Raw genomic sequence first — 226,066 nt, forward strand, 5'->3', positions numbered from 1 at the left:
TCGTGCGAGCAATTTGCCAACGGTTGTGCAGAAGTGGCCTTCGTGTGAGTCCGTTTGTGGGAGAGCCGACGGAGGCCCGACGCTTTTATGCAGACGCCCGAAGCGCACAGCCTATCCACCTGCGGTTTCCCGTAAGGCATATACATTGGATTATTGATATCTCGCCCAGGCGGCGAGAACGGGCTCACACGAAGGCCACTTCTGCACACCGCGACCCAAAGGACTCACACGAAGGGCAGTTCCGCACACAACCCTACGAGAACTTCACGCGATCGACGGCGGTCACGCGGTTGAGCGGGACGTTGCCATCCTTGAAGGCGATGATGTTGTCCACCACCATGTCTCCCATGCGGCGGTTGGCTTCAAAAGTTGCCGATCCAATGTGAGGCGTGGTCAGGACGTTGGGCAGGTCAAAGAACTTGGAGAGCGTCGGCGGCTCGCGCTCGTAGACGTCAACCGCATAGCCCCCGAGCTTGCCCGACAGCAGCGCCTTCTCCAGCGCCGCCTCGCGCACAATGCCGGCGCGCGCGGTATTGACCAGCAGTGCGCCATCCTTCATGTGCCTGAGCTCACGAGCACCCAGGAGGTTCTGCGTGGCGGAGGTAAGCGGCGCATGGATGGTCACAATGTCCGACTTTGCCAGCAGGTCGTTCAAGCTGGTATAGAGCAGGCCATAGCGCGCGGCCTCGTCGCGCTGAACAATGTCGTTGCCCAGGATGTCCATGCCAAAGCCCATCGCGCGCCTGGCCACGGCCATGCCAATGGACCCGACGCCAATGATGCCAATGATCTTGCCATAGAGGCTGCGACCAGGAATCTTGTTCCAGACGCCGCCTTTGAGCTGATTTACGGACTGCGTGACCATGCGAGCCAGGTCCAGGATGAGGGCAAACGTGAGGTCGGCCGTCTCTTCCCTGTTGGCGCCCGGCGTGTTGGTAATCACAATGCCGCGCGTCGTGAGCTCGGCAAAGTCGATGTTGTCAAAGCCTGCGCCGTGGCGGGCCACCATGCGCAGCTCGGGCAGGGCGCTGATGGTGGTGGCGTCAAGATGGTCGTTGCCCAGAACGAGCACCTGGGCACCCTCGCCATGACGGATTATCTCCGCGGGCGTGAGCGGTCTGCCGTACGGGTTGATGCGGACCTCGCAACCCGCTGCCCTCAGGCGCTCGACGGGTTCTTGCTCAAAGATGCCAAAGGTCGCGGCGCACGAGGCAACGACGAACTTGCTTGACACGCCGTGACTCCTCTCAATTAGATATCTTATCGTGTTATTTTACGCCCTCGGGACACCGCGCGCCCTCAAAAGGCGAGAAGGCCGGGCACCGCCTCCCCCGACGGCACCCGGCCCTCCGCGGCAGGTCAACGCCGGCCGCTTACCTCGTCTTTCCTACTGGATGACCGCACCGGTCTTGGCAGAGCCAACCTGCTTGGCGTAGCGGGCCAGCAGGTGACCGCCGTTCTCGTGGATGACAGGCTTCCAGTCCTGCTTGCGGCGTGCAAGCTCGTCATCGGAGACCTCGATCTCGATGAGGTTCTTGTTGAGGTCAACGTGGATGACGTCGCCATCCTGGATAAGGGCGATGGGGGCACCGTCAAGCGCCTCGGGGCAGAGGTAGCCCACGGAGAGGCCGCCGGAAGCGCCCGAGAAGCGGCCGTCAGTGATGACGGCGGAGTTGGGAATGCCCTTCATGATCTCCGTCACGCGGTGGAGCTCCTTCATGCCGGGACCACCCTTGGGGCCCTCGTAGCGCACCACGACGCCAGTGCCAGGCTTGATGGCGTTGGCGTTGTAGGCGGCAAAGGCCTCCTCCTCGGAGTTGAAGACCATGGCCGGACCGCTCCAGACGTGCTGGTCGGCCGGCACGGCGCTGGTCTTGACCAGGGCGCCCTCGGGAGCCAGGTTGCCATAGAGCACCTGGATGCCGTTGGCAACGGAGGCCGGGTCGTCCTGGGTGCGGATGACCGAGCGGTCGATGTGGATGTCGCCGGCGAGGTTCTGGGCCAGGGTCTTGCCCGTGACCGTCATGACGGAGCCGTCAAGGTCGCCCTCGATGGTCTTGAGGACGGCGGGCACGCCGCCGGCCTTGTAGAGGTTGACGCAGGAGATGTCTCCGTTGGGCACCACGTTGCAGACCACGGGCGTGTGCGAGGTGGTCTCCGCAACCTGGGTCCAGGTGCACTCGAGGCCAAGCTCGTGGGCCAGGGCCGGCAGGTGGATAAGGGCGTTGAGCGAGCCGCCGATGGAAGCAAGGAGCTTCACGGTGTTGTCGATGGCACCCTGCGTCATGATGTCGCTCGGCTTGATGCCGCGACGCACGAGCTCGACCACGGCGGCACCCGTCTGACGCGCGGAGAAGCGACGCTGGCTCGTGGAGCTGGGCCAAAGCGCGCCGTTGGGAAGCATCATGCCGAGACCCTCGGTGAGGCAGCCCATGGTGTTGGCGGTGCCCAGGAACGGGCAGATGCCCGGGCCGGTGTAGTACTTGAGGGTGCCCTCGATGACCTCGCGCTCCGTGGCCTCGCCACGCAGGAAGCGGGCGCGCAGGGCCTTGGACTCGGACGGCTTGATCTCGTCGTAGCACGGGCCGGCGGTCACCAGGGCGGCGGGCAGGTTGATGCGGGCCGCGGCCATGAGCATGGCCGGAACGATCTTGTCGCAGCTGCCCATGTAGACGACGCCGTCAAAGCAGCCCTCGCCGACGATCATGGCCTCGCAGGAGTCGGCGATGATCTCGCGGTGCGGCAGGCAGTAGCGCATGCCCGCGTGGCCCTGGGCCACGCCGTCGCACATGCCGATAGTGTTGAACTCGATGGGCTCGCCGCCGGCCTCGAGGATGCCCTTCTTGACCTCGGCAGCAAGCTGGCGGAGCGGCTCATGGCCCGGGCAGACCTCATTCCAGCTGTTGGCGATGGCAATGAGGGGCTTATCGGGGTTCTCCAGGGAGTCAATGGACACGCCGGCGGAGGCCAGGTGCGCCTTGGAGATTGCTCGCTGGAAGGGCTCGAGCTTGTCAATAGCACGCTGCATTGCGCGTAGTTCCTCTCACTTAAGTGCTTGGTAGCAGTCGGGCGGGCGCCGGGCCTGCCGGCACCCGCCCCGGTTGAATCAGAAGACGCTCGCGGCGAGAACTACATCTCGTCGTACTCGGCGGCGTAGGCCTCGATCTTCTCCATGCCGATCTTCTTCTCGACGAGGAACCAGACGGCGGCGAAGATCACGATGACCACGGGGACCACGATGACGGCGTTCTGGGAGATGCAGCTCCAGAAGACGATGGCGGTCTGGGTCAGGGACGGGCCAGCCATGCAGGCAATCTGGCCGTCGAAGGACAGGCCGGTGCTCTGGGCGAGACTGGTGAGGTACGGGGCGGCAAAGGTGCCGGCGTACAGGATGGCGGCCATGACCGGGATGGAGATCAGGATAGAGCGGAAGACGTTGCCACGGCAGAGGGCGACGACGAGGGCCACGCGGAAGGTGACGACGGCGAGGTCGGCAAGCGGCATCATGCGGTTGCCCGGCAGGATGAAGGCCATGAGGATGGTCACGGGAATCATGATGAGGGCGGTGGTGATGACCTCGGGGTTGCCGACGACGACGGCGGCGTCAAGGCCGATGGACAGGCCGTTGCCACCGAACTTCTCGGAGGTGAGCTTCTGGGCGGCGGCGGAGATGGGCATGAGGCCCTCGACGAACATGGCGGTCATCTTGGGCATGAGCACCATGACGGCAGCGACGTTGACGCCGGTGAGGAACGCCTTGTCCACGGGGAACAGGGCAAGGCCGCCCATGGCGATGCCGAGGATGAGGCCCAGCATCATGGGGTCGCCAAAGACGCCGAGGTACTTCTGGACGGACTTGATGGAGAAGTTCAGCTTGTTGAGGCCCGGGATGCGGTCGATGACCCAGTTGAGCGGGGCAGCGACGATGATGGAGGACGTGTAGGAGATGGTGGGCAGCGTCACGTCAGGAATGCCGAAGAAGTGCTCGATGAGCGGGGCGGTCCAGTCAGCGAACTTCAGGGTCATGATGGCGGTCATGGCGGTGGCGATGAGGGCCCAGACAATGTTCTCGGTGACGTAGTAGACCAGGATGCCGGCGATCATCATGTGGTGGTAGTTCCAGATGTCGACGTCCATGGTCTTGGTGGCCTTGAGGACGAGCATGAGGATGTTGATGCCAAGAATCTCAAAGACCAGGAAGGCGACGATCGGAGAAGCCCAGGTGATGGACGAGATGGCGCCCCAGCCCACGTCAGTGACGTCGAGGTTCAGGCCAAAGTTGGTGACCATGGCGGAGGCAGCCGGAGAGACGGCGGACTTCAGGAGGTTGACCAGCAGGTTGATGCCCACGAAGCCGCAGGTGATGGTGATGCCGCTCTTGAATGCCTTGGAGAGGGGCAGACGGAAAATCAGGCCGATGATGGTAATGATGATCGGCAGCATGACGTAGGAGCCAGCGTCGATAAGCGCCTTGAACGCGCTGAGGAGGACGTCCATGTACTTCCCTTCTTACGTGTGGAACCGTTCAAATTGCCAGGCGAGAAGTGCGTCGAGAAGCACGCGCTTCTCGCCAAATTGCCGTGCTAGTCCTGGAGGGCAGCGACGATCTTCTGGAGCGTGGGCTCCTCGTTGATGCCGGTGAGCAGGGAGATGGCCATGATGCAGGGGGTCTTGATGTCGGGGTCGGAGAACTTGCCCGTGGTGACGACGAGGTCGTAGTCGTCGGCCTTGTCGTGGAGCTCGATCATGCGGCACTGGGTGACTTCGATGGAGACGCCGTTGGCGGCGCAGTAGTCCTTGACCTTGGAGGCCACGACGGTGGAGGTGGCAACGCCGTTGCCGCATGCGATGATGACGCGCTTCTTAGCCATTTTGGTTCCTTTCCTTGTCTGGCTTATCTAGATGAGACGAGGGGCCTGTCCCCTCGTCTCATTTGCTAGCAGAGGTGGGGCTCAACAAGAGCGAAGGCCTCGTCAGCGGTGTTGGCCTCGATGACCTTGGCGACGAGCTCCTGGTCCTGGACGAAGGCAATGACCTTCTGGAGCATCTCCAGGTGGGCATGGGCCTCAGTGAGGGCGAGCATAACCACGACGGAGACCTTGCAGGTCTCGTCGGGCTCGTCCATCTTGTGCCAGTCGACGGGGTGCTTGAGGACGGCCATGCAGAACGCCGCCTTGTTGACGTTGGCGACGTCGCAGTGCGGGATGGCCACGTTGAGGCCGCTCATGTCCAGGGCCGTGGGGAAGTTTGCCTCACGGTCGACGATGGCCTGGGCGTAGGTGTCCTTGGCGTAGCCCTGCTCGGTCAGGATGCCGGCAATGCGGCGCTCGACCTGCTCGCAGGTGAGGCCCTCCTCGTCGATGAGGGTGACCAGGTTGCTGTTGAAAGCCAGATCTGCCACGTTTTTCTCCTTTGGTTTAGCGCCGCCCGCGCGGCGCGTGACTGCTTTTGGGCCGAGACGCTACCAGTTGACCTTGGCCTCGAGGTTCTTGATGGAGGCAGCGAGGTTTGCGGAGTTGCACTCCTGGATGTCCTTGGGATCAAAGATGCCGGAGCCGATGCCCGCGTACGTGGCGCCCTTGTCGAAGTAGGACTGGACGTTGTCGGCGTTCACGCCACCAACGACCATGAGGGGCAGCTTGCCCAGCGGGGCCTGGACGGCCTTGATGTAGTCGGGGCCAAGCTGGCCGGCCGGGAAGACCTTAACGATGTCGGCGCCCTTGTCCATCATGAGCTGGATCTCGGAGGGGCTGAAGGCGGACGGAACGGTGATGACACCCGCGGCCTTGGCCTCGGCGAAGATCTCGTCGCTGAACATGATGGGAGAGAGCATGAACTCGGCGCCGGCGGCGATTGCGGCCTTGGCGCGCTCGACGGTAGTGACGGTGCCCGCGCCCACGTGCACCTCGGAGCCAAACTCCTTCTTTGCGGCGGCGATGCTCTCGGCCACGTGCGGGGAGTTGCTGGCAACCTCGATGGAGTTGACCTTGGTGCCAACCAGCTGCTCCACCACGGACAGGACCTGCTTGGTCTCATAGCCACGCAGAATGACCGTCACCTTGGGAAGAATGAGCTCGCTCATGCATGCCTCCAAATTGCACGTCTTGGAACGGCCACGGGTGGTGCCCCGGGCGCGTCGGGACCTTGTCCCCTCTTTAGACATCGCGATAGTAGCTTGCATATTCCTTCATTTCAAATTGATGGTTTGCACACTATTTCTACATATTCTTTCAAGGGAGGACATACGATGGTGTCTGCGATTGTTTTACTGTCATTTGCTGGTTAAACGACCATAACTGAGTGATATGCGCCGTAAACCTTGAGCTGGTTGTTTGTCTTTCTGACTGCTTTTATCCTTGCGAGGGGCAGAATCGGCATGGCTGAACCGTTGGCATTCCAACCGTTGCGCAATTGCTTTTGCATATTTCTGAGCCTAATTTGGATATTAAAGCGATTTCAAAGACCATTTCTTCACTTCTTCAACACATTTGCTCCAACATCAGGCGCCGTTGAACTAGTATTTTCTCGTCAAAGACGTCTTTTGTCATGCGTTTCCGCAGGCCAGAGTTGGTACCAGGAGGTTGTCATGCGTTTCTCTGAGATTGTTTGCGAGCTCCGTGCCAAAAAGAGCCTCTCTCGCGAGAAGCTCGCCAAGAAGATTGGGGTTTCCCCCGACGTGATTGCCGCCTGGGAGGAGGGCACCCAGTACCCCGACCAGGAGCATCTGCTGCTCTTGGCGCGAGCGTTCAAGGTACGCATCTCCGATTTGGTAAACGAAGATCGCGAGCTCATGCTCAAGGTCATCGACGGAACTGAGACGCAGGAGACCGTCATCATGGCCGGGCTGTCCGTACTTCTGGTCATCTGCGCCGGTGCCCTCGTGGGGATTCAGCACGTGGACGCCAACCTTGTGGGCACCGCGTCCCGCGTGACCGAGGTGCTTCTGCTTGTTGGATTTGCCGCGCTGGCCTTCATGCGCCGGACGCCCAACGCACGGCGCGCGGCGGCGTTTCGAGACGCCATCGAGGCTGCCGAGGGTTCCGAGCAGGGCCTGCTCAAGGTCACGGCCGGCAGAAACACGCGGCTGGTAATTGCCCAGTTCATTTTGGGAGCCATCATCGCCCTTACGCTCATCGTGCTTCTGGGCGTGCTTATGCCCGAGTCCCAGCTCCCGTGGGTCATGCTGTAGGCCAGCCTCGGATCGGTTAACTTGCAAGCGGTTCGGGCAGCCCAGGAGCCCCCAAGGCGCCAATCCCTACGCAGAACTTACCTTCGTGTGAGCCATTTGCCAACGGTTGTGCAGAAGTGGCCTTCGTGCGAGTCGGTTTCTGGGCGGGCTGTTCGAAGCCCGATGACTTTATGCAGCCGCCCGATGCAGCCAACACGTTTACCTGCATCTTCCCGTATGGCATATACATTTAATAATTGATATCCCGTTCAACTGCCGAAGACGGGCTCACACCAAGGCCACTTCTGCACAACGCAGCCAAAACCGCTCACACGAAGGGCAGTTCCGCGCAAAACGGCGGTGCCGAGGTCGCCTTTCGCGTTGCCGTCGCAGCTCAAGAGCCACAGAACGCAGAAAAGCCGCCCAATGTGGTCAAGGATAGACACACATTGGGCGGCTTTTACGTTGGCGAGTCAGCTAGAGGACGGCTCTAGTCCACGGCAGCGCGGGCCTTGATGTCCGCCAGGTGCTCGCGCTGCTCGGGCGTCAGCGGCAGGCCGAAGTCGTCGCCGCTCTCGGGGTCTCCCTCCAGCTTGAAGCCCTCACCGCGGTTGTTGCGGTAGTTCTCCTTGGCGACGGAGATCATGAGCTTGATGCGGTTGAGCTGGTTGACCTCGGACGCGCCCGGGTCGTAGTCAACGGCAACGATGTTGCTCTCGGGGTGCATCTCGCGCAGGCGCTTGATGACGGCCTTGCCCACCACGTGGTTGGGCAGGCACGCAAACGGCGAGCAGCACACGATGTTGGGCGTGCCGGTCTCAATGAGGTCGCACATCTCGGCCGTCAGCAGCCAGCCCTCGCCCATGGTGTTGCACAGGGAGAGCACCTGGCCGGCCTTCTCGGCAAGCTCCCAGACGCTGGGGTACGGCTCAAAGCGCGTGGAGGCCTCCAGCATCTTGTTGATGGGCTCGCGGAAGCCCTCGATGAGCTTGATGCCCGCCTTGTGCGTAAAGCGGCTAGTTGCCTTGGTGCCCAGCTCGTCCTTCATGTTGATGGCGTTGGTCATGCCAAACAGGAAGAAGTCCACCAGGCCGGGCACGTTGGCCTCGCAGCCCTCCTGCTCGATGACGCGGACCACCTGGTTGTTGGCCGTGGGGTGGAACTTGACCAGGATCTCGCCGACCACGCCCACGCGCGGCTTGGAGCGGTCGTTGACCAGCGGCAGCGCCTCAAAGGCGTCGACCGTGCGCTGGCACAGCGCGTAGAACGAGCGGCGAGAAGCGCTCAGCAGAACGCCCTTGGCCTCGGCCATCATGCGGTCGTAGAGGGCGTCGGCTGAGCCGACCTCGGCCTCGTAGGGACGCACGCGGTAGAGCAGCTGCATGATGAGGTCGCCGTAGAGAAGGGCATACAGGGCCTTGACCAGCAGCTCGGGCTTGAAGATGTTGAAGCCGGGGTTGTCCTCGTCCAGGCCGCTTGCGGCGGTGAGGCTGATCACGGGCACCTCGGGGTGGCCGGAGTCCTTGAGCGCCTTGCGGATGAGGGCGATGTAGTTGGTGGCGCGGCAGCCGCCACCGGTCTGGGTGATGAGCACGGCGGTGCGGCTGAGGTCGTACTTGCCGGAGAGCACGGCCTCCATGATCTGGCCTGTGACCAGGATGGACGGGTAGCAGATGTCGTTGTTGACGTACTTCAGGCCCATGTCGACGGCGCCCTGGTCAACGGAGGGCAGCAGCACGGCGTTGAAGCCCTCGTTCTTGAGCAGCTCCTCAACCAGCTCGAAGTGGATGGGGCTCATCTGCGGCGCCAGGATGGTGTAGCCGGCGTCCTGCATCTCCTTGGTGTAGCGCACCTTCTTGAAGGCGGCGGAGGCGGACTCGCGGTAGACGGGCACGCGGCCGGGCTCGTCCTTGCGGGCGCGCTCGGGGGTACCGTCGGCGCAGAGCACGCCCTCGGGCGCGACCTCGCAGATCTGGCCGGCAGTGCTCTTGCGCTCCAGCTCCTCGCGCTGCTCCTTGAGGGCGGCCATGAGGGAGCGAATGCGAATGCGGGCGGCGCCGAGGTTGCTCACTTGGTCGACCTTGAGCATGGTGTAGATCTTGCCGGAGGCCTCCAGGATCTCTTGCACCTCGTCGGTGGTCAGGGCATCAAGACCACAACCAAACGAGAAGAGCTGGATGAGGTCCAGGTCATTGCGGGTGGCCACGAAGCGCGCCGCGCGGTAGAGACGCGAGTGGAACATCCACTGGTCGACGACGCGGATGGGGCGCTCGGGGAGCATCTTGTGGGCCACGGAGTCCTCGGTGAGGACGGCAAAGCCGAAGGAGTGCACCAGCTCGGGGATGGCGTGGTTGATCTCGGGGTCGTTGTGGTAGGGGCGGCCGGCCAACACGATGCCATGGGCGTCGTGCTCCTCAATCCACCTCAGGGCCTCGTCGCCCTTGCGGTGCATGGCGTTGTGGAAGTCCACGTCAGCCTGCCAGGCGGCGTTGACGGCCTCGTCGATCTCGGCGCGGGTGATGTGGGCGCCACGCACGCGACCGCGGCCCTCGGCGGCGTCCTTCTCGCGCTGCTCGCTGATCAGCTCGTAGAGGCGGCGCTTGAGCTCGCTCTTCTTGTCGTACGGAATGAACGGGTCAAGAAACTCGACCTTGGAACCCTCGCCCAGCTCGTCAACGTTGAGCTCCAGGGCCTGCGGGTAGCTCATGACGATGGGGCAGTTGTAGTGGTTGGTAGCCCCCTCGTCCTCCTTGCGCTCCCAGCGGATGCAGGGCATCCAGATGAAGTCCGGGTCCTTGGCGATGAGGTTCATGATGTGGCCGTGGCTGAGCTTGGCCGGGTAGCAGACGGACTCGGAGGGCATGGACTCGATGCCGGCCTCGTAGGTCTTGCCGTTGGTCTGGTCGGAGAGAACGACGCGGAAGCCCAGCTTGGTGAAGAACGCGTGCCAGAACGGATAGTTCTCGTACATGTTGAGGGCGCGCGGAATGCCCACGGTGCCGCGGGTGGCCTCCTCCTCGGAGAGCACCGGACGGTCAAAGAGCAGCTTGTTCTTGTACTCAAACAGGTTGGGGGCGTCGTTCTTGGAGCGCTTGCCGGCGCCCGCGCCCTTCTCGCAGCGGTTGCCCGTGATAAAGCGGTGACCCTCGCCGAAGTCGTTGATGGTCAGCAGGCAGTTGTTTGAGCAGCGGCCGCAGTGGACGTTGGTGTGCTTGACCTGCAGGTTGTCGATCTTCTCGCGGGAGAGCAGGCCGGAGGTGCCGGTCTTGCCGGCGCGATCGCGGGCCAGAAGGGCCGCACCGTAGGCGCCCATGCAGCCGGCCACATCCGGACGGATGACGTCACGGCCGGTGAGAAGCTCGAAGGCGCGCAGGGTGGCGTCGGACATGAAGGTGCCGCCCTGGACCACGCAGTACTTGCCGATCTCGTCAAAGTCGCGCAGCTTGATGACCTTGAACAGGGCGTTCTTGATGACGGAGTAGGAGAGGCCGGCGGCCACGTCGCCGATGGTCGCGCCCTCCTTCTGAGCCTGCTTGACGCGGGAGTTCATGAAGACGGTGCAGCGGCTTCCCAGGTCGACGGGGCTCTTGGCGTGCACGGCGGCCTCGGCGAACTCCTGGACGCTCATGTTCATGGACACGGCAAAGGACTCGATGAAGGAGCCGCAGCCAGAGGAACAGGCCTCGTTGAGCATGATGTGCTCGATGACGCCGTCCTTGACCTGCAGGCACTTCATGTCCTGGCCGCCAATGTCCAGGATGAACTCCACGTCGGGGATGAAGGCCTTGGCGCCGCGCAGGTGCGCGACGGTCTCAATCTCTCCGGAGTCTGCGCGCAGGGCCTCGATGAGGATTTGCTCGCCGTAGCCGGTGGTGGTCACGTGGCCGATGGTGCAGTCCGCGGGCATCTTGTCGTAGATGTCGTCCGTGATGGTGCGGGCGGTGCCCAGGATGTCGCCGTTGTTGTTGCCGTACCAGGTGTAGAGAAGCTCGCCGTCCTCGCCGACGACGGCCGCCTTCATGGTGGTGGAGCCGGCGTCAATGCCGATGAACACGCGGCCGTGGTAGCTGGTCAGGTCTCCCTTGGGAACCACCTGCTGGTCATGACGGGCCTTGAACTCCCGGTAGTCCTCCTCGCAGGAGAAGAGCGGGTCAAGTCGAGCGACCTCGGAGCCCTGGGTGTCCTTGAGGTCCTCGAGCAGGCGGATGGCCTCGGCGAAGGTGATGTACTTGTCGGACTCGCCGGCAAGGGCGGCGCCGGTGGCCACGAAGAGGTGGGCGTTCTCCGGGACGATGATGTGCTCCTCGTCCAGGTTGAGCGTGACGTAGAAGCGGTGACGCAGCTCGGAGAGGTACTGCAGCGGGCCGCCGAGGAAGGCCACGTAGCCGCGGATGGGGTGGCCACAGGCAAGGCCGGAGACAGTCTGGTTGGCCACGGCCTGGAAGATGGAGGCGGCCACGTCGGCAGGGGCGGCACCCTCGTTGAGCAGCGGCTGGACGTCGGACTTGGCAAAGACGCCGCAGCGGGAGGCGATGGGGTGGATCTGCGTGGCGCCCTTGGCGAGCTCGTTCAGGCCGGAGGCGTCAGTGTGCAGCAGCGACGCCATCTGGTCGATGAACGCGCCCGTGCCGCCGGCGCAGGTGCCGTTCATGCGCTGCTCGATGCCGTTGTCGAAGTAGATGATCTTGGCGTCCTCGCCGCCGAGCTCGATGGCGCAGTCGGTCTGCGGGATGAGGGTCTCCACGGCGCGCTTGGAGGCAATGACCTCCTGGACAAACTCCAGGTCAAGCCACTTGGCCAGCAGCATGCCGCCGGAGCCGGTGATGGAGACGCGCATGGGGGTGTCGCCGATGACGCGCTGGGCGCGGGCGAAGAGCTCCTTGGCCGTGGCGCGCACGTCGGTGTGGTGGCGCTCGTAGTTGGCGTAGACCAGGTGGTCGTTGTCGTCGATAACGGCCAGCTTGACCGTGGTGGAGCCCACGTCGATGCCCAGGCGCAGGTGTGCGTGGGAGAGGTCGCAGGGGTTCTTGGGCGAGAGCTCGGCGCCATCCTGCGCCAGTTCGATGGCCGGGCGGGCTGCGCGCTCCGCCTTGATGGATGCCGCGGACTTATCGGTCATTTCTCTCCTCCTTGGGGGACAGGGTCGCGAGGGCAAAGCTCGGGATGTCAAACTCGATGTGGCTGCCGTAGAGGTCGCCGGGACGCACGAACATGAGGGCCGTCATGAGGCGGGCCATGGTGCCCACGGACTCCCTCATGCCGCCCTCAAGCCAGCGGATAAGTACGCCCACCTCGGCGGATATGGCAAAGGTGAGGTAGTAGTCAAAGAAGGAGCCCAGGGCGCGCAGGTCTATGCCGTCCAGGGCGCGGTCGCTCACGACCTCGCGCACCATGCGCTTGAGGCGCTCCGCGAAGGCGGGGTCTCCCCCGTCGCCCAGAAGCGGGCGCAGGTAGTCTCCCCTCTCGCGCACGCAGGTCAGGAGCTCTATGGAGCCGGGCGCGGGCTCCTGGCGGCTGAGGGACTCCTGGAGCTGGCCCAGGTGGCACTCGGAGATGCGCACCACGTGGGCGCGAAGCTCGGCCAGGGTCTCCGCCTCGATCTGGTTGACGAGGTCGGGAATGTCTCTGAAGTGGGAGTAGAACGTGCGGCGCGTGACGCCGGCGCGCTCGGTCACGGCGGTCACCGTGACGCGGGTGAGGTCGCCCGTGGCGTCTATCTCCTCCGCGAGGGCCTGGCGCAGCGCGCGTCGCGTTCGGACGCTGCGGCGGTCCGTGCTCTGCGGGACGGGAGGAGCGGCCACGGCGTCTCTGAGGGCCTGGTGCATGCATGCCTTTCGACGTGGTCTGGCTGCGTTATTTCACAGCCTGCGTAGTATTGCACACCTTGTGCAACAACGTTGCCATGACGCCCCGTCCTCACAAAACCTCACAGCACGCTTTCTTAAAGCCCCTCCCGCAAGCATTGGTTCAAACGGGAAAGCGCCCCGGGTTTCTCGTCGGCGACTTCCGCAGCCACGCTTTTTGCGGCGAGGACTGAGCCGAAGAGAAACCCGGGGCGCACCCTACAGGTTGAATCTACCTGCTACTCGTTGTCACCCGCGGTCATCTGGGTGGCAGAGAGCTCACCGTCAGAGGCGGCAGCGGCGTCGGGCCACACCCAGCCGGTGAAGGCGGGGTGGTCGTAGCCCTCGTCGCAGGCAAACTGGAAGGCCTCCTGGCGGAAGTTCTCCCACTCGTCGATCTTCTCGGCGAACTTGCTGGCGTCCACGAGGCGCAGGGCGTCGGCGGCCAGGGCCCAGCGGTCCATGTTGTTGAGGCGCAGCATGTCGAAGGGCGTGGTGGTGGAACCCTTCTCCTCGTAGCCGTGGACGCGGAAGTTGTCGTGGTTGGGGCGGTCCCAAATCAGGCGACGGATGGTGCCCGCGTAGGCGTGGAAGGCAAAGAGGACGGGCTTATTGGTGCCAAAGAACTCGGCGAAGCGCTCGTCGGAGATGGCCTGGTCGTTCTCGGAGGCGTTCTGGATCTTCAGCAGGTCCACGACGTTGACGAAGGTGGCCTTGACGCCCTGCTCCTTGAGCATGTCAAGGGCGGCCAGGGCCTCGAGGGTCGGCACGTCGCCGCAGGTGGCGATGACCAGGTCGGCGTCGGCCACGGACTCGGCGGTGGAGGCCCACTTCCACTCGGCCAGACCCTCCTCGAGCTCGGCCTTGGCCTCGTCGACGGTCAGGAAGGTCGGGGCCGGCTGCTTGCCGCAGAAGATGGCGTTCACGCAGTTGGTGGAGGTGTAGCAGCGCTCAGCCACGGCCAGGGCCATGTTGGCGTCGCAGGGGTAGTAGGCGTTGACCACGTGGGTGTCGTTGGCCTTGTTGAGGAGAAGGTCGATGAAGCCCGGGTCCTGGTGGGAGAAGCCGTTGTGGTCCTGGCGCCAGACGTGGCTGGAGAGCAGGATGTTCAGGCCGGCGATGGGGGCACGCCAGGGAATCTCGCGCACGGTGGCCTCAAGCCACTTGCAGTGCTGGTTCACCATGGAGTCGACGACGTGGATGAAGGACTCGTAGGAGCTCCACACGCCGGAGCGGCCGGTGAGGACGTAGCCCTCGAGGAAGCCCTCGCACTGGTGCTCGGAGAGCTGCTCGACGACCTTGCCGGACGGGCAGAGGAGCTCGTCGTTGTCGCCGTCGGCGTAGTAGCCGCCCTCCCACTGCTTGGAGGTGTACTTGTAGGCGTCCTGGAGACGGTTGGAAGCGGTCTCGTCGGGGCCGAAGATGCGGAAGTCGTCCTCGTTGAGGTGCAGCACGTCAGCGGTGTAGGCACCAAAAACGCGGGCGGCCTCGGTGGCGCCCCAGCCGTGGCCCTTCTTGGCGACGGGGACCTCGTGCTCGTGGATGTCGGGCAGGACGAGGTCGCGACGGACCTTGCCACCGTTGGCGTTGGGGTTGGCGCCGATGCGCAGGTCGCCCTTGGGCATGAAGGCGGTCACCTCGGGACGGATCTGGCCCTCAGGGGTGAAGAGCTCCTCGGGCTTGTAGGAGCGCAGCCAGGTGCGCAGCACGCGGAAGTGCTCGTGGGTGTCCTTGGCGGAGGCCAGGGGCACCTGGTGGGCACGCCAGGAACCCTCGGTCTTCTTGCCGTCGATGTGCTTGGGGCACGTCCAGCCCTTGGGGGTGCGGAAGATGATCATCGGGTAGACCGGGCGGGTCTCGTCGCCGGCCTCCGCGCGCTCCTTGATGTCGCAGATCTCGTCGAAGACCTCCTCGAGGAGGTTGGCAAAGCGGCGGTGGATGGAGGCGTGGGACTCGTTGTCAAAGCCGGCCACAAAGAAGTGCGGGTCGTAGCCCATGCCCTCGAAGAACTCCTCGAGCTCCTCGTCGGAGACGCGGGCCAGGATGGTGGGGTTGGCGATCTTGTAGCCGTTGAGGTGCAGGATCGGCAGCACGATGCCGTCGGTCTTGGGGTTCACGAGCTTGTTGGACTGCCAAGAGGTGGCAAGCGGGCCGGTCTCGGACTCGCCGTCGCCGACGACGGCCACGGCCAGCAGGCTCGGGTTGTCCATGACGGCGCCGTAGGCGTGGGACAGGGTGTAGCCGAGCTCGCCGCCCTCGTGGATGGAGCCGGGGGTCTCGGGGGCAAAGTGGCTGGGGATGCCGCCGGGGTAGGAGAACTGGCGGAAGAACTTCTGCAGGCCGGCCTCGTCGTCGGTGATGTCGGGACGGACCTCACGGTAGGTGCCGTCGAGAAGGGACTGGGCGGTGCCGGCGGGGCCACCGTGACCAGGGCCCATCAGGAAGACGGCGTTCTGCTGGTGATCGGCGATGAGGCGGTTGACGTGGCCAAAGAGGAAGTTCACGCCCGGGGTAGTGCCCCAGTGGCCGACGAGGCGGTGCTTGACGTCGGCGCGGCCGAAGTCGCGGGCCTCCCCGGTCTTCTCGTCGACGAAGTCCTTCTTCATGAGCGGGTTGGAGCGCAGGTAGATCTGGCCGACGGAGAGGTAGTTGGCGGCGCGCCAGTACTTCTCGACGCCCTCCAGCTCCTCGGCGGGAACGGCGTGGTCGAGCTTCTGCCACGGGGTGCCAATAACGGGCTGAGCCATGCTTGGGTCCTCCTTGTTTGCTGACTGCTTGGTTTCCGAAGTGGAGTATAGAGGGGTAAAACGCTTTACTTTTCGAGAATTAGAGAGTAATTCGTTTTACCTCGGACTGTTTTACGAGCGGTCGTTCATAAGCGCTGGCGAGAAGGGCGGGTGGCGCGGTGGACCTCGGGGCAGTGCGCCGCGCAGAATTGGCTTCCGCTGGAAGGCAAAGGTGCGCAGCGCCGCACCAGACCCCTCTAGCGCGCACATTTTGCTTCCACTGGAACGCCACTTTGCGCGGATTCCACCGCTGCGCAGAATTGGCTTCCAGCGGAACGCGTTTTTGCGCGGCCTTCTCCCCTAGGAGTTGTGAAGAACGAGGGGAGGCCTCCCGGCGCCAAGACCGGAAAGAAAAAGTTGCGAGCACGACCCCACCTTGGCCCGCAGCGCCCCATCGGCGAGAAGGGCGTTCTGCTGAAAGTCAGCTGTCCGCTACACGCAAGGAATCAGAAAGGCCATTTTGGTCGCCAACCAGCAAAAACGCGTACGCTTCCGCTCACAATGACTTACGTGATCTCACATACCACCGCACTTGAGGTGATGCGCGCGAGGCGCTTCTGCGACCTCCTCGCCCACCGCGACCCGCACCCAACCCTGCCAACCGGGGCGCCGGGCGCGGGCGAGGTCGAGCGCCGGCTTGAAACCTCCCCCATCGCACGGCAGCTCAGCCGGCCAGTCGTCCTTCTCGCCGCGGGAGAGGGCAGCCGTAAGCGGTGTCGGGGCTTCGAGGTGCGCACGGCGGGCTTTGAGCTTCCTCCCGCCTCGCTCATCAAGCTCGACGAGGCCACTTCGATAGTTTCGCCGGAGCCATTGCTGCTCCAAATGGCAAGAATCGCGACGCCCCTGGAGCTTGCGATGCTCGTCTGCGAGCTGTGCGGGCTCTACGCCATCCAGCCGGGAGGCGAGCTCGTCCAGAGGGAGGTGCCGCTCACCAGCATCGGCCAAATCGTCGAGTTTCTCGCCAACCTGGGTGGCATTCCCGGAGCGCCCGCCCTGCGACGGGCCACAAGCGTCGCGTTTGAGCTTAGCGCCTCGCCCCAGGAGTCAAAGCTCGCCGCGCGCGTGGCATGGGACAGGGCCCGGGGCGGCTACGCCATTCCCATCCTTGGCATGAACGAGTCGCTTGAGGTCAGGCGCATAAGCAGGCGGCTCGACGAGGCCCACGTCCGAAGGCCCGACGTCATCCTGCGGCTTCCCGGCCCAGGCGGCCCCGGCATCGGGCTTGAATACAACGGCAGCGACCACCTTAGCGAGGGCAGGCAACAGCAGGACGCGCTGCGGGCAAACGAGCTTCTTGCATACAATTTCAAACCGTATGCCATCTGGAAGGACCAATATCAGAGCACGTCCTACATGGATGGCCTCATGGACGGGGTCATCCGGAGCGAGCTGGGGCTCCCTCGCCATCGCCCCTCGGCAAGAAGGGCGGCCGTCGAGCTGGCACGGCGAGAAGCGCTTCTCGCCGAGCTCAACGCCATCGACGGGCTGAGGTGGGGAGCTTCGGCATCGCACCCGACCGTCATCCGCGCTCGCGAGGCCATAGAGGAGGCCCGCGAGCGGCCGCTGGACCAGTAAGGCCCATTGGCCGTGAGGCATGGGCTGCTCAAATTTGGCCTCCACTGGAACGCTTTTCTCGGCGAGAAGACCTTGGTCTCACGATTGGCTTCCAGTGGAGCGCCATTGTGAGCAAAAGAGCGCCCCAAACACCCGGCGCACACTTCTCACTTCCAGCGGATGGCAAATGCGAGCGCGCAGCGGCGCAGCGCAGCGCCCGCCCGTCCCACTACAGCCAGCGGACGGAGTTCTTCACCACGATCTTGGGGCGCAGGATGGTGGAGACGCTGCCCTTTGGCTCGGTGCCCGCGTCGGCCTCGGCAAGACGGGCAAACAGCAGGTCGATGGCCGCGTCCGCAAGCTCGCCGGAGTTCTGCTCGATGGAGGTGAGCGCGGGCTCGAAGAGCGAGTCGGCCGCTGAGTTGTCGTAGCTCACCACCGAGTAGTCACGCGGAACGCGCAGGTCATGGGCGTAGAGCAGCTTGAGCAGGCCCAGGGCGATGTTGTCGGAGCTCGCAAAGACGGCCGTGGCGTCGGTCTTGAGGAAGCCCTTGGCAGACTCGTAGGCGTCGTCTATGTAGTAGGCGGTGTGGAACTCAAGCTCCGGGTCCGGCTCAATGCCGCGCTCGCGAAGGGCCCGCTCGTAGCCCGCCATGCGCTCCAGGCCCGTGTTTGACTCCTTGTTGATGAGGCACGCCACGCGCTCGTGCCCGCGGCCAAGCAGGTAGGAGGTTGCCAGGTAACCGCCCTGCTCGTTGTTGAAGCCCACCTTGTCGCAGTCCAGGCCCTCAATAAAACGGTCAACCATCACGTAGGGCACCGGCAGCTGTTCCAGCATGGAGGCCAGCTCGTGGCCAGGTCGCAGCTCGTCCGAGACCACTACGAACAGCCCGTCGACGCCGCGGTTGACCAGCAGGCGCACGAGCTCGGTGTCGTTTGACTTGCTGCCGTCTGAGTTGGTGATCAGCAGCAGGTACCCGCGCTCGCGGCACCGCAGCTCCAGGTTTCTGGCCAAGGACGAGAAGAACCTGGACTCGATGTTGGGAACCACCAGCCCCAGCGTCTGGGAGTGCTGCGTCACCAGGCTGCGCGCGATCTGGTTGGGGATGTAGCGCTTCTTGCGCGCCACCTCCTTGATTCGGCGGCGGTTCTCGGCAGAGATCTTGCACGGGCGGTCGTTGAGCACGAGCGAGACCGACGTGGGAGACAGGCCCACCTCGCGGGCGATGTCCTTGAGCGTCACCTTTGCCGCCATCGTGCCCTTCTCTCCTCCGAGCTCACCGAGCCGCCGCAGACGCACCCGGGCGGACGCGCCTCTCTTCTGGGTTTCCGTCACGTCACCGCCTCGGAGGTCCCATCGGCTATCTCTATAATGGTAGCGGCAATCCCACGCCAGCCTTCGGAAGAAAGGGACGCAGTGGACATCACCCCGCAGGAAGTCGCCGAGACCCTCTCCATGGTCTCCGAGCAGAACCTGGACCTCCGCACCATCACCATGGGAATCTCGCTTGCCGGTTGCGCCGACGAGGACATGGGCCGCATGTGCCAGAAGGTCTACGACAAGATCACGCACACGGCGGAGAACCTGGTCAAGACCGCCGACGACCTCCAGAGCGAGTACGGCATCCCCATCGCCAACAAGCGCGTCTCGGTCACCCCGGTGGCCCAGATCGCGGCCGGCTGCCCCGACCAGGACCTCTCGCCCATCGCGCACGCCATGGACCGCGCCGCCCAGACCCTGGGCATCGACTTCATGGGCGGCTTCAGCGCGCTGGTGCAGAAGGGCATCGGCGCCACGGACCGCAAGCTCATCGACTCCGTGCCGGAGGCGCTTGCCACCACCGAGCGCGTGTGCTCGTCTCTCAACATTGCCTCCACGCGCGCCGGCATCAACATGGACGCCGTGCTCCTGGCCGCCCAGACCATCCAGGAGTGCGCGCGCCGCACGGTAGACATAGACTGCTACGGCGCCGCCAAGTTCGTGGTCTTTGCCAACATGGTTGAGGACTCGCCGTTCATGGCGGGCGCCGTCCACGGAACCGGCGAGGCGGACGCCGTCATCAACGTGGGCGTCTCCGGCCCCGGCGTCATGGCCGCCGCCCTCTCCGAGCTGCCCCAGGACGCCAACCTCATGGAGGTGGCCGAGAAGATCAAGCAGACCGCCTTCAAGATCACCCGCGCCGGCGAGCTCATGAGCCGCGAGGCGTCCAGGCGCCTGGGCGTGGAGAAGGGCATCGTCGACCTCTCGCTGGCGCCGACGCCGGCTGCCGGCGACTCCGTGGCCAAGATCCTGGAGATCATCGGCGTGGGCGAGTGCGGCGGTCCCGGCACCACGGCCGCACTGGCACTTCTCAACGACTGTGTGAAGAAGGGCGGCGTCATGGCGTCCTCCTCCGTGGGCGGCCTCTCCGGCGCGTTCATCCCCGTGTCCGAGGATGCCGGCATGATCCGCGCGGCCGTGGACGGGGCCCTCTCCATCGAGAAGCTCGAGGCCATGACCTGCGTCTGCTCCGTGGGCCTGGACATGATCGCCATCCCGGGAGACACCTCGGTGGAGGCCATCGCCGGCATCATCGCCGACGAGATGGCCATTGGCGTCATCAACACCAAGACCACGGCCGTGCGCCTGATTCCGGCCATCGGCAAGTCCGAGGGCGACATGCTGGAGTTTGGCGGCCTGTTTGGCAGCGCACCGGTCATGCCGGTCAACCGCTTTGCCGGCACCGTCCTGGCCCACCGTGGCGGCCGCTTCCCCGCCCCGCTGAACTCGCTGAAGAACTAGCGGGGCCCGCGCCTTCGGGCGCGTCCTGCGCAGCAAAACAGCCTCGCGCCCCCGAGTCCATGAGACCCAAGGGGCGCGAGGCTTTTTCGCGCCTACGAAATTATTCCTGCCGTCCGCCGAAATCACGTCCAAAACCGCTCACCGAGCCCGGAAAAGGCCGTTCGCCGGGAAGGTGTTCCGACCTCTTGCGTTTGCCGAGCATACTGGTGGGCCGGCCGTCTCGAGGGGAGCGGCCGAGCAAGCGGCCTTGCGCCAAAAACCGGCGGCGCGAATGCGTGCTGCCACGCAACAAAGGAGATAGGCATGAATCTCAAGGAGAAGTACGGCGAGTGGGGCATCGTCCTCGGGGCCACCGAGGGCGTGGGCGAGGCCTTCTGCAAGAAGCTCGCCGAGGGCGGCATGAACATCGTGATGGTCGGTCGCCGCGAGGAGCTCATGCGCGAGAAGGCCGAGAAGTTCAAGGCCGAGTACGGCGTCGACTACAAGGTCGTCCGCGCCGACCTCTCGGAACCCGACGAGGCCTGCGAGAAGATCTTCGCCGCCACCGAGGATCTCGACATGGGCTTCATGAGCTACGTCGCGTGCCTGCACCACTTCGGCCGCTTCCAGGAGGTCGACCTCGAGACCCACGAGCAGTGCCTCAACGTCAACGTCATCACCTTCCTGCGCATTTTTCACCACTACATGCAGGAGTTCGCCGCCAAGGACCGCGGTGCCGTCATCAACGTCTCGTCCATGACGGGCATCTCGGGCTCGCCGTTCAACGGAGAGTACGGCGCGGGCAAGGCCTACATCCTCAAGCTCACCGAGGCCGTCGCCTACGAGACCAAGAAGACCGGCGTCGACGTCGAGGCCATCACCCTGGGCACCACCCTCACCCCCACCGCCATGAAGAACTTCCCCAAGGGTCCCGCGGGCGACGCCGTCGTCAAGATCGCCCTTACCCCCGACCAAGTGGCCGACGAGGCCTTCGAGAAGCTCGGCCGCGAGATGTCGGTCATCGCCGGCGAGCGCAACAAGGCGAGCGTTCACGACTGGAAGGCCAACCACACCGAGGACGAGTACATCGCCTACATGGGCGCCTTCTACGAGAACTAGACCCCAGCAGCCGATGACGCAAACGACCCGCACGAGCCGCGACGACGGCTCGGGCGGGTCGTTTTTACTGCGATGGTTCCCCTAAAGAAGGGCACCGGGGGCGGGCGGCGCGCTAGCCCAGGAAGCGGACCTCGGGCTGGAGGCGGACGCCAAACTGGCGCTCGACCTCGGCTTGGACGTGCTCGATGACGGCGTGGACGTCGGCCGCGGTGGCGCCGCCGACGTTGACCACGAAGCCGGCGTGCTTCTTGCTGACCGCGGCGCCGCCCACCTGGTAGCCGCGCAGGCCCGCGTCGGTGATGAGCTTGCCGGCAAAGTGGCCCTCGGGGCGCTTGAAGGTGGAGCCGGCGGAGGGCAGGTCAAGAGGCTGCTTCTCCTCGCGGCGGTGGGTGAGGTCGTCCATCTTCTGACGGATCTTCTCGCCGTCCGCGCGGGTGAGGGCAAAGGTGGCGGAGAGCACGACGAGGCCCTCGTCAGCAATGCGGCTGTGGCGGTAGCCCAGGTCGAGCTCGTCGACGCCCAGGTCGCAGACGTCGCCGGCGGGCGTGAGCACGCGGACCTCCTTGAGGACGTCGGCCATGCAGCCGTCGTAGGCGCCGGCGTTCATGTAGCAGGCGCCGCCAACGGAGCCCGGGATGCCGCAGGCAAACTCCAGGCCAGAAAGGCCCAGCTCGCAAGCCATCTCGGAGGCCTCGCGCAGGTCGACGCCGGCCTGGCAGCACATCTCGTCGTCCTCGACGGAGACGCCCATGAGGCACTCCAGCGCGATGATGACGCCGCGGTAGCCCGCGTCGGAGACCAGCAGGTCGGAGCCGCGGCCCAGAAGGAAGTAGTTCTCGCCGGACTCACGCGCGGCAGAGACGACCTCGCGGACCTCGTCGATGTCTTCCGGGGTCACAAAGAGGTCTGCGGGACCTCCCACCTCAAAGGTGGTGTGCTCGCTCATTGGCTCGTCAACCAGCACGTTCTCCTCGCCGACGATGGAGCGCAGCCTCCACGCGAGGGGTCTGTCACTATCGGACATGTCTTCCTTTCTCTTGCCCGACAAAGCGCCGCCCTGCGGCGTGCCGCACCTGCGGCGTGCCGCACCTGCGGCTCTCCGAGTATATCAGCAGGCAGCCCGCGCGTCCCGCGGCTGACAGAGCGCTGACACAAGTGCTATAGTCTCCCCGACAGTTTCAGGGCGGGGTGAGATTCCCCACTGGCGGTAACGGGGCCGGGCGCACGCGCCACGGCAAAGAACGCAGGGCAGAAGCGCCCGCGCACCCCGAAGCCCGCGACCCGCGAATACGCGGCCGACCTGGTGAGACTCCAGGGCCAACGGTATAGTCCGGATGGAAGAAACGGAGGCCGGCATGGCCACTTCCACGCACATGCACAGCTCGCACGACACCCACTCCACCACCGCAGGCGGCGGCTGGTCCACGCGCCGCATTGCCACCACGGCGCTCTTCTGCGCGCTCTCGCTCATCCTGAGCTTCGTCGAGGTGCCCATCTTCCCGCCCGCGCCGTGGCTCATGTACGACCCGTCCTGCGTGGCCGCGCTTGTGGCCGGCCTGGCCTTTGGCCCCGTCACGGGCACGCTCGTGGTGGTGCTCTCTTGGCTGCTCCACCTCATCTTCCAGTTCAGCCCGTGGGGCGTGCTCATGGCCGTCATCGCCAACGTGGCCCTCGTGGTGCCCTGCGCGCTGGTCTGGCGACGCAACCGCACCGGCCGCGGCCTGCTCGCCGGCATGGTCCTGGGCGGCGTCGTCTCGCTGGCCCTCTGCATCGTCTGCAACATCGTGGTGACGCCGCTGTACACCGCCGTCTCCACCGAGGCCGTCATCGGCATGATCGTGCCCATCCTGGTGCCCTTCAACCTCATGAAGATCGTGCTCAACTGCGTGCTCTGCGCCCTGGTCATGAAGCCCATGGCCAAGGTCCTTGTCCAGGACTAGGCGCGGCGAGAAGGGCAAGAGGCCAGTGAGCGAGCAGGCATACAGCGTGGCCGCGGGTGCCGAGGTGCCTGTGCGCCTTGCCCACGTGACCCTGCGCTACGGGGACTCCCTGGCGCTGGACGACGTGACCCTGGAGGTCTGCCGCGGCGAGCGCGTCTGCGTGCTGGGCGCCAACGGCAGCGGAAAGTCAACGCTGGCCTCCGTCATCTGCGGGCTTCTGGCCCCCGACGAGGGAGACGTCGAGCTTGCCGGCCACGCGGTCTGCACGGGCGGCGTGCCCGACCTCGCGACCTACCGGGACGCCCGCCGCCAGCTGGGCCTGGTCTTCCAGAACCCGGATGACCAGATCGTGACCAGCGTGGTTGCCGACGACGTTGCCTTTGGCCCGGAGAACCTGGGTGTCCCCCGCGCCCAGATTGCCACCCGCGTGGCCCGCGAGCTGCGGCGCGTTGCCATGGAGAAGTACGCCCACGCGGACCCCTCGCGCCTTTCCGGCGGCCAGCGGCAGCGCGTCTGCATCGCCGGCGCCCTGGCCATGGAGCCGGCCGTGCTGGTGTTGGACGAGCCGTCCTCGCTCCTGGACGTGCGCGGCCGCGCGGCAATCATGCGCGTCATGGGCCGCCTTGCCGCGGCCGGCGCCACGCTGGTGCACGTCACGCACTTCATGGACGAGGCACTGGCGGCGGACCGCGTCATTGTCATGGAGCACGGCCGCGTGGCGCTGGAGGGCACGCCGGACGAGGTCTTTGCCACCAAGAACGCACAGGTCATAGAGGCGCTGGGGCTGGAGATGCCCTTTGAGGCGCGGCTTGCGGCGGCGCTGCGGGCGGACGCGGCCGACGGGAAAGTCGCGGCAGTGGCAGGCCCGTCTGGCGAGAAGCCCGCGGCTCCCGCGCCCGAGCCCGATTCCGCACCCGCAGCCGGACAACCCGCAATTCTGGCCCGCGACCTGGGCTTCTCGTATGGGCCGGACGCCCAGGCGCTTGACGGGGTGAGCCTCGAGGTGCCCGTCCGCGCCACCACGGCCATCGTGGGGCAGACGGGCTCGGGCAAGTCCACGCTGCTGCGCCTGCTCTGCGGGCTTGAGGCGGCCGACGCCGGGTCACTCACCGTCTGCGGCATCAATGCCGCAACCAAGCGCGGACGGTGCCAGATCAGGCGAGCCGTGGGCTACGTCATGCAGCACCCCGAGCGCCAGCTCTTTGCCCAGACCGTGACCGAGGACGTTGCCTTTGGCCCGCGCAACCAGGGACTTTCCGCGGCGGAAGTGGAGAGGCGCGTGGCGCACGCCCTGGACCTCGTGGGCCTGGCGGACCGCCGCGACGCCTCCCCCTTCGAGCTCTCCGGCGGCCAGCAGCGCCTGGCGGCCATCGCCGGAGTGCTTGCCATGGAGCCCGAGCTTCTCGTCCTGGACGAGCCCACCGCGGGGCTTGACCCGCGCGGCCGCGCCCGTCTGCGCGCCCTCATGGCGGACCTCGCGGCCCACGGGGTGACGCTGCTGCAGGTCACCCACTCCATGGAGGACGCCGCCCGGGCGGACCACGTGGTGCTTCTCGACCAGAGCCACGTCCTGGCCGCAGGCACCCCCGCCGAGGTCTTCTGCCCCGCAAACGAGCCGCAGCTCACGGCAGTCGGACTGGGCCTTCCGCGCCCCCTGGCCTACGCCCGCGAGCATGCCCTTGACGCAAGGCCCCTCACGCTGGAGGCACTTGTCGCCGCGCTGAGGGCGCAGGACGCCGAGGAGGCAAGAAGCCATGGCCTTTAGGCTCAACGTGGGCCAGTACTTTGACGCGCCCTCCCCCATCCACGCGCTGGACGCCCGTGTCAAGCTCTGCTGCGCGCTCGCCGGCATGGTGGGGCTCTTCTGCGCCGCCACCCCCGCTCAGCTGCTGCTGGGCGCCGTCTTCACGCTGGCCGTGGTTGCCGCCAGCCGCGTCCCCGTGGGTCGCGTGGCCGCCAGCGTGAGGCCTCTCGTGGTCTTCCTGGGCGTGCTCTCCCTCTTCAACCTGGTCTTTGTCCAGACGGGAGAAGTGCTTCTTGCCGCAGGCCCCCTCACCATCACCGCTGGCGGCGCCTGGGCGGCCGTGCTCTACACCATCCGCTTTGGGCTTGCCCTCATGCTGGGCGGACTCATCCTGCTGACGACCACGCCCACGCAGCTCTCGGACGCCTTCGACCGCATGATGGCGCCCCTTGCCCGCCTGGGGCTTCCCGCCCACGAGGTGGCCATGGTGTTCAGCCTCATGCTGCGCTTTGTGCCCACCATTGCCGACGAGACCTCGGCCATCCTGGACGCGCAGTCCATGCGCGGCGGCGGACTTGACGAGGGCGGCCCCCTGCGGCGCATCCGTGCCATCGTCCCGGTGGTGGTGGCGCTGCTGGCCAGCTGCCTGCGCCACGCCGACGGGCTCTCCCGCGCGCTGGACGCCCGCTGCTACGAGGGCGGAGGGGGACGCACCCACCTCCACGAGCAGCGCCTGGGCCGCAGGGACGCCGTTGCCACCGCGGTCACGCTGGCGTTTCTCGCCGCGCTGGTGGCGCTGGGCTAGGTGGACGGCCGGCCGACGCCGTCGCCCGACTTTTCCCAACACCTGACAGTTTGTGAGCCAAGCAGACAAAAGCGCATTACAGAGGGGTAATTCGATCGGACGAGTTTGGCCTGAGGCACGCTCCGCTGCCGTAGAATGTTGAGCGACATGGCAACGTCTCGGCCTGGAGGTAAGCAACGCATGGTCTCTCGTGTCTACGTTGAGAAGAAGCCCGGATTTGACGGTGAGGCTAAGTCCCTGGAGCGCGAGCTGCGCAGCCTGCTGGGCGTGAGCGCCCTCACCAACCTGCGCGTCATCAACCGCTACGACGTGGAGGGCGCGAGCGAAGAGCTCTTTGCCAGCTGCGTGCCCACCGTGTTCTCCGAGCCTCAGACCGACGACGCCTGGGCGCAGATGCCCGAGGTGGCGCCTGGCTCCCAGGTCTTTGCCGTGGAGTTCCTGCCCGGCCAGTTTGACCAGCGCGCGGACTCCGCCAGCGAGTGCATCCAGCTCATCAGCCAGGGCGAGCGCCCCACCGTGCGCTCCGCCAAGGTCTACGTGCTTGAGGGAGACCTCACGCCCGCGGACGTGGACGCCATCAAGCACTACGTGATCAACCCGGTGGAGGCCCGCGAGGCCTCCCTCGAGGAGCGCAAGACCCTGCTCCAGGACTACCCCACCCCCGAGCCCGTGGAGCAGCTCGAGGGCTTCCTTGACCTCACGGACGAGGAGCTGGCCCAGTTCATAGCTGACCGCGGCCTGGCCATGGACCTGGCCGACATCAAGTTCTGCCAGAGCTACTTTGCCAGCGAGAAGCGCGTCCCCACCATCACCGAGATCCGCGTCATCGACACCTACTGGTCGGACCACTGCCGCCACACCACCTTCGGCACCGCCCTGGAGCACGTGCAGATCGACGACAAGGTGGTCGCGGCCGCGTTTGACCGCTACCTCGAGATGCGCCACGAGCTGGGCCGCGACAGTAAGCCCGTCTGCCTTATGGACATGGGCACCATCGGCGCCAAGTACCTCAAGGCCAAGGGCGTCCTCAAGAACCTGGACGAGTCCGAGGAGATCAACGCCTGCACCGTGAAGGTCAAGGTGGACGTCGACGGCACCGACGAGGACTGGCTCTTCCTCTTCAAGAACGAGACCCACAACCACCCGACCGAGATCGAGCCCTTTGGCGGCGCGGCCACCTGCATCGGTGGCGCCATCCGAGACCCGCTCTCTGGCCGCAGCTACGTCTACCAGGCCATGCGCGTCACCGGCGCGGCCGACCCCACTGTCCCCGTCAGCCAGACGCTCGAGGGCAAGCTGCCCCAGCGCAAGCTCGTGACCACGGCCGCCGCCGGCTACTCCAGCTACGGCAACCAGATCGGCCTGGCCACCGGCCAGGTGAGCGAGCTCTACCACCCCGGCTACGTGGCCAAGCGCATGGAGATCGGCGCCGTCGTGGGCGCCACGCCGGCCTCCCACGTCCGCCGCGAGTGCCCGGCCCCCGGCGACAAGATCGTGCTCCTGGGCGGCCGCACCGGCCGTGACGGCATTGGCGGCGCCACCGGCTCCTCCAAGGCCCACAACGTCGAGTCCCTGGAGAAGGACGGCGCCGAGGTGCAGAAGGGCAACGCCCCCGTGGAGCGCAAGCTCCAGCGCCTCTTCCGCCGCGAGGACGCCTGCCGCCTCATCAAGCGCTGCAACGACTTTGGCGCCGGCGGCGTCTCCGTCGCCGTGGGCGAGCTGGCCGACGGCCTCTTTGTGGACCTCAACGCCGTGCCCAAGAAGTACGAGGGCCTGGATGGCACCGAGCTCGCCATCTCCGAGTCCCAGGAGCGCATGGCCGTGGCCCTGGCGCCCGAGGACGTGGAGGAGTTCATGTCCTACGCCCGCGAGGAGAACCTCGAGGCCACGGTCATAGCCACCGTCACCGAGGAGCCGCGCCTCAAGATGGTCTGGGACGGCGCCACCATCGTGGACGTCAGCCGAGAGTTCCTGGCCTCCAACGGCGCCCCCAAGTCCACCTCCGTCCACGTGGGCAAGCCCGAGACCTACTCCCACACCTGGGCCGGCTCCACGCTTGCCGAGAAGCTCCGCTCCCTCGTGACCGATCTCAACGTGGCCTCCAACAAGGGCCTCTCCGAGCGCTTTGACTCCACCATCGGCGCTGCCACGGTGCTCATGCCCTTCGGTGGAAAGACCCAGCTCACGCCTGCCATGGCCATGGCCGCCAAGCTGCCGGTGGACGGCGAGACCACCACGTGCTCCGGCATGGCCTGGGGCTTCAACCCCTACCTCATGAGCGCCAACCAGTTCACGGGCGCCTATCTCTCCGTCGTTGAGTCCGTGAGCCGCCTGGTTGCCGCCGGCTTCGAGCACCGCGACTTCTACCTCACCTTCCAGGAGTACTTCGAGAAGCTCGGCTCCAACCCCAACCGCTGGGGCAAGCCCGCCGCTGCCGTGCTGGGCGCCCTGATGGCCCAGGTCGACCTCGGCATTGGCTCCATCGGCGGCAAGGACTCCATGTCCGGCTCCTTCGAGGACCTGGACGTGCCGCCCACGCTGGTCTCCTTTGCGACCGGCCTGGGCAAGGTCGCCCGCGTAACCTCCCCGGAGCTCAAGGGCGCCGGCCACAAGGTGGTGGCCGTGGTCCCCGAGTACGAGGCCGACGGCATCACGCCCAAGGCGGAGTCCCTTCTCGCCGCGTTTGACGCCGTGGAGGCCCTGGTGGGCTCCGGCTCCGCGCTGGCCGTCTCTACCCCGGGCTACGGCTGCGCGGCCGAGGCCCTGTTCAAGATGTGCGTGGGCAACCAGCTGGGCCTGGACGTGGCGCCCACCTACGACGCGGACTCGCTCTTCTGCCCGGCTTACGGCAGCTTCGTCGTGGAGCTTGCCGACGAGGCCGAGCTGCCGCAGGCGGCGGACGGCGTCACGGTGGCGCTCCTTGGCGTGACCACCAAGGCCTACGAGCTCGTTGCCGCCGGCCAGACCGTTGACCTGGCCGAGCTGCAGGAGGCCTGGGAGGGCGCCATCGAGTCCGTCTTTCCGTACCGCGCGGAGGGCGAGAAGGTCAGGAAGGTCAGCTTTGACGTTGCCAAGCAGGGCACTTCTCGCCCGGTGCCGGCCATCCACGTAGCAAGGCCGCGCGTGGTGATTCCGGTCTTCCCGGGCACCAACTGCGAGTACGACACCGCCCGCGCCTTCGAGCGCGCCGGCGCCGTTGCCTCCACGCTGGTCATCAACAACCTCACGCCCGAGGCCGTGGCCGAGAGCACCCACGAGCTGGTGCGCCGCATCCACGAGAGCCAGATCGTCATGCTGCCGGGCGGCTTCTCTGGCGGAGACGAGCCCGACGGCTCGGCCAAGTTCATCACCGCGTTCTTCCGCGCGCCCGAGGTCACCGAGGCCGTTCGTGACCTGCTGCAAGCCCGCGACGGCCTCATGCTGGGCATCTGCAACGGCTTCCAGGCGCTCATCAAGCTCGGCCTGGTGCCCTACGGAGACATCCGCCCCATGGACGAGACCTGCCCCACGCTGACCTTCAACACCATCGGCCGTCACCAGAGCCGCCTGGTGCGCACGCGCGTGGCGTCCAATCTGAGTCCGTGGCTCTCCAAGTGCAGCGTCGACGACGTGCACACCATTGCCATCAGCCACGGTGAGGGCCGCTTTGTGGCGTCCCCGGAGCTGGTGGAGCGCCTTGCGGCCGCCGGCCAGATTGCCACACAGTACGTCGACGAGAACGGCGAGCCTGGCATGAGCCTGGACGTCAACCCCAACGGGTCCGTCCTGGCCGTCGAGGGCATCACCTCTCCCGACGGTCGCGTCCTGGGCAAGATGGGCCACACCGAGCGCAGCGGCGAGGGCCTGTACAAGAACGTGCCAGGCAACAAGTACCAGCCGCTGATCGAGGGCGGAGTGAGTTACTTCACGGACTAGCCCGCGAGGTTGCCCGCCCAAAGCGAGAGGCCCTCCCTTCCAAGCAAAGCTACGCTTCGCAAAGAGCTTTGCAATGGAAGGGAGGGCCTCTCGCTTTGGGCGGGCCGCCGTGCCAGCCGGATGAAGTTGGATGCTCCCGCCGCGCCAAACGCCCCCAGTATAGGCGCGGCCACGTTACGGGTTGCAAAGAAGTCGGGCGGCGCTGGCGGCAGCGCGGGCTTCTCGCCCATAATCAACCAGGCAACAAGAGTCATGGAGGAAGGCCGGTCGCGTGAGCAACCAGGGACAAAAGAACGCAAGCATCTTCTCTGCCACGCCGGGGCTTCTGGCCGCGTGCCTGGGGGCCTGCTTTCTGTGGGGCTCGGCGTTTCCGTGCATCAAGATAGGCTACGGGCTCTTTGGCATCGGAGCCTCTGACGTGGCGTCCATCATTGCGTTTGCCGGCGTGCGCTTCCTCATCTCGGGCACCATGGTCACACTGGCCATGAGCGTGGCACGCCGCCGCCCCTACGTTCCGGCGCGGGCGGACTGGCCCTGCGCGGCAAAGCTCTCCGTCTTCCAGACCAGTCTGCAATACCTGCTGTTCTACGTGGGCCTTTCTCGGTGTGCGGGCGTGACCAGCTCCGTCATTGAGGCCAGCAACACGTTCTTCATCGTGCTTCTGGCCGTCTACGCCTTCCGCACGGAGCGCATGACCGCGCGCAAGGCGGTGGGCTGCGTCGTTGGCTTTGCGGGCGTGCTGCTGGTCAACCTTGGCGGCAGCGCCGCGGGCGGCATGAGCTTCTCGCTTGGGGGCGAGGGCCTGGTGTTTCTCTCCACCATCTCCGCGGCCGTGTCCAGCAACCTCTCAAAGCGCTACTCCCGCGAGCACGACCCGGTGCTCATATCTGGCTGGCAGTTTGTGATCGGCGGCGCGACGCTGCTGGCCCTGGGCCTTGCCATGGGCGGCCGCGTGGCGCCCGCGGACGCCGCCAACCCGTTGCCCGCCCTGGTCCTGCTGGCCTACATGGGCTTCATCTCCGCGGCCGCGTACTCGCTGTGGTCCATGGCGCTAGCCGCAAACCCGGTCTCGCGCGTGGCGGTCTTTGGCTTCATGAACCCGGTCTTTGGCGCCGTGCTCTCCGCCCTGCTCCTGGGCGAGACGAGCGTGGTCAGCCCAGTCCTTGCCGTCGTCGCTCTCGCCCTGGTCAGCACCGGTATCATCGTCGTCAACCGTGGGGAAAAATGATACGAAGGGACAGTCCCTTCGTATCATTTCCCTCATTTTGGCTCACGGCAGAGTTAACCGTATTGAAAGTTTGATGAAAATGACAGGCACTTCTCGCCTGGCGTAGAGCCGACGGCGAGAAGTGCCTGGTCAGAGTATCGTTATTTTCTTTATATGCAGTCTTGATATAAAGATTTTAATACGGTTAACCCCCGTTGAACTCCAACGGCTACTTGCGGACCTTGATGGCCACGGCAGCGGCAGCGATGCCGGCAACGGCCAGCACCGCGAAGGCCTGGCTGGTCACGTCGCCGGTGGCCGGGACCTTCTTGGTGGTCTTGGTGACCGTGGTCGTGGTGGTCGAGGAGGGCTTGGTGGGCTCCTGCGGCTCGGGAGCGGGAACGGGCTCGGGGTCCTTGGTCCACTTGCCGTAGAGGGTCATGCTCGCGTCGAGCACGGTCCCGTCGACCCACTTGGTGGTGCAGGCCTCGTCGACATACCAGCCGTCGAAGGTCCAGCCGTCAACGGGCTGCTGCACCCTGGCATTGACGCCGGCGGTGTTGGCCAGGCCGGTCATGGGGGCGGGAAGCTGGGCCTCGGAGGGGGCCTCGCCCACGTAGGCATAGTCGAGGATCAGGCCGTGGGCGGCCTTGATGGCCACGGCAGCCTCGTCGGCCTTCTGCTCGCCGGGGGCGACGGGCGCCACGTGGTTGTCGCTGGCGGCATCGGCGCACCAGCGGGCGTCGGCAGAGTCGTCGTACCAGCTGTCGATGGCGTGGTTGCAGTCATCGAGAATCCAGTCGGTACCCACAGCGCCGATTGTCATCGTGTGGCCAGCGGAGGTGTAGAGATCATCGCCCGCGACGGCGGCGTGGTTGTTATACAGAACAACGGAGGGGTCAAGCGTCAGAGTTCCGACGTTGTAGATGCCACCACCCATGTCGGCGCCAGTGCCGTTCACATTGCAGGCGCCAGTTCCGTTGTTGGTGATAGTTGCCGAGCCGATAGTGAGGTTGCAGACCTTCTGACCGGTGTAGATACCAGAACCGGCGTTGTTGCTAATTACAACATTCGCACCGCGCTCAATCTTACTGGCGATCTTTCCGTTGCCCCAAAAGCTAATGCCCGCATTTGTAGCACCCGTAGAGCCAGTGGCAGAGCCCTTTGTGCCGTTGCCCTTGACGTCCACCGAGCAGGAGGCATCCACATTGAGCGCTCGTGTCCAGACGCCGCTGTAGCCGTTATCGGTCGCAGTCAGCTTAGAAGAACCCGTCATGTCGATTCGCCAGGCCGAGATGCCCCAGTTGCCGTTATTAGCAAACTTAACGTCAGAGCCGTTCTTGATGGTGTAGTAAGTGCCGTTGGAGCCGTTGCCGGTGCTGTTGATGACATCGACGGTCGAGGCGTCCACGGTGGCGTAGAACGTACCCGTAAGGCCGCTGCGGTTGTGGTCAGAGACAAGCTTGGAACCGCCAGTGACGTTGAGGTTGTAGCCGCCGTCACCGCCGTCCCACTCGAGGGCGTCCTGCTTGTAGTTCTTGACAGTCAGCACGGAGCCGTTCTGCAGGTTGAGCTTGTTGTTGCCGGTGAGGTAGATGGCGTGGGTGTTGTTCCCCGTACCAGCGCCATCCATGCTGAGCTTGGCGTTGTCTAGCGTGATGGAGGCGTTCTTGCTCGCGCAAATTGTCATCCAGCCCCACTCCGCCGTATAGGGTGTGGAGCCGATACCCGTCATGGTAGCGACGACGTTCTTGAGTGTCAGCGACTTGCCCCACAGCGCGATGCCCTTCTCCACAAAGGCCAGGCTGTGGCCCGCGCCGTCCACCGTGACGTCCTTCCTGACGTCAAGGCCCCTGGTGGTGGCATCCGCCAGCAGCGTGACGGTCTGGCCGTCGGTCGCCGCCGCAAAGGCCTCGTCAAACGTCGCGTACTCGGCGTCTCCTACCCTGGCGACGTTGCCCTCGGCCAGCGCCGTTGACGGTACCTGCACAAACGTCAGGACAAGTGCGGTCAGGAGCACTCCCAACCAGCCCGCAAGCCTCCTTGACTTGCTTCTCATCTGTATCAACCCCTTTACGAATCTGCCCCTGCGCGCATAGGCGCCAGATAGCTTTCAGGCTAGGTCCAGGCAATCAATTATTTGGCAGTATCAGTGGGAGGGGGTATTGAATTCATATAAATGTCTTAATTGGTTGGGGAGGGGGTGCACTCAAGGGGAGGCTTGCCGGGGGGCACTTCTCGGCATCTTGACCCCGTGTTTACTCTAAGAAGACGCTAGTTGCGCAATAAATGTTTCTTAACTCGGGTATAGTGTTCAAAGGTTCATTCGAGTGAGGAGGCGGCATGGGCGTCATAGCAAACAGAGGCCTATTCCTGCCTGGCATGCCCCTCTCTGCGCGCGCGTGGGTCCAGGTCTTTCTTAACGGGATGGCGTTCCCCCTTGCCGAGGCTCGCACCAGGCGCATGCGGCAATGCGTTCCCGGCCTGCTCTAGCAGCTGACACGCACGCATTCATCCTGAGCAGATTGGGACCGCGATGAACCCCGCAATCATCAAAGCAAAAACCGCCAAGCCCCTTGACCGCCGTGCCCGACGCACGCGCCAGGCAATCAAGGAGAGCTTCGCTGCCCTGGCAGCCAACCGACCCTTCCCCGACCTCACCGTCAAGGAGGTCATGGAGCGCGCCGGCGTCAACCGCGCCACGTTCTACGCGCACTTCTCCAACATCGAGGACCTCGAGCGGGCCATGGAGACAGACGCGGCGGAGCGCGTCATCGAGCGCGCGACGCGCATGAGAGAGTCCGAGGAGCATCGCGAGGGCGACCTTGCCGTTGCCCTAGTCTGCCTGCTGGACGACCGCGACGCCTGCCGCTGGCTTCTGGGGCCGCAATCCCTCGGCGCGGGCAAAGCCCTGCTGGCCGACCACCTCGAGAGACTCTACCTACAGCAGATTCTTGCCACCGACGGCATGACCGAGCTGCGCGCCCGCTGTCTCTTTGACTACGCCTTCGAGGGCGCCTTTGGCGTCCTTGTCCGCTGCCACAGACAGGCCGCCGACACCCGCGAGACCCTCTCGGTCATCCGCGACCTTTTGACCGGCACCCTCACCTTCCCCTGGTAGCGCTCCACCAGGCACTGGGGACGTTGTTAGTTACCTGGTAAAAGGGGCACTCTTCCCCCGTGGCCCTGCCGGCGAGACGAGCTTCTCGCCGGAGGGGCTATTTGTCCCCACACCTGCCCGACGGCCGCGCAATCCCGTATCATTGCCCCCGGAACATCAGCATTCGTACCGGGAGATCTTTTGAAGAGCATCGAGAATTTGGGCCTTGGCACCCTCTTTTGCCTGGCCATAGCCGTTCTAGCGTGGATTTTTGGCAAGCAGGTCGAGGTCGTCGGAGGTCCCGTCTTTGGCATCCTCATCGGCATGCTCCTGGCCCTGGCAACCAGCGGCAAGGACACCTCAAGCCTAGCGCCCGGCGTCAAGTTCACGTCAAAGTACGTGCTTCAGGCGGCCGTCGTGCTCCTGGGCTTTGGCCTCAACCTGAGCCAGGTGGCAAAGGTCGGCGTCACGAGCCTGCCTGTCATCGCGTCCACCATCACCACGTCCCTTGTGGTTGCGTATGTTATGTGCCGTGCGCTCAAGGTGCCCGGCCGGACGGCAACGCTCATCGGCGTCGGCTCCTCCATCTGCGGAGGCTCCGCCATCGCCGCGACGGCGCCCGTCATCAAGGCCGATGACGAGGAGGTTGCGCAGGCCATCTCCGTCATCTTCCTCTTCAACGTCATTGCCGCGCTGGTCTTTCCCACGCTGGGCAGCGCGCTTGGCCTCACCAACGAGGGCTTTGGCTTGTTTGCCGGCACCGCCGTCAACGACACCTCCTCCGTCACCGCCGCGGCCGCGGCCTGGGACGGCATGCACCCCGGTGCCAACACGCTCGATGCGGCAACCATCGTCAAGCTGACGAGGACCCTGGCAATCATCCCCATCACGCTTGCGCTGGCCTTCTGGCAGATGCACCAGGAGCGACGCGCCGGGGCCGAGGCGGCCAGCACGTTCAGCCTGCGCCGCGCCTTCCCCACCTTTGTGGGCCTCTTCGTGCTGGCCAGCCTTGCGACGACGCTGCTTGCCCTGCCCGCCGCGGTGACTGCGCCGCTCAAGGACCTCTCGAAGTTCCTGATCATCATGGCCATGAGCGCCATCGGCTTCAACACCAACATCGTCAAGCTCGTGCGCGGCGGCGCAAAGCCCATCGCCCTCGGGGCGTGCTGCTGGATGGCAATCGCCCTGGTCAGCCTTGGCATGCAGCACGTCATCGGCATCTGGTAGCCACGACGAGAAGGGCTTCTCGCCTGACGCGCGGGGGCGTGCCGCAGGGGGCGTGCCGCGGGGGCCGTGAACGCCTGGCCTGTCAAAACAGCCGTGCAGCGAACGCCTGAGTTGAAGACAGGCGTTCGCTGCACGGCTGAATTGCTACCTCAGGCGTTCACGGTGCCAGGAGGCAAAGCCAGCAGGCATCCCAACAGCCGCAAGGATGTCCCTTTTACCTGGTAACTAACAACGTCCCCGTTTACAGGTCCTGCTTGGTGAGGATCTCTTGGGGGATGAGGCCGCACTTCTGGATGATGGACGAGAAGTACGCGGCCTGCTCGTCGCTCAGGCCCTCCAGCATGGAGGAGAAGTCCTGGACCTCGACGTTCTCCTGCGTGGTGCGCTCGTTCTGGTCCGGGTCCGGGTAGCGCTCCATGGCGCGCTCCAGCATGAGGCGGTACGCGGGCATGAACGGCGTCACCTTGTAGCGGCCCTCGAGCATTGCCTGCAGGCGTTGCAGCAGGTTGAGGCCCGCGCGGTCGATGTCGCCCCAGTACAGGACCTCTATGGTCTCCGCGCCCAGGGTCTCCAGAAGGCCGGACAGGCGGTTGTTCTCTATGACGGGGTTGCCGCCGCCCAACACCACGCCGTGCACGCGCTCGCCCAGGATGAGGGAGCGGCCGTCCTCGTACATGAGGTCGCGCACGTCAAGCCAGGGGTCGAGGTTCTCGGTCACCAGGATCTTCATGCTCTTGCGGCGACGCGGCACGTGGTAGAGCATGTCGGCCTTGGGAACCAGGCGATGGCCGATGAGGTCGTCGGCGCCCATGGCGCGCAGAAGCTTGTGGCCGTCCGCGCCGTACTCAAAGAACTTCTCGTTGCCGCCCATCTTGTACGCCAGCTGACGCCGCGTGAGGTCTCCCGGAAGCTCGCCCTCCTGGAGCGCCGCATCGATGCCGCGCAGCTCGCGCTCGTAGAGGGTGAAGGCGCCGGGGTGCGAGAGCAGCCAGCCGTTCATCCACAGGCGAGGGTCAAGCTGCACGATCTGCTCGCGCAGGGCGGTCTCGGACTCACCGCCGCGACGCACGTACGGCACGTCGGAGAGGTTGTCTCCGCGAGACCTGCGCTCAAGCCCGCGACGGCCGCGGCCGCGCACGCGGGCACGCCCGCCCGACCTGCCGTTGGACTGCTCGTCGGCGGCGGGCTCGGCAGTGACCTCGGCGGCAGGAGCGTCGGCAGGCTCGGCCGCGGCAGGCTCGGCCGCGGGCTCCTCAGCAACCTCAGGCGCCACCTCTGCAGCATCGCCCTTCTCGGCGAGAAGTGCCTCTGCCTGCGGCTCGTTGGCCACGGCGTCGGTCTCCGCGGCAACGGGGGGCTGCTCCGTGGTGGCCTCCGTGGCAACGGCCTCGCCAGCAGCCTCGGCTTCCACCGCGGCAGCCTCCTTGGCCAGGAGCCGCTCGGCCTCGGGGCCCTTCACCACGATGTCCTCAACGGGCTTCTTGGTCCTGCGGCGGCGCGTGCGCTTCTTAGGAGCCTCCTTGGCGGGAGCGGAAGACGCCTCAGGCGCCGCCTCGGGCGCGGCCTCCCCAGCCGCGCTTACGGCCTCAGCCTCAGGCTCGGCCGCTGCGGCAGCGGCCTCCGGCAGCGCCGGGGCCTCCTTGGCGGCCGGCAACGCGGCCTTCTTGCCCTTCGCGTCCTCCTTGGCCTCCGCGGCCTTCTCCGCGGCCTCGGCCTTTGCCTTGGCGCGCGCGGCACGGGCTCCCCTGCCCGGGCGGACGGACTTCTTCTTGGCCTCCGGCTCCGGCTCAGGCCCAACGGCCTCCACCGCATCCTCAGCCTGCGGCTCGGGCTCCGCCACCGGAGCGGCCTCGACCTCGGCAGCGGCCGCCTTAGCAACCTCGGCCTCCCCCTCGGGCTCCGCGGCCTTCTTCCTGCGCGTCCTGCGCCTGCGAGCCGGCTTCTTCTCCGCCGGCTCGGTGGCAGCCTCCTCGGAAGGCTCCGCGGGCTTCTCGCCAGCCGCGGACGCCTCGGCAGCGGCGTCCTCGGGCTCTGAGGCGGCCTCGCCCAGACTCTCGGGCACGCGCAGCGTGAACGCCTCGCCGTCGCCCTTGGCGTCGACGGCCGGCACGCGGTCAAGCACCTTGGCCTTGGCAACCTCGATGAGCGCGCTCTGGTACTCGCCAAACTTCTCGGTCGCGCGCACGAGGTCCGCATCGGTGACCTGGTCGCCCTTCACGCGCACGAGCGCGGAGGCCAGGCTGCCGGCAAAGCTGCGCTGCGCGGCCGGAAGGGCATGGCACAGCACGTCGGTTATGTAGTTGATACTTTCTCGCTCTTGCAAGCTGAGCTTTCTTGCCATGTGGGGCACACCTTTCAAACATTCAATAACTCAAGGTCAAAACTCTAGGCAACACCCAGGAGGTGCCCCGGCGCCCCGCAGGCCAGGCCACCCCCCACAGCGAGAAGCGCTTCTCGCCGGCAAAGATCCGTTATGACAGAGCCCTCTCCAGCGCGTCGAGCAGCTCGCGGCCGCGCGCGTCATGCGCCACCAGGCAAACCTCGCGTGCCGGCTCCTGGCCGGGCTCGGCATCGTCGTCCAGGCGCGTCACGTAGACGTCCATGCGCTGCGGCCCGATCTCATCCGCAAACTGCTCTCCCCACTCGATGGAGCACACGCCGTCCGCGCCAAGCACGTCAAACAGGCCGGTGTCCTCCAGCTGGTCGGGGTCGTCAAGGCGGTAGAGGTCAAAGTGGTAGAGCGGCAGGCGGCCACCCTCGTAGACCATCTCGATGGTGAAGGTGGGGCTCGTCACGTCGTCCGTGATGCCAAGGCCGGCGGCCATGCCCTTGGTGAGCTGCGTCTTTCCGGCTCCCAGGTCACCCGTCAGCACCAGCACGTCGCCCTCGGCAAGGCACTCGCCCAGAGCGCGGCCCACGGCCACCGTCTGGGGCTGCGAGCGCGTCACCACGCTGAGCTCGTCGGCCGTCCGGCGCACCGGGGCCATGTCCTTCCTGACGTCGTTCTCACTCATGTGCGTCCTCCTTGGCGGGGTGTTCCTTGAGCCAGTTGCCCACGAGGGTCAGGTCCTCAATGAGCAGCGGCTCCCACTCCTGGTGGTAGAGGCAGGCGGCCGGGTGAAACGTCGGGCACACCACAAAGTGGCCGGTCTGGTGCAGGCGGCCTCGCAGGCTCATGACGCCGGCGCCGGTGCGCAGCACAAACTGCGACGCAAAGTTCCCCAGGCAGACGATGACGTCAGGCCAGATGCTCCTGATCTGCTCGCGCAGGAAGGGAGAGCACGCCTGGATCTCCTCCGGCCGGGGGTTGCGGTTTGACGGCGGGCGGCACTTGATGACGTTGGCGATGTAGACCTCCTTGCGCGTGAGGCCCGCGTAGGACAGAAGCTCGTCCAGCTTGTGGCCGGCCGCCCCGACGAAGGGCTCGCCCTGGAGGTCCTCGTTGCGCCCGGGCCCCTCCCCCACGAACATGACGCGGGCATGCGGGTTGCCCACGCCAAACACGAGGTTGGTGCGCGTCTGGCCGAGGGGACACAGCTGGCAGTTGCCCATCAGGTCACGAATCTCCTGGAGGGAGACCTCGCGAGGCCCCTGGTGCTCGTGACCTGGGATGTGCATCACCGACATGCGTCCACCTCCTGCGGCCTAGGTGTAGATCTTCTGCAGGCGCATGCCAAAGTCGCAGACCACCTCGTAGTTGATGGTGCGGCGCTGGGCCGCCATCTCGTCGGCGGTGATGCGCTCGTCACCGTCGGCGCCAATGAGCGTGACCACGTCGCCGGCTTCCACGGGGCCGGTGGGCTTGTAGCTGCGCGTGCTGTTGACATCCACCGCCAGCATGAACTGGTCCATGCAGATGTTGCCCACCTGACGGGCACGCCTGCCGTTGACAAGTACGTCCATGTTGTTGGAGAGCTCGCGGGCCAGGCCGTCCGCGTAGCCCACCGGCACGGTGGCTATCTGGATGTTCTGCTTGGGCACGCGGTAGGTCATGCCGTAGCCCACGCCGTCTCCCACCTGCGGGTACACCACGCGCGTCACGCGTCCGCGCACGCTCATGACCGGCTCCAGCTCAATGCGCGGGACCGTGGTCTCCGCAGGCTGGAGGCCGTAGAGGCCAATGCCCACGCGGCACATGTCGTAGTGGCACTCCGGGTGGAGCACCGTGCCGGGCGTGTTGTCGCAGTGCACGAGGCCCGTGGAGAGGCCCGCGCCGCGCAGCGCCGCAACCGCCTCGTTGAAGCGGTTGAGCTGCAGGGCAAAGTCCCAGTCGTCCAGGACGTCGGCCGTGGCAAAGTGCGTGAACGTGCCGGCGCACTCAAGGCCGCGGTGGAAGTCGATGGTGCGGCGGAGCTCCACCACGTCCTGCCTGCGCACGCCGATGCGCGTCATGCCCGTGTCTATGGCCAGGTGGTAGCGGGCCACCCGGTCTGCCGCCGCGGCGGCCTCGCCCAGCGCCAGGGCAAAGTCGGCCGTGTAGACGGAGGGCATGAGGTCGTACTCCACGAGCGTGCCCACGCACTCCGCCGGCGGCTCGGAGAGGATGAGGATGGGCATCTGCACCCCGGCCTGGCGAAGCGCCACGCCCTCCTCGACGGTTGCCACAGCAAGCTGGCTTGCGCCGGCCTGCTGCATGGTCTTGACGCACTGGATGGCACCGTGGCCGTAGGCGTCCGCCTTGACCACGCACATCATCTGGACGCCACGCTCCAGCTGGCGCTTGAACGCCTGCGTGTTGCGCCTCAGCGCGGACAGGTTGACCTCAACCCACGACCAACGCGTGTCCGGGCACTTGACCTTGTCCATGTCCTTCTCCCTCCTGCTGCCCAGACAGACTACGCCTGTTGGCTCTCGGACGCATCCTCGAGGCCGGCCAGGGCCGCGCGCTCCTCGATGGCGTCGGCCGCGAGGCCGATGGAGTCGATGAGGTCGCACGCCATGACGCCGCGAGAGCCCAGGCGCTCGGCGGCGACGGTGCCCGCGTAGCCGTGGATCTCGCACACGAGGGCGGCCATGAGCGGCAGGTTCTCGGACTGGCCGCCCACCTGCGCCAGGTAGGAGGCCATCATGCCGGAGAGCACGTCTCCGGAGCCCGCCGTGGCAAGCGCCGCGGGGCCGGGCTTGGGAAGCACCGCCTGGTCGACGCTCACGCAGCCTGTGGCAGAGCCCTTGGAGGCCACCACGATCTCGGAGCCGCCGTCGCTCCAGACAATCTGGCGCGCGCACTCGAGCTGCTCGGAGAGAGACGTCGGCGGCATCTCGGCACGGCCGGTAAGGCGGCCGAGCTCCCCGCGGTGGGGCGTCAGGATGAGCGGCGCGTCCCTGCGGGTGAGCTCCGGGAAGTCAAAGAGCCTCCCCTCCGTCAGGCGAGAAAGGCAGTTCAGGCCGTCGGCGTCAATGACCAGCGGGGCCTCGCTGCGCAGGAGCGCACTCACCACGGCCACGGTGCCGCTGGAGACGCGCATGCCCGGGCCCACCAGCACGGCTGAGGCGCTCCTGGCCATCTTGGCCACGCGCTCGGCTGCGTCGGCGGTGAGGACGCCCTCCGCGTCGCAGGGAAGCCCCACGACGGGAATCTCCAGCAGGTGCGTCTGGCACACGGCCGCAATGGCCTGCGGCACGGCCAGCGTGACGTAGCCGGCGCCCATGCGCGCGGCGGCACGGGCGGCCATGATCGGGGCGCCCGTGAAGCGAGAGGAGCCTCCCACCACGAGCACGGAGCCGCGGGTGAACTTGTCCACGGAGGCGCTCGTCTCCACCATGACGTCGCGGTAGTCGGCGAGGTCGGTGCGCCAGGCCACGGGGTCCGCCTCCACGCAGAGGCGCTCGGTCTGCTCGGCCAGCGGGGCCACCACGATGGCGCCGCAGACGTCGCGGCCGTCGTCGGCCAGAAGGCCGGGCTTCAGGGCCAGCATGGTCACCGTGAGGTCGGCCACCACGCAGGCGCTGCCGGCCTGGCCGGTCTGGGCGGAGAGGCCGCTGGGGACGTCGACGGAGACCACGCGGCAGCCGGAGGCGTTCACGCACTCGATCCAGATGTCAAAGGGGGCGCGCACCTCTCCGTGAAAGCCCGTGCCCAGCATGCAGTCAAGGACGACGTCAGCCTCGTCCAGGACCTCGTCGAGCTCGTCGCGGGAGGGGCCCACGGTCACGGGCACGCCCGCCTTGACGGCAGCCTGGGCCACCTGACGTGCGAGGTCGCCGGAGATCTGGTCCGGGTCCATGGGGCACACGGCCTGGACCTTGAGGCCGCAGGCCAGCAGGGCCTCTGCGGCCACCCAGCCGTCGCCGCCGTTGTTGCCCATGCCGCAGAGCACGGCGACGCTCTTGGCGCCCTCAAGCTCCAGGACCTCCTGGGCGGCGGCGTAGCCGGCACGGTGCATGAGCTCGGACACGCTCACGCCCACGCGGGTGAGCTCGACCTCGACGCCCTTGATGTCCTCGACGTTCAGAACAGGCTGCATCTTCTACTCCTTTGGTGCGGCGTCTGCGGGGACCTGGTCGGCGTCCGCAAACGCGAGTGTTGTCTGCTGCTCGGCCGCCACGCGGGAGGCTGCCGCGAGCTGGCCGGTCTCATGGGCGCGGTCCAGCTCGTCGAGCACGGACCTCGCCTGACGGAAGGAGGTGGCCATCTCGCGCTCCGCGTTGGCACGGGCGTCGGGCTGGGGGCGAACCTCGTCGGTCACCGCCACGGCGTTGGCCACGGCCACGTCACGGGTGTAGGAGATGGAAAGAGCGATCTCCCGCACGCCCTGCTCGGCGGCAATCTTTGCGGCGCGCCCGGAAAGGACCGCCTTGGGCCTTCCGGTGGCGTCGGCGGCCACGCTCACGTCATGCAGACCCACGCCCTCGGCAAAGCCGCAGCCCAGGGCCTTGAGGACGGCCTCTCGGGCGGCAAAGCGGGCGGCGTAGTGCTCCGCGGGACGAGCGCAGCGCTCGCAGTAGGCACGCTCGTCGTCGGTGAAGACGCGGCGCAGGAAGCTGGGCCTGCGCCTCATGACGCGCTCCATGCGCGAGATCTCAAGCATGTCGACGCCAATGCCCGCCAACGCCATGCGCCTCTTACCTCCCGGAGGGTCCCAAACGGAAGGGCCGCCCCGACGGCCATCTGGGCGTCGGGGCGGCTCCCGCAACGTAAGCCAGTCTTTGATTGTACCGTGTGCGCCTACTCCACCGTGACGGACTTGGCAAGGTTGCGCGGCTTGTCCACGTCACAGCCACGCGTGCGCGCCACGTAGCGGGCAAGGATCTGCAGGTGCACCACGGCAACGATGGGGACGAGAAGCTCGTCTGCCACGGGCGGGATCCACAGCACGTGCTCGCAGAGGGACGCCACGGACTCGTCGCCGTCGGTGGCAACGGCCACGCAGACGGCGCCGCGGGCGTTGACCTCCTGGATGTTGGACACGGTCTTGTCGTGCACGCGGTCTGCCGGGACGATGGCCACCACGGGGAAGCCCGGCTCAAGAAGGGCGATGGGCCCGTGCTTCATCTCGCCGGCGGGATAGGCCTCGGCGTGCAGGTAGCTGATCTCCTTGAGCTTGAGGGCGCCCTCGTAGGCGGTGGTGGCGTTGACGCCACGGCCCAGGAAGAGGGCGGAGGTGGCGCTGCGGAAGACCGCCGCGGCCTGCTTGTCCTGCCAGGAGCGCGAGATCACCTCGCGGATGGCGTCCGGAATGGCGGTGAGGTCCTGGTAGTGGGCCGCGACCTCCTCGGCGCTCATGGCGCCGTGGCTCTGCGCCAGGCGCAGGGCAAAGAGGGCGCAGGCCACCATCTGGGCCGTGTAGGCCTTGGTGGAGGCAACGCAGACCTCGGGGCCGGCCTGGACGTACATCACGCCGTCGGACTCGCGGGCGGCGGTGGAGCCCAGGACGTTGGTGACGGCGAAGACCTTGGCGCCCATCTCGTGCATTTTGCGGGCGGCCGCCAGGGTGTCGGCCGTCTCACCAGACTGGGTGATGATCACGCAGAGGGTGTGGTCGGTCACCAGGACGTCCTGCTCGTAGTTGAACTCGGAGGCGTAGTCGCAGATGACGGGGACCTTGGCCCAGGTCTGGATGAGCGTGCGGGCAATGAGGCCCACGTGGTAGGAGGTGCCGCAGGCGATGAGGTAGATGCGGTCGACGGCGGCCAGCTCCTCCTCGGTCATCTTGAGCTCGTCCAGCAGAATGCCCTTCTCGCCAAGGCGGCCGGAGAGCAGGCGCTCGATGGCCTCGGGCTGCTCGGCGATCTCCTTGGCCATGAAGTCGGCGTAGCCGCCCAGGGTTGCCGCGGAGGCGTCCCAGTCGATATCGATGGCGGAGGGCTCGGCCACGGGCAGGCCCTCGGAGTCAAAGACCTCGACCTCGCCAGCCTGGGAGAGGCGGCCGAACTGGCCGTTCTCGAGCTGGATGACGCGGGATGTCACGCTGGCAAGCGGCGTGACATCGGAGGCGCAGTAGGCGCCGTCGGCCGCAGAGGCCACCACGAGCGGGCTGCCGTTGCGGGCGACCACGATCTGCCCGGGGGCGTCGGCGCAGACCGCGGCGATGGCCCAGGAGCCCTCCAGGCGGCGGCAGGCGTTGCGCACGGCGGTCAGCAGGTCTCCCTTGGCGGGACCGGCCCAGGCGTCCTCGATGAGGTGGGCAATGACCTCTGAGTCCGTGTCGCTAGCGAACTCGTGGCCGTTGCGCGAGAGGTAGCTGCGCAGCTCGCGGTAGTTCTCGATGATGCCGTTGTGGACGATGGCGATGCGCCCGGAGCAGTCGCGGTGCGGGTGGGCGTTCTTGTCGGTGGGCGCGCCGTGGGTGGCCCAGCGGGTGTGGGCGATGCCGGTGGTGCCCACGAGGTTGGCCGTCTTGCAGCGCTCGTCCAGCACGGCCACGCGACCGGCGCACTTGACGCCGTGGAGCTCGCCGTCGGTGGAGAGGACCTCCACGCCGGCGGAGTCGTATCCGCGGTACTCAAGCGTCTTCAGACCCTCTACCAGGAAGTTCACGGCCTGGTTCTTGCCGGTGTAGCCAACGATTCCGCACATGGGGGACGTCCCTTCTTCTGCGGTGCCAACTGGTGTGCACCACTGGTATCTGCTTTTTAATGCCAGTCGATAATAGCACCTTTGACTGGTATTGCAATTCAGAACCAGCGTCCACGACCCCCTCCACACAAAAGGCCCCGCACGGCAAGCAGCGCGTGCGGGGCCGGGAAAGTTGACAAAGGGACTGTCCCTTTGTCAACTACGCCTTGAAGGGGGCGAGGGCCTCGAGGACGATGGCGTTGGCGTTGGCGCAGAGGCGCTCGTCGGGAGCCTCTGCCAAGACGCGGACGAGGGGCTCGGTGCCGGAGGCGCGCACGAGCACGCGGCCGTTGCCCTCAAGGTACTTCTCGGCCTTCTCCACGGCTGCCTTGACCTCGGCGGACTGCATGGCGGCGTCCTTGTCGGTCACGCGGACGTTGTCGAGCTGCTGCGGGTAGAGCGTGACGGGACGGGTGAGCTCGGAGAGCTTCTCGCGCTCGGCGCGCAGGACCTCCATGACGCGCAGGGAGGTCATGATGCCGTCGCCGGTCTTCTCGAGGTCGCCGAAGATGATGTGGCCGGACTGCTCGCCGCCCAGGGTGTAGCCGTTCTGGCGCATGCAGGCGTAGACGTTCTTGTCGCCCACCGCGGTCTTCTCGTAGGAGATGCCGGCGGCGTCGAGGGCGCGGAAGAAGCCAAAGTTGGACATGACCGTGGGGACGACGGTCTGCTTGGCCAGGCGGCCGTGCTTGGCCATGTAGCAGCCGCAGACGTAGAGGATGAGGTCGCCGTCGACCACGTGGCCGCGCTCGTCAACGGCCAGGCAGCGGTCAGCGTCGCCGTCGTAGGCAAAGCCCACGTCAAGGCCGTTCTGCACCACAAAGCGCTGCAGCTGGTCGATGTGGGTGCTGCCGCAGTCGACGTTGATGTTGAAGCCGTTGGGTGCGTTGTTGATGACGTGGGTCTCTGCGCCCAGGGCGTCAAAGACCGGGCGAGCCACGGAGGAGGCGGAGCCGTTTGCGCAGTCCAGGCCAATCTTCAGGCCCTGCAGGCTGAAGCCGCAGGAGGCAATAAGGTGGCTGATGTAGCGGTTGCGGCCCTGCATGTAGTCGACGGTGCAGCCGATGGCGTCACCGGTGGCCAGCGGAACCTCGCTCTTGCCGTCGATGTAGTCCTCGATGAGCTCAAGGACGTCCTCGTCCATCTTGAAGCCCTCGCGGTTGACCAGCTTGATGCCGTTGTCGGTGTAGGGGTTGTGGGAGGCGGTGATCATGACGCCGCAGTCAAACGCGCCGTCGACGACCTCGAAGGAGACGCCCGGGGTGGGGATGACGTGAAGCATGTAGGCGTCGGCGCCGGAGGCAACCAGGCCGCTCACCAGGGCGCTCTCGAACATGTAGCTGGAGCGGCGAGTGTCCTTGCCCAGGATGACGCGGGCCTTCTTGGCCTGGCGGGCACCGTAGTACCAGCCCACAAAGCGGCCGATCTTGTAGGCGTGCTCCACGTCAAGTCCCTCGTTGGCACGGCCGCGGAAGCCGTCGGTGCCAAAGTACTTCATTGTTCGCTCCTCTCGTCTGACGGCGAGAAGTGCTCGCCGCCTCATAGAAAAAGGGAGCCCGTCGAATGATCGACAGGCCCCCTGAAGTCCAAGTAGTGCCTCGAAGGCCTAGCGCTTGGAGAACTGCGGACGCTTACGAGCCTTCTTGAGGCCGTACTTCTTACGCTCGACCGCACGGGCGTCGCGGGTAAGGAAGCCAGCCTTCTTGAGGTCGGCGCGGTACTCGCCAGCCTCGAGGAGGGCGCGGGAGATGCCCAGGCGGCAGGCGCCGGACTGGCCGTTGATGCCGCCGCCGTCGCAGTTGGCGAGGACGTCAAAGCGATCAGCGGTCTCGGTCAGGCGGAGCGGGGCAAGGGCGTTGTCCACGAGCTGCTGACGACCAAAGTAGTTGAGGGCGTCGCGGCCGTTGACGATGAACTTGCCGGTGCCGGGGACGAGGCGGACGCGGGCGACAGCCTCCTTGCGGCGGCCAGTGCCCCAGTAGACAGCGGTGGTGTTCTCAGCCATCGTTAGGCCCTCCAATCAATCTGCGTGGGGTTCTGGGCGGCGTGCGGGTGCTCGGGGCCAGCGTAGACCTTGAGCTTCATGCCCTGGGCGCGGCCGAGGGTGGTCTTGGGAAGCATGCCCTTGACGGCGTGCTCGATGACGCGCTCGGGGTGCTTGGCCATAGCCTCGCGGAAGCTCTCGAACTTCAGGCCACCGAGGTAGCCGGAGTAACGCCAGTAGCGCTTCTGGTCAGCCTTGTTGCCGGTCAGGACAACCTTGTCAGCGTTGACGATGACCACGAAGTCACCGGTGTCAGCGTTGGGGGTGTACTGCGGCTTGTTCTTGCCACGAAGGATCATGGCAGCCTTGGTGGCAAGACGGCCGAGGGTAGCGCCCTCAGCGTCGATGAGCACCCAGTTGCGCTCGACCTCGCCGGCCTTGGCGTAACGAGTCGACTTCTTCACTTGACTCCTCCTACATAACTACGTGTTCTGGCAGTTCCTGGACGAACCGCCAGGATGCTTTCTGTTCAGAGATTACGGGGCTCTGTGTGCAAAAGCTTGTTGATTATACGACATACCAGCAGTTTTAGCCCCATGAATTTGCCTTCACAAAGCAGACACGTAGCCGGCGAGAAGGGCGCGGGACGGCCCTACTCCTCGGGGTGGAGGAAAGCGTCGATCTCGGCCAGACGAGCCTCCGCCTGGCGGCGGCCCTGCAGGTAGAGGTCGAGCAGCGGCGCGCCCTCATGCTCCATGACGCCCACGGTGACGGGCTTCTCGGGAGCTATGACCAGGCAGCGCCCCGAGGCCTCGAGCTCCCAGAGCTGCTGGCGGCAGGCGTTGTAGCGCTCCGCGCGGCTGCGCAGGGCGTCGATGTAGTACGGGAAGCTGTCGTAGCGGTGGGAGCGCAGGACCATCTGCTCCGTGGTGCCGTGCTTGACGAAGTCGCGGTCCTGGGTGACCACCACGAGGGCGCGGCTCGCGGGGACGTGCCCCTCGACGGCGCGCGAGCCTGGAAGGCCCAGGGCCACGCCAAAGGGGATGGCGTCCGTGGTGCCGCCATCCAGGTAGCGGTGGCCGTCGATGTCCACGATGTTTGAGACGCCGGGCAGAGAGGCCGAGGCGCGGACCTTCTGCGCATCCTCGGGCAAGTGGCAAACGGGCAGGTAGCCGGCCGTGCCGAAGGTGACGTCGGAGGCCACGGCCCACATGGGCAAGGGGTTCTCCTCAAAGGCCCGGTTGTCACAGGGGTCAAGCTCGTTCTGCACGTGGTCGTAGACAAACTCGCCGCCGGTCATGTCTCCGGTCTTGGCGAAGGAGAGGAAGCTCATGAAGCGCTTGTCGTCGCGGAAGGCAAGCATGACGCGCATGGTGCGGCCGATCTGCCCGCTCTTGAAGCTCACGGCGTTCATGGCGCCGGCGGAGGTGCCCCAGACGCTTTGGAAGTCGGTGAGGCCGCGCTCCATGAGGACGTCGAGGACGCCAGCGGTGAACATGCCGCGGAAGCCGCCGCCCTCCAGGACGAGTGCGGGTGCCGTGGTCTGAGAGCTCTGATTGGTGTCAGGCATGCGTCCCTCCTGGGTCTTTTTGGGTTCTTCTGCGAGGTTATACCCATCACGCGACGGGCGGCGAACAAAAAGCGGCCGGGCGCGCGAGGCGTCCGGCCGCGGAGCGTACATGGTGGAGGTGCGGAGAATCGAACTCCGGTCCAAAGCAAGTCCCTGACAGGTGTCTCCAGGCTCAGTTGCCGGTTAGGTCTCAGCTGCCGCGCACCCGGTAACCCGCGCTTGGCAACCCAGCCGGTTCAGTCTTATCGCACGGCATACCAGCCACGTCCGCGCGAGCATCTCCCTAAATGACGTCGCCCTGGGAACGGGAGCAATCCCCAGTTTGACGCGCCGCTATTTAATTAAGCAGCGAGAGCCAGAGGCTCAAAAGAGTTGTTGTCGTCAATTCAATTTGACGGTACCCCTGTTTAGCGTGGCGAGGAGACCACGGCCTGCTGCCCATCTCAGACCCACCTTGTCGAAACCAGTCACCCCCACGAGATGGAGTTGGGGCGCTGCCACCATGCGGCTGTCAAGTTGCGTGCCGCACCCTGGGGTGCGACGGACTGTTATTCTACCCACTTTTGCCCCGGACGCAACGCGCGGGAGCCGGAGGCCGCGGCTCCCGGAGGCCATCGGACGGTCCGGCAATGCGCAGAACACGCCTTCGTGTGAGTGATTTGCCAAGCGCTGTGCAGAAGCGGCCTTCGTGCGAGCCCGATTTCGGCCTTTTCTAAGGATATAAATTTATCAATGTATACCCATTGCGAGAATCCGCTGGTTGAAGTGTCGTTTAATAGTTGATATTGCATAGAACATCGAGGGTCGCGGCCCTCGACCTCGGGTAGTGCTCACACGAAGGTCACTTTTGCACAGGCCCATCCGAATCACTCACACGAAGGCACGTTCTGCGCAGGATTTTGCCTCGTGCGGCCCCGCGAGCCATGGCACCCCATGAAAGTTAGCGACAGGGCGGCAGCCGGATCACGACGCAGGGCTATTCGGCCGCCGCGACCTCGGCATGACGCCGCTCACGGTCGATGAACATCACAAAGAAGCAGACGGTGAGCAGCCCCACGCCCACCAGGATCATCCTGGTGCCCAGCAGGGGAATGCACCAGTTGCCCAGCACGGCGCCCAGCACGAAGCAGACGATGACAAAGTAGCTGAGCAAGCCGCCACGCAGCTGCTCCTCGTCGCGCGAGTGGGCAAAGCTCACCATGGACTGCGTGCCACTCCTCAGGTTGCCGATGCACATGGTGGTAGCCAACGCGCGCCCGTGGAACTTGCGGAACGCCTGCACCTGGATGCCGCAGGCAAAGGAGGTGAGCCCGTTTGCCCTCAGGCTGTGGCCCTCGGGCACAAACGAGACGCCCACCAGCACAAGGATCTCGATGGCCAGGGCAAGCTGCCTCCAGTGCAGGTGCTCCTCGCGAGCCACCAGCTTGATGCCGTGGCACAGGGCAATGCCCAGGGCAAAGCAGACCACCGGCACGGCATAGTGCACGCACTGGGCCCAGTCGCCGCTGGCGAGGTTCACGCCAAAGAGCAGCATGTTGCCGGTCTGCGCGTTGGCAAAGACGTGGTCGCGCACCAGGTAGGAGTAGCAATCCATGAGGCCGCCCGACAGCGCGAGAAGAACCGCCAGCTCGATGGACTCGGACTCCTGGCTTGCGTGCCTCATGTAACGTTCTCCACCTTTCGACTCTGCGACCTACCGCGCGCCATTGTAGCCACGTCGCCGCCAGGCTTTGACGCGGGTTGCGCAATGGAAACAACCGCAGCGCCAGAAAAGCGCCACCCGGGGCTCGGACAGCGCTTCTAGCGGTTCATCTCCTTGAGGGCGCGGGCAATCTCTCGGTCGGAGTCGCGGCGGGCCATGTCGGCTCGCTTGTCGTAGAGCTTCTTGCCGCGGCACAGGCCGATGGCGAGCTTGACGCGGCCGTGCTCGTCAAAGTAGAGCTCCAGCGGCACCAGGGCCATGCCCTTCTGGCGGAGCTTTCCGTCCAGGTAGTCAATCTGGTTGCGGTGCAGCAGCAGCTTGCGCTTGCGGTCCGGGTCAACGTTCCACACGCCGCCGTTTGAGTACGGGTGGATGTGCACGCCGTGCAGCCATGCCTCCTGCCCGCGGATGAGGCAGAACGCGTCGGTGATCTGGCAGGCACGCTCGCGCAGGCTCTTGACCTCGGTGCCCGTGAGCGCCAGGCCCGCCTCGAAGGTCTCGTCCACAAAGTACTCGTGGCGAGCGGCCTTGTTGCGGGCAATGGTCTTCTTCTCTCGCTTCTGGAAGGCCATGGCTACTCCTCGCCGTCCTCGTCGGTGGAGTTGATGAGCTCCAGCAGCGCCTTGCAGGCAGGCTCGCCCACCAGGTCGCGGGCACGCAGGGTGAGGGCGGCAGCGGTGTTGCGGTCCCCATCGCGGGCGGCGTCACCTGCGCACATGAGCAGGCAGACGGCAATGTCGGCGTTGGCGCCGTCGGGCAGCCCCTCGGCGGAAAGAAGCTCGCGCATCTGGGCGTCGTCGACCAGGTCGGGGTCGCGGTCGGTGCCGGCGGCCTGGTCAAGTGCCGCCTCGAGGGCACCGTCCCGCACGCCGAAGTTGCGCGCCGCGCGCAGGGCCGCGGCGGCCGTCTGGGGCTTCTCGCTGACCTCGAACCAGCTGGCAAAGTTCACGAAGGCGCGGGCCAGGTGGCGCGCCTCGCTCGCACGCTCGAAGACGCTGAACGAGAGGGCCAGGAACTCCTGCATGTCGCCATCGACGCGGTAGAGGTCGGCCAGGTTGAGGCGGCTGCCGCAGTCCATGGGGTTCCAGCGGATGGCGCCCTTGAGCGCCGCGGCCGCGGCGTCGTAGTCGCCCACGTGGACGTTGGCCAGGGCCAGGTCGTTGTAGAGGCGGTCGAGCGGCTCGCCCACGGAGCGCAGCTCGCGCGGGTCCTTCTCGACGCGACGGTACGCCAGGCGCTCGAAGAGCGTGGGGAAGCTGAACCACTGCAGCTCGTCGGTGGTGGGGCAGTTCTTGTCCACGTACTCCTCGGCGTCCTCGGCAAGGTGGGCGAGAAGCTCCGCGGCCTGCTCGTCTTGACCCTGCAGCATGAGGCCCTCGCAGCGCTCGAGCTGCTCGGTGAGGCCGGTCTGGTCAGTCATCAATCCTCCAAGTTTTGGCGCTTGCGCGCTGGTTTTACGCATCGATTCTATAGCAGCGACGGCCGACGGCGCCCGCCGGCCTGGCGCCCGGGGCGCTCCGGCAGGCGGAAGTCTATCTGCCCACGGGCCACGTCCACGCCGACGACCTCCACCTCTACGCGCTGGCCCAGGCGCCAGACGGTACCCGTAGACTCCCCCACCAGGGCCATGCGGTCCTCGTCGTAGGAGTACCACTCGTGGCCCAGGGCCCGCACGGGGAGAAGCCCCTCCGCGCAGGTCTCGTCAAGGCTCACAAAGGCGCCAAAGCGCTCGCAGCCGGAGACCACACCCCTCTCCACCTGGCCGACGCGACCCTCGTAGAGCTCGGCCATCTTGACCTTCTGCGAGTCCCGGGCGGCGGCGTCGGCGGTGCGCTCCATGGAAGAGCAGGCCTCGCAGAGCTGCGGGAGCACGCGCTCGACGGCCCGCTGCTCGCGGCCGCCGTCCTTGCCGGCCAGGTGCGCCTTGAGCGCCCGGTGCACCACGTCGTCGGGATAGCGCCTGATGGGAGACGTGAAGTGGCAGTAGGCGGACGCCCCCAGGGCGTAGTGGCCCTCGTTGTGCGGCAGGTAGGTGGCGCGGCGCTGGGCGCGCAGCAGGAGGGCGCTGGCCAGGTACTCTCCGCCGGTCCCGCGGGAGCGCTCCAGAACGCGGCTGATGGCAAACGGGTCCCCGGCAAGAAGCGCCGCGGCGTCGCCCTCCTCAAGGAGGCCCATCTCGTCCAGGGGCAGGATGGTGCGGCGCAGGTCCTCGGCGGAGGGTCGCTCGTGCACGCGGAAGGCGGCGGGCACCTCGGCGTCGGCCAGGATCTTGGCCACGCACTCGTTGGCAAGAAGCATGGCCTCCTCAACCAGGCCCGTCGCGCGGCTGCGCTGGCGCACGGTGACGCCGGTGGGGTGGCCGTCGGCGTCCAGGGCCACCTTGGCCTCGCGCGTCTCGAAGTCGATGGCGCCGCGCTCGGCGCGCACGCGCTCGCGCAGCTCGCGGACCTGGTCCAGGACGCGCAGCATCTCTGCCAGCTGGTCCTTCTCGGCTGGGTCTGCGGGCAGGTCGGCGGCGCTGGAGCGTCCGCTCAGAAGGGCGTCCACCTCGTCGTAGCACAGGCGCGCGTTGGAGCGGATGGCCGAGGCCATGGCGTCGTAGCCGGTCACGCGGCCGCGGGCGTCAAGGCGCATGCGAACGGTCATGGCCAGGCGGTCCTCCTGCGGGCGCAACGAGCAGACGTCGTTGCAGAGGCGCTCCGGCAGCATGGGAATCACGCGGTCCACCAGGTAGACCGAGCAGGTGCGCGCCCGGGCGTCCAGGTCCATGGAGCTGCCCCACGACAGGTAGTGCGTGACGTCGGCAATGTGGACGTCCAGCTCAAAGCCACCGTCGGGCAGGCGGCGGGCGCCAACCGCGTCATCAAAGTCGCGCGCGTCGGCGGGGTCAATGGTCACGCAGAGCACGTCGCGCAGGTCGCGGCGGCGCGGCTCGGCCGCCAGGGCCTCCCCCACCGCGGGCACCACGTCCTCGGCCTCCGCAAGCGTCGACGGCGAGAAGTCCGTGGCCAGGCCATGGGAGGCAATGACGGACTCTATGTTCATGTCCAGCTCGTCGGCGGAACCCACGCGGCGGTCGAGCGTCACCGTGGCGGCCGTGTAGCGCGTGGGGTACTCCGTGATGCGGGCCACCACGACGTCGCCCTCGGCCACGCCCAGCCAGCGCGGGCTGGGGTCCTCGGGCACCACGAAGAAGTCGTGCCCCATGCGGGTGTCCAGCGGCACGACGGCACCCAGGGGCCCAGCCTGCCCAAAGCGGCCGATGAAGGTCTGCGTGGCCCGCTGCAGCACGGAGTGGACGATGGCCTTTCGGCCACCCCTGCCGTCGGCCAGGAACACCTGGACCTCGTCGCCGCTCATGGCCTCGCGCAGGCCCTGGCGAGCCACGTCGAAGGTGCCCTCGGACGTCTCCACCACGGCCACGCCGGGGCGCAGCACGCGCAGGATGCCGGTCAGGACCTTGCGCGGCCTGCGAGGCCCCTGCGCGCGGCCCCGCCTGGTGCTTCCGTGATGCGGCCTCTTGCGCGCCATGCTCTTCTCCCCAACGTTGCGTCCTACAAGAAGGGGGCGACGCGAATGGCTCGCGCCGCCCCCGAACTAGCTTGATGATACCCGGCTTAGACCTTGAGGTAACGCCTCATTGCCATGGCGGAGCCAAACAGGCCGATGACGACGCCGATGGCCAAAAGCAGGCCATAGGTGGCAAAGACCGTTGACTGGGCGATGTCAAACGAGAGGAAGCTCAGCGTGTCGGAGAGCTTGCCCAGAAGGGCGTTGCTGCCGGCGGCCAGCGCGGCAATGGCCAGGAGCGCGGCGATAAGCGCCTCCAGCGTGCCCTCCATGAGGAAGGGCCCGCGGATGAAGCCGTTGGACGCTCCGACGAGCCTCATGATGGCAATCTCGCGCCTGCGGGCGGTGATGGCCAGGCGGATGGTGTTGTTGATGAACACGAAGGCCACGAAGGTCAGCAGCGCCACCAGGACCACGGCCGCGATGCGGATGTAGTTGGCTACGCTGAACAGGCGCTCGACGGTCTGGCGGCCGTAGTTGACGTCGCCGGCGGGGTTGTCGGCGTCATCGCAGATGGACTTGAAGTCGGAGTCGGCGATGATTTTCTGGGCGGCGTCCTCCACCTGCTGCGGGTCGGTCAGCTTGATGACCAGGGAGGCCGGCAGGGGGTTCTCGCCGTCAAGGGCGGCGACGGCGTCAGCCGCGTTGCGGTTGGACATGGACGTGCGGTACTCCTCGAGCGCCTGGTCCTTGTCCTTGTAGGTGACGGACTCGACGTTGTCCCAGCCCTGGACCTTGGTCTGGAAGGCGGTGACGGCCGACTGGTCCGCATCGTCGGCGAGGAAGGCCTGGATGGTGACGGTGTCCTCGACGCTGCCCACCATGTTGTTGATCATGACGGAGCCCAGGACGAAGAGGCCGATGATGAAGAGTGAGAGGAAGATGGTGACCACCGCGCCGAGGACCGTGGTCCAGTTGCGGCGGAAGTGGTGGCCGCACTCCCTCAGGGAGTAGCCGATGTTAGAGGGCGCCATAGTAGCCGTAGCCTCCCTTCTCCTGGTCGCGGACCACGTGGCCGGCCTCCAGGGCGATGACGCGCTTGCGCATGGAGTCGACCATCTCGCGGTCGTGGGTGGCCATGACGACGGTGGTGCCAGCGCGGTTGATGCGGTCGAGCAGCTTCATGATGCCCAGCGAGATGGCCGGGTCGAGGTTGCCGGTGGGCTCGTCGCAGACGAGCAGCGGCGGGCGGTTGACCATGGCGCGGGCCACGGAGACGCGCTGCTGCTCTCCGCCGGAGAGCTGGTCGGGGAAGTTGTCCATCTTCTCGCCCAGGCCGACGAGGCGCAGCACCTCGGGGACCTGCGCCTTCACGACGGAGCGCGGCTTGCCGATGCACTCCAGGGCAAAGGCCACGTTCTCGTAGACCGTCTTGTCGGGCAGGAGCTTGAAGTCCTGGTAGACGGTGCCGATCTGGCGGCGCAGATACGGGACCTTCTTGTTCTTCATCTTGCCCAGGTCCTGGCCGGCCACGATGATCTGGCCGCCGGTGGCGCGCTGCTCGCGCGTGATGAGGCGCAGCAGGGAGGACTTGCCGGAGCCGGAGTGGCCGACGACAAAGACGAACTCACCGGGGTAGATGTCGAGGCTGACGCCGTCGAGAGCGGGCTTGTTGGGCTGGGCCGGGTAGACGAGTGATACGTTTTTGAACGAGATGGTCGGGACGCCGGTGCGAGAGACAGCCGGGGAGTCATCGCTTGCCAGGGGCGCGAAGACGCTGGTAAATCCGGGCTGGTCGGTGGGGTCCGCGGGCTCGCTGGCGGTGACGACGTGCACGGCCTCGGGCTCGTCGGCGCCGATCACGTCAAACTGACCGGTTGAGACGGGCGTGGGGGCAAAGGCGTCATCTGCCGCGCTTACCTGCGGATTGGCATCCGGCACGACGTTGAGCACACGGCCCGTGTCGTCCGACCCCTGTCGCTCAGTGGTGCGAAAGTGGTTGGCCACAGGAGCTCCTTTTCCGAATATCGGATTGGGCAATACGTTCGCAATTCTACCAAAGGCCACGTAGCGAGCCTGCGGCACACACAGGGCCGCCACACAGAAGGGACCTTCTCGCCATAAAGGCAAGAAGGTCCCGGGTGCGGCGAGAAGCGCGTTTGGCCTGGAAGTTGACAAAGGGACTGTCCCTTTGTCAACTTTTGCGGATTACTGGGCGGCGACGACCTTGGCCCAGTCGGCGTCGAAGGAGGCCATGCCCTGGTCGGTCAGGGGGTGCTTGAGGCACTTCTTGAGGGCGCCGAAGGGCACGGTGGCAATGTCGGCGCCCATGAGGGCGGCCTGGGTCACGTGGTTGGGCGTGCGGACGGAGGCGGTGATGATCTCGACCTCGTCGTCGACGTTCTTGCCCGTCCAGTCGTAGTTCTGGATGCAGGTGACGACGTTGGCCAGCTCGGAGATGCCGTCCTCGCCGATGTCGTCAAAGCGGCCGACGAAGGGGCTGACGTAGCGGGCGCCGGCGTTGGCGGCCAGAAGCGCCTGCGGGGCCGAGAAGATCAGCGTCATGTTGATGCGGACGCCCTCGGCGGCCAGCGTGTGGGTGGCGGCCAGCGACTCGGCGCAGATGGGGAGCTTGACCACGATGTTGGGGGCCAGGGAGGCCAGGTGGCGGCCCTCCTCGATCATGCCCTCGGTGGTCTTGGCCTGGGACTCCGCGGAGACGGGCAGGTCGCCGCACATCTTGGCGATCTTGACCATGTGGTCCTCGAAGTCGGCGAGCTTGCCGCCGGTGCGGGCGTACAGGCTCGGGTTGGTGGTGACGCCGGCAAGGCAGCCCCAGGAGAGCGCCTCGCGAATCTCGTCGAGGTCAGCGGTATCGATGAAGAACTTCATGCAATCCCCCTTCTGTTTTGCGTGCTTGTGCGTGCATTGGCCGCGTGGAATCGGTTCCACAGCCAGACGTGTAGAGGATACACCCTATGGGGCGGCAGGGTGCCGCGGGCGGAGGCGCTTCTCGACTGGCGAGGAGCCGCGGATTGCGGGGGTTGGCAGGGCGGTCGGGCCTTGAGGGACCTTTGAGCCGAGAAATGCGGGCGATGGCAGGGGCCTTTGTGCCAGCGGCCGCATTTCTCGGCTCTGGCGTACCGTTAGGCCGACGCTACTCCTCGGGCATCGATTCAAGCTCGGCCATTACTTGTTCAAGGTCCTCCGCGACATAGTCCTTCTCCATCTCATACTGAGCACGCACCGTCTCACTGGAGAGGAGACTGACCCTAAGCGCTGGAACGTCAATCGTGGCTGAAACCCAAGCCATGTCGAGGTCAATGTTCTTGTAGTCGTGAACTATGAAGTTGCGCATCCCCTTGACCAGGCGCCACGGAATGCCCGGAAAGGCCTCCAGCGACTCAGGCCCTTCAACGTGAGATACAAGCTCTCCGATACGGCTCAGAGAAAGAAGGACGGAATCCCTCGCATAGCGGTCGAGCGGCCAGCTACTTCCATCAAGCGAGAAGCGCTCGATCTTGCCCGCGACATCGTCGCAGCACTGGATCATCTCGACGAAGACCTCGACGTCTCTAGCGAGCATAGACGAGCCTTCCGTCGGCCTTTACCGAGTCGACGAATCGCCTGGAAGCTCCCGCAAGCGACGTCAGGCAGTCCACATCACGGCCCATTCCCGAGGCCAGGCTCTCTCCGAGCGCGTAGCGAGTGCTCGAGCTTGTCTCCGGATCAAACAGAACCAGGACGTCAACGTCGGACGAGGGCGTCTGCTCGCCACGGGCGAACGAGCCAAAGAGTGCGGCGCTTCTGACCGAAGGGCAGCTTAAGCATGCGGCGTGTAGCACCGCCGCAGCGGACTTTGCGTCTGCAACGGGCTCGCAAGCCGCAGCGGGACAGTCTTCGACGCGGTACTTCATCGCACTCCTCCCCGGCTTCGTGGCTTCCCTTACATGGAGTGTATCCCAACGAGCAGCGACATAGACCAGGCGCCGGCTGACGTTATCCTCGCGCCACGGATTGCGGGGTTTGGCAGGCGAGAAGGGCTTCTCGCCTGCAAAGCGCCACGGATTCGACGTCTTGGCAGAAAATCCGTGCCATACCCCGGTATTCGTGGCGCCAAAGGCCCCGTTGGCGAGAAACGCGTGCCAAAGCCCGGAATCCGTGGCAGAAGCGGCGGACGCGGCTGGCCCTAACGAAGCACGCGGTCGAGGATGCCTTGGGCAGTCAGGAGGTAGACGAGCTTTGCGCGCTCGGTCTGGACGTAGACGTCCTTCTCCACGGCATCGCGCAGGGGCAGGCGGGGCATGCGGAGCACCGTGGCCTGGCCGACCTGCTCCGTGGGAAGCTCGTCCATGTTGACGACGGTAATCCGGTCCGTCGCGCCGCCCGTGTCAGTGGCAATGCGGGCATAGGGGTGGCTCACCAGGCAGTATGTTGCTCGGGGAACCGCGGCCTCCCAACCCGCCGGGTAGCGCTTGGGCTCAAGAAAGAGCAGGTACTCCTGGCCTTCGCGCATGGGAGCCAGACCCGCGCCAGAACCGCCCTCGGATTCCGCGATGATGCGGTCAGCCCCAAACTGGGCGTTGTCGCCCGTGGAGGCGAGGCCGTCCTCCTTGACGAGGTAGCCCTCCATGACGTCAATGACGTCACCGGCGGCAAGCCCTTCTCCCTTGATTACGGAAGTGATGATCACCCGCTCGCGAAAGGCGTGGTAGACGTAAGAGCGCTCCCCCGTGAAGGTACCTACCGCAATGACGGGCGCGATCTGCTCCACGTTGTCGAAGGCCATAACGTAGCGCTGCCGGGCCTCCTCGAGCGTGATGTCGTCAAGGGTCAGGCCCTCGGCGTCGAGCTGGGCCATGACGTCGCCGCTGGTGTAGAGGCCGATCATGCCCTCGGACCCCGGACTCACGCGGTAGTCGATGTCATCCAGCGCAGGCTCACCCGCGTTGACGTCCGTCAGGCTGAGCCGCATGCCCACGGCGACAACGACGCAGACCGCCAGCATGGCGCCAAGGATGGCGGCAAAGCGCCTGGGTCCCATGGGCGCAAGCCTAAAGTCGCGCGCCCTCATGCGTCAGCCCTCCCCCGTCACGCGGCCGTCCGCCATGTTGTAGCGACGGTCGCAGAGCGCCTCCAGGGTCGGCTCGTTGTGGCTCGCCACCAGTATGGTCGCGCCGCGCTCACGCTCCTCGGCAAGAAGCCCGACCACCATCGCAATGCCGTCCACGTCAAGCGCGTTGGTGGGCTCGTTGAGCACCAACAGCTGCGGCCGCTCCATGACGGCCTGCGCGATGGAGAGCCGCTGCCGCATTCCCAGGCTATACGCCGAGAAGGGCCTGGCGTCGTCGGGGTCAAGGCCCACGCGACGCAGGGCGGCGTCCACCTCCGCCGGGCCGATGACGCCGCGGATGGACGCCAGCGCGAGGAGGTTCTTGCGGCCGGTCTTCTCGTCAATGAAGCCGGAGGGGCCAAGGACTATGCCCATGTCCGAGGGAAAGTCCGCGTCACGGCCAATGACCTGGCCAAAGACGCTGACGCTGCCAGAGGTCAGATGAATGAGGCCGCCCACGGCACGGAAGAGCATGGTCTTGCCAGAGCCGTTGACGCCAGCGAAGCCGTAGATGCCGCCACGGGGCAGCTCCAGGCTCACGTCATCCAGGACGGTTCGACCCTTGACGACCTTGGTTGCATGGCTGATGGCGATGAGGTCATTTGAGGCACCGGTATTTGCGGCACCGTTCACGGTAACGGTCATGGCGTCTCCAATCAGAGGATGTCGCAGCGCGCGACGGAACGCGCCAATGCGAGTGCGGCCAGAAGGCCAAGCACGGCGAGAAGTGCGCAGGACCCGGCGACGTCCATTCCGGCGGCGTCATGCCAGGCAAGCACCGCTCGCGCGGACGGCAGCCACGGCACCACCGGCACGGCAGCCGCAAGCGGCGCGTAGGCAAGCCCCATCAGCGCCGCAGCGTGAACGCCCAGCACAAGGGCCGCGGATACCACGGCGTCGATCCAAAGGGCCGCAAGGTTTGCGAGCAGGGTCAGGATCAGCGAGGCCAGAAGCTCCAGCGGCAGGGACGCGGCAAAGGTCGAGAGTGCTCCCGCGGGAAGCCCGCCGGCATCGGTCAGCGCGAGGACCAGCGCAGCCGCAGCGTTGCCCGCAAGCACGTAGTCCAGGCAGAGCGCCGCCAGCGTGAGCGTCCTTCTGGCTGTCCAAGCCGTCCGCGTGCCCAGGCGCGGCATTGCGCACGACGCCTGGGTCGTAAGCCCCGCAGGCACAAAGTCGCAGGCCAAAAACACGAAGATGGCCTGGGGAAGCAGGCAGGCCAACATGAGCATGGCGTCGGGACGGCCCTCGAGCTGCGAGACAAACGCCGCGCCGGCAACGTACTGGCCGAGGGCAAAATCCGCACCAGACTGGGCCAGCCACCAGACGACCAGCGCCTTTGCGGCAATAGCGGCAGCCAGGGCGCCGAGCGTTTCTCGCCTGACGTCAAGTGCCGACATCTTCCGCGCCTCCCTCCAAAAAGTCGGCCCGCCTCGAGAGGCGCAGGCACAGCAGCAGGAGAATCAAGACGAGCGTGGCTAGGCGGGCAGCACCGGGAAGCGACGCCGGAGGGTCTGCCGGATCTGCGGAGAGCACGAGCAGCCATCCCATCTGGAACTCCTCAGACACCAACGGAAGGGGCGCCAGGCTGAGGAGCACCTCGTAGCCTGCGTAGAGAAGCGCCGGCACGATGGCAAGAACGCCCCATCCCCACACAAGGCGACCGGCAAGCATGGCCATGCCAGCAGCGGCAAACCAGAGCGTGCCCAGCACCAGCTGCTGCGCGGCAAAGATGGCGACGTCAGGGGGAGCAAACGTCGTACCCGCTTTGACAAACGCCGCCGCCAGGCCAAAGGCGAGCTGGACGGCCTCAAAGACGACACCTCTGGCCACCAAGGCGACGGCGCACCGGAGCGTTGCTGCCTGCCGAGAAGGGCCGCGCACGAGCGACGCCGGGTGACCGAGACGGCTCATCTCTCCGCTGACGCCAAGGGCGTACAGCGGAAGGAACACGCAGGTGGCAAGGCCAAGGCCACAGAAGCGCTCGTAGGCGGCGGGCAGGGTGATGGCCGGGTCGAGGAGGGTCTCATCGACGGGAGAGGCCAACGCGGCCGCGCCCAAGACGGCAAGCACCGCGAGGGCCAGCAGGAAGCCGCGGTCAACCAGCGGCGCGGCGCGGTACAGGCCACGGGCGCTCATAGCAGCACGTCCCTTCTGCAGCTGGCGAGAAGGGCAACCGCCACCAGGGATAGCGCCAGCACGCCCAGGGGCTCAAGAACGAACGCAGCCGGCGAGTAGTCAACGTTGCCGTAGTCCAGAAGGAGGCTCGTCATGAGGCCGTAGGGGTTGAGCGCCTGGGGCAGCACCATGTTCGCGACGATAAAGAGCAAGGCGGGAACGCCGATGGCGACGAGCCTGTTGCCGCCGGCGCGGAGCGAGACGGCATAGGCCGCCGCAGCCCCCACACCTGACCACAGGGCCGCCTGGACGCAGTAGAGGACATTGCAGAGCAGGCGGCTCTGCGTGCGAAGGCTGCCAAAGAGCCCTTCGGAGAGCATGTCCAGGCCATCGGCGCCCGCGGTCCAAAAGCCGAGGAGACAGTAGGCATCGGGGCTTGCCACAGCAGGAAAGGCCAGGTAGGCAAGGAGCTGGGAGGCCACGAGCGTGGCCAGCATCACCGTGAACGCGGCGAGAAACGCCGAGATGGCGCCCGCGAGCACAAAGTCCACCAGCGAGGAGCGGGTTGCCGCGTTTGTCGCCAGGCCGTTCTTGACGTCTGAGCAGAAGCTGTCACCAAAGATCGCGGCCGCAAGCGGAAGCATCAGGTAGTTAATGAAGTACAGGAAGGGCTGCGTCCTCATGGCGGTGGTGTTGCCGGCCCATGCGACGGCGGCCAAGGGAAGCTCCGCCGCGTCATGCCCCCAGAACAGCAGGCACGTCTCGCAGAAGCAGACGCACATGAGGCCAAGGCAGAACAGCGCCACGTACGGCAGCGTCTTGGACCCAAACGCCCGCCGGAGCTGGAAGCAAAGCGTGCCGGAGAACCTCATGACGCACCACCCCTCTGCGGCTCCGCCGGGGATTCTTCCCCGGCGGAGCCCGACGAAGCTACCTCACGTTAAAGCAATAAGAACCGCTAAGCGTCGCGTTGCCAGAGTGATTTGCTTTGCCATACAAAGAAACGGATCCGGAGAACTGCGTGTTATAGGTCATCTCTCCCGTCCTTCTCTGGGAAACCAGAACGACCGATGAACACTGCCCCACGGACGGCAAATATACGTAGAAATAGCCGGGGGAGACACATCCCGAGTTAACGCTCACTGTGGCCTTGTTGTAGGCACTACTATGGTCACCATTCGCGATTTGCCTATATGAGGTATTGCTTAGGCTGCTGTTATACGTCCCACTGTATGAGGCAAATGCCGGAGCCACAAATCCACCCATCATAAGCAGCGACAGAGCAAAGCCCACAAGAAACTTCTTAACCCGTTTTTCCATGCGTTCACCTTCCAAACGAAGAAAGTCAGCTGATCGCACCACAGGCTAAAGACGCTTGTTTTTGGCTTGAACAATATAAAGTTTCATTCGGCCTCCCTTCGGGTCTCTGTAGCCAGAAACCTACCGAAAGGGGCGTCACGTGTCTGTCACTTGTGAGGTGACACCTTGTCATCCTCAGGCAAACCGACCTCTTGCTGAAGAATAAATCGCAGGTCGTCCATGGTGTTTATACCCAGCTTCTCGTAGGCCCGAGAGCGAAACGTTCCGAGGCTGCCAGACGAGACGTGGCGGCGTCCGCAGACCTCATTGGGGCTCACTCCCAGCGCAAGAAGGGCAATGGCCTCAGCCTGAGTCTCACTCAAGCCTCGGCCGCGCAAATAGAGCGTTGAGCGCGCGGCAATGTCCAGGGGCATGGGGCCAGCGGACGTATCCTTTGCGTTTTTAATCGCGCGCAAGCAGAGAAACGCGACCGCAATTGCAAGGAACTCGACAAGGAGGGGGACTCCGGCAGTGACGCCCGGTGGGTCGTTTCTATACGCAAGGCAGTCAAGCAGGTTGAGCGAAGCGACGCATGCAATCACGTGCCAAACGTTCAAACCCGCAAAGCCCAGAACGCCCTGCCGCAACACGCCAAGGCCAAATTTCCCACCGCTTGCCTCAGCACCCTGCGCAATCAGCAGCAGCAACAAACAGATTGCCGCATAGGCACAAGGCACGGCTGAGCCGACATGCTGTATTGCAGAATGAACGCCATACGCCTGGAGCACTGAATAGACGGCACCCGCCAATACGAGAGAGCGGGAGCTCCTCCGACAGGCGCCCCGCTCCGTATCAGACGCGGCGGCAAACACGCAGCCCATCAGCAGAGCCACGGCTCCAGCGCCTCGCGTTAGATAGGTTTCCCAGTCAGCAAGTTGTGGAAAGATGCCCCTCAGCACTAGGGGCACCAACAGATTCAGCACCACAGCCATAAGTGCATACGACCCGCGAAGGAATGCAGAACTCGAATAGATGGGCCTCTTCACCGTATCTGAGGCCTCCCGAACATCCTGCCGTGCCCTTTGAATCAGCTCGCTCTTATCCGCAACGGATAGCTTCTGATACGCCCTTCTTCGCAGGGTTCCAACGCTTGATTTGCTGATCCCGAGTTCTACGGCTATCTGGCTGTCTGACATGCCTGAAATCGTCAGGCTTGCCACCTCGCGCTCTCGCGGCGACAGGCGGACGGCGCCATCGAACTGGTCGAGAACGGCGGACGCATCGACCTCAAACACCTCGGAAACAGTTGCCCCTCCGACGGACGCTTTTCTCGCCAGAACGCACAAAGCCGCAGATGCGAACGCCGCGAGAACGCAAACGATCAGGACGCCGAGCATCAGCTGGGTCCCAACGGGATTGGCGGCCGGTTGCCCCCACCAGAGCATCCAAAGCAGAAGCTGGCCAGCGGTATAAAAGGCCGCAAAGCGCGATGAGAGCATGCCTGCGCGGCGAAGGATTGTCAGCAGGAGCCCCATTGTTGCGGCAGACCCGACGCATATCAAAAGCGGAAATCTCGCAAACGCAAAGAACGATGTCCCGGCTAGGCCCATCGTGGCGAGCGGGCATACAGCTCCTACGCAAAAGGCGATTGCTCCGGAAATCCCCGAGCCATTACTGTCACCCCCTGGGCAGCCATGCATCCATCCAATCTGTGCGAGAAGGCCAAATGTAAATTCGGAAAGAACCAGCCAACCGCCATAGCTACGGTAAGCCGGCGAGTCGTAGCCGATGCAGGAGACGAAGATTTCAACCGCGAGCAGCGCAACGGTCGACAGCAAGCCAACCGCAACAAGCAGCGATCTAGCCCTGCCCTCAATCAGCGATCTCGTCTTTCCTCCCAAAAGCGGGAGAACTAGCTCGCCTAGAGCCGCGGTAAACAAAGCGATGGAAATCAGATATATGGCTGGCAGCCCCGGGGCGCTGGGCTCGACGCCCCATCTAACGATGCGGGGAATGCCCGCAAGCAGCGCGGAGCACATGAGCCAGAGGTGCCAGGTCGACTTGCCCTGGTTTCGACTTCCTTTATCTTCCTCTTTGCCCACTGGCCCACGTCTCCTCGCAATATGCAAGTTGGAATCAATCTGAGTCTAGGGACAATGGGGCGTTCTTCCGTCCATTATTCGGCGAGGAGCCTCAGATTGCGGGGGTTGGCAGGGCGGCGAGGCCTTGAGGGGCCTTTGAGCCGAGAAATGCGGGATGGCAGGGGCCTTTGTGCCAGCGGCCGCATTTCTCGGCTCGGGGCGGGGCGCGGCCGGCCAGCGCGCCACGGATTGCGGGGTTTGGCAGGCGAGAAGCGCTTCTCGACGGCAAAGCGCTACGAAAAACGGCGTCTTGGCAGCAAATGCGTGCCAAGACGCCGAATTCGTGGCGTTTGAGGCTCAGACAGCGAGAAGCGCTACTTCATGCTGGCGCGGGTCTCGTCGATGATGCGGCGGACCTGGGCGGCGTTGGCGGCAATCTCGTCAGCGGAGCCCTTGGTCAGCAGGCTGCCCATGCCGTAGCACTCGGCGCCGGAGCGGACCCAGGTCTCCAGGTTGTCCAGGTTGATGCCGCCGGAGATCATGAGGGGCATCCAAGGCGTCGGGGTCTTGAACAGGCCCACGAGCTGCGTGCCATAGGTGTTGGAGATGGGGAAGCACTTGATGAAGGCGGAACCGATGGAGAGGGCGTGGTTGGCCTCGGTCATCGTGGTGCAGCCGGGGGCGTAGGGGATCTGGTACAGGTTGCAGATCTGCGCGACCTCGTCGCTCATCATGTTGGCGACGATGAACTGCGCGCCGGACATGATGGCCAGGCGGGCGGTGGTGGCCTCCATGACGGTGCCGGCGCCGACGATCATCTCGTCGCCGAACTTCTCCTTGATGCCCGCGATGACCTCGCCCGCGTTGGGCAGGGTGTAGCTGATCTCCATGGCGTGGACGCCGCCGCGGATCAGGCCCTCGGCGATCTCGCAGCCGCGCTCGACGGTGGGGACGCGGACGACGGCGAACGCGCCGGTCTCGTAAAGCGCCTTGGTGACGGAAGCCTTCTGAAGAATCATGGTTCTTCTCCTCACTTAAACCAGTTTGAAAGCACCGAATTACTTGTGGGCGATGCCGTAGTGGTCGAGCATGGCGATGCACTTCTCGTCGATGCCCTCGGCGACCTCGGTGACGGGGAAGCGGGCCGGGCCCACCTCGTAGCCGGCGAGCTCCAGGGAGCGCTTGAGGGTCTGCGGGGTGGAGCCCAGGTGCAGGACGTCGCGGATCGGCTCGATCTCGGCCTGAAGGCGCTCGGCCTCGGCGGCGTCACCGGCCTCGAGGGCGCGCCACAGGTTGACGACGACCTCGGTGATGAGGTTGGCGGTGCCCGCGACGGCACCTGCGGCACCCATGGCGTGGGCGGCGGAAATCTTGCCGTCGGAGCCCACGAGCACGTCGACGTCATTGCCCTTGGCGGCATCGATGTAGCCCTGGAGGTTCTCGAGGTTGCCGGAGCTGTCCTTCACGCCCTTGACGTTGTCGATCTTGGCGAGCTCGGCCACGACCTCGGGAGCGATGTTCTTGCCAGTGCACTTGGGGATGTTGTAGAGCATGACGGGGATGTTCACGCTCTCGGCGACCATGGTGAAGTAGGTCTTGAGCTGGTCGTCGCTGATGCCCATGAAGTACGGGCTGATGACGGAGAGGGCGTCGGCGCCAATGGCCTCGGCCTGCTTGGACATCTCGATGGCCTCGCGGGTGGAGCAGGCGCCGGTGCCCACGTAGACGGGAACGCGGCCGTTGACCTTCTCGATGACGAACTTGGAGAAGGCGATCTTCTCCTCGGGGGTGCAGACGAAGAACTCGCCATTGGAGCCAAAGGTGAAGATGCCGTCGGCGCCGGCAGCGATGATCTTCTCGACGAGCTGCTCGCCGGCCTCGTAGTTGATGGTCTGGGCATCGTCACGGTTGAACGGGGTGACGATGGGAACGATGACGCCCTGGAACTTGGACATTGAATCTCCTCTTGGTGTCTTTCAGTGTTGCTGGCCAGCTCAGGCGCTGGCGAGAATGGCTACTTGCCCTCGCGGATGGAGGCGCCCAGGGCTCCGCCGGGGTGCCACTTGACGTACTGCTTGGGGTCAAGGCCGAACTCGTTCTGCAGCAGGATGGAGAGGCACTGGAGCTCGATGATCTCGGCCAGGATGGAGGCGCGCGGCGGCTTGTTCATGGAGTCGCCCTCCTGGTCGACGCCGGCGATGAGCGCGACCTCGGCCTCCTTGGCAAGCCAGCTGTTGGGGTTGCCGGTGAGGGCGATGATGTGCACGCCCACGCCCTTGAGGCAGGTGACGGTGCTCTTGAGCTCGCCCGTCTCGCCGGAGTTGGAGATGGCAATCACGACGTCGCCGGGGCGGGTCTGGCCGGCAGAGCCGTGGACGCACTCGGTGCCGTGAAGCTCGTAGGTGGGGGTACCGGTGGAAGAGAACAGGGAAGCGGCGTAGCCAGAGACGTGGCCGGGCTTGCCGATGCCGGTGACGTGCAGGCGGTTGCCCTTGGCCTCGGCGTCAAGGATGAGCTGCTTCGCGGCGGAGAGGGCCGCAAAGTCAATGCCCGCGACGTACTTGTCCACGGACTCCTTGGCAATGCTCAGGAACTCCTGAACCTGCTCCTTATCTGTTGCCATGCTATTCCTCCTTCATTTCTGGGCCCACGCGCGGAGGGCCCACCGATAAGCGATTGGTGACGTGCGGGCGACTAGCTGCGCTCGTTCACGCGGTGCTCCCTCATGACGTCCTTGATCTGGGCGGCAAGGCCGTCCAGGGAGTCCTTCATGAAGGGACGATTGATGTCAACGAGCTGGTAGCCGGAGGGGTGGGTGACCCAGTTGCCGGCAAGCAGCAGGCGCAGCGAGCCGCCCTGGCGGATGAGCTTGTAATTCTTGATGTCCTTGTAGGCCACGACCTGGGCCTTCTTGGGGTCGGACTTGAGGTACAGAAGGACGCTGCGGCGGCCGAAGTCAACCACGTGCACGCGGGAGGCGTAGCGGCTGAAGCGCTTGCCCATGCCCTTGCACACAAACCAGACGGCCGTGAGGTCAAAGATGAGCACGAGGAGAAGGACCACGTTGCCGGTGATGTTGGCGGCGGCCCAGGCGCCCAGCGCCACAAAGAGAAGCGCGATTGAGATGGCCAGCATGCCCAGGCCCTGCAGCAGCAGGCGCTTGCGGTCCTCCTCAACCTCAAGCTCCATCTCCTCGTCGGGGAGCTCGGGGTCGGAGGGCTTCTCCACGCCGATGCCGAGCATGTCCTCAAGGACGTTCTCGGAGACGGCCTTGGCGGTGTCGGCCGCGCTCATCTTCTGCCCGTCAGCCTCGGTTCCGGCCTTGGCGGCCTCGGCGGCTGACCTCTTCTTGGAGTTCTTGGACATGTCTCACCTTCTGTCGCAGGGCTGCTACTTGGCCTGCGCGCGGATCTTCTGGTACTCAAAGGCCGCGCCGGCAAGCGCGTCTCTGAGGATGTGCGTGTCTATCGCGGAGACCATGAGGTTAATGTTCCCCGCATACCTGGCGAGAAGAGCGTTCCCGCCAATGATGCCAAAGCCCTTGCCAGCGGCGGCGCAGGCGGCCTGGACCTCGTCGATGAGCGCGAGCTCCTCGGGGCAGCCCACCTCGTCGGGGCGACCCATGGAGATGGCCAGGTCGCAGGGGCCGACGATGGCAGCATCAAGACCGGGGACGGCGAGGATGTCACGGACGTTGCGGACGCCCTCGACGGTCTCGATCTGGGCGATGGCAAGCGTGGAGACATTGGCGCGGGACATGTTCTGGGCGTGGTGGCCGCTGGGGCCATAGCCCGTGTGGGCGCCGCCGGAGTAGCTGCGCGCACCGACGGGAGGGTACTTGGCCCACTGGACCAGCTGCCTTACCTGTGCAGCGGTCTCGACCATGGGGACCATGACGCCAGAGGCGCCTAGGTCAAGCATCCTGGAGACGTCGGCCCTCGCGAGCTGCGGGGCACGGACGATGGAGGAGATCCCGAGCGAGTTGCCCAGCAGCATGACACTGCTCAGGCGACTCCGGTCAATGTCGCCATGCTCGCCATCGAAGAAGAGGAAGTCAAAGCCGGCGGCCTGGGCCATGAGGACCACGGGCGCCTGGTCAAGAACCTGGACGAAGAGACCGCCGAGCTGCTTGTGCGCGATGTCCTCAAGACCCATGTTCTTCTCCCCTCTTGGATGGTAGGCGGCGATTGCCGTACTTGCTAAACGTTTGATGCGATACAAGCGAGGGCGCCCGTGGGGCTACCACGGGCGCCCTCGGCATTAGACCTCAGAGCTGAGTAGGTAGTGCATTCCCGAGACCAGGCTTAGGCGAAGATGCTGCCGATGCCGTAGATGATGGAGCCGACGATGTTGTAGTCGACGTTCGGGAAGGAGGCGCCAGCGATTCCCAGGTTGGCGAAGGCCGGGTACAGGACCAGCGGACCAGCGCAGAGAACGATGCCGACGAGGAAGGAGCCCAGCAGGGCGCCACGCCAGCCACCGTAGGCGTAACCGCAGACACCGCAGGTGCCGCCGGAGAAGAAGCAGATGCCGGCAGCGGGGATCATGATGGTCTCGCTGTGGAAGGCAACCATCAGAGCCATGGCGACAAGGCCACCAAGGAAGGAGCCGATGAAGCCGATGATGACGGCGTTAGGAGCAAACGGGAAGATGGCGGGGCAGTCCACGGCCGGCTTGGCATCCGGGATGAGCTTCTCGGAGATGCCGACGAAGGCAGCGGTGATCTCGGCGATGAACTGACGGACGCCGTAGACCAGGACGGACATGCCGGCGGCGAACTTGAGGCCAGCGAGGAACGGCCAGATCCACCAGATGTCGTTGCCGAAGTAGGAGGTGAAGGCCTTGCCGTTGGCGAGCTGGTCACCAAAGTGGCCGGTGAAGAAGCAGGCGAGGGTCACGATGTAGAACAGCACGACCATGAACAGGGCCACGGAGAAGACGAAGTCCTTGAAGAGCTTGAAGAACTCGGGGAGCTGCTTCTCCTCCTTCTCGGTCTCGGACTCGTTCTTCTTGGCGAAGAGCTTGCCCACGTAACCGGAGAAGGCGTAGCCGATGCAGTTGAAGTGGCCGATAGCGATGTTGTCGGTGCCGGTCAGCTTGTTAACGAAGGGCTGGCACAGAGAAGGCAGGGCAGCACCGCAGAAGCCGAGGACGACGCCGCCGAGGATGACGGTGACGAACATCGGAGCGCCGAGGGCGATGAAGACCAGGGCCAGGACGCAGGCAAAGTACAGGAAGTGCTGACCGGTCAGGAAGACGGCCTTGAACGGGGTGATCTTGGCGAACACCAGGTTCATGATGAAGCCGAGGACCATGACCAGGGCGACCTCAGTGCCGTAGGTGTTCAGGGCGAGGGCGGTAGCGACCTCGACCTGCGTCACGACGCCGGACACCTGGAAGGCGCGGCTGAACATGTCAGAGAAGATGGTGATCTGAGCGCTCATGGCGTCAGAACCGATGTTGAAGATGAGGAAGCCGATGATGGTCTTCACGGTGCCCGAGAAGACGTCAACAGCGGACTTCTTCTGCAGCAGGAGGCCGACGAGGGCGATGACGCCCATGATGACGGCCGTGTCCCTGAGCTGCATGAGAATAGCGTTGACCATTGCTGTTCTCCTTTCAGCGAGACTTGATGTTGGCAGGACCTACTCAGATAGGAATCTCATAATGAGCGCAAGACCCACCCCCCACCCGATTTGGCGGGTGGTGAGCTAGTTGCTAAATTGAAGAAAAGGGATTGGTGCCGAAGTTATTTACTCGGCGTGCTCGGCGAGCCAGGCCTCGAGCTTCTGCTTCATCTCGGCCTTGTCGACGATGTTGGTGATGCCGATGGCGGAAGGAACGCGCTCGTCGGCGTTGAGCTCATCGGTGAGGTCGGACATGGTGATGACCAGGTCGCCGGTGAAGCCGATGAGGGAGTCGAGGTTGCCGTGCTCGGTCTCGACGGGGAGGTTGTTCTCCTTGATGACCTGATCGATCTTGATCTTGAGCATCATGGAAGAGCCCATGCCGGCGCGGCAGCAAACGAGAGCGTGATAGGTCTTGGCCATTTTCTTTACTTCCCTTCCTTAGCGTGGACGAGGTCCACGACATCCTTAGGCGTAGCGGCGCTCTCGAGCTGAGCGAAGAAGTCAGGGTCGCTCAGGAGCTCGACCAAGGACTGCAGGGCGCTCAGGTGGCTGTCGGAATCCTTGGCGGAGAGCGGGAACAGGAACTTCACCGGATCATTGTCGGCAGAGCCAAACTCGACCGGCTCCTTCAGGGTCACGATGCCCACGGCAGACTCCAGGGCGCCGGACTCCGGACGGGCGTGCGGCAGCGCGACGTGCTCGGTGATGACGATGTAGGGACCGAGCTCGTTGACACCCTTGACGATGTCGTCAACGTAGGCCGGCGTGACCTTGCCGGCGTCGACCAGCAGCTGGGCGGACTTCCTGATGGCGTCCTCCCAGTCAGAGGCCTCCACGTTGAGCGCGACGAGGCTCTCGTCCAGAAGATCGCTCAACAATGCACTCACCTCGACTTTCCTAGTCGTTCTCGTCCTGCCCCTCCGCGCCTTTGCGGGCGGGCCTGGGGACAGGCCTTGTTAACGTTCATTAATTTCGTGCTTTTGGGCCTTCTTGTCAACGATTTTTTCATATTTTGCGCTCTTTTTCTCCTCGCAAAATTGCTTCGCTAATATTTTTATGACGAGAGAAATCGATTCCACACCTGTGATATTCGAACGGTTATTCTCTAGATAACAGCAGGTAGATGCGTTGTTAATGAGTTTTATGCTCATTTTATAAGAACGTTCGTTAATAAAAGACAGGTAAGGCTTTGACACTTGTCGCGTATGTTTGATTTATCTAATATATATGATTGTTTGAGCGTTCTACATTACGCAACAATCATATAGATCGACCTCGGAGGACCGGTTAGATGAAGCGCAGCAAGGCTCTTGTGGCAAGCAGGAGAGACGAGATCACGGCGATTCTTGAGAGGCGCGGGCAAGTAAGCGTTGCCGAGCTGGCGAAGCACTTTGACGTCTCCGCCCTCACCATCCGCCGCGACCTTGACTATCTGGAGAGCCAGCAGGTGCTCACGAGGCAGTACGGCACGGCCACGCTGCTGAACCCCTTCGGCCGCCCGTCGGGCTCCCGCCAGATCCGCGCCAACAAGGCCATCGCGCGGGAGGCCGCCCGCCACGTGGAGGACGGCGACTGCATCTTCATCAACACCAGCTCCACGGCACTGGGCCTGCTGGAGTTCATCACCGCTCAGGACGTCACCGTCATCACCAACAACGGCAAGGCGCTCATGCTGGAGGAGCGCCAGAACGTGTCCGTGCTTCTGACCGGCGGAGAGATCAGACCGCCGCGCGCCTCTATGACCGGAGAGATTGCCATGGAGACCATCAAGCGCGTGACCGCGGCAAAAAGCTTCCTGGGATGCACGGGCCTCTCGGCAAACTTTGGCCTCACGAGCGCCACCTCGCCGGAGCCCGCCATCAACAGCGTCATGCTGGAGCACTCAAAGCAGCACGTCATTGTGGCCGACTCGTCAAAGATCGGCCTGACCTCGAGCTTCCAGTTTGGCTCCATCGACGAGATCGACCTGCTCATCACCGACACGGGCATCTCAGACGACCAGGTGCAGCTCCTCAAGGCCTACGGCGTCAAGGAAATCGTGCGTGTGGAGCCGGTTCTCTCCCCCATTGACTACGATCCCATCACCGCCATGCGCTAGCGGACTTCTCGCCGCTTGGCCCGCGGTTTGCATGCGATCTTGGACGCTGCCGGCACCGTCGCGGACCGCAATCGCGTGCAAAGGGCGGCTGCGGCTAGCCCTCGATGCTGCCGAAGCCCTCGCCAAAGGCCTCGTGGACCTCGGAGATGATGACGATGGCCTCAGGGTCCGCCTCGGAGACGATCTGCTTCAGGCGCGGGGTCTGGGAGCGCCCCAGCACGCAGAAGAGCACGGGGCGGTCGTTGCCACTCCAGACGCCGCGGGCCTGCAGCTCGGTGCAACCGCGGTTGAGGTCGTACATGATGGCGTTGGCGATCTCCGCATGGCGCTCGGAGATGATGTAGGCGGCTCGCTCGGCACGGGGGCCGTCCACCACGGCGTCAATCACCTTGCCGCAGATGTACATGGCAATGGCCGCATACAGCGCGTTCTCAATGGAGAAGACCGGCGCGGAGAGCGCGATGATGGCGCCGTCCACGAGCATGACGGCCGTGCCGAGCGGCATGACCAGGCGCTTTGCAATGAGCTGCGCCACAATATCCGTGCCGCCGGTGTTGCCGCCGGTCCTGAAGACCAGGCCCAGGCCGATGCCCGTGATGACGCCGCCCCAGAGGGAGCAGAGCAGCAGGTCACCGTTGCCTAGGACCGGGAGCACCGGCACCAGAGCGTCCGTGAACAGGCCACACGCAATGATGCCGGCGATGGTGCGGACGATGTAGCCGCGGTTGCCCGACCGTATGACCAGCAGCAGCAAGAAGACGTTCATCACGATGGTCTGCATGCCGACGGGCAGGTAGAAGCCAGCGGCGCCGGCCAGGGCGTAGAACACCGTGGCCAGACCGGTCACGCCGCCCGCAGCCAGGCCGTTGGGCACCTCGAAGCAGTCAACGCCCACGGCAAAGACCGCCGAGCCCAGGATGATGAGAAGCGCGTCCCTCACGTAGACGCGCCAGCGCGCGGGACTCACTGCTGCCCCCCGCCACCCGTTGACCAGCGGTGGTAGCCGACGATGAACTTGTCCAGGTCTCCATCGGAGAGGACGGAGTCCACGTTGCCCGTCTCCACGCCCGTGCGCAGGTCCTTGACCATCTGGTACGGATAGAGCACGTAGCTGCGGATCTGGTTGCCAAAGCCGATGTCGGTCTTGGGGCCGCGCAGCTCGTCGATCTCCTCCGCGCGACGGGCGAGCTCCATCTCGTACAGGCGGCTCTTGAGGACGCCCATGGCAAAGGCCTTGTTCTGGATCTGGCTGCGCTCGTTCTGGCAGGTGACCACGATGCCCGTGGGCAGGTGGGTGATGCGGACGGCGGAGTCGGTGGTGTTGACGCCCTGACCGCCGTGGCCGTGGGCGTGGAAGACGTCTATGCGCAGGTCGTTGGGGTCAATCTCGACCTCGACGTCGTCCGGCAGGACGGGCAGGACCTCCACGCCGGCAAACGTGGTCTGGCGGCGCTTCTTGGCGTCCGTGGGAGAGATGCGCACCAGGCGGTGCACGCCCTGCTCGGCGCGAAGCATGCCGTAGGCGTTCTTGCCGCTCACCGTGAACATGGCGCGGTCGAGGCCAATGACCTCGCCGGGCTCGGCGTCGTTGACGGTGACGAACCAGCCGCGGCGGTCGCAGTAGCGCTGGTACATGCGAAAGAGCATCTCGCACCAGTCCTGCGCCTCAAGGCCGCCCTGGCCCGGCGTCACCGTTACGATGGCGTCGCCGTGGTCGAGCTCGTCGGTGAACCAGCTTGAGAGCTCGAGCTCAGAGAGGTCCTTCTCCAGGGAGGCCACCAGCTCGGCAGACTCGGCAAGAAGGTCCTCGTCCTCGGTCTCGCAGCCCAGCTCGTAGGCGGCAAGGGCGTCGTCCAGCTTGGCGTGGGCGGCCTCGATGCCGGCCACATCGTCCTTTGCGGAGGCAAGGCGGGCCATGACGTCGCGAGCGTGCGCCGCGTCGTCCCAGAACCCCGGGGCCGCGCTGGCAGCCTCGAGGTTGGCAACGTCTCCGCGGCGCTCGTCTATGTGCAGGTACCCCTCGACCTCGGTGAGCCTTGCGGCCAGGGCGTCGAGGGTCTCCTTGGTCACGTCAGCCATCTATCGGTTCCTGCCGTGACAGTTCTTGAACTTCTTGCCGCTGCCGCAGGGGCAAGGCTCGTTGCGGCCCACGTTGGCGTAGGGGTCCGGGTCGTCGGACTTGCGGTAGGTCCTGGGCTTCTCCGCGCCAGGTTTCTTGCCCTGGGGCGCGGGAGGCATGCCGGGGGCCTTGGGGGCGGCGGGCATGCGACGGGAGCCCTGGTCTCCGTCGACCTCGGAGGGGCCGGAGTACTGGGCCCCACGCAGCTCGGCGGGCTCGGCGTCAGACGGAGCGGCGGCCGGCGCGGGGCGATCGACGACCTCGATGCGCAGGATGGTGCGCAGGAAGTCCTCGTACATGGTGTTGACCAGCTCAGAGAAGGCCGCATAGGCCTCGCTCTTGTACTCCACCAGCGGGTCCCTCTGGCCAAAGCCACGCAGGCCGATGCCCGTCTTGAGGTAGTCCATCTCCTGCAGGTAGGACATCCAGCGCGTGTCGATGACGCGAAGCATGACCTGGGAGGAGAGCATGTGCATGGGCTTCTCGCCAATGCGCTCCGCCTTTGCGGCAAAGCAGGCGTCCACGAACTTGTCCACCGTCTCCATGACCTCGCCCTGGTCGACGTCGTCGGAGACCTCGGGCAGCTCCTTGGAGCCGGTGAGCTCGGAGAGCCACCTCATGAGGCCGCGGACGTCCCACTCCTCCGAGGAGGCGCTCTCGGGGCAGAACTCCTCGACCTTGCGCTGGACGGTGTCGTAGGTGACCTCGTCGATGTGGGCCATGAGGTCCTTGCCGTCCAGGATCTTGTTGCGCTCCTCGTAGATGACCTGGCGCTGCGTGTTCATGACGTTGTCGTAGTCAAGGACGTTCTTGCGCATGGCGAAGTTGACTTCCTCGACCTTGCGCTGGGCGCTCTCCACGGCCTTGGTGACCATCTTGGCCTGGATGGGCTGGTCGTCCGGCATGCCGGTCTTGACCATCATGTCGGAGATCTTGTCCATGCGGTCTCCGCCAAACAGGCGCATGAGGTCGTCCTCGAGCGAGAGGTAGAACTGGGTCTCGCCGGGGTCTCCCTGACGGCCGGAGCGGCCGCGGAGCTGGTTGTCGATGCGTCGGCTCTCGTGGCGCTCGGTGCCGATGACGCACAGGCCGCCGGCGGCAACGACGTGCTCGCGCTCGGCCGAGCAGGTCTTCTTGGCCTCGGCCAGGGCGTCGGCGCGCTGCTCGGGGGTTGCCTCGGCAGGGTCGATGTCGCGCTGGCGCAGGATATCCTCGGCAATGAGGTCGGGGTTGCCGCCCAGCAGGATGTCCGTGCCACGGCCGGCCATGTTGGTTGCGATGGTGACGGCGCCCTCGCGGCCGGCCTGGGCCACGATCTGCGCCTCGCGCTCGTGGAACTTGGCGTTGAGCACGTTGTGCTTGATGCCGCGCTTGTCCAAGATGCGGGAGAGGCGCTCGGAGTTCTCGATGGAGACGGTGCCCACCAGGCAGGGCTGGCCGTTGGCGTGGCGGACGGCGACGTCCTCGGCCACGGCGTTGAACTTGGCCTCGATGGAGCGGTAGACCAGGTCATCGTGGTCAACGCGGATGACGGGCTTGTTGGGCGGAATGACCTGGACGGGGATGTGGTAGACCTCGCGGAACTCGGAGTCCTCGGTCATGGCGGTACCCGTCATGCCGGAGAGCTTATCGTACATGAGGAAGTAGTTCTGCAGGGTAATGGTGGCCAGCGTCTGGTTCTCCTCGCGGACGATGACGCCTTCCTTGGCCTCGATGGCCTGGTGCAGGCCCTCGGAGTAGCGCCTGCCCTCCATGATGCGGCCGGTGAACTCGTCGACGATCTTGACCTCGCCGTCGGTGACCACGTACTGCTGGTCCCTGTGGAACATGTACTGGGCCTTGAGCGCCTGCTGCAGGTGGTTGACCAGCTGGCCGGAGGCGTCGGCGTAGATGTCATCGATGCCCAAGGCGCGCTCGATCTTCTTCAGGCCGTCGTCGGTGGCGGCGATGGTGTGCTTGGCCTCGTCCATCTCAAAGTCCACGTCGGGCGTGAGGCCGCGGACGGCGCGGGCAAAGTCCTTGTAGGTGCTGGCGGACTTGGTGCCGGCGCCGGAGATGATGAGCGGCGTGCGGGCCTCGTCGATGAGAATGGAGTCGGCCTCGTCCACGATGGCGTAGTGGTGGCCGCGCTGGACGCGCATGTCGGACCTGGTGACCATGTTGTCGCGCAGGTAGTCAAAGCCAAACTCGGAGTTGGTGCCGTAGGTGACGTCGGCCTCGTAGGCGGGCTTCTTCAGGCTGAGCTTCATGCCGTTCTGCAGCAGGCCCACCTTCATGCCCATGAAGCGGTAGATGCGGCCCATCCACTCGCTGTCTCGCTTGGCCAGATAGTCGTTGACGGTGACGATGTGGACGCCCTCGCCGGGGATGGCGTTAAGGTAGCCGGCCAGCGTGGAGACGAGCGTCTTGCCCTCGCCGGTCTTCATCTCCGCGATGGTGCCGCGGTGCAGGGCAATGGCGCCGATGATCTGCACGTCAAAGTGACGCATGCCAACGGTGCGCAGGGACGCCTCCCTCACGGCGGCAAAGGCCTCGGGGAGAAGGTCATCCAGGGTCTCGCCGTTCTGGTAGCGCTCGCGGAAGACGGCGGTCTGACCGGAGAGCTCCTCGTCACTCATGGCGTGGAAGCGCGGCTCGAGTGCGTTTACCTCGTCGGTGATGCGCCTGTACTCCTTGAGCTCCTTGTCGGACCCGAAGGAGAGGATCTTGGAGAGAAAGTTCGCCATTTGATTCCCTCTGGAATTCGAGGCGGCCAGCCGGCCACCGGTTACAATCAGCTCTTAACTTTACCCGCCCTTCAGTCACCTGTCTCTCGCCATGAAAGCTGTCACCAAAAGCGCACCCGCAACACGTGTCAGCCCTCCATGAGGAAGCGCTCTTCATCCTCGGCATCCAGTGGCACCAGCGGCAGTACCTCGACCTCCCGGGCATCCTCCACGAGCAGTTTGCGGCGCTCGTAGCGCTCCTTAGCCGAGAAGCCCATGCTCCTGCTGGCGAGGTCTCGGAGCTCGCGCGACGGCGGCAGCTTGCGGACGCGGACCACGCGCCGCGCGTACTTCTCGTACTCGGCGCTTGCCTCGGCCCCGCGGCCGGACGCCTTCAGCGCCCTCATGTAGGCCATGAAGGCGTCCTCGCGCATATCGTCCGCGCAGACCGCCTCGCGCCCGAAGGAGACCGCAAGCCCGTCTCGCCCCGTCTGCAGGGCGGCGTCGGCACCCGCGACCAGGGCGTCCACGTAGAGCGAGCGCAGCTCGACCCTCCTTGCGGAGATGAGGCCCGAGGCGTCCACGGTCGGGCGGCAGAGGTCTCCGCCGTAGAGTTCCTCGGCCCTTCTTGCCGCGCGAATGGTTGTTGCCGGGTCGCGGCGCTCAAGGGCCAGCTTGGCCTGGGCCTCGAACTCGTCGACGTCGCAGCTCACCAGCGACGGGTCAAGCGCCAGGGACTTCTGGGCCTTGCTGACCGAGAAGACGTCGAGCGTGGGGTCGACCTCCTTCACGGCTCCCCGTATGGCCGTTGTTGCCTGGTAGAGCCTGGACGCCCCCTTCTCCATGTTGTCCTCGGGCCAGACCTGGGCAATGACCTCGTAGCGCTGGGCGCTCATCTTGTCCTTGAGCAGGAGGAACTCAAGGACGGTACGGGCGTCCCTGCGGTCAAGGCGGCCGTCGGCCACGAGCCTGCCTCCCACCCTCATCGAGAAGGTGCCCAGCAGGCACACCTCCACGCGGTGACGCCCGGGGTCGTCCACCAGCGAGAGGCTGGCCGAGGCCCCGGGCGTCGCCGCGGGGGCAAAGCACGGAAGCTCGGCGGCCTCCCAGCGCTCCTCGAGCTCGGCGGCCCGGGCCCGCCACTCGCTGGGCACCTGCTCCCTGAGCAGGGAGGACACGTCCCCGAGGTCTCGCACCAGGGGCACGATGAGCCACATCACGCTGGAAGGCGGAGAGGGGGAGACTATTGGGACGCCCTCCCCGGAGAGCGCCGCCGTCACCACCTCGGCCAGGACGCCCACGTCCTCGCAGGACCACGGGTCGGGCCCAAAGTCAAAGCGGGACCCCGCCCTTGCCGCGGCCAGCGCGCAGACGACGCGCGAGAGGTCACGGGCGTATCCCCGTCCTGCCTGCGAGGCGATCCTTGCCAGCAGACGGCCGCGCAGAGAGGCCTGCGCGTCGTTTCCAACCTTGAGGTCCCGAAGGACCCCGACGCCAAGCGCCAGCATCCGGCCAAGCGCGTTCTCGCACTTCTCGCATGCCAGGGCCGCTGATGCGACCTCCTCTCCCCGCATCGAGGCGCCGGCGACTAGCCTCACGGCGCAGCGGAGGGCGCCTAGGGAGCTGGACATGCCTCTGCAGCCCAAAGAGGACGCCAGGGCCTCCGCGCCCTCCATGGCCGAGGCGGCAGACTCGACCTCGCCCAAGGCCAGAAGGCAGAAGGCACGGTCCTGCGCAAGGAGCAGGGACGCCACGCCTCCCACGTCCGCGTCGGGAGAGGAGCCCATGAGGGCGATTGCGTCCGAGAACCGGCCCTTGCCCACAAGTGAGAGGGCCCTGAGGTGCAGGACCAGGCCGCGCCCCACGGGACCGACGTCCCCCGCGGCCCCGTCGAAGTGCGCGATGCGGGCTTGGGCGCCCCTTGCCTCCAGGAAGAGGCACAAGGTGGCGTCGTCAAGGCGCTGGGCCTTGCCGGACGGCGGACCTGGGTGTTGGGAGGGACGAGACGAGGGCCTGGTGAGGGCCAGCAGCGCGTGCCTGACCAGCCGCACGTGGTCTGGGTCCAGGCCGGCCACCGCATCCACGTCTGCCAGGGCGTCTCTCACCAGCTGCCACTTGCCCGCGTTGAGAAACCCAGACGAGTACCTGAGCACGAGGTCGTGGACCACGGCGGACTCGGCGGCCTCGGCAACCAGAGATGCCCTCAGGAAGTCCCCGCGCTGGGCGAGAAGACGCATGGCCTTTAAGGCCGCCACCTCTCCGGCACGGCCGACGTCGCGCACCGCGCCCAGGCATGCGGAGAGGACCTGCGGGTCATCAGAGCCAAGGGCATCATAGGTTGAAAGGTCGGCCGAGACGCCAAGCAGCGGGGCCAGGCGCATGAGGTCATACGCGTAGTCCTCGGCATAGAGGCCCAGGGCGGATGCGGCGCCCGCCAGGCTTCCCTTCCCCACCAAGACCATAAAGGCCCTGATCATTTGCTCGTCCGGAGAGAGCGTGTCCCTCAGCATCTTGCCCACCGCCACGCCGCAGCGCTTGTAGTAGGCGGGCGGAAGGGGGCCGAGCCCCTCCTTCCAGCCACATGCGGCAAGGCACTCCACGAGGGGCTGGGCCCCGCGCGTCACATGCGCGAGGGCCCTTCCGCCAGGCCTGGCCTCCAGGGTTGTCCGCAGGTCCATGGCAAGGTCCGCCGTGGTGAGCGTGACGGCCTCCTCAAGCTCCTCAAGGAGCTGCTCGGCCTCGGGAAGAACGGCCACGACGACGGCCGCGCAGCCCTCCGCCACCTTTCTTATGGCGCGGACCTGCCGCTGGACGTGGGCCTCGTCGGAGGGAGGCAGACCCTCGAGAAAGACGACCGCCCTTGGCGCCGAGGCCTCGGCCACGGTCCCGTTTGAGAAGCGCACGAGGGTGCGCGTTGCCCGCTCCGGCTCCTGCGCGCCAAAGTTCCGGAACCTCACGGGGAGCTTCTCGCGCGCGAACCCGGCCTTGAGCTCCTCGATGAACTTTGAGCCACCGAGGCCAGGCTCGGCGCAAAGCCCGATTATCTGATGTCCGGGAGACGCGGCGGTGTTGGAGACAACGCGCCGCGCCAGGGTGAACTCAAAGCGCAATGCCCCCTCCGCGCCGCAGCCGCCCGTCTTCCCACTGGTCCTGTCAGCCATGATCGGCCCCTTCTCAACCCAGGCACGCGCCTGGCCCTTCACGTGGAGAGAAAGCTAGCACGCATGCAAAACGCCCCGTGGGAGGGGGTCTGCCCGAGGCACCATAAGCAAGTACCTGCGCGCGGTACGTATCCTGAAAGCTTACTGAATTAGGAAAAGAAACAATCGTTCAGAAGTGTTCAATAGTTCATATGCGTCCTTCAGGGCAGCTATTTACCTTGAAATATGATTGTTTGAATGGTGCGACATTTTAAGTGGTATCAAACCCGCAGACGGTCAGGGGGCAGCCGACCAGAGAGGGGCGACATGGCGGTATTTGTCACCGGCGACCTCCACGGGGGTCTTGACATTCAGAAGCTGCGGGACATGCACGTGGACGAGAAGCACGTGGTTCTCTACGACAACATAGTCACCCTGGGCGCGGGCAGCGATTCCTGGTAGGGACAGTCCCTACCAGTACATCTCTTCCAGCCCCACGAGAGCGACATGCCCTGACGGCTGCGCGGCAAAGCCAGACGGGGAGAAGAACCCATAGCGGCGGCAGTCGAGGCCACGTGCTTGGACCTGGGCGGTTTCTTCATCAATCATCTTCCGGGTCACGGGCGTCTTGCGGAACTTTGCCTCATAGAACACAAAGCCGTCGGGGTCTTGCGCCACAACGTCAAACTCGCCGCTCTTGTGCTCGGCCGGCAGGTCGTACCAGTACTTGCCGATGGCGTCAAAGGGCGGCTCGATCTCTCCCGCACGGTTCTTCCGCACCAGATACTGACGGCAAATCTCCTCGAACACATGCGAGACGTAGTTCTCTTCAAAGTCCCGCCCAACATAGCGGTCAAAGAAAACGTCTGGGTCAAGCAGCTGCCTCTGGGAGGAGTAGCGAAAGACGTATCGGTAGTAGAACAAGCTCAGGGAGTCCACGATGAAGCAGCCCGCCTTGCGCTTGTTCTGCGCGTCGTTAATGGGAGCGCGTCGCTGAACCAGGCCCATTTCAATCAGCTTTGAAAGCACATCAGTCATTGCCGGGCCGCTTGAGACGTGCGACTGGTCAAGTATGTCACGCCCCCGATAGCCAGCGGAGGGTACCCAAGCGCCTCGGAGGCGAGGGCCATCAGGCTCGCAACGTTGTCTCGCTCGGAGGTCTGTCGGCATTCAAAGTAGATGGCAGTCTCGGCGCCATGCAGCTCGAGCGCATGCTTGGTGAGCTCGCCCTTGCCGACGCGTCGGCGACCATAGACCAGGTTATTCTGCTGCTCACGGCAGCTCAGCACCTTGCTGATGCGGGCAAGCTCAACCTCTCTTCCAATAAATGCCATTAACTCAGTTCCTCCCGACTCGGTTTTGTCCGAGTTGATTCCAGCATGCATGGATGGCGCCCGGACGTTAACTCGGACAGAACCGACTCGGTTGTGGCCGAGTTAGTTAAAGGCCCAGCTCGGCGATAACTTGACGCATGGCGGCCAACTGGCGAGAGAAAAAGGCCGTCGGCTCAGCCGACGGCCTCAGCGCGGATCGATTAGATTCTTCCGCTACTTTTTGACAGGGACATAGAAGGACCGCGGACCCTTCTTCACAAGCGTTAGCTCCCCGTGCTCTTTCAGCTTCTTGAGCTCGTAATATGCAGCATCGCCGTCGGGGAGATGTAGAAGCTCTCTGACGTCAGACGCAGTGACTCTTCCCTGTTGTCTTGCCAGCTTCATTATCAATTCAGGATAACGAACCCGGTCTATATCAGTCTGTCGCACATACTCCTTTGCCTTGCCGCCGTGCCCGTAAACCTTCTTGCTCAGCATGTACGACCTGTTTTGCCCGACACCACTCGCCTCAACCAGCCCCGCTTCACAAAGGAGTTCAACAGTTCTCCTAAGTCTTTGATGCTGAATATCCACCATCTCGGAAAGCTCAGCAATCCCACAACGCCTAGAACGCTTGAGCGCGTCTAGGACTAGAAGAGACTGCAGCGGCAGTTCAGCGCCACGATTTCTTTCCTCAGCCAGGAGCCGCACGAACTCGGCGTCGGGTTCGCTGCGCTCGATAAACAGCGATACCATCGTTTGATTCGAGGCACTGTAATCGGGCAGGGGCCTGCCGTATAGCAGGGAACCCTCATAGATACGATCGATGCCACGTCCCGTTCTTTCTGCCAGACCGACCCTCTTAAGGGCATCCATCAGACAAGGGTTGCGGCCCTGCGGCTCCGCGCTCAGCAGATTGCGCACGCTAATTCCTTCGATAAATCCTCCGGGATTGTTTACCAAAAGGCCAGCATCATCCATCTGCACCCTAACGCGTCCCAATACGGAATAGTCCCTATGGCCGAATGCATTAACAACGGCCTCGCGGAGCGCCCTGCGATCGTAAAGCGGCGTTGGCTGACTAAGAAGCCCTATCTGGACCTCTGTAACCGGGTTCCAAGGCTCAACGCGCGCAATGATGTCTTCAATCGTATAGAGCAGCGGCTGCCTATACGACTCGTTCGCGCGAATATCAGTGCCCTCAAGCACCTGAAACACAGCCTCGTGAGTGGGGACGAGTCTCTCGAGAGACTCGGCCTTCCCGATCATAAGGAGTCCGGCAAGCGTGGGCGCGTCTTTCTCCCCCACCCTCGTCGTAAGCTTCAGTGCCCGCTCGAGCTCGTCGTCCGTTAGCTCAAGAAGAGCTCGGTCGCCACCGCGGCTCGTCTGCACAAGGCGTCTGAGCCTAGCAAGCTCAAGCGGGTCAAAATCATCACACGTCGCATCAACAACGGGCTGGGCCGAATAGTCAAGGCGCCCCAGGTCGGACAACCTCGTTGCAATCTCGTAGGGATACATCGGAACGCTCTCCGGCGTACCGTCCGACTTTATCCTTCTGCGCAGAATCCGCCCATTGCTCGTCGCCACGATGCTTCGCGATCTTGGGACCTCAATATGCATCACGGGGAACTTCTCAGCCAGAGTTTCCGCCCTTACGGACACGGGAGGAACGGTCTTATTCGCGACCATTGCCGCGACCTGAATAGGATCACGGTGAGCTGGCTGCGCGCCAGTGATCTCGCCGTCATCTTCAACGCCGATGTAAAGGTCTCCTCCCTCGGAATTGGAGAGGGCAACGACTTCGTCAACGATGATACTTTCGCCAAGAGTTTTACGATCGCTCTTGAACTCAACGGACAGGGTCTCCTTTGTTGGAATCATCCGCACCCCTTTAGCTAATCCCGCAATAGCGGAATTCTATCCCGTAATTACGGGATAGATCACGTAATTACGGGATTATTCCGGGATAGTCAGCAACAGTCCGCAAGAGTCGGAAGGGGCGCAGGCCCAAGTCAAGCGGCGTCGGCCGAGTTAGTTAAAGCGGCTTGCACCCCGAGGCCGCCCGCTTAAGCGCTTCCTGCAGGTCAGGGTCAACGGCAAAGAGGTACAGGCCGTGCACCCCTCGCTTTAGCAGGACGTTGAGCTCGTTCGAGAGGTTCTGACGCGAGAAGTCCTTCGTGCCGTCCCTCTTGTTGGTTGCCTTTGAGTTTTTGCTCGACCCGGCATCAAACACGACCTTCCCGTCAACGTACCTGACGGAAGGTCCAATGATCAGTCCCGCGTAATTGAGGTCAAACCCTTGGATGGTGAACGTGGAGCCCACCTCGACGCCAGGGCGAACGACATCAATGCCCTGAGGCTCCTCGCCTACGCCTCTGCCTGCGACGGGACCGGCCGTTATTCGAGTGAGCACCTCGACGCAGTGGCCAGGCTCCTCGGCGTCGGCCTGGACGCGCTCCGGTGCGTGGCCGTCGTCGCCCCCAACGAGAACGGCGGCTGGCTCTCCGCATCCGTCGCCGAGGCCACGAATGCCTAGGTCGGCCTACATCACCGTCCGGGTCTCTCCTGCCGAGCGTACCAGCATCGTGGCGCGCTCGGCCTCGTGCGGAATGGCCCCCTCGGCATTCGTGCGCGAGGCCGCCCTCCTGCGCGACACGTCGCCCGCCAGGGTCGCCGACGCCGACGGGCTGCGGCGCATCCGCGTCGACCTCAAAAGAATCGGAAACAACCTCAACCAGGCCGCCAGGGCCCTCAACGCCTACGGCACCGACGAACCGGCCCTGGGCATGCTTCGCGACGCCCTCGGCCCCGTCTCCGAGGCGGCCGCGTCCCTGGCGGCCCTTCTCTCGAAGGAGAACGACCATGAACCCTAGCGCCATCGCCGCCGGCGTCACCGCGGCGGCCCTCGCCCTCGCCTCGTGCCCGGCCCTCGCGGGGCCGCTCGAGGAGCTCGCCGGCGGCGGCACGCCCGACCTCGTCGCGGCCGTCGCCGCCATCGACCCGGCCGCGGCGCCCGCCTGGTGGCTCTCCGGCGACGGCGCGTCGCATCCGGTCGGCTGCCTCCTCGCCCTCGCCGCGTGCTCGACAGTCGCCGCGGCCATCGCCCTCTCGGCGGCCGCGCCGCGGCGCGAGGGGAACGGCGGCGTCCTGGGCGACGCCCGCGTGCGCTCCGGCAGGGACGCCGTCCGCGGCTCCTGCACGTGGGACGGCCGGCACGACCCCGCGGGGCGCGACCTCGTCTACGGCTACTCCGGCGGCAGGGAGCGCAGGCGCCACCTCTACGAGCCCGGCCGCTTCTGCCTGGTGGACGGCTCCACCGGCTCCGGCAAGACCCGCTACATGCTGATCCCCACCATAGACCTGCTCACCTACGGCGGGGCCTCGAGGGGCTCCGAGCCCCACACCATAGTGGTCACCGACGTCAAGGGCGAGCTGCTGGAGCTCACCGGCGACGAGCTCGCGCGCCGGGGCTACGAGGTGCTGCTGCTCGACGCCGCCAGGCCGGCGCGCGGCCAGAGGTTCAACCCCCTGAGGCAGGTGCTCGACCTCTACTCGGCCGGCATGCCCGACGAGGCCGAGCAGGCGGCCGACGGCGTGGCCGAGTCGCTCGTCCCGGACGACCGCGACGGCGCGGCCAGCCACTGGGTGGCCTCGGCCCGCTCGCTGCTGTCGGCCGTCATCCTGCTGGTGTGCCCCGACGGGGCCAGGACCATGGGGACGGTCGCCGCAGTGGCCTGCCGCGGCACCGAGGGGGAGGGCGACGACCCCTGCGCGCCGCTGAGGTCGCTCCTGAGGTCGCTGCCGGGCTCCCACCCGGCGCGCCCCCGCGCCTCCCAGTTCCTCTCATCAGGGGGCAACGAGCTCGGGAGCATCGTCTCCACCCTCAAGGCGGCCATCCGCGCCTACGGCTCTGCCCCCATGGCCTGGCTCACCTCCGGCAGCAAGGTCGACCCCAACGCAAGACGGCCCTGTTCGTGCGCACCATGGACGAGGGGTCGCCCTACAACGCCCTGGCCACGGTCCTCCTGGGCCAGCTCTGGGAGGCGGCGAGGCTCTCGGCCGAGGCGGAGGGCGGCAGGCTCGCCAGGCCGGTGACGGTGGTGGGCGACGAGTGGGGCAACCTCCCGCGCGTCCCGTGCCTGCCGGCGGTGCTGTCCCTGGGGCGCTCCTACGGCTTCTACTGGGTCGGGGCCGTGCAGAACCTGGCCCAGCTCAACCGCTACGGCGAGCGCGACGGTCGCCCCAAGGTGCTCGCCAACTGCGGCGTCAAGGTGGCGCTCAAGCTCGGCGAGGAGGAGGACCGGAGGTACTTCACGGAGCTCGTCGGCAAGACCACCCGGCACACCCGCGGCACCTCGTCGGGCAGGGCGGTCTCGGGCACCTCGGCCTCGACCAGCTACTCGGAGCGCGCCGACGACGTCGTGCACGCGTGGGAGTGGACCTCCATGGCGCCGGACCGCGACGGGGCCGTGGTGGTGAGGCAGGCCGAGAACGGCGCGCCGCGCTCGCACGCCGGGGCGATCAGGGCGCCCCTGGCCGACTGCGCCTCCACGCCCACCCGCGCGCACTTCGACCTGGGGAGCCGCGAGCACGAGGCGGCCCGGAGGAGGGCCTACCGGGAGCGTCTGGAGGCCGGGGCCGCGCGGGCCGGGAGGGAGACGGCGCCGACCTGGCTGCCGGAGTGGCCGGAGGACGGCGGCGACGCCGGCGGGGCGGGGGCCTGGGACGTCCTCTGCCCGGACTAGGGGGCGGGGGGGTGACCGCCGTCAAGCAGGTGAGCGTCTGCTCGCGCCAGCACCTGGAGAGGATGCGGGGCTACCTCGACTGGGGGCGCGACAAGGCGCTCGCCCACGAGACCTGGAACGTCATCGACGAGCGTGACTGGTGGCGGGAGATGGACCAGACCCGCGAGGCCCTCGGGCACAACGGGCCCGGCAGGGCGGGGGCGCGCTGCACCTACATGCAGCACCAGGTCCTGGCCTTCAACCCCGACGAGTGCTCCTGCAACGGCGGGCCCATGACGCCGGGGAGGTGCATGGACTGCGCCCGTGACTACGTCGCCCTGCGCTACCCCGACCAGGAGGTGGTCGCCGTCCTGCACCTGGAGGAGTGCCGCGGCGACGGGAGCCGCCGCTTCGCCTGTCACCTGGGCGTCAACAGGAGCGACCTGGCCACCGGGCTCAGGCTCGACGAGGGGCCGGCCAGGAGGGCGGCCGCCGCGAGGGCCGCGACCGTCCGGGCCCTGGACGAGAGGTACGGCCTCAGGCAGCTCGAGCGCGGCCAGGCCAACAGCCGCGCCCACGCCAGGCAGCCCTCCCGCGCCGAGAGGGAGATGGCCCGGCGCGGCCGGGCCGGCGACTCCGAGAACGCGCGCGTCCGCGCGGCGGTCGTCCGCGGGGTCGAGGAGGTCGGCCGAATGCGCTCGTGCCCGGACCGCATGGGGGAGCTGGAGCGCAGGCTCGCGCGCGACGGCGTCCGCATGCGCCGCGGGGCCCGCGGCGGCCTGCAGTACGAGTTCCGCTCGAGGTCCCTCGGCGGGACGCGCAGGGTGTCCGGCGCCCGCCTCGGCTTCGCCCGGGACCGCCGGACTGGCGTCGTGGTGAGGTTCACCGCGCGCGGGATACGCGAGGGCATCGAGGCCTTCCGGGCGCTCGAGCGCGCCGCGGAGAGACAGTACGAGCAAGAGCGAGGAGACGGCCAGTGATGGGACAACGGAGCCACCACCGGAAACCGAGGCAGGTCAGTCGACGAGGCCCCTGACCCCACGAACCTCGAGCACGCCCCTTCTGACGAAGCCAAGTTCGAAGCGCTCCGGCGAGAAGACGTCGAACGAGAACGACGCCGGCTCGAAGGGGGCCGGCTCGAAGCCCTCCGCTGCATACCTCTCGAAGTCGAAGCAATCCAGCCCCATGGCTGCCAAGACCGGCTCCGGAATGGAATAGTCGCGCTCTACGCGGCCGAAGAGGACGACGCCCGAGGTAATTCCAAGGGAGAACGTTGCCCAATCGGCCGCCGACAGGGCGGCGGCCCCCAGCACCGACCCAACCAGACTCCCCAGGAGGTACCCAAGGTAGGGCACGGGGACCAGGGCCTGGCCCGCGGCGCCGGCCGCCGCCTCCAGAGCAAGCACGGCGGCGTCCCTTGAGAGCGAGGCGGCAAACGCATCGGCGCCCGTCCTCCCGACGGCCACGTCGACACCTCCCTCTATTGCCCGCGAGGTGATTGCGACGAGGGTTGCCAGGGCCGGGGCGCCCAAGCCGGCCAAGGCTGGCACCATGCCGGACCTGGCTGCCGTCGTGACGGCAGCGGCGGCCGTTCCCGACACGAAGCCCCGTCCCCCGGCACGGAGAGCCGCGGCTCCCTCGGATCTGAGCAGGTCGGCGTCGAGCGTGCCGCCCGTCGCCATGGAGTGGATTGATTCGATGACCGTCGGGGCAAGCTCGAGCGCCGCCGCCAGGGCGGCCGCGTACGCACCCGTCATTGCAGAGTCACGAAGCAACGTTCCGGGGTCTATCTTCTGTCCGGCAGACAGCCCTTGTTCCGACGGCTTGAACCGACCGTCTCGCACCGCCTCTGCGGCATCCCTCGAACCATCCTTTGTGAGCCCGTCCGAGGTGTACCCGCGTCCCCCGTCGACGCGGTCGCGGAGCTCGGAGGCGGTGTCGCGGTACCTGGCGGCCTGTCCGGGACGGGCGGATGCTTCCTTCGCCGCGCGCCTCTCAAGCCATTCCAGCCCCTTGTCGAGCTGGTCCTCGGGCACCAGTCTCCTGCTTCCGCCGTAGACCTGGTCCCCCTCAAGGGCCTCGCCGCTCGCAATCGCCTTGGCCGCGGACGATCGCCCCCGCTTCGAGGCCTCACCAAAGGTCAGCGCCTGGGCCTTGGCGCTCTTCTCGGCCGTTGCGTAGTACTTCGCCTGGTATTTCCCGACGACGGACCCCGTCCCATCAACCAGCTCGACATCCGCGGACCCAAACCCGTGCGACCTCGGGACGACGGCGATGGGGCCCTCGTCGCGTGCGACGGCCCTGTTGATGTTGTAGGTTCCCGCGTGCAGATACTCCGCCACGTCGCCCGCGAGCGAGTCAATTGGCGTGCCCGTCCCCGAAAACTGCTCCAGGCCCGCCTCGAGTCGATGGACCTCGCGGTCGATGGAGTCAACCCATTCGGCGGAGCGCTCTGCCGCAATGGAAGCCGGCAGGCCGTCGCAGAAACGCTCGTACCCCTCCTCAAACTCGTCCACGGCTACTCCCCCAGAAAGGCGTTCAACCCATTCCTGCAGAAGAGCACCGCGGCGACGCTGTACTGGAAATCAACAATCTCTCGTTGTTTCACAGCGGCCCCCAGCCTCATTGCTCCGTGGTCGGCAAACGCCCGCAGCGCAATCACGCCGTCCTTCACAACCTTCGCGAGTCCCGACGGCTCTTTGCTCGGAGTCTCCCAACCGGAGGCCGGGAGGGCCAGCAGCCTCCCGATTTCCTCCTTCGGCTCCTGGTCGGCCCGGAGGCACAGCCCCTTGAATTCATCAAGCTCGTTCTCGGCGACCGCGTGGTCGACCAGGATAAACGCCGTGGTCCCAAGCCAGCCATACTGAATCCCGCAGCGGTCGAACTTTGGCCTGATGCACTCCCTGGCCTTGCGGCACTGGCTTCCGTCCCCCACGAACAGGGTGCTGTTCGACGTCGAGAGTTGGGGCTGGTGGGACCTGTACTCCTTCTCGTTCCAGATAGTTGCCTCGGTCCCGTCGTCCATGTCGCTTATCAGTTGTCCAATGAATTGGGCGCAGCCCTCTTTCGAGTCCTCGTAGACGACAATCAGTTTCCGCTTCATTGTGCCGTCCCATCGACGAAGTGGCGTCAAGCATGCAGACGATTATAGGTCCGCACGGACCTCGGCGGGAGCGACCCCGGAGCGGCGTGCCCCGCCCCCGGCCGCGCCGGGGCAAGATGATTCCGTGCACCGGAATCCATATCTTGCATGCCCGGAGACGGGGTCGCAGGGCAGGCGAGGCCAGCGCGGCGCGGAGGCAAGTTGGAGCCGAGCGTCCGCGCCACGCCGGCCGAGAGGAAACCGCCCACGGAAGGTGCCGGTGGCACGTTCCGCGAGCGGTTTCCGGTTTTTCGGTCTCTTTGAAAATCAATATCGTCGCCCCGGCAGGAGGGTCCTTCGAAATCCCCGACAGCGACTCGGCACGCCCGCGCAGGGTCACGGCGTCGCAAGGAGCGGCGGGAGCAGCGCGGGGCGTGGGCGCGTCGAGGAACGCGGCGTTCGCAGCGGACTCGGCCTATGCGCAAGACCGACCTGCCCGCTACCGGACGGTGACGATCTCCGCATTCTGGAGCGCATAGTCCGTCAGCTCCTGGCCGATTCCCGGAGCGTCCGGCACCTCGAAGTAGCCGCCCTTCGCCACGTAGTCGTTCTTGCAGAGCCGGATGTTGTCCTCGATGAGGGCAGAGGCGTGGAGCTCGTGGATGACGAAGTTCGGAATGACGGCCTCAAGTTGCAGCGCGGCGCTCGCGGAAACGGGACCGCCGCAGCAGTGGACCTGCACTCCAATGTCGTAGACATGTGCCTGGTCGCAAATCTTTTTGCCCTCCGTGATGCCACCCACGTTGCACAGGTCGGGCTGGATGATGTTAATGGAATGGTCCTCGAAGAAGGGCCTGTATCCCCAGCGCGTGTAGACGCGCTCCCCCGTCGCGATGGGTATGTCCACCTTATCGTGAATCTCACGGAACAGGGGCGCGTTAAGCGGCTGCGTGGGCTCCTCGTAGTAGAAGCAGCCCAGCTTCTGGAGCTCCCGGCCAAGCTGAACGGATGTCGTTGCGTCCGTGAGGGCATGGAGCTCGATGATGATGTCCACGTCCGGGCCCGCCTCGCGCATTGCGGCGACGCGGTCGACGGCGAGCTTCATCTGGTCGCGCTGAAGGATGCCGCGGCTTGAGCGACCCATCCAGACGCCGTTCTTGTCGAAGCCCACGGGATCGACCTTTACGGCGTCGAAGCCGTCGGCCATGGCCTTGCGCATCGCTTCGGCATATTCCTCCGGCTTTGCAAGCGAATGAGAGACCTTGCCCCAGTCGAACTGCAGCTGGGAGGCGTAGGCGCGCAGCCTCGTGTTGGTCTTGCCGCCCAGGAGCTTCCAGACGGGGGCGTCCAGGGCCTTGCCGCGGATGTCCCACAGGGCGATGTCGATGCCAGAGATGCCCGCCATGATAACGCCGCCGTTGCCCATCCCCCAGAACGTAAGGCGATGCAGCCTATCCCAAATCTGCTCGTTGTTCATGGGGTCAAGGCCAATGATGCACTTTGCGAAGTCGACCGCCATTCCGAATCCGGCGCTCTGCGCGTTGCCGTAGGCGACGCCCACCTCGCCCAGTCCCGAAATACCATCATCGGTGTTGACGCGCACGAAGACGGGATGCCACGGCACGTTGCCGACGGCGACCTCCGCGGGAATCGAGGGCTCCTTGAATGACCTGATGATGTCGACGCTCGTGATTTTCATGGGTATACTCCCTACCTTCCGTAATAAACGGTTCTGAGGAGCGCGCGCGCATCGTCCTCGGTGACCTTGACCGGGTTGGCTGGAGTGCAGACGTCGCTCATGACCTTGCCGACGAGAACGTCGATGTTTGCCTCGAACTCGTCGGCGTCGGGCACGACCTCCCTCATCGCAACGGGAACGCCGAGCTCGGCCTTGAGGTCGAGGATGACCCGCTCGAGGTCCGTCTTGCCCACGAAGCTCGCGAGCTCCTCGTAGCGGGCGGCGGCAGCGGCGTCGCGGTCCCGATTGAAGGCGATGCTATAAGGCAGCACGATGCCGTTCGCAAGGCCGTGTGCCACGTTGTAGGTGGCGCCGAAGGTGTGGGCGACGCCATGACAGATGCCCAGGGCACCATTGGTGAAGGCGATTCCGCCGAGGCAGCTTGCCGCGAGCATCGACTCGCGCGCCGCGAGATTGTCCGGCTCGTCGGCACAGACAGACAGGGCCCTGTAGCCGGCAACCCAGCCGCCCATGGCCATTCCGTCAGAGAACGTGTTCGCCGTGTTGGCGACGTATGATTCGATGCAGTGCGTGAGCGCGTCCATGCCGCAGGCGACGGTCCCGCCGCGAGGCATGGTCACCGAGAACGACGGGTCGAGGATGGCAACGTCCGGAATCAGGCGACCCGTGTACTCGCGTACGGAGTACTTCCTCTTCTGCACTGGGTCCTTGATGAGCGCGGCGCGCGTGCACTCGGAGCCTGTGCCGGCACTCGTGGCTATGCAGCACACGCGAGCCTTCTGGCGCAGGGTCAAAGGTGCCGGGGGCATTACCTCCTCGAGGGTCTTGTACTGGGGGTTCTCGTAGAAGACCCACATGGCCTTGGCCGCATCCATCGCGGAGCCGCCGCCGAAGCCGATTACCCAGTCGGGCTCGAACTCGAGCATCTCGGCGACGCCCTTCTTCACGGACTCCCAGCACGGCTCGGGCTCGACGTCGGTGTTCGCGCGCCAAGTCCAGCCCGCCCCCTCGAGGACGTCGGTGACGACCTTGAGCTGGCCGAGCTCCTCTTGGATCTTCCCGCTCATAACGATATAAGCGCGCTTTCTCTCGGCCGGCAGCTCCGCCAGAGAATTCACCGCTCCCTCGCCGAAGAAGATCTTGTCGGCGCCGAGCTTCACTGTTCTCATACTCAAACGCACCTCCCTCGTGCGGACGCGCCTGGCGCCCGCATCGCCTCTCTACCGAAGGGGCGCCCGGGTGGCGCTGGCTACCCGGGCGCCGCCGCGGAGCTACTTCGTCTGCTGGCCGTAGGTCTTCGAGCGCTCCATGGCCAGTGCCATCTGCTCGTCGGTCAGGTACTTCGGCTCGCCCGCCGCCATGCATTGCCACTGAATCTGGGCGGTGAACTCGATGTTGGTGGCAAGGCCGAACGCCTTCGGAAGGCTCGCCTGGTAGCACACATCGCCGTGGTTTGCGAGCAGCACGACACGAGTCTTGGGGTTATCGACGAGAACCTTCTCGACGGCGTCCGCAAGCTCCGGGGTGCCGAAGGTCACGTAGGGGACCAGGGGAACCTCATCGACGGCGGAGCCCATGATCACGTAGTGGATGGGCTTCAGGGTCTCATGCATGCAGGCAAGAGTGGTCGCGTAGGGGGAGTGCGTGTGGACCACGGCACGCGCCTCGGGACGGTTCTTGTAGACCACGGTGTGCAGGCCGTGCTCGGAGGAGGGCTTGCGCTTTCCGTCCACGATGTTTCCGTCGAGGTCCATGACGACGACGTCCTCGGGCGTGGTGTCAAAGTAACCGAGGCCCGAGGGGCTGATCGCCATATAGCCCGTCTCGGGATCATAGATGGAGATGTTGCCACTCGTCCCGACGGACAGGCCGGCCGCGCTCATCTTCTTGCCGTACTCAACGATCTGCTTGCGCTCTTCTTCCATCAGCATGGGAATCTCCCTTCCCTCGCAGGTAGCGAGGTAGCAGTAGTCATTTCTCTGTCAGGTTATTTCGCTTTGGGGGATGTGCGGCAACGCCGCGTTACCCCGACCGTCAGGGCGGCACGACCGGCAAACAGCCCGGACCTACGCCTTGAGGCTCTTCAGGTTGACGACCATGTCGCTCTTTCCGGTCTCCCAGTACTCCTCGATCTTCTTGGCGAGCAGCAGCGGGCTCTTGGGCAGGGCATCGACAACGTTACCGGCGTTGTGGGGACTCACGGTCACGTTGTCGAGGGCCAGGATCGGATCATCGGCCGCAACCGGCTCATCCCAGAACACGTCAAGGGCGCAGCCGCCGATGCTCCGGTCTGCCAGAGCCTTGACGAGAGCGTCCTTGTCGACGACGCCGGCGCGGGAGGTGTTGATGAGGTATGCGGTCGGCTTCATGAGTCCCAGCAGACGCTCTCCGATGCAGCCCTTGGTCTCGGGGGTGAGGCGCATGTGCAGGCTGATTACGTCCGAGGTCGAGAAGAGCGTGTCCTCGTCGACCATTCGGACGGGAAGCCCCTGCTCATCAACTTGCTCCTGGGAAACGAACGGGTCATAGGCAATGACCTGCTTCATTCCGACGCCGGCGCCCTTCTTGGCCACCAGTTTGCCGATGTTGCCAAGGCCGACCACTCCCAGGGTCATCTCGCACATGGAGGTGGTGTAGCCGCTGTTGGGGTAGTCCTTCCGCCACTCGCCGTTCTTGAGCGCTGCGTGACCGCGGGCGATGTTCCTGGCCTCCGCGAACATAAGGCCGATAGCGTAGTCCGAGGTTGCCTCCGCGTTGCGAATGCAGTGGATCACGGGGATGTTGCGAGCCGTCGCGGCCGCGACGTCGATGTGCTCCATGCCCCCGCGGCAGGTTCCGATGAGCTTCAGCCTGGGCCCTGCAGCAACGAGGTCCTCCGGGACCGGGCAGAAATGGGTGAGCAGAACGTCAGCGTCAGCGACCTGCTCGTAGGCCTCGCCCGGGACCTTCTCCGCAGTCGGACCGTTCTTCTCCAGGTTCTGGGCACGGTGCTGGAACTCCTGGCGAGAGGCATTGGGCCACTCGACGGCAACGACCTCAGCGTGTGAGTCGAGGTGCTTTGCAGCCTCAACGAGCAGTTCGCAGGGGACGACGATGTCTCCGATAACGACGATCTTCATGGGAACGACTCCTTCTTTGAAGGGGCGGGGCTCGCCGGAGGGACAGGCCCCGCCCGTCACGATCGCATGGTCTTGTCGAAGCCCGTCACGCCGTCAGGCGGCAGCAGCATCGACCTTGTGCTCGGGACGCTTGCCCGTGGCGAGGAACTCGAGGTAGTCCTGGAAGCGGACCTTGTTCTTGCGGAACAGGAAGTAGACCACGAAGTAGACGACAACCACGGCAGCGATGATGGCCGGGTTCTGGGTCATAAACGCCATGGTGATCAGGCCGGCGGTGCAGTTCGACATGATGAAGCCGATGACGAAGGTGCCGGCGGCAACCGCATCGACGGCAGCCTCGAAGCCAACCTCGGCGGCGACTTGAGTGAAGGCGTCGGCCCAATAGGATGCCATGAGGAGCTTGGCCGTAAAGACGATGATGGCCATGCAGACAGACTTCACGACGTTGCCGTTGGAGAGGGCGACCGGAATCTCGACCATGTACGGGAGAGAGGGCAGCACCATAAGGGGAATGACGAGGTTGCCCGGCATCAGGAAGGCGATGAGGATTCCGAACGGGATCGTGATGAGGCCCGTGGTGAGCGTAGCGGCCTCGCCGTAGCCCAGCGCGTCATTGACGGCGACGATGAACTGGCGGTTCTCGCCGTACTTGGTCTGGGCGAGGGTCTTGCGGGAGTACTCGGTCAGGGCGCCGAAGCCGGCGGCAAACATACCGGCAATCTTGGGGAAGATGGCCATGACAGCGGAGCAGGTTACGGCCACCTGGGCGACGTTGCCCCAGCCGACGATGGTGTTCAGGCGGTCGACGTTACCGACGAGACCGAGGATGGCGCCGATGGCAAGGCCGATGTACATGGGCTCGCCCATGAAGCCAATCTTCTTGCGGATAGATTTGGGGTCGGCCTTGATCTTGTCGAAGCCGAGCTTGCTGAAGAGGATGTTGAGCACGAGGTACATGGGCGCGTCGCCGTTGTGGTGGGGGGCCGTCATGGCGCAGCCCGGGTAGTTGTAGTAAGTGGACCAACGCTTCTGGACGGCTTCGGCGATAAGCAGAATCACCAGGTTGATGAAGAGCATCAGGCCGAAGGCCAGGGGCATGTTGCCCGTGAGCAGAAACAGGAAGGAGCCCCAAACGGAGATGGAGTAGTTGTTCCAGAGGTCCGAGGGCATGAAGATGTCGGTCCACTTGCCAAACCAGAGGACGATCTGGAAGAGCAGGCCAACGCCGATGAACATCATGCCAAGATCAGTGGAGTAGCAGACTGCCGCCACTGCCTGCCAGCCGATGTCGAGGGCCGGCTTGGAAAGGCCGGACGCGTCGACCATGCGGGTGATGAGCGGGGTCAGGACGCCGCCGAACGCCGTGGTGACAAAGGACATGCCCATGAGGCCGACGCCCACGAGCACGGCGGACTGGAACGCGCGCTTGCGCGGCGTCTTAAAGATGCGGCAGATTACGTAGATAATGATCGGCACGGTAATGTAGTTACCGAACGCATCGAAAATCTGCTTCAATGTTGCGAAGAAACCATCCATTAGTACAGCCTCCCTCAGGAGATGTGTTCAAGGTGCCAATAGGGTGGTACGCGAGTCAGGTCCTGGCCAGTTGCCGCTGGTCAGGGCCATCTTGTCCCGCTACTCACTCAGGTCGAGCGCGCCAACAGCGTCCATAAGCTGCTCGATGAACTCGTCTTCGTTGATTCCGACAAGGAACCCCGTCGCGTTCAGCATCGGGATGCCGCAGTCGTCCTCCACGGGGCTGGTGTAGGCCAGAATGTCCCAGGGGCGGGCGAGCATCATGGTTGAGACGCCCGGAGGGTTGGTCTCATCAGTGTCGCAATCGTACCCGTGCTCCTCCAGGACGTCGCGAATCTTCGCGGAGAGCATCGCTGATGTGGCGGTACCAGAGCCGCAGACACAAAGCACGTTCACAGTTCTCATTTTTCTGCTTCCTTTCCATGTCGGCCGTCCACGACGGCCCCGATGGTGACTAGGCCTCCTCGAGGGAGCTGAGCAGGTCCAGGATTTCCGCCTTGTTCCTAGACGCGCGAATCTTCGCGAGTCGGTCGCTATCCTGGATGACGTGCATCATGGCCTTGAGGAGCTCAATCTGCTGACCAGAGTCCTTGATCACCAGGGGCATGATCAGCTTTACGTCCAGCTTGTGCTCTGGCTCGCCCATCATGCTGAACTCGACGGACTCCTTGGGGACAATCACCCCGATTGCCGGCTTGTTGACCAGCGTCGGGTCTGTGTGGGGGATGGCGATGCTCATCTCCTTGCCCGGAAGGCCCGTGGGGAAGACCTTCTCGCGTGCGATCACCATATCCGCATATCCCTCGTTGACATAGCCGCACTCCTGAAGACGACCTGCCATGAGACGGATGGCCTCCTCAGAGGTCTTAACGTCGGCGTCAATGAAAACGAGCCTCTCGTCCAATAGCTTGCTCATATTAATCACCTCCTTCAAATGCCTGGCATGCGTTCTATCAACAGAAAAATGGGGTTTGCCGCGTTAGGACGGAATCAGCCCAAAGCGCGCGGCCGTAACGACGAGGGAAAAGAGCAGGAGGGCCGCCGCAACGGCGCGAATGGCCTTCCGCGTTCTCACAAGTCCGAGGGGAAGGTAGTATTCGTAGCGCGGAAGCACGCGCGGCCAGACGAGAATCAGCAGGGAGAAGCCCACGAGGGGAAGCGACGTCCAGGCCGGTTCCTGGCCCAGAAAGCCGATGGCCACCCAGGAAGCGATGGCAATGCCCGCAAGGAGCACGTAGAAGGCCTGACGGAAGCGGGCGTCCCTCTCGACGAAGGACTCAGCCCGGCGATAATGCTCCTCGCAGCAGCACTTGAGGACCGGAGTCCCTCCGGGATTGACCACATACGCGTACTCGGCGGTGGGCCGGCCGCACCACAGGCAGTTCGCGACCTCGCCCTCGACGCCGTGGTGCCCATTGTAGACTAGCTTGCGCTTCGCAGACATGTCTGCCCCTTCCCTCCGGCACGCCCAGAACGGCGTCGACACTCGTCCTCAAACCTGTCGACGACTCCTCGATCAGAGAAAAGCTCGTAGATGCTGAACAGCGTCCCCCAGTGGGAGTACCGGTTTATGGTCGAGATGCAGATGACTATCTTCGCCGGAGCGCCATCGGGGAAAACGACGCCGTCGTCGCAGAGTGCGATTTGAGCCGCTACGCGTGCGCCCTTGTCACCCTGAACGGGACAGCGGACCACGACGACATCGCAGGCCATGCGGTAATACATAAAGCGCGGGCCCCTGACGAGGTTCTTCATGCGCTCCACGAGTGAGCTCCCCGCCGAGTCCCCCTGAAGGGCTTCGGCGCACCTGAGGACCGCCTGTTGCCAAGTCCCGCCGCTCTCGAGAATCACCGTGTCCTCGCGAATGTGGGCGTCGCCGACCATGGGTGCGTGAGAGTTCACGGTGCAGCGCCCGCCGTCGTCGAAGAACTTGAAGAGCTCGAAGTACAGGTGGTCCGACCCGAGCCAGGAGGAATCGCCCTCTGGCATGTTCTCGGACATGATGTCGAGAATCCCACCGATCAGGGAATCGTACCGAGAGATGATTCGGTTCCTCTTCAGGACGCCATAAATCTGGTGCTTATTCTCCTCCGAGAAGAAAGGCGTCACCTCGACCATGTTGTCGCTCCTCATTTCGGGGGGCAGGGGGACAAGCGCGAGGACGACCGCATAGCTCTCCAGAGTCCAGCGATGCAGCTTCTCGGAATCTGCCGTACTCCAGTCGAAGCTGATGCCGCAGGCTTGGGAGAGCTGGTCTCTGACCAGAGTCGCCGTCGACATGTTGTCCGCCCCCACGATCAGGACGCGGTCGGCGCTCGTGTCGCCACGCTCGAGCATCTTGCTGTCTAGGTCGCTCGAGAGGTAGATGGTGAGGAAGGCCAGCTCGTCGTCGGACAGGCTGCCCATGCCGGACTCGATGGCGGCGCGGCGGCAGAACTCGAAGGACATCGGATACATCTTTCGGACGTCGTCCGTCAGGGGGTTATGCACCGGGATGCCGTACTTCTGCCGATAGAAGAGCGGCCTGATGTGATGTGAGAGCTGTTCCTTGACGAACTCCTTGTTCACAAACGTCAAGCATGCGACGCGCTCGAAGTTCCCGATCAGGCTCTCTGCCAAGCTGGAGACATAGGCGTCTTCCTCGCTCTGGTGGGCGAAGTCGGCCGTCTTGATGCCGAGGAGAAGCGAGGTAATGTAGAGAATCTCCTCAGAGGGCAGAGCGATGCCGACGCTCTTGAGCTTCTCAGCGCTGCACTGGACCGAGCGGTAGGAAACGGTGCCCATGAGCGTGATCTGCTCGTCGCGGCCCATGACCACCGAGTTGCCGGCGAGCCCGCGAAGCCAGGACACCTGAACCATCATTCCCTCGAGGCCGTTGCTCTCCAAAAAGCAGCGCGTCTTGAGGTCGCTCTCGTACTGCTTGATGAGGCTGCGACAGAGGGCGTAATAATCGATGTCGTTATTCGTCACCCTGACGAGTGCGGCTTGCAGAAAGCGCTTTGCGTCATGGGCGTGCCCGGAGTCAGCGAGCTCCTTGAGGCTTGACCAGATGCGCTTGCGAATCGTTATCTCGTCGCCAAGGACTTCGTAGCCGGCAGCCGCCACGCTGGAGAGTGAGAGTCCGAGCGAATCGAGGGACTCGCGGATCTCGTGGACGTCCGCAATCACGGTGTTTCGGCTGACCCCGAAGGAATCCATGAGCACGCCTATGGTAACCGGCTCGGAGGAGAGCGCTATGCGTAGAAAGGCCATGCTTTGGCGCTCTGCGACGGAGAAGTACCTCTGGTCGGCAGACCCAGACAGCCTTTCGACCGAACTCCATTGAACTCCCCTAGCACGAAGGCATTGGTCCTCGACCGAGACACTGCCCAGGCCAGCGGAGGTCAGCCAGTCGTTGATGCGGGAAATGTCATAGTAGACGGTGCGTCGAGAAACCCCAAACTCCGACATGACATCCGCCAGGGGAAGCCCCTTTCCAACGGATTGGGAGAGGCTTCTGAGCAATTGAACTTGGCGACTCTTGAGTTCCACGCCGCACCTCCTCGCCTCACGATTGGGACTCTTCTCTTGCCTGCTTCCATTCTCCGCAGACCTCCGCTCTGGGGAATTACCAATTTGGTGCAAGAAGGAGACCGTCGGATGTGCAAATACATGTACTTACGCACATTACAGCACAGAAGGATAAGCGACACCCGGACTCCTGCCTTGGCCTTATTTGTTTTGGCAAACGCATGTCTTGCTGTTTTTCGATTACTATTTGATGCCAAGACTTTTTCAAGCCAATCGCAAGGACCAAACAATTGCACTGGTAACCACGCCGTTTGCCGGCTAAAACCACCCGCTTGTGGTCGTTTGCACCAAGCCTGCAAATCGAGATAGGGGTACAACCCGCTTCACGGACAATCGTCTCAAACTGGGCCACGAGTGCAATTACATGCGCCAAGAGCCTTGCACTCAGCGCGCTTTCTTCGGGGGGTTGAAGGTCGAGTTCTCCCGTGGCTGCGATTGGGACGGCGTGATGGATGGCAAATTCCCCGGCACGCTCAGCTCGCGCCCAATTGGCGCCGCCAGAAGCCTAGAGACGGCTTTGAGCACGAGGTTTGGTTGATTGCGACAAAGAAACCAAGCCGAGGCCGTCCCGCGTCCCGTGGAGTCGGATTGGCGAAGCACAGCAATCTGGCATTCCCGCCCCCAGACGCTCGGCGGCGCCAGGCTGCCGTGGCGAAGCGCCACCGGAGTCGTCCGCAGGCGCCGCCGTCAGCCAGTCGACGCTGCTATCGACGCAGTCCTGCGCCTTGGCGAGGCACGCAAGGCGCCACAGGGGCGAGCCCGGTGCCACCAGCGCCCTCTTCGCCATACCATTAGGCACTGGTGCCCGAAGTGCGGCGCCGGCAGGTGATCCGGAGAAGCCCCACCTACCCCCGCACCTCGAAGGAGATGTCCCCCTGCTCCAACGTGTCGACCCTGTCGACGATCCGGCGCAGCGTCTCCATCTTCTCCGACGTCGAGCACCCGGGGTTGTACCAGATGCCGCCTCCGATCTCGAAGCCGTAGCCCAAGGGCTCGGTCGAGAAGTACCTCGACGGGAACCTCCCTCCCGTCACCGCGGCCCTGAACGCGCGGGGGTCCTCGGCGTAGACCCGAGGCAGCAGCCAGCGCATGGCCTCCACCCACGTGCCCACGGCGGCCCGCTCGCCACGCAGGGAACACGCCGACACCTTGAGCCCGGTGAACTCGAACCCGCCGTCCAGAGCGTGGCTCTCGCGCGCGGCCTCAGCCGGCGCGTAGGTGCTCTCGGGCATCGGCCACAGCTTGAGGAACCTCGACCAGAGCCTCTCGCGCCTCTCCTCGATCTCCCGGATGCCCCACCTGTCGCAGAGGGCCACCGCGCGGCTCAGCCTGAGGCCGCTGTCCCTGAAGCCGCTCTCGCGGTCCCTCTTGTCCGCGAACGGGTTGTTCGAGTACTGGGAGTTGTAGCCGGTCAGCGTGAGGTTGCCGATGGTGTTGACGTATGCGGCGTGGACCTCGTCGTCGGCCTCTTCGCCGAGCTCGTGGCGCCACTGCGGGCTGAGGGTCTGGGGCATGATGTGCTCGACCGTCAGGGTGCCGTCCTCCAGCATCCCAACCACATTCACGCGCTCGACGCTGTCCCCGTTCTCGAGCCTGTCGTAGAGGTAGAGGCGCTTCCGGTCGATGTGGTAGAAGTCTCGCCACTCGAAGCAGCGCCTGAACTCGTCGTCCCTGGGCAGGACCCCGGCGCCCTCGCGGCGCAGCAGCGAGTACTTGAGCGCGTTGGCGTAGCCCTGGCCGTCCGCGACGCCCCTCTCCGCCTCGCGGTGCAGGGTCTCGAACACTTTGTTGAGCGCGTTGGTGGGGACCCTGCAGACCCACCTCCTGAACAGGTACGTCTCCACGGCAAGAAGTGCCTCGACGAGCTCGCTCTCGCCTATCTCCCCACCCTCGAACGAGGCCAGGGCGCTCATCAGGAACGGCGTCGTGACGCCCGCGTCGAGAAGCCCGAGTCGCCTCAGGACCGCGTTGGCCCTCGCAGAGGGGCACGACGCCCCCTCGGCCTGACGATAGAGCTCGGAGTACCTCAGCAGCTCGGCGAGCAAGTCCCCGGCGACGCGGTTGGCGGCGTGCCCCCTGAACTCGGGGTAGACCCGCGCGATGGCCGGGGTCCTCCCCGTGGCGCACGTGAGCCAGTCGCGGACGAAGCCGCTCACGTCGTAGCCGCAGTTGGCCTCGATGGGGTTCCAGTACTTCGTGTAGCACTCCTCCTGCTCGGCCTCGGGCAGGTCCATGAGGACGTAGTTGCAGATCTTGTCGCCCTCGGAGAGGGCCAGGCCGGTCGAGTTCAGGCTCTCGAAGATGAGCTGCGCGTCGTCGTCCGCCTCGAGCCTGATGTCGATGACGGTGAGTGCCTTGATCGCGTCGCGGAGCTCCTCGGCGGTCAGGCCCGTGGCCCCGACGCGCCCGAGCAGGTAGCGGTAGTTCTCCGTGACGTTGGACCCCTCGACGAGCTTGTCCGCGTCGCCCTCGACGACCCGCTTGAAGGCCTCCTGGTCGTCCTTGATCAGCTTGAGCTTGAGCTTCTCCACCTCGTCGAACTCGTCGATGAGTCACTCGCGGCGAATCCTGTCGGCGGTCCTCCCCGGGCTCTCCGAGGCGACGTTGCCAGCCTCGAGCTGCGCGACGAGTGCGGCCAGGAGTATGAAGACCGTCGTCACGCGCTGCTGGCCGTCTATGAGCACGCGACGGTCCATGTCGGCCTTGGACACTATGCTTCCGAAGAAGTGGGAGGCGCGCCCCTCCCTGGCGATTCCCTCGAGGTCGTCGAAGAGGCGCTCGCACTGCTCCTGCCTCCAGTCGTAGTTGCGCTGGTAGACGGGGATGACGAACCTCGTGTCGGCACCCTGGAGCATCTTGACCAGCGGCTTTGCGTCTCCGCGCATCTGCTTCCCCCTACTCCTTGCCCTGGATTACCGCCAGGAGGTCGTTCTGAAGATACGACCTCATTGCCCAAGAAATCTTGCTGCGTCACGCTACGAGCCATGCGTCCGAGCAACGGCCACATCACAGTAGTTGATGATACGACGGAGAGCGCCGGGCCTCGGGGCCCGAGGCCCGACCTCGTCGGTCGACGAAACGCTGCGTTAGTCAAGCGGGTGCGGGACCCCAGGGCACCACGGAGACTCCTCCACAGAATCTCCCGCCGGGAAATTCCTCCCATTTCTCCACCCAAAAGGTCGAGACAAAAAAAGCAGGTCAACCAAATTCCTTGGCTGACCTGCGAAAGTTTATGGTCGCGGGGGCAGGATTTGAACCTACGACCTTCGGGTTATGAGCCCGACGAGCTACCAGACTGCTCCACCCCGCAATGCGGTGCACTTCGTTGCGCAAGTAGTAACTATACGCACTGCCCCTACCTTCGTCAACAATGTGAAGACAACTCCACAATTGACCTTCGCGGGGACGTATGAACGCCCAGCACCTCGCGCCTAGGCCTTCGCCTCCCCGGCTTCTCCCTCGTCCTCCGCCGCATCCTCCTCGGCGGCCGCTGGCGCCCACTCGCCCGCGAGGACCCGCGCCCACGTGGCAAGGATCTCCTCGCGCTGTTTGGCGGCCGCGTCGGCGTCGGTCGCCACGACCTCGACGTCGTCGTCCGCAGGCACGTCGTCCCCACCCGCGACCTGCACGTCATCGGCCACCGGCCTTGCCAGCGCGTCAGCCACAACCTGCTGGCCGTCGCGCCCGGTAAGAAACTCGACAAAGGCCGTGGCCTGCTGCTTGTTGAGGCAGCCCCCGACCGCGCCCCCGCAGGCGTCAGCCACGCCCATGGCGGACTCGGGCCAGGCAACGGCGGTCTGGCCGGTCCTTCTCGCCAGCTGACGCGCGCGCTGCTCGCTGACCAGCGCGACGTCTGCGTTCCCGTCAAGAAGCGTCTGCACCGCGGCGTCCTCGTCCGCGCAGATCACGGCCCCGGCGGCGAGAAGCTCCCGCACAAACGCCCAGGAGACGTCATCTCCCGGGGCGCCGCCGGCAGACGCGCCCGCGGCCTCGGAGAGCATGGCCACCAGGTGAAGCCAGCCGGCCTCGCAGGACGCGGGGTTGCACAGCGCCACACGCCCCGCAAGCGACGCGGCCAGAAGATCGGCATAGGCGGCCGGAGCTTCCTTCTTGCTGGCGACAAGGCCCTCTGCCAGCGAAAACGCGCCGATTTCGCGCTGGACAGGCTCGAGTCCCGAAGACAGCCCCTCTACGCCCGCGTACCAGAGCGCCTCTCCGCCCCAAACGACGTCAGCCACCGGCTTGCCCGGCGCGTCCCCGTCGGCGAGCTGCCCCGCAAGCTCGGCCTCGCTGCCGCGCACCACGGCAACCGTCACGCCCGTGTCCTGCGAGAAGCGCGCCACCACATCGTTTACCAGCTCCTCCGGGCAGCTGGTGTAGAGCGAGAGCTTGCCGCCGAGCTTGGCGGCGCCGTTCTCGGAGGCCTCGGCCCCGGCCGAGGGCTCAACCGGCACGTCGGCCGCACCGCGGCTGCAGCGGGTCACGCCCACGGCAATGCCCGCGCCGGCCACCACCAGCGCGGCCCCACCGGCAACGAGCGTCCTTCTGGTCAGCTTGACCTCGGAGAGCCTGGGCAACCCCGACGGCTTGGGCAGGCTCACGCGCGCTCACCCTCAAGCTCTGCCAGGATCTGGGCCATGACCTGCTGCGCGCCGTGCTCCCGGTTGCTGGGAATGACGCGCTGCGCGATTTGCTTGACGCCGTAGCGGGCGTTGTCCATGACGTAGGGGTGGCCCACGTAGCGCAGCATGGCATAATCATTCATTGAATCGCCAAAGGCAACGACGTCCTGGCGGTCAATGCCGTAGTACCTAAGAATGTGCTCCAGGCCCGTGGCCTTGCTCACGTGACGCGGCGTGATGTCTATCCACTGGGAGCCGCTGGGCAGGAAGGTGAAGCAGTCCGAGAGCTCGCGCTCCAGGACAAAGGCCATGTCCATGATCTGCTCGGGCTTCTCGCAGCAGATTCCAACCTTGATGATGCTCACGTCCGGCGAGGGCAGGTCGTAGACGCGCTCCGCGTCCGGCAGGTCCTTGTCCAGCTCGCGCACGTAGGCGGACTGGTCGTCCAACAGGTAGGTGTGGGCCTCGTCGTAGACGGCCATGTGCAGGCAGTCGAACATGCTGGAGACCTGGTAGAGCCGCTGCAGCGCCGTCGTGGAGAAGACCTCGCGGTCAAGCAGCACGCCGTCCGCATAGACCTGCGTGCCCATGGAGGCCACGAAGTCCATCTGGTCCGCCACCGGCTCGAAGAAGCGGCGCAGGGTCTTGTACCTGCGGCCGGAGCTGGCGGCGAACACCACGCCGTGCTCGCGCAGACGCTTGACCAGGTCAAACGTCTCTGGCGGCACCTGGGAGTTCTCGTCGAGCAGGGTGCCGTCCATGTCGGTGGCAATGAGTCTGATCACGGGCTGCTACTCCTTCATGAAGTCCGGCGTGCCGCCCGTCACGGCGGCGACGGCAATCTCAAACAGCGCGTCGGCCACGCCCTCCTCGGCGCTGGCGCCCACGTGCCAGCGGGCGGCCTCGGCAACCTCGGCAATGGCGTTTGCCACGGCAACGGAGTTGGGCACGGCGCCAAAGAGCTCCAGGTCATTGGCCGCGTCTCCAAAAACCAGTACCTCGTCCGGCGTGATGTCCAGCTCGTCTAGGAGGATAGGCAGGCTCGCGGCCTTGGACATGCCCTTGGGCATGACGTCAAACCAGTCCGGGATGGGAGAGACTATGCGCAGCTCCGGCACGGCCTCGGCTACAATCTGCTGGCAGCGGGCCATGCGCTCCGGGCCGCCCGTGCAGGCGATGGTGGCCGCCACAAACGGGATGTCGGGCACCTCGTCCACCACGCCGCCGTTGAAGACGGTGCGGGCCTCAAAGACGGCAAGCTCGGCGCTGCTGACGCCCACGCCGTAGGCGGGGTTCATGAGGTTGGTCTCTTCTGGGAAGCAGACCAAGAACATGCCCTTCTCGCCGCGAATTGCCTGGTCAATGCGGACGAGCTGGTCATGCGGGATGAGCGTGGTAGAGACGTAGCGCCCGTCCAGCCGCACGCGCTTGCCGTTGGAGAAGATGCCCGTCATGAAGCACTCCTCGTGCATGCGGAAGAGGCGGCTGAGCTCCACGTAGTCACGCCCCGTGGCCGGGCCAAAGCGCACGCCAGCATCAAGAACTGCATGAATTGCCTCGACGGTGCGCGGACTCACGCGCTGGCCAAGGGGTATGAGCGTGTTGTCCATATCCGACAGAACGAGCTTTATCACGCGTGCTCCTTTCTTGATGCGGTTCCGGCGGCCCCGACGGCCGCGCTGGCGAGAAGCCCGCGCCGCCGTGGCCCTTCTCGCCTAGACCAGCGTGCCGTCCGGGCCGTACTCGATGGCGTCGAAGCGGTCCAGGTGAAGCATGATCTGCTCAATGTCCATGGCCCCGAGCAGGGTTGCCGTGTAGGCGCCGCCCACGCCCACGCGGAGGTTGCGGTAGCCCGTGCCATGGCGCACGCCTCCCCACGAGAGGCGGTCGACGTCGGAGTAGCGCACCAGCACCCGGCGCCCCACCAGCGGGGTCACCACCATGTGGTCCTCAAAGAGCGCCACCTGGTGGCGGCAGAGCGCCAGCCACGCCGCAAAGAGGCAGATGACAAAGGCGTCAAAGAAGGCCAGCACGAAGACGTAGCGCTGCCAGAAGACGCCCGTAAGGCACAGCACGCCGAGCACGACGCCCACACCACCCATGACAACCATGGCCTTGACCAGCGAGTTTGTGAGCTCGGGGGGAACGGTGTAGGTGTCGTGGTGGCGGTGGTGGCGCTCGGCGATGAGCACCTTGGCGCCGCGCTCGACGTAGGCCGCACCCAGCGGAAGCAGGATGCCCACCATGGCCAGGGCTAGGAACATGGGCTACTCCCCGTCTGCGGCGCCAGCCGTCGGGGTGGCCACGGTGCCGTCCGCGCGCACAGCGGCGAACTTGGCCACCAGACGCTCCAGCAGATCGACCGTGAGCTCAAGGCTGCGCACGGGAACGAACTCGCGCACCGAGTGGGCGTTGTAGCCGCCGGTGGCGATGTTGGGGCAGGGCAGGCCGCGGAAGGTCAGCTGCGCGCCGTCGGTGCCACCGCGGGCCGGGACGAGCACGGGCTCGATGCCCACCTCGCGGTTGGACTCCACGGCATAGTCAATAAGCAGCTGGTCAGCGGGGCCGAACTTCTCGGCCATGTTGCGGTACTGCTGGCGCACCTCGACGGTGACCGTGCCCTCGCCGTAGCGGGCGTTCTGGAAGGCGGCGATGCGGCGCAGCGTGGCCTCGCGCTCATCGAAGTCGGTGGCGTCAAAGTCGCGCAGGATGTAGCAGAGCTTGACCTCGTCCGGGGTGCCGGAGATGTCCGTGGGGTGGTAGTAGCCCTCGCGGCCCTCGGTGTGCTCCGGACGCTCGGCGGCGGGGACCATCTGCTGGAACTCGGAGGCCAGCGTGATGGCGTTGACCATAATGTTCTTGGCGCTGCCGGGGTGGACCACCACGCCCTTGAAGGTAACCGTGGCCTCGCTCGCGCTGAAGCACTCGTAGTTGAACTCGCCCAGGGTCTCGCCGTCCACGGTATAGCCCCACTTGGCGCCCAGCGCGTCAAGGTCAAGGAGCGCGGCGCCGTGGCCGATCTCCTCGTCGGGGACAAACGCCACCTTGATGGTGGGGTGGGCCAGCTCGGGGTTGGCGACCAGACGCGCCAGAAGCGCGCAGATCTCTGCCACGCCGGCCTTGTCGTCAGCCGAGAGGAGCGTCGAGCCGTCAGAGCACACGATGTCCTGGCCTTGGAACTTGGCCAGGTCGGGCACCTGGTCCGGCGTGGTCTGGACGGGCTGGCCGTCGACGATGCCGGCCACCAGCGGGCCGCCCTCGTAGTGGACGATGTGGGGCTTGACGCCGGAGGCCGGGGCGTCCTTGGCGGTGTCGATGTGGGCGCAGAGCATGAGCGCGGGGGCGTCCTCGGCGCCCTTGGAGGCGGGCAGGGTGCCGGTCACGTAGGCATGATCATCAACCTTCACATCAATACAGCCAATGGAACGCAGCTCTTCTCCCATGACCTCGGCCATCTTGTGCTGAGTGGGCGTAGAGGGCGTCTGCGCCTCGTTGTCCGGGTCGGACTGGGAATCTACCTGCACGTAGCGCATGAAGCGCTCGACGACGTCACTCATGGTGCCTCCTGGCGTTGCGCGCACGGGCGAGCGGCGCAGCCGCCGGCGCCGGGCGCTGGTCTTGTCTGGGTGAGATTCTACTCCAGGTGTGCACGGCCGCGGCAAACGGCGCGTAAGGTGAGGGCCGCAAACGGCCCTCACCACGTTTTGGGTTCGCGGATTTGGCGGCGAGACAAGCAGCACTTGATGAGCAGCTCTTCTACCTGCGCTTTTGCTACGCCATTCTGGGAAGCCACCGCAATCGCCCGGTAGACCGAACCCAAACCGGATATTGATTTGGGTTCGCCGCTCGGCCGGTCCCGAGGCGGCAAAAAGACCCGCAGGCCTCTGACCTGCGGGTCTTGTTTCTCGTCTCTGCGACGGCGCCCGAACCGCGAACCAAAAACGTGTTTTGGCCGCGTCCGAAGCCGCCTTGGGGGCGTCCTAGAGCCTGGCCACGCCGCTCTTGCGGGCCGCCTCGGCCACCGCCGCGGCGACGGCGGGGGCGACGCGCTGGTCAAAGGCGCCGGGGATGACGTACTCGGCGCTGCGGTGCTCGTCGTCCACCAGGCCGGCGATGGCGTAGGCGGCGGCCTCCATCATGTCGTCGTTGATGTCGGAGGCGCGCACGTCCAGGGCGCCACGGAAGATGCCCGGGAAGGCCAGGACGTTGTTGATCTGGTTGGGGAAGTCCGAGCGGCCCGTGGCGGCGACGGCAGCGCCGGCGGCGAGGGCCTCGTCGGGCATGATCTCAGGCACGGGGTTGGCGCAGGCAAAGACGATGGCGTCCTTGGCCATGGAGCGCACCATGTCCTGCGTGAGCGCGCCGGGGGCAGAAACGCCCACAAAGACGTCGGCATCCCTGACGGCGTCGGCCAGCGTGCCGGCCACGTGCTCTCGGTTGGTCCAGGAGGCAACCTCCTCCTTCACCGGGTTCAGGCCCTCGCGGCCCTCGTAGATGGCGCCCTTGCGGTCGCAGATGACGATGTCGCGGACGCCCATGCGGCGCATCAGGCGCGCGATGGAGATGCCCGCCGCGCCGGCGCCGCTGAAGACGGCCTTGACGCTGCCCAGCTCGCGGCCGGTGAGCTTGCACGCGTTGATAAGCGCGGCGCAGGTCACGACGGCGGTTCCGTGCTGGTCGTCGTGGAAGACGGGGATGTCGCAGACCTCCTTGAGGCGGCGCTCGATCTCAAAGCAGCGCGGCGCGGAGATGTCCTCGAGGTTGACGCCGCCAAAGCTGCCGGCCAGGAGCTCCACCGTGCGGACGATCTCGTCCACGTCGTGCGAGCGGATGCACAGCGGGAAGGCGTCCACGTCGGCAAAGGTCTTGAACAGGGCGCACTTGCCCTCCATGACAGGCATGCCGGCCTCCGGGCCAATGTCTCCCAGGCCCAGGACCGCGCTGCCGTCGGTCACCACGGCCACCAGATTGCCGCGACGGGTGTAGGTGTAGGAGTCCTCGACGTCCTTCTGGATCTCAAGGCAGGGCTGAGCGACGCCGGGCGTGTACGCCACGGCCAGCTCCTCCGGCGTGCTGATGGAGGCGCGGCTCACGACCTCGATCTTGCCGTGCCACTCCTTGTGCTTGTCCAGGGCATACTGCTTGGCGTCATCGGCCATGGCGTCTCCTATCTGCCGGGCCGCCCGCAGGCGGCGAGCTGCACACATATGGTGTCAGTGTAGCGGGCGGGCCGTCCGGCGACGCGCACTTCTCGCCAGACGCGCAGGCAGCGGCGCAAAGTGTCGAGAAGCGCCGACAGTGGGCCCTCAGCCCCCGCGCAAGGTCGACACATGCGGGACGTATACTAACTAGATGGCTTATCGTGCCCACAGAAAGGACTTTCCCATGAGCGAGACCCTCGCCCCTCAGGATACCTGCGTGCTCGTGACCGGCGGCGCCGGCTTCATTGGCAGCCACACCTGCGTCGAGCTGCTCCAGGACGGCTACAAGGTCGTCATCGTGGACGACCTCTCCAACGCCTCCGCCAAGGTCGAGGACCGCATCAAGACCATCGTCGGCCCCGAGGCCGCCGCAAACCTCGAGCTGGTCATCGCCGACGTCAACGACCGTGACGCGCTGGAGAAGATCTTCTCCACGCACAAGATCGACCGCGTCATCCACTTTGCCGGCTTCAAGGCCGTGGGCGAGTCGGTCTCCAAGCCCATCGAGTACTACACCAACAACCTGGGCAACACCCTCACGCTCGTTGACGTCATGCGCAACCACGGCTGCAAGTCCATCATCTTCAGCAGCTCCGCCACCGTCTACGGAGACCCGGACTCCCTACCGCTGACCGAGGCCAGCCCCAAGAAGCCCGCCACCAACCCCTACGGCTGGACCAAGTGGATGATCGAGCAGATCTTGACCGACCTGCACACCGCCGACCCCGAGTGGAACGTCGTGCTGCTGCGCTACTTCAACCCCATCGGCGCCCACCCCTCCGGACTCATGGGCGAGGACCCCAAGGGCATCCCCAACAACCTGGTTCCCTACGTGGCTCAGACTGCCATCGGCAAGCGCGAGGCCGTCCACGTCTTTGGCAACGACTACGACACCCCCGACGGCACGGGCGTGCGCGACTACATCCACGTCTGCGACCTGGCGAGCGGCCACGCCGCCGCCCTGGCCTGGATGAACGGCCGCGAGGGCGTCGAGGTCTTCAACCTGGGCACCGGCAAGGGCACCTCGGTGCTCGAGATCATCACCGCCTTCGGCCGCGCCTGCGGCAAGGAGATCCCCTACGTCATCGATCCGCGCCGCCCCGGCGACGTCACGTCCAACTACGCCGACTGCACCAAGGCCCGCGAGCTCATGGGCTGGGAGGCCAAGTTCGACGTCGACGACATGTGCCGTGACTCCTGGAACTGGCAGTCCAAGAACCCCAACGGCTACGAGGGCTAGGAACCGACTTGACCGCAACCGCCGACTCGGGCGCCCCCGGCGCCCTGTTTGCCGCATACCTTGGCGAGAAGCGCCCCCAGATTGAGGCGTTTCTCGCCGAGTGCGCACCCGCCTGCGTGGCCGGCACCGCCGAGGCCACGCGCGCGGACCTCGACCGCTACCTCTACCAGCCGCTTGAGCGCTTCACCGCCTCGGGCGGCAAGCGCACGCGCCCCGCGCTGGCCCTTCTGGGCTGCGAGGCCGTGGGCGGAGACCCCGCCGCCGCGCTCTCCACGGCGGCGGCCATCGAGTACTTCCAGAGTGCCGCGCTCATCCACGACGACATTGCGGACAAGTCCGAGCTGCGCCGCGGCGAGCCCTGCACGTACGTGACCGAGGGCACCGGCGTCGCCATCAACATCGGCGACCTGGGCCTGGTCAACGTGTTGGCCCTGGTCCTGCGCGACCAGAAGCTCCCGGCCGCCACCCGTGCGGACGTTGCGGAGCGCCTGGTGCAGATGGAGGAGCGCACCCTCGAGGGCCAGGCCCTTGACCTGGGCTGGGTCCGCGACGGACGCTGGGACATCTCCGTGGAGGACTACCTCTACATGGCCAGCCACAAGACGGCCTACTACTCCGCCGCGGTGCCCCTGGTCACGGGCGCCCTCTGCGGCGGCGGCGCGCCCGACCAGCTGCGCGCCCTCGACGAGTTTGGCATGCGCGCCGGTCTGGCCTTCCAGCTGCAGGACGACCTCCTGAACCTCGTCGGAAACGCCGAGGCCCAGGGCAAGGACTTCCGCAGCGACATCACGGAGGGCAAGCGCACCCTGCTGGTGGTGTGGGCCCTGGCCCACCTGGGAGACCTCCAGAGGGACGAGCTTCTCCACATCCTGGGCCGCGAGACCACGGACGCCGCCGAGCTGGCACGCGCCGTAGAGCTCATCGACGCCTCTGGCGCCGTGGACTACGTGCGCGGCTACGCGCGCGAGCTCGTAGCCGACGCAAAGGCGCACCTTGTGGGGGCCCGTCTAGAGGAGGTCCCTCGCGACGTGCTCCTTTCTATGGCAGACTTCTTTGTGGAGCGCGCCGGCTAGGCACCCGCGCCCATGCAACCCGTTACCTGAGGAGAGACCCTATGGAACCAATCAAGGAAGGCGCTTCCGGCGGCGCCGTCGAGGACATTCAGGAGCGCCTCGGCTCCCTTGGTTACACGATTGATGCCACGGAGCGCGACGAGAAGACCTTCGGGCGCTCCACGGCGACCGCCGTCGCCCGCTTCAGGCTGGACCACGGCCTCACGCTGGGCGACGCAGTTGACGCCGCCACCTGGTCCGCGCTTGTCGACGAGTCCTACCAGCTGGGCGACCGCACGCTCTACCTGCGCCTTCCCAACTTTCACGGCAGGGACGTCCGCCAGCTCCAGGAGCGCCTGAACATCCTGGGCTTCTCCTGCGGCGAGGTCGACGGCTTCTATGGCGCCCACACCGAGGCCGCCGTCAAGCTCTTCCAGGAGAGCGTGGGCACGCTGGCCGACGGCATGGCCTTCCCCGACACTTTTGACGCCATCGAGCGCCTGAAGCACGTCTGGGGCGGCAAGCCCGCAAACGGCCCGCACCCCACCGGCGACATGGGCTTTGCCCGAGCCGCCAACGTGCTGGAGACCTTCCGCATCTCCGTCACCGCGGACGACCCCATCTCCCGCAACGTGGCCGGGCGCGTCTTCAACCTCGCGCACGCCACCTCCGACGCCTGCGGCTTGGAGCTCATTGACTCCGTTGACGCCGCCGGCGCGGACACGCAGGCCATCATCCTGCTGAGTAGCGCGGAGCACCCGCTTGAGGAGGCTCCCTCCATGGGCGCCGTGGTGCTGGACGACACCGACACCCTGCCGCGCCGCCTGCGCACGGCCCTGCAGGGCGCCCGCGAGGTGCCGCCCGTCGTGCGCATCGACCTGCCCGTGGGCAAGGACGCCGGCGACGGCACCTTCACCATCAGTGACGCGCAGACCTTTGCCGTGCTGCTCCTGGACGCCATCTGCGCCGCGTTTGACGGGCTCACGCTATAAGCTATGGAAGCAAAGCTTACGGTCAACGGATTTGGGTTCGTGGCCCGTTATGGGGAGAAGGACGTGGAGCGCGTTCTTCTCCCCTTGCTTATGCGGCTGACGGAGCTGCAGGCAGAGCGCGACAGACGGCTGATTGCCTTCCTTGCGGCGCCGCCCGGGGCGGGCAAGAGCACGCTTGCGGCCTTTATGGAGTGGCTCAGCCGGCGCACGCCCGAGGCGACGCCGCTGCAGGCCGTGGGCATGGACGGCTTCCACTGCCCCAACGCCTACCTGGACGCGCACTCGTTTGTTGACGAGGACGGGCGCGAGGTGGGCATGCGCAGCCGCAAGGGCGCTCCGCAGACGTTTGACGTCGAGGGGCTCCGCGCCGCGCTAGCGGACGCGCGGAGCGACGCGCCCGCTCCGTGGCCCACCTACTCTCGCGTCATGCACGACGTCGTTCCCGCAAGCCTTCCCATTGACGAGAAGATCCTGCTGGTTGAGGGCAACTACCTGCTGCTTGACGAGGGGCGCTGGAAGGGCCTCGCCGAGCTTGCCGACTACACCGTCTTTCTGAGCGCGCCCGAGGCGCTGCTGCGGGAGCGCCTGGTTGCCCGCAAGGTGGCCGGCGGCTCCACGCCCGAGGAAGCCCGGGCCTGGTACGAGGCAAGCGACGGCCGCAACGTGGCCCGCGTCCTGGCCCACCACTCCCCCGCCGACCTTGAGCTTGCGCTGGGAGCTGACGGCAGCCTCACGGTTGCGTGACGGTTTTGGTCACGAGCCAGAAAGCACTTCTCGCCGGCACGGGCGTTTGCCCAGTTGGCGAGAAGTGCTTTCAAACAGTTGCATTTTAGACGTGACGGAAACCGTCACGCAAGAAGGACCCCGGGGCGTGGGCCTCGGGGTCCTGATGACGCGCTGCAGCTACTGGCGAGAAGACCTTAGATCTGGCCCTCGGCGGCAGCCTTGGTGATGCTGGCGGCGGCCTTCTTGCCGGCGCCCATGGCCAGGATGACCGTGGCGGCGCCCGTCACGATGTCACCGCCGGCCCAGATGCGGGGATCGGTGGTCTGGCCGGTCTCCTCGTCGGCGACGATGTAGCCCCACTTGTTGAGCTCCATCTTGCCGCCGATCTTCTTGGCGAACGGGTTGGCGTTGGTGCCGATGGCGGAGATGGCAACGTCGCAGGGAATCTCCTCGATGGCGCCCTCGATGGGCACCGGGCGACGGCGGCCGGACTCGTCGGGCTCGCCAAGCTCCATCTTCTGGACCTTGACGGCGCAGACGGTGCCGTCCTCGCCGGCCACGAACTCAAGCGGGGACACCAGAGGCATGACCTCGACGCCCTCAGCCTTGGCGTGGTGCAGCTCGGCGCGACGGGCGGGCATCTCGTCCTCGGTGCGGCGGTAGGCGATGATGGCGCGCTCGGCACCAAGACGCTTGGCCGTGCGGACAGCGTCCATGGCCACGTTGCCGCCACCAAAGACCACGACGTTCTTGCCGTGCTTGGTGGGGGTGTCGTACTCCGGGAAGTTGTTGGCCTTCATCAGGTTCACACGAGTGAGGTACTCGTTGGCGAAGAAGACGTTGGGCAGGTTCTCGCCGGGGACGTTGAGGAACTTGGGCAGGCCAGCGCCGGTGGCAACGTAGATGGCGTCGAAGCCCTTCTCGAAGAGCTCATCGGCCGTGGTGATGTTGCCCACGACGGAGTTGTACTCAAACTTGACGCCCAGCTCCTCAAGGCCGTCAATCTCACGCTTGACGACAGCCTTGGGCAGACGGAACTCGGGGATGCCGTAGACCAGCACGCCGCCGCCAGTGAAGAAGGCCTCGAAGACGGTGACGTCAAAGCCGTTGCGGGCGAGCTCGCCGGCGCAGGTGATGCCGGACGGGCCGGAGCCAACGACGGCGACCTTCTTGCCGTTCTTGGGGGCCATCTTGGGCTTTGAGGCAAGCTCGGGCTGGTCGCCGACGAAGCGCTCCAGCTGGCCGATGGCCACGGGCTCGGACTTCTTGCCGCGGACGCACTTGCCCTCGCACTGGTTCTCCTGCGGGCAGACGCGGCCGCAGATAGCCGGCAGCATGGACTCCTCGCGGATGATGTCCAGGGCGCCGCCAAAGTCCTCCTCGCGGATCTTCTCGATGAACTTGGGGATGTTGATGTTGACCGGGCAACCCTCGACGCAGAGCGGCTTCTTGCAGTCCATGCAGCGCTCGGCCTCGGCCAGCGCCATCTCCTTGGTGAAGCCCTTGTCGACGGGACGGAAGTCGCAGGCGCGCTCGGCGGCCGGCTCCTCGTTGTCAGCGGTGCGCGGGGACTTCATGTCCGGAACAAAGCGACCGTTTACCTGTACCTGTGGCATGCGCAGTTCGCCTCCTCATAGGCCTTGAGGGACTGGCCCTCCTCGGTGCGGTACGCGGCCTGACGCGCGCGAAGGTCGTTCCAGTCGACCTTGGTGGCGTCAAAGTCGGGGCCGTCGACGCAGGCAAACTTGGTCTTGCCGTCGACCTCGACGCGGCAGCAGCCGCACATGCCGGTGCCGTCAACCATGATGGGGTTGAGGCTGGCGGTGATGGGCGTGTTGTACTTCTCGGCCGTCATGGCGGAGAACTTCATCATGGGGACGGGGCCAACGCAGAAGACCTGCGTGACGGCCTTGTCCTGGAGCAGGCGCTCCAGCGGGGCGGTGACCACGCCCTTCTCGCCGTAGGAGCCGTCGTCGGTGGTGATGTGGATGTGGTCGTCGTCCAGCAGCTCGCGGAACTGGTCCTCGAGCAGCAGGAGGTCCTTGGTGCGGGCGCCCATGATGGCGTGCACCTCGTGGCCGGTCTCGACCAGGTGCTTGGCAACCGGGAAGGCAATGGCCAGGCCGACGCCGCCGCCGATGACGGCGCAGGGGCCCTCGGCCATCTCGGTGGGCATGCCCAGAGGACCGGTGACGTCCTTGATGGAGTCTCCGGCCTCGTAGGTGGACAGCATCTCGGTGGTCTTGCCGATCACCATGAAGATGAACTCGACCCAGCCCTCCTCGGGGTTCCAGCCCGCCAGGGTGAACGGCACGCGCTCGCCCGTCTCGTTGGCGCGGACCATGAGGAACTGGCCAGCGTGAGCGTGCTTGGCCATCTCAGGCGCCTCGATGCGGAACTTGAACACCTTCTCCGAGAACTGCGTCTTTTCGAGGATCTTGTACATTAAGCGAACTCCTCTCCTGCAATCTCTCTTTTCTTTGAAGGCCGCTTACCGAGTCCCCCACAGACTTACCCGACGGCTGTTGCCACACGGCCTTCTCCAATCTGCAATTGTACCCTCAGCGCAGCGCTGCGATGAGCACCGCCGTTCGGGGGCACCAGCTACCGCTCGCCGAAAAGGCGTGGCTACTTAAGGCGGCTACTTGGCGCCTTCCGTGAGGACGCGCTCCACGAGGTCGGCGGCGCGCTCCGCCGTGATGTTGAACTCGTCGAGGAAGCCGCCCTTGAGCTCGCGCAGGACATAGTCCGCCACCTGCATCTTTCCGGGCGGGCGGCCAATGCCAAACTGCACGCGGGCAAAGTCGCGGCTGCCCAGCTTGTCGGCAATGGAGCGCAGGCCGTTGTGGGCGTTGAGGCCTCCGCCCAGCTTGAGGCGCACCTCGCCCGCGGCGAGATCGACCTCGTCGTGGACCACCAGGATCTGCTGGGGCGCCACGCGGTGGGCGCGGGCCAGCTTTGAGAGCGGGCCTCCGCTGGTGTTCATGTAGCTCATGGGCTTGGCGAGAAGCACCTCCCGCTGCTCGCCGTCGGCCCCGCGCCAGGCGAGAGACGCCACCTGGGCCCCGGCCTCGCTCTTCCAGTAGCGGACGCCGTGGCGGGCGGCCAGGACGTCGACGGTGGCGAAGCCCGCGTTGTGGCGGGTGCGCTCGTAGTCTGCGTCGGGGTTTCCCAGGCCGCAGACGACGGCTATGGTCGCGGGCGCAGCAGACGCCTTTGCCATGCGCTTCTCCCCTCTTGAAGAAACGGGGCCGCCACTAGGACGGCCCCGCGGACTTGCTGGTGCGAACGAGAAAGTTGACAAAGGGACTGTCCCTTTGTCAACTTTTGGCGGGCTACAGGTTGAGGCCGCCACCGAAGATGTTGGAGACAGGCTCGTTCATGTAGACGCTGTAGATGGCCTCGGCGAGCTCGTTAGCGATGCTGATGGACTTGATCTTGGAGCCCCCGGCGTTGGCGACCTCGCAGGGGATGACGTCGGTGACGACGCACTCCTCGATGGGAGCCTCCTCCAGGCGCTCGATGGCGGGGCCGGAGAAGATGCCGTGGGTGGCGCACACGTAGATGTCGCCCGCGCCCATCTCCTTGAGCTTCTTGACGGAGCCGCACAGGGTGCCGGCGGTGTCGATCATGTCATCGTTGACGATGCAGGTCTTGCCCTTGATGTCGCCGATGATGCCCATGACCTCTGAGACGTTGTGCTTGGGGCGGCCCTTGTGGGCGATGGCAAGGTCGCAGCCCAGGTAGTCGGAGAGCTTCTTGGCGGCCTTGGCGCGGCCCATGTCCGGGGAGACCACGACGGTGTTGTCCCAGTCGAGGTCCTTGTTCTTCTTGAAGTAGTCGCCCAGCAGGAAGAGGGCGGTGAGGTGGGTCACAGGCACGTCGAAGAAGCCCTGAATCTGGCCCTGGTGCAGGTCGACGGTGATGACCTGGTCCACGCCGGCGGCCTCGAGCAGGTTGGCCACCAGACGGGCGGTGATGGGCTCGCGGGCGGCAGCCTTGCGGTCCTGGCGGGCATAGCCGTAGTGCGGGATGACCGCGATGAACTTGCTGCAGCTGGCGCGCTTGGCGGCGTCGCAGACGATGAGGGTCTCCATGAGGAGGTCGTTGACGTTGGAGCCGGCGAGAGTCTGGATGAAGTAGACGTCGTCGCCGCGGACGGACTCGGTGAAGCGGGCGTAGATCTCGCCGTTGGCGAACTTCTCGATGTTCAGGCCCTGCAGCTCAAGGTGCAGGATGTCGGCGATCTTCTCGGCCAGGGCCGGATTGCCGGTGCCCGTGTAGAGCTTGATCTCCTTGTTGACGGGCATGGGGTCACTCAGATTCTCGTACATCTTAGGCCTGGTCCTTCCTCAGTCGCTCGAGCCTCTTGCTGGCAAAACCTTCAACTATATGCTGCTCGCTGCGCTCGATGGCAAGGGCGTCAGCGGGAACATCGCGGGTGATGCAGGAGCTGGCGCCGGTGATGGCGCCCTCCCCAATGGTGACGGGCGCGACCATCATGGTGTCGGAGCCAATGAAGACGTTGTCTCCGATGGTGGTGCGGCTCTTGTGGACGCCGTCGTAGTTGCACGTGATGGAGCCGCCGCCGATGTTGACGTGGTCTCCCATGGTGCAGTCGCCGATGTAGGAGAGGTGGGGCACCTTGGAGCCGCGGCCCACCACGGTGTTCTTGAGCTCGACGTGGGTGCCGATGTGGGCGCCCTCGAGCACGTGGGCGCCGCCGCGCAGGTAGGCGCGCGGGCCGCAGGTGACGCCGTCGTCGATGGTGACGTCGGTGCCGACGGTCTCCTCGAGCGTGACGTCGTTGGCAACGGCGCAGTTGGTGAGGCGTGTGTTGGGGCCGACGACGCAGCCCTCGCCCACCGACGTGCTGCCCCAGAGCATGGTCATGGGGAGAAGCTCGGTGTCCCTGCCGACGGTGACGTCCGGGCCGACCCAGACGGTCTTGGGGTCCAGCATGGTGACGCCGGAGGCCATGAGGCCCTCGTTGATCTTGGCCTGCGCCAGGGCCGAGAGCTCGGCCAGTTGGATGCGGGAGTTCACGCCGAGGCCCTCGCGGTAGTCCTCGCAGTGCGTGATGGTGGTGGCGTAGCCGTGGCCGCGCAGAATCTCGACCATGTCGGGCAGGTAGTACTCGCTCTGGGCGTTTTGGTTGCCCACCTCGCCGATGTACTTGGCAAGAAGGGCGCCGTCAAAGGCGTAGCAGCCGGCGTTGCACTCAAGGAGGCCGGCGGCCTGCTCGGGCGTGCAGTCCTTCTGCTCGATGATGCGCGTGACGGAGCCGTCCTCGGCAAGCTCGATGCGGCCATAGCCAAACGGGTCAGGCGGCGTCATGGTGAGGATGGCAGCCGCATGCTGGCCGCCGGAGACGCTCTGGGCAAAGGCGCGGATGGTCTCGGGCTCAATGAGCGGCAGGTCGCCGTTGAGGACCACGACGGGGCCCTCGCCGATGCCAGCAGCCTCGATGGCCACGCGAGTGGCGTGGGCGGTGCCCAGGCGCTCGGCCTGCTCGACGCACTCCACGTCAGTCTCCGCGGCCAGGTGGGCGCGGACCTCCTCGGCGCCGTTGCCCACGACGACCACGATGCGGTCCGCACCGGCGGCGCGCGCGGCACGCGTGACCCAGCTGACCAGAGGCCTGTCGAGCAACTTGTGCATTACCTTGGGGTGACGGGACTTCATACGCGTTCCCTCGCCGGCAGCGAGGATGATCGCGGTCATTGCCATGGGTTGTTGGCCTCCAATGTGCATGGTCCCAGCAAAACGTTTTCAGTCTAGCGCAACAGGCGTCCCGAAGGCGCGAAGCGGCGGCAGCCGGTAAGCCCTGCGTAAAAACCGCAGGATTATAGGGGTGGGAGTAACGTTTTACCTCACGTACGACCAGACGCCGGGCGCGTGCGGCGCACGGCCGCGCGGCTTCTTGCTACAATGAGTCCTTGCCCAGGGGTATCGTCCAATGGTTAGGACAGTGGTTTTTGGTGCCATCAATGTGGGTTCGAATCCTACTACCCCTGCCACTTGGTGCAGCAAAAGGCGAGAAGCGCGCGCTTCTCGCCTTTTTTGTTGCGCCTTGGGTGAACGGGGCAGCCCCGATTGCGTTTTGGGTTCGCTACTCCAGCGGGGGCATGGGCTCCCAGGCGGGATCGTGCAGAATGCGACGGCTCTCCTTGTAGCCAGCCCACAGGCGCGCCCAGCCGCTGCCCAGGTGCTCGCGGTCCACCAGCATGATGCGGATGAGCTCCTTTGAGAAGTTGGCCAGCGTGCCCACGGCATAGCCCACGGGGTTGTAGTCGCCGTACAGGCGATAATAGCGGGCCAGGTAGGCGCGGTTGCGCGTGATGTAGTAGCGTGTCATGTCCGACGTGGAGTTGAGCTGGCGGACGCGGCCGACCTCCTTGTTGGCCACCTCGCGGCGGCGCGAGAGCACGTAGTCCGGCACGTAGTAGACCTTGCCCGCCTTGCTGGCCAGGTAGCCGTAGCAGGCGTCGTCCAGGTAGATGAAGAAGCGCGGGTCGGGCAGGCCAATCTTCTTCACCAGGCCGCGGCTGAAGAAGCTGCCCTCAAAGCAGAGGGCGTTTGCCAGCTTGTAGCGCTCGCCGGGCTTCCAGCCGTCGCGCGAGAACGGGTTGTAGATGGCAAGGCCCGTCCAGAAGCGGTGCTGCCAGAAGAAGTGCCCGCCGTCGAAGTCCCGGCGCTGACCCATGATGGCATCGGCCTCCTCGGACCAGCGGGCCAGCGTGGCCAGACCGTCGGGCTCCACTGCCACATCGTCGTCCATGACCCAGAACCACTCGGCGCCCAGCTCAAAGGCACGCCCGACGCCCGCAGAGAAGCCGCCTGCGCCACCGGTGTTCTCCTCCATGGGCACGTACTCCAGCCGAGAAGTGCCCCCCTCGGCGTCCGGGTCGTCCGTCGTGGGGCCCCAGGCGGCGTCAAGCTCGGCGGCAAACGAGGCCGCCATCTGCGCCGTGCGCGGGGAGTTCTCGTTGTCCACCACCACGACGCGCCATGCGGGAACGGTTAGTTTCTTGATGGACTCGAAGAGCTGCGCCAGGAGCTCCTGGCGCTTGAAGGTCACGATGACTATGGCAGGTCTTCTCATCAGCTCTCCCAGTTGGCGTGCGTATGGCCGCGGTCGGGCAGAACGCCCCGCGCGGCTGGTCTAGTATATAAGGTTACGGCAACACGGGCTTCTCGCCGGCCAGAGCGCGGGAGCACCCGAGGGAGGACACATGAGCACCACCAAGCCAGAGCCCGGACTCGTGAGCGTCATCGTGCCAACGTACAACGTGGCGGCCACGCTCGACCAGTGCCTGGCCAGCATAGAGGGGCAGACGCACCAGCAGGTAGAGGTCATCGTGGTAAACGACGGATCGACCGACGAGTCATCTGCCGTCGCGCACGCGCACGCCGCTCGCGACCAGCGCGTCGTTGTGGTGGACAAGCCCAACGAGGGTTACGGCGCCTCCTGCAACCGCGGCATTGCCATGGCTCGCGGCGAGTGGGTGAGCATCGTGGAGCCGGACGACTATCTTGACCCCGGCGCGTTTGCCGGCATGATCGCCCAGGCCGCGCGCGTGGGCGGCGCAGACGTGGTCAAGTGCGCCTACTGGCGCCTCTTTGAGGGTGCGGACAGGCAGCAGACCCGCGTGACCTGCCCGTACAAGGGGCGCGTACGCCCGCCCCGCCAGCCCTTTGCCGTGGGAGAGGGCATCGAGCTCATGCTACACCACCCAGCCATCTGGGCTGCCCTGTACCGAACGGAGTTCCTGCGCGAGCGCGGCATCCGCTTCCTGGAGATTCCGGGCGCTGGCTGGGCCGACAACCCCTTCCTGGTTGAGACCCTCTGCGCCACGGACCGCATTGCCTACGTGGACGAGCCGTACTACTTCTACCGCGAGCACGACCTCAACGATGCCGAGGGCCTGGCGCGCAAAAGCCCGCTCACGCCGCTCGCGCGCTGGAACGACATGATGGACGCCGCCGACCGCCTCGGCGAGAAGGACCCGCGCGTCCGGGCGGCACTTGCCCTGCGAGGAATCAACTACGCGACCATTACCGTGAGCGCCGCGGGCATGGGTGCCCCTGGCCTGAAGGACCTGCTGCGCCGCTCCATGGAGCGGCTGGACCCCGCCGACGTCATGGGAAACCCCGCCGTCGGCCCTGCGGGAAGGCAGCTCTTTACGCAGGTCATGGGCTTGTCCGAGCCGCAAGGCGGCAAGCTCGCGCACATGGGCTACCTGGCGCGCGAGGGCGTCTGGCGCGTCCGCCAGAACGGCCTGGGCTTCACGCTGCGCAACGCGGCGAGCCGCGTGAACAGGCTCTTCTCGCGGTAGACGGCCCTGGGGTTGAGAAAAGGGACTGTCCCCTTTTCTCACACGTAGGCGTCGGGAGAGGTGCCGGCGGGCATGCCGTGGCGCAGGAGCCCCCAGAGCTTTGCCTGGGAGTATGCCTTGCGCGCGTTGCCGTTGCGGATGGACGGCGTCATGGCGCGCGTGAAGCCGTCGCGCGGCTGGGCCACGCTGGCCGCGAGCTGCGCGTGCTCGGTGGAAATCATGCGAGAAACGCTCTCCAGGTCCTCGGCCTTGGGCGCGATGGGGCCACGGCCCGCCACGCCGTCTATGCAGGCGACGAGAATCTCCACGTAGCGGCGCTGCAGCATCTCCATGCTGGCGGCGTCGCCCTCCATGCCCCAGTGGCGCAGCAGCGCGAGCGTGGCCGCGTACTCGGTTTCGAGGCGCTGATAGGTCTGGGGGCCCGGCGCGGGAAGGCCCAGGTCTCCCACGGAGAGGGCCACGTGGTAGCGGGTGGCGGAGACCATTCCGACGCGCTCCACGTCACGCAGGAAGCCCAGCGTGAAGCCGTGGATGGAGTCCATCTGGCCTGCGTCTGCGCCGGCGCAGGCCTTGGACGCAAACCCCACGCCGGCCGCAAGGGTCACCTGGCGGTCAAAGAGCTTTGCGCAGAGCGGCGCCATGAGGCCGCGGTCAAACAGGGACCACGCGGCGGCGCGGAAGTCGTGCTGGGTCAGGAAGACGCGGTCCTCGGACTCCGCCACAAGCGAGAGCTCGCGGGAGCCCACGGCAACGTTGACCGTAAAGCCGCCCATGACGAGCTCGAGGTCGGACTTCTGGGCAGCATCCAGGAGCTCCGCCAGAAGCGCGGGCTCGGCCCAGGCGCTCTGGCGCATCATCAGCACGTACTCTCCCCTGGCACGCGACAGCGCCAGGTCAAGCGCCGAGAAGACGCTCTTGTCCTCAACGTGCGTCACCGAGATGCGCATGTCACGCTCTGACATGGTGTCAAGGATGCGGGCCGTGCCGTCGGTGGAGCCGGCGTCCACGGCAACGACCTCAAAGTTGGTGAACGTCTGGGCCTGCAGGCTCTCTAGCGCTCGGCGCACCGTGGGCTCTCCGTCATGAACTGCCATAAGAACGGAAACCACGGGCGATGTTGGCGAGAAACCCGTCATTGCCAGCTGCGCTCCTAACCCCTTTGCTTGAGAACCCCAAGGCGAGGCTCTTCTCGCCCAGTCATGGTAAGGGTAGCAGCAGCCTCAAAGCAGAAATGCCCTCCACCAGGGGCGGAGGGCAAATCAAGCAGAATCAACAGAGGTGTGGAGGAGGCGTTGAGCCCGGCAGCCGCACGGCCTACGATGCCGCGACGATGGTCCCCAGGGTCAGGCAGAGCGCGGTCTTGTCGATGGCCTGGAGGCCTGCCTCGGCCTGGTCGGGGTCCGCCACGAGAGAGGCCTCGGTGCGCTGTATGTTGCCAAGGCCGACGCCCGAGACCGTCTCCGCAAAGGCCAAGAGTTCGGAGGCGTCCATGTCAGTGCGCATGAGGCCAAGGAGGTCGGAGGCCTCGCCCACGAGGTTGACCTTGCTCGCGCCCACGATCTGGACGGCCTTCTCGAGGACGTCCCCCGTTGCCACCACGACGTGCTTGAAGCGCACGCCGGATGCCGCCGAGAGCGGCGCCACGCAGGCGTCCGCGCCGGACTGCGCGCAGAGGTCCGCCAGCGTCGTGACCGTCTCGCCGGACGCGACCTCGGCGCTCACGGGAACGGTGGCCAGGACGGCGGTGCCCTGCGTCTTGTTGACGGTGAGGATGCGCGCGTCGGAGAGCTGCGTGCCGCCCGCGTCGGCGGCGGCCGAGGACACGGTGAGGAACAGCGTGCTCTCGAGCTCGTCGGACGAGGCCACGTAGCCATCGGCAGCGCTGGCCTTGGCCTGGGCAGAGAGCGAGTCGGTGAGGTCGTTGGCGCCGAGGCGGCTCTCGAGGGTCACGCGGTTCCACACGGCCATGACCGTCATGGCAAGGGCGACAAACACGACGACGAGCACGACGACACCTATGACATTTGTGTACGGCGTCTCGCGTGGAACGTCACTGCGCTCAAAGCGCTCGCGCTTTCTGAACATGCGGCCTCGCCCCTCCTCCTCTTTAGTGCACGGCTGGGTGGCCGCGCGTTAGAACATCATACCCGTAGCGCCCACCAGAAGGCCAACGGCCACGCCCACGGCATAGACGACGCCGGTGACCGCGGCATTCTGCCGCAGGTCGGCATTGGTGCGCCACAGGACGAGCAGGCCGACGCCGCCGGATACCAGAAGGCCCGCAACCATTGGACCGGCCGCCAGGGTGCCGTCGAGGAAGAGCTCGGTCAGCGCCACGCTGGCACCGCAGTTGGGGATAAGCCCCACCAGGGCGGCGATGAAGGTGGCGCGCACGGGATGGTCAGCCAGCAGCTCGCCGATGGCGTCCTCGCCCACTCCCTCAATGAGCAGGCCAAAGACAAACGTGACCAGGAAGATGAAGACGGTCACCTGGACGGTGTGGACCAGGGCAGAGCGCACGATGGGCCACAGGCCGTGGCCGTGGTGGTTGTGGCCGTGGGCGCGCTCGTGGGCGTGGTGGGCGATGCCGTCGTGCTCGTCCGCGGTCGCGGCCTGGGCCTCGGACTCGGCCTCGGCAGAGCCGTTCTCGTCCTCGGCGTCCTCGCAGTGGCAGTGCGCGCGCTCGCACAGCTCGTGGATGTGCGCGTGGCCGTCGCCCGTGCGGTGAAGCATGCGCAGGGCCACGTCCACCAGCAGGCCGGCGACGATGCCCACGATGACCTTGAGCGCCAGGATGCCAAAGAGCCTGGTCGGAGACTCCTGGTGCGCAACAAAGACCGGAATCATCTCGTCAGAGGTGGAGAGGATCACGGCGACCAAGGTGCCGGCGGTGACGACGCGGCCGGCATACAGCGTGGCCGCCATGGCAGAGAAGCCGCACTGTGGCAGGGCACCCAGGATGGAGCCCACCACGGGGCCGGCCTTGCCGGACTTCTCCACAGCGGCTCGGACGTGGTGGCTTGCGGAGTGCTCCAGGGCCTCCATGGCAAGGTAGGTCAGAAACAGGAACGGGATGAGCTTGAGCGTGTCAATGACGCTTTCTGTCAGTACGTCTACGAGAAAATCCACAGGTAGATGCCCTTTCTGTTGGCTAGTTCCACGGCGCGAGCGCGCCCGCGGGGTATTCTACCCTCACAAAGGTCAGGCCTTTCGCGGGAGCGCAGGGGCCCGCGGAACGCCTGTCGCAGGCCGCAAGGACCTCAGACATCCACTCCGGGCGCCTGTGACCGCGGCCGACCTCCACCAGGCTCCCTGCAATGGTGCGGACCATGTTGTGGAGGAAGGCGTTGCCCGTGATGTCTATGGCCACGAGGTTCTCGCCCGCCTCCTCGAGGGCTCTGACGTCGAGCGCGCCCACGTAGCGGCACGTGGGCTTGCCCACGGCGCTCGTAGCCTTGCAGAAGCTCTTGAAGTCATGCTCCCCCAACAGGAGCTGGGCGCCCTCGTTCATGGCGTCCACATCAAGAGAGCCCTTGAACCACCAGGCATGGTCCCATGCCAGTACGGGCCTCGCGTCCCCGGCGCAGATGCGATACCTGTAGCTCCTGCTCCGCGCGTCAAACCTAGCCGAGAAGGACTCTGGGGCCCTGTACAGGGCGCTCACGGAGAGGTCGTCCGGCGTGAGTGCAACGAGGCTGCGCATAAGACGGGTGCCTGGCAGGCAAAGCTCCTCCTCGCTCACCGGCACGCTCACGTACTGTGCGATGGCATGAACCCCCGCGTCCGTGCGACCGGCACAGGTGAGCTCGCAGGGGCGCCTCAGCGTGGTCTCAAGGGCCCGCCTGAGCTCTCCTGCCACCGTGCGCTGCGTGGGCTGCTCGGCAAAGCCGCTGAAGGCCTCTCCGCGATATCCCAGCTTGATGACGATGGTTCCGCCCGCCTTGGGGCCTCCCTCGTAGAGACAGACGGGCCCGGGGCTCTGCTCGCTCACGAAACTCCTCCTCTGGGTACAGAAAGGGCCCCGGCTTGTGGCCAGGGCCCTTTTGAAGTGCATGGAGCTGATGCTACTCAGCGGTCTCCTCAGCCTTGGGCTCCTCGACGGGAGCCTCCTCGACCTTGGTGACCTTGGCGGCCTTGGACTGGACGGGCTCGGTGACGAGCTCCATCACGACGACCTCGGCGCAGTCGCCCTTGCGGGGACCAAGCTTCATGATGCGGGTGTAGCCGCCGTTGCGGTCAGCCCACATGCCCTGAGCGGCCTTCTCGAAGACCTCGCGCACGACCTCCTTGTCACCGACCTTGGCGATGGCAAGACGGCGGGAGTGCAGGTCGCCCTTCTTGGCCCACGTGATGACCTTGTCCACGTCGCCGCGGATGGCCTTGGCGCGGGAGTCAAGGGTCTTGATACGATCGTTCTGGAGCAGGGCGAGAACCAGGCTCTTCTTCATAGCCTTGGTGTGGCTGGCGTCAGTGCCGAGCTTCATGCCCCTCTTCTTGTTGTGACGCATTCTTGCTTCTCCTTATTTCAGGCGGCACCTAGGCCTTGAGGGACAGGCCCATGCTCTCGAGCTTGTCCTTGACTTCCTCGATGGACTTGACGCCGAAGTTTCTGATGTTCAGAAGGTCGTTCTCAGAGAACTCGACGAGCTGGCGGACGGAGTGGATACCGGCGCGCTTCAGGCAGTTATAGGAGCGGACGGAAAGGTCCAGGTCCTCGATCTGCTTGTCAAGCTCGACGTTTTCCTCAACCCTGTTCTGGGCAAAGATTGAGGCGTCCTCGGGCTGCTCGTCCTCCTCGGCCAGCGTCATGAACGCCGACATGTGCTGGTTGATGATGTTGGCGGCCTCGACGACGGCATCACGCGGAGTGATGGAGCCGTTGGTCTCAACCTCAAGAACCAGACGGTCGTAGTTGGTGTGACGACCAACACGGCAGGGCTCGACGACCTTGGCGCAGCGGCGAACGGGCGAGAAGAGAGAATCCACGTGGATGATGCCAATGGGATCGCTCTCGCGCTCGTTGTCCTCACCAGAGACGTAGCCGCGGCCAGTGCCGATGCGCATCTTCATGGTGAGGTGAGAGCCAGCGCCGAGGGTGCAGATGACCTGCTCGGGGTTGACGAGCTCGAACTCGGCCGGGACGTTGAAGTCCCCACCGGTGACGGTCATGGGACCGTCGACGGAGATAGAGGCCTCAGCCTCGTCGCCAGTGCCCATGGAGCGGAAGACAAGGCCCTTGACGTTGAGCACGATGTCGGTGATGTCCTCGTAGACGCCCTCGACAGTCGTGAACTCGTGCTGGACGCCATCAATCTGAATGGCCTCCACGGCCGCCCCCTCGAGAGAGGACAGCAGGACACGACGCAGAGAGTTGCCGAGCGTGTCACCATAGCCACGCTCAAGCGGCTCGGCGCTGACACGCGCGAGGTTCTCGCTGATCTCCTCTACCGACACCTGGGGTCGGATGAATTCGGACATTGCTACCTCCAAACGGGTCGGGCTTACTTGGAGTAGAGCTCGACGATCAGCTGCGCGTCGATATCAAGGTCGATCTGATCGCGCGAGGGGACCTGGAGGACGTTGCCGGAAAGCTTCTCGATGTCAACCTCGAGCCAGCTGGGAACAGCCATGTGCTCGGTGGAGATCAGGGCCTCCTTGATGGGGAGAAGGTCCTTGAACTTGGGGGCGACAGCCACGACGTCGCCAGCCTTGACCTGGTAGGAGGGGATGTCGACGCGCTTGCCGTTCACGGTGATGTGACCGTGACGGACGGTCTGGCGGGCCTCCTTGCGGGTGCGGGCGAAGCCAAGACGGAAGACAACGTTGTCAAGACGGCACTCGAGGATGCTCATCAGGTTGTCACCGGTGATGCCCGGGCGCTTCTTGGCCAGGTCGTAGTACTTGTGGAACTGGTCCTCCAGAACGCCATAGATGAACTTGGCCTTCTGCTTCTCCTTGAGCTGGACGCCGTACTCGCTCTGCTGGCGACGACGACGCTGCGGCTCGCGGTTGGAAGTCTTGTTAATGCCCATCACAACGGGGTCGATGCCGAGCTGGCGGCACCTCTTAAGGACGGGAGTCCTATCAACAGCCATTATTAAATCCTCCTAGAGCTACACGCGGCGACGCTTGCTCAGACGGCAACCGTTGTGCGCGATGGGGGTCTTGTCCTGGATGCCCGAAACCTCGAGGCCGGCGGCCTGGAGGGAACGGATGGCGGTCTCGCGACCAGAGCCGGGGCCCTTCACGAAGACGGCGACCTTGTGCAGGCCGTGCTCCATGGCAGCCTTGGCAGCGGCCTCGGCGGCCAGCTGAGCGGCGAACGGCGTGGACTTACGGGAGCCCTTGAAGCCGACGGTGCCACCGGACTGCCAGGAGATGACGTTGCCCTGGGGATCGGTGATGGAAACGATCGTGTTGTTGAACGTGCTCTTGATGTGGGCCTGACCCACAGCGATGTTCTTACGCTCGGAACGGCGGACGCGCGTGGTGCGAGCGTTCTTCTTCTGCGCCATGTTCTATATCCCCTGTCCTACTTCTTCTTGCCACCGATTTGACGCTTCTTGCCCTTGCGGGTGCGAGCGTTGGTGTGCGTACGCTGGCCACGGACAGGCAGGCCCTTGCGGTGACGGAGGCCACGGTAGCAGCCGATCTCCATCAGACGGGAGACGTTCTGCCTCACCTCGCGGCGAAGATCACCCTCGGTGGTGTAGTTGGCATCGATGAAGTCACGAATCTTGGTGACCTCGTCCTCAGTCAGGTCCTTGACGCGAGTGGAAGGATCAACACCAGTCTCCGCGCAGATCTTGGTGGCGCGGGTGCGGCCGATGCCGAAAATGTAAGTGAGTCCGATCTCGACGCGCTTCTCGCGCGGCAGATCGACGCCGTTAATACGGGCCAACTTGGAGCTCCTCTCTTAGCCCTGACGCTGCTTGTGGCGCGGGTTCTCGCAGATGACGTAAACCTTGCCGTGGCGACGAATGATCTTGCACTTGTCGCACATCTTCTTGACCGAAGGACGTACCTTCATGAGTCATTCCTTTCGGTAGTGCTGATACGAACCTATCTCCTCGCCCAGCCGCTGGCGTGAATATCCCGGCTGACGCAGGACCGACCCCTACTTGTAGCGGTAAGTGATGCGGCCCCTCGTGAGGTCGTAGGGAGAAATCTCCACGACCACGCGGTCACCAGGGAGAATCCTGATGTAGTTCATGCGAATCTTGCCCGAGATGGTGCAGAGAATGGTCTTGCCGTTCTCAAGCTCCACGTTAAACATGGCGTTGGGCAGCGGCTCTACGACCTTGCCCTCAAGCTCGATTGCATCCTGCTTGCTCAAGTTACTCCCTCTCGACGCTGTGACAGCGACTAACAAATATATCGAATTCACAGAGAAACGTCCACGTGTATCTTGGCGTTCATAACGTCTCGACACACGTGGGCGAATCTGCTGTTGTTTGCGCTACTCCAGGCCGCCCTGCATCTCGCACCACGGGCCCCCGTCGTCGCACGTGAGGATGACGGGGCCGTCCTCGGTGATGGCAACGGTGTTCTCGTAGTGAGCCGCGGGAAGCATGTCATCGGTCACGACGGTCCAGCCGTTGGCAAGGACGCTGCACTCGTACGTGCCCATGGCGATCATGGGCTCGATGGCAATGACCATGCCGGCCTGGAGCTTGACGCCGCGACCGCGCTTGCCGTAGTTGCGCACGTCGGGGTCCTCGTGCATGGCGTGGCCGACGCCGTGGCCCACGTAATCGCGGATGACGCCGTAGCCATTGGACTCGGCGAGCTCCTGGACGGCGGCGCCGATGTCGCCGAGACGGTTGCCGGGAACGGCCTGCTCGATGGCGGCCTTCAGGCAATCGCGCGTGCACTCGCAGAGGCCCTTGTACTCGTCGGAGGGGTTGCCCACGTAGAACGTCCAGGCGTTGTCGCCGACCCACCCCTTGTACGTGGCGCCCGTATCGATGGAGATGATGTCTCCATCCTTGAGGACCACCTGGGGAGAGGGGATGCCGTGGACGATCTGCTCGTTGACCGAGGCGCAGATGCTGCCGGGGAACCCGCCGTAGCCCTTGAAGGTGGGCGTGGCGCCATGGAGCCTGATGAAGTTCTCGACGAGCTGGTCGATCTCAAGCGTGGAGACGCCTGGCTTTACCGCGGCGCCCGCACGGCGCAGGGCCGCCTTGGAGATGGAGCCCGCGGCCTTCATCTCCTCGATCTCTTGCGGAGTCTTGATCTTAATCATAGGGCGAGAAGAGCCTTGACGTCGGCATAGACCTCGTCGACGGGACGGTCTCCGTTGACCTCCTTGAGGATGGAGTGACCCTTGTAGTACTCGACCAGCGGAGCGGTCTGGTTCTCGTAGACGTCCAGGCGGTGCCTGATGGTCTCGGGCTTGTCGTCATCGCGCTGGTACATCTCGCCGTTGCAGCGGGGGCAGACGTCGACGCCGGCCGGAGCGGTGTAGCCGCAGGACTTGCAGGTGCGGCGGGAGCTCAGGCGGGCAACCACGGACTCGGAGGGGACGGCGACCAGAAGGGCGGCGTCGAGGTTGCGGCCCATGGCGGCCAGCTCGGAGTCAAGGGTCACGGCCTGGGCGGTGTTGCGCGGGAAGCCGTCAAGAATGAAGCCGTTCTGGGCGTCGTCAGCCTCGAGGCGTTCCTTGACCAGGTCAATGACCAGGGCGTCCGGGACGAGCTTGCCGGCGTCCATGTAGCCCTTGGCCTCCACGCCGAGCTTGGTGCCGGCCTTGACAGCGGCACGGAGAAGATCGCCGGTGGAGATGTGCGCGAAGCCGAACTCGGCAACGAGCTTCTGAGCCTGAGTACCCTTGCCAGCGCCCGGAGCGCCGAGAAGAACGATGTTCACGTTGCTTCAGCCCTTTCGAAAGCAAAAAGAGGGCAGGCAGATTGCCTGCCTGCCCTCGCAGCGAACCTACTTGAAGAACCCGTCGTAGTTATGCATCTTGAGCTGGCTCTCTAGCGAGGAGAGCGTGTCCATTGCAACGCCGACCATGATGAGGACGGACGTTCCGCCGAACGCCTGGATCAAGGAGTTGCCCGTGAACCAGAAGATGATGGTAGGAACGACGGCCAGGAGTGACATGAACAGGGCGCCGGGCAGCGTCACGTGGTCGATGCAGTCCTTGATGTAATCCGCCGTGGCGGCACCCGGACGAACGCCCGGAATGAAGCCGCCCTGCTTGCGCAGCTGGTCGGCGGTCTCCGTGGGATTGAAGACCATCGAGGAGTAGAAGTACGCAAAGGCCACGATCAGGAGCACGGAGAGGACCCAGTTGAGCCAACCCGTGGAGAGCGCGCTTGCAACCGCCTGGACCCAACCGACGGTCGGGAAGAAGACGGCGAGCTGCGCCGGAAGATACAGCACCGCGGAGGCGAAGATGATGGGCACGACGCCAGCGGTGTTGACCTTGATCGGCAGGTAGGTGGACTGGCCACCCATCATCCTGCGTCCGACGACGCGCTTGGCGTACTGGACGGGGATGCGCCTCTGGCCACGCTCCACGTAGACGATCACGGGGATGATGGCGACGATCACGAGGAGCGTGATCACGGTGAGGACGACGTTGCCGGTAGTGGTGACAGACGAGATGAGCGAGGTGGGCAGGCCGGACATGATGTTCGCAAAGATGATGAGCGACATGCCGTTGCCGATACCGCGCTGGGTGATGACTTCGCCGAGCCACATAATGATGATTGCGCCAACGAGCAACGTAAACACCACAATGACGTTCTCGAGCGCCACGGGGATGCCCATGTTGGCGAAGCTCACGCCGTAGCTGCCAAATAGGAACAGGTAACCGACGGCGTTGAGAAGAGCGAGGCCGATCGTGAGGTAGCGCGTGTACTGCGTGATCTTGCGCTGACCGGCCTCGCCCTCCTTAGCAAGCTCGCCGAGGCCCGGGATGACCGCCTGCATCAGCTGCAGAATGATCTGCGCGGTGATGTAGGGCATGATGCCCAGGCTGAACACGGACATGCGGGAAAGGGCGCCACCTGAGAACAGGTTGAGCACAGCCATCGCGCCGTTGGAGGACAGGCCGGCCTGATAGGCGCCGAGCATGTCCTGGAACGGCACACCCGGAACGGGAAGGTAGGCTCCAAAGCGATACAGCAGAAGGATGCCGCACGTGAGGAGGAGCTTCTTCCTCAGCTCCGGAACGCGAAACGCGTTGGCAAGTCCCTTTAGCACTCCGTCTCGACCTTTCCTCCGGCCGCCTCGATCTTGGCCTTGGCGGAAGCGGAGACCTTGTCAACGCTGACGGTCAGCTTCTTGGTGATCTCACCGTTGCCGAGGACCTTGACGGGGATGAACGGCTTCTTGATGACGCCCTTGGCGCAAAGGGTCTCGCCGTTGACGGTCTCGCCATCAGCGTAGATCTCCTCGAGGCGAGAGACGTTCACGGGAGCGTACTCCACGCGGTTGTGGTTGATGAAGCCGGGGAGCTTGGGCAGACGCATGGCGAGCGGCTGCTGGCCGCCCTCGAAGCCGGCGCCCTTGCCGCCACCAGAGCGGGAGAGCTGGCCCTTGGTGCCGCGGCCGGCGGTGGTGCCGTGACCAGAAGAGTTGCCGCGACCGATGCGCTTGCGGTTCTTGCGCGAGCCCTCAGCGGGACGCAGATCGTTGAGCTGCATAGTGAGTGACTCCTAGTTCTCTACAACATCGACAAGGTGCTTGACCTTGAAGATCATTCCACGGATGCTCGGGTTGTCCGGCTGCTCGACGGTGTCGCCGATCTTGCGCAGACCGAGAGCCTTGCAGGTGGCCGTCTGGTCCTTCTTGACGGAGGCGACGGCGCTGCGGACGAGCGTGATCTTGAGGGACTGAGCCATCTCTAGTTCTCCTTCCCGACGAACATCTCGGCGACGGTCAGGCCACGGCGCTCAGCGGTCTGGGCGGGCGTGGAGAGAGCCTTGAGGCCCTCGGCAGCAGCCTTGATGCTGTTGAGAGCATTGTCCGTGCCCATGGACTTGGACAGGACGTTGGTGATGCCGGCAAGCTCGAAGAGCGGACGCACAGGGCCGCCAGCGATGACGCCGGTACCAGGGACGGCGGGCTTGATCAGGACGCGGCCGGCGCCAAAGTGGCCCTCGACCTCGTGAGGAATGGTGCCCTCGCCCGTGACCTCGACGTGGAACATGTTCTTCTTGGCGTCCTCGACGCCCTTCTGGATGGCCAGGGGCACCTCAGCGGACTTGCCCATGCCAAGACCAACGTTGCCCTTGCCGTCACCGACGACAACGAGGGCGAGAAGGGACATGCGACGGCCGCCCTTGACGGTCTTGGAGACGCGGTGGATGTAGACGACGCGCTCCTGAAGATCCGTGTCCTGCTGGCGCTTACGATCTCGTGCCATTGAATCCTCCTAGAACTTCAGGCCCGCGTTGCGGGCACCGTCTGCCAGAGCCTGGACGCGACCGTGATAGAGACGGCCACCGCGGTCAAAGCGGACCGTGGTGACGCCCTTCTCGACGGCGCGCTTGCCGACGAGCTCGCCGACGAAGGCAGCAGCCTCCTTGTTGGAGCCCAGCTTGCCGGTGGCACGGAACTCGGGATCGAGGGTAGAGGCCGCGCAGATGGTCTTGCCATCGACGTCGTCGATGACCTGAGCATAAATGTGGGCGTTGGTGCGGTGGACGGCCAGACGCGGACGATCGGCGGTGCCGGTCACCTTGCCGCGGACACGGCGCTTGCGGCGCTCGAGACCCGCCTTCTTAGCCTGAAACTTGTTCATGCTTACTCCTTAGACGTGCCATCACCTAACGGGGTGATGGTCTTCTGCTATGGCCTAGACTACTTGGCAGCCTTGCCGAGCTTACGACGGATGTGCTCACCCTCGTAGTGGATGCCCTTGCCCTTGTAGGGCTCGGGCGGGCGCTTCATGCGAATCTCGGCGGCAACCTGGCCGACCTGCTCCTTGGAGATGCCCTTGACCGTGATGTGGGTGTTGTCAGGCACGAGGAACTCGATGTTCTCGGGGGCCTTGTAGATCACGGGGTGAGAGTAGCCGAGGGAGAGGTCCAGGTCCTTACCCTTGAGGGCAACACGGTAGCCGACGCCGGTGAGCTCGAGCTTCTTCTCGAAGCCCTCGGAGACGCCCAGAACCATGTTGTGAAGAAGGGTGCGGGACAGGCCCTGCTGAGCGTTGGACTCGGTGGACTCGTCAACGCGGATGACGTTGATCTCCTCGCCCTCCTGCTCGAACTTGATGAGCTCGGAGAAGGAGCGGGTCAGCTCGCCCATGGAGCCCTTGACGGTAACGGTGGTGCCCTCGATCTCGACAGTCACTCCTGCCGGAATCTGGACAGGCTTCTTACCAATACGAGACACGGTAGTCTCCTTTCATTCCTGCCGAGAATTACCAGACGTAGGCGATGACCTCGCCGCCGATGCCCTGCTTGCGAGCATCGCGGTCGCACATCATGCCCTTGGAGGTGGAGATGACGGCGGTGCCGAGACCACCGAGGACGCGCGGAAGCTTGTCGGCGGTGGAGTAGATGCGAAGACCAGGCTTGGAGATGCGGCGGATGCCACGGATGACCTTGGCGTGGCGCTCGCCGTACTTCAGCGTGATGTGGAGGGTCTTCTGGGGGGTCGTATCCTCGACCTCGTAGCCAGCGATGTAGCCCTCCTCGCAGATGACGCGGGCAACCTCGACCAGAACCTTGGTGGAGGGCATGGAGACCTCAGCCTTGTTGGCGGAGTTCGCGTTGCGAATGCGCGTCAGCATGTCAGAAATGGGATCGGTAATCTTCATTGATCCTTCTCCTTCGTTAATGATGAACCTGCGTGTCCGGTTCGCTCACGCCCGTGGCGCAAGCGCCTGGACGCCAGAGCCCTGCGTCCTACCAGCTAGCCTTGCGGACGCCAGGAAGCTCGCCCTTGCTCGCAAGCTCGCGGAAGCACACACGGCAGAGGCCGAACTTGCGATACACGGAGTGGGGACGCCCACAGCGCTGGCAACGGTTCTGCTTGCGCGTAGAGTACTTCGGCTCACGCGACGCCTTGACGATCATCGATGTCTTAGCCACAAATCCTCCTTCAGAGCAATCTTGGAGCCCCGGCTTTGCCGAGGCTTCCTAACAAAGTATTGGCCTACTCCGCCTTGAACGGGAAGTGGAAGGCGTCCAGAAGAGCCTTGCCCTCCTCGTCGGTGGCGGCGGTGGTCACGATGGTGATGTCCATACCACGGGTGTGATCGATCTTGTCGAAGTCGATCTCCGGGAAGATGAGCTGCTCAGTGACGCCCATGGAGAAGTTGCCACGGCCGTCGAAGCTCTTGGCGGAGATGCCGCGGAAGTCGCGGATGCGCGGGATGGCGATGGCGATCAGGCGATCGAGGAACTCCCACATGCGGTCGCCACGGAGGGTGACCTTGGCGCCGATGGGCATGCCAGCGCGGAGCTTGAACGTAGCAATGGACTTGCGGGCCTTGGTGATCAGCGGCTGCTGGCCGGTGATGGCGCGCAGGTCGGCGACGGCACCGTCGATGGCCTTGGAGTCAGTGGCGGCCTCGCCGACGCCCATGTTCACGACGATCTTCTCGATCTTCGGGATCATCATGACGTTCTTGTAGTTGAACTGCTTCTGGAGCTCGTCACGCACCGTGGCGTAATACTGCTCCTTGAGACGGGGGGTGTACTCGTCTGCCATTTTCACTCCTTCAAATCATGGGGACTTAGTACGGGGCGTCCGAGCCTCGCACCTCCTGCGGCTGGCAACCTCAGGAGCCATTCTGTACGCCGTCGAGACAGAGCTATCCCGCCTAGAGACGCAAGGAAACATAATATGCTTTTCTGGGCCAAAAGGAAATGACGAGAAACGCGTCACTCTTCCTGCACAAACAAAGGCCCTCCCCCGCTTGGCGGAGAAGGGCCTTGGCTTGGCTTTGGGGCCGCTCTTAGAACTCGGCGCCGCACTTCTTGCAGACGCGGATGGCGGTCTTCTTGCCGTTGAGCTCGCCGGACTTGTGGCCGACGCGGGTCGGCTTGCCGCAGCTCGGGCAGATGAGCATCACGTTGGAGGCGTCGATGGCGGCCTCCTTCTCGATGATGCCGCCCTGCTGGTTCTGGGCGTTGGGCTTGGTGGCCTTCTTGACCACGGCGACGCCCTCGCAGACGACCTTGCCCTCGGCGGGCTTGGCGCGCAGGACGACGGACTCCTTGCCCTTGTCCTTGCCGGAGAGGACGACGACCTTATCGCCCTTCTTAACGTTCATCTTAGGCATTGGGTAATCCTCCCTAGAGCGTCTCAGGCGCGAGCGAGACGATCTTCATGTACTTGTGATCGCGAAGCTCGCGGGCGACGGGCCCAAAGATACGGGTGCCCTTGGGCTCGCCCTCCTTGTCAACCAGGACGCAGGCGTTCTGGTCGAACTTGATGTAGCTGCCGTCCTTGCGACGGGTCTCCTTGACGGTACGCACGATGACGCAGCGAACGATGTCGCCCTTCTTCACCGAGCCACCGGGCGTGGCCTCCTGAACGGCGCCGATGATGACGTCGGCGATGCCGGCGTAACGACGCTTGGAGCCACCAAGGACCTTGATGCACTTCACGCGACGCGCGCCAGAGTTGTCGGCGACGGTGAGCATGCTCTCCATCTGAATCATGTTGGTGTTCCTCCGAACCTATGCCCTCCCCAGAGGTGCGCCCACACGAGCGGCGCACATGGGGTGGTTTGGGTTTTCAAATACTTACTTGGCGCGCTCGACGATCTCCACGACACGCCAACGCTTGGTCTTGGACAGCGGGCGGGTCTCCATGACGGTGACGGTGTCGCCAAGGCCACACTCGTTCTTCTCGTCGTGGCAGTGGAGCTTCTTGGAGATGGTCATCATCTTGCCGTACTTGGGGTGGTGCTTGCGGTAGTCGATCTTGACCGTGATGCTCTTGTCGCCGGAGATGGAGACAACGACACCGGTGCGGACCTTACGCGCGTTCCTGCTAGTGGTCTCTGCCATAACTACACTCCTGCGATCTACTGAGCGTCAGCGGAGTTCTCCGCTGCGATCTGGCGGGCACGCTGCTCGGTGAGGAGACGAGCGATGTCCTTCTTGACGTTCTTGACACGAGCCGTGTTGTCGAGCTGGCTCGTGGCCATCTGGAAGCGAAGGTTGAAGAGCTCGGCGCGGCCCTCCTCGACCTTCTTGGCGAGCTCCTCGTCGGTGAGCTCCTGGATGTCCTTGTACTTCATTAGGCTTCCTCCCCGTCCTGCTGCACGGTGCGGGTGACGATCTTGGTCTTGATGGGCAGCTTGTGCTGGGCCAGACGCAGGGCCTCGCGAGCCACGGCATCCTCGACGCCGTCGATCTCGAACATGATGCGGCCCGGCTTGACGACGGCCACCCACTCCTCGGGGTTGCCCTTACCGGAACCCATGCGGGTCTCAGCCGGCTTCTTGGTGATGGGCTTGTCCGGGAAGATGGTGATCCAGACCTTGCCGCCACGCTTCATCTGGCGGGTCATGGCGATACGGCAGGCCTCGATCTGGCGGTTGGTGATCCAGTGAGCCTCGAGGGCCTGGATGCCATAGGAGCCAAAGTGCAGCTCGGTGTTGCCCTTGGCGTGACCCTTCATGGAGCCACGCTGCACCTTGCGGTGACGGATGCGCTTAGGAGCGAGCATTAACGACCCCTCCTCTCGTTACGACCGCGGCGAGGACGGGAAGAGCCCTCGAGAGCCGGACGCGGGGTCGGCTGGCCGGGAAGCTTCTCGCCGAGGTAAATCCAGGTCTTGATGCCGCAGGCACCCATGGTGGTGCGAGCGGTGGCGGTGCCGTAGTCGATGACGGCACGCAGGGTGTGCAGAGGCACGCGACCCTCGCGGTACCACTCGCGACGGCCCATCTCGGCGCCGTTCAGACGACCGGAGCACTGGATACGGATGCCCTTGGCGCCGGCCTTGCGGGCAGACTGGACGGCCTTGCGCATGGCGCGACGGAAGGCGACGCGCTGCTCGAGCTGCTCAGCGATGGACTGGGCGACGAGGTTGGCGTCGAGCTCGGGGCGCTTGACCTCGATGACGTCGACGGAAACCTGGCCCTTGGCGACCTTGGCGACCTTCTCGAGGTCAGCACGGAGGCCGTCGATCTCGGAGCCCTTCTTGCCGATGACGATGCCCGGGCGAGCGGTGTAGATGGTGACCTTCACCTTGTCGCCGGCGCGCTCGATGTCGACGCGGGAAAGGGCGGCCTTCTCGAGGCGCTTGTTCAGGAACTCGCGGATGGCGAGGTCGTTGCCGAGGTTCTCGGCGTAGTTCTTATCGGCGTACCAGCGGGAACGCCACTCCTCGGTGATGCCGAGACGGAAGCCAGTAGGCTGAACCTTGTGACCCATGCTTTCCCTACGCCTCCTTTCGGGGAGCGACGACGATGGTGATGTGGCTCATGCGCTTGTTGATGCGGGAAGCGGAGCCCTTGGCGCGAGGACGGATGCGCTTGAGCGTGGGGCCCTCGTCGACGTAGGCGAGCTTGACGTAGAGGTCGTCGGCGCGCATACCGTTGTTGTTGACGGCGTTGGCGACGGCGGAACGCAGGACCTTTGAGATGTCCTCGGAGACCGCGCGGGTGTTGAACTGCAGGACCTCGAGCGCCTTGGCGACGGGAAGGTTGCGGATGAGACCCACGACGGCACGGGCCTTGCGGGGAGCGACGCGAACGTACTTGGCGGTCGCGCGGACCTCGTTGGTGGTGTTGTTAGCCATTTAGTTACCTAACCCCCTAGTTGGCCTTGTGACCACGGAAGGTGCGGGTCGGGGCGAACTCGCCCAGCTTGTGACCGACCATGGACTCGGTGACGTACACGGGCACGTGCTTGCGGCCGTCGTGGACAGCGATCGTGTGGCCGACCATCTCGGGGTAGATGGTGGAAGCGCGCGACCAGGTCTTGATGACGTCCTTGGTGCCGGCCTCGTTCTGAGCGGTGACACGCGCGAGGAGGCGAGTCTCCACGAACGGGCCCTTCTTGAGACTTCTGCTCATTCTTTCTATCTCCTACTACTCGTGTGACTACTTGGACTTGCGGCGACGGATGATCAGACGGTTGCTGGCCTTCTTCGGGTCGCGCGTCTTGTAACCCTTCGTCGGCTTGCCCCAAGGAGTGACGGACGGGCGGCCGGAGGTGTGGTTCTTGCCCTCGCCGCCGCCGTGCGGGTGGTCGACGGGGTTCATGACCGTACCACGGACGGTGGGACGGACGCCACGCCAGCGGTTACGGCCGGCCTTGCCGATCACGATGTTGGAGTGCTCGGCGTTGCCCACGACGCCGATGGTGGCGCGGCAGGTGATAAGGACACGACGCAGCTCGGAGGAGGGCATGCGCAGGACGGCGTAGCCGTTGTCCTTGCCCATGAGCTGGATGGAGGTGCCGGCGGAACGGCCCATGGCGCCACCCTTGCCAGGCTGGAACTCCACGTTGTGGATCAGGGTACCAACGGGAATCTCGGAGAGCGGCATGCAGTTGCCGGGCTTGATGTCGATGTCCTTGGTGCCGGAGATGACGGTGTCACCAACGTGAAGGCCCTCGGGGCACAGGATGTAGGCCTTGGCGCCGTCGACGTAGTGCAGCAGGGCGATGCGAGCGGAGCGGTTGGGGTCGTACTCGATCGTGGCGACCTTGGCCGGGACGTCGTCCTTGCGGCGCTTGAAGTCGATGCGACGATACTGGCGCTTGTTGCCGCCACCCTGGTGACGGGTGGTGATGCGGCCGTTGTTGTTACGGCCGGCCTTCTTGGGCAGGGGCTCCAGGAGGGACTTCTCAGGCTTGCTGCAGGTGATCTCAGCGAAGTCAGAGACGGTCTGGAAACGCCTACCAGCGCTCGTGGGCTTGAGGTGCTTGACTGCCATTGAAACTTTCCCTTCTTCTTCCGATGGCCGGTCACTCAGGGATTGGCGACCGACGCCGGATTACCACGGTACTGCGCGTATCCATCATGCGCGGCATAAGAGCCCGGCCCCCTGCTGGGGGCGCGGGCGTAAAACCCTACTGCTCGGCGGGAGCCTGCTGGGTGGCGAAGATCTCGATCTGCTCACCCTCGGCGAGGGTGACGACGGCCTTCTTCCAGGAGCGGGTCATACCGGACTGGTAGCGGACGCGCTTCTCCTTGCCACGGACGTTCATGGTGTTGACCTTGACGACGTGGACGTTGAAGAGCTTCTCCACAGCCTGACGAATCTCCTGCTTGGGAGCGTCCTTGGCCACCTCGAAGGTGTACTTGCCCTGCTCCATGAGGTCGTAGGAACGCTCAGAGATGATCGGGCGGATGATGACGTTGTAGAGGGAGTTCATTTAAGCGAGCACCTCCTCGAGCTTCTTGCAGACATCGGTGGTCATGACGAGGGCACCGTTGTCGATGAGGTAGCGGGTGTTGGCCTCGGAAACGCCGATGATGGTGACCTTCTCGATGTTGCGGAAGGAGAGGTAGGCGTTAACGGCCTCGTCGTCGACGACGACGGTGACGCGCTTGCCGGCAACGCCGAGGGCGTTGAGGACGGCGACGGCCTGCTTGGTGCTGGGCTTCTCGAAGTCAAGGGAGTCGACGAGGACGAGCTCGCCGTCGGCAACCTTGCCGGAGAGAACGCCGCGCATGGCGACCTTGACCATCTTGTGGTTGACGCGCTTGGCGTGGGAGTGCGGGGTGGGTCCGAAGATCACGCCGCCGCCGGTCCACTGACCAGCGCGGATGGAACCCTGACGAGCACGGCCGGTGCCCTTCTGACGGTAGGGCTTGGCGCCGCCGCCAGAGACGTCGTGACGGTTCTTGGTGGAGTGGGTACCCTGACGCTTGCAGGCGTCCTGGCAAACCACGACCTGGTGGATGCAGGAGATGTTCGGCTCGATGCCGAAGACGCTGTCGGCGAGCTCGGTCTCGGCAACCTGAGCCCCCTCAACGTTCTTGATGGCGTACTTGGACATTCTGTCCTCCTTGTTAGCCTAAGAGTTTGACTTCTTGGGGCCCTTAGGCCATGCGGACCTGGACGAGACCGTTCTTGCCGCCGGGGACAGCGCCCTTGACGAGCATGAGGTTCTGCTCGGCGTCAACGCGGACGAGCTTGAGGTTCTTGACCGTGACGCGCGCGTCGCCCATGTGGCCGTACATGTGCAGGCCCTTGCGGACGCGGGCGGGGTAGGCGCACTGGCCGATGGAACCAGGCTTGCGCTGGTTGCGGCAGCCGTGGGTCATGGGGCCACGGGAGAAGTTCCAGCGCTTGACGGTGCCCTGGAAGCCCTTGCCCTTGGAGGTGCCGATGACGTCGACGGACTTGACGTCAGCGAAGTCAGCGACGGTCACGACGTCGCCGGTGTGGTGCTCCTCGCCGTTCTCGACGCGGACCTCGCGCAGGAAGCGCATCGGCTCGACGCCGGCCTTGGCGAAGTGACCAGCCATGGGCTTGTTGACGTGCTTGGCGGAGATGTCTCCGAAGCCGATCTGGACGGCGTCGTAGCCGTCGGTCGCCTTCGTCTTGACCTGCGAGACGGTGCAGGGGCCAGCCTGGATGACGGTGACGGGCACGACGTTGTCGTTCTCGTCCCAAACCTGCGTCATTCCGAGCTTGCGGCCAAGGATGGTGCTGACCATGCTCTTTCCTAACCCTCGGTGGTCATGGGACCATGTGGGGCACCCTTTGCCCCAACCCCAGCGGACCACATCCGATACATGCCGTCGCTCTGGTGACACATAAATGTCCCCAGTTAGGCAGCCTGTCTATATTACACACAGCAAGGCCGCTTCACAATCTCTTCGCAGAAGTTTTTGAGCCGTCTACCTGCGGCGAGATAGTCCCCCGACCCGGGCGTATCTATAGAGTCGCACGGGCATCAGGCGCAGGGGTCGACGATGTCCCTCACAAAGAACTCACCATGGGCTTCGTCGAAGTCGCAGACCATGATCGCGCAGTTGGGAAGAACCTTGGGCACGTCCTTCTCGGCAGTGAGGACGGCGGCGAGGAACTGCTTTGAGGCGGAGCCGTGGGAGACGGCCAGGGCACAGGTGACGTCCGCGGGGGCTAGAAGGACTCGCAGCGCCGCAAGAACGCGGGCGCGCAGGGCAGAATTGTCCTCTCCCCCGCAGGCCACGAGGGCGTCTCCGGGGTCCCAGACGTTGGCGGGGACGTCTGACTGCGGGCCGCGCTCGTAGGAGCCGTAGTCACGCTCCATGAGGCCTGGCGTGACCTGGGGCACAACGGCCTGATCCATGAGGCCGCGCTCGGTGAGGACGCTCATGAGCAAACCCGTGGTCGCAAAGGCCCGCCCCAAAGGAGAAGTTCCCACGGCGTCGGGACGCACCTCATGGTTGGCCAGCCAGGAGCCCGCCGCAAGCGCCTGCGTGCGGCCCAGCTCCGTCAGCGGCGAGTCGCACCGCCCCTGCACGAGCTTTGCCAGGTTGAACTCCGTCTGCCCGTGCCTCACCAAATACAAGCGCTTCAAATTGGCCTCCCCATCCGCCATGAACTTCTCGCCATTCTACGCCGCGTTCCAAAGACCGCCGTTTGCATGTGGATCTGGACGCTAAGTCGGCGCTGAGCGACCACTTTCGCATGCAAACGGCGAAGGCACTGCGGCGAGAAACGCAAAGCGCCCCCGGGAGCGAGTGCTCTCGGGGGCGCTTGTCAGCTCGAAAGGCTAGAGCTTAGAGCTTGATCTCGATGTCCACGCCAGCGGGGAGGTCGAGACGCATGAGGGAATCGACGGTGCTGGAAGAGGGGTCGAGAATGTCGATGAGGCGCTTGTGGGTGCGCATCTCGAACTCGTCGCGGGAGTCCTTGTCCTTGTGCGGCGAGCGGATGACGCAGTACAGGTTGCGCTCGGTCGGCAGGGGGATGGGGCCGGACACGCGGGCGCCGGTCTTCTGGGCGGTGTCCACGATGAGCTTGGCGGACTGATCAACGACCTCGTGGTCGTAGCCCTTGAGGCGAATCCTGATCTTCTGGCTTGACACTTTGGTACCTCCGTAATGAGCTAAGGCTCGGGTCGTTTAGTTGGTGCCGCCGTTCTTGGCGACGATCTCGTCACGAACAGACTTGGGGACGGGCTCGTAGCAGTCGAACTGCATGGTGTAGCTCGCGCGACCCTGGGTCTGGGAGCGGAGGTCGGTGGCGTATCCGAACATCTCGCCCAGAGGCACCTTGGCGGTGATGACCTTGGTGCCGTGACGATCCTCCATGCCCTCGATCTTGCCGCGGCGGGAGGTCAGGTTGCCCATGACGTCGCCCATGTACTGCTCGGGGGTCTCAACCTCGACCTTCTCGACGGGCTCGAGCAGGACGGGGTCAGACTTCTTGAGGGCGTCCTTGATGGCCATGGAACCGGCGATCTTGAAGGCGGCCTCGGAGGAGTCGACCTCGTGGTAGGAACCGTCGATCAGCTTGACCTTGACGTCGACGACCGGGTAGCCGGCGATGACGCCGTTCTCCAGCGCCTCCTGGATGCCCTTGTCGATGGAGGGGATGTACTCCTTCGGGACGACGCCACCGACGATGGCGTTCTCGAACTCGTAGCCCTTGCCCTCCTCGTTCGGCTCGATGTCGATGACGGCGTGACCGTACTGACCGCGGCCGCCGGACTGGCGGACGAACTTGCCCTCGGCCTTCTGGACGGCGTGACCGCAGGTCTCGCGGTAGGCAACCTGGGGCTTGCCCACGTTGCAGTCAACCTTGAACTCGCGACGCAGACGGTCGACGATGATCTCGAGGTGCAGCTCGCCCATGCCGGCGATGATGGTCTGGCCGGTCTCGTGGTCGGTGTGGACCTGGAAGGTCGGGTCCTCCTCGGCGAGCTTGGCCAGGCCAACGGACATCTTGTCCTGCTCGGCCTTGGTCTTGGGCTCGACGGCGACGTCGATGACGGGGTCGGCGAACTGGATGGACTCGAGGATGATCGGGTTCTTCTCGTCGCAGAGGGTGTCACCGGTGGTGGTGTTCTTCATGCCGACGCAGGCGACGATGTCACCGGCGGAGCACTCCTCACGGTCAACGCGCTCGTTGGCGTTCATCTCGAGGATGCGGCCCAGACGCTCGCGGTTGTCCTTGACGGAGTTGTAGACGTAGGAACCGGCCTCGGCCTGACCAGAGTAGACGCGAATGTAGGTGAGCTTGCCCACGTACGGGTCGGTCATGATCTTGAAGGCCAGAGCGGAGAAGGGCTCCTTGATGTCGGCGTGACGGACAGCCTCCTCGCCCCTGGGCGTGGTGCCGTCGATCTCCTTGACGTCAAGCGGGCTCGGCAGGTAGTCAACAACGGCGTCGAGAAGCTCCTGGATGCCCTTGTTCTTGTAGGCGGAGCCGACGAAGACGGGGTTGATGCCGCCGTCGATGACGCCAGCGCGGATGGCAGCCTTGAGCTTGTCCACGGGGACCTCGGCGTCCTCCAGGACGGCCTCCATGATCTCGTCGTCGTAGTTGGCGGCGGCGTCGAGCAGCTCCTCGCGCTTCTCGGCGGCGAGGTCAACGAACTCCTCGGGGATGGTCTCCATGGGCTCCGGGTAGATCATGCCCTTGGAGTCCTCCTTGAAGTCCCAGGCGGTCATGGTGACCAGGTCGATGAGGCCCCAGAAGTTGGCCTCGGCGCCCATCGGGATCTGCGCGGCGACAGCCGGAGCGTGCAGGCGCTCCTTCATGGTGTCGATGGCGTGGAAGAAGTCGGAGCCGATGCGGTCGAACTTGTTGATGAAGGCAATGCGAGGCACGTTGTACTTGGTGGCCTGACGCCAAACGGTCTCGGACTGCGGCTGGACGCCGGCGACGGCGTCGAAGACGGCAACGGCACCGTCGAGGACGCGCAGGCAGCGCTCGACCTCGGCCGTGAAGTCAACGTGGCCCGGGGTGTCGATGATCTGGATGACGTGGTCCTTCCAGAAGCACGTGGTGGCAGCGGAGGTAATGGTAACGCCGCGCTCCTGCTCCTGAACCATCCAGTCCATGGTGGCAGCGCCATCGTGGACCTCACCGATCTTGTGGGTCTTGCCGGTGTAGTAAAGGATGCGCTCGGTAGTGGTCGTCTTACCGGCATCGATGTGAGCCATGATGCCGATGTTGCGAAGGTCTTCGAGCTTGTACTTAGCCTTAGCCATGTGTAGCTTCTCCTCGGGTCAGCGAACTAGAAGCGGTAGTGAGAGAACGCGCGGTTGGCCTCAGCCATCTTGAAGAGGTCCTCACGCTTCTTGACGGAGGCACCCACGCCGTTGGAGGCGTCGATGATCTCGTTGGCAAGGCGCTCGGCCATGGTCTTCTCCTTGCGGGCGCGGGAGAAGTTGACCATCCAGCGGATGGCAAGGGTGGTGGCACGACGGGAGTTGACCTCCATGGGCACCTGGTAGGTGGCGCCACCGACGCGCTTGGGCTTGACCTCGAGGGTCGGACGGATGTTGTCCATGGCCTTCTTGAAGACGGCCAGGGGATCGTCGCCGGCCTTCTCCTTGACGATGTCGAAGGCACCGTAGACGATGCGCTCGGCGGTAGCCTTCTTGCCGTCCAGCAGGACCTTGTTGATCAGCTGGGTAACAAGACGGTTGTTGTACACGGCGTCAGGCTGAACCTCACGACGGGTCTTTGCAGATGCACGACGCGGCATTTGTTTCTCCTAAGATCTAAAAAGCGAGTGTGGCGGTTGGCTTGACTACTTGGCGCGCTTGGTGCCGTAGCGAGAACGGGCCTTCTGGCGGTTCTGGACGGCGGCGCAGTCGTAGGCGCCACGGACGATCTTGTAGCGGACACCCGGGAGGTCACGGACGCGGCCGCCACGGATCAGGACGATGGAGTGCTCCTGGAGGTTGTGGCCCTCGCCGGGGATGTAAGCGGTGACCTCGATGCCGTTGACGAGACGGACACGGGCGACCTTACGAAGAGCCGAGTTCGGCTTCTTGGGCGTGGTGGTGAAGACGCGGGTGCAGACGCCGCGCTTCTGGGGGTTGTGCTGCAGGGCTGCGTTCTTGGACTTGGACTTGACGCTCGTGCGTCCCTTGCGAACCAGCTGGTTGATAGTAGGCAAAGCTCTCTCCTTCTATACCTATCGACGTGCTTCTTTGTTGTGTATTCAAGGGCTGCGCAGCACCGCTGCCCCGGATTGACGCGACGATGAACATTACGCCGCACTTTTCCTGATGTCAAAACGCCACGGAGCCGGGCGTATCCATTCTCCACGCCGCACACACAGATGGGCGCCCCCGCATCAGGCGAGAGGGGCTACTTGGCCTCAATCTCCTCGAGCTCGACCTCGTTTCCGCGCAGAAGGACGGTGTCGGCGCTGCCGCAGTGGGGGCAGACCTTTCCGTGGGCCACGGTGCCGTAGGTTTTTCCGCAGGCGTTGCAGACCGTGACCGCGTCTATGCGGCGAACGTCCAGGACCGAGCCCTGGAGAAGGTCGCTCTTCTGGACGGCCCACTTCCAACAGTCCTGCAGGTAGTCCGGCAGGACGCCGGAGACCTCGCCCAGGGCAAGGCCCACACGGGCCACGGAGGTGAGGGAGTTCTTCTCCCCCACCTCCTCGACCATCTTGATGACGTGGAAGACTATGCCAAGCTCGTGCATTGGCTACTGGGCCTTCTTCTTGCCCTTGAGCAGGAGCTTGATGCCGCGCTTGGCCGCGTGGGGCAGGATGGCCTTCATCTTGTCCTCGGAGCGGACCATGGTGGAGCAGGCGGGGTTGTCTCGCCTGAGGTGGATGGCGTCGAACTCGCAGCGCGTGGTGCACAGGCCGCAGCCAATGCAGCGGTTGGCGTCCACGATGGAGGCGCCGCAGCCCAGGCAGCGGGCCGTCTCCTTCTTGACCTGCTCCTCCGTGAAGGTGTGGCGCACGTCGGTCCAGTCGTGCAGGACGGACGTCACGTGGTCGCAGGCGGGCACCTGGCGGCCGCAGTGGTCGTAGCCGTTGGGGTCGACCAGGATGTCGGACTTGTCCAGCTCCACGTAGTGCAGCTGGTTTCTGCCGATGGTGAGCGAGGAGCCCTTCTGCGCATAGCGGTGCAGGGACTCGGCTGCCTCGTGGCCGGCGGCGATGGCGTCGATCACAAAGCGCGGGCCCGTATAGGCGTCGCCACCCACAAAGACGTCGGGCTGCGCCGTCTGGTAGGTCTTGGCGTCCGCCACGGCGGTGTTGCCGCGGCCCAGCTCCACCGCGGAGCCGGCGAGAAGGTCTCCCCACTCTATGGACTGGCCGATGGAGAGCACCACGTTGGTGCAGGGCACGAAGACGGTGTCGCTCTCGTCGTAGGTGGGGGCAAAGCGGTGGTCGTAGTCAAAGACGCTGGTGCAGCGCTTGAAGGTGACGCCGCTCACGTGGCCGGACTCGTCCACCTGGATGGAGGCGGGGCCCCAGCCGCAGTTGACGTGGACGCCGTCCTCCTCGGCCTCAGAGACCTCCTCGGGCAGTGCCGGCATCTCGTCGCGGGCCTCCAGGCAGAACATGGAGACGTCGTCGGAGCCGCAGCGCACCGAGACACGCGCGGCGTCGATGGCGACGTTGCCGCCGCCGATGACAACCGTGGCGCCCTTGACCTCGTGGTTGGGGTCGTCAAGCGCGCAGCGCAGGAAGTCCACGGCCGTGGAGACGCCCTCGGCGTCCTCGCCGTCAACGCCCGCTCGACGGCCGCCCTGGGCGCCAATGGCCAGGTAGAAGGCGCAGAAGCCCTGCTTGCGCAGCTCGTCCAGGGTGACGTCCTTGCCCACCTCGACGCCGCAGCGGATCTCGACGCCCATCTCGCGCAGGACGTCGATCTCGGCGGCCACGACCTGCTTGGAGAGCTTGTAGGACGGGATGCCGTAGGTCATCATGCCGCCTGGCAGCGGGTTCTTCTCGAAGACGACGGGGTCATAGCCCTTGTCGGCCAGGTAGTAGGCGCAGGACAGGCCGGCCGGGCCGGCGCCGGCGATGGCGATCTTCTCCTTGCGGCGGCCGCGCATGGAGGCGATGGTGGGCTCGGGCACGTAGCGGGTCTCGGCGTCCAGGTCCTTCTCGGCGATGAACTTCTTGACCTCGTCGATGGCCACGGCCTCGTCGATGGTGCCACGGGTGCAGGCGGCCTCGCAGCGGCGGTTGCAGACGCGGCCGCAGACTGCCGGGAACGGGTTCTTGCGCTTGATGATGCCAAGGGCCTCCTTGTAGCGCCCCTGGGCGGCCATGCGCAGGTAGCCTTGGACGGGCACGTGGGCCGGGCAGGCCACCTTGCAGGGGGCGGTGCCGGTCTCGTGGCACTCGATGCGGTTGTCGTTCTTGTAGTTCCAGTTCCAGTCGTCCTCGCCCCAGTGCTTGTCGTCGGGCAGGGGCTGGACGGGGTAGCTGACCTTGCCGTCCTTCTTGCAGAGCTTCTGGCCGAGCTTGGGAGCGCCCGCCGGGCAGACCTCCACGCAGGCGCCGCAGGCCACGCACTTGGCCTCGTCGACGTGGGCCACGTAGGCCGAGCGGCTCATGTTGGGCGTGTTGAAGAGCTGCGAGGTCCTGAGGGCGTGGCAGACGTTGACCTGGCAGTTGCAGATGGCAAAGATCTTGTCCTCGCCGTCGATGTTGGTGATCTGGTGCACGAAGCCGTTCTTCTCGGCACGCAGGAGCGTCTCTATGACCTGGTCATAGGTGATGAAGTGGCCCTTGCCGGTCTCCACCAGGTAGTCGGCCATGTCACCGATGCCAATGCACCAGTCCTGCGGGTCGTCCGGGCTGCCCACGTTGCGGGTGCGCTCGCCCAGGCGGCAGGAGCAGGAGCCGGCCGCGTAGTGGTCGTACTTCTTGAGCCAGTGCGAGATGTGCTCGATGTCCACGGACTGGTTCTCGTGCTCGATGGCCTTCTCGACGGGGATGACGTGCATGCCGATGCCGGCGCCTCCGGGCGGGACCATCTTGGTTACCTTGGTGAGCGGCAGGTAGGCCATGCGCTCGAAGAAGGTGCCGATCTCGGGGTGCTCCTCGAGCTGCTTCTGGTTCATGAGCGTGAACTCGGCGGAGCCCGGAACGAACATGGGCAGCACGTACTGCTTGTCGTGCTGCGGGTTCTCCCAGTTGTACTCGATGATGCCCTTGACGGAGAGCGCGTCGAGAAGCTCCTGCACGTGCTCGGCGGGCTTGCCGCTGGCGGAGACCACCTGCGCAAGCGTCATGGGCACGCGCACCTTCATGCAGCTGGTGAGCTGGGCCTCCTCCTCGGTCATGACGGAGGCGAGTCCCCAGTAGTCGGGGTCGGTGACCTTGGTCTTGTTGCCAATGCGGTCAGAGATCTTCTGCGCCTCGGAGAGCACGGTGGGCTTGAGCGGCTCTGACGCGGCGGGGCCGGGCTGGTCCGGGTCGGTGGGCACCCACTGCGTGAAGGTGTCGTTCTCCGAGAAGTACTCGTCGGCGATGATGCGGTGGGGCTCGCCGGCCGGGTTGGTGGTCGGGATGACGTTTCTGGCTGCGATCTCCTCGTCGGTGAGCGTGCCCCGCATGGGGTTCTCCTCCATGTTTGCGGACATGTCCTCTCCTTCTTCGTAGGGCCGGCGCGACCCCTCAGACGCGACGGCGGCTCTCAAGCTGCTGATGGGGAGCTACGCGGTCTTCCAGGCACTCACCTGGTCGCGAAGCCACTGGTACCACTCGTCCATGCCCTCGCCCGTCTTGGCGCAGATGGGGATGACGCGCGCGTTGGGGTTGCGCATGGCCACGTTGGCACGGCACTTGTCGAGGTCAAAGTCAAAGTAGGGCGCGACGTCCATCTTGTTGACCAGGACGACGTCGACCACCTGGAACATGAGCGGATACTTGAGCGGCTTGTCGTCTCCCTCGGGCACGGAGAGGATGCAGACGTTCTTGCAGGCACCCGTGTCAAACTCCGCCGGGCACACCAGGTTGCCCACGTTCTCCAGGAAGACGAGGTCCGCGTCCTCGGCGGCAAGGCCCGCAAGGCCCTGCGCGCACATGCCGGCGTCAAGGTGGCACATGCCGCCCGTGTGGAGCTGAATGGTCTTGGCGCCCAGCTTGGCGATGGTGGCGGCGTCCACGTCAGAATCGATGTCGGCCTCCATGACGGCCAGGGCGAGCTCGTCTCCCAGGGCCTCGATGGTGCGGCTGAGCGTGGTGGTCTTGCCGGAGCCCGGGGAGCTCATGAGGTTGAGCAGGAACTGGCCGCGCTCCTTGAGGCTGGCGCGCAGGGCGTCGGCCTCCCGATCGTTGTCGGCAAAGACCGACTCCTTGATCTCGAGGATCTTGTACTCGTCCATGTGGCTACCGCCTGACGTCGATTTTTGACTGGGTTTCAAGTATATAGGCGCACGCCCTTCTCGCATACGCAAACGCGCGCTGCTTTGGCGAGAAGGGCGCAGGTGGCGGGGTGGGCGGCACCCAGGCGACCCGAGCGGCGCAAAAAAAGGGCGGCCCCGGATGGAGCCGCCCCTTGCGGTGCTATGCGTCTGGCGAGAAGCGCCTACTCCTCGTCGGAGGACTCGGACTTCACGACCTGGGAGAGCAGGTCGTCCAGGGAGCCAAGGTCTTCGTTGATGACGTCGCCGCCGGCGTTGGCGGAGGCGTCGTCGCTTGCGCCGCCAATAAGCTCGTCATCCTCAAAGTGGTGCTTTGCGGGAGCGGCGGTGCCGAGCATGATGTCGGCGTCGGCGTCAGGCGAGAAAACCATGTTCAGGAGCTGAGACAGGTCCTCGCTGTCAGCCTCGTCGTCCTCGGGCTCGAGGATGTAGAGCAGGCCGCGGGCCTCGAGACCGTCGCGCAGCTCCTCGATGGCCTTGGCGCCAATGCCATCGATGCGCAGCAGGTCGTCCTCGGTCTTGCCGATGAGGTCACCCACGGTCTCGATGCCGACCTCGCTGAACTTGTTGGTCCAGCGCTGCGACACGCCCAGGTCGTCGAAGAGGTAGAGCTTGGCCTCCTCGCTGGAGAGCGTGCGGCCGTTCTTGGAGTAGACCCCGCCGAAGCCGAAGTCATCGCCCACCCAGTCAAGCTGCTTGGGGAGCTGCTCCTCGATGCCCTTGAGCTCGTCGGGCGCCCACTCCGGCAGGCTCTTGGCAAGCGGGCTCGTCGGGCCGTCGATCTTGGTGCCGTGGTAGGTGAGCTCGACGTCGTGGTAGGCGGACAGGCCGGTGCCAGCCGGAATCTGCTTGCCCACGATGACGTTGGACTTGAGGTCCAGCAGGTGGTCAACGTCGCCCTCGATGGCGGCCTCGGTGAGGACGCCGGCGGTGCGGATGAAGGACGCGCTGGAGAGCCAGGAGTCGATGGAGCTGGCGACCTTGAGGGTACCAAGGATGACCGGCTCGGCCTCGGGCGGGGTTCCGCCGGCGAGGGCCACGTTGCGGACGGTCTCCGCAAAGACGTAGCGGTCGACGTACTGGCCCAGCAGGTACTGGGAGTCGCCGGGGTTGGTGACCTGGACGCGACGAAGCATCTGACGTGCGATGACCTCGATGTGCTTGTCGTTCAGGTCGACGCCCTGGGACGTGTAGACGTCCTTGACGGACTCGACGAAGGTGTGCATCGTCGACTCGATGTCCGTGAGCTTGCGCAGCTTGCGGAAGTTGACGAAGCCACGGGTGATCTGGTCGCCGGCGCGGACCTCCACGCCGTCCTCGATGCCCGGCATGAAGCGGGCGGAGGCGGGAACACGCCACTCCTCGATGGTGCGGGTGTTGTCCTCGACGTCCAGGATGCGGATGAGGTACTCGGTCTGCTCCGGGGTGATGCGCAGGAGACCGGACACGGGGGCCAGGTCGGCCTCGCGGCCCAGGATCTTCTCGTTGACGTTGCCGACGACGTCGAACATGCGGGCGACCGTCGGGAGGCCCTGCGTGATGTCGTCAGCGCCAGCGACGCCGCCGGAGTGAATCGTACGCATGGTGAGCTGGGTGCCCGGCTCGCCGATGGACTGGGCGGCAATGATGCCGACGGCCGTGCCGATGTTGACCGGACGACGCGTGGAGAGGTCCCAGCCGTAGCACTTCTGGCAGACGCCGTACTTGGACTTGCAGGTCAGAAGTGCGCGGAGCTCGACCCTCTTGAGGCCGTGCTCGACGAGCATCTCGAGGTCAGCCTTGGACTCGATGTAGGAGTCCCTGGCGATGAGGACCTCGCCGGTCTGCGGGTCGACGATGTCGTTCAGGGCGCAGCGGCCAACGAGGTCGACGTCGACGTCGGTCTCGCCCGGCTTGATCAGCGGGTAGGTCACGCCCTCGTCGGTGCCGCAGTCCTCCTCGCGGACGATGACGTCCTGGGCCACGTCGACCAGACGACGGGTCAGGTAGCCGGAGTCGGAGGTGTGGGACGCGGTGTCGACGAGGCCCTTACGGGCGCCGTAGGTGGAGATGAAGTACTCCAGCGGCAGCAGGCCCTCGCGGAAGTTTGCCTTAATGGGCAGGTCGATGGTCTCGCCGGACATGTCGGCCATGAGGCCTCGCATACCAGCGAGCTGACGCAGCTGGGTCTTGGAGCCACGGGCGCCGGAGTCGGCCATCATGTAGATGGGGTTGTCCTCGGCGAAGCCCTCCAGCATCTTGGAGCCCATGAGGTCGGTGCACTCGGTCCAGGCGTTGACGACCTCGACGTGGCGCTCTCGCTCGGACAGGAAGCCGTCCTCGTAGTACTCGTTGATCTGGTCGACGCGGTCCTGGGCCTCCTCGAGGAGCTCGGGCTTGTCCTCGGGAATGACGGCGTCCCACACGGAGACGGTCAGGCCGGCGATGGTGGCGTAGTGGAAGCCGGTGGCCTTGATGGCGTCCAGGATGGGCTCCACGTCAGCCAGCGGGTAGCGGTCGCAGCAGTCGTTGACCAGGGCGCCGATGTCGCTCTTCACCATCTTGTAGTTGATGAAGGGGTAGTCGGCGGGCAGGCACTGACGGTTGAAGATGATGCGGCCGATGGTGGTCTCGAAGCGAACGGCGTGCTCGGTGACGTCGTAGTCCTCGGTGGTGCCGCGCTTGACGAGCACGCGGAACAGGCGACGGCCGTTCTCCACCACGTTGGCGTCCTGCGGCTTGACGCGAACGATGACGCGCTCCTGCAGGTCGAGCCCCTTGTCCATCTCGGCGGCGAGAAGCGCGTCCTCAAAGTCGGCGTAGATGGCGGGCTTCTCGGGGGCCTCGGACTTCTCGGTGGTGAGGAAGTAGGTGCCGAAGACCATGTCCTGGGAGGGAACGGTCAGCACCTTGCCGGAGGCCGGGGAGCGCAGGTTGTTGCTGGACAGCATGAGGACGCGGGCCTCGGTCTGGGCCTGCGTGGACAGCGGCACGTGCACGGACATCTGGTCGCCGTCGAAGTCGGCGTTGAAGGGGGCGCACACCAGCGGGTGCAGGTGGATGGCCTTGCCCTCAACCAGGACCGGCTCGAAGGCCTGGATGGAGAGGCGGTGCAGCGTAGGTGCGCGGTTGAGGAGGACCAGGCGATCCTGGATGACCTCGTCAAGGACGTCCCACACGGCCGGCAGGGAGCGGTCGATGGCGCGCTTGGCACCCTTGATGTTCTCCACCTTGCCAAGCTCGACGAGGCGACGCATCACGAAGGGCTTGAAGAGCTCCAGGGCCATCTGCGAAGGCAGGCCGCACTGGTGCAGCTTGAGCTTGGGGTCGACGACGATGACCGAACGGCCGGAGTAGTCGACGCGCTTGCCGAGCAGGTTCTGGCGGAAGCGGCCCTGCTTGCCCTTGAGGGCCTCGGCGAGCGACTTCAGCGGGCGACCGCCACGACCGGTGACCGGACGGCCACGACGGCCGTTGTCGAAGAGGGCGTCCACGGACTCCTGGAGCATGCGCTTCTCGTTGTTGACGATGATCGCCGGGGCGTCAAGGTCAAGCAGGCGCTTGAGTCGGTTGTTGCGGTTGATGACGCGACGGTACAGGTCGTTGAGGTCGGACGCGGCAAAGCGGCCGCCGTCGAGCTGGACCATCGGACGAAGGTCGGGCGGGATGACCGGCACGACGTCCAGGATCATGTTGGCGGGGTCGTTGCCGCCCTTCAGGAAGGCGTCGACGATCTCGAGGCGCTTGATGGCCTTCTCGCGCTTCTGCTTCTGGGCGTCGTCGGAGGCGATGATCTCGCGCAGCTTCTTGGCGTCGGCCTCGAGGTCGATGCCGCGGAGAAGCTCGCGGACGGCCTCGGCGCCCATGCCGCCCTTGAAGTACAGGCCGTAGTAGCGCTTGAGCTCGGAGAACAGGCCCTCGTCAGAGATGAGCTCGCGCTCCTCGAGCTGCATGAACTTCTCGTAGGCGTCGCGGCGGAGAGCCTTCTCCTCCTCGTACTCCTCCTCGATGTCGGAGATGGCGGCGCGGAGCTCCTCCGGGGACATGACGTCCTCGTCACCGAACTCGTCGTCGGAGGGCTGGGCCTTCTCCTTCTCGCGCTCGATCTCGTTGTCGCGCTCGGCGTCCAGAGCCTCGAGGTCGGCGGCGAGCTCCTCGCGAAGCTCGTCGGCGTCCTCCTCGCGGCCCTCGGCGTCAACCTCGTAGATGACGTAGGAGGCGAAGTACAAGACCTTCTCGAGGTCCTTGGACTTCATGTCGAGCAGGCGGGCCAGCGGGAAGGTGGCCGGGCTCTTGAAGTACCAGATGTGGCTCACAGGAGCGGCGAGCTCGATGTGGCCCATGCGCTCGCGGCGTACCTTGGCGGTGGTCACCTCGACGCCGCAGCGCTCGCAGACGATGCCGCGGAAGCGGATGCCCTTGTACTTGCCGCAGGCGCACTCCCAGTCCTTGACCGGTCCGAAGATCTTCTCGCAGAACAGGCCGTCCTTCTCGGGCTTGAGGGTGCGGTAGTTGATGGTCTCCGGCTTCTTCACCTCGCCATAGGACCAGCTGCGGATGTCGTCGGCCGAGGCCAGCGAGATCTTGATTGCGTCGAAGTCAGTGGTATCGAAGTCTGCCACAGTCGCTACTCCTTATCGCTGTTCGCGTCGCCGACGAGGACCTCGGAGGCCTCATCGCTGGCGGGGATGGTTCCGCCGATGAGCTCGTTGCCGTCGCCCATGCTGGCGAAGACGTCGACGGGGCTCTCGGTGGAGACGGCCTTCTCGTCACGAGAGCGCTGCTCGCGCTTCTTGTAGGAGATCGGCTCGATGTCCAGGGCGAGGGAGCGGATCTCCTTGACCAGGACCTTGAAGGACTCGGGGATGCCGGCGGCGGGCACGTTCTCGCCCTTGACGATGGACTCGTAGGTCTTGACGCGGCCGTTGGTGTCGTCGGACTTGACGGTGAGAATCTCCTGCAGGACGTTGGCGGCACCGTACGCGTACAGTGCCCAGACCTCCATCTCGCCGAAGCGCTGGCCGCCGAACTGGGCCTTGCCGCCCAGGGGCTGCTGCGTGACGAGGGAGTAAGGGCCGGTCGAGCGGGCGTGAATCTTGTCGTCGACCATGTGGCCGAGCTTCAGGATGTAGGAGGTGCCCACGGTGATCTGGCTCTTGAAGGGCTCGCCGGTGCGGCCGTCGTACAGGGTGGTCTTGCCACGCTCGTTGAGCTGCGGGACAAAGTCGGCGCGCATGTGCTCGCCGTACATCTGCATGGCCTTGTTCATCAGGTTGATGTTGGTGCGACGCTGGATCTCGGCAACCTCGACGTCGGTTGCGCCGTCAAAGACGGGCGTGGCGACGTTGATGGGGCCAGGGACGTAGCGCTTGGAGTCGGTGGACTCGTCGTCCCAGCCGTGGGCGGCAGCCCAACCGAGGTGGCACTCGAGCAGCTGGCCGACGTTCATACGAGAAGGAACGCCCAGCGGGTCCAGAAGGACGTCGACGGGGGTGCCGTCAGCCATGTAGGGCATGTCCTCGACGGGCAGGACGTTGCAGACGACGCCCTTGTTGCCGTGGCGGCCGGCGATCTTGTCGCCCTGCTGGATCTTGCGGCGCTGGGCGACGAAGACGCGGACGAGCTCGTTGACTCCGGGCGGGAGGTCGTCGCCAGCCTCGCGGCTGAAGCGGACGACGTCGACGACGCGGCCGTAGGAGCCGTGCGGCATCTTGAGGGAGGTGTCGCGGACGTCGTGGGCCTTGGCACCGAAGATGGCGCGCAGCAGGCGCTCCTCGGCGGTGAGGGCCGTCTCGCCCTTGGGCGTGACCTTGCCGACCAGGATGTCGCCAGGGCCGACCTCGGCGCCGATGCGGATGATGCCGTCATCGTCGAGGTTGGCGAGCATGTCCTCGGAGAGGTTCGGGATCTCTCGGGTGATCTCCTCGGGGCCGAGCTTGGTGTCGCGGGCGTCGATCTCGTGACGGGAGATGTTGACGGAGGTCAGCAGGTCGTCCTGGACGACGCGCTCGGACACGATGATGCCGTCCTCGTAGTTGAAGCCCTCCCACGGCATGTAGGCCACGGTGAGGTTGGCGCCCAGGGCGAGCTCGGAGTTGTCGATGGAGGTGCCGTCAGCGAGCGGCTGGCCCTTCTCGACCTTCTGGCCGGCGTGGACGATGGGTCGGTGGTTGATGCAGGTGGACTGGTTGGAGCGCTGGTACTTGGGCAGGTCATAGCGCTCGGAGCCGTACTCGTCGGAGTAGACGACCACGTGGGCGGCGTCGACCTCGGAGACGGTGCCCGCGTGCTGGGCCACGATGAGCTCGCCGGAGTCCTTGGCGGCGCGCTCCTCCATGCCGGTGCCCACAAACGGGGCGTGCGGACGAATCAGGGGCACGGCCTGGCGCTGCATGTTGGCGCCCATGAGGGTACGCTTTGCGTCGTCGTGCTCCAGGAACGGAATGAGGTTGGCGGCCACGGAGAGCAGCTGGCGCGGCGAGACGTCCATGTAGTCGACGTCCTCGACGGGCACCTGGGCGGGAGCGCCGAAGGAGCCGTCGAAGTCGCGCGTACGGGCGATGACGCGCTCGGGGTGGTAGATGTTGCCCTTGGAGTCGATGGCCACGAACTTGCCGGTCTTCTCGTCAAACGGCGTGTTGGCCGGGGCGATGTTGTGGGTCTCCTCCTCGTCGGCGGTCATCCAGTCGATCTTGTCGGTGACCTTGCCGTCCTCGACGCGACGGTACGGGGACTCGATGAAGCCGTAGTCGTTGACGTGGGCGTAGAGGGCCAGGGAGCCGATGAGGCCGATGTTGGGGCCCTCGGGCGTCTCGATCGGGCACATGCGGGCGTAGTGCGAGTTGTGGACGTCGCGGACGGCCGTCGGCACGTTGGTGCGGCGGCTGGAGCCGGACTTGTGGCCAGCAAGGCCGCCAGGGCCCAGGGCGGACAGACGGCGCTTGTGGGTCAGGCCGGCAAGCGGGTTGGACTGGTCCATGAACTGGGACAGCTGGGAGGAGCCGAAGAACTCCTTGATGGCCGCCACGATCGGGCGGATGTTGATGAGGGACTGCGGCGTGATGTCGTCAGCGTCCTGGGAGGCCATGCGCTCGCGCACGACGCGCTCCATGCGGCTCATGCCGATGCGGAACTGGTTCTGGACCAGCTCGCCGACGGTGCGCACGCGGCGGTTGCCAAAGTGGTCGATGTCGTCGAGGCGCTTGGTGTCGTCGCCCTCGTGGACGGCGAGCAGGTAGCGCAGGGCGGAGACGATGTCCTCCTGCGTGAGGACCTTCTCGGAGTCGGCCACGTCGATGCCGAGCTTCTTGTTGACCTTGTAGCGGCCGACGCGAGCGAGGTCGTAACGCTGCGCGTTGAAGTAGAGGCCGTCGAGAAGGGAGCGGGCGGAGTCCACGGTGGGGGGCTCGCCGGGGCGCTGGCGACGGTAGATCTCCAGCAGGGCGTCCTCGCGAGTGGTGGCGGTGTCGCGCTCGAGGGTGGAGCGGACGACGTCGGAGTCACCCAGGAGGGTAAGAATCTCATCGTCGGTCTCGGCGATGCCGAGGGCGCGGAGGAACATGGTCGCGGACTGGCGACGCTTGCGGTCGATGGAGACCACGAGGTGGCCGCGCTTGTCGACCTCAAACTCGAGCCAGGCACCACGGGCAGGGATGAACTGCGCGCGGTGGACCAGGACGCCGTTGTCCATCTCAGAGGAGAAGTACACGCCCGGAGAGCGGACGAGCTGGGAGACGACGACGCGCTCGGTGCCGTTGATGATGAAGGTGCCGCGCTCGGTCATGAGCGGGAAGTCACCCATGAAGACGAGCTGCTCCTTGATCTCGCCGGTCTCCTTGTTGACGAAGCGGACGTCAACGAAGAGCGGGGCCTGATAGGAGATGTCCTTGGCACGGCACTCGGCGATGGTGTGCGCGGGGTCGCCGAACTGGTGGTCACCAAAGACCACCTGCATGTTCTTGGCGGAGTTCTCGATCGGCGAGAACTCTGCGAAAGACTCGGCGAGACCCTCCCCCATGAAGTGCTCGAACGACTCCTTCTGAACGGAGATGAGGTTGGGCAGCTCCATAGCCGGAGCGATCTTGCTGAACGTCATGCGTCCGTTGCCCTGCGGTTTGGTGAGATTGGTCTTTGCAGTAGACACCAGGCTGTTCCTCCTTCAAAAGGGTGGAATGCGGCAATTGTCGCAACGTAATAATTTAGCTGAGGTCAACCCATGCGTCAATGAACAGTCTTGACTTCTGAGAATCCTTGGGCTAGATATCTTGGTCCACCTATATCTACCTGCGCAAACGCTAGGCAGAAACGCTCAAAATTGTGTAGTAATGATGGGCAGGCAGAATGCCGCAGAGTTGCCACGCCAGACCAAACGGCAACAAAAAAGGAGCCAGGCCATGCGGCCTGACTCCCTGGCTTGGCTTATGCCGAAGCTGCGCTTAAGGAATAACTTAGGCGAGCTTGACGGTGGCGCCGGCCTCCTCGAGCTGCTTCTTGGCGGCCTCGGCGTCCTCCTTCTTGGCACCCTCGAGGACGGCCTTGGGGGCGTTCTCGACGACCTCCTTGGCCTCCTTGAGGCCGAGGTTGGTCAGAGAGCGGACGACCTTGATGACGGCGATCTTGTTGTCGCCGAAAGCCTCGAGCACGACGTCGAAGTTGGTCTTCTCCTCCTCGGCGGGAGCGGCAGCAGCGGGAGCAGCGGCCACGGCCACGGGGGCAGCAGCGGAGACGCCGAAGACGTCCTCCAGCTCGTGAACGAGCTCAGAAAGCTCGAGGGCGGGCATCTCCTTGAGGGCCTCGATGATCTCATCCTTGGTGACAGCCATGTCAATTCTCCTTTTATAGGGGACGCAGCTTGTTGCGTCCCGACAATGTGGTGTGGTGCGGGTTTGGAAGCAGCGTAGGAACTACGCAGCGTCCTTCTCGTCGGCGACGGCCTTGAGGGCGGTAACGAGACCGCGGGCAGGACCGGCGCAGACCTGGGCGATGCCAGAGAGCGGGCTGGCCATGACGTAGACCAGCTGAGCCATGAGCTCCTCGCGGGAAGCCAGATCGGCGTAGGCCTTGGCCTCGTCGGCGGAGAGAGCCTTGCCATCAGCGATGCCGCCGATGAAGCTCATCTTCTTAAGCTTCTCGGACTGCTCCTTGATGACCTTGGCAGCGTCCACAGGATCCTTCTCGTAGAACACGTAGGCGCAGGGGCCGGCGAGGAGCTCCTCGATGTCGGGCTGGCCAGCGTTCTTGAGAGCGATCTTGACGATGTTGTTCTTGTAAACCTTCATCTCGGCGCCGACCTCGCGCAGGGCGCGGCGGAGCTGCTGAGTCTCCTTAACGGAGAGGCCCAGGTAGTCGATGACGAAGACGCCCTTGGAGGCCTCGATGGAACCGGCGACCTTCTCGAGCATGTTGACGTTTGCAGTGCAGGGCATGAATTACACCTCCTTGAATGCGGACAGGCACGTTCCGCCATCACGGCGGGCCTTCCACAAAAGAAGACCCCGCTCAGGCTTTGCCAAAGCGGGGTCCTCAAGGATGCGAATCTCTGAGACCACCTCGGCTGGCGGATTACTCCTTTGAGTCCTTGCGGACACCGGCTGTCTTTGGCAGCGGACGTGCAACGAACAATTCTGCAAGACGCAGTACTTGCGTCAGTCATAGTGACATCAGCAAGCAGCTGCGTCAAGAGAACAACAAAATGAGCAAATCAGGCGAGAAGATCTTAGGCCATGAAGTCGCGGGTGATGGCGGTGTCGACCTTGATGCCAGGGCCCATCGTGGTGGAGACGGCGATGGACTTGACGTACTTGCCCTTGGCAGAGGACGGCTTCACGCGCAGGAGCTCGGTGTAGAGAGCACCGTAGTTCTCGACGAGCTTCTCGGTGTCGAAGGAAGCCTTGCCCATGGGGACGTGGCAGATGCCGTAGCGGTCAGCACGGTACTCGACGCGGCCGGCCTTGAGCTCGGCGACCATCTTGGCGACGTCCATGGTGACGGTGCCCAGCTTGGGGTTGGGCATGAGGCCACGGGGGCCGAGGATCTTGCCGAGGCGGCCGACCTTGCCCATCATGTTCGGGGTGGCGATGGCGGCGTCGAACTCGATGTTGCCAGCGGCGATCTGGGCGATGAGGTCGTCAGAGCCGACGATGTCAGCACCGGCCTCCTCGGCCTCGGTAGCCTTGGCGCCCTCGGCGAAGACGGCAACGCGGACGGTCTTGCCGGTGCCGTGGGGCAGGGAGATGGAGCCGCGGATGTTCTGGTCGGCCTTGCGGGTGTCAACGCCCAGGCGGACGGCGACCTCGACGGTCTCGTCGAACTTGGCGGAAGACAGCTCCTTGGCGAGCTCCATGGCCTCCTTGGGGGTGTAGAGCTTGGTGGAGTCGACCTTCTCGGCGGCGCCCTTGTAGTTCTTTCCGTGCTTAGCCATTGTGTTACCTCCTGTGGTCAACGGGCGGCTGCGCCCTCCCACATCTTTGACGGATACCCGTCACTATCAGAGAGGCGCCCCCGGCCGGGGGCGCTTGAAACCAAAAGGTGCTACTCGGCGATGGTGACGCCCATGGAGCGAGCGGTGCCGGCAACGATCTTCTTGGCGGCCTCAATGTCGTTGGCGTTGAGGTCGGGCATCTTGATCTCGGCGATCTTGGTGAGCTGCTCCTGGGAGAGCTGGCCGACCTTGTCGCGCTGGGGGACGCCGGAGCCGCTCTTGAGGCCGAGCTCCTTCTTGATCAGCTGGGCCGCGGGAGGGGTCTTGCAGATGAAGTCGAAGGTGCGGTCCTCGTAGACGGTGATCTCGACGGGGATGATGTCGCCCTGCTTGTCAGACGTAGCAGCGTTGAACGCCTGGCAGAACTGCATGATGTTGACCTGGGCAGCACCGAGGGCGGGGCCGACGGGAGGAGCGGGGTTGGCGGCGCCAGCCGGAATCTGGAGCTTGATGAAAGCGGTAACCTTCTTGGCCATTTCTACCTCCAAAAGGGGTTGAACGAAATCTTTCTATCTACGCGCCGGACCCGAGAAGCCTCCTTGCGGAGCAGGCCGACGAAGAACAACTAGCCGATGACGCTGACCTGGTCGGCCGTGAGCTCGACCGGGGTCTCGCGACCAAAGATGGTGAGCATGACCTTGATCTTGCCGGACTCGGCGTTGACCTCGGACACGACGCCGTCGAAGTCGGCAAGGGGACCAGAGAGGACCTTGATGGACTGGCCGGCCTCGATGTTGGAGGCGGTGCGCTTGGGGGCGGCTGCGGCAGCGGCCGCGCGGTTGCCGCCACGACGGATCATCTTTTCGAACTCGTCACGACGGAGCGGAGAGGGCTTGCCGTCAAGACCGACGAAGCCAGTCACGCCCGGCGTGTTGCGCACGACGGCCCAGGTGTTGTCATCCATCTCCATGCGAACCAGGACGTAGCTCGGGAAGACCTTGTTCTCCTTGGTCTCCCTCTTGCCTCCGTCCTTGAGCTCGGTGACCTGCTCGGTCGGAATCTGGATGTCAACGACCTTGTCCTCAAGGCCGTAGATCTCAATGCGGTGCTCGAGGTCGGTCTTGACCTTGTTCTCGTAGCCGGAGTAGGTGTGAACGACATACCAGCGCTTAGCCATGACTACCCCCTCAGACCGGTAAAGCCAGCGATAAGAGCGACGATGCCCGTGTCAACAAGCCAGATGACGACGCCAAAGACGACGAGCATGGCGATGATGGCCACGGTGTAGGTCTTGAGCTCGTCCTTGGAGGGCCACACGACCTTGTGCATCTCGGTGCGGACATCGCCAAACCAGTTGGCAATGCGGCGGAAGAAGCCCGGCTTCTTGTCGGACTTCTTGGAGGCCTTGGCCTTGCTCTCAGCCTTGGCCTGGGAGGCGTTGGAAGAGGAAGCAGGCTGTGCGGCCAGCTGAGCCTCGCGCTTGGCGCGCTCCTCGGCGCGGGCCTTGCGCGCGCTCCTCTTGTTGCGGTCCTTGTTGGCCATTCGGTCTCCCTAAAAACTTGACTTACATAGAAACCGGCTAACCCCGAAGGGAAAGCCGGTGAAAAATCTGGCAGGCCAGGAAGGACTCGAACCCTCAACAAACGGTTTTGGAGACCGCCGCTCTACCATTGGAGCTACTGGCCTGTAAATAACCCGGCTAGTTTCTAGCGGGTCTCACGGTGCAGCGTGTGCTTGCGGCACCAGGGGCAGTACTTCTTCAACTCCATACGATCGGGGTTGTTGGACTTGTTCTTATTAGTGGTGTAGTTGCGGCGCTTGCACTCAGTGCACGCAAGAGTAACCAGTGTACGCATGAATCCTCCTGAAAGAACCTTGCCAACCCCGAATCGTCTTTCGGAGTGACGCGGTGTTAAACACTACCTGACCAAGTCCTCTTCTGTCAAGGACGCCGGTCCAACAACTTGCTTCTCACAAAACCGTCACAGCCTCACCCTTTCCAGGCGAGAAGATCGGGCTCGTGGCTGGGAGCAAAAAAGAACCCGACACCCCAGAGGGTGCCGGGTTCGAAAGTGCCTACGAGTAAGTCTACTCGATGATGGTGGTCACGCGGCCGTCGCCGACGGTGTGGCCGCCCTCGCGGATAGCGAACTTGAGGCCCTCCTCCATGGCGATGGCGTGGATGAGCTCGCAGGTGACGGTGATGTGGTCGCCAGGCATAGCCATCTCAACCTTGTTGCCGTTGGAGTCGGTGAGCTCCTGCACGTCACCGGTGATGTCGGTGGTGCGGAAGTAGAACTGCGGACGGTAACCAGCGAAGAACGGGGTGTGACGGCCGCCCTCCTCCTTGGTCAGAACGTAGATCTCACCGGTGAACTTGGTGTGCGGGGTAACGGAGCCGGGCTTGCAGAGAACCTGGCCGCGCTCGATGTCCTCGCGCTTGATGCCGCGGAGCAGGATGCCCACGTTGTCGCCAGCCTCGCAGAAGTCCATGGTCTTGCGGAACATCTCGATGCCGGTGGCAACGGAGGTCTGGGTCGGCTTGATGCCGACGATCTCGACGGGCTCGTTGAGCTTGAGCTCACCGCGCTCGACACGGCCGGTGGCGACGGTGCCGCGGCCGGAGATGGTCATGACATCCTCGATGGCCATCAGGAACGGCTTGTCGTTGTCACGCGGCGGCGTCGGGATGTAGGAGTCGACGGTGTGCATGAGCTCGACGATGGAGTTGGTCCACTTCTCCTCGCCGTTGAGAGCGCCGAGGGCGGAACCACGGACGATGGGCAGGTCGTCTCCGGGGAAGCCGTACTCGGAGAGGAGGTCACGGGTCTCCATCTCGACGAGGTCGATGAGCTCCTCATCGTCGACCATGTCGCACTTGTTCAGGAAGACGACGATGTACTTAACGCCGACCTGACGGGCGAGCAGGATGTGCTCGCGGGTCTGAGCCATAGGGCCGTCGGTAGCGGCGATGACCAGGATGGCGCCGTCCATCTGAGCAGCACCGGAGATCATGTTCTTGATGTAGTCGGCGTGGCCCGGGCAGTCGACGTGAGCGTAGTGGCGCTCCCAGGTCTCGTACTCGATGTGGGCAACGTTAATGGTGATGCCGCGCTGACGCTCCTCGGGAGCCTTGTCGATGTTCTCGAAGGCGGTGAAGTCGGCCTTGCAGCCCTCGGTCTCAGAGAGGACCTTGGTGATGGCCGCGGTCGTGGTGGTCTTGCCGTGGTCGACGTGACCAATGGTACCAATGTTTACGTGGGGCTTAGAACGATCGAACTTCTCCTTGGCCATTGCCATCCTCCTTTAGGAACAACCTCGCGGGCAGTCCATGGGACTTACTACCTACATATGCTTAGCGGCGACCGAAGCCGCCGCCTGAAGCTCTGGTACCGGTGACTGGATTCGAACCAGTGACATCGCGGGTATGAGCCGCGTGCTCTAACCAGCTGAGCTACACCGGCATGGTGCCTTGCGCTTGAAATGGAGCCCGCGACCGGATTCGAACCGGTGACCTCTTCGTTACCAACGAAGTGCTCTACCTACTGAGCTACACGGGCGAATGGTGGGGATGCTTGGACTCGAACCAAGGAACCCAGAGGGAGCGGATTTACAGTCCGCCGCAGTTGCCGCTGTGCCACATCCCCATTCAGTTTTCAAGCACCTGCGAAGTGCCTTGCACCCCGCAAGCGAGAAGGATAATACGCTGCAATCAAGAAACTTGTCAACGTATACCCCGCATCCGGGCGTATCCTCCCCACGATTTGACCACATTCCCAGCTCAGAGGGCATGCACTTGTCACCTAATGCGGACTCAGGCACAAAAAACGGCCCCAGAGAAATCTCTCTGGGGCCAAAAAAGTTTCTGGAGCCGGTAGAGGGAGTCGAACCCCCAACCCACGGTTTACAAAACCGTTGCTCTGCCATTGAGCCATACCGGCAGCTACCCACTGATAGTAACCGATTATTGCCTGAGGAGCTTCCAGAGCTTTTCTCGCTGGTCGGGCGACAGGCGGTCTTCCAGGGTCATGCGCTGGTGCTGGCGGCTGGCGTTCTCGCGCTCGTACTCAACGGCGAGCTCATCCACGTCATGGACCAGCACGTCGCTGGAGATCTTGGTGACCGGAATGCCTCCGACGGTTGCCCTGATGGTGCTGTCGCTGGTGACCACGGTGACGGCGCGGGGCACCAGGCGCTCCTCGGTGACCAGCCGCTCGATCACGCTGTCCGCGCTCTCCCCCGTTGCCGAGAAGATCGTGCGCACGCCGCCCCTGGTGGTGTAGGGGCGGTCGGGAGAGACGTTTCCGGCAGCGTCGAAGACCACGACGGGCTCGTACTTGCCCTTGGCGTAGGCCGCGACGTCCGAGATGAGCAGCTCGCGGGCCTGCTCGAAGGGATCAGAGACCCCCGAGCGGTCCATGCGCGCCATGTAGCGCTCGGACTTGAAGATGACGTTGTACCCGTCGACCACCAGGAGGTCAAGGCGATGCTTAGACGCCACGGGCGCCCTCCCCGCACATCTCTCGGCGCAGCCACTCGTAGCACATGACCGTGCAGGCCTGCGCCACGTTGAGCGACTCCACGCGCCCGCGCTGCGGCAGCTTGCAGGCAAAGTCGCACTTCTCGAGCACCAGGCGAGAGATGCCCTCGCCCTCCGAGCCCATGACCAGGGCCACCCTGCCCACCAGGGGCGCGCTCCAGACGTCGTCTGTGGCATGCTCCGTGGAGGCGCAGGCCCAGAAGCCGGCCGCCTTGAGCTCCTCGACGGCGCGGGCCAGGTTGGAGACCTGCGCGATGGGGATGTGCAGGACGGCGCCGGCGGACGTCTTGTAGGCGCCCACGCCGACGCTGGCGGAGCGGGCCTTGGCAATGACCACGCCCGCCGCGCCCACGACCTCGGCCGTGCGCACGATGGCGCCGAAGTTGCCCTCGTCGGTCACGTGGTCCAGCACGAGCACGAGGGCGTTGCCCTTGCCTGCTGCGGCAATGACGTCGCCGAGCTCAGCGTACTGGAACGGCTTTGCTCGCACGATGACGCCCTGGTGGGCGCCGTGGCTGGAGAGCTGGTCCAGGCGGTTTCTGGGCACGCGCTCGACGGAGACGCCGGCGGCGTCCAGGCGCTGGGCAAGGCGCTCGAGCGCCGGGTCCGCGTCAAGGGACTGAATCTGCACCAGGGCGCTCTTGAGGGGCACGCCCGCGCCGAGGGCCTCCTCGACCGCGCGGCGCCCCTCTATGAGGTCGGAGCGGCCCGCGGAGCCCCTGCCCTGCGGGCGCTGCCCACCCCTGCCCTGCTGCCGAGCCCCGTAGCCTCCCTGCGGCTTGCCGCCTCGCGCGGGCGAGAAGCCCTGGCGCTGTCCGGAGCGCTGGCCCTGCCGCTGGCCGCGGGTGCGGCCGCCCTGGCCGGCGGCGCCGAACCTGCCGCGACCGCCCACCTGCTGCTGTCTTCTTGCCATGGGCTACGCCTTCTTGTGGAGACGGGCGCCGGAGGCGGTGTCCTCGACCACCAGGCCCAGGGCGGCGATGCCGTCGCGGATGGCGTCGGCGCGGCCCCAGTCCTTGGCGGCGCGGGCCGCCTGGCGGGCGGACAGAAGGGCCTCGGCGGCCTCGGCGGCAGAGTCGCCCTGGTAGGCTGCGTGCTCGGCGGCAAGCGCCACCAGCTCGGCGGGGAGCTCCTCGCCCTCGGAGTCGGCGGCCAGCTCGATGCCCAGGACGCCGGCGAGCTCGCAGAGCATGTCGGCGGCGCGCAGGCACACGGCCGTGGCGGCGTTGTCGCCTGCGTCGGCCAGGTAGGTGTTGGCGGCCGTCACCAGTGCGAAGACGGCAGCCAGGCCACCCGCGGTGTTGAAGTCGTCGTCCATCTGACGGCAGAAGTCCTCGTGGGCCTCGTCGATGGCGCGGCCGAGGGTGCGGTCGGTCTCGTTGAGCTCGCCGTCCTGCGGGGCGTTCTGGGCGGCCCAGCGCAGGTTACGCACGCAGGTCTGCAGGCGCTCGAGGGTGCCCACGGTGCCGTCCAGGCGCTCGAAGGAAAAGTCCAGCGGGGCGCGGTACTGGGTCTGCAGCATGAGCAGGCGCACGGCGTCGGCCGGGTACTTGTCCAGGACCTCCTTGAGCGTGTAGAAGTTGCCCAGGGACTTGGACATCTTCTCGCCGTCCACACGCAGCATGCCGGCGTGCATCCAGGTGTTGGCAAGGGCCTTGTCCCAAGCGCACATGGCCTGGGCGGTCTCGTTCTCGTGGTGCGGGAAGATGAGGTCGGCGCCGCCGCCGTGGATGTCGATGGGCGTGCCCAGGTAGCGGTGGATCATCGCGCAGCACTCGGTGTGCCAGCCGGGGCGCCCCTCGCCCCACGGGGAGGGCCAGCTGGGCTCGCCGGGCTTGGCGGCCTTCCAGAGGGCAAAGTCAAACGGGTCGCGCTTCTCGTCGTTGACCTCGACGCGCTCGCCGGCACGCAGCTGGTCCAGGTCGCGGCCAGAGAGGATGCCGTAGTTGTGGTCGGAGCGCACGGAGAAGTACACGTCGCCGGAGGGCACCGGGTAGGCAAAGCCCTTCTGGATGAGCAGGGAGATCATCTCCTGCATGGCCTCGATCTCGCGCGTGGCGCGCGGGCGGATGTCGGGGTCCATGATGCCGAAGCGGTGCATCTGCTCGATGAAGGCAGCCGAGAACTCCTCGGCCACGTCGGCCGCGGTGCGGCCCTGCTCGTTGGCGCGGTTGATGATCTTGTCGTCAACGTCCGTGAGGTTCTGGGCAAAGGTGACCTGGTATCCCTTGTACATGAGGTAGCGGCGGATGACGTCGAAGGACAGGAAGGTCCTGGCGTTGCCGATGTGGATCTGGTCGTAGACCGTGGGGCCGCAGACGTACATGCGGATCTTGCCCTCCTCGATGGGGACAAGCTCCTCCTTGCGGTGCGTCTGGCTATTGTAGACGAGCACGAGAGACTCCTTGCTGACGGCGCCCGCGCGGGGCGCGCTGCCTGTTACCTAAGAATCGACCGCCTATTGTCGCACGGTTTTGGGCGGGGTGCCACGGAAGGGGCGACGGCGTGCCTACTCCCGAGCCCCCTCGGTACAGCCGTCGTCCAGAAGCGCCACGGCCCAGGCCTCCATGCCCTCCTCGCGCCCGACAAAGCCCAGGCGCTCGGTGGTGGTTGCCTTGAGGCCGACGCTTCCCAGGTCAAGGCCCATGGCGTCCGCCATGTTCCGGCGCATCTGCTCACGGTAGGGGGCGAGCTTTGGTGCCTGCGCGCCAATGGTGCAGTCGCAATCCAGGATGCGGTAGCCGCGGCTGCGGGCGAGCTCGGCCACGCGGGAGAGCAGCTTGATGCTGTCGGCCCCCTCGTAGGCCGGGTCGGTGTCGGGGAAGAGCTTGCCTATGTCGCCGGCGCGCATGGCGCCCAGGATGGCGTCCATGAGGGCGTGGGTCACCACGTCCGCGTCCGAGTGGCCCAGAAGGCCGCGCTCGCAGGGGATGTCCACCCCGCCCAGGACGAGGCGGCGCCCCTCCTGCATGCGGTGGACGTCATAGCCGTGCCCGATGCGGATCATTGCACGTCCCTTCCGGGCCGCCTGCCGCAGCCCTCCTCCACGAGGCGCTGCTCCAGCGTGGCCTCGGCCACGGCGAGGTCCTCGGGAATGGTCACCTTGATGTTGTCGCGCGAGCACTCCACGCAGCGGACGCGGCCGCCGTGGCGCTCCACCAGGGAGGAGTCGTCCGTTCCCTGGTAGCCGTCCCAGAGGGCGGCCTTGTACGCCGCCACGACCTCGCGCGTGCGGAAGACCTGCGGGGTCTGCGCCGCCCAATAGAAGGTGCGGTCCGGCGTGGCGATGATGTCGGTGCCCTCAACGAGCTTGAGGGTGTCTATGGACCTGGCCGCGCAGATGGCCCCGGCAAGGCGGCCGTCCTGGCGCACGGCGGCTACGGCGCCCTCGATCATGGGCACCTCCACCAGCGGCCGGGCCGCGTCGTGGACGGCCACGAAGGGGTAGCCCGCCGGCATCTGGGAGAGGCCCGAGTAGACCGAGTCCTGGCGGGTGGCGCCCGAGGGGGCAATGCTCACCGGGGTCTTGAGCACCACGCGAGAAAGGACGTCCGACTTCACGACGTCGGCCTTGTCGGGCGCGCAGACGATGACGATGTGGGCCACCGAGGGGGCACGGTCCAGGGCCATGAGGGGCCAGCACATGAGGGGCAGGCCGCAGAGGTCAACGAACTGCTTGCCCCGGGGGTCACCAAAGCGCTCGCCGGAGCCTCCGGCGACCACGATGGCAACGGTGTCTGCCTGCGGCTTGCTGTTGTCCACACGCTCCGTGCAGGGGCAGGTGCAGGACGTGCGGCCGGACTCTTCAGACGCGGCCATGCGCTACTCGCCCTTTCCCCACATGCGGTGGAGGCTGTTGGCCAGCACGCCGGGGTTCTTGACGCCGATCTCTCCCAGGCGGGACGGGTCGTCGTCGACGGCCTCCAGGATCTCCTGCAGTGAGCCGTACTGGTCGACGATCTTGTCGGCCATGCCCTCGCGCACCACGGGCACGCGGGAGAGGGTGCGCAGGCCGAGCGGGGTCATGACGCTGTCCTCGCCGCGCTCGTCGGTGAAGCCCAGAATCTTGGCCACGGACTTGGCGGAGCGGATCTTGGTGTTGTCGGTCTCGTGCAGGCGACGGCGGATGGCCAGGGCGTTCTCCTCCGAGGAGTCCGCCGCGTAGTCCCTGATCATGAGGGTGTAGGCCTCATCCATGCCGCCGAGGAACTCCTCGCGCTGCATGAGGGTGATCTTGCCCTCGCTGCCCAGCTGGATGATGCAGTCGTTGAGCTCCTCACCGGCGGTCATGAGCACCTCGAAGAGGTACAGGATGCTCGTGACGTCGCCGAGCGTGACGAAGTTGTCCAGCTCGAGGCTGGTGAGGCGCAAGAGGCTGCGGTCCAGCTGCTGGCGGGTGTTCTGCATGGCCACCACGATCTGGTTGACCGAGGCCATGATGTCGCTCACGGGCTTGAGCTCGAAGCCCTTGCCGTCCACGTAGACGTTGACAACGGCGCGGCGCTCGGAGACCGAGATGACGGTGGCGTGCGTGAGCAGGCTCATGCGCGCGGCCGTACGGTGGCGGGTGCCCGTCTCGGACGTGGGCAGCGACGGGTTGGGGTTGAGGTGGTAGTTGGCGCGCAGGATCTTGGTGAGGTCCTTGTCCACCACGATGGCGCCGTCCATCTTGCAGAGCTCGAAGAGGCGGTTGGCCGTGAAGGAGACGTCGAGCTTGAAGCCGTCGTCTCCGGCGGCGAGCACGTTGTCGGTGTCTCCGACGCAGATGAGCGCCCCCATGTGGCCGGCGATGATCATGTCCAGGGCGTGGCGCAGGGCCGTGCCGGGCGCCGTCTTCTTGATGGCGTCCTCCAGGCGGGTGTCGCGGTCCGCGCCGATGGCCTCAAACTGTCCGGTGTCCATGCGGCATACCTCCGTATAGGAGCCGGCCCCGCGTGGGGGCCGGCAGTGGTCTTTCTAGAGTATAAGGCGAGAAGCCCGTCCGGCCGTCACTCCCCCGCGGACATCAGGCCGCCGGCGCTGCCCGCCGGGCCCGCGGACGGCGCGTCCAGGCCGCGCGGCATGGCGCTGGGGGTGCCCATGGTCTCGCGGTGGCGCGGCTCCGGGATGAGGCCCCGCGTCTTGGTGAACGTGAGCTTCTCGCCGTCGGAGTCCACCTGGACGATGTCGCCAGCAGACCAGCCGCCCTGCAGCAGCTCCTCGGAGAGCGGGTCCTCGATGAGCGTCTGGATGGCGCGGCGCAGCGGGCGGGCGCCGTAGACCGGGTCCGCGCCCTGCTTGGCCACGAGGTCGCGGGCGGCATCGGTGAGCTCGATGGACATGCCCTGGGCGATGAGGCGGTCGCGCAGGTCGGCCACCATGAGCTCCACGATGCCGCGGAGCTGCTCGCCGGTGAGCGACTTGAAGACCACGATCTCGTCCACGCGGTTCAAGAACTCCGGGCGGAAGAGCTTCTTGAGCTCGGACATCACGCGGCTCTGGATCTCCTTGTCGGAGAGGCCGGCCCCGCCGGCGGCCGAGAAGCCCAGCGTGGAGGTGTGGGCGATCTCGCGGGCGCCGATGTTGGACGTCATGATGATGACCGTGTTGGAGAAGTCAACGTGGCGGCCCTGGCCGTCGGTGAGGCGCCCCTCGTCAAGGATCTGGAGAAGGACGTTGAACACGTCGGGGTGGGCCTTCTCGATCTCGTCGAAGAGGACGACGGAGTACGGGCGCCTGCGGACGGCCTTGGTGAGCTCGCCGCCCTCGTCGTAGCCCACATATCCGGGAGGGGCGCCGACGAGCTTGGAGACCGTGTGCTTCTCCATGAACTCGGACATGTCGAAGGAGATGAGGGCGTCCTGGCTGCCAAAGAGGAACTCGGCCAGGGACTTGGCGAGCTCGGTCTTGCCCACGCCGGAGGGGCCCAGGAAGATGAAGGAACCGCCCGGGCGACGCGGGTCCTTGAGCGGGCTGCGGCTGCGGCGGATGGCCTTGGCGACCTTGGTCACGGCCTCGTCCTGGCCGATGACGCGCTGGTGAAGGACGTCCTCGCAGCGCAGGAGCTTGGAGGCCTCGGCCTCGGTCAGGTTGGAGACGGGCACGCCGGTGATGTCGGAGACCACGTCGGCGATGTCCTTCTCGTCGACGGTGACCACGTTGTCCTCGAGGCTCTTGTGCCATGCGTCCTCGAGCTCCTTGCGGCGGGCGGTGAGGGCCTTCTCCTCGTCGCGCAGGCGGGCGGCCTGCTCGAACTCCTGGGCCGCAGCAGCCGCGGACTTCTCGTCGTGGACGCGCTTGAGGTCGGCGTCGACCTGCGTGAGCTCGGGCGGCAGCGAGGTGCGATGGACGCGCGTGCGGGCGCCGGCCTCGTCGATGACGTCGATGGCCTTGTCGGGCAGGAAGCGGTCCTGCACGTAGCGGGAGGAGAGCGTGACGGCGGCCTTGACGGCCTCGTCGGTGTAGCGCACGTGGTGGTGCTTCTCGTAGCGCTCCTGCAGGCCGCGGATGATGGTCAGCGCGTCCTCGGGCGAGGGCTCGCCGATGTTGACCGGCTGGAAGCGGCGCTCGAAGGCGGAGTCCTTCTCGATGTGCTTGCGGTACTCCTCGGCGGTGGTGGCCCCGATGACCTGAATCTCTCCGCGCGAGAGAGGCGGCTTCAGGATGGAGGCGGCGTCGATGGAGCCCTCGGCGGAGCCCGCGCCAATGACGGTGTGGATCTCGTCGATGAAGAGGATGTCGTCCTCGGAGCCCTCGAGCTCCTGCACGACCTTCTTCATGCGCTCCTCGAACTCTCCGCGGTACTTGGAGCCGGCCACGAGGGAGGCCAAATCAAGGGTCCAGACCTGCTTGCCGCGCAGGATGTCGGGCACGTTGCCGGAGGCTATGAGCTGGGCCAGCCCCTCGACGATGGCGGTCTTGCCCACGCCCGGGTCTCCCAGGATGAGCGGGTTGTTCTTCTGGCGGCGGGCCAGGACCTGCATGACGCGCTCGATCTCTCGGTCACGGCCGATGACCGGGTCGAGCCTGCCGTCGGCGGCCACCTTGGTGAGGTTGCGGCCGTACTGCTCCAGCATGGAGGCGTCGTCGGAGGGGGCGGGCTGGGACTGGCCGCCGCCCACGCCCATGAAGACGGGGCCGGAGGGCTGGCCCTGGGGAGCCTGCTGGTCGGGCTGGTTTGCGGTGAGCTCGTTGACGGCGTTGCGGACGGCGTCGCCCGAGACGCCCATGGCGCGCAGGGCGTCCATGGCGCGGCCGTTGCCCTCGGCCACGATGCCCAGCAGCAGGTGCTCGGTGGCAATGTAGTTCTGGCCATGGGTCATGGTCTCGCGGTAGGCGTCCTCCAGCACGCGCTTGGCACGCGGCGTGAAGGGGATGTGGCCGCCGGGGACGGGCTCGGTCTCGCTCTGGGTGAGGCCCTGGACGGTGGCGAGGGTCTCGTCGTAGGTGACCTCGAGCTTGGCCAACGCCTTTGCGGCAACGCCCTCCCCCTCGCGGATGAGGGCCAAAAGCAGATGCTCCGTGCCGACGTACATCTGGCCGAGGTTTCTGGCCTCGTCCTGGGCAAGGCTCATGACCTTGCGGGCCTTGTCTGTGAACTTCTCGAACATGTGGGTGGTTCCCTTTCGCGCAAGCCCCGCGGGCGGGGCAGAGTGTGCAATGTAAGTGTGTACCCGCCGCGCCGGGTTGGCAAACCGGCGACACCTGACGGCAACGGCCGGGGCAGGGCGGGCCTTCCGGCGAGAAGCGCTTCTCGCCCGGCGCCTGGCTTTGCGCCCACGAGACAAAAACGGCCCGGTCCGGGAGTGCCGGATCGGGCCGTCGGGTCTTTGGCCTGTGCGCGAGGCGCTACTCCACGCCCTCGCAGGTGGGCTGGATGGCCTTCATGGCCTCGATGACGCTGGCAAAGAGGTCGTCGAGCTCCATGCCGTTGAGCTCGGCGCCCCTGCGGATGACGTCGCGGTCGCAGCCGGCGGCAAAGCGCTTGTCCTTGAACTTCTTCTTGAGCGACTTGAGCTCGAAGTCCATGACGGACTTGGACGGGCGCATGAGCACGGCAGCCTGGATGAGGCCGGACAGCTCGTCGCAGGCAAACAGGACGCACTCCATCTTGCAGCTGGGAGCCGGAAGGTCCGGGTTGTTGTCGGAGTTGTGCGTCTGGATGGCGCGGGCCAGCTCCTTGGTGCCGCCAGCCTCCTCGATGAGCTCGGCCGCCTTCACGGTGTGCTGGACCTCGTCCTGGAACTTCTCCCAGTCAAGGTCGTGGAGAAGGCCGACCTGGCCCCAGAACTCCACGTTTGCCGGGTCGTACTTCTGCGCGTAGTAGCGCATGAGGCCCTCGAGGGTCTGGCCGTGGGCAATGTGGAACGGGTCCTCGTTGTACTTCTTCAGCAGGTCGAAGGCCTGGTCGCGCGTGAGGCCGGTCTCAAGCGCGGGGGCGTCGGCGTGGGCGGCGGCAGCCTCGTTGGAGGCGCCGTGCTCGGCGTCGTCGGCCAGCGCGTCCACGGAGGCGGCGGCGTTGTCGGTGGTCTCGGGCAGCTGAGAAGCAATGTCGGCGCGGGTGATGACCTCGGGCTTCATCTGCGGGAAGAGAAGGACGTCGCGGATGGCCGGGGCATCGCAGAACAGCATGATCATGCGGTCGATGCCGTAGCCGATGCCGCCTGCGGGGGGCATGCCGTACTCGAGGGCGCGCACGTAGTCGTAGTCATAGCCCATGGCCTCGTCGTCGCCGAAGCCCTTGGCCGCGACCTGCTCGGCAAAGCGGCCGGCCTGGTCGACGGGGTCGTTGAGCTCGGAGAAGGCATTGGCGTACTCGTGGCCGCAGATGACCAGCTCAAAGCGGTCGGTCAGGCGCGGGTCGTCGTCCTTGCGCTTGGAGAGGGGGCTGACCTCCTCGGGGTAGTCGCAGACGAAGGTCGGGTTGACCAGCGTGGCCTCGCCCAGCTCGTCGTAGAGCTCGAAGACCAGCTTGCCGGCGCCCCAGTTCTCCTGCCACTCGATGCCGTGCTTCTCGCAGATCTGGCGCAGGCGCTCGATAGGGGTGTCCATGTCCACGTGCTCGCCGCAGGCGCGGGAGGCAACCTCGGAGAGGGGCAGGGACTCCCAGGTGCCGGACATGTCGACGGTCTGGCCCTGGTAGGTGATGACCTCGTGGCCCTCCTCGCAGCCGCAGACCTCGCGGGCGATGGTCTTGAAGAGGCCCTGGGTGAGCTCCTTCATGCCGTCCAGGTCGGAGTAGGCGCAGTAGGCCTCCATGGAGGTGAACTCGGGATTGTGGGTGAGGTCCATGCCCTCGTTGCGGAACTGGCGGCCGATCTCAAAGACGCGCTCGAGGCCGCCCACGATGCAGCGCTTGAGGGGCAGCTCGGTGGCGATGCGCAGATAGAAGTCGCGGTCGAGCGCGTTGAAGTGCGTGACAAACGGCTTGGCGTTGGCACCGCCCAGGATGGCGTGCATCATGGGGGTCTCGACCTCCATGTAGCCGTCGGCCTCCATGTAGCGGCGGATGAGGCTGATGATCTGGCTGCGCTTGCGGAAGGTGTCGCGGACCTCGGGGTTCATGATGAGGTCGACGTAGCGCTGGCGGTAGCGAACCTCGCGGTCGGTCAAGCCGTGGAACTTCTCGGGCAGCGGGCGCAGGGACTTGGAGAGCAGCTCGACGTGCGTGGGGGCAATGGAGAGCTGGCCACGGCGGGTGCGCAGCACGGCACCGGTGGCGCCGATGATGTCGCCCAGGTCAAGCTGGCCCAGGAGCGCCCACTCGTCCTCGGGCAGGTCGTTCACGCGGCAGAAGAGCTGAATCTGCGCGGTGCAATCCTCGAGCACGATAAAGGCGGCCTTGCCCTGCTTGCGGAAGGCGCGGATGCGGCCGGTGAGGGAGTAGACGTCCTCAGTGTCGGTGCCGTCGGGGAGGTCTGCGTAGCGCTCCTCGAGGTCGGCGGCGTGGGCCGTCACCGTGGAGTGGATGGGGTAGGGCTGGACGCCCGCGTCGATAAGTGCCTGGCGGCGGGCGCGGCGCTGCGCCCTCTCGTCGTTGGTGCTGGGGGTTGCGGTCTTCTCGGCCATTTGGTTCCTGCCTTTCAATAGAAACGCCCCGTATCTGCAGCTATGCAGGCACGGGGCGTCAGCACTCGGTTGGGCTTGCGCTTAGCGGGTGATCGCCGTGATGGTGTACTTTTTGGCCTTGCCCGTCGGGGTGACGAACTCGACCTCCTCACCCTCGCCGTGGCCGATGAGGGCCTGACCGGCAGGAGACTCGTTGGAGATCTTGTGCTCCAGGGAGTTGGTCTCGGTGGTGCCCACGATGGTGAACTCCGTGGTCTTGCCCTTGGCGTCAACCAGGGTGACAGTGGTGCCGATGGAGACCTTCAGGTTGGCGTGGCTGCCGGCGGCGACGACGGTGGCGACGGAGAGAATCTGGCGAATCTCGTTGATGCGGGACTCGTTGTGGGACTGCTCCTCCTTGGCGGCGTCGTACTCGGAGTTCTCGGAGAGATCGCCGAAGCCGCGGGCCTCCTTGATGCGCTCGACGATCTCGTCGTGCTTCTCGCCCTCGCGGTACGCGAGCTCCTCCACCAGCTTCTGGCGGCCTTCGGGGGTGAGCTCGATCTTCTTGGAGTTGTCCATGTTCTGCTCTCTACTTGACGCGGTCTTGCGGGGTTGGTGGTGCGGGCGCGACGGCTACTCGCCGAACTTGTGGCCGCACTTGCTGCAGAAGGCAGCACCGGCGGGGTTCTTGGCGCCGCACTCGCCGCAGAACTGGGTGTCCTCGACGTCGGCGTCGGCGTCGTCCTCGTCGGCGACGACCTCGACGGCGTCATCGTCGGAGGCGGGCTTCTTGGCGGACTTCTCGTCCTCGCCCTCCTCCATGCCCTCGCGGACGTTCTTCACGGTCTTGCCGAGGGCGGAGCCGATCTTCGGGAGGTTCTTGGGCCCGAAGATGACCAGGACGACGACAAGGATGATGACGAGCTCGGGAACGCCAAGACCAAGAATCATGTGAATTCCTCCGTTTGTGGTGATGTGCGACGGCCCGCTGGGGCCGCACAGACGTATGGGCTAGTATAGCCGAGGTTCGGGCATACTCACAATCTCTAAAACGCGAGATTGCAACCTAATAATTTACCTCAATGAGAAGGGACGTGGCCCCGTGGGACCCCTCTTTGTGTGGAGCACCGTCATTGGACTCGTTCTTGTCGCCATAGTGGCGGCGCTGCCGTGGCTGCTCAAGAAGCGCGGCGTGACCATGTGCCAAACAAAGTTTGGCACCACGCTCATCTTTGAGTCGGAGAACGCCGACGGAACGCCGGTGCGCCTCATCAACGTAAACGGGACCTTCCAGTCCGTGTGCTACCTGCCCGATGAACTGCACTTTGAGCTGGCGTGCCTCTACCACAGGGAGATGGCCGACGTCATCGACCAGATGGCAAGAAGCGCCCAGGGCCAGGGGCGACAGCTCCGCGTGCTGGTCATGGGCGGCGGCGGCTATTCTCTGCCCAAGTACCTGGCCGCCTACGTGCCCAACGCACACGTGGAGGTCATCGAGGTCGACCCGGCCATGACCAAGATTGCCCGCGAGCAGTTCTTCCTGGACGAGTGCCTAGAAGTCACGGGCGCCGAAGGGGACGGGCGCCTCGTGCTGGTAAACGACGACGCCTGGGGCTACCTGCAGCGCCAAGACGAGCCCTACGACGTCATCGTCAACGACGCGTTCTCGGGCAAGAGGCCGCTGGGTCCCATGAAGACCGACGAGGGCGCCCGCGTGGTGCGCGCGCACCTGGCCGACGGCGGTGCCTACCTGGCAAACGTCCGCAGCGCCTGCGAGGGGCGCCGCGCCGCCACGCTGCGCGAGGTGCGGGAGGCCTTCGGCCGCGAGTTCGCTAGCTGCCGCGTGGTTCCGGAGTGGGAGGACGAGCCGGAGAAGCCCGGAAACAATGTGTTTATAGCCAGGTAGGCGGCCTCGGAGCCAACTAACGACCAGGCCGTGGCCTCAACTCGGCGGTTCCAATTTAGTCACCCATTTTCAACGGTTTTGCCAGATAGAACAAAGCCAAGGACTTCTCCATCCATATTTGCTTCCAGGGTCCATCCCATGTCCTCGGCCAGCTTTTTTGCCGTCGAGAGGCCAAGTCCCAAGCCGCCATTGAGCCGTTTTGTACCCTCTCCTCGAAAACGTTCAAATAGACCAGACTCATCGGGTCTGGCGTCGCCCTTGATTAGGTTCGCTATTTCGAGAGTCCACGTGCTACCGTTTGACTTTTGAATTAGCCTTAGGGACCCATTTCCATGCCTAAGTGCATTGGAGACAAGATTGTCGATGATGCGCTTTAGCGCGCCCTCATCCGCCTCTACAAGGATTGCCTCATCCGCAAAGCCGATGACGGGCTCCCAGGCTCTTCTCGCGAGGTCTTCTTCGTAACCCCCCAACACCTCAAGGGTCACCGGCAGCAGCGCGACTGTTTTGAACTCATACTTCCGTTCCGGATCGCTCGCACGGACATAGAGGGCAAGCTGGTCAATCAGGTTTTCGACATCCCCGATTCTTCTTTCGGCGGCCCTCAGACGCGCCTGAGCCACTTCGGGTTTGCATTCCCCCATAGCCAGTTGAAGGTAGCCCTTAGCGCCCGTCAGGGGCGTACGCACGTCATGCGCCAGAGAAGATAAACCGCGCGAATATTCTATTGCCTCATTGCGAGCACCCGCAGCGGCAACCCGCGCTTTGTTCATATAGACGGACGCTTCGCGACAAAGCGCCTTCCACCCTTCTGTGGGAATCGACACCTTCAGGTCCTCTGATTCAAGCCCCTGGTTTTGGCGCATTGCATCAGCAACGCCATTGAGCTGCCGCTCGTAGATGAGGCATGCCAAGAAGAAGCCCAAGAAAAAGGATGCACCCACAATCGAATAGAACACTGCCGACGCCCTCTCCACGACTCGCGTATTTACTGATCAAGCAGCGAGACAGGCGTACGCCTCTGGTGCCTGAGCTCAATGACGACCGCCCCCAGCTCATGAAGCAGACGACCCAGCTCCGTCTCCCCGCACCCGGTGACCCTTATGAAGTGAAGCCCCTCGTCAGCGTCGAGCTCGATTGAGAGCGCCGAGGCCGGTAGCCTTTCGGAGAGAGCGGCGAAATCTTTAGCGAGGTTTGTCGTCCTGACCATGTGTGACTCGCCTCCCGCCTCTGAAAGCTGGCTCCCCTTCACAATGCCCCTTAAAGAGGGGCCGTCAAACGCCGCATAGGAATCAGCTCGGCATCTCAGCGAATCGGGGGATTTTGTCCCGCACACAAGAGTCAGCCCCATCTCTCTCGACACATCCCTGACCACTGACATGAACTCGCCTGCGTCGGCCGAGACGAGACCACGGCATGGTTCGTCAATCAACAGGATGCGCGGCTTATCCACGAGGGCAAGCGCAAGGTGGCCCAGACGACGCTCCAGAATGCCACATTCAGACACTCGCTTATCCCGGAAGTCGACCCCGGCAACATCCATTGCCTCAGCCGAGGCACTAACTGGATGTGGCACTCGGCGCCTCAGGGCGTAAGCCTGGACATTAGCGCGAAGGGTCGCATGCTCGAAGGCAAACGAGTCGCTTCGCATAAACGCCGGCTTGTTGCACACCCTATGCGCCGGCCGACCAAATAGTAGCGCCGCGCCTAAATCAGGCCGAGCCGTGCCAGATACAAGTGAGAGCACCGCTGAAACGGAACGGCCAGATCCGGTTATCACCCAAAACGCCCCCATGGGAATACTCAGGGACACGGAGTTCAGAACGGTCTCCCCACTATCGACTTTCGTAACGCCAGCGAGTTGGATGGCATTCACTGAGCCCGTCCCTTCTCAGCCGGTCGTACACGAAAGCCGACTCCCCAAACTGTATTTAGATAGGCATCCGTCCCCGTCGGTTTTAATTTTGATCGTATATTTGACACGTGAACATTGATCGTATTGGCATCGTCGCCGTAGGGTTGCCCCCATACCGCCTCAAATAGCTCAGGGCGCGTAAACACGCGGTTGGGCCTCTCCGCCATCAGGGCTATCAGGTCAAACTCCATTTTCGTTAACGGTATGAACTCTCCATCCACGTAAAAGCTCCGCGTTGATTTGTTGAGCGACCAACGACCTAAGGTGAGTTCATCGCAGACGAGGGGAGCCACCCCCGCATGACGCAATTGAACGGCAACGCGAGCGGCCAGTTCATCCAAGTCGAAAGGCTTTGCCAAATAGTCGTCAGCCCCAAGAGTTAAGAGCTCGACCTTGTCTCCAGGAGTGTCGCGAGCCGACATAATTAAAGTTGGCAAGCTGCGTCCGCTTGCGCGAATATAGCGAATCAGTGTCTCCCCGGGACAATCGGGAAGCATAAGATCACAAATCAGAACGTCGGGCCATTGCTTTGAGAGCCAACCAAGCGCCGAGACCCCATCGTGCATCACGACACACTTCAAACCATCCTTGTCCAATCGTTGGGCAACGACTTCAGCGATGTCTCGGTCATCCTCGACGATTAGGGCGAGCTTTTCCATCACAACCCCCGCTTCCCTCCGACGCAATCATACGCAAGAAGGGTTGCGCCAGAATAGAAGTTAGACTCTTATAACTTTCTTAATTCGCAGTTTAGCGCTGCCCAACTTATTTCGCTCACGCTTATCTACGTAGGCAGTACCCAGCAACGGAAAGGATTGACATGAGCGAGAACGTCAGCAGAAGAGGCTTTGTAAAGATGGCCTTCCTCACGGCAACGGGAGCGGCAGCATTCGCCGTTGCTCCCGGGCGAATCGCTCTTGCAGAAGAACCGCAAGAGCTTACCGCCGCAGATGAAGATTCACTCATCATCGAAGACGAAACTGGGACCTTCATCATTACCGTTGAAGAGAGCGGCGAGGTTCGCACCGTAACTGTCACCAACGCCGAAACCGGCCATTCCGATCAAATCATTTACGACATCAATCAGTCGACCGTATATTCGACTTACACTCAAGAGACGACAGCTCTAACCGGAGAGCTGGCCCTGCAGGACGAGAAACGAGTCGGCGGAGCAGCCCGAAGCCGCACGGCCTATTCGACAAGGCAAATTTCGTACGCTCAAATCAAGAGCGCGGCAGGAACAATCTCCTCTGCAGCGACACTCGCCGCTGCCATTCTCGCGTTTGTCCCCGGAGCTACCATGGCCGCAAGCGTCAGCAGTCTCGTAAGTGCGGTCGCGGGCGCGGTCAACAACGTAACCAGCCCCTCGACAAGCCACGGCGTTAAGGTGAGGATTGCAACGACCAAGTACTACCGTCGCGGCAACCACATCCCCTATCGAACTGTGAAGCAGGTAACCGGAGCGTCGCTGTATTAGAACATGTACCCGAAGGCGTGACCAGATATGACTCGCGAGAAGCTGAAGGCTCACATCAAACTCTGCGCCAAAGACCCACTTTGGTGGCTTCTCTTGCTTTGCATTGCCCTCTCGCTTTTCTTCAATATCCGCGAGAGGCTCGGGCTGGGCACGCCCAGCAAATGGGGAGGCTGGCTTTGCATCGCAACCGGGGCAACCGTTCTTGGTTCATGCGTTAGAAAGATATTCGTCGGCTCTTCTCGAGAAAGCACCGTCGAGAGTCGCGCAGCTTTGGGCGCCCTCGCCATCCTGACTTGCCTCTTTGGAATTGACGTCCTGCTTATGTAGTCACCGTGCCGCCCGTGCCATCAGACGTGGGCGGCACTTCTTTGTTACGCACTTCTCGACTTTCCGAGCGCTTGACTTGGAGCTGCTCCAGGGTGCGACAATCTCGTTGCTGTCGCGCGGCTGAGGGGCCGGCGGAGCGGACACCACCAACGAGAGGAGAGCGCATGGAGCCGTCGAAGGTCTACTTCTGCGACCTGCACACGCACATGGGCGATGGCCTGCCCAACAAGCTCAAGAGGCTCATCAAGGCAGCCGGCATCGGCCAGATTGACTTTGAGAACAAGTTCGTCGCCATCAAGATGCACCTGGGAGAGCCGGGCAACCTCAGCTACCTGCGGCCCAACTATGCTCGCGCCGTCGTGGACGTGGTGCGCGAGCTGGGCGGCAAGCCGTTCATCACCGACTGCAACACGCTCTACGTGGGTGGCCGCAAGAACGCCCTGGACCACCTGGACAGTGCCTACGCCAACGGCTTCAACCCCTTCCAGACCGGATGCCACACCATCATCGCCGACGGCCTCAGGGGCCTGGACGAGGTCGAGGTGCCCGTCGAGGGCGGCGAGTACGTCAAGAACGCCAAGATCGGCCGCGCCCTCATGGATGCCGACGTGGTCATCAGCCTCACCCACTTCAAGGGCCACGAGCAGGCCGGCTTTGGCGGCACCATGAAGAACCTGGGCATGGGCGGCGGCTCGCGCGCGGGCAAGATGGAGCAGCATGCCGCCGGCAAGCCCAGCGTCTCGCAGAAGAGGTGCATCGGGTGCCGCCAGTGCGAGAAGATCTGCGCCCACAGCGCCTTCTCGTTTGACCAGACCCACGAGCATGAGTTTGCCAACGGCAAGGTTCGCGAGGTCCACGTGGCCAGCATCGACCACAGCAAGTGCGTGGGCTGCGGCCGCTGCATCGCCGTGTGCAACCAGGACGCCATCCGCCCGGACTACAACCAGGCCGCTGAGGTGCTTAACTACAAGATCGCCGAGTACACCAAGGCCATCGTGGACGGCCGCCCGTGCTTCCACATCAGCCTGGCCATTGACGTGAGCCCCAACTGCGACTGCCACGACGAGAACGACAAGCCCATCGTCGGGGACATCGGCTTCTTTGCCAGCTTTGACCCCGTAGCCCTTGACCAGGCCTGCATTGACGCCGTCCAGGCCGCTGCCGCCCTGCCCGACACCGAGTACACCCACATGCACGACAAGCTCGAGGAGGCGGGCGAGCTGGACGAGGCCCACGCCAGCGACAAGTTCCACATCACCCACCCGGACACCGACTGGAAGTCCTGCATCGACCACGCCGAGATGATCGGCATCGGCACGCACGAGTACGAGCTCATCCGCGTGAAGTAGACCGGGCCAAGCGAGACAAGGGGGGGCGGGGTGGATGTCTCATCCGACGAGGCGTCCACCCCGCCACCTTCACCGGGGGCGGCCAAAAATGGCGGCACGCTGCTGACCTGCGGTTTTCTCGACAGGTCTTGCCGGCGCGTCCAAAACCGCGAACCCAAAACGTTTTTATCCCCGGTTAAGCACCCCGTTGGCACCGCAGCGGGCGGCCGCGAGAGATGCGGGGGCGCCCCGGAAGGGCAAAGACGCTGCGCGCCACGTCCTCGAGACGGGCTTGGCGCTCCCGGCCCTCCCCCGCGCTGGCGCGGCCCAGCGCCGCGTCATCGTCCAGGGCAATGGCAACCAGAAAGATCCTCCCCACCGCCGTGTTCGGCACGTTCCAGCGCATCCTCGACGTCGTTCTCATGAGAGCCCCTTCTCGCTTCTGGCCTGGCCCAAGCGCCCGGCGCATGGCCCGATGGTCTCCCACGCCGTGAGATCTCGGTAGGTTACAAACGTCCCAAACTTGGCGTCAGCGCTGGTCAGATGTACCATCCTGCGGCCCGGGAACCCAGTCAAAGAAGAAGTGCATGAGCTCCACGCGATTTGCGGTGCCGGTCTTGGCATTCATGCTGGCCACGTGCCGGTAGAACGCCGTGCGAGAAAGGCACAGGGTTCGCGCGAGGTCCTGCACGCTCTGGCGCGAGGTCACCATGGCCTGGAGCACCTCGGTCTCCCGCTCGGTGAGCGCGAACTCGAGGGCAAAGGCCGCCAGGCGCTCGTCGCTGGTGGGGGCGGCCAAGACAGGCGCGTCCTTCTCGTCAAACAGGGGAAGGGCCGGCTCCGGCCGCGGTCCCAGGATGACCAGGAAGGTCACGGCGAGCATGGCCGCAAGGATTGCCAGGATGACGGCGGTCTCGGCCAGAGCGCTTCTCTCCGAAACGAGCGCGAGCGCCGGTGCGGCCATCAGGAGCGAGACCGCGCTGTTGAGGGCGCCGCCCATGCCCGACCACAGCGCGTAGCAGCCGGACTCCCTCGCCACGAGCATGAAGGCCGAGGTGTAGAACACCACGAAGAAGCCCGAACCCAGATAGTAGACCGCGCTCGCCAGAGCCCACTGCGCTCCCTGCATCACCGCAAAGACGGCAAAACTTGCGAGCGTGGTCACCACCGCCATGAGCCCAGGCTCCCAGCGGTGGTCAAGGCGGTCCGTGACCTCGCCGGCAACCAGGGCAGATATTGCCAGGAGGAGCCTGGTCCAGGCGCCCAGGTCGGCCAGGCCGTCCGCCTGCGCGCTGGTGAGGTTGACGTCCACCGTAGAGAACACACAGGTCATGAGCGCTATAAGCAAGGCGAGAAGTGCCACTCCCCGCACGGGACGGCCCTGGCCGCCGGGTGCGGGAGGCCCCTCCAGGCCGACGCCGTCCTCCCCGAGGCAGCACGCGGCCAGGACGGGCATGGCAGCGGCAGGGGCCGCAAGCAGAAGAACCAGGACAACGGGTGTGGGCACCACGGCCATCAGCAGGCACTGGACCACGATGCCCGCGGCATACGCGCCGCCAACGGCGCGGGCGATTTCCGGTCCGTCGGCAAAGCGCCTGGCCAGCGCCTCATGGGCAGCGGCTCCGGCAAATCCCACGAAGAGCATGGTCGCAAGGCCGCTGGCCAGGAGCGCCAGGGCGCCCGGCACCAGGGATGTTGCCAGCAGGCCCACGGCAGACAGCGTGCCCGAGGCGTGGATCAGCGACGCAAACCCTGGCACGCGCATCCGGACGAGGGCATACAGCAGAAAGCCAACCAGGCTCGCGGTGGCAGCTACGGACTCGGCAAAGGCCACCGCGTCAGGCGGCAGAAAGGCCGCGGCGCGCTCGTCAAGAAGGGATTCCATGGAGAGAAACAGCACGTAGAACAGCGAGAGCGACACAATGGGGCGCATGGAGGCAAAGCCATCCTCCAACCTGGCCTTCCGTTCCATGGTGCCCTCCCCTCTCGGGTGCTTTTGGCCATTCTAGGCGGGCGGCGCGCCAGATACCCCGACGGCACGGGGCGGAATCGCCACGTTGACCCGAGTCAACGGCGGGCGGCAACAAAAAAGGCCGCCGGCAGACGCCGACGACCTTGTGCAATCGTGGTCGGGTTGACTGGATTCGAACCAGCGACCTCTCGGTCCCGAACCGAGCGCTCTACCAAGCTGAGCCACAACCCGATGCAAGGGAGAAGTTTAGCAGACTTTTTGCGGCTCGCCAACCGTCAATGTGGCAAAAGACCACCAGCCGCGCTTCTGGGCGGCGCGCTCGGCCAGCGCCCGCGCGTCCCCAAGGCTCTGGCAAACCGCAAAGACGCAGCTACCGGAGCCAGTCACCATGGCGGTGAGGGCCTCAGGCTGCTCGGCCATCCAGGCCTCGACCTCGGCGCAACCCGGCTGCAGGCGCTTGGCGGCCGGCGCCAGGTTGTTGTAGAGAAGCCCGCGCGCGGCTGCGGCGTCACCGGCGCGCAGCGCCTCGCAGATGGCGTCGTAGTCGGCGGGCACGGTGGGCTCCAGGTCAAACTCGTCGTAGGCGGCCTTGGCGGAGACGCCCTCGCCCTCGGGCATGACCAGCGCGACGGGCAGCGCCAGCCCGCCGAAGCGCTCCGTGAGGACGTCGCCTGCGCCCAGGTGCAGGGAGGGCACCGGGTCAAGGAAGAACGCCACGTCGGCTCCCACGCGGCGGGCGACTGCAACAACGCGCGGGTCGAGCGGCTCTGCGCCCCAGCGCTCGGCCAGCGCGCGGAGGGTGGCACCGGCGTCCGCGGACGAGCCGCCCAGGCCGGCCTTCTCGGGGATGCGGGCCGTCACGGTGATGCTGACGGCAGGCTCCACGCCCAGCTCCTCGGCCAAAAGGCACGCGGCCTTCCAGACCGTGGTCTTCTGCGGCGGCACGCACAGCGCGGGCTCATGCGTGACGGAGAGAGCGGGCGCGTCCTCTATGACGATGGTGTCAAACAGCGCGACGGGCGCCATAACGGAGTCGACGCGGTGGTAGCCGCGCTCGTCAAGCTGGGAGTGAATGCCCAGGTGGAGGTTGATTTTGCAAGGTGTCTGGACAGTCTGGCGACCTGGCATGTCCTAGGCCTTCCTACTGCTGCTCCTCGGCCACGTAGTCAAAGAGGCGCTCGCCGGAGTCAATGTCAAAGAGCTCGACGGTGCCGGTCAGGATGTCCACGTACTGGTAGGACTGGCGGGCGGTGCGGCCGCGGCGTTCCTCGACCTCGACCACAAAGAGGGAGGGGTGCACGTGCACGAGGGTGCCGGCGCGCTCGACGATGCGAGAGCGACCCATGTTGGCACGGACCTTGATGCGCTGGCCCTCGAGGTCCCTGAGTCGGTCTTTGATTTCGTCAACGCGGTTGACGGACGGAATCTCGTTCTCCATGGATACCCTCCAACGCCCAGCTTGGGCGGTAAACAGTCATATACGATTCTAAATGATACCCGCAAACGGTATTGACCTTGCACGCCTTTAGTGCTTCCCCACGACAAGAACACGGCCAAATACCACTTGCCAACGGGAGTCCGCCGCAGGCGGTCTACAATGCCCGTGAACGCCCGAGAGAAAGGACTTCCCATGAACCAGGACCGTCTTGCAAAGGTCAGGGCAAACCTCAGGAACCAGGGTCTTGAGCAGGCGCTTCTTGTCGACCCGCTCTCCATCTGGTGGCTGTGCGGCTACTACACCGAGCCCTACGAGCGCTTCCTTGCGCTCTACGTCCCCGCCGAGGGCACCCCGACGCTCTTCCTCAACCGCCTCTTCCCGGAGGCCGGCGGCGCCTGCGAGGACGTGCGCACCTTCAGCGACACCGACAACCCGGTGGCCCTGGTGGCCCAGGTCACCGACCACGCAAAGCCGCTCGGCGTGGACAAGGAGCTTGCGGCCCGCTGGCTCGTGCCCCTCATGGATGCCGGCTGCGCCACGACGTTTAGCCTGGCCAGCGCCGCCGTTGACGACGCCCGCTCCATCAAGGACGCCCGCGAGCGGGAGCTCATGCGCCACGCCTCCGCCACCAACGACGCCGCCATGGAGTGGCTGGCGTCCCAGGTGCGCCCCGGCGTGACCGAGCTCGAGATTGCCGACGGCCTCCTGGGCGAGTACCGTCGCCTGGGCGCCCAGGACCACTCGTTTGCGCCCATCGTGAGCTTTGGCGCCAACGGCGCGGACCCGCACCACGGCCCCGACGGCACCGCCTTCAACCGCGGCGACGTGGTCCTCTTTGACGTGGGCTGCAAGCAGGACTGGTACTGCTCCGACATGACACGCACGTTCTTCACCGCCGAGCCCACCGAGCACCAGCGCGCCGTCTACGAGACCGTGCGCCGCGCCAACGAGGCTGCCGAGAAGATCGTCCGACCCGGCGTGACGTTTGCCCAGATCGACCTCACCGCACGCAAGGTCATCGAGGACGCCGGCTGGGGCGAGTACTTCACGCATCGCCTTGGCCACCAGATCGGCCTCGTCGACCACGAGCCGGGCGACGTCTCCGCCACGCACGACGAGCCCGTCCGCGAGGGGCAGGTCTTCTCCATCGAGCCCGGCATCTACCTGCCCGGAGACATCGGCGTTCGCGTGGAGGACCTGGTCATCGTGACCGCCGACGGTTGCGAGGTCCTCAACCACTACAGCAAAGACCTCACGGTCCTCAACGTCTAGCGGCGCGAACAGCGCGCACTTCTCGCCTGGCGAGAAACACAAGAAGCGCCGCAGGCCACTGACCTGCGGCGCTTCTGCTTTGCCTGGGAAGGCTGCCCTCGGGACGCGACCTACGCCTCCGGGCAGAGGGCGAGGGCAGCCTCGTCGGCGACCACGACGCAGTTGGTGTGCAGCTGCAGGATGGACGCGGGGCACTGCGGGGTGACCGGACCAAAGCACATGTCACGCACGGCCTGGGCCTTCTTCTCGCCGTTGGCCACGATGACGATCATGCGGGCGTACATGATGGTCTGGGTGCCCATGGTGTAGGCCTGGCGCGGGACCTGGTCGATGCTGTCGAACAGGCGGCTGTTGGCCTGAATGGTGCTCTCGGTGAGGTCCACGCAGTGCGTGCCCTTGGAGAAGTGGTCATCGGGCTCGTTGAAGCCGATGTGGCCGTTGTTGCCGATGCCAAGGAGCTGCAGGTCAGGGTAGCCGGCGGCAGCGACCATGGCGTCGTACTCGGCGCAGGCGGCAGCGGCGTCGGGGTTGGCGCCGTCGGGCACGTGCGTGTTGTTGATGTCGATGTTGATGTGGTTGAAGAAGTTGTCGCGCATGAAGTAGTGGTAGCTCTGCGGGTCATCGTGGGAGAGGCCGCGGTACTCGTCCAGGTTGTAGGTGCTGACCTGCGAGAAGTCCACGTCGCCCTTCTGATACCACTCGGAGAGCTGCTTGTAGGCGCCAATGGGCGTGCTGCCGGTGGCAAGGCCGAGCACGCAGTCAGGCTTGAGGATGACCTGCGCGGAGATGAGGTTTGCGGCCTTGCGGCTCATGTCGGCATAGTCTTTTGCACGGACGATCTTCATGGGTGCACCCCTTCTGTTGGCGACCACCAGGGCGAGGTCGCAAAGACGGTGAGACGCACCCGCCACGTCGAGGCCCCTGCCCGTCCATGGCGGCCCGGGACGCGCCCGGTCGGCACCATCATGCCGCAAAAAGGTGCCGCTTGCCATGACTTTCAGGCAAGCGGCACACCTTGGCGACAAATACTCTGAGCTGGTATTTCTTTAGCGATGCCACCGTTGCGGGATGCCTGCGGGTGGCTCAGATTTAAGAACCAGGGAAGGGCTGTCCGGGGCCTTCCGGCCACCCCGGCGCTAGAGCCTGGAGGCAAGGTCCTTGAGCGCGTGGTAGCGGTGCGAGAGGTGGTTCTTCTCGCCGGGAGAAAGCTCGGCCATGGTGCGGCCCGGGGTCTCCACGGGCCAGAAGAGCGGGTCGTAGCCAAAGCCGTTGGAGCCGCGCAGCTCGTGGCCGATGACGCCCTGGACGTCGCCGTCGCCGCGCAGGACCTCCTGGCCGCGGACGAACACCACGCTGGAGTGGAAGTGCGCCGTGCGCTCCTCGTCGGCCACGTCCGTGAGCTCGACCAGCAGCTTCTGGTTGTTGGCCGCGTCGTTTCCGTGCTCGCCGGCCCAGCGCGCCGAGAAGATGCCCGGGGCGCCGTCCAGGGCGTCCACGCACAGGCCGGAGTCATCGGCCACGGCCATGGAGAGGCCCGTCTGCTCCTGGGCAGCACGCGCCTTGATGAGGGCGTTCTCGTAGAAGTCCGCGCCGTCCTCCACCGGGTCGGGGAAGTCCCCCAGCTCGCCGAGGGCCACAAAGCGCACGCCCGGCATGACCTCGGAGAGGATGGCCTCTATCTCCACGACCTTGTGCGCGTTGCCCGTGGCAACCACCACGGTCTTCTGCGGGTCAAGCGTCTTGATGTCAATCATTGATGTGGTTCCCTTCTGAATGAGAGAAAGGGACTGTTCCTTTTTCTCATCTGGAAAGTTGACAAAGGGACTGTCCCTTTGTCAACTTCTGAAGCCGGTGACCTGGTTCTGGATTTCGATGAGGTGGGCGACGCCGGCCTGGCCCATGTCCAGGAGGGCGTCCAGCTCGGCGCGGCTGAGCGTGGAGCGCTCGCCGGTGCCCTGGACCTCCACGATGCCGCCGACGTCGGTGCGGACCAGGTTGAGGTCCACGTCGGCGTGGCTGTCCTCGGGATAGTCCAGGTCAAGCAGGGGCTTGCCGCCCACGATGCCGCAGGAGACCGCGGCCACCTGGCCGGTCAGGGGCAGGCGCGGCAGCTTGCCGGCGTCCACCAGGCCCATGAGCGCGTCGTGCAGGGCCACCCAGGCACCCGTGACCGAGGCGGTACGGGTGCCGCCGTCCGCCTGGATGACGTCGCAGTCCAGGGTGATGGTGTACTCGCCCAGCTTGTCCAGGCGGCAGACGGCGCGCAGGCTGCGGCCGATGAGGCGCTCAATCTCCATGGAGCGGCCCTTGCGACCCTTGTACTCGCGCGGGGTGCGGCGGTTGGTGCTGGCGGGCAGCATGGCGTACTCGGCCGTGACCCATCCGGCGCCCTGGCCCTTGCGCCAGCGCGGCACGCACTCCTCAACGGTGGCGCAGCACAGCACGCGCGTGTCGCCGAACTCGGCCATGCAGGACCCGCTTGCGTTCTTGATGACGCCGGGAGTCAGCGTGACCGGGCGCATCTGGTCCGCGGCGCGGCCAAAGCTGCGCGCGGGCTTCTCGCCTGACGCGCCGTCCGGGGCACCGGTTGGGTTCTTGATGATGATGGGCACGTGAGTCCTTTCATCCAACAAGGCCCCCGGCCGCAAGCGCGGGCCGAGGGCCGGATTCTTCTGGTGGGCGATGAGGGGTTCGAACCCCCGACCTTGTGCGTGTAAGGCACCTGCGCTAGCCACTGCGCCAATCGCCCGAACAATGTGCGAGTGTACCATACGCCCGGCTTGGCGCCGCCAACGCCGTCCCAGGCCGTATACTGGAGCCATGAATACGACAAACCTCAGCGGCATCGCCGAGCTTCTCCGCGCGCGGGGGACGCTCGCCGAGGTCCGCAACCTCACGCAAGAGGCGGGCGCCACGCCCGTCACCGGCTGCGACTGCGACTCCCGCGTCGTCCGCCCGGGGCACGTCTTCGTGTGCAAGGGCCAGGCATTCCGCCCGGCCTACCTCGTGAGCGCGCTCGAGAAGGGCGCTGTCGCCTATCTGTGCGACGAGGAGCACGCAGACTCCCTGGAGCAGGCGGCCCCCGGCGTGCCCGCCCTCGTGGCCTCCGACCTGCGCCGCGCCATGGCATATGCCTCCGCGGACGCCTTCGGCCACCCCGACCACGACATCAAGGTCGTGGGCATCACGGGCACCAAGGGCAAGTCCACGGTCTCCTACATGCTGCGCTCCGTGCTGGACGGCGAGGAGCCCTACTCCGGCACGGGCGTCATCGGCTCCATTGACACCTTTGACGGCGTGGAGAACTCCGAGAGCCACAACACCACCCCAGAGAGCCCGGACCTCTGGCGTCACCTGGCCAACGCGCGCGAGGCCGGCCTGCCCTACATGGACATGGAGGTCTCGAGCCAGGGCCTCAAGTACGACCGCGTGCTGGGCCTCACGCTTGACGTGGCCTGCTTCCTCAACATCGGGCGCGACCACATCTCTCCCGTGGAGCACCCGGACTTTGAGGACTACTTCGAGAGCAAGCTGCGCATCTTTGACATCTGCCGCTCCGCCGTGATCAACATGGACTGCGAGCATGCCGACGTCATTGCCGAGCGCGCCAGCCGCTGCCCGCGCGTGCTGCGCTTCTCTGCGGAGGGGCGCAAGGGCGCTGACGTCTGGGCCTCGGACATCCAGTCCGGCTATGGCTACGTGCAGTTTGTTGCCCACACCCCCAGCTGGGAGGGCAGCTGCGTGCTCTCCATGCCGGGCCTCTTCAACGTGGACAACGCGCTGGCCACCATTGCCATCTGCGAGCTGCTGGGCATCCCGGAGGAGGACATCGTGGGGCCGCTCTCGCGCGCCAAGGTACCCGGGCGCATGGAGCTTCTCTCCACGCCGGACCAGAAGGTGACGGCGCTCGTTGACTACGCCCACAACAAGCTGTCCTACCAGCGGTTCTTCCCGTCTGTGAAGAAGGAGTTCCCGGGCTACCGGATCATCGCCCTCTTTGGCGCGCCGGGAGGCAAGGCCTACGAGCGCCGCACGGAGCTGCCGCAGGAGGCCGCCAAGTGGGCCGACTACCTCATCTACACCGAGGAGGACCCGGCCAACGACCCGCTGGAGGAAATCTGCCAGCAGATGGCCGACGCCACGCCGGCCGGCACCCCCTACGAGGTCATTCTTGACCGCGAGGCTGCTGTGCGCCGCGCGACGGAGCTTGCCTACGAGGGCGAGGGCCCGGCCATCGTCTGCCTGCTTGCCAAGGGCGACGAGACCCGCCAGCACGAGGGCAACGACTTCGTCCCCTGCCGCCCCGACGGCGACATCTTCCAGGACGCCGTCCGCGAGCACGCCGCCAAGGCCAAGTCCGAGCAGTAAACGGCGTCGCAGGCAGCATCTACACAGACAAGATGACTCATCAGAGGCGAGAAGCGCGAGTTTCTCGCCTCTTTTTTGCCGCCGCACGCTACGTTTGCGTTTTGTAGCGGAAGGACGAGTAGCGGCCCAATTTCTAGGCACGTTTGCCCAGTTGGCAGAGGTGCAGATTGGGCCGCTACCGGGCGCTCCCGCAATAAAACGCAAACGTAGCTGCCAACCCGCACCCCAGGCGGCAACAGGCCCTCTGCTACCCCGACACTCCCATCGGCTTCCAAGTCCGGCGACAGCGTCAACAGCAGGGCGCCCCCACTCGACCTCTCCTAAGAAAGTGCTTCTGAGCGCGTACTTTGCGCGAGGTCACTTTCGTGGAGAGGCGAGTGGGGGCGCCCGTCAGGAACGTTAACTCCCGGACTTAGAAGTCGATGTCCGTGTCGTAGTAGCAGGCCTTCAGGATCTTCTCGAAGTCAGCGGCCTTGGTCTCACGCGGGTTCTCCGGCGTGCAGGCGTCCTGCTCGGCGTTGGCGGCGATGGTCGGCAGCTTGGCGAGGAACTCCTCCTCGGAGACCATCTGCGGGTGCTCGGCGTCCACCTTGACGCCGCCGTTGGCATAGTCCTTGATGGACTGCGGGATGTTGAGCTGGTCGTTCATGTCGCGGATCTTCTGAACCAGAGCGGCAACGAGCTCCTCGGTGGTCTCGCCCGGAAGGTGCAGGACCTCCTTGGCAACGTAGGCGTAGCGCTCGGCAGCGCGCGGGTCCTTGGAGTTCCACTGGATGACCTTGCCCAGGTACATGGCGTTGGCGGCACCGTGGATGATGTGGCCGTTCTCAAAGGCGGCACCGGTCTTGTGGGCCATGGAGTGGACGATGCCCAGCAGGCCAGAGGAGAAGGCGATGCCGGCGATGCACTGGGCCTCGTGCATGTGCTGACGGGCCTCCTTGTCGCCGGTGTAGGACTTGGGCAGCCACTCGACGATCTCACGGATGCCGTGGAGGGCGTTGGCATCGGTGAACATGGAGGCGAAGGTGGAGACGTAGGCCTCCATGCAGTGGGTCAGGGCGTCCATGCCGGTGTGGGCGCAGAGCTTGGCGGGCATGCTGTAGGTCAGCTCGGGGTCGACGATGGCCACGTCAGGGGTGATGTTGAAGTCGGCCAGCGGGTACTTGATGCCCTTGTCGTAGTCCGTGATGACGGAGAACGCGGTGACCTCGGTAGCGGTGCCGGAGGTAGAGGAGATGGCGCAGAAGTGAGCCTTCTGGCGCAGCTCAGGGAAGGAGAACGGCTGGATGATGTTCTCGAAGGACTCCTCGGGGTACTCGTAGAAGACCCACATGGCCTTTGCGGCGTCGATCGGGGAGCCGCCGCCCAGGGCGATGATCCAGTCGGGCTCGAACTCGCGCATGGCCTCGGCGCCCTTCATCACCGTGGTGATGGAAGGATCGGACTCGACGCCCTCGAAGAGCTTGACCTCAAAGCCGGCGTCCTCGAGGTCCTTCTGGATGTCCTGAAGGAAGCCGCCGCGACGCATGGAGCCGCCGCCAGAGACGATGATGGCCTTGCTACCCTTGAGGTTCTTGACCTCGTGGCGGGCGCCCTCTCCAAAGTAAAGGTCACGCGGGTTGGTAAAACGTCCCATAACTCCTCCAATTCGTATGCCGTCGCCCCCGCGACGGATTGCAAACAAGAGGCGAGCCCCCTTGTTTTTGGCAAAGTTGGAAGTCCTTGACCTGAGGCTTATCCCCTCGCCCCAGTCAGCCGTAAGCATAGCAGTCCGGGGAAGCCGCGGCCGGCCCAAGTCGGTTGCGTAAAAAATCGCCCCGCTCAAGGTTTTTTGCTAGCCAAGAAGAACGCGCCGTGCATGGGTGGGTATAAGTCAGGTTTAGCTCGCTCATGTCAGGTACCATAGGGGCCTGAGAGGAGACCCCATGGCACATGACCCCAGACGCGAGGACTACCAGCGCCTTGCGCTGCGCTTCGTTCGCACCATAGACCCGCTGGACCTGGCAGCGGCCAGGGAGTTCACGGACTTTGGCCGGCGCTTTGCCCAGGAGAGGGACTCCCTTCCCCAGACCGACGCGGACCGCGCCTTCCACCTGGTGTGCCGTGCCACCGAGCTCATTGACTACAAGCTGCCGTTTGCCGAGCCCGACCAGGCGGCCGAGCTCATCCGCCACGGCCAGTCCCTGCTGGACGAGGCCCTCTCGCTCGACGAGAAGTGCTTTGACGCCCTGCGCATGAAGTCCGGGCCGGAAGTCGCGGGGCTCGACGCCCGCCACGAGTTCCTGGTCAAGCGGGAGCCCGAGGTGCGCGCCGCCTGCGAGCAGGCCCGCGACGCGCAGGACCCCTCGGAGGACGAGGAGCGCGTGGCCCTGTGCCGCGCGCTGGCCATGCGCCCCTACTGGCGCTGGCTTGCATCGCTTGCCGAGGGCGCGCTCATCTGCGGCCGCAACCGCGAGGCCATCAGCTGGTGCGAGCGCCTGCTCCAGAGCGACCCGGCCGACACCTGCGACGTGCGCTTCACCTACGCCTACGCGCTGGCAAAGCTCGAGGACGAGTCCGGGCTGGACGCCCTCGAGGCGCGCTACGCCAAGATCTCCCCCACGCGCGGGGCCGACGACGCCTGGATGCTCATGGCCCGCATGGCGCTTGCCCACAAGGCCTGCCACATGGAGGAGGCCCAGGGGCTTCTCGCCCACATCTGCAGGACGTACCCCGAGGCCGCCGTCACGCTGCTGCGCCAGACGGAGCTGCCGGACGGTGAGTTTGCCCGCCTGTACGTGGCGCCCTACAGCGCCGACGAGCTGATCATTGCCGCCAGCGAGGGCATCGTCTTGCTGCAGGAGGGCGCGGACCGCACCGGTCGCGGCGTCTTGGGCGCCTGGGTTGCCGCGCAGGTGGCCGGGATGTACCCCGCCGTTGCCCTGCAGGTGGCGGCCGAGATGCGCCAGGAGGGGGTGCAGGGCAAGTGAACGTGCACGAGGAGCTTATCCAGCGCTGCGCGGCCCGCAGGCGCAAGGCCTTGGGCGACCTCTCTGACCAGGGGTTTGCCGAGCTGCTGCTTGCGGTGAGGGAGAACCCCTCCGCGTTTGTGGACTCCCCCGCCGAGGAGGCCTACGTGGAGCTCGAGCGCGCCTTCTCGGCCTACGACGCCTCGCTCAACAACGACGACCTGCTTGAGGACGACGAGTACCAGAAGGCCCGGCAGAAGCGCCTGACCAACCTGCAGGCCGGCTGCGCCCGCGCCCTTGCCCTTGACGAGAAGTGCCTGGACGCGCAGCTCGTGGGCACCCTGGCGGCAGACCTTGACCCGGACTCGCTGCTGGAGCAGCTGCTGGGCCTGCACGACGGCACGGACGCCGCCAGCGACGCGCCCGAGGGATGCGACCTCTGGGCGGACGTCTTTTCTCGCCCCAAGCTGAGGCTGGAGGCGGCCATCAGCCGCACGCTGCTCGACGGCGCGCGCTACCGGCTGGCCGCCCAGGCCTGCGAGCGCGTGATTGCCGTGGCGCCCACCGACGAGCTCGGCTGCCGGCACACGGAGGCCATCGCGCTGGCTCGCCTTGAGGACGAGGAGGGCTTTGACCAGCTTGACGCCCGCTTTGGCAGGCACGACAACGCGTGGACGAGCCTCTCCAGGTGCGTGCTGATGTACAAGCTGGGCCGCATGAGCGCGGCCAGGCGCGCGCTGGCGGGCTTTGACCGGCTGTGCCAGGGCGGCTCGTATGCCCTGATGAGGCCCGTGTTTGTGGAGGTCTACCTGCCCGACCGTCCTCCCGTGGCGGTGAACTCCCTGGAGGAGGCCACGCTGGCCGTGCACGAGATGGAGCCCACCATCGCCGACGTGCCCGACTTCATCAACTGGGCCGCCGCCCAGCCCGGCATCTCCGCCAGCGCCGAGGCCTTTGCCCAGCGCAACGACCTGGACTGGTAGCCGAGACCGGGGACGGGGCCGGACAGTCGCCCCGCTCAGATTTGGCTTCCGCTGGAAGGCGTTTCTGCGCGAAAGGCCCAAAGTGCTTCTCGGCGCTCAAGTTTCGCCTCCACTGGAGGGCAACTTTGAGCAAACGCACCGAAAACCACCTCGCGCGCAAATACGGCCTCCAGCGGAAGGCTCTTTTGCGCAGATCCCAAGGCACACGCCCCTCAAATTGGGGACGTGTTCGTTGGGGGTGCGGACAATTTCTTAGACACTACGGAGAGAGTACCCCAGGTCCCTGCGGTACTGCTCCGGGCTCCTCCACCCCAGGCTCCGCTTGATCCTGCCCGAGTTGTAGTAGGCGAGGTAGCCCGCCAGGCGCCGCCGGAACTCCTCGAAGCCCACCCCGGACCAGTCCCTGCCGTGGTAGAACTCCTGCTTGAGCCGGCCGAAGAAGCCCTCGGCCGCGGCGTTGTCGGGGCTGCGGCCCTTCCTCGACATGCTGCGCACCAGGCCGTGGCGCTCGCATATCGCCGCCCAGCCCGGCCACCTGTAGTGGCAGCCGCGGTCGGTGTGGACCACGGGCCGCTCGCCGGCCGCGAGCGTCGAGGCCGCCGCCTCCAGCATCGAGTCGGCCATGCGGGCGTCGGGGGACTCCGACAGGGTCCACGCCACGACCGCCCCGTCGAAGCAGTCGACCACCGGCGACAGCCAGCAGCGCCCCGACCCTATCGTGAACATGGTGACGTCGGTGACCCACAGCTCGTTGGGGCGCGAGGCGGAGAAGTCGTGGGTGCCGTCGGGGCGCAGCGGCAGGTTGGGAGGGGCCTCGGAGACCTCGCCGGCATAGCTGCTCCAGCGCCTGCGGCGCCTCAGGTAGCGCACCTCGAGCCCCTCCTCGCGCATGACGCGCCTCACGACCTTCTCGGAGACCGCCAGGGGCTCGTCGGGGTCCAGGCGCAGCCTCGCCCATATCGTGCGGTAGCCCCAGGCCCCGCCCCCGGCCTCGAACAGGGCGCGCACCCGCGCCCTCAGGGCGGCCAGGCGGTCGGGGGCGCCCCTGCGGGCGCGGTGGTAGTAGTAGGTGCTGCGCGCCACGCCGGCCGCGCGCAGGGCGTCCTCCAGGCCGAACCCGGGCCTAAGGGCGTCGGCGACCAGCGCCCTCTCCGCCGCCGTCAGCGAGTCCGGGCCCCGCCCCGGGCCGCCTCCTTTTAGGACGTCCAACACCGCCTCGGCCCTGGCGAGCTCCAGCCTCAGGGCCCGGTTCTCGGCCCTGAGGGCCTCCAGGTCCCCGGGGTCGGCCGGCGGCGGCACGCGCGGGGCGCCCCGTCCGTTCGCGAGCGACACCTCGCCCTCCCTCCCCGCGGCGCGGGCCCAGCCGCGCACGGTCTCCGGGTGGCAGCCGATCGACGCGGCGACCTCGGCGGGGTCCTCCCCGGCGAGCGCCCTGCGCGCGGCGTCGGCCCTCTGGGCAAGAGTATAGGGGGCGTGCCAGCCGACGCCCAGGTCGCCGGACGCCCAGCGCCTGATCGACTCGGCGGAGGCGAGCCCCGACTCCCTGGCGAACCTGTGGGCCGGCCGGCCGGACTCGCGCCAGAGCCCCAGGATGGCGTCCCTCTCGTCGCTCGAGTACATTGCGGGCTCCAATCCGGACGCCTGTCGGCGTCCAACTTTTCGTCCGCACCCCCGTTTTTTGCGCAAATTTGAACACGTCCCCAATTTGAGGGCTTTCTTTTTTGGCTACAGTGCGACCGTGAAAAAGAAAGAAATGGCCTATTTTTTCTTTTTGGTGGCTATACTCTCTCCTAAAAAGAAAAGATTGGGGACGCTTTGGCCTATCAGACGCTCAAGAAAACGTTCTATGCAGACCCGACCAGCCAGCGCTTTCAGAACCACGACGCCGAGGCGGCGAGGAGACTTGGAGACCCCTCCACCTTCCGCACGGGCATAGCCCTTGAGCACGGGGAGCTGTTCTGCGCGATGCCCAAGGAGCTGTCCCTTGCCAGCGAGCAGGTCATTCGCCGCGAGAGGGACGTTTCCGAGCTCTGGGGTCGCCTGCCCAGGACCGCGCGCGGGGCGTTTCTCCGCAGCCTCATCCTTGACGAGGTGGTCTGCAGCAACGAGATGGAGGGCGTCCACAGCACCCGCAAGCAGATCGAGGTTGCGCTTGAGGCCGGGCGCGCGACCCGTGGCAACAACGTGGGTGCGGCTGAGGCGACGCGCGCGCCGTTCTTCGAGCTGGCACAGCTCTACTTGGGACTCACCGACAATCCCGTGCCCCCACAGTCGCTTCAAGAGATCAGGACCATCTACGACTCCGTGGTCAAGGGCTCCATTGACGAGAAGGACCTGGTCGGAGGCATCCTCTTTCGCACCGGTCCCGTAGTCATAGAGAAGCGCGGGGGCAGGGTCGTCCACCGGGGCGTTGAGCCGGAGGCAAGAATCGAAGAGCTGCTGGGAGACATGATCTCGCTCTCGAAACGCAACGACGTGCCCGAGCTCTGCCGAGCCGCGCTCTGCCACTTTCTCTTCGAGTACGTCCACCCCTTCTACGACGGCAACGGGCGCACCGGACGCTACCTGCTTGCGCTGCAGCTGAGTCACCTGCTCTCTCAGCCCACGGTGCTTTCTCTCTGCCGCACCATCTCCGAACACAAGAGCGCCTACTACAAGGCGTTTGACACCACCGAGGACAGGCTCAACTGCTCCGAGGGCACCCATTTTGTCCTCATGCTCCTTGAACTGGTCTCCGTTGCCCAAGAAGATTTGATTACAGATCTTGCCGAGAAGCACCTGGCGGTGGAGCTGCTTGAACAGAGGCTGGCGAATCTTGAGGCGGCGTCGGAAGAACGTGGGCGGAGGCTCCTTGGGTTTGGCGCCGAGCGCGAGCTCTTCTCGCTGCCCGATGGATTCACGCAAAGAGAGGCCTGCGAGCACCTGGGCGTCTCGGCCCCCACCACAAGAAAGGAGCTCGAGCGACTTGAGGCCAAGGGCCTATTGGCGAGAACGACGCGCCGACCCTCCCGCTACGTTCTAACGCCGCAGGCCAAGGAGCTGTTGGGGCTTTCCGCAGAGTGACTGCGCAGTGAGCCCGGCAGGAGTGTCCCTTTTACCTGCAAATAATCAACGTCCCCATTGGCAGGTCAAAAAAGCGCCCCGGCAGGGATGACTGCCGGGGCGCGGGCGTTTGGGTGCACCGTTTGCGCATCTCCTCGAACCGAGGTGTGCGCCGTTGGCACAATCGTCTTCGTTAGGATACCACGAGCGGCCTAGGAGACAACCAGGCGCATGCCGGGGTAGATTAGGTTCGGGTTACCGATGCCGTTCTTCGCGGCGAGATCCTGATACGTGGTGCCGTACTTGGACGCGATGCCGCTGAGGGTGTCTCCGCTCTGAACCACGTAGACCTGCTCGGTCTTGGTCTGCCCGTTGATAACGGCCATAACCTCGTCGTAGCGCGGCCCAAGCACGGCCTTGCGGCGGCTGCCGTTACCGTAATCGCCCGCCCAGGTCTCCTTCGCGAGATCATCGGCTTGTGCGGGCCGCTGCCGTTCGCCGAATCGTGCGAGGGCGGGAAGGTCGATGCTTGGGCCTGGCGGGGCGAGTGCGGATGATCTCTTAGCGAATCTTGCCGACAAACAGCAGGTAGGAATAGGCGTACATCGCGATGCATCCCCCAAGGCAGACCACGCTGATCGCCGCTGCGACAACAGCGTCCGTGAGGTATGGTCCTGCGAGGCCAAATGCTGCGACGGCAATTCCCATAAGCACGAAACACTTGCCACCAAAGCGCTGGGTGCGGCGCCAGTTCTCCGGATCGTTGAGGGCCCAGGGGGTCTTCACGCCCATTGTGTAGTTCTGGCCGATACGGGGCATGTAGTTGCCGATGCCGACGAGCAGCGCGCCAATCAGCACGGAGACGATGACGTTCGTGGAGCCCTTGGCCGCTATCGCGCCCCAGACGGTAAGCTCGGGAAGCCAGCTGATGACGATCGTGAGCAGGGTAAAGCCCACAACGAAGTGCTGGTAGAACTTCCCGGCGCGGACATAGCCATTGCCTCTGGGATCGATGCGCGGAATCACGTAGAAGAGGACGAGCATCCCGAGGGGCAGCGCGCCTAAGGCGGCTGCCGTCCAGCTTGGCCCCCAGCCGTTGACCTCGCCGCTCGCACCCCAATGGGTGGGAATTTGTGCGGGCAAGCTTGGGAGCGCGATGAGGTGCGCGATGACGTTCACGCCGGAAAGCGTGGCGAGCGCGATGAGGCAGTTGCGTGAGATGAGGCCGTGGGTGCTGTCGTTGTTGGCGCTATTCATGAGAGTCCTCCGTGAAGCCAAGGAACCAACCAATCAGGTCCTGCATGACGGTGGTGTTGAGGCTATAGACGATGTTCTGGCCGTGGCGCTCGTCTGTGACGAGGCCGGCGGCCTTGAGTGTTGCCAAGTGGTGGCTGAGTGTTGGCTTGCTGACGTCAAAGTTCTTGGCGAGTTCACCCACCGTGAGGTCGCCCGACTTGAGTAGCTCGAGGATGCGTCTGCGCGTTGGGTCGGCGAGTGCCTTGAATCCCTCTCCTGCCATAACGCCTCCCTGGTTGGTCGTCTTTGTACTTCTCTGTTATTAGATAGTTAGACAACCATCTAATAACAGAGAAGTATAGCTTCATTGCCGGGGGAGTCAACGGCCGGGTTTTGCATCTGCGGAGTACGGCGTAACGCTGCGCAACTCCATGCGGCGTACCGCGAAAAAAGAAGCAGGCCAGAGGCTCAAATTCCTCTGACCTGCTGCAATGTCTGGTGCCCCCAACGGGAATCGAACCCGTGTTACAGCCTTGAAAGGGCCGTGTCCTAGGCCTCTAGACGATGGGGACGCAAGCTCTGAGTATATCAGAGGTACTGGTAGGGGCGGTGGGACTCGAACCCACAATCCTTTCGGCCGTGGATTTTAAGTCCACTGCGTATGCCAATTCCGCCACGCCCCCAGGGGTCCATTTAGTCTAGCGCAAGCCCGGCTAGCCCTGCGGCGAGACGAGCGGGCGCATCTCGGGCTTCCAGATGACCGGCGAGTCGCGGCGCTCGAGCGCGGCCGCGGCGGCAAGGGAGAGCCCAAAGAGAAGGTCGCTCTCGCTAACCGTGAGCTGGTCAAACCCGGTCTGGGCCATGAGCTCGGCCACGGCGCAGACGCCGCCCAGGATGACGGACGCGCGCTTGGGCTGGATGCCCGGCAGCGCCGCGCGCTTCTCCACAGAAAGGCTTGCGAGCTGGTCCTGAATGCCCTGGACGTCTGCCGCGCAGAGCGTGGCTAGGTGGACCTGCGCGGGGTCGTAGGGGTCAAGCGCCTTCTTGACGGCAACCATCGTGGTCACCGTTCCGCCGCAGACCACCAGGCGCTCGGGGGCGGCGGACGGAGCGGTGCCGCCCGCAGCTGCCGCGGCGCCTGCCGCACGCAGGCCGCCCTCGGCGATCACAGGCGCAAACTTCTGGCCGGCAAGCTCCCGCGCGGACAGAAGCGCGCCAGCGGCGGCCGGACCCTCCCCCGCAAGGAAGCGCTCGGTCAGCCTGCGGCAGCCAACGTCAACGGAGCGAACAAAGTCAAGCTCAAGGATGCCGTCCGTTCCCAGGCAGCCCATTGCCAGCTCCGTGGAGCCGCCGCCGTTGTCGGCCACGAGGATGCGGTGGCCCACAAAGTCCTGCGCCACGCCCAGGAAGGTGAGCGAGCCCTCAACCGCGCCCGGGATGACCATAGGCTCAAGGCCCAGCGAGGCCAGGGCGGCGCCCAGTTCGCGGGCGTTCTGCGCGTCGCGGGCGGCGCTGGTCAGCGTGCAGCACGCCGAGGTGGCGCCGGCGCGACGGGCCTCCTCAAGATAGGCTGCCACGCAGCCAAAGACGCGCTCCATGGCGTCCTGGCGCAGGCGGTGGGTCTTGTCCACGTCCTGCCCCAGGTTGCAGATCTGCGAGCGCTTGGCCAGGCGCACCACGCGCCCGTCCTCGACGTCCGCCACGGCAAGGCGGGCGGTGACGGTTCCAATGTCTATGCAGGCTACCCTGGTCATCATTGCCCCTCGTATCCAAAGATCACGTCGCCCACGCCCACGTACCAGGGGTATTCCGGAGTGGCATCAGGAGAGCTGGCGGAGTCGTCCGGCAGACCCTCCACTACGACGCCCGTCTCGCCGGCACCCACGTAGCCGCGGCGGCGAGCCTCCTCCTCTATGCCCTCGCGCGTGAGAAGCGCATCGTTCTGCTGCTGGATCTGGTCATTGCTCTGGGCCAGCGCGTCGTACTGGGCCTGCAGGTCAAGCCCGGCGCGCCAGGCGCGGTAGTAGGTGGCCGCCGGACCGTAGAGCAGCACCGCGGCGGCGACCAGCACGCCCACCACAATGCACAGCAGCTTGTGGCTGGCATAGAAGCCGCCCACCGCGTCGGCCTTTGCGGCCACGGCGTCCTTGGCCTGCCGCGCGGCCTCCACACGAGCCGTGGCGTTGTGGCGCTCCGGCCTCTCCGCACGGCGAGAAGTGCGCGCCGCGGCAGCGGGACGGCCCGACGCGGCGCGACTGCCCCGGCCCAGAACGGAGCCCAGGCTCTTTGCGGCGGCGCCGGTGTGGGTTGCAAACTCCTGCGAGACGGTGGTCTTCGACCCCCGCCGAGAGAACTCGGTCACGGCCGGGCGAGGCCGGTCATAGACGCGTGGAGCGCCCTGCTCTGCAGAGGAGCGCCTGGTAGAAGAGTCAATCATGCCCTGGTTCATTTCTAGTTCGATGTTGGCGTGACGACGGCGCACGCTTGCGCGGCGCAGCCCTCAACCCTGTTATACCAAAGGCCACGCGGACGTCGGCTACTCCGCGGGCTTCTCCTCACCCTTAGCACGGTCCCAGAGCTCGTTCTGCTCGACGGTCGAGAGGTCCTCCACGGCACGGCCCTGCGCGCGGGCGAGCTCCTCCATGCGCGCCCAGCGGCGGCGGAACTTGCGGTTTGACGCGGCCAGGGCCTCCTCGGCGTCCACGCCAGACCAGCGCGCGACGTTGACCAGCGCAAACAGCAGGTCTCCGAACTCCTCCTGCGATGCCGCGGTGCCCGGCTCCTCCGCCTCGAACTCCGCGCGCTCCTCGGCCACCTTGTCCCAGACGCCGGCCAGGTCGGCCCACTCAAAGCCGGCCTTTGCCGCTCGCTTCGAGATCTTCTGCGCCTGCATGAGGGCGGGCAGGCTCTGGGGCACGGAGTCAAGCAGGCCCGGCTCGACGTCGCTCAGCTGGCCGCGGGCCTCGCGCTCAAGGCGCTTGACGTCATCCCAGATGTCCAGGACGCGATCGCCGTCGTGAGCCTGCTCGTAGCCGGCGGGCGCCTGGCCGTCCGAGGCTGCCGCGAGGTCTCCAAAGACGTGCGGGTGCCTGCGGACGAGCTTCTCGTTGAGGCCGTGGGCCACGTCCTCGATGGTGAACTCGCCGGCGTCGGCGGCTATCTGCGCGTGGAGAAGCACCTGCTCGAGCACGTCGCCGAGCTCCTCGCAGAGATGCGCGACGTCGTTTGCCTCGATGGCGTCAACGGCCTCGTAGGCCTCCTCGACCATGTTCTTGGTGATGGAGCCGTGGGTCTGCTCGCGGTCCCAGGGGCAGCCGTCGGCCTGGCGCAGCCGCCAGATGGTGCGGACGAGCCGGTCCATCTCGGGATTGCCCGCCGGTGCCTCCGCGCGCGACGCGTTCTGCTCGTCTACCAGGTCAGACAGGGCACGCCCGTCGTCAAGCCTGCACTCCGGCTGGTTAAACTTGCCCGACACGAACTCCATTTGCTCCCCTTTCGGCGTTTCTCCGCCGTCATTGTATCGCGGGGACTGCGCACTTTCCGCCTCCGGGCCACGCCCCCCCTGCCGTGCGCGCGCATTAAAAAATCGCCCGGCCAGGAACGGCCGGGCGATCAAAGAGGATGCTGGTTCAGGCGCCTTACACCAAGCCGAGGGCGACCAGCACAATGCCCAGGACCAGCAGGCCGAACATGACGGCCGTGCCGGACTTGCCCTTCTTGAGCAAGCTGTAGCAGCCACCCACGAGACCAAGAGGCAGGATGAACGGGCAAATCTGGTCGATGATCTCCTGCAACACGACCTGTGCGCCGTTGATGTCGACAGTCGCGCCCAAGGTCAGGGTAACCATTGAGGGAATCATGGCCCCGATAACCATAAGGCCCATGATGCGCGCAGCCTCAGTCACCTTCTGGAGGGTTCCGTCGCTGGAGATGCGCTCAAGGAACTTCGAGCCGCCGTCATAGCCGATCTTGAAGCCCACGCGACGCACGACCTCGGACGGGATCACGTTAATGAGGGCGTAGATGATGGGGCCCAGAACGTTCCCGGCAACAGCCAGGGGAGCGCCGATACCCGCGCCGATGACGCGGAACGTACCCCAGAAGAACGAGTCGCCGATGCCGGCAAGCGGGCCCATGAGGGCGGCCTTGACGGAGGTGATGGAGCCGGCGTCGTACTCCTCCGGCTCGGAGGCGTTCTGCTCCTCCATGGCGCAGGTCAGGCCGATGAGGAACGGGCTCGTGGAGGTCGCGCAGTTATAGAACTCGAGATGGCGCTTGACGGCCTCCTTCAGACCCTCCGGGTCATCTTTGTAGAGCTCCTTCAGCGCCGGCATCATCGTGTAGGCATAGCCGGTAGACATCTGGCGCTCGTAGTTGAAGCAGCCAAGGAGCTGGTAGTGGCGGTTGAAGACATGACGCAGAGTCTTCTGGCTAAGCTTCTTCTCTTCTGCCATGGTTACAGCTCCTCATCATCTTCGTCGTCGATGGGCTCGGACGCGGCGCCCTGGGTCGCAAGGGCGGCCGCGGGGGCCTGCTTGCCGCTGAGCATGTAGTAAATGACCGCGGCGATGGCGCCAAAGAACGCGGCGCCGAGGGTGCTCACGTTAAGGAACGCGGCAAGGGCAAAGCCAAGGAACAGGAACACGCCGAACTTCTTGTCCCAGGTCAGCTGGATCAGCATGGCAACGCCGAGCGCGGGAAGGAGGTTGCCGGACTGGTTGAGGCCGTCCTGGATGACGGGCGGAATCTGGTCGACGAAGCTGGTGATGACGCCAGAGCCGAGAACGTAGCCCAGGAAGATGGGCACGAACTTAAAGAGGAAGTAGACGATACCGCCGCCCCAAATGCACAGGTCGATGCCGTGGTAGTTCTCCTGGTCGGCAAAGCGGTCGGCCTGGTGAGCAAAGAACGTGTTCACGATGGGCGCTGCGATGTCGCACAGCTGAGCCACGACGGCGATGGGCACGGCAAGCGCAAGCGTGGTCTCGTAAGAGGCGCCGGTGCTGATGGCGAGCGCCGTCGCGAGAGCGGAGCCGACGACGACGTTCGGCGGCGTGGTGGTGCCGATGCCGTTCAGGCCCATCCACACGAGCTCAAGCTGACCGCCGACCACAAGGCCGGTCACGGGGTCGCCCATGATGAGGCCGACGACGGGGCCGATGATGATCGGGCGGTCCAGCATGTGTTGGCCGACTAGGCGCGACTCAAGGTAAATCAGCGCCGAAACAAGGGCGACCAAGAATCCTTGCAGCATAGTGCTTCCTTTCTCCTTCTACTCTTGTTGAAAACCTCAGGGAGCAGCGGCCCGGGGCAAGAAGCACGACGCCCGCGGACCGCCTCCCGTTAGTTCAGAGCGTGCTCGATGGCCGCGAAATCGGCCTTCTCGAGCGTGGGGTTGGCCTGACCAAAGACGTTGACGCCAGCGTCGTGCAGCTTCTTTGCCGCGGCGAACTCCTCGGCGGTGGTGTACACCTGCGGGATGATGGCAACGTACTTCTCGCCGGGCTTCTTGTTTACGCCGGCGGTGCCGATGTTGAGCTTGCTGAACTTGCGGGCATCGTCGAGCAGGCTGTACAGACGCTCGGCGTCCTCGACGGTCTGGGTAACCACAAAGATCCTCTTGCCGTCGTTGACGGGGTTGTTGAGGGCCTTGGCGGCCTTCTCGATAGGCTTGATGAAGAGCTTCACGCCTGCGGGCTTGGCCAGCTTGAGGGCGTTTTTCTTGAAGTCGTCGGCAGCGGCGGCGTCATTGGCAACGAGGATGGTCTCCGGCGCCAGGTGAGAAGTCCAAGCAACCGCGACCAGGCCATGAATAAGACGGTCGTCGGCGCGAACGAGCACGATTGACGGCTTGCCCTTGCCAGCCTTTGCGGATGCCTTGGCGACAGGGTCCTTGGCAGCCGGAGCCACGGGCTTGACATCCTGCGCCAACGGCAGCATGAGCTGCTCGCGAGCGTTGGCCACCGTCGCGGCCAGAGCGCCGTAAGTGACGTCGTCACTATAGGCAAGCTCGAGCATAAACGGCATGTTCACGCCGCTGACCAGCATAAACCCGTATTCGTCGGCCAGCTTCATGGCCACCTGGTTGACAGAACCGCCGGGGATGTCGGTGCAAACCACCACAGGCTCGCCCTTGGGCAGCGCATCGAGCTGCTCGCGGAGCTCGCGCTCGAACTCCTGGCTCTGGACGTACCCGTTGAGGAAGTGGACGTTGTCTGCGTCCGCTTTGAAGAACTTCACGGCCTGCGCGAAACCTTCCGCGAGCGTGGAGTGGGTGGCGACGAGGATCTGGCTCATACGAATGCCTCCGCTTAGTCGAGGTGGGCGAACGAGGTGCGGTTTGCCGGGCGGTAGCGCGTGTCGATCTTTGCGTTGATGCAGTTGCGACAGGAGATGATTTGGAACGGGATTGCCATCGCCAGCGGGGTGAGCTCGTCAGAGATCTCCTCCTCGAAGCAGATGGACTTCGGGCCGAACTCGCCCTTGTGGTCGCCGCAAGTGACGACAAAGACGTGCTCGGTCACCTTGTTGTCCTCGTACCACTTGAGGAAGGACGGAATGCGCTCGATACCGGGGCCGTCGGGGGCGACAAAGAATGTGTAGTTGTTCTCGTCGAGGGCATAGTGCGGGCCGTGGATCATCTCCTCGAGCTCGTAACCGCGAACCGGCTTGTGGTAGGTCTCGTTCATCTTGAGCTCGGCCTCCTCGGCGGTGCAGACGTTGATGCCGTAGGTGCACACATAGCCGCGGGTAAGGGCCATGAGCTCAAAGACGTTCTCGTCGTACCAGGCGTCCGCCTGCTCAACGAGGTGGTCGTAGGACTCGGCGAGGGCGCGCGCCGCCTCAAGACGAGCCTTAAAGGAAGCGTCGTCGATGGTGCCGAGGGCGTGACCGGCGGACATGGCCAGCAGGTAGCCCTCAAAGAGGCTGACCTGATAGCCGCGGGTCTCGACGTGGACCTCCTCCTTGCCGGTGAGCAGGCGGATGGCGGAGTCGACGGACTCGGTCACGGGGCTGTCCATAACATCGGTAAGCGCGAGGGCGCAGAAGCCCGCCTCGTGGGCGCGGCGCATGACGTCGATGGTCGAGACGGAGGTGCCGGACTGAGAAACGCCGATGACCAGGACCTGATCGGGGCGATAGGCGCCGGAGGTTGCGATGTCGCTCTCGTCAAAGCGGGTCGGGAAGCCCGCGGAGGCCTCGACCTTGCAGTAGCGCTGGAACAGCGTGGCGATGTAAAGGGAGGCGTTGTAGCTGGTGCCGGAGCCCACGAGATAGACGCGCTTAAAGTCGTGGCTCTTCATGAGATCGACGAAGGGGTCACAGAACAGGGCACGCTCCTTGTAGGCATTGCGCAGCGCGTGGCCCGTGTCCTTGATGTAGCCGTACATGCTGGGGTCGTCGAGCTTGGTAATCATAGTGCCTCCCGTTTGGTGGTCGTCAGTCTCGCTCGTGTTTTCCGTGCTTGACGTATTTGTATATATATAGACTTGCTTTGTAATGGCAATAGCGGATGAGCGGTATTATTCAGCCGGTAAGCGGCATTTTACCAGTTGGTAATGGTTCAATATGGACCTCCCGACACTTGAGAATCCTCCGGACACGAATCATATCCCGGTTATCTTTTGATATCTATTGCACTTCTTTTCTTCTTTGTTACAGATTTGTCTATATATTTCATCGACGATTGTGTACCTTTGTGCCAAGCAATACATGAAGGAGGCGCACTTTGTCCAAGGAACCTAAATACCGGCAGGTCGAGGAGAGCATCCGCCAGATGATCCAGCTCGGCACGCTTAAGGTCGGGGATCAGATTCCCACCGAGGAGGAGCTGTGCGAGAAGTTCGGGTTCTCGCGCATGACGGTTAACAAGGCCCTCTCGAACCTCTCTGCAAGCGGATATATCGAGCGCGTCCCCGGACGAGGTAGCTTCGTACGGCGTCACCATGTGGATAAGAGCCTCTCTGCCGGCACGAGCTTCACAGAGGACATGGCGGCGATTGGGCTCAAGGCCGGCTCCAAGCTCCTCACGTACGAGGTCGTCCCTGCCTCCACTTACCCCAAGGCCCAAGAAGCGCTCGAGCTCACCGACGATGACCTCATCCACCACTTCGTGCGTCTGCGCACCGGCGACGACATTCCCGTGGCTATCAGCGACACCTGCATCTCGGCGGCGGTCATCCCCGCAATCAGCGTTGAGTGCCTCAACGGCTCGTTTTACGAGTACGTGCGCTCACTCGGCATCAACACCGGTCTGTGCCGCATGTCCATAAGTGCCGTCATCCCGACCCCCGAGCAGCAAAACCTACTGCGCGCCAAGGACATCGCCCTTCTGGCGGTACGTCACACCACCTGCGCCGATATCGGCGGTGAGCAGGTGCCGTACGAGTACATCACCACGTACTACAACGGCGACTCCTACACCTACGACTACACGATATAGCCAGAAGAACACGTCGGCTACCGGCGCAAACGCGTAGAAAGGGATCGTCGTGAAGCTGCCCAGCGTACTCGCCTCCGCCCGCGACGGAAGGAGCGCGCCCGCCACACCTGTCGAAAACCTGAGCGACTTCGAGGTTGCGCCCCATGAGGCAGAGCCCGCGTTCGAGGGAGCCTCCCTCATTCATGGTGCGGCGCTGCTTACGCCCGAGGAAGACGCGAGGAGCACCCGCACCATCGAGCGACGCGACAGCGTCGGCGCCGCAAAGACAGCCGTCGTGTTGAACTTTGCCGTGATTATGGCGGCTATCGCCTATGTGCTGTTCACCGCGCCGAACAACTTGGCGCTCGGCGGTGCGTCGGGCCTCTCCATCGTGATCGCGGGGCTCGTTCCGGGATTGCCCAGCGCCGTCGCGCTCTGGGGAGTGAATCTTGCGTGCATCGTCATCGGGTCGGTGCTTACCGGAAAGAGGGCTGTCGCATGGAGCGTCGCAGCATCGCTCGCGCTCTCCGCGTACGTATCGCTCTTTTCGCAGGTCATGCCCATTGTCAGCTCGATAACAGGCGACCTGTGGATTGACCTTCTGTGCGCCGTGGTCTTAACCGCCGTAAGCGCAGCAATGGCCTATAGCGTCGGCGCCTCCACAGGCGGGACAGACATCATCATCGTTGCGCTTGCCAAGCGCACGAGCCTGACAACGGGCATAGCGACACTGCTCGTCAATTCGACGTCAGTCGTAGGGAGTCTATTGCTGTTTGACCTGCGCACGGGCATCTACTGCGTAATCGGTCTGCTCATCATGACGGTTGTAGTCAACGGCGTGCTCGACGGCATGAAGCAGCACAAGGTCGTGACCGTGATTTGCAAGCAGCCGGCGCGCGTAGAGGAGTTCATCATCCGCGATCTCCAGCGAACCGCGACCATCTCGGAGGCGTACGGCGCGTACTCGGGCAATAAAGTGACCTCGATCATGACGGTACTCAACCCACGCGAGACGCTGCGGCTCGAGAAGCACATCCGCGGGATCGACCCGACGGCCTTCATCACCTACGTGAACACGTCGCAGATCACCGGACGCGGATTCAGACTGGTCTAAGTGCAAGCTCCTGCGCGCTTTCCGCCTCCGGGCCACGCCGGAGCGGGCGCCTTACGCCAAGCAGGCCCGCCGCCCTCCTACTCGTCCACCTCGTCATCGCCGCCGACCTGCTCCAGGACGCCGACGGCGGCGGGCATGACCTCGCCGTCGCCGCGATGGAAGGGATAGGCCAGCTTGTGGCTCTTGGGGTAGTTGAGCGCGCCCTGCCCGCGGAGCTTGAGCGCCACGTCGCGCGGGACCTCTATGCCCTGGTAGATGAGGCGGCCGTTGGTCAGGCTCACGCTCGTCACGCCCAGGCGCTGGCCGCGGATGCGGATGCGCGCGCGGTCAAAGAGGTTGCGGCCGGCCAGCGGCAGCGCGCCAAAGCTGTCCTCGGTCTCCTTCTGCAGCTCGTCCACCTCGGCCAGGTCCACGGCGGCCGCCAGCTTGCGGTAGACCAGCACGCGGCGGTCCACCTCGGGCAGGTACTCCTCGGCCAGGTAGAAGTCGGCCGGAAGGTTGATGGTGACCTCGGCCTCCTCGACCTCGCGCGTCTCGCCGCGCGCCTCGGCCACGGCCTCGCCCAGCATCTGGGTGAAGAGGTCAAAGCCCACGGAGCTGAGGTTGCCGTGCTGCTCGGCGCCCATGAGCGAGCCCGCGCCGCGGATCTCCAGGTCGCGCATGGCAATCTTCATGCCGCTGCCCAGGTCCTGGTACTCGTTGATGGCCGTCAGGCGGTCGGTCGCCTCGGGCGTGAGGGGCGTCTCGCCGGGGAACATGAAGTACGCGTAGGCCTGCGTGCGACCGCGGCCCACGCGGCCCTTGAGCTGGTAGAGCTGGGCCAGGCCCAGGCGCTGGGAGTCCTCGATGATGAGCGTGTTGGTGTGCGGGTTGTCGATGCCGCTCTCGATGATGGTCGTCGCCACCAGCACGTCTATCTCGTGCTCGGCAAACTCCAGCATCACGTCCTCGACCTCGCGTGCGGTCATCTTGCCGTGCGCCACGCCGATGCGGGCCTCGGGCGCCGCCTCGCGCACGCGCTCCACCGCGTCGTCGATGGTGTGAACGCGGTTGCTCACGTAGTAGACCTGCCCGTGGCGGCCCATCTCCTGGCGGATGGCGGCGCTCACCAGGTCGGGGTCGTACTCCCCCACCGTGACCTTGACCGGCAGGCGGCCCGGCGGCGGCGTCATGATGAGGCTCATGTCGCGCACGCCGCTCATGACCATCTGCATGGTGCGCGGGATGGGCGTGGCCGAGAGCGTCAGCACGTCCACCTGCTCGCGCATGTTCTTGAGCTGCTCCTTGTGCTGCACGCCAAAGCGCTGCTCCTCGTCGATGACAACCATGCCCAGGTCATGGGGGTTGACGTCGGCAGACAGCAGGCGGTGCGTACCAATGAGCACGTCCACCGAGCCCTCCGCAAAGCCCTCCAGCGCCCGCCTCTGCTGGGCCGGCGTCACAAACCTGGAGAGCACGGCCACCTTGAGGTCAAACGGTGCAAACCGCGAGAAGAACGTCTCGTAGTGCTGCTGCGCCAGGATGGTGGTGGGGCACAGCACCATGACCTGCTTGCCGTCCTGGCAGCACTTGAAGGCCGCGCGCAGGGCCACCTCGGTCTTGCCGAAGCCCACGTCTCCGCAGAGCAGGCGGTCCATGGGCTTTCTGGCCTCCATGTCGGCCTTGATGTCGGCCACGGCGCTTGCCTGGTCGGGCGTAAGCTCGTAGCTGAAGCTGGACTCCATCTCCTGCTGGACGGGGGTGTCCAGGCCAAAGGCGTAGCCGCTGACGGAAGCACGGCGCGTGTAGAGGTCCACCAGGTCAAACGCCAGCTTCTTGGCGCTCTTGCGGGCCTTGCCGGTGGCGCGGCTCCAGTCGGCGGTGTTCAGGCGCGTGAGGCGTGGGCTCTTGCCGTCCGGGCCCACGTAGCGCGTGATGCGGTCCACCTGCTCAAGAGGCACGTAGAGCTTGTCGCCGCCCGCGTACTCAAGCAGGAAGTAGTCGCGGTCCTTGCCGGCCACGTCCTGGCGCACGATGTCGGCAAAGAGGGCGATGCCGTGCGTGGCGTGGACGACGTAGTCTCCCGGCTTGAAGGGGAAGGTCACGCTCGTGGGGTCTACGCGACGCGCGCGGCGGCGGGACTTTGCCGTGCGGGAGCTGAGGTCGCTCACCGAGAAGACCGCCAGGCCCGCGGACGGGATGACGATGCCCGCCGGCACCGGCGCGTCAAAGAACGTGACCTGGCCGCGCGGCAGGGGCCGGCCGGAGTCGGGCGCCGCCGGGTCCGTGATGCGGCAGGCGTTGTCCTCGGCCGAGCCCAGGGACTCCGCAAACGGGATGGACTCGTCATTGAAGCGCAGCTCAAGGGCCTTGCGGGCCGCTCGATCCGGCACGGCAAAGAGCACCGAGCCGTTGTCTGCCAGAAGCTGGCGCACACGACCCAGCAGCTTGGCGTCGGAGCCCGCGATGCCCGGCTGGCGCACGGGCAGCTCCGCCGTCACGGCACCGGACCCCGCACGCAGGATGGACGAGAAGGAAAGCCTCTGCTGGCGGCCAAAGTCCATCTGGCGCGGCGGCGTGTAGAGCCCCTCGGTGCTGACGTGGGCGCTTCCGGCGGCGACCATGACCTCGTCCATGGCGCGCATGCAGTCGTCAAAGAGGGCGCGCGGCTCGGCCAGGACCACCAGGGCCTCCTCGCACATGTGCTCCAGCGGCGAGGCGCTGCCGCCGTAGAGCACGGGCAGGTAGCGCTCCAGGGTAGGCTGCGGGGCGCGGCGCTCAATGAGGTCCAGGTCGGCAGCTATGCGGTCGTCGTTCTGGGCGCGGTTGTACAGGGCGCGGGAGGCGCGGCGCACCGTCTCGTCCGTGAAGGCCATCTCGCGGCAGGGGCTCACCGTGACGGACTCCAGCTCGCCGATGGTCTGGCCCGTGGAGGGCACCATGCGGCGGATGCGGTCGATCTCGTCGCCAAAGAACTCCAGGCGCACGGGCGAGGTGGACTGGGCGGGCCAGACGTCCACCACGTCGCCGTGGACGTGGAAGGCGCCGGCCGCGTCCGCCTCGCCGTTGTCCGCGTAGCCCATGCCGACGAGAAGCGCCGGCACGTCCTCGAAGGGCACCTCGTCCCCCACGGCAAACGTGCTGGAGGCAAAGTAGCCGCTGCCCACGGGCGGCACGCGGCGCAAAAGTGCGTGGGCGCTGGCCACCACCAGGCACTTCTCGCCAGAGGCAAGGCGGCTCACGGCCTGGCAGCGCGCGCCGATGACGGCGTCGTCCGGGGCAGCCTCCGACCAGGGACGGTCCTTGCGCTCCGGGTAGCGGCAGACCATGTCCTGGCCCAGCCATGCGGCAAGCGAGCGCGCCGTGCGGTCGGCCGCCTCCTCGCCGGAGACCACCAGGAGGCACGGCCGCGGGTCCTTGGCCCAGAGCGCGGCCAGCACCAGCGGGCGGGCGGACTGCGCCACGGCCAGCGTGGCGTCGTTTCCGGCAGCAAGCTCCCTCAGCAGGGGCGCCATCTCGGGCGCGGCCAGCAGTCGGCGAGAAACGCGGTTGATGAACATGAACGGGGCCTTTCGCACGCAAAGCGGCCGAGGTTCCACGGAACCCCGGCTCGCTCGTTAGGTTTTATCTGCGGTTATTGTAGCCGAGAAGCCCCAGTTACTCGCTCATGGCCTCCTCGAAGGCGGAGGCAAAGCGCGGGTCGGCCTGTGCCATGCGGGCGTTGGTGGCAATCCAGCCCGCGACGGTGCCCGTGTCGTAGCCCTCCTTGGGGTCGATGACCAGGGCGTAGAACTCCTCCTCGGCCAGGCAGCGCTCCATGGCGTCGGTAAGCTGGATCTCGTTGCCGGCACCCGGCTTCTGGTCCTTCAGCAGCTCCATGACGCGCGGGGAGAGCAGGTAGCGACCGACGATGAACAGGCGGCTGGGAGCAAGGGCGGCCTTGGGCTTCTCGACCATGCCGGTGAGCTTCCAGACAGCGCCCTCGTCGTTCTCACCAGCCTCGGGGAACTCGGCGATGGAGCCCACCTGCTTGCCGGCGATGATGCCGTAGCGGCTGACCTCCTCCTCCGGGCACGGGGCAACGGCGATGACGGACGCGCCGCCGTGGGCCTTGGAGACCTCCATCATGCGGGGCAGGATCTTCTTGTCGGGCACCATGTAGTCGCCCAGGAGCACGAAGAAGGGCTCGTCGCCGGTGGCGTAGGAGGCACAGCGGATGGCGTGGCCCAGGCCCAGGGGCTCGCTCTGGAAGCAGAAGTCCACGGGGAGGGACCCGGCCTCCTTGACGGCGTCGGCGTAGGCCTCCTTGCCGCGGGAGCGCAGCAGGTCCTCAAGGGCCAGGTCAGGGGTGAAGTAGCTCATGATCTGGGGCTTGGCCTGGGAAGAGACGATGATGCACTCGTCCACCTCCTCAGGCGCCAGGGCCTCCTCGACGACGTACTGGATGACCGGCTTGTCCAGCACCGGCAGCATCTCCTTGGGCGTCACCTTGGTGCCCGGCAGGAAGCGGGTGCCCAGGCCGGCGGCGGGGATGATTGACTTCATGTTGCGCTCCTCTCGTCTTATAACGAGCTTTGCTTGCTTGCCTCGTGGCGCCGAGGCGCCAAATACTCTCAACTGCCCTAGGTTAGGGCGCGAAGGTACCCCCGCGCAACGCCTGGGCGCCGACCTCGCGGAATCTCCCGGAGGCCTGCGCCATCTGCGTGAGGCGCCCCGTTGCCGCGACGACGTCCTCCCACGCCGCCTGCCAGCTCCAGTTGCCCTCGGCCACGCCCGGCACGTTCATGCGGGCCGCGTCGTCCAGGCCAAGGACATCCTGGAGCGGCATGATGGCCACGTCGTTCTTGCTGCCCAGGACGCTGGCGGCAATGCGGTCTGCCATCTGGGCGGCCTCGTCTCCCTCCAGGCCAAAGCGGCTCTGGCAGAAGCCCAGGAGGGTCTGGTTGTCGTGCGTGCCCGTGAAGGTCACCGTGCCCGGCTTGGGCTCGTAGCCCTCGCGCACGTCGCCATCGCTGAACTGCACGATGTCCATGCCCGGAATGCCAGTCTCGGCAATGAGGGCGCGCACGGCAGGCGTGATGACGCCCAGGTCCTCGGCTATGAAGGGCAGGGGGCCCAGCTTCTGGTACGCGGCACGGAACAGGTCAAGGCCCGGCCCAAACGAGAAGGACCCCTCGCGGGCGGGCTTGCCCTTGGCGATCTTGTAGTACGAGCTGAAGCCGATGAAGTGGTCAAGGCGCACGTAGTCGTAGGTCTCCATGGCGCGCTCCAGGCGGGCGAGCCACCAGTCGTAGCCACGGGCCGCAAGGACGTCCCAGCGGTAGGTGGGGTTGCCCCAGAGCTGGCCCTCCGGGTCAAAGCCGTCACCCGGGCACCCGGCCTGGACCTGGGCATAGCCCTTCTCGTCAAGCTCGAAGATGTCGCGCTCGGCCCAGACGTCGGCGGAGTCGCCGGAGACGTACATGGGCATGTCGCCCACTATCTTGACGCCGCGCCCGTTGGCGTAGGCGCGCAGCTCGTCCCACTCGCGCTGGAACTCGTACTGCAGCTTGCGGTGGCGGTCAACCCCGTCGGCCAGCTCCACTCGCCGCGCCAGCCCAGGCGAGAAGCGCGCGTAGGCGTCGGGCCACTCCTGCCACGGGCCCTCCCCCAGGAGGTCCTTGATGGCGCGGAAGGTGGCATAGGGCGTGAGCCAGTACTTGTTCTTCTCGAGAAACGCCTGGTAGTCAGGGTCGTCGTCAGCGTCCTTGAGCTCTGCCAGGACGTCGGCGGGGTCCTTCTCCAGAAGGCAGGTGTTGCCCGCGAAGGCGGCGAGTCCGGCGTAGGGAGAGCCGTAGCCGTCGGCCGGGTTGACCGGCAGGACCTGCCAGTAGGTCTGGCCGCACTCGGCGAGCCAGTCCACGAAGCGGCGGGCCGGGGCGCCCAGCGTGCCGGGCCTGCCCTCGTTGGGAAGCGAGGTCACGTGGCAGAGCACGCCCATGCCGGGCTCGAGCGGCTCCTGCAGGCGGCGCTGCTTGTGGAAGTGCAGCACGGCGGTGCCCAAAGGCCAGAGGAAGGCCTCGGCGCAGCCGTCCACCACGGCGGGGGCAGCGCCGCTCACCACGTCGAGCACGGCCTCGCCGGCCATGGGGACGCGCACGGTGTGGGCGTCGTGTAGGCTGGCGTTGGCAAGCACGCAGACGCACTCGCCGTCCTCGCCGCGGCGCCAGAAGCCAAAGACGTCCTCGCCGTCGGCAAAGGGCTCGAAGTCACCCGCGGTCAGGACCGGCAGGGCCTTTCTCACGGCGATGGCGTTGCGGAAGACCGTGGCGCAGTCCATGCGGCCGCCGTCCCAGGGGAAGGCCGCGCGGTTGTACGGGTCTCGGAAGCCCTCCATGCCGCGCTCGTCGCCATAGTAGATGCAGGGCACGCCCGGAAGCGTCATCTGCAGCAGCACCGTGAGCCACAGGCGGCTCATGGCAAGGCTGGCGTGACCCTCGTCCAGGCGGAACGCCGCGCACTCCTCCTCGGGCAGGGTGTCGGGGTCGGGCGCGTCTCCCAGCATGGTGAAGAGGCGCTCGCGGTCATGGCTGCCCAGAAGGTTGAGGCAGGAGAAGAACGCGTCGCGCGGGTAGTTCTCGCGCAACTGCTCCAGGCGTGCAGCCATCTCCGGCGCGCCGATCTGGTTGCGCACGAAGGCCAGCAGCGCCGTGCGCAGCGGGTAGTTCATGGTGCCGTCGAGCTCGGTGCCCTCAAAGTACTGGCGCAGCTTGCCGTAGGCCATCTTGTTGGAGGCGTCCTCCCAGACCTCGCCCACGAGTGCGCCGTCCGGGCGCTCGGCAACCATTGCGGCCTTGATGTCCTCGATGAAGCCGTCGGAGAGCTCGTCGGCAACGTCCAGGCGCCAGCCGCGGGCGCCGGCGCGCAGCCACTTGCGCACCACGCCGTCCTGTCCGCAGATGAGCTCGTGGTACTCCGGGTTCTTCTCGTTTACGTCGGGAAGGTCGGGGTTGCCCCACCAGCCGTCATAGGTGCCGTCCTCGTTGAAGAAGAACCAGTCGCGGTAGGGAGACTCGTCGCCCTGCCAGGCACCCGGCTCGGGATAGTTGCCGTAGCGGTTGAAGTAGCGGGAGTCCTGGCCGCAGTGGTTGAAGACGCCGTCCAGCATGATGGAGATGCCGCGCTCAGCGGCCTCGCGGGCCAGGGCGCAGAACTCCTCCTCGTCACCCAGCATGGGGTCAATGCGCAGGTAGTCGGCCGTGTCGTAGCGGTGGTTGCTGGCCGCCTCAAAGATGGGGTTGAGGTAGATCACGGTCACGCCGAGGTCTGCCAGGTAGTCGAGCTTCTCGCGGACGCCACGCAGGGTGCCGCCGTAGAAGTCCCACTCCAGAATGTCCCCGTCCTCGCTCTTGCGGTAGGTGGGCGGCGTGTCCCAGTCCTCCACCAGCACGCGCGCAGGGCCCTCGCGGTGGGCGGCCAGCGCCTTCTCGGCACGCTCGCGCCAGTCCGCCCCACGGGCAAAGCGGTCGGGAAAGACCTGGTAGACAATGCCGTTCTTGTACCAGTCTGGCTGGGTCTGGCGTGGGACGTAGACGGTCAGCTGGAAGGAGGGCGGGTTGCCGTAGGCAAAGTCTCCCTCGCCGGTGGTCCAGCCCTCGCGGGCGCCGTAGCGCCAGGTGGCGCCGTCGGACGCGGCCAGGTCAAAGCTGTACCAGACCACGCCCGTCTGCGCCGGCGTGTAGCTCACGGAGTAGTGGACGTAGTCGCCCTCGCAGGCCCCCTCCATGGGGAGAAGCTCTTCTCCCCGCTCGTCGGTCCAGACGCGCAGGGTGACGCCCACGGCGTCCTCTCCCCAGACGTCTATGCCCAGTACGACGGTGCCGCCCAGCTGGACGGCACCGAAGGGACTTCTGTACTCCGATCTTGAGGTTACGTGACAAGCTCTCAAGTCTCTTACCTGTCTCTTCTCTTGTTGTAGCGGATGATCTCCGGGTGAAGACGGTGGTAGATGTCCATGTAGTCGTTTGCGGCGCGGCGCCAGCTGAAGTCGGCGGCCATGGCCTGCTGCTGCAGCCGGGACCAGGCCCTCTGGTCGGTCCAGAAGATCTCGCAAGCGCCCAGCAGGGTGTCTGCCATCTCGTCGGCGTTCATGTTGGCAAAGCTGAAGCCGGTGCCCTCGCCGGTGAACTTGTTGTACGGCTGGACGGAGTCGCGCAGGCCGCCAGTCTCGCGCACCACGGGCAGGGTGCCGTAGCGCATGGCGATCATCTGCGAGAGGCCGCACGGCTCAAACTCGGACGGCATGAGCAGCAGGTCACCGCCGGCGTACATGCGGTGCGAAAGCGCGTTGTCAAACGCGATGCGCGCGCACATCTGGCTGCCGTACTTGTTGCTGAAGTAGCTGAACGCCTCCTCCTGGTCAGCGTCGCCGGTGCCCAGCACGGCCACCTGCACGCCGCGGGCCATGAGGCCGTCCATGGCGTAGCGCACCAGGCCCAGGCCCTTCTGGTTGGTGAGGCGCCCGATGGAGACCACGAGCGGGCGGGTGGGGTCCTGGGCCAGGCCCAGCTCCTCCTGCAGGGCACGCTTGCACTCGGCCTTGCCGCTCATGTCCTTGGGCGAGAAGTTCCTGGGGATCATGGAGTCTGTCGCGGGGTTCCAGATGCCCTGGTCGATGCCGTTCAGGATGCCGGAGAGGATGTTGCTGCGGCGGCGGAAGATGCCGTCGAGCCCCTCGCCGAAGAAGGGCATCTGCAGTTCGCAGGCATAGCTCGGGCTCACGGTGGTGAGCCAGTCGGAGTAGCAGAGCGCGCCCTTCATGAAGTTGATGGAGTCCGCGTCGCAGCGCAGCTGGTCGCGGGCGGCGGGGATGTCGTCCACGCCCAGGACGTCCTGGAGCATCTTGTCGCCGTACTGGCCCTGGAACTTGACGTTGTGCACGGTGAAGACGCACTTGACGTTGTTGCAGGCCGGCACCTCGCGGTAGAACTCGCGCAGGAAGACCGGGCACAGGGCCGTCTGCCAGTCGTTGCAGTGCAGGACGTCGCACTCCAGCTCGGGCACCCTGGCGATGGCCTCGCACACGGCCTTGGCAAAGAACGCAAAGCGCTCGCCGTCGTCAAAGTATCCGTAGAGCGAGTCGCGCTTGAAGTAGGACTCGTTGTCGACGAAGTAGAAGTCCAGTCCCTGCAGGGTGAGCTTCTCGATGCCGCAGTAGTCGTTTCTCCAGGCGAGGGGCACGTAGAAGTCGGCCACGTGCTTCATGCGGTCCTGGTACTCCTGCGGGATGGTGGAGTACTTGGGCAGGATGACGGCAGCCTTGGCGCCCGCGTGCTTGAGGGCGCGGGGAAGCGAGCCGGCGACGTCCCCGAGGCCGCCCGTCTTGGCAAACGGGACGGCCTCGGAGGACGCGAACAGCACCCTCATCTTCCTGCGCTTTGCGTTAGTAGACATGGTGTGTTCTCTTTCGACCTACTCGCTGGGCTTCTCCTTGACGAGGACGTCCTCGGGGGTGCCGCGAAGCTCCGTACCTGCGGAGACGACGTTGTTGCGGTCCACGATGGCGTTCTCTACGCGGGCACCCGTCTTGATGACGCAGCCCTGCATGATGATGGCGGAACGGACGGTGGCGCCAGGCTCGACGATGACGTCGCGGCCTAGGATGGAGTCGCTCACGTTGCCGTAGATGCGGCAGCCGGAGGACACGCGGGAGTTGGTGACGCGCGAGCCCACCTCGTTCTTGGCGGGAGGCGTGTCGTGCGCCTTGGTCTTGATGGAGCGCTCCTCCGGGAAGAGGTCGTCCTGGACGTCCATGTCGAGCATGGCCATGTTGGACTTGTAGTAGTCGCGCTTGGTGAAGATGGGCGCCACGTAACCCTTGAACTCGAAGGTCTGGACGTTGATGCGGCCGAAGTCGCCCGCCATGGCCTCGAAGATGTCCAGGTAGTCCGTGGGGGCGTACCACTCGAACATGTCGAGCAGCAGCTTGCGGCTGATGACAAAGCAGTCCAGGAACATGCACTCGCCGAACTTGACGCCGTTGTGGACGCCCTTCACGCGGCCGTTCTCCACGTCAAAGCGAACGGCGTCGTCAAAGGTGCCGCAGGCGGAGCGCGTGACCACGGTCACGTCGGCACCGGACTCCTTGTGGGCGGCGTAGACCTCGTTCAGGTCAATGTTGTAGACGAAGTTTGCCGAGGTCAGGATGACCGCGTCGGCCGTGCTGCGGGTGAAGAAGACCTTGTTGTGCACGAGGTCACGCAGCAGGAAGCGGGCGCCGGTGCGAGAAGTGCCGAAGGCGCTTCCGGGCAGGACGAAGAGGCCGCCGTTCTTGCGGTCCAGGTCCCATTCCTTGCCGGAGCCCACGTGGTCGATGAGCGAGCGGTAGTTGTAGGGCATGACCATGCCGACGGTGCGGATGCCGCAGTTGACCAGGTTGGAGAGCGCAAAGTCAACGAGGCGGTAGCGACCGAGGAACGGCATGGACGCCACGGGGCGGCTCGCGGAGAGCGGGCCGGACTCCTTGGCGGAGTAGTTGCAGGTGACGAGGCCGATGACCTTCTCCATTGTTAGTTCTCCCCCCTACCAACGACGACATCGTTGCCGATGACGGCCGTGTCCTTCGTCGTGTCGACGCTGCCGAGGTTGACGTTCTCCTCCACCACGGAGTTCTCGCCAAGGATGGCGCGCACCACGTGGGCGCCGGCCTTGACCCTCGCGCCGGGGAGAAGGACGGAGTCCTCCACGGTGGCGCGCTCGCCGATGTAGCAGTCGGTCGAGAGGATGGAGTGCTTGGCGCGACCCAGGATCTTGCAGCCGTTGGACACCAGGCAGTCGTCGATGTCGCCGTCCTTGCCCACGTACGCGGGCGGGCGCATCGAGGAGTTGCTCATGATGGGGAACTCCTTGCTGTAGATGTCAAAGTCCGGGTTGGGGCCGAGGAGGTCCATGCTCGTCTCGTGGTAGCTGGAGATGGTGCCGACGTCACGCCAGAAGCCGTTGAACTCGTAGGTGAAGAGGCGCTTGTCCTCGGCCAGGAGCTTGGGGATGACGTTCTTGCCAAAGTCGTGCTCGGAGGTCTGGTCGACGGCGTCCTCCTTCAGCGCGCGGACCAGCAGGTCCGTGCTGAAGATGTAGATGCCCATGGACGCGAGGTTGGAGTCCGGCTGCTTGGGCTTCTCGGTGAACTTGGTGATGCGGCCGGTGCCGTCCGCCGTGATGATGCCAAAGCGGGAGGCCTCCTCCCAGGGCACGGGCATGACCGCGATGGTGAGGTCGGCGTCGTTCTTCTTGTGCGTGGCCAGCATGTCGGCGTAGTCCATGCGATAGAGCTGGTCGCCGGAGAGGATGAGCACGTACTCGGGGTCGTTCTGCTCGATGTAGCCCAGGTTCTGGGTCACGGCGTCGGCCGTGCCCTCGTACCAGGCGCCGCCGGTCTGGGTGGCGTAGGGCGGCAGGATGGAGACGCCGCCCTCGCGGTCGTCGAGGTTCCAGGCGCCACCGGTGCCGATGTAGTTGTGCAGCAGGTACGGACGGTACTGCGTGAGGACGCCCACCGTCGTGACCCCGGAGTTCGCGCAGTTGGAAAGCGCGAAGTCGATGATGCGGAACTTGCCGCCAAAAGAGACGGCCGGCTTCGCCACGTTGCTGGTCAGCGCACCCAACCTGCTGCCCTGACCTCCGGCGAGCAGCATGGCGATGCACTCCTTCTTGCTCATACCCCCACTCCTTTCAAACAACTGGCGCCGGAGGCCGGGAAGCCCCCGGCGCCTTCTTTGCGTGTCTACTTGCCCTCAATGTGCCAGATGTCGGACATGTATTCCCTGATGGTTCTGTCACTGGAGAAGAATCCGGCCTTGGCGGTATTGTGCAGGGCGCTCTTGTTCCAGGCGCGACGGTCCGCGTAGCCGCCCGTGAGCTCCTCCCACGCCTGGACGTAGGCGTAGAAGTCCTTCATGATCAGGTACGGGTCGTTCTCCACCATGAGGTGGTCGCGGACGCTCTCGAAGTTTCCGGAGAGGCGCGCCAGCGTGCCGTCGGTGAGCTGGTCCACGATGCGGCCAAGGCGGGCGCGGTCGGCGTTGTACATGTCCCAGGCGTAGTAGCGGCCCTCGCGCTGGATGGCCTCCACCTCGTCGGCGTGCAGGCCAAAGATCTTGATGTTCTGCGGGCCGACGAGCTCGGAGATCTCCACGTTGGAGCCGTCAAGGGTGCCCAGGGTGAGGGCACCGTTCATCATGAGCTTCATGTTGGACGTGCCCGAGGCCTCGGTGCCGGCCAGAGAGATCTGCTCGGAGATCTCTGCCGCGGAGTAGATGTACTGCGCGTTGGAGACGGCAAAGTTGGGCACGAAGGCAACCTGGATCTTGTCGTTCACGCGCGGGTCATTGTTGATGGCGTCCGCCAGGGAGTTGATGAGGCGGATGACCTCCTTGGCAAAGGTATAGCTCTGGGCGGCCTTGCCCGAGAAGATGAATGCCGTCGGGCGCGGCGAGAAGGACGGGTCGTCCAGGATGCGGTTGCGCAGGTCCAAGATCTTGAAGACGGACAGCAGCTGGCGCTTGTAGGCGTGGAAGCGCTTGACCTGCACGTCGAAGACCATATCGGTGTTGAGCTTGGTGCCGGAGACCTTCTGGACGTAGGCGGCGAGACGCTCCTTGTCGGCGCGCTTGGCCTGCTCCATGGCGTCCAGGAAGCTCGCGTCCTCCTCGAAGGGGACGAGCTTCTCGAGCTCGTTGGCGTCGTCCAGCCAGCCGGTGCCGATGGCGTCGGTGATGAGCTGGGAGTAGGCCGGGTTGGCCTCGCGCAGGAACCTGCGGTGCGTGACGCCGTTGGTCTTGTTGTTGAACATCTCGGGATAGAGCTTGTAGAACTCCTTGAAGGTGTCGCGCTTCAGGATGTCGGAGTGCAGCGCCGAGACGCCGTTGATGGAGTGGCTGAAGATGATGGACAGGTTGGCCATGCGCACCTGGCCGTCCCACAGGATGGCGGTGTTGCGCAGGACGTCGGTCCAGGAGCCGTCCTCCGGGGAGAGCTTCTCGGACAGGCCATCGCGGTAGCGGCGGTCGATCTCCTCAATGAACATGTACAGGCGCGGCAGCAGGGCGCGGAAGGTGTTGATGGGCCACTTCTCAAGCGCCTCGGGCATGACTGTGTGGTTGGTAAACGAGACGGTCTTCTTGGCGATCTCGAAGGCCTGGTCAAAGTCCACGCCCTTCTCGTCGACGAGAAGGCGCATGAGCTCCGGGCCGCACATGGCGGGGTGGGTGTCGTTGGTGTGGACGCAGACATGGTCTCCCAGGTGCTCCCAGTCGGGGCCGAAGTCCTTCTCGTAGGTGCCCAGGATGGTCTGCAGGCCGGCGGAAACAAACAGGTACTCCTGCTTAAGGCGCAGGATGCGGCCGTGCTCGCCCGCGTCGTTGGGGTACAGGATGGTGGAGATGGCCTCCACGTCGGAGCGGAACTTGTTGGCCTTGGCGTAGTCGCCGGCGTTGAAGGCGTCCAGGTCAAAGTCCTCGGTGGCGGGCTCGGCGCTCCAGAGGCGCAGCTTGTTCACGGTCTTACCGCCAAAGCCGACGATGGGCACGTCGTAGGGCACGGCACGGACGACCTCGCCACCCTCCTGGGTGAACCAGAACTTGCCGGTCTCGTCCTCGTGGCGGACGACCTGCGCGCCGAAGCGGATCTCGACGGCGCTGGCGTCCTTGCGGGTCTCCCAGGGGAAGCCGTTGGCAAGCCAGTTGTCGGTACGCTCCACCTGGCGGCCGCCCTCGATGTACTGGCGGAAGAGGCCGTAGCGGTAGCGCATGCCGTTGCCGTAGCCCGCGATGCCCTCGTGGGCCATGGAGTCGAGGAAGCACGCGGCCAGGCGGCCCAGGCCGCCGTTGCCCAGGCCCGGGTCGACCTCCTGCTGGCAGAGCTCGTCGAGGCTCATGCCGAGGGAGGCCATGCCCTCCTCAACGAGGTCGCGAACGCCCAGGTTGATGAGGTAGTTGTCAAGAAGGGGGCCAAGAAGGAACTCGAGCGAGAAGTAGTAGACCTTCTTGGCGTCCTTTGCGTGAGAGGTTGCCTGGATGGCACGAGACTTGGAAGCCACGAGCTTTGCCAGGACGAAGTAGCGCTCGTTGTCGGAGCACTCCTCAAAGTCCTTGCCCAGCTCAAGAAGGCAGGCCTCCCTGTACTGGTTGATGAAGTCCAGCTTGGTCTCAAAGATCTTGTCGTTGTTCTCCATGTGGTTCCCCCGGTTTGGTTCCAATTGCTATCAGGGGCCGGCGAGAAGAGCGGTCCCGCCGGCCGAGTGACCTACTTCTTGCCGCGACCCTTCTTGTGGGGCCTCGGCTTTGTCTGCCTGCGCGCGGCGGGCTTGGCACCAGGCGCCGCCGTGGCGGTGGCGCCTGGTGCGGGCGCGGGCTTCTCGCCGGGCGCCGCGGGCTTGGCGGCTGCGGCGGCCGTCTTGCTGGCCGGCTTGCGCTGGGCCGCGACGCGCTTGAAGATGGCGCCGCCCAGCGGCGGGACGCGCACGACGATAGACTGCTCGCGACCGTTCCAGGGCACGTCCTCGCACTTGAGCCGACCCTCGTTCACCACGCCGGAGCCACCGAAGCGCTCCTCGTCGGAGTTGAAGACCTCGCCGTAGGTGCACCACTCGGGCACGCCCATACGGAAGTCCTCGCGTGCGTTGACGTCCATGTTGATGAGGATGACCAGGTCATCCTTGGGCTTGTCGCCGTGGCGGACGAAGCTGATGATGGACTGGTCGGCGTTGTCGGCGTCGATCCACTCAAAGCCAGAGCCCTCAAAGGCGCGCTGCCACAGGGCGGGCTGCTCGTTGTAGACGGCGTTGAGCGCGGCGATGAACGCCTGCTGCCTGCGGTGGGTCTCGAACTGCTCCGTGAGGAAGTACTCGATGCCCTCGTAGTAGCGCCACTCGATGAACTGGCCGATCTCGTTGCCCATGAAGTTGAGCTTGCCGCCGGCGTGCGTCATCTGGTAGAGCGCCAGGGCGCGCAGGCCCGCAAACTGGCGCCAGGTGTCTCCCGGCATGCGCGTAATCAGCGAGCACTTGCCGTTGACCACCTCGTCGTGGCTAAGCGGCAGCACGAAGTTCTCGTTGAACTGGTACATGGTGGAGAAGGTCAGCATGCGGTGGTTGCCCGGGCGCCACGGGAAGTCGGTCTGCATGTAGTGCAGGGTGTCGTTCATCCAGCCCATGTCCCACTTGAAGTGGAAGCCCAGGCCGCCGTCCTTGGGCGGGTAGGTCACCAGCGGCCAGGCCGTGGACTCCTCGGCGATCATCATGACGTCGGGGTGGAGCCGACCCATCTCCAGGTTGGTCTGGCGGATGAAGGCGGACGCGTCCAGGTCCTCCTCGGTGCCGTTCTTGTTGAAGCGCTTCTGGCCCGGGTCGTCGATGCCGAAGTTCATGTACAGCATGGAGCTGACGCCGTCCATGCGGATGCCGTCGATGTGGTAGGCCTCAACCCAGTACAGGGCGTTGGAGACCAGGAAGCTGCGCACTTCTCCCCTGCTGAAGTCGAACTTGTGGGTGCCCCAGTTGGGGTGGATCTCGTGCTCGTAGAGCATCTGGCCGTTGAAGGTGGCCAGGCCGTGGGCGTCCGCGCAGAAGCCGCCGGGCACCCAGTCCATGATCACGCCGATGCCGGCCTCGTGGCAGGCGTCGATGAAGTGCATGAGCTGCCGCGGGTTGCCGTAGCGCGACGTGGGCGAAAAGTACCCGGTGGGCTGGTAGCCCCAGGAGCCGTCAAACGGGTGCTCGGAGAGGGGCAGGACCTCGATGTGGGAGTAGCCCATCTCGCGGACGTAGTCCACGAGCTCCACGGAGAGGTCGTCGTAGGTGTAGAAGGTGCCGCGCTGTGCGGGGAAGGGGTCGCCGGGACCGGGCCAGGTGCCGTCCTCGCGGGGCTCGCCCTGCGGCTCGTCGCCGTGGCGCTTCCAGCTGCCCAGATGCACCTCAAAGATGTTGAGCGGGCTCTTGAACATGTTGCGCTTGGAGCGGGCGCGCATCCAGGCGGCGTCTGCCCACTTGTAGCCGGCGAGATCCGCCGTGCGGGAGGCAGTTCCCGGAGGCAGCTCCGAGAAGAACGCGTAGGGGTCTGCCTTGTAGAGGCGCTCGCCCGCGGCGGTCTCTATGACGTACTTGTAAAGCTGACCTGCGACAACGCCGGGAACGAAGCCCTGCCAGACGCCGCCGGTGGCGGTGCAGGAGAGGTGATTGGCGTTCTCGTCCCAGTTGTTGAACTCGCCGATGACGGCGACGGAGCGCACGTCGGGGGCCCAGACGGCAAAGTGGTAGCCGTCCTGGCCGGAGGCGTCCGTGGCGGGGTGGCTGCCGAGCTTCTCGTAGCTGCGGTACCACTCGCCTGTGCCGAGGAGGTACAGGTCGTCGTTGCTCAGGTAGAGCGTGCTGTCAGAGATGGTGGTCATTCTTACCCTTCCGCCAAGCCGCCGAGACGGCGCGACAGTGAATAGGAAGCGTATTTAGTTGTACCACCTATCTTCACAGCTTGAACACACAATTGGGTCAAGAGAAGGTAACGAGCCTTTGACCTGCGGTTCATTTAAACGCATTTCGATGAACGGTGCCTGTTGGGCGCGGGACGGTGTGAGCGGGCGAGTTCTTGCGGGAGGCCTCCCATGGGGCCTCTTGCGCGTTTTGGGTTTGAAGATTCGGGCGAAGCGAGGAGCCCGAATCTCCGAACCCAAAACGTCAAAAGAAGGCCCGCGTGCCGAAAGGGAGCACGCGGGCCTTGTGGGTTTTGGTGCCTGCGGCGGGCACTTCTCGCCGTGAGTCGCGGCGGGCGAGAAGGGCGTGGCCGGAGCCGGAAGGCCTACGCCTGGGCGAGGGCCTGGTCGAGGTCGGCGATGATGTCGTCGGCGTTCTCGATGCCCACGGAGAGGCGGATGAGGTCCTCGGAGAGGTGGGCGGCCTTGAGCTGCTCGGCCGTGAGCTGGGAGTGCGTGGTGGAGGCGGGGTGGATGATGAGGGACTTGGCGTCACCCACGTTGGCCAGGTGCGTGAAGAGCTTCACGTTGTCGACGACCTTCAGGCCGGCGTCCCGGCCGCCCTTGACGCCGAAGACGACGACGCCACCGAAGCCGTTCTTGAGGATGCGGGACGCGGTCTCGTGGCTCGGGTCGTTCTCCAGGCCGGAGTAGCGCACCCAGCTGACCTTGGGGTGGCTCTCGAGGAACTTGGCCACGGCCAGGGCGTTGTCGCAGTGGCGCTGGACGCGCAGGGACAGCGTCTCAATGCCGATGCCGATGAGCTGGGCGGCGTACGGGGAGAGCGTGGGGCCAAAGTCACGCAGCTTGTTGGCCAGGACGCGTGTGGAGAAGGGCGCGGCGGGAGCGGCGTCGGCGAAGATGGCGCCGTGGTAGGAGGGGTCAGGCTCGGTGATGGTGGGGAACTTGCCCGGAGTCTTCTTCCAGTCGAACTTGCCGGTGTCCACGACGGCGCCGCCGAGCGTGGCGCCGTGGCCGCCGATCCACTTGGTCAGGGACTCGATGACCACCGCGGCGCCGTCCTCGGCCGGACGGTAGAGGTACGGGGTGGCAAAGGTGTTGTCGACGAAGACCGGCACCGGCTCCTTCAGGGAGTTGGCGGCCGCCACGATGGCGGGCACGTCGGCGACGTCAACCAGCGGGTTGCCGATGGTCTCGACGTACCAGAGCTTGGTGTTCTCCTTGGTGGCGGCCACGAAGGCGTCGATGTCGTTGTTCTCGACGAAGGTGGTCTCGACGCCCAGGTCACCGAGGGTGTGCAGGAAGATGTTCCAGGTGCCGCCGTACAGGGAGTCGGAGGCGACGATGTGGTCACCGGCGCCCACGATGTTGGTCAGGGCCAGGATCTCCGCGGCGTGGCCGGAGGCGACGGCGACGGCGCCCGTGCCGCCCTCGATGGCGGCCACGCGGGCGGCCACGGCGTCGGTGGTGGTGTTGGTCAGGCGGCCGTAGATGTTGCCGGGCTTGGCCAGGGCAAACTTGGCGGCGCCGTCCTCGGCGGAGTCAAACTGGAAGGCGGCGGAGGCATAGATGGGCAGGGCGGCCGCGCCGGTCGTAGGGTCAGGCGTCAGGCCGGCGTGAATCTGGAGGGTATCAAAGTGCTTGGCGGGGTCCTGGGCGAAGGTGGAATCAAGCTGGAACGGCATGATGGTTTCTCCTTTGTTGCTGGGCGCCCTTGCGGCGCACGACAAAGCCACGCGGACAGTCTGTCCACGAGCAGTCATTTTTGGTTTGATGATTTTAGTCAGGCTAGCTGGAAGAAGGCTTAACGCCCGAGGTCAGAGCGGCGCATGACTGGAGGCGCCCGGGTCTAAGCGACCTCGGGCTTGCGCATGAACAACCCCATGCAGATGAGCGCGTTATATACATGCTTCTTCTTCATGGCTCTGAATCCTAGCAGCCCGATAGGAGATTGCCAACCCTCATTGCGTAACGCGTTTGTTAACGCCCGCGGCGTGCGTTGGCGAGAAGAGCGTGCCGCCGGCAAGAGCTTCTCGCCGGCGGCACGCTGGTCAGGCGGTTGGGGCAGCGGCCCTAGTAGTTGACGGCCTGCTGCTCGAAGTAGGACTTGGGGTGGTTGCAGACGGGGCAGACCTCGGGTGCCTCGGGGCCGACGTGCAGGTGGCCGC

207 protein-coding genes, 11 tRNA genes, 1 other RNA gene, 1 pseudogene and 1 riboswitch (1 of these 221 cut by a window edge) are annotated in these 226,066 nt (G+C 65.2%); of the genes and pseudogenes, 35 read left to right on the forward strand and 185 right to left on the reverse strand.

Annotated elements, in window-relative coordinates; all coding sequences use genetic code 11:
• Nucleotides 1-253 precede the first annotated feature (253 nt).
• From DXV50_RS07155 to DXV50_RS07180, 6 genes are all read right to left on the reverse strand, one after another.
• Nucleotides 254-1,234 (reverse strand): phosphoglycerate dehydrogenase, encoded by a 981-nt coding sequence (locus tag DXV50_RS07155; RefSeq protein WP_117205546.1) that lies wholly within the window; start codon nt 1,232-1,234, stop codon nt 254-256.
• Between the two features lie 153 nt (nt 1,235-1,387).
• Nucleotides 1,388-3,028, reverse strand: a complete 1,641-nt coding sequence (gene ilvD / locus DXV50_RS07160; protein ID WP_117205547.1) for a dihydroxy-acid dehydratase — start codon at nt 3,026-3,028, stop codon at nt 1,388-1,390.
• 101 nt (nt 3,029-3,129) lie between these two features.
• The gene (locus DXV50_RS07165) at nt 3,130-4,497 is read right to left on the reverse strand and encodes a PTS galactitol transporter subunit IIC (RefSeq protein WP_117205548.1); all 1,368 of its coding nucleotides are present in this window, start codon (nt 4,495-4,497) and stop codon (nt 3,130-3,132) included.
• 86 nt (nt 4,498-4,583) lie between these two features.
• Nucleotides 4,584-4,871, reverse strand: a complete 288-nt coding sequence (locus DXV50_RS07170) for a PTS sugar transporter subunit IIB (protein ID WP_117205549.1) — start codon at nt 4,869-4,871, stop codon at nt 4,584-4,586.
• A 65-nt stretch (nt 4,872-4,936) separates the two neighbouring features.
• Nucleotides 4,937-5,401, reverse strand: coding sequence for a PTS sugar transporter subunit IIA (locus DXV50_RS07175; RefSeq protein ID WP_117205550.1), 465 nt, complete (start codon nt 5,399-5,401; stop codon nt 4,937-4,939).
• 60 nt (nt 5,402-5,461) lie between these two features.
• Nucleotides 5,462-6,082 (reverse strand): bifunctional 4-hydroxy-2-oxoglutarate aldolase/2-dehydro-3-deoxy-phosphogluconate aldolase, encoded by a 621-nt coding sequence (locus DXV50_RS07180; RefSeq protein WP_117205551.1) that lies wholly within the window; start codon nt 6,080-6,082, stop codon nt 5,462-5,464.
• Nucleotides 6,083-6,586: 504 nt separating this feature from the next.
• On the opposite strand from DXV50_RS07180, the gene DXV50_RS07185 reads away from it, so the two are divergent.
• Nucleotides 6,587-7,189: a helix-turn-helix transcriptional regulator gene (locus DXV50_RS07185; protein WP_157966989.1), complete on the forward strand. Its 603-nt coding sequence runs from the start codon at nt 6,587-6,589 to the stop codon at nt 7,187-7,189.
• Between the two features lie 469 nt (nt 7,190-7,658).
• On the opposite strand, the gene DXV50_RS07190 is transcribed toward DXV50_RS07185, so the two are convergent.
• The 3 genes from DXV50_RS07190 to DXV50_RS07200 all read right to left on the reverse strand — a co-directional run bounded on the left by DXV50_RS07190 (nt 7,659) and on the right by DXV50_RS07200 (nt 15,758).
• Complete coding sequence (locus tag DXV50_RS07190; protein ID WP_117205553.1) at nt 7,659-12,287, reverse strand: 2-hydroxyacyl-CoA dehydratase; 4,629 nt, start codon at nt 12,285-12,287, stop codon at nt 7,659-7,661.
• Nucleotides 12,277-12,993, reverse strand: coding sequence for a TetR/AcrR family transcriptional regulator (locus DXV50_RS07195; protein WP_117205554.1), 717 nt, complete (start codon nt 12,991-12,993; stop codon nt 12,277-12,279). The genes DXV50_RS07190 and DXV50_RS07195 overlap by 11 nt, the downstream gene beginning before the upstream one ends.
• Nucleotides 12,994-13,250: 257 nt before the next feature.
• Entirely contained in the window at nt 13,251-15,758 is a 2,508-nt protein-coding gene (locus DXV50_RS07200) for a phosphoketolase (protein WP_117205555.1), read from the reverse strand.
• A gap of 549 nt (nt 15,759-16,307) precedes the next feature.
• Between DXV50_RS07200 and DXV50_RS07205 the strand changes: the two genes are divergently transcribed.
• Complete coding sequence (locus DXV50_RS07205; RefSeq protein ID WP_198666439.1) at nt 16,308-17,372, forward strand: hypothetical protein; 1,065 nt, start codon at nt 16,308-16,310, stop codon at nt 17,370-17,372.
• Nucleotides 17,373-17,580: 208 nt separating this feature from the next.
• Here DXV50_RS07205 and DXV50_RS07210 read toward each other — a convergent pair whose 3' ends face one another.
• A complete protein-coding gene (locus DXV50_RS07210; RefSeq protein ID WP_117205557.1) occupies nt 17,581-18,606 on the reverse strand; it encodes a LacI family DNA-binding transcriptional regulator in 1,026 nt (341 codons plus the stop codon).
• A 162-nt stretch (nt 18,607-18,768) separates the two neighbouring features.
• On the opposite strand from DXV50_RS07210, the gene DXV50_RS07215 reads away from it, so the two are divergent.
• Together DXV50_RS07215 and DXV50_RS07220 are read left to right on the forward strand one after the other, a co-directional pair.
• Nucleotides 18,769-20,133 (forward strand): PFL family protein, encoded by a 1,365-nt coding sequence (locus DXV50_RS07215; protein ID WP_117205558.1) that lies wholly within the window; start codon nt 18,769-18,771, stop codon nt 20,131-20,133.
• Nucleotides 20,134-20,436: 303 nt separating this feature from the next.
• A complete protein-coding gene (locus tag DXV50_RS07220) occupies nt 20,437-21,231 on the forward strand; it encodes a 7beta-hydroxysteroid dehydrogenase (protein ID WP_117205559.1) in 795 nt (264 codons plus the stop codon).
• A 112-nt stretch (nt 21,232-21,343) separates the two neighbouring features.
• Here the strand turns inward: DXV50_RS07220 and murB are convergent, their stop codons facing one another.
• The gene (gene murB / locus DXV50_RS07225) at nt 21,344-22,255 is read right to left on the reverse strand and encodes a UDP-N-acetylmuramate dehydrogenase (RefSeq protein WP_117205560.1); all 912 of its coding nucleotides are present in this window, start codon (nt 22,253-22,255) and stop codon (nt 21,344-21,346) included.
• 146 nt (nt 22,256-22,401) lie between these two features.
• A riboswitch (FMN riboswitch) is annotated at nt 22,402-22,581 on the forward strand.
• A 5-nt stretch (nt 22,582-22,586) separates the two neighbouring features.
• Here murB and DXV50_RS07230 point away from each other — a divergent pair.
• The 5 genes from DXV50_RS07230 to DXV50_RS07250 all read left to right on the forward strand — a co-directional run bounded on the left by DXV50_RS07230 (nt 22,587) and on the right by DXV50_RS07250 (nt 30,863).
• A complete protein-coding gene (locus DXV50_RS07230) occupies nt 22,587-23,171 on the forward strand; it encodes an ECF transporter S component (protein ID WP_117205561.1) in 585 nt (194 codons plus the stop codon).
• A 25-nt stretch (nt 23,172-23,196) separates the two neighbouring features.
• Complete coding sequence (locus DXV50_RS07235) at nt 23,197-24,936, forward strand: ABC transporter ATP-binding protein (protein ID WP_232817486.1); 1,740 nt, start codon at nt 23,197-23,199, stop codon at nt 24,934-24,936.
• Nucleotides 24,926-25,720, forward strand: coding sequence for an energy-coupling factor transporter transmembrane component T family protein (locus tag DXV50_RS07240; RefSeq protein WP_117205562.1), 795 nt, complete (start codon nt 24,926-24,928; stop codon nt 25,718-25,720). Before DXV50_RS07235 ends, DXV50_RS07240 begins: the two co-directional genes overlap by 11 nt.
• Nucleotides 25,721-25,900: 180 nt before the next feature.
• Complete coding sequence (locus DXV50_RS07245; protein WP_117205563.1) at nt 25,901-29,635, forward strand: phosphoribosylformylglycinamidine synthase; 3,735 nt, start codon at nt 25,901-25,903, stop codon at nt 29,633-29,635.
• A gap of 271 nt (nt 29,636-29,906) precedes the next feature.
• Nucleotides 29,907-30,863 (forward strand): DMT family transporter, encoded by a 957-nt coding sequence (locus DXV50_RS07250; RefSeq protein ID WP_232817487.1) that lies wholly within the window; start codon nt 29,907-29,909, stop codon nt 30,861-30,863.
• Nucleotides 30,864-31,071: 208 nt separating this feature from the next.
• Here DXV50_RS07250 and DXV50_RS07255 read toward each other — a convergent pair whose 3' ends face one another.
• Nucleotides 31,072-32,901 (reverse strand): hypothetical protein, encoded by a 1,830-nt coding sequence (locus DXV50_RS07255; protein ID WP_147556701.1) that lies wholly within the window; start codon nt 32,899-32,901, stop codon nt 31,072-31,074.
• Nucleotides 32,902-33,378: 477 nt separating this feature from the next.
• On the opposite strand from DXV50_RS07255, the gene DXV50_RS07260 reads away from it, so the two are divergent.
• Both DXV50_RS07260 and DXV50_RS07265 read left to right on the forward strand, forming a co-directional pair.
• On the forward strand, nt 33,379-33,963 hold the full coding sequence (locus DXV50_RS07260; protein WP_117205565.1) for a TetR/AcrR family transcriptional regulator: 585 nt from the start codon (nt 33,379-33,381) through the stop codon (nt 33,961-33,963).
• Between the two features lie 180 nt (nt 33,964-34,143).
• Nucleotides 34,144-35,169, forward strand: coding sequence for a YeiH family protein (locus tag DXV50_RS07265; RefSeq protein ID WP_117205566.1), 1,026 nt, complete (start codon nt 34,144-34,146; stop codon nt 35,167-35,169).
• 241 nt (nt 35,170-35,410) lie between these two features.
• On the opposite strand, the gene DXV50_RS07270 is transcribed toward DXV50_RS07265, so the two are convergent.
• The 35 genes from DXV50_RS07270 to DXV50_RS07440 all read right to left on the reverse strand — a co-directional run bounded on the left by DXV50_RS07270 (nt 35,411) and on the right by DXV50_RS07440 (nt 70,115).
• The gene (locus tag DXV50_RS07270) at nt 35,411-37,510 is read right to left on the reverse strand and encodes a Wadjet anti-phage system protein JetD domain-containing protein (RefSeq protein ID WP_117205567.1); all 2,100 of its coding nucleotides are present in this window, start codon (nt 37,508-37,510) and stop codon (nt 35,411-35,413) included.
• A gap of 130 nt (nt 37,511-37,640) precedes the next feature.
• Complete coding sequence (tsaE, locus tag DXV50_RS07275) at nt 37,641-38,156, reverse strand: tRNA (adenosine(37)-N6)-threonylcarbamoyltransferase complex ATPase subunit type 1 TsaE (protein WP_117206022.1); 516 nt, start codon at nt 38,154-38,156, stop codon at nt 37,641-37,643.
• A gap of 19 nt (nt 38,157-38,175) precedes the next feature.
• A complete protein-coding gene (locus DXV50_RS07280; protein WP_117205568.1) occupies nt 38,176-38,796 on the reverse strand; it encodes a uracil-DNA glycosylase in 621 nt (206 codons plus the stop codon).
• Nucleotides 38,797-38,814: 18 nt separating this feature from the next.
• On the reverse strand, nt 38,815-39,975 hold the full coding sequence (alr, locus tag DXV50_RS07285) for an alanine racemase (RefSeq protein WP_117205569.1): 1,161 nt from the start codon (nt 39,973-39,975) through the stop codon (nt 38,815-38,817).
• Between the two features lie 29 nt (nt 39,976-40,004).
• A complete protein-coding gene (locus tag DXV50_RS07290) occupies nt 40,005-41,633 on the reverse strand; it encodes an NAD(P)H-hydrate dehydratase (protein WP_117205570.1) in 1,629 nt (542 codons plus the stop codon).
• A 3-nt stretch (nt 41,634-41,636) separates the two neighbouring features.
• Nucleotides 41,637-42,224, reverse strand: coding sequence for a holo-ACP synthase (acpS, locus tag DXV50_RS07295; RefSeq protein WP_117205571.1), 588 nt, complete (start codon nt 42,222-42,224; stop codon nt 41,637-41,639).
• A gap of 110 nt (nt 42,225-42,334) precedes the next feature.
• Complete coding sequence (glmS, locus tag DXV50_RS07300) at nt 42,335-44,185, reverse strand: glutamine--fructose-6-phosphate transaminase (isomerizing) (RefSeq protein ID WP_117205572.1); 1,851 nt, start codon at nt 44,183-44,185, stop codon at nt 42,335-42,337.
• Between the two features lie 199 nt (nt 44,186-44,384).
• Complete coding sequence (gene glmM / locus DXV50_RS07305) at nt 44,385-45,722, reverse strand: phosphoglucosamine mutase (protein ID WP_117205573.1); 1,338 nt, start codon at nt 45,720-45,722, stop codon at nt 44,385-44,387.
• Nucleotides 45,723-45,830: 108 nt separating this feature from the next.
• Nucleotides 45,831-46,229 (reverse strand): 30S ribosomal protein S9, encoded by a 399-nt coding sequence (rpsI, locus tag DXV50_RS07310; protein WP_117205574.1) that lies wholly within the window; start codon nt 46,227-46,229, stop codon nt 45,831-45,833.
• A 2-nt stretch (nt 46,230-46,231) separates the two neighbouring features.
• Nucleotides 46,232-46,672, reverse strand: coding sequence for a 50S ribosomal protein L13 (gene rplM, locus DXV50_RS07315; protein ID WP_117205575.1), 441 nt, complete (start codon nt 46,670-46,672; stop codon nt 46,232-46,234).
• A gap of 188 nt (nt 46,673-46,860) precedes the next feature.
• Entirely contained in the window at nt 46,861-47,778 is a 918-nt protein-coding gene (locus DXV50_RS07320; RefSeq protein ID WP_117205576.1) for a patatin-like phospholipase family protein, read from the reverse strand.
• Between the two features lie 110 nt (nt 47,779-47,888).
• Nucleotides 47,889-48,253, reverse strand: a transfer-messenger RNA (tmRNA) gene (gene ssrA / locus DXV50_RS07325).
• A gap of 501 nt (nt 48,254-48,754) precedes the next feature.
• On the reverse strand, nt 48,755-49,441 hold the full coding sequence (locus DXV50_RS07330) for a YoaK family protein (RefSeq protein ID WP_117205577.1): 687 nt from the start codon (nt 49,439-49,441) through the stop codon (nt 48,755-48,757).
• Nucleotides 49,442-49,578: 137 nt separating this feature from the next.
• Nucleotides 49,579-50,052, reverse strand: a complete 474-nt coding sequence (gene smpB / locus DXV50_RS07335) for an SsrA-binding protein SmpB (protein ID WP_117205578.1) — start codon at nt 50,050-50,052, stop codon at nt 49,579-49,581.
• A gap of 2 nt (nt 50,053-50,054) precedes the next feature.
• Nucleotides 50,055-50,900, reverse strand: a complete 846-nt coding sequence (locus DXV50_RS07340) for a hypothetical protein (RefSeq protein ID WP_117205579.1) — start codon at nt 50,898-50,900, stop codon at nt 50,055-50,057.
• 47 nt (nt 50,901-50,947) lie between these two features.
• Nucleotides 50,948-53,011 (reverse strand): ribonuclease R, encoded by a 2,064-nt coding sequence (gene rnr, locus DXV50_RS07345; protein WP_117205580.1) that lies wholly within the window; start codon nt 53,009-53,011, stop codon nt 50,948-50,950.
• An 86-nt stretch (nt 53,012-53,097) separates the two neighbouring features.
• The gene (gene ftsX, locus DXV50_RS07350) at nt 53,098-54,024 is read right to left on the reverse strand and encodes a permease-like cell division protein FtsX (protein WP_117205581.1); all 927 of its coding nucleotides are present in this window, start codon (nt 54,022-54,024) and stop codon (nt 53,098-53,100) included.
• Nucleotides 54,011-54,997, reverse strand: coding sequence for a cell division ATP-binding protein FtsE (gene ftsE / locus DXV50_RS07355; protein ID WP_117205582.1), 987 nt, complete (start codon nt 54,995-54,997; stop codon nt 54,011-54,013). Before ftsE ends, ftsX begins: the two co-directional genes overlap by 14 nt.
• A gap of 201 nt (nt 54,998-55,198) precedes the next feature.
• A complete protein-coding gene (locus DXV50_RS07360) occupies nt 55,199-55,882 on the reverse strand; it encodes a transaldolase family protein (protein WP_117205583.1) in 684 nt (227 codons plus the stop codon).
• A 265-nt stretch (nt 55,883-56,147) separates the two neighbouring features.
• Nucleotides 56,148-56,576 (reverse strand): HepT-like ribonuclease domain-containing protein, encoded by a 429-nt coding sequence (locus DXV50_RS07365; RefSeq protein ID WP_117205584.1) that lies wholly within the window; start codon nt 56,574-56,576, stop codon nt 56,148-56,150.
• Nucleotides 56,566-56,907 (reverse strand): nucleotidyltransferase family protein, encoded by a 342-nt coding sequence (locus tag DXV50_RS07370; RefSeq protein WP_117205585.1) that lies wholly within the window; start codon nt 56,905-56,907, stop codon nt 56,566-56,568. Before DXV50_RS07370 ends, DXV50_RS07365 begins: the two co-directional genes overlap by 11 nt.
• A gap of 272 nt (nt 56,908-57,179) precedes the next feature.
• On the reverse strand, nt 57,180-58,064 hold the full coding sequence (locus DXV50_RS07375; protein WP_117205586.1) for a hypothetical protein: 885 nt from the start codon (nt 58,062-58,064) through the stop codon (nt 57,180-57,182).
• Between the two features lie 3 nt (nt 58,065-58,067).
• Entirely contained in the window at nt 58,068-58,748 is a 681-nt protein-coding gene (locus DXV50_RS07380) for an ATP-binding cassette domain-containing protein (protein ID WP_117205587.1), read from the reverse strand.
• Between the two features lie 11 nt (nt 58,749-58,759).
• Complete coding sequence (locus DXV50_RS07385; protein ID WP_117205588.1) at nt 58,760-59,500, reverse strand: hypothetical protein; 741 nt, start codon at nt 59,498-59,500, stop codon at nt 58,760-58,762.
• Nucleotides 59,487-60,239, reverse strand: a complete 753-nt coding sequence (locus DXV50_RS07390; RefSeq protein WP_117205589.1) for a hypothetical protein — start codon at nt 60,237-60,239, stop codon at nt 59,487-59,489. Before DXV50_RS07390 ends, DXV50_RS07385 begins: the two co-directional genes overlap by 14 nt.
• Nucleotides 60,236-61,090, reverse strand: coding sequence for a hypothetical protein (locus DXV50_RS07395; protein ID WP_117205590.1), 855 nt, complete (start codon nt 61,088-61,090; stop codon nt 60,236-60,238). Before DXV50_RS07395 ends, DXV50_RS07390 begins: the two co-directional genes overlap by 4 nt.
• Nucleotides 61,091-61,684: 594 nt before the next feature.
• Nucleotides 61,685-63,619 carry a helix-turn-helix domain-containing protein gene (locus tag DXV50_RS07400; protein WP_117205591.1) on the reverse strand — a complete coding sequence of 645 codons (1,935 nt, stop codon included), beginning with the start codon at nt 63,617-63,619 and terminating at the stop codon, nt 61,685-61,687.
• A gap of 353 nt (nt 63,620-63,972) precedes the next feature.
• Entirely contained in the window at nt 63,973-64,617 is a 645-nt protein-coding gene (locus DXV50_RS07405; RefSeq protein WP_117205592.1) for a beta/alpha barrel domain-containing protein, read from the reverse strand.
• A 39-nt stretch (nt 64,618-64,656) separates the two neighbouring features.
• Nucleotides 64,657-65,553 (reverse strand): dihydrodipicolinate synthase family protein, encoded by an 897-nt coding sequence (locus DXV50_RS07410; RefSeq protein WP_117205593.1) that lies wholly within the window; start codon nt 65,551-65,553, stop codon nt 64,657-64,659.
• Between the two features lie 59 nt (nt 65,554-65,612).
• Nucleotides 65,613-66,221 carry an SIS domain-containing protein gene (locus DXV50_RS07415; protein WP_117205594.1) on the reverse strand — a complete coding sequence of 203 codons (609 nt, stop codon included), beginning with the start codon at nt 66,219-66,221 and terminating at the stop codon, nt 65,613-65,615.
• 71 nt (nt 66,222-66,292) lie between these two features.
• The gene (locus DXV50_RS07420; RefSeq protein WP_117205595.1) at nt 66,293-66,964 is read right to left on the reverse strand and encodes a hypothetical protein; all 672 of its coding nucleotides are present in this window, start codon (nt 66,962-66,964) and stop codon (nt 66,293-66,295) included.
• Nucleotides 66,965-66,988: 24 nt separating this feature from the next.
• Nucleotides 66,989-67,753: an HpcH/HpaI aldolase family protein gene (locus DXV50_RS07425; protein WP_117205596.1), complete on the reverse strand. Its 765-nt coding sequence runs from the start codon at nt 67,751-67,753 to the stop codon at nt 66,989-66,991.
• Between the two features lie 149 nt (nt 67,754-67,902).
• On the reverse strand, nt 67,903-69,204 hold the full coding sequence (locus DXV50_RS07430) for a PTS ascorbate transporter subunit IIC (RefSeq protein WP_117205597.1): 1,302 nt from the start codon (nt 69,202-69,204) through the stop codon (nt 67,903-67,905).
• 147 nt (nt 69,205-69,351) lie between these two features.
• Complete coding sequence (locus tag DXV50_RS07435) at nt 69,352-69,648, reverse strand: PTS sugar transporter subunit IIB (protein ID WP_117205598.1); 297 nt, start codon at nt 69,646-69,648, stop codon at nt 69,352-69,354.
• Nucleotides 69,649-69,653: 5 nt separating this feature from the next.
• Nucleotides 69,654-70,115 (reverse strand): PTS sugar transporter subunit IIA, encoded by a 462-nt coding sequence (locus DXV50_RS07440; RefSeq protein ID WP_232817488.1) that lies wholly within the window; start codon nt 70,113-70,115, stop codon nt 69,654-69,656.
• A 404-nt stretch (nt 70,116-70,519) separates the two neighbouring features.
• Between DXV50_RS07440 and DXV50_RS07445 the strand changes: the two genes are divergently transcribed.
• Nucleotides 70,520-71,326, forward strand: a complete 807-nt coding sequence (locus tag DXV50_RS07445; RefSeq protein ID WP_117205600.1) for a DeoR/GlpR family DNA-binding transcription regulator — start codon at nt 70,520-70,522, stop codon at nt 71,324-71,326.
• A gap of 94 nt (nt 71,327-71,420) precedes the next feature.
• Here DXV50_RS07445 and DXV50_RS07450 read toward each other — a convergent pair whose 3' ends face one another.
• From DXV50_RS07450 to DXV50_RS07465, 4 genes are all read right to left on the reverse strand, one after another.
• The gene (locus tag DXV50_RS07450) at nt 71,421-72,293 is read right to left on the reverse strand and encodes a YitT family protein (RefSeq protein WP_117205601.1); all 873 of its coding nucleotides are present in this window, start codon (nt 72,291-72,293) and stop codon (nt 71,421-71,423) included.
• A complete protein-coding gene (gene prfB, locus DXV50_RS07455; RefSeq protein WP_117205602.1) occupies nt 72,290-73,405 on the reverse strand; it encodes a peptide chain release factor 2 in 1,116 nt (371 codons plus the stop codon). Before prfB ends, DXV50_RS07450 begins: the two co-directional genes overlap by 4 nt.
• On the reverse strand, nt 73,406-76,171 hold the full coding sequence (secA, locus tag DXV50_RS07460; RefSeq protein ID WP_117205603.1) for a preprotein translocase subunit SecA: 2,766 nt from the start codon (nt 76,169-76,171) through the stop codon (nt 73,406-73,408). It abuts the gene before it with no gap.
• 128 nt (nt 76,172-76,299) lie between these two features.
• Nucleotides 76,300-79,311 (reverse strand): AfsR/SARP family transcriptional regulator, encoded by a 3,012-nt coding sequence (locus DXV50_RS07465; protein WP_117205604.1) that lies wholly within the window; start codon nt 79,309-79,311, stop codon nt 76,300-76,302.
• Between the two features lie 306 nt (nt 79,312-79,617).
• Between DXV50_RS07465 and DXV50_RS09985 the strand changes: the two genes are divergently transcribed.
• Nucleotides 79,618-79,752, forward strand: a complete 135-nt coding sequence (locus DXV50_RS09985) for a hypothetical protein (RefSeq protein WP_269801620.1) — start codon at nt 79,618-79,620, stop codon at nt 79,750-79,752.
• 9 nt (nt 79,753-79,761) lie between these two features.
• Here the strand turns inward: DXV50_RS09985 and DXV50_RS07470 are convergent, their stop codons facing one another.
• The 4 genes from DXV50_RS07470 to DXV50_RS10090 form a co-directional block, all read right to left on the reverse strand.
• The gene (locus DXV50_RS07470) at nt 79,762-80,328 is read right to left on the reverse strand and encodes a DUF234 domain-containing protein (RefSeq protein ID WP_198666440.1); all 567 of its coding nucleotides are present in this window, start codon (nt 80,326-80,328) and stop codon (nt 79,762-79,764) included.
• Complete coding sequence (locus DXV50_RS09730) at nt 80,325-80,624, reverse strand: ATP-binding protein (RefSeq protein WP_198666441.1); 300 nt, start codon at nt 80,622-80,624, stop codon at nt 80,325-80,327. Before DXV50_RS09730 ends, DXV50_RS07470 begins: the two co-directional genes overlap by 4 nt.
• 213 nt (nt 80,625-80,837) lie before the next feature.
• Entirely contained in the window at nt 80,838-82,484 is a 1,647-nt protein-coding gene (locus tag DXV50_RS07475; protein ID WP_117205605.1) for an RNA-binding domain-containing protein, read from the reverse strand.
• A 154-nt stretch (nt 82,485-82,638) separates the two neighbouring features.
• Complete coding sequence (locus DXV50_RS10090; protein ID WP_408634265.1) at nt 82,639-83,016, reverse strand: DNA/RNA helicase domain-containing protein; 378 nt, start codon at nt 83,014-83,016, stop codon at nt 82,639-82,641.
• On the opposite strand from DXV50_RS10090, the gene DXV50_RS09740 reads away from it, so the two are divergent.
• Genes DXV50_RS09740 through DXV50_RS07500 form a run of 5 tightly spaced genes read left to right on the forward strand, consistent with a single transcriptional unit; the run spans nt 82,903 to nt 86,307 of the window.
• Nucleotides 82,903-83,139 (forward strand): hypothetical protein, encoded by a 237-nt coding sequence (locus DXV50_RS09740; protein WP_198666443.1) that lies wholly within the window; start codon nt 82,903-82,905, stop codon nt 83,137-83,139. The two genes, DXV50_RS10090 and DXV50_RS09740, sit on opposite strands and share 114 nt — an antisense overlap.
• Entirely contained in the window at nt 83,132-83,476 is a 345-nt protein-coding gene (locus DXV50_RS07485) for a plasmid mobilization protein (RefSeq protein ID WP_117205607.1), read from the forward strand. Before DXV50_RS09740 ends, DXV50_RS07485 begins: the two co-directional genes overlap by 8 nt.
• Nucleotides 83,466-84,698 carry a type IV secretory system conjugative DNA transfer family protein gene (locus DXV50_RS07490; RefSeq protein WP_117205608.1) on the forward strand — a complete coding sequence of 411 codons (1,233 nt, stop codon included), beginning with the start codon at nt 83,466-83,468 and terminating at the stop codon, nt 84,696-84,698. Before DXV50_RS07485 ends, DXV50_RS07490 begins: the two co-directional genes overlap by 11 nt.
• Nucleotides 84,587-85,348 carry a type IV secretory system conjugative DNA transfer family protein gene (locus tag DXV50_RS09990; RefSeq protein WP_117205609.1) on the forward strand — a complete coding sequence of 254 codons (762 nt, stop codon included), beginning with the start codon at nt 84,587-84,589 and terminating at the stop codon, nt 85,346-85,348. The genes DXV50_RS07490 and DXV50_RS09990 overlap by 112 nt, the downstream gene beginning before the upstream one ends.
• Nucleotides 85,349-85,359: 11 nt before the next feature.
• Complete coding sequence (locus DXV50_RS07500) at nt 85,360-86,307, forward strand: hypothetical protein (protein WP_117205610.1); 948 nt, start codon at nt 85,360-85,362, stop codon at nt 86,305-86,307.
• Between the two features lie 36 nt (nt 86,308-86,343).
• Here DXV50_RS07500 and DXV50_RS07505 read toward each other — a convergent pair whose 3' ends face one another.
• The 20 genes from DXV50_RS07505 to DXV50_RS07600 all read right to left on the reverse strand — a co-directional run bounded on the left by DXV50_RS07505 (nt 86,344) and on the right by DXV50_RS07600 (nt 108,114).
• Nucleotides 86,344-87,843 carry a hypothetical protein gene (locus tag DXV50_RS07505; RefSeq protein ID WP_117205611.1) on the reverse strand — a complete coding sequence of 500 codons (1,500 nt, stop codon included), beginning with the start codon at nt 87,841-87,843 and terminating at the stop codon, nt 86,344-86,346.
• Between the two features lie 2 nt (nt 87,844-87,845).
• Nucleotides 87,846-88,430, reverse strand: a complete 585-nt coding sequence (locus tag DXV50_RS07510; protein ID WP_117205612.1) for a hypothetical protein — start codon at nt 88,428-88,430, stop codon at nt 87,846-87,848.
• Nucleotides 88,431-88,908: 478 nt separating this feature from the next.
• Entirely contained in the window at nt 88,909-90,108 is a 1,200-nt protein-coding gene (locus DXV50_RS07515) for a mandelate racemase/muconate lactonizing enzyme family protein (protein WP_117205613.1), read from the reverse strand.
• Nucleotides 90,109-90,119: 11 nt separating this feature from the next.
• A complete protein-coding gene (locus DXV50_RS07520; protein ID WP_117205614.1) occupies nt 90,120-91,277 on the reverse strand; it encodes an iron-containing alcohol dehydrogenase in 1,158 nt (385 codons plus the stop codon).
• A 102-nt stretch (nt 91,278-91,379) separates the two neighbouring features.
• Nucleotides 91,380-92,039 (reverse strand): class II aldolase/adducin family protein, encoded by a 660-nt coding sequence (locus tag DXV50_RS07525; protein ID WP_117205615.1) that lies wholly within the window; start codon nt 92,037-92,039, stop codon nt 91,380-91,382.
• A gap of 135 nt (nt 92,040-92,174) precedes the next feature.
• A complete protein-coding gene (locus tag DXV50_RS07530; RefSeq protein ID WP_117205616.1) occupies nt 92,175-93,227 on the reverse strand; it encodes a 2-hydroxyacid dehydrogenase in 1,053 nt (350 codons plus the stop codon).
• A gap of 93 nt (nt 93,228-93,320) precedes the next feature.
• Nucleotides 93,321-94,763, reverse strand: a complete 1,443-nt coding sequence (locus DXV50_RS07535) for a PTS galactitol transporter subunit IIC (protein WP_117205617.1) — start codon at nt 94,761-94,763, stop codon at nt 93,321-93,323.
• 99 nt (nt 94,764-94,862) lie between these two features.
• Nucleotides 94,863-95,168: a PTS sugar transporter subunit IIB gene (locus DXV50_RS07540; protein WP_117205618.1), complete on the reverse strand. Its 306-nt coding sequence runs from the start codon at nt 95,166-95,168 to the stop codon at nt 94,863-94,865.
• 49 nt (nt 95,169-95,217) lie between these two features.
• Complete coding sequence (locus tag DXV50_RS07545; protein ID WP_117205619.1) at nt 95,218-95,679, reverse strand: PTS sugar transporter subunit IIA; 462 nt, start codon at nt 95,677-95,679, stop codon at nt 95,218-95,220.
• Between the two features lie 63 nt (nt 95,680-95,742).
• Complete coding sequence (locus DXV50_RS07550; RefSeq protein ID WP_117205620.1) at nt 95,743-96,207, reverse strand: hypothetical protein; 465 nt, start codon at nt 96,205-96,207, stop codon at nt 95,743-95,745.
• The gene (locus DXV50_RS07555) at nt 96,186-98,294 is read right to left on the reverse strand and encodes a BglG family transcription antiterminator (RefSeq protein WP_117205621.1); all 2,109 of its coding nucleotides are present in this window, start codon (nt 98,292-98,294) and stop codon (nt 96,186-96,188) included. The genes DXV50_RS07550 and DXV50_RS07555 overlap by 22 nt, the downstream gene beginning before the upstream one ends.
• Nucleotides 98,295-99,178: 884 nt before the next feature.
• Entirely contained in the window at nt 99,179-100,864 is a 1,686-nt protein-coding gene (locus DXV50_RS07560) for a DUF262 domain-containing protein (RefSeq protein WP_117205622.1), read from the reverse strand.
• A 21-nt stretch (nt 100,865-100,885) separates the two neighbouring features.
• A complete protein-coding gene (locus tag DXV50_RS07565) occupies nt 100,886-101,218 on the reverse strand; it encodes a DUF262 domain-containing protein (protein ID WP_117205623.1) in 333 nt (110 codons plus the stop codon).
• A gap of 348 nt (nt 101,219-101,566) precedes the next feature.
• Nucleotides 101,567-101,643 (reverse strand) — tRNA-Met (locus tag DXV50_RS07570).
• Nucleotides 101,644-101,764: 121 nt separating this feature from the next.
• The gene (locus tag DXV50_RS07575; protein ID WP_117205624.1) at nt 101,765-102,934 is read right to left on the reverse strand and encodes an ABC transporter substrate-binding protein; all 1,170 of its coding nucleotides are present in this window, start codon (nt 102,932-102,934) and stop codon (nt 101,765-101,767) included.
• Complete coding sequence (locus DXV50_RS07580) at nt 102,931-103,740, reverse strand: HAD family hydrolase (protein ID WP_117205625.1); 810 nt, start codon at nt 103,738-103,740, stop codon at nt 102,931-102,933. The genes DXV50_RS07575 and DXV50_RS07580 overlap by 4 nt, the downstream gene beginning before the upstream one ends.
• Nucleotides 103,741-103,746: 6 nt before the next feature.
• A complete protein-coding gene (locus tag DXV50_RS07585) occupies nt 103,747-104,589 on the reverse strand; it encodes an HAD family hydrolase (protein WP_117205626.1) in 843 nt (280 codons plus the stop codon).
• A gap of 81 nt (nt 104,590-104,670) precedes the next feature.
• Nucleotides 104,671-105,219: a hypothetical protein gene (locus DXV50_RS07590; protein WP_117205627.1), complete on the reverse strand. Its 549-nt coding sequence runs from the start codon at nt 105,217-105,219 to the stop codon at nt 104,671-104,673.
• Between the two features lie 3 nt (nt 105,220-105,222).
• A complete protein-coding gene (pepT, locus tag DXV50_RS07595) occupies nt 105,223-106,512 on the reverse strand; it encodes a peptidase T (RefSeq protein ID WP_117205628.1) in 1,290 nt (429 codons plus the stop codon).
• 423 nt (nt 106,513-106,935) lie between these two features.
• The gene (locus tag DXV50_RS07600) at nt 106,936-108,114 is read right to left on the reverse strand and encodes an NAD(P)-dependent malic enzyme (RefSeq protein WP_117205629.1); all 1,179 of its coding nucleotides are present in this window, start codon (nt 108,112-108,114) and stop codon (nt 106,936-106,938) included.
• A gap of 226 nt (nt 108,115-108,340) precedes the next feature.
• Here DXV50_RS07600 and galE point away from each other — a divergent pair, with 226 nt between their 5' ends.
• Genes galE through DXV50_RS07620 form a run of 4 tightly spaced genes read left to right on the forward strand, consistent with a single transcriptional unit; the run spans nt 108,341 to nt 112,184 of the window.
• The gene (galE, locus tag DXV50_RS07605; protein WP_117205630.1) at nt 108,341-109,396 is read left to right on the forward strand and encodes a UDP-glucose 4-epimerase GalE; all 1,056 of its coding nucleotides are present in this window, start codon (nt 108,341-108,343) and stop codon (nt 109,394-109,396) included.
• Nucleotides 109,397-109,404: 8 nt separating this feature from the next.
• Nucleotides 109,405-110,469 carry a polyprenyl synthetase family protein gene (locus DXV50_RS07610; RefSeq protein WP_232817489.1) on the forward strand — a complete coding sequence of 355 codons (1,065 nt, stop codon included), beginning with the start codon at nt 109,405-109,407 and terminating at the stop codon, nt 110,467-110,469.
• A gap of 41 nt (nt 110,470-110,510) precedes the next feature.
• The gene (locus DXV50_RS07615; RefSeq protein WP_117205631.1) at nt 110,511-111,440 is read left to right on the forward strand and encodes a peptidoglycan-binding domain-containing protein; all 930 of its coding nucleotides are present in this window, start codon (nt 110,511-110,513) and stop codon (nt 111,438-111,440) included.
• Between the two features lie 3 nt (nt 111,441-111,443).
• Entirely contained in the window at nt 111,444-112,184 is a 741-nt protein-coding gene (locus tag DXV50_RS07620; protein WP_117205632.1) for a nucleoside/nucleotide kinase family protein, read from the forward strand.
• A 176-nt stretch (nt 112,185-112,360) separates the two neighbouring features.
• Here the strand turns inward: DXV50_RS07620 and gltA are convergent, their stop codons facing one another.
• The 5 genes from gltA to glmU form a co-directional block, all read right to left on the reverse strand.
• Nucleotides 112,361-113,782, reverse strand: a complete 1,422-nt coding sequence (gene gltA, locus DXV50_RS07625; protein WP_117205633.1) for an NADPH-dependent glutamate synthase — start codon at nt 113,780-113,782, stop codon at nt 112,361-112,363.
• Nucleotides 113,764-114,612, reverse strand: coding sequence for a sulfide/dihydroorotate dehydrogenase-like FAD/NAD-binding protein (locus DXV50_RS07630; RefSeq protein WP_117205634.1), 849 nt, complete (start codon nt 114,610-114,612; stop codon nt 113,764-113,766). Before DXV50_RS07630 ends, gltA begins: the two co-directional genes overlap by 19 nt.
• A 195-nt stretch (nt 114,613-114,807) precedes the next feature.
• On the reverse strand, nt 114,808-115,389 hold the full coding sequence (gene pth, locus DXV50_RS07635) for an aminoacyl-tRNA hydrolase (protein ID WP_117205635.1): 582 nt from the start codon (nt 115,387-115,389) through the stop codon (nt 114,808-114,810).
• 112 nt (nt 115,390-115,501) lie between these two features.
• Nucleotides 115,502-116,500: a ribose-phosphate diphosphokinase gene (locus DXV50_RS07640; protein ID WP_117205636.1), complete on the reverse strand. Its 999-nt coding sequence runs from the start codon at nt 116,498-116,500 to the stop codon at nt 115,502-115,504.
• Between the two features lies 1 nt (nt 116,501).
• Entirely contained in the window at nt 116,502-117,896 is a 1,395-nt protein-coding gene (glmU, locus tag DXV50_RS07645; protein ID WP_117205637.1) for a bifunctional UDP-N-acetylglucosamine diphosphorylase/glucosamine-1-phosphate N-acetyltransferase GlmU, read from the reverse strand.
• A 215-nt stretch (nt 117,897-118,111) separates the two neighbouring features.
• Between glmU and DXV50_RS07650 the strand changes: the two genes are divergently transcribed.
• Nucleotides 118,112-118,186, forward strand: a tRNA-Gln gene (locus tag DXV50_RS07650).
• A gap of 92 nt (nt 118,187-118,278) precedes the next feature.
• Here the strand turns inward: DXV50_RS07650 and DXV50_RS07655 are convergent.
• Nucleotides 118,279-119,271 carry a glycosyltransferase gene (locus DXV50_RS07655; RefSeq protein ID WP_117205638.1) on the reverse strand — a complete coding sequence of 331 codons (993 nt, stop codon included), beginning with the start codon at nt 119,269-119,271 and terminating at the stop codon, nt 118,279-118,281.
• A gap of 130 nt (nt 119,272-119,401) precedes the next feature.
• Here DXV50_RS07655 and DXV50_RS07660 point away from each other — a divergent pair, with 130 nt between their 5' ends.
• Nucleotides 119,402-120,505, forward strand: coding sequence for a glycosyltransferase family 2 protein (locus tag DXV50_RS07660; RefSeq protein ID WP_117205639.1), 1,104 nt, complete (start codon nt 119,402-119,404; stop codon nt 120,503-120,505).
• A gap of 38 nt (nt 120,506-120,543) precedes the next feature.
• On the opposite strand, the gene DXV50_RS07665 is transcribed toward DXV50_RS07660, so the two are convergent.
• From DXV50_RS07665 to tatA, 67 genes are all read right to left on the reverse strand, one after another.
• Entirely contained in the window at nt 120,544-121,641 is a 1,098-nt protein-coding gene (locus tag DXV50_RS07665; protein WP_117205640.1) for a glycosyltransferase family 2 protein, read from the reverse strand.
• A 178-nt stretch (nt 121,642-121,819) separates the two neighbouring features.
• A complete protein-coding gene (locus tag DXV50_RS07670) occupies nt 121,820-122,590 on the reverse strand; it encodes a hypothetical protein (protein ID WP_117205641.1) in 771 nt (256 codons plus the stop codon).
• 48 nt (nt 122,591-122,638) lie between these two features.
• Entirely contained in the window at nt 122,639-123,634 is a 996-nt protein-coding gene (locus tag DXV50_RS07675) for a putative manganese transporter (protein ID WP_117205642.1), read from the reverse strand.
• A 22-nt stretch (nt 123,635-123,656) separates the two neighbouring features.
• The gene (truA, locus tag DXV50_RS07680; RefSeq protein ID WP_232817491.1) at nt 123,657-124,496 is read right to left on the reverse strand and encodes a tRNA pseudouridine(38-40) synthase TruA; all 840 of its coding nucleotides are present in this window, start codon (nt 124,494-124,496) and stop codon (nt 123,657-123,659) included.
• 73 nt (nt 124,497-124,569) lie between these two features.
• The gene (rplQ, locus tag DXV50_RS07685; protein WP_117205644.1) at nt 124,570-125,013 is read right to left on the reverse strand and encodes a 50S ribosomal protein L17; all 444 of its coding nucleotides are present in this window, start codon (nt 125,011-125,013) and stop codon (nt 124,570-124,572) included.
• A 28-nt stretch (nt 125,014-125,041) separates the two neighbouring features.
• A complete protein-coding gene (locus tag DXV50_RS07690) occupies nt 125,042-125,983 on the reverse strand; it encodes a DNA-directed RNA polymerase subunit alpha (RefSeq protein WP_117205645.1) in 942 nt (313 codons plus the stop codon).
• A gap of 23 nt (nt 125,984-126,006) precedes the next feature.
• Nucleotides 126,007-126,600, reverse strand: coding sequence for a 30S ribosomal protein S4 (rpsD, locus tag DXV50_RS07695; RefSeq protein WP_117205646.1), 594 nt, complete (start codon nt 126,598-126,600; stop codon nt 126,007-126,009).
• Between the two features lie 18 nt (nt 126,601-126,618).
• Nucleotides 126,619-127,020: a 30S ribosomal protein S11 gene (gene rpsK, locus DXV50_RS07700; protein ID WP_117205647.1), complete on the reverse strand. Its 402-nt coding sequence runs from the start codon at nt 127,018-127,020 to the stop codon at nt 126,619-126,621.
• Between the two features lie 17 nt (nt 127,021-127,037).
• Nucleotides 127,038-127,406 carry a 30S ribosomal protein S13 gene (gene rpsM, locus DXV50_RS07705; protein WP_117205648.1) on the reverse strand — a complete coding sequence of 123 codons (369 nt, stop codon included), beginning with the start codon at nt 127,404-127,406 and terminating at the stop codon, nt 127,038-127,040.
• A 15-nt stretch (nt 127,407-127,421) separates the two neighbouring features.
• On the reverse strand, nt 127,422-127,535 hold the full coding sequence (rpmJ, locus tag DXV50_RS07710; RefSeq protein ID WP_013252436.1) for a 50S ribosomal protein L36: 114 nt from the start codon (nt 127,533-127,535) through the stop codon (nt 127,422-127,424).
• A gap of 87 nt (nt 127,536-127,622) precedes the next feature.
• Nucleotides 127,623-127,841: a translation initiation factor IF-1 gene (infA, locus tag DXV50_RS07715; protein ID WP_072374229.1), complete on the reverse strand. Its 219-nt coding sequence runs from the start codon at nt 127,839-127,841 to the stop codon at nt 127,623-127,625.
• A gap of 123 nt (nt 127,842-127,964) precedes the next feature.
• Complete coding sequence (gene map / locus DXV50_RS07720) at nt 127,965-128,753, reverse strand: type I methionyl aminopeptidase (RefSeq protein ID WP_117205649.1); 789 nt, start codon at nt 128,751-128,753, stop codon at nt 127,965-127,967.
• Nucleotides 128,750-129,376: an adenylate kinase gene (locus DXV50_RS07725; RefSeq protein ID WP_117205650.1), complete on the reverse strand. Its 627-nt coding sequence runs from the start codon at nt 129,374-129,376 to the stop codon at nt 128,750-128,752. Before DXV50_RS07725 ends, map begins: the two co-directional genes overlap by 4 nt.
• A 66-nt stretch (nt 129,377-129,442) precedes the next feature.
• On the reverse strand, nt 129,443-130,720 hold the full coding sequence (secY, locus tag DXV50_RS07730; protein ID WP_117205651.1) for a preprotein translocase subunit SecY: 1,278 nt from the start codon (nt 130,718-130,720) through the stop codon (nt 129,443-129,445).
• Nucleotides 130,714-131,163, reverse strand: a complete 450-nt coding sequence (rplO, locus tag DXV50_RS07735; RefSeq protein WP_117205652.1) for a 50S ribosomal protein L15 — start codon at nt 131,161-131,163, stop codon at nt 130,714-130,716. The genes secY and rplO overlap by 7 nt, the downstream gene beginning before the upstream one ends.
• 12 nt (nt 131,164-131,175) lie before the next feature.
• Nucleotides 131,176-131,361, reverse strand: a complete 186-nt coding sequence (rpmD, locus tag DXV50_RS07740; protein ID WP_117205653.1) for a 50S ribosomal protein L30 — start codon at nt 131,359-131,361, stop codon at nt 131,176-131,178.
• A 2-nt stretch (nt 131,362-131,363) separates the two neighbouring features.
• Complete coding sequence (gene rpsE / locus DXV50_RS07745) at nt 131,364-131,885, reverse strand: 30S ribosomal protein S5 (RefSeq protein WP_117205654.1); 522 nt, start codon at nt 131,883-131,885, stop codon at nt 131,364-131,366.
• A gap of 9 nt (nt 131,886-131,894) precedes the next feature.
• Complete coding sequence (gene rplR, locus DXV50_RS07750; RefSeq protein WP_117205655.1) at nt 131,895-132,263, reverse strand: 50S ribosomal protein L18; 369 nt, start codon at nt 132,261-132,263, stop codon at nt 131,895-131,897.
• 59 nt (nt 132,264-132,322) lie between these two features.
• Nucleotides 132,323-132,859: a 50S ribosomal protein L6 gene (gene rplF, locus DXV50_RS07755; RefSeq protein WP_117205656.1), complete on the reverse strand. Its 537-nt coding sequence runs from the start codon at nt 132,857-132,859 to the stop codon at nt 132,323-132,325.
• A 28-nt stretch (nt 132,860-132,887) separates the two neighbouring features.
• Complete coding sequence (gene rpsH / locus DXV50_RS07760; RefSeq protein ID WP_117205657.1) at nt 132,888-133,286, reverse strand: 30S ribosomal protein S8; 399 nt, start codon at nt 133,284-133,286, stop codon at nt 132,888-132,890.
• An 88-nt stretch (nt 133,287-133,374) separates the two neighbouring features.
• Nucleotides 133,375-133,560 (reverse strand): type Z 30S ribosomal protein S14, encoded by a 186-nt coding sequence (locus DXV50_RS07765; protein ID WP_058271077.1) that lies wholly within the window; start codon nt 133,558-133,560, stop codon nt 133,375-133,377.
• A gap of 64 nt (nt 133,561-133,624) precedes the next feature.
• Nucleotides 133,625-134,182: a 50S ribosomal protein L5 gene (rplE, locus tag DXV50_RS07770; protein WP_117205658.1), complete on the reverse strand. Its 558-nt coding sequence runs from the start codon at nt 134,180-134,182 to the stop codon at nt 133,625-133,627.
• A gap of 247 nt (nt 134,183-134,429) precedes the next feature.
• A complete protein-coding gene (gene rplX / locus DXV50_RS07775; RefSeq protein WP_117205659.1) occupies nt 134,430-134,756 on the reverse strand; it encodes a 50S ribosomal protein L24 in 327 nt (108 codons plus the stop codon).
• Nucleotides 134,757-134,769: 13 nt separating this feature from the next.
• A complete protein-coding gene (gene rplN, locus DXV50_RS07780; protein WP_117205660.1) occupies nt 134,770-135,138 on the reverse strand; it encodes a 50S ribosomal protein L14 in 369 nt (122 codons plus the stop codon).
• Between the two features lie 84 nt (nt 135,139-135,222).
• Entirely contained in the window at nt 135,223-135,489 is a 267-nt protein-coding gene (gene rpsQ / locus DXV50_RS07785; RefSeq protein ID WP_117205661.1) for a 30S ribosomal protein S17, read from the reverse strand.
• Nucleotides 135,490-135,506: 17 nt separating this feature from the next.
• Entirely contained in the window at nt 135,507-135,722 is a 216-nt protein-coding gene (gene rpmC, locus DXV50_RS07790) for a 50S ribosomal protein L29 (RefSeq protein ID WP_117205662.1), read from the reverse strand.
• Nucleotides 135,722-136,153 carry a 50S ribosomal protein L16 gene (gene rplP / locus DXV50_RS07795; RefSeq protein ID WP_117205663.1) on the reverse strand — a complete coding sequence of 144 codons (432 nt, stop codon included), beginning with the start codon at nt 136,151-136,153 and terminating at the stop codon, nt 135,722-135,724. Before rplP ends, rpmC begins: the two co-directional genes overlap by 1 nt.
• Entirely contained in the window at nt 136,153-136,863 is a 711-nt protein-coding gene (gene rpsC, locus DXV50_RS07800) for a 30S ribosomal protein S3 (RefSeq protein ID WP_117205664.1), read from the reverse strand. The genes rplP and rpsC overlap by 1 nt, the downstream gene beginning before the upstream one ends.
• Before the next feature lie 7 nt (nt 136,864-136,870).
• Entirely contained in the window at nt 136,871-137,230 is a 360-nt protein-coding gene (gene rplV, locus DXV50_RS07805; protein ID WP_117205665.1) for a 50S ribosomal protein L22, read from the reverse strand.
• A 16-nt stretch (nt 137,231-137,246) separates the two neighbouring features.
• Nucleotides 137,247-137,507, reverse strand: coding sequence for a 30S ribosomal protein S19 (rpsS, locus tag DXV50_RS07810; RefSeq protein ID WP_117205666.1), 261 nt, complete (start codon nt 137,505-137,507; stop codon nt 137,247-137,249).
• Between the two features lie 27 nt (nt 137,508-137,534).
• The gene (gene rplB, locus DXV50_RS07815; protein ID WP_117205667.1) at nt 137,535-138,371 is read right to left on the reverse strand and encodes a 50S ribosomal protein L2; all 837 of its coding nucleotides are present in this window, start codon (nt 138,369-138,371) and stop codon (nt 137,535-137,537) included.
• Between the two features lie 136 nt (nt 138,372-138,507).
• Entirely contained in the window at nt 138,508-138,813 is a 306-nt protein-coding gene (locus tag DXV50_RS07820; protein WP_117205668.1) for a 50S ribosomal protein L23, read from the reverse strand.
• On the reverse strand, nt 138,814-139,440 hold the full coding sequence (gene rplD / locus DXV50_RS07825) for a 50S ribosomal protein L4 (RefSeq protein WP_117205669.1): 627 nt from the start codon (nt 139,438-139,440) through the stop codon (nt 138,814-138,816).
• Nucleotides 139,441-139,483: 43 nt separating this feature from the next.
• A complete protein-coding gene (gene rplC / locus DXV50_RS07830; protein WP_117205670.1) occupies nt 139,484-140,104 on the reverse strand; it encodes a 50S ribosomal protein L3 in 621 nt (206 codons plus the stop codon).
• Nucleotides 140,105-140,343: 239 nt separating this feature from the next.
• The gene (locus tag DXV50_RS07835; protein ID WP_198666445.1) at nt 140,344-140,952 is read right to left on the reverse strand and encodes a histidine phosphatase family protein; all 609 of its coding nucleotides are present in this window, start codon (nt 140,950-140,952) and stop codon (nt 140,344-140,346) included.
• Nucleotides 140,953-141,154: 202 nt separating this feature from the next.
• Nucleotides 141,155-141,463, reverse strand: coding sequence for a 30S ribosomal protein S10 (gene rpsJ, locus DXV50_RS07840; protein WP_117205672.1), 309 nt, complete (start codon nt 141,461-141,463; stop codon nt 141,155-141,157).
• A 36-nt stretch (nt 141,464-141,499) separates the two neighbouring features.
• Nucleotides 141,500-143,593: an elongation factor G gene (fusA, locus tag DXV50_RS07845; protein ID WP_117205673.1), complete on the reverse strand. Its 2,094-nt coding sequence runs from the start codon at nt 143,591-143,593 to the stop codon at nt 141,500-141,502.
• Between the two features lie 26 nt (nt 143,594-143,619).
• Nucleotides 143,620-144,093 (reverse strand): 30S ribosomal protein S7, encoded by a 474-nt coding sequence (gene rpsG, locus DXV50_RS07850; protein WP_117205674.1) that lies wholly within the window; start codon nt 144,091-144,093, stop codon nt 143,620-143,622.
• Between the two features lie 45 nt (nt 144,094-144,138).
• Nucleotides 144,139-144,510, reverse strand: coding sequence for a 30S ribosomal protein S12 (gene rpsL, locus DXV50_RS07855; RefSeq protein ID WP_117205675.1), 372 nt, complete (start codon nt 144,508-144,510; stop codon nt 144,139-144,141).
• Nucleotides 144,511-144,704: 194 nt separating this feature from the next.
• The gene (locus DXV50_RS07860) at nt 144,705-145,049 is read right to left on the reverse strand and encodes a hydrogenase maturation nickel metallochaperone HypA (protein ID WP_117205676.1); all 345 of its coding nucleotides are present in this window, start codon (nt 145,047-145,049) and stop codon (nt 144,705-144,707) included.
• A gap of 3 nt (nt 145,050-145,052) precedes the next feature.
• Complete coding sequence (locus DXV50_RS07865; RefSeq protein ID WP_117205677.1) at nt 145,053-147,959, reverse strand: FAD-dependent oxidoreductase; 2,907 nt, start codon at nt 147,957-147,959, stop codon at nt 145,053-145,055.
• A gap of 72 nt (nt 147,960-148,031) precedes the next feature.
• Nucleotides 148,032-148,703, reverse strand: coding sequence for a hydrogenase nickel incorporation protein HypB (gene hypB / locus DXV50_RS07870; RefSeq protein ID WP_117205678.1), 672 nt, complete (start codon nt 148,701-148,703; stop codon nt 148,032-148,034).
• Between the two features lie 203 nt (nt 148,704-148,906).
• Nucleotides 148,907-153,343 (reverse strand): DNA-directed RNA polymerase subunit beta', encoded by a 4,437-nt coding sequence (locus tag DXV50_RS07875; protein WP_117205679.1) that lies wholly within the window; start codon nt 153,341-153,343, stop codon nt 148,907-148,909.
• A gap of 5 nt (nt 153,344-153,348) precedes the next feature.
• On the reverse strand, nt 153,349-156,816 hold the full coding sequence (gene rpoB, locus DXV50_RS07880; RefSeq protein ID WP_117206024.1) for a DNA-directed RNA polymerase subunit beta: 3,468 nt from the start codon (nt 156,814-156,816) through the stop codon (nt 153,349-153,351).
• Nucleotides 156,817-157,168: 352 nt separating this feature from the next.
• Nucleotides 157,169-157,543 (reverse strand): 50S ribosomal protein L7/L12, encoded by a 375-nt coding sequence (gene rplL, locus DXV50_RS07885; RefSeq protein ID WP_117205680.1) that lies wholly within the window; start codon nt 157,541-157,543, stop codon nt 157,169-157,171.
• Between the two features lie 81 nt (nt 157,544-157,624).
• On the reverse strand, nt 157,625-158,146 hold the full coding sequence (gene rplJ / locus DXV50_RS07890) for a 50S ribosomal protein L10 (protein ID WP_117205681.1): 522 nt from the start codon (nt 158,144-158,146) through the stop codon (nt 157,625-157,627).
• Between the two features lie 290 nt (nt 158,147-158,436).
• Complete coding sequence (gene rplA / locus DXV50_RS07895; RefSeq protein WP_117205682.1) at nt 158,437-159,141, reverse strand: 50S ribosomal protein L1; 705 nt, start codon at nt 159,139-159,141, stop codon at nt 158,437-158,439.
• A 110-nt stretch (nt 159,142-159,251) separates the two neighbouring features.
• A complete protein-coding gene (rplK, locus tag DXV50_RS07900) occupies nt 159,252-159,677 on the reverse strand; it encodes a 50S ribosomal protein L11 (RefSeq protein ID WP_117205683.1) in 426 nt (141 codons plus the stop codon).
• Nucleotides 159,678-159,766: 89 nt separating this feature from the next.
• The gene (gene nusG, locus DXV50_RS07905; protein ID WP_117205684.1) at nt 159,767-160,318 is read right to left on the reverse strand and encodes a transcription termination/antitermination protein NusG; all 552 of its coding nucleotides are present in this window, start codon (nt 160,316-160,318) and stop codon (nt 159,767-159,769) included.
• A 2-nt stretch (nt 160,319-160,320) separates the two neighbouring features.
• The gene (gene secE / locus DXV50_RS07910; RefSeq protein WP_117205685.1) at nt 160,321-160,683 is read right to left on the reverse strand and encodes a preprotein translocase subunit SecE; all 363 of its coding nucleotides are present in this window, start codon (nt 160,681-160,683) and stop codon (nt 160,321-160,323) included.
• 68 nt (nt 160,684-160,751) lie between these two features.
• Nucleotides 160,752-160,827 (reverse strand) — tRNA-Trp (locus tag DXV50_RS07915).
• 20 nt (nt 160,828-160,847) lie between these two features.
• On the reverse strand, nt 160,848-160,997 hold the full coding sequence (rpmG, locus tag DXV50_RS07920; RefSeq protein ID WP_117205686.1) for a 50S ribosomal protein L33: 150 nt from the start codon (nt 160,995-160,997) through the stop codon (nt 160,848-160,850).
• 232 nt (nt 160,998-161,229) lie between these two features.
• Nucleotides 161,230-162,435: an elongation factor Tu gene (gene tuf, locus DXV50_RS07925; protein WP_117205687.1), complete on the reverse strand. Its 1,206-nt coding sequence runs from the start codon at nt 162,433-162,435 to the stop codon at nt 161,230-161,232.
• A 93-nt stretch (nt 162,436-162,528) separates the two neighbouring features.
• Nucleotides 162,529-162,605, reverse strand: a tRNA-Met gene (locus DXV50_RS07930).
• A gap of 20 nt (nt 162,606-162,625) precedes the next feature.
• A tRNA-Thr gene (locus DXV50_RS07935) sits at nt 162,626-162,701 on the reverse strand.
• Between the two features lie 3 nt (nt 162,702-162,704).
• Nucleotides 162,705-162,788, reverse strand: a tRNA-Tyr gene (locus DXV50_RS07940).
• Nucleotides 162,789-163,007: 219 nt separating this feature from the next.
• Nucleotides 163,008-163,082: transfer RNA gene (locus DXV50_RS07945), tRNA-Thr, on the reverse strand.
• Nucleotides 163,083-163,105: 23 nt separating this feature from the next.
• The gene (locus DXV50_RS07950; protein WP_117205688.1) at nt 163,106-163,642 is read right to left on the reverse strand and encodes an NYN domain-containing protein; all 537 of its coding nucleotides are present in this window, start codon (nt 163,640-163,642) and stop codon (nt 163,106-163,108) included.
• On the reverse strand, nt 163,632-164,594 hold the full coding sequence (gene rlmB, locus DXV50_RS07955) for a 23S rRNA (guanosine(2251)-2'-O)-methyltransferase RlmB (protein ID WP_117205689.1): 963 nt from the start codon (nt 164,592-164,594) through the stop codon (nt 163,632-163,634). The genes DXV50_RS07950 and rlmB overlap by 11 nt, the downstream gene beginning before the upstream one ends.
• Nucleotides 164,595-164,597: 3 nt before the next feature.
• Entirely contained in the window at nt 164,598-166,076 is a 1,479-nt protein-coding gene (cysS, locus tag DXV50_RS07960) for a cysteine--tRNA ligase (RefSeq protein ID WP_117205690.1), read from the reverse strand.
• Nucleotides 166,077-166,190: 114 nt separating this feature from the next.
• Nucleotides 166,191-166,688, reverse strand: a complete 498-nt coding sequence (gene ispF, locus DXV50_RS07965; RefSeq protein ID WP_117205691.1) for a 2-C-methyl-D-erythritol 2,4-cyclodiphosphate synthase — start codon at nt 166,686-166,688, stop codon at nt 166,191-166,193.
• On the reverse strand, nt 166,685-167,500 hold the full coding sequence (gene ispD, locus DXV50_RS07970; protein ID WP_117205692.1) for a 2-C-methyl-D-erythritol 4-phosphate cytidylyltransferase: 816 nt from the start codon (nt 167,498-167,500) through the stop codon (nt 166,685-166,687). Before ispD ends, ispF begins: the two co-directional genes overlap by 4 nt.
• Before the next feature lie 3 nt (nt 167,501-167,503).
• Complete coding sequence (gene disA / locus DXV50_RS07975; protein ID WP_117205693.1) at nt 167,504-168,583, reverse strand: DNA integrity scanning diadenylate cyclase DisA; 1,080 nt, start codon at nt 168,581-168,583, stop codon at nt 167,504-167,506.
• A gap of 86 nt (nt 168,584-168,669) precedes the next feature.
• A complete protein-coding gene (locus tag DXV50_RS07980; RefSeq protein ID WP_117205694.1) occupies nt 168,670-171,270 on the reverse strand; it encodes an ATP-dependent Clp protease ATP-binding subunit in 2,601 nt (866 codons plus the stop codon).
• 238 nt (nt 171,271-171,508) lie between these two features.
• Nucleotides 171,509-173,728, reverse strand: a complete 2,220-nt coding sequence (gene lysS / locus DXV50_RS07985; protein WP_117205695.1) for a lysine--tRNA ligase — start codon at nt 173,726-173,728, stop codon at nt 171,509-171,511.
• Nucleotides 173,729-173,809: 81 nt separating this feature from the next.
• Entirely contained in the window at nt 173,810-174,289 is a 480-nt protein-coding gene (gene greA, locus DXV50_RS07990; protein WP_117205696.1) for a transcription elongation factor GreA, read from the reverse strand.
• Between the two features lie 54 nt (nt 174,290-174,343).
• Nucleotides 174,344-174,661 (reverse strand): twin-arginine translocase TatA/TatE family subunit, encoded by a 318-nt coding sequence (gene tatA, locus DXV50_RS07995; RefSeq protein ID WP_117205697.1) that lies wholly within the window; start codon nt 174,659-174,661, stop codon nt 174,344-174,346.
• Between the two features lie 151 nt (nt 174,662-174,812).
• Here tatA and DXV50_RS08000 point away from each other — a divergent pair, with 151 nt between their 5' ends.
• Complete coding sequence (locus DXV50_RS08000; RefSeq protein ID WP_232817492.1) at nt 174,813-175,616, forward strand: spermidine synthase; 804 nt, start codon at nt 174,813-174,815, stop codon at nt 175,614-175,616.
• 59 nt (nt 175,617-175,675) lie between these two features.
• On the opposite strand, the gene DXV50_RS08005 is transcribed toward DXV50_RS08000, so the two are convergent.
• From DXV50_RS08005 to DXV50_RS08015, 4 genes and pseudogenes are all read right to left on the reverse strand, one after another.
• Nucleotides 175,676-176,575 (reverse strand): sensor histidine kinase, encoded by a 900-nt coding sequence (locus tag DXV50_RS08005; RefSeq protein ID WP_117205698.1) that lies wholly within the window; start codon nt 176,573-176,575, stop codon nt 175,676-175,678.
• A gap of 29 nt (nt 176,576-176,604) precedes the next feature.
• Nucleotides 176,605-176,997 carry a hypothetical protein gene (locus tag DXV50_RS09615; protein ID WP_198666446.1) on the reverse strand — a complete coding sequence of 131 codons (393 nt, stop codon included), beginning with the start codon at nt 176,995-176,997 and terminating at the stop codon, nt 176,605-176,607.
• A gap of 45 nt (nt 176,998-177,042) precedes the next feature.
• A pseudogene (locus DXV50_RS10095) lies at nt 177,043-177,492 on the reverse strand (hypothetical protein); the annotation flags it as partial.
• Nucleotides 177,489-178,190 (reverse strand): response regulator transcription factor, encoded by a 702-nt coding sequence (locus DXV50_RS08015; protein WP_117205700.1) that lies wholly within the window; start codon nt 178,188-178,190, stop codon nt 177,489-177,491. The pseudogene DXV50_RS10095 and the gene DXV50_RS08015, both read right to left, overlap by 4 nt.
• 161 nt (nt 178,191-178,351) lie before the next feature.
• Between DXV50_RS08015 and DXV50_RS08020 the strand changes: the two genes are divergently transcribed.
• The 3 genes from DXV50_RS08020 to DXV50_RS08030 all read left to right on the forward strand — a co-directional run bounded on the left by DXV50_RS08020 (nt 178,352) and on the right by DXV50_RS08030 (nt 180,684).
• Nucleotides 178,352-179,008 (forward strand): hypothetical protein, encoded by a 657-nt coding sequence (locus DXV50_RS08020; RefSeq protein ID WP_117205701.1) that lies wholly within the window; start codon nt 178,352-178,354, stop codon nt 179,006-179,008.
• Nucleotides 179,009-179,035: 27 nt separating this feature from the next.
• Nucleotides 179,036-179,335, forward strand: coding sequence for a hypothetical protein (locus DXV50_RS08025; protein WP_117205702.1), 300 nt, complete (start codon nt 179,036-179,038; stop codon nt 179,333-179,335).
• A 164-nt stretch (nt 179,336-179,499) separates the two neighbouring features.
• Complete coding sequence (locus DXV50_RS08030) at nt 179,500-180,684, forward strand: DUF362 domain-containing protein (RefSeq protein ID WP_117205703.1); 1,185 nt, start codon at nt 179,500-179,502, stop codon at nt 180,682-180,684.
• Between the two features lie 175 nt (nt 180,685-180,859).
• Here the strand turns inward: DXV50_RS08030 and DXV50_RS08035 are convergent, their stop codons facing one another.
• From DXV50_RS08035 to DXV50_RS08055, 5 genes are all read right to left on the reverse strand, one after another.
• Complete coding sequence (locus tag DXV50_RS08035) at nt 180,860-181,087, reverse strand: hypothetical protein (RefSeq protein ID WP_117205704.1); 228 nt, start codon at nt 181,085-181,087, stop codon at nt 180,860-180,862.
• A gap of 105 nt (nt 181,088-181,192) precedes the next feature.
• On the reverse strand, nt 181,193-182,635 hold the full coding sequence (locus tag DXV50_RS08040; protein ID WP_147556703.1) for a helix-turn-helix transcriptional regulator: 1,443 nt from the start codon (nt 182,633-182,635) through the stop codon (nt 181,193-181,195).
• Nucleotides 182,636-182,789: 154 nt separating this feature from the next.
• Nucleotides 182,790-182,866 (reverse strand) — tRNA-Pro (locus DXV50_RS08045).
• 15 nt (nt 182,867-182,881) lie between these two features.
• Nucleotides 182,882-183,763, reverse strand: coding sequence for a 4-(cytidine 5'-diphospho)-2-C-methyl-D-erythritol kinase (locus DXV50_RS08050; RefSeq protein ID WP_117205706.1), 882 nt, complete (start codon nt 183,761-183,763; stop codon nt 182,882-182,884).
• A 13-nt stretch (nt 183,764-183,776) separates the two neighbouring features.
• Nucleotides 183,777-184,073, reverse strand: a complete 297-nt coding sequence (locus DXV50_RS08055; protein WP_117205707.1) for a Veg family protein — start codon at nt 184,071-184,073, stop codon at nt 183,777-183,779.
• A gap of 192 nt (nt 184,074-184,265) precedes the next feature.
• On the opposite strand from DXV50_RS08055, the gene DXV50_RS08060 reads away from it, so the two are divergent.
• Nucleotides 184,266-185,345, forward strand: coding sequence for a M24 family metallopeptidase (locus tag DXV50_RS08060; protein ID WP_117205708.1), 1,080 nt, complete (start codon nt 184,266-184,268; stop codon nt 185,343-185,345).
• 110 nt (nt 185,346-185,455) lie between these two features.
• Here the strand turns inward: DXV50_RS08060 and nagB are convergent, their stop codons facing one another.
• From nagB to DXV50_RS08080, 4 genes are all read right to left on the reverse strand, one after another.
• A complete protein-coding gene (nagB, locus tag DXV50_RS08065) occupies nt 185,456-186,190 on the reverse strand; it encodes a glucosamine-6-phosphate deaminase (protein WP_117205709.1) in 735 nt (244 codons plus the stop codon).
• Between the two features lie 291 nt (nt 186,191-186,481).
• On the reverse strand, nt 186,482-187,099 hold the full coding sequence (rdgB, locus tag DXV50_RS08070) for an RdgB/HAM1 family non-canonical purine NTP pyrophosphatase (protein WP_117205710.1): 618 nt from the start codon (nt 187,097-187,099) through the stop codon (nt 186,482-186,484).
• An 81-nt stretch (nt 187,100-187,180) separates the two neighbouring features.
• Nucleotides 187,181-187,951 carry a ribonuclease PH gene (gene rph / locus DXV50_RS08075; protein WP_269801656.1) on the reverse strand — a complete coding sequence of 257 codons (771 nt, stop codon included), beginning with the start codon at nt 187,949-187,951 and terminating at the stop codon, nt 187,181-187,183.
• A gap of 67 nt (nt 187,952-188,018) precedes the next feature.
• Nucleotides 188,019-188,094, reverse strand: a tRNA-Val gene (locus DXV50_RS08080).
• Nucleotides 188,095-188,165: 71 nt separating this feature from the next.
• Between DXV50_RS08080 and DXV50_RS08085 the strand changes: the two genes are divergently transcribed.
• Nucleotides 188,166-189,713 (forward strand): Mur ligase family protein, encoded by a 1,548-nt coding sequence (locus tag DXV50_RS08085; RefSeq protein WP_157966993.1) that lies wholly within the window; start codon nt 188,166-188,168, stop codon nt 189,711-189,713.
• Between the two features lie 412 nt (nt 189,714-190,125).
• On the opposite strand, the gene DXV50_RS08090 is transcribed toward DXV50_RS08085, so the two are convergent.
• Nucleotides 190,126-191,349: an iron-containing alcohol dehydrogenase gene (locus DXV50_RS08090; protein WP_117205712.1), complete on the reverse strand. Its 1,224-nt coding sequence runs from the start codon at nt 191,347-191,349 to the stop codon at nt 190,126-190,128.
• 289 nt (nt 191,350-191,638) lie between these two features.
• Here DXV50_RS08090 and DXV50_RS08095 point away from each other — a divergent pair, with 289 nt between their 5' ends.
• Both DXV50_RS08095 and DXV50_RS08100 read left to right on the forward strand, forming a co-directional pair.
• On the forward strand, nt 191,639-192,682 hold the full coding sequence (locus DXV50_RS08095; protein WP_117205713.1) for a response regulator receiver protein: 1,044 nt from the start codon (nt 191,639-191,641) through the stop codon (nt 192,680-192,682).
• Nucleotides 192,679-193,644, forward strand: a complete 966-nt coding sequence (locus DXV50_RS08100) for a hypothetical protein (RefSeq protein ID WP_117205714.1) — start codon at nt 192,679-192,681, stop codon at nt 193,642-193,644. The genes DXV50_RS08095 and DXV50_RS08100 overlap by 4 nt, the downstream gene beginning before the upstream one ends.
• Nucleotides 193,645-193,896: 252 nt before the next feature.
• On the opposite strand, the gene DXV50_RS08105 is transcribed toward DXV50_RS08100, so the two are convergent.
• Nucleotides 193,897-195,264 (reverse strand): IS3 family transposase, encoded by a 1,368-nt coding sequence (locus DXV50_RS08105; RefSeq protein WP_117204237.1) that lies wholly within the window; start codon nt 195,262-195,264, stop codon nt 193,897-193,899.
• Nucleotides 195,265-195,459: 195 nt separating this feature from the next.
• Here DXV50_RS08105 and DXV50_RS08110 point away from each other — a divergent pair, with 195 nt between their 5' ends.
• Nucleotides 195,460-196,707, forward strand: coding sequence for a Fic family protein (locus DXV50_RS08110; RefSeq protein WP_117205715.1), 1,248 nt, complete (start codon nt 195,460-195,462; stop codon nt 196,705-196,707).
• 191 nt (nt 196,708-196,898) lie between these two features.
• Here the strand turns inward: DXV50_RS08110 and DXV50_RS09995 are convergent, their stop codons facing one another.
• The 12 genes from DXV50_RS09995 to DXV50_RS08170 all read right to left on the reverse strand — a co-directional run bounded on the left by DXV50_RS09995 (nt 196,899) and on the right by DXV50_RS08170 (nt 205,340).
• Nucleotides 196,899-197,339, reverse strand: coding sequence for a LysM peptidoglycan-binding domain-containing protein (locus DXV50_RS09995; RefSeq protein WP_269801628.1), 441 nt, complete (start codon nt 197,337-197,339; stop codon nt 196,899-196,901).
• Entirely contained in the window at nt 197,248-197,943 is a 696-nt protein-coding gene (locus tag DXV50_RS08120) for an SdpI family protein (RefSeq protein ID WP_117205717.1), read from the reverse strand. The genes DXV50_RS09995 and DXV50_RS08120 overlap by 92 nt, the downstream gene beginning before the upstream one ends.
• Complete coding sequence (locus DXV50_RS08125; protein ID WP_117205718.1) at nt 197,936-198,205, reverse strand: autorepressor SdpR family transcription factor; 270 nt, start codon at nt 198,203-198,205, stop codon at nt 197,936-197,938. Before DXV50_RS08125 ends, DXV50_RS08120 begins: the two co-directional genes overlap by 8 nt.
• A 213-nt stretch (nt 198,206-198,418) precedes the next feature.
• Nucleotides 198,419-198,494 (reverse strand) — tRNA-Glu (locus DXV50_RS08130).
• Between the two features lie 26 nt (nt 198,495-198,520).
• Nucleotides 198,521-198,605: transfer RNA gene (locus DXV50_RS08135), tRNA-Leu, on the reverse strand.
• Between the two features lie 30 nt (nt 198,606-198,635).
• Nucleotides 198,636-199,676 (reverse strand): Ppx/GppA phosphatase family protein, encoded by a 1,041-nt coding sequence (locus tag DXV50_RS08140; RefSeq protein WP_117205719.1) that lies wholly within the window; start codon nt 199,674-199,676, stop codon nt 198,636-198,638.
• Complete coding sequence (locus DXV50_RS08145; RefSeq protein WP_157966994.1) at nt 199,676-200,359, reverse strand: FtsB family cell division protein; 684 nt, start codon at nt 200,357-200,359, stop codon at nt 199,676-199,678. The genes DXV50_RS08140 and DXV50_RS08145 overlap by 1 nt, the downstream gene beginning before the upstream one ends.
• Before the next feature lie 99 nt (nt 200,360-200,458).
• Nucleotides 200,459-201,406, reverse strand: coding sequence for a nucleoside triphosphate pyrophosphohydrolase (gene mazG / locus DXV50_RS08150; RefSeq protein WP_198666448.1), 948 nt, complete (start codon nt 201,404-201,406; stop codon nt 200,459-200,461).
• Nucleotides 201,407-201,560: 154 nt separating this feature from the next.
• Nucleotides 201,561-202,376 (reverse strand): PTS system mannose/fructose/sorbose family transporter subunit IID, encoded by an 816-nt coding sequence (locus DXV50_RS08155; protein ID WP_117205721.1) that lies wholly within the window; start codon nt 202,374-202,376, stop codon nt 201,561-201,563.
• A gap of 2 nt (nt 202,377-202,378) precedes the next feature.
• Nucleotides 202,379-203,176, reverse strand: coding sequence for a PTS mannose/fructose/sorbose/N-acetylgalactosamine transporter subunit IIC (locus DXV50_RS08160; protein ID WP_117205722.1), 798 nt, complete (start codon nt 203,174-203,176; stop codon nt 202,379-202,381).
• Nucleotides 203,177-203,265: 89 nt separating this feature from the next.
• On the reverse strand, nt 203,266-204,219 hold the full coding sequence (locus DXV50_RS08165) for a PTS mannose/fructose/sorbose transporter subunit IIAB (protein WP_117205723.1): 954 nt from the start codon (nt 204,217-204,219) through the stop codon (nt 203,266-203,268).
• A 14-nt stretch (nt 204,220-204,233) separates the two neighbouring features.
• Nucleotides 204,234-205,340 (reverse strand): SIS domain-containing protein, encoded by a 1,107-nt coding sequence (locus DXV50_RS08170; protein ID WP_117205724.1) that lies wholly within the window; start codon nt 205,338-205,340, stop codon nt 204,234-204,236.
• Between the two features lie 311 nt (nt 205,341-205,651).
• On the opposite strand from DXV50_RS08170, the gene DXV50_RS08175 reads away from it, so the two are divergent.
• Nucleotides 205,652-206,365 carry a GntR family transcriptional regulator gene (locus DXV50_RS08175; protein WP_117205725.1) on the forward strand — a complete coding sequence of 238 codons (714 nt, stop codon included), beginning with the start codon at nt 205,652-205,654 and terminating at the stop codon, nt 206,363-206,365.
• A 49-nt stretch (nt 206,366-206,414) separates the two neighbouring features.
• On the forward strand, nt 206,415-207,458 hold the full coding sequence (locus DXV50_RS08180; protein WP_117205726.1) for a YitT family protein: 1,044 nt from the start codon (nt 206,415-206,417) through the stop codon (nt 207,456-207,458).
• Between the two features lie 77 nt (nt 207,459-207,535).
• Here DXV50_RS08180 and mfd read toward each other — a convergent pair whose 3' ends face one another.
• The 10 genes from mfd to rbr form a co-directional block, all read right to left on the reverse strand.
• On the reverse strand, nt 207,536-210,997 hold the full coding sequence (mfd, locus tag DXV50_RS08185) for a transcription-repair coupling factor (RefSeq protein ID WP_117205727.1): 3,462 nt from the start codon (nt 210,995-210,997) through the stop codon (nt 207,536-207,538).
• 97 nt (nt 210,998-211,094) lie between these two features.
• Nucleotides 211,095-211,982 (reverse strand): UTP--glucose-1-phosphate uridylyltransferase, encoded by an 888-nt coding sequence (locus DXV50_RS08190; protein ID WP_117205728.1) that lies wholly within the window; start codon nt 211,980-211,982, stop codon nt 211,095-211,097.
• Between the two features lie 82 nt (nt 211,983-212,064).
• Nucleotides 212,065-215,364: a 4-alpha-glucanotransferase gene (locus DXV50_RS08195; protein WP_117205729.1), complete on the reverse strand. Its 3,300-nt coding sequence runs from the start codon at nt 215,362-215,364 to the stop codon at nt 212,065-212,067.
• 5 nt (nt 215,365-215,369) lie between these two features.
• Nucleotides 215,370-216,869 (reverse strand): glycogen synthase GlgA, encoded by a 1,500-nt coding sequence (glgA, locus tag DXV50_RS08200; RefSeq protein ID WP_117205730.1) that lies wholly within the window; start codon nt 216,867-216,869, stop codon nt 215,370-215,372.
• A gap of 18 nt (nt 216,870-216,887) precedes the next feature.
• Nucleotides 216,888-217,982 (reverse strand): glucose-1-phosphate adenylyltransferase subunit GlgD, encoded by a 1,095-nt coding sequence (glgD, locus tag DXV50_RS08205; protein ID WP_117205731.1) that lies wholly within the window; start codon nt 217,980-217,982, stop codon nt 216,888-216,890.
• A gap of 2 nt (nt 217,983-217,984) precedes the next feature.
• On the reverse strand, nt 217,985-219,133 hold the full coding sequence (locus tag DXV50_RS08210) for a glucose-1-phosphate adenylyltransferase (protein ID WP_117205732.1): 1,149 nt from the start codon (nt 219,131-219,133) through the stop codon (nt 217,985-217,987).
• Between the two features lie 65 nt (nt 219,134-219,198).
• On the reverse strand, nt 219,199-221,646 hold the full coding sequence (locus DXV50_RS08215; protein ID WP_117205733.1) for a glycogen/starch/alpha-glucan phosphorylase: 2,448 nt from the start codon (nt 221,644-221,646) through the stop codon (nt 219,199-219,201).
• A 71-nt stretch (nt 221,647-221,717) separates the two neighbouring features.
• Nucleotides 221,718-223,859 (reverse strand): 1,4-alpha-glucan branching protein GlgB, encoded by a 2,142-nt coding sequence (glgB, locus tag DXV50_RS08220; protein WP_117205734.1) that lies wholly within the window; start codon nt 223,857-223,859, stop codon nt 221,718-221,720.
• Nucleotides 223,860-224,263: 404 nt separating this feature from the next.
• Nucleotides 224,264-225,583, reverse strand: a complete 1,320-nt coding sequence (locus tag DXV50_RS08225) for an O-acetylhomoserine aminocarboxypropyltransferase/cysteine synthase family protein (RefSeq protein ID WP_117205735.1) — start codon at nt 225,581-225,583, stop codon at nt 224,264-224,266.
• Nucleotides 225,584-225,971: 388 nt separating this feature from the next.
• Nucleotides 225,972-226,066, reverse strand: the end of a protein-coding gene (gene rbr / locus DXV50_RS08230; protein ID WP_117205736.1) for a rubrerythrin. The gene runs 451 nt beyond the window's last position; 95 of the gene's 546 nt are visible here — the last part of the coding sequence; the start codon falls outside the window, past its right edge; it ends in the stop codon at nt 225,972-225,974.

It is taken from the genome of Paratractidigestivibacter faecalis (assembly GCF_003416765.1).
Taxonomy (GTDB): domain Bacteria; phylum Actinomycetota; class Coriobacteriia; order Coriobacteriales; family Atopobiaceae; genus Paratractidigestivibacter; species Paratractidigestivibacter faecalis.

Excerpts from the sequence above, each read along its gene's own strand:
- prfB (WP_117205602.1), bottom strand. The coding sequence starts at position 73,405 with ATGGCTGACGTGACCAAGGAGACCCTCGACGCCCTGGCCGCAAGGCTC.
- DXV50_RS07230 (WP_117205561.1), top strand. The coding sequence starts at position 22,587 with ATGGCCACTTCCACGCACATGCACAGCTCGCACGACACCCACTCCACC.
- pth (WP_117205635.1), bottom strand. The coding sequence starts at position 115,389 with ATGGCAAAGGCGTCTGCTGCGCCCGCGACCATAGCCGTCGTCTGCGGC.
- murB (WP_117205560.1), bottom strand. The coding sequence starts at position 22,255 with ATGTCCGATAGTGACAGACCCCTCGCGTGGAGGCTGCGCTCCATCGTC.
- DXV50_RS07405 (WP_117205592.1), bottom strand. The coding sequence starts at position 64,617 with ATGATTCTTCAGAAGGCTTCCGTCACCAAGGCGCTTTACGAGACCGGC.
- DXV50_RS07545 (WP_117205619.1), bottom strand. The coding sequence starts at position 95,679 with ATGAGCAAGCTATTGGACGAGAGGCTCGTTTTCATTGACGCCGACGTT.
- DXV50_RS08215 (WP_117205733.1), bottom strand. The coding sequence starts at position 221,646 with ATGGAGAACAACGACAAGATCTTTGAGACCAAGCTGGACTTCATCAAC.
- ispD (WP_117205692.1), bottom strand. The coding sequence starts at position 167,500 with ATGGCCGCGTCTGAAGAGTCCGGCCGCACGTCCTGCACCTGCCCCTGC.
- DXV50_RS08145 (WP_157966994.1), bottom strand. The coding sequence starts at position 200,359 with ATGATTGACTCTTCTACCAGGCGCTCCTCTGCAGAGCAGGGCGCTCCA.
- rplQ (WP_117205644.1), bottom strand. The coding sequence starts at position 125,013 with ATGCGTCACAACAAGAAGAGGGGCATGAAGCTCGGCACTGACGCCAGC.
- rpmC (WP_117205662.1), bottom strand. The coding sequence starts at position 135,722 with ATGAAGTACAAGGACATCCAGGAGCTCACCGACGAGGAGCTCGCCAAG.
- smpB (WP_117205578.1), bottom strand. The coding sequence starts at position 50,052 with ATGGCCTTCCAGAAGCGAGAGAAGAAGACCATTGCCCGCAACAAGGCC.
- DXV50_RS07525 (WP_117205615.1), bottom strand. The coding sequence starts at position 92,039 with ATGCTGATGGAAGAAGAGCGCAAGCAGATCGTTGAGTACGGCAAGAAG.
- DXV50_RS07540 (WP_117205618.1), bottom strand. The coding sequence starts at position 95,168 with ATGAGAACTGTGAACGTGCTTTGTGTCTGCGGCTCTGGTACCGCCACA.
- rplE (WP_117205658.1), bottom strand. The coding sequence starts at position 134,182 with ATGGCAGACGAGTACACCCCCCGTCTCAAGGAGCAGTATTACGCCACG.
- rpsG (WP_117205674.1), bottom strand. The coding sequence starts at position 144,093 with ATGCCGCGTCGTGCATCTGCAAAGACCCGTCGTGAGGTTCAGCCTGAC.
- DXV50_RS07220 (WP_117205559.1), top strand. The coding sequence starts at position 20,437 with ATGAATCTCAAGGAGAAGTACGGCGAGTGGGGCATCGTCCTCGGGGCC.
- tsaE (WP_117206022.1), bottom strand. The coding sequence starts at position 38,156 with ATGGCCCCGGTGCGCCGGACGGCCGACGAGCTCAGCGTGGTGACGCGC.
- DXV50_RS07515 (WP_117205613.1), bottom strand. The coding sequence starts at position 90,108 with ATGAAAATCACGAGCGTCGACATCATCAGGTCATTCAAGGAGCCCTCG.
- rplC (WP_117205670.1), bottom strand. The coding sequence starts at position 140,104 with ATGGTCAGCACCATCCTTGGCCGCAAGCTCGGAATGACGCAGGTTTGG.
- DXV50_RS07490 (WP_117205608.1), top strand. The coding sequence starts at position 83,466 with ATGAACCCTAGCGCCATCGCCGCCGGCGTCACCGCGGCGGCCCTCGCC.
- DXV50_RS08035 (WP_117205704.1), bottom strand. The coding sequence starts at position 181,087 with ATGAGAACGACGTCGAGGATGCGCTGGAACGTGCCGAACACGGCGGTG.
- rpsD (WP_117205646.1), bottom strand. The coding sequence starts at position 126,600 with ATGGCTGTTGATAGGACTCCCGTCCTTAAGAGGTGCCGCCAGCTCGGC.
- DXV50_RS08170 (WP_117205724.1), bottom strand. The coding sequence starts at position 205,340 with ATGATTACCAAGCTCGACGACCCCAGCATGTACGGCTACATCAAGGAC.
- DXV50_RS09990 (WP_117205609.1), top strand. The coding sequence starts at position 84,587 with ATGGACGAGGGGTCGCCCTACAACGCCCTGGCCACGGTCCTCCTGGGC.
- map (WP_117205649.1), bottom strand. The coding sequence starts at position 128,753 with ATGATTAAGATCAAGACTCCGCAAGAGATCGAGGAGATGAAGGCCGCG.
- DXV50_RS07415 (WP_117205594.1), bottom strand. The coding sequence starts at position 66,221 with ATGGCAACAGATAAGGAGCAGGTTCAGGAGTTCCTGAGCATTGCCAAG.
- DXV50_RS08020 (WP_117205701.1), top strand. The coding sequence starts at position 178,352 with ATGAGCGAGAACGTCAGCAGAAGAGGCTTTGTAAAGATGGCCTTCCTC.
- DXV50_RS07390 (WP_117205589.1), bottom strand. The coding sequence starts at position 60,239 with ATGAGCGCCCGTGGCCTGTACCGCGCCGCGCCGCTGGTTGACCGCGGC.
- DXV50_RS08090 (WP_117205712.1), bottom strand. The coding sequence starts at position 191,349 with ATGGGACGTTTTACCAACCCGCGTGACCTTTACTTTGGAGAGGGCGCC.
- DXV50_RS07475 (WP_117205605.1), bottom strand. The coding sequence starts at position 82,484 with ATGATTCCAACAAAGGAGACCCTGTCCGTTGAGTTCAAGAGCGATCGT.
- DXV50_RS07430 (WP_117205597.1), bottom strand. The coding sequence starts at position 69,204 with ATGGTCAACGCTATTCTCATGCAGCTCAGGGACACGGCCGTCATCATG.
- disA (WP_117205693.1), bottom strand. The coding sequence starts at position 168,583 with ATGGACACCGGACAGTTTGAGGCCATCGGCGCGGACCGCGACACCCGC.
- rplO (WP_117205652.1), bottom strand. The coding sequence starts at position 131,163 with ATGCAGCTCAACGATCTGCGTCCCGCTGAGGGCTCGCGCAAGAACCGC.
- rplV (WP_117205665.1), bottom strand. The coding sequence starts at position 137,230 with ATGGCTAACAACACCACCAACGAGGTCCGCGCGACCGCCAAGTACGTT.
- rpsK (WP_117205647.1), bottom strand. The coding sequence starts at position 127,020 with ATGGCGCAGAAGAAGAACGCTCGCACCACGCGCGTCCGCCGTTCCGAG.
- DXV50_RS07665 (WP_117205640.1), bottom strand. The coding sequence starts at position 121,641 with ATGACGGGTTTCTCGCCAACATCGCCCGTGGTTTCCGTTCTTATGGCA.
- DXV50_RS07485 (WP_117205607.1), top strand. The coding sequence starts at position 83,132 with ATGCCTAGGTCGGCCTACATCACCGTCCGGGTCTCTCCTGCCGAGCGT.
- DXV50_RS07360 (WP_117205583.1), bottom strand. The coding sequence starts at position 55,882 with ATGAAGTTCTTCATCGATACCGCTGACCTCGACGAGATTCGCGAGGCG.
- ftsX (WP_117205581.1), bottom strand. The coding sequence starts at position 54,024 with ATGGCGCCCTCTAACATCGGCTACTCCCTGAGGGAGTGCGGCCACCAC.
- DXV50_RS07600 (WP_117205629.1), bottom strand. The coding sequence starts at position 108,114 with ATGGCCGATGACGCCAAGCAGTATGCCCTGGACAAGCACAAGGAGTGG.
- DXV50_RS08225 (WP_117205735.1), bottom strand. The coding sequence starts at position 225,583 with ATGCCGTTCCAGCTTGATTCCACCTTCGCCCAGGACCCCGCCAAGCAC.
- DXV50_RS08030 (WP_117205703.1), top strand. The coding sequence starts at position 179,500 with ATGGAGCCGTCGAAGGTCTACTTCTGCGACCTGCACACGCACATGGGC.
- glgB (WP_117205734.1), bottom strand. The coding sequence starts at position 223,859 with ATGACCACCATCTCTGACAGCACGCTCTACCTGAGCAACGACGACCTG.
- DXV50_RS07980 (WP_117205694.1), bottom strand. The coding sequence starts at position 171,270 with ATGTTCGAGAAGTTCACAGACAAGGCCCGCAAGGTCATGAGCCTTGCC.
- DXV50_RS08165 (WP_117205723.1), bottom strand. The coding sequence starts at position 204,219 with ATGAGCCAGATCCTCGTCGCCACCCACTCCACGCTCGCGGAAGGTTTC.
- glgA (WP_117205730.1), bottom strand. The coding sequence starts at position 216,869 with ATGTCTACTAACGCAAAGCGCAGGAAGATGAGGGTGCTGTTCGCGTCC.
- DXV50_RS09985 (WP_269801620.1), top strand. The coding sequence starts at position 79,618 with ATGGCGGTATTTGTCACCGGCGACCTCCACGGGGGTCTTGACATTCAG.
- secE (WP_117205685.1), bottom strand. The coding sequence starts at position 160,683 with ATGGCCAACAAGGACCGCAACAAGAGGAGCGCGCGCAAGGCCCGCGCC.
- rplA (WP_117205682.1), bottom strand. The coding sequence starts at position 159,141 with ATGGCTAAGCACGGAAAGAACTACAAGGGCGCCGCCGAGAAGGTCGAC.
- DXV50_RS07245 (WP_117205563.1), top strand. The coding sequence starts at position 25,901 with ATGGTCTCTCGTGTCTACGTTGAGAAGAAGCCCGGATTTGACGGTGAG.
- DXV50_RS07445 (WP_117205600.1), top strand. The coding sequence starts at position 70,520 with ATGAAGCGCAGCAAGGCTCTTGTGGCAAGCAGGAGAGACGAGATCACG.
- DXV50_RS07550 (WP_117205620.1), bottom strand. The coding sequence starts at position 96,207 with ATGTCTGCGAAGCGCAAGCTAGTCTACAATGGGCACCACGGCGTCGAG.
- DXV50_RS07865 (WP_117205677.1), bottom strand. The coding sequence starts at position 147,959 with ATGTCCGCAAACATGGAGGAGAACCCCATGCGGGGCACGCTCACCGAC.
- ispF (WP_117205691.1), bottom strand. The coding sequence starts at position 166,688 with ATGATCCGCATCGGGCACGGCTATGACGTCCACCGCATGCAGGAGGGG.
- DXV50_RS09615 (WP_198666446.1), bottom strand. The coding sequence starts at position 176,997 with ATGTCAGTGGTCAGGGATGTGTCGAGAGAGATGGGGCTGACTCTTGTG.
- mfd (WP_117205727.1), bottom strand. The coding sequence starts at position 210,997 with ATGTTCATCAACCGCGTTTCTCGCCGACTGCTGGCCGCGCCCGAGATG.
- DXV50_RS07520 (WP_117205614.1), bottom strand. The coding sequence starts at position 91,277 with ATGAGAACAGTGAAGCTCGGCGCCGACAAGATCTTCTTCGGCGAGGGA.
- rplN (WP_117205660.1), bottom strand. The coding sequence starts at position 135,138 with ATGATTCAGATGGAGAGCATGCTCACCGTCGCCGACAACTCTGGCGCG.
- DXV50_RS07165 (WP_117205548.1), bottom strand. The coding sequence starts at position 4,497 with ATGGACGTCCTCCTCAGCGCGTTCAAGGCGCTTATCGACGCTGGCTCC.
- DXV50_RS07630 (WP_117205634.1), bottom strand. The coding sequence starts at position 114,612 with ATGTACAAGATCCTCGAAAAGACGCAGTTCTCGGAGAAGGTGTTCAAG.
- DXV50_RS07640 (WP_117205636.1), bottom strand. The coding sequence starts at position 116,500 with ATGTACGAGAATCTGAGTGACCCCATGCCCGTCAACAAGGAGATCAAG.
- DXV50_RS08015 (WP_117205700.1), bottom strand. The coding sequence starts at position 178,190 with ATGGAAAAGCTCGCCCTAATCGTCGAGGATGACCGAGACATCGCTGAA.
- rdgB (WP_117205710.1), bottom strand. The coding sequence starts at position 187,099 with ATGATTGACATCAAGACGCTTGACCCGCAGAAGACCGTGGTGGTTGCC.
- rplL (WP_117205680.1), bottom strand. The coding sequence starts at position 157,543 with ATGGCTGTCACCAAGGATGAGATCATCGAGGCCCTCAAGGAGATGCCC.
- rpsQ (WP_117205661.1), bottom strand. The coding sequence starts at position 135,489 with ATGGCAGAGACCACTAGCAGGAACGCGCGTAAGGTCCGCACCGGTGTC.
- DXV50_RS07365 (WP_117205584.1), bottom strand. The coding sequence starts at position 56,576 with ATGCTCGCTAGAGACGTCGAGGTCTTCGTCGAGATGATCCAGTGCTGC.
- DXV50_RS08095 (WP_117205713.1), top strand. The coding sequence starts at position 191,639 with ATGGCACATGACCCCAGACGCGAGGACTACCAGCGCCTTGCGCTGCGC.
- DXV50_RS08190 (WP_117205728.1), bottom strand. The coding sequence starts at position 211,982 with ATGAAGTCAATCATCCCCGCCGCCGGCCTGGGCACCCGCTTCCTGCCG.
- rplJ (WP_117205681.1), bottom strand. The coding sequence starts at position 158,146 with ATGCCCTGCACTGCAAACGTCAACATGCTCGAGAAGGTCGCCGGTTCC.
- rplX (WP_117205659.1), bottom strand. The coding sequence starts at position 134,756 with ATGCCTAAGATGAACGTTAAGAAGGGCGATAAGGTCGTCGTCCTCTCC.
- DXV50_RS07435 (WP_117205598.1), bottom strand. The coding sequence starts at position 69,648 with ATGGCCAAGACCTATCACGCTCTCGTTTGCTGCCGCGCCGGCATGGGC.
- DXV50_RS07290 (WP_117205570.1), bottom strand. The coding sequence starts at position 41,633 with ATGCAGCCTGTTCTGAACGTCGAGGACATCAAGGGCGTCGAGGTCGAG.
- rpmD (WP_117205653.1), bottom strand. The coding sequence starts at position 131,361 with ATGGCTCAGTCCCTCAAGATCACGCTCGTCCGCAGCGCCGTCGCCTCC.
- DXV50_RS07655 (WP_117205638.1), bottom strand. The coding sequence starts at position 119,271 with ATGAGAAGACCTGCCATAGTCATCGTGACCTTCAAGCGCCAGGAGCTC.
- DXV50_RS08025 (WP_117205702.1), top strand. The coding sequence starts at position 179,036 with ATGACTCGCGAGAAGCTGAAGGCTCACATCAAACTCTGCGCCAAAGAC.
- glmU (WP_117205637.1), bottom strand. The coding sequence starts at position 117,896 with ATGGCAATGACCGCGATCATCCTCGCTGCCGGCGAGGGAACGCGTATG.
- DXV50_RS07255 (WP_147556701.1), bottom strand. The coding sequence starts at position 32,901 with ATGAGAAGCAAGTCAAGGAGGCTTGCGGGCTGGTTGGGAGTGCTCCTG.
- DXV50_RS08050 (WP_117205706.1), bottom strand. The coding sequence starts at position 183,763 with ATGCCAGGTCGCCAGACTGTCCAGACACCTTGCAAAATCAACCTCCAC.
- DXV50_RS07420 (WP_117205595.1), bottom strand. The coding sequence starts at position 66,964 with ATGTCCAAGAACTCCAAGAAGAGGTCAGCCGCCGAGGCCGCCAAGGCC.
- DXV50_RS08210 (WP_117205732.1), bottom strand. The coding sequence starts at position 219,133 with ATGAGCAAGAAGGAGTGCATCGCCATGCTGCTCGCCGGAGGTCAGGGC.
- lysS (WP_117205695.1), bottom strand. The coding sequence starts at position 173,728 with ATGGCCGAGAAGACCGCAACCCCCAGCACCAACGACGAGAGGGCGCAG.
- DXV50_RS07530 (WP_117205616.1), bottom strand. The coding sequence starts at position 93,227 with ATGAAGATCGTCGTTATCGGAGACATCGTCGTCCCCTGCGAACTGCTC.
- rpsE (WP_117205654.1), bottom strand. The coding sequence starts at position 131,885 with ATGGCACGAGATCGTAAGCGCCAGCAGGACACGGATCTTCAGGAGCGC.
- DXV50_RS07330 (WP_117205577.1), bottom strand. The coding sequence starts at position 49,441 with ATGAGGCACGCAAGCCAGGAGTCCGAGTCCATCGAGCTGGCGGTTCTT.
- mazG (WP_198666448.1), bottom strand. The coding sequence starts at position 201,406 with ATGGAGTTCGTGTCGGGCAAGTTTAACCAGCCGGAGTGCAGGCTTGAC.
- acpS (WP_117205571.1), bottom strand. The coding sequence starts at position 42,224 with ATGGCGTTGGCGGGCATTGGCGTCGACATGCTTGAGATCTCGCGCATG.
- DXV50_RS07260 (WP_117205565.1), top strand. The coding sequence starts at position 33,379 with ATGAACCCCGCAATCATCAAAGCAAAAACCGCCAAGCCCCTTGACCGC.
- DXV50_RS08120 (WP_117205717.1), bottom strand. The coding sequence starts at position 197,943 with ATGAATAGCGCCAACAACGACAGCACCCACGGCCTCATCTCACGCAAC.
- DXV50_RS07660 (WP_117205639.1), top strand. The coding sequence starts at position 119,402 with ATGAGCACCACCAAGCCAGAGCCCGGACTCGTGAGCGTCATCGTGCCA.
- glmS (WP_117205572.1), bottom strand. The coding sequence starts at position 44,185 with ATGTGCGGAATCGTTGGCTACACCGGCAAGAACCAGGCCGTGAACTTC.
- alr (WP_117205569.1), bottom strand. The coding sequence starts at position 39,975 with ATGGACAAGGTCAAGTGCCCGGACACGCGTTGGTCGTGGGTTGAGGTC.
- DXV50_RS07470 (WP_198666440.1), bottom strand. The coding sequence starts at position 80,328 with ATGACTGATGTGCTTTCAAAGCTGATTGAAATGGGCCTGGTTCAGCGA.
- DXV50_RS07320 (WP_117205576.1), bottom strand. The coding sequence starts at position 47,778 with ATGCCTGACACCAATCAGAGCTCTCAGACCACGGCACCCGCACTCGTC.
- DXV50_RS07200 (WP_117205555.1), bottom strand. The coding sequence starts at position 15,758 with ATGGCTCAGCCCGTTATTGGCACCCCGTGGCAGAAGCTCGACCACGCC.
- DXV50_RS07210 (WP_117205557.1), bottom strand. The coding sequence starts at position 18,606 with ATGGCGGCAAAGGTGACGCTCAAGGACATCGCCCGCGAGGTGGGCCTG.
- rpoB (WP_117206024.1), bottom strand. The coding sequence starts at position 156,816 with ATGACGTTCAGCAAGATCGCTCCGGCTATGGAGCTGCCCAACCTCATC.
- hypB (WP_117205678.1), bottom strand. The coding sequence starts at position 148,703 with ATGGACGAGTACAAGATCCTCGAGATCAAGGAGTCGGTCTTTGCCGAC.
- DXV50_RS07340 (WP_117205579.1), bottom strand. The coding sequence starts at position 50,900 with ATGACTGACCAGACCGGCCTCACCGAGCAGCTCGAGCGCTGCGAGGGC.
- tatA (WP_117205697.1), bottom strand. The coding sequence starts at position 174,661 with ATGATTCTTGGTCTTGGCGTTCCCGAGCTCGTCATCATCCTTGTCGTC.
- DXV50_RS07185 (WP_157966989.1), top strand. The coding sequence starts at position 6,587 with ATGCGTTTCTCTGAGATTGTTTGCGAGCTCCGTGCCAAAAAGAGCCTC.
- DXV50_RS07385 (WP_117205588.1), bottom strand. The coding sequence starts at position 59,500 with ATGTCGGCACTTGACGTCAGGCGAGAAACGCTCGGCGCCCTGGCTGCC.
- rplP (WP_117205663.1), bottom strand. The coding sequence starts at position 136,153 with ATGCTCGCTCCTAAGCGCATCCGTCACCGCAAGGTGCAGCGTGGCTCC.
- DXV50_RS07820 (WP_117205668.1), bottom strand. The coding sequence starts at position 138,813 with ATGAACTCCCTCTACAACGTCATCATCCGCCCGATCATCTCTGAGCGT.
- rpsH (WP_117205657.1), bottom strand. The coding sequence starts at position 133,286 with ATGAAGATTACCGATCCCATTTCTGACATGCTGACGCGCATTCGCAAC.
- DXV50_RS08055 (WP_117205707.1), bottom strand. The coding sequence starts at position 184,073 with ATGGAGAACGAGATTCCGTCCGTCAACCGCGTTGACGAAATCAAAGAC.
- rlmB (WP_117205689.1), bottom strand. The coding sequence starts at position 164,594 with ATGGCAAGAAGACAGCAGCAGGTGGGCGGTCGCGGCAGGTTCGGCGCC.
- glgD (WP_117205731.1), bottom strand. The coding sequence starts at position 217,982 with ATGGAGAAGGTCATCGGCCTCGTCACCTGCAACTACTCCGCCAAGGAG.
- rpsI (WP_117205574.1), bottom strand. The coding sequence starts at position 46,229 with ATGGCTGAGAACACCACCGCTGTCTACTGGGGCACTGGCCGCCGCAAG.
- DXV50_RS07195 (WP_117205554.1), bottom strand. The coding sequence starts at position 12,993 with ATGCACCAGGCCCTCAGAGACGCCGTGGCCGCTCCTCCCGTCCCGCAG.
- DXV50_RS08155 (WP_117205721.1), bottom strand. The coding sequence starts at position 202,376 with ATGGCAGAAGAGAAGAAGCTTAGCCAGAAGACTCTGCGTCATGTCTTC.
- tuf (WP_117205687.1), bottom strand. The coding sequence starts at position 162,435 with ATGGCCAAGGAGAAGTTCGATCGTTCTAAGCCCCACGTAAACATTGGT.
- rpsC (WP_117205664.1), bottom strand. The coding sequence starts at position 136,863 with ATGGGTCACAAGGTTCAGCCTACTGGCTTCCGTCTCGGCATCACCGAG.
- DXV50_RS07860 (WP_117205676.1), bottom strand. The coding sequence starts at position 145,049 with ATGCACGAGCTTGGCATAGTCTTCCACGTCATCAAGATGGTCGAGGAG.
- fusA (WP_117205673.1), bottom strand. The coding sequence starts at position 143,593 with ATGGCTAAGGCTAAGTACAAGCTCGAAGACCTTCGCAACATCGGCATC.
- DXV50_RS07280 (WP_117205568.1), bottom strand. The coding sequence starts at position 38,796 with ATGTCGGTGATGCACATCCCAGGTCACGAGCACCAGGGGCCTCGCGAG.
- rplB (WP_117205667.1), bottom strand. The coding sequence starts at position 138,371 with ATGGCAGTCAAGCACCTCAAGCCCACGAGCGCTGGTAGGCGTTTCCAG.
- DXV50_RS07410 (WP_117205593.1), bottom strand. The coding sequence starts at position 65,553 with ATGTCCAAGTTCCAGGGCGTCATCGTTCCCATCGTCACCCCGTTCAAC.
- DXV50_RS07535 (WP_117205617.1), bottom strand. The coding sequence starts at position 94,763 with ATGGATGGTTTCTTCGCAACATTGAAGCAGATTTTCGATGCGTTCGGT.
- DXV50_RS07620 (WP_117205632.1), top strand. The coding sequence starts at position 111,444 with ATGGAAGCAAAGCTTACGGTCAACGGATTTGGGTTCGTGGCCCGTTAT.
- nagB (WP_117205709.1), bottom strand. The coding sequence starts at position 186,190 with ATGAAGATCGTCCGTGCAAAAGACTATGCCGACATGAGCCGCAAGGCC.
- DXV50_RS07190 (WP_117205553.1), bottom strand. The coding sequence starts at position 12,287 with ATGACCGATAAGTCCGCGGCATCCATCAAGGCGGAGCGCGCAGCCCGC.
- rplR (WP_117205655.1), bottom strand. The coding sequence starts at position 132,263 with ATGAACAAGTTTCAGGCTAAGAAGGCGGGTCTCGAGCGCCGCAAGCGC.
- rplD (WP_117205669.1), bottom strand. The coding sequence starts at position 139,440 with ATGTCCAAGTACGCCATCAAGAACGTTGAGGGGGCTCAGGTTGCCGAG.
- gltA (WP_117205633.1), bottom strand. The coding sequence starts at position 113,782 with ATGCCACAGGTACAGGTAAACGGTCGCTTTGTTCCGGACATGAAGTCC.
- DXV50_RS08140 (WP_117205719.1), bottom strand. The coding sequence starts at position 199,676 with ATGACCAGGGTAGCCTGCATAGACATTGGAACCGTCACCGCCCGCCTT.
- DXV50_RS07375 (WP_117205586.1), bottom strand. The coding sequence starts at position 58,064 with ATGAGGGCGCGCGACTTTAGGCTTGCGCCCATGGGACCCAGGCGCTTT.
- DXV50_RS07180 (WP_117205551.1), bottom strand. The coding sequence starts at position 6,082 with ATGAGCGAGCTCATTCTTCCCAAGGTGACGGTCATTCTGCGTGGCTAT.
- pepT (WP_117205628.1), bottom strand. The coding sequence starts at position 106,512 with ATGAGTGACGTCGTCGAGCGCTTCATGCGCTACGTGCAGGTAGATTCC.
- DXV50_RS07690 (WP_117205645.1), bottom strand. The coding sequence starts at position 125,983 with ATGTCCGAATTCATCCGACCCCAGGTGTCGGTAGAGGAGATCAGCGAG.
- rplK (WP_117205683.1), bottom strand. The coding sequence starts at position 159,677 with ATGGCCAAGAAGGTTACCGCTTTCATCAAGCTCCAGATTCCGGCTGGC.
- DXV50_RS08040 (WP_147556703.1), bottom strand. The coding sequence starts at position 182,635 with ATGGAACGGAAGGCCAGGTTGGAGGATGGCTTTGCCTCCATGCGCCCC.
- DXV50_RS07465 (WP_117205604.1), bottom strand. The coding sequence starts at position 79,311 with ATGGCTGACAGGACCAGTGGGAAGACGGGCGGCTGCGGCGCGGAGGGG.
- DXV50_RS07425 (WP_117205596.1), bottom strand. The coding sequence starts at position 67,753 with ATGGGTCTTGAGGACATCGCGCACAAGCAGCTCGGCGGTCTCTTCGTC.
- DXV50_RS09730 (WP_198666441.1), bottom strand. The coding sequence starts at position 80,624 with ATGGCATTTATTGGAAGAGAGGTTGAGCTTGCCCGCATCAGCAAGGTG.
- DXV50_RS07240 (WP_117205562.1), top strand. The coding sequence starts at position 24,926 with ATGGCCTTTAGGCTCAACGTGGGCCAGTACTTTGACGCGCCCTCCCCC.
- rpmJ (WP_013252436.1), bottom strand. The coding sequence starts at position 127,535 with ATGAAGGTACGTCCTTCGGTCAAGAAGATGTGCGACAAGTGCAAGATC.
- DXV50_RS07670 (WP_117205641.1), bottom strand. The coding sequence starts at position 122,590 with ATGTTCAGAAAGCGCGAGCGCTTTGAGCGCAGTGACGTTCCACGCGAG.
- DXV50_RS07590 (WP_117205627.1), bottom strand. The coding sequence starts at position 105,219 with ATGTTCCTAGCCCTGGCCATGGTGGGCATCCTGCTTCCGCTGGGTGCG.
- rpmG (WP_117205686.1), bottom strand. The coding sequence starts at position 160,997 with ATGCGTACACTGGTTACTCTTGCGTGCACTGAGTGCAAGCGCCGCAAC.
- nusG (WP_117205684.1), bottom strand. The coding sequence starts at position 160,318 with ATGGCTAAGCGCTGGTATGTCGTTCACACCTACTCCGGCTACGAGAAC.
- rpsS (WP_117205666.1), bottom strand. The coding sequence starts at position 137,507 with ATGAGCAGAAGTCTCAAGAAGGGCCCGTTCGTGGAGACTCGCCTCCTC.
- DXV50_RS07615 (WP_117205631.1), top strand. The coding sequence starts at position 110,511 with ATGGAACCAATCAAGGAAGGCGCTTCCGGCGGCGCCGTCGAGGACATT.
- DXV50_RS07510 (WP_117205612.1), bottom strand. The coding sequence starts at position 88,430 with ATGAAGCGGAAACTGATTGTCGTCTACGAGGACTCGAAAGAGGGCTGC.
- ilvD (WP_117205547.1), bottom strand. The coding sequence starts at position 3,028 with ATGCAGCGTGCTATTGACAAGCTCGAGCCCTTCCAGCGAGCAATCTCC.
- DXV50_RS08105 (WP_117204237.1), bottom strand. The coding sequence starts at position 195,264 with ATGTACTCGAGCGACGAGAGGGACGCCATCCTGGGGCTCTGGCGCGAG.
- DXV50_RS07565 (WP_117205623.1), bottom strand. The coding sequence starts at position 101,218 with ATGCGCGGAGACGCAAAGCCGCTGGTCAAGATGCTCCAGGGTGCCGAC.
- DXV50_RS08160 (WP_117205722.1), bottom strand. The coding sequence starts at position 203,176 with ATGCTGCAAGGATTCTTGGTCGCCCTTGTTTCGGCGCTGATTTACCTT.
- DXV50_RS08085 (WP_157966993.1), top strand. The coding sequence starts at position 188,166 with ATGAATACGACAAACCTCAGCGGCATCGCCGAGCTTCTCCGCGCGCGG.
- rnr (WP_117205580.1), bottom strand. The coding sequence starts at position 53,011 with ATGGCGCGCAAGAGGCCGCATCACGGAAGCACCAGGCGGGGCCGCGCG.
- DXV50_RS07370 (WP_117205585.1), bottom strand. The coding sequence starts at position 56,907 with ATGAAGTACCGCGTCGAAGACTGTCCCGCTGCGGCTTGCGAGCCCGTT.
- galE (WP_117205630.1), top strand. The coding sequence starts at position 108,341 with ATGAGCGAGACCCTCGCCCCTCAGGATACCTGCGTGCTCGTGACCGGC.
- secA (WP_117205603.1), bottom strand. The coding sequence starts at position 76,171 with ATGGCGAACTTTCTCTCCAAGATCCTCTCCTTCGGGTCCGACAAGGAG.
- DXV50_RS08125 (WP_117205718.1), bottom strand. The coding sequence starts at position 198,205 with ATGGCAGGAGAGGGATTCAAGGCACTCGCCGACCCAACGCGCAGACGC.
- DXV50_RS08060 (WP_117205708.1), top strand. The coding sequence starts at position 184,266 with ATGAACCAGGACCGTCTTGCAAAGGTCAGGGCAAACCTCAGGAACCAG.
- DXV50_RS07170 (WP_117205549.1), bottom strand. The coding sequence starts at position 4,871 with ATGGCTAAGAAGCGCGTCATCATCGCATGCGGCAACGGCGTTGCCACC.
- DXV50_RS07380 (WP_117205587.1), bottom strand. The coding sequence starts at position 58,748 with ATGACCGTTACCGTGAACGGTGCCGCAAATACCGGTGCCTCAAATGAC.
- DXV50_RS07270 (WP_117205567.1), bottom strand. The coding sequence starts at position 37,510 with ATGGCAAGAAAGCTCAGCTTGCAAGAGCGAGAAAGTATCAACTACATA.
- DXV50_RS07395 (WP_117205590.1), bottom strand. The coding sequence starts at position 61,090 with ATGAGGTTCTCCGGCACGCTTTGCTTCCAGCTCCGGCGGGCGTTTGGG.
- glmM (WP_117205573.1), bottom strand. The coding sequence starts at position 45,722 with ATGAAGTACTTTGGCACCGACGGCTTCCGCGGCCGTGCCAACGAGGGA.
- greA (WP_117205696.1), bottom strand. The coding sequence starts at position 174,289 with ATGGACAACTCCAAGAAGATCGAGCTCACCCCCGAAGGCCGCCAGAAG.